Source organism: Microbacterium alkaliflavum (genome assembly GCF_044325405.1).
Classification (GTDB): domain Bacteria; phylum Actinomycetota; class Actinomycetes; order Actinomycetales; family Microbacteriaceae; genus Microbacterium; species Microbacterium alkaliflavum.
The window spans coordinates 666,077-882,641 of sequence record NZ_JBIQWL010000002.1 but is presented as its reverse complement, the minus strand read 5'-3'; the positions used below and the strand labels follow the sequence as shown (position 1 = coordinate 882,641).

The window sequence follows — 216,565 nt, the reverse complement described above, 5'->3', positions numbered from 1 at the left end:
CTCGACTCGCGCGCCGGGCCTCGACTCGCCCGCGCCGCGCCGCGCCGCGCCGCGCCGGAAGGGTTGACGGCGGCGCGCGCCGACGGTTGGCTGAGGCCATGGCCGACCCGACCCCCGACGCCTGGCAGCGTCTCGACGCCTACTTCGCCCAGACCCTCGTCGGGCACGACCCCGCCCTCGACGCCGCGGTCGCCGACCAGAACGACGCGGGGCTTCCTCCCATCGAGGTCGCGCCGGTCAACGGCAAGCTCCTTCACCTGCTCGCCCGCATGTCGCACGCGCGCCGGGTGCTGGAGATCGGCACGCTCGGCGCCTATTCGACGATCTGGCTCGCGCGCGGCATCCCGGACGACGGCAGGGTCGTGACGATCGAGGCGGAGCCGCGCAATGCCCGGATCGCACGTGCGAACCTCGACCGTGCGGGTGTCGGAGACAAGGTCGAGATCCTGCTCGGCCGCGCCGCCGATGTGCTGCCGACCCTCGAGGGCGGAGAGTCGTTCGATCTCGTCTTCATCGACGCAGACAAGGAGTCGAACACGATCTACCTCGACTGGGCCGCGCGGCTCGGGCATCCGGGGACCGTGGTGGTCGTCGACAACGTCGGACGGGGAGGGCGCGTCGCCGATCCAGCGGCGATGGAGCCGCAGGTGATCGGCACGCAGCGAGGCCTCGAACTGCTCGGCCGAGACCCCCGCTTCGACGCGACGGCGATCCAGACGCTCGACGCGAAGGGCTGGGACGGCGTCGCGATCGCGCTCGTCGTCTGAAGACTCTTCGGACCGCGGCCTGTGGCCGCGGCATCCGTCATCACTACACTCGTTGACGGACCGAAGACGCTCCGTGATCCAAAGCCCTCCCACGAAACAAGGAGTCCTCCGTGGCACTTATCGAGGCAGTCAACGCGCGCGAGATCCTCGACTCGCGCGGCAACCCGACCGTCGAAGTGGAGGTGCTCCTCGACGACGGAACCGTGCAGCGCGCGGCTGTCCCTTCGGGTGCGTCCACCGGCGCCTTCGAAGCGTATGAGCTGCGCGACGGCGACAAGTCGCGCTACAGCGGGAAGGGCGTCCTGAAGGCCGTCGCCGCCGTCATCGACGAGCTCGGCCCCGCGATCGAGGGTGTCGAGGCGAGCGAGCAGCGCATCGTCGACGAGATCCTCATCGAGACCGACGGCACCGAGAACAAGTCGCGCACGGGCGCCAACGCCATCCTCGGCGTCTCGCTCGCCGTGGCCAAGGCGGCCGCCGACTCGGCCGACCTGCCGCTATTCCGCTACCTGGGCGGCCCGAACGCGCACATCCTGCCCGTGCCGCTGTTCAACGTCATCAACGGCGGCGAGCACGCCGACAACGGCATCGACTTCCAGGAGTACTTCCTCGCCCCGATCGGCGCCGACACGTACGCCGAGTCGCTGCGCTGGGGCACCGAGGTCTACCACGTCCTCAAGGGCGAGCTGAAGGCAGCCGGCTTCGCGACGGGTCTCGGCGACGAGGGCGGGTTCGCCCCCGACCTCCCCAGCAACCGCGAGGGCCTCGACTTCCTCATCAAGGCGATCGAGAAGGCCGGCTTCACGCCCGGTCAGGACATCGCCGTGGGCCTCGACGTGGCCGCGACCGAGTTCTTCAAGGACGGCGTCTACACTGTCGAGGGCAAGGCCTGGTCGGCCGAGCAGCTCACCGACTACTTCGCCGACCTCGTCGCGAACTACCCGATCGTCACGATCGAGGACGCACTCGCCGAGGACGACTGGGATGCCTGGAAGGCCCTGACCGACAAGATCGGCAAGCAGGTGCAGCTCGTCGGCGACGACCTGTTCGTCACCAACCCGGAGCGCCTCCAGCGCGGCATCGACCTCGGCGTCGGCAACGCGCTGCTGGTCAAGGTCAACCAGATCGGCACGCTGTCGGAGACCCTCGACGCCATCGCCCTCGCGACGCAGAACGGCTACCGCTCGATGCTGTCGCACCGCTCGGGCGAGACCGAGGACACGACGATCGCCGACCTCGCGGTCGCGGTCAACGCGGGTCAGATCAAGACCGGCGCGCCCGCCCGCAGCGAGCGCGTCGCGAAATACAATCAGCTTCTGCGCATCGAGGAAGAGCTCGGCGACGCCGCGGTGTTCGCGGGTCGTGGAGCGTTCCCGCGCTACAAGGGCTGATGCGCCGCTGAGACGCTGAGGACCGCGCTGCGAAGCAGCTTGCTTCAGGAAGGGGGCGCCGTGACAGAAGGAACGGCTCCCCCTTCCCGCACCCGCCGTCCGCCGCGGTCGGAGCGGCCCGTCCGCGAGCGGCGCCAGGTCGACGTGCGGGAGTGGCTCGGCGGCATCCGCCTCTCCGGCTTCATGGTCATCATGCTCGGGCTCGTCGTGCTCGCCGCGTTCGTGCTCGTGCCGACGATCGGCACGTACGTCGACCAGCGCCAGCAGATCGCGGCGCTCGCGGCATCCGTGCAGCTCAGCAAGGATCAGGTGGAAGACCTCGAGGCGCAGCGTGAGCGCTGGCGCGATCCCGCCTACATCACGACCCAGGCGCGCGAGCGGCTCTACTACGTCAAGCCGGGGGAGGTCGTGTACCTCGTCGACAACGACCTCACGGCCGCGCGGGTGCCCCAGGAGCAGGGGCCCGTCAGCGACAAGGTCCAGGAGACGAAGACCGACTGGATGACGCAGCTCGTGCGCTCCGTGACCGAGGCGGGCCTCGCCCAGACGGTCACGACGACGCCGAGCATCGGCGTGCCCGACCAGACGCCGACCGGCACGCCCGGGCAGACGCCGGCTGCAGGCTGATCAGGCCATCCCCAGCGCGCGACGATAGCCTTTCACGGTGACCACGCCGCCCTTCCCGCCCGTCAGCGACGCCGACCTCGCGGTGCTCCGCGAGCAGCTCGGAAGGCCCGCGCGCGGCGTCGTCGGCATCGCGGCGCGGTGCGTGTGCGGCAATCCGACCGTGGCGGCGACGTCGCCGCGGCTGCCCGACGGCACGCCCTTCCCCACGTTCTACTACCTGTCGCATCCCGCCGCGACGGCGGCGGTGTCGACGCTCGAGGCCGAGCACGTCATGCCCGTCCTCGCGGAGGAGCTCGCCGACGAGGACGTCGCCGCCGCCTACACCGCGGCGCACGAGGCCTACCTGCGCGACCGCGCCCTGTTCGGGGAGGTTCCCGAGATCGACGGCATCTCCGCAGGCGGCATGCCCACGCGCGTGAAGTGCCTGCACGCCCTCGCGGCGCATGCGCTGGCGGCAGGTCCTGGCGTGAACCCCATCGGCGACCGGGCGCTGGAGCTGTCGACGTGGTCGCCCGAGCGGTGCGTGTGCGCCCATCCCGGGGCGGCGGTGCAGCAGGCGACCGCGGCAGAGGCGGGGACCGCCGGGTGAGGCGCCTCGTCGCCGCGTCCTCAGCAGTGCTCACGGGCATCCTCGTGGGCGCGCTGACGATCGCGCCGACCGCCGCGGGCCTCGGGCCCACCGCCGCAGGCCTCGTGCCGGCCGCGACGGGCGCGACCCCGGCGTCCCTCTCCCCACGCACACTCGCGACCCCGGCATCGCTCTCCGCACGCACACTCGCGACCCCGGCGTCCCTCTCCCCACGCACACTCGCGACCCCGGCATCGCTCTCCGCACGCCCACTCGCGAACCCGGCATCCCTGACCGCGCCGTTCGCGAACCCCGTCGCGGCAGCGGAGGACCCGGTCCGCGCGGCCGAATACTGGCTCGACGAGTACGGCATCCGAGACGCGTGGGCGACCACGCGCGGCGCCGGGGTCAAGGTCGCGATCGTCGACACCGGCATCGGCAAGGGGCCGGTCGAGTTCGACGGAGCCGTCGCGGGCGGCACCGACGTCTCGGGCCAGGGCTCGCCCGACGGGCGCACGCCCGTCGGCGCCGTCGACGCCAACCACGGCAGCTGGGTCGCCTCCCTCGCGGCCGCCCGCGGCACCGGACCCGAGACGGGCATGATCGGCGTCGCGCCGGAGGCGCAGCTGCTCTCGGTCTCGGTCGCGTTCGGATCGGGCGCCTCCGTGCCGTTCACCGAGCAGATCGCGAAGGCGCTGCACTGGGCGGTCGACAACGGCGCGAAGGTCATCAACCTCTCGCTCACGACGAACACCGCGGACTGGGACGAGAGCTGGGACGAGGCCTTCCTCTACGCCTTCCAGCACGACGTCGTCGTGGTCGTCGCGGCCGGCAACCGGGGGAGCGGCACGACGCGTGTCGGAGCGCCTGCGACGATCCCGGGCGTGCTGACGGTGGCGGGCGTCGACCCGCAGGGCAAGGCGAGCGTCGAGGCATCCACGCAGGGCATCACGATCGGCGTCTCGGCGCCGAGCGAGAACCTCGTCGGGGTCTCCGCCGACGGCAGCCTCGTGCTGTGGGACGGCACGAGCGGCGCCGCGCCCATCGTCGCCGGCGTCGCGGCGCTCGTGCGGGCGGCGCATCCCGACCTCGACGCGGCCAACGTCATCAACCGCATCATCAAGACGGCGCGTCCCGCCGCCGGCGCGACGGTCGTCCCCGATCCGCTCTACGGGTACGGACTCGTGGATGCCGAGGCCGCCCTCAAGGCGTCGGTGCCGACGGTCGCGACCAACCCGATGGGAAGCCTCGAGGACTGGATCCGGCTCTACCGCCGGGCGGCGGTCGATCCGGCGCCCCAGCCCACGGCGTCGCCGGTCACGGTCGACCCACTTCCGCCGGCCGATCCGGTGACGGTGGCGGGCTCGCCGCTGCTGCCGTCGACACAGACGCTCCTCTACGGCACCCTGCCGCTCGGGGCTGCCACCGTGGCGGCTATACTGGTGGCGCTCGGCGTCACTGCTGCTGTCCGACGCATCCGTATGGCGCGCTCCTCTGGCACGCCGAGCCGATGAACTGCGAGGAGTTCCTCTCACCGTGACCAGCACCGCTACTAGCACTGTGCCCAAGATCCTGATCGTCGGTGGTGGCTACGCCGGCTTCTACACTGCCTGGAAGCTCGAGAAGCACCTGCGCAAGGGCGAGGCCGAGGTCACGATCGTCGACCCGCTGCCCTACATGACGTACCAGCCGTTCCTCCCCGAGGTCGCCGCCGGTTCGATCGAGGCCCGCCACGCGGTGGTCGCCCTCCGCCGTCACCTCAAGCGCACGACGGTCGTCACCGCCAAGGTCACGGGCATCAACCACGCCACGAAGACCGCGACGATCACGCCCGAGCTCGCCGAGCCCTACGAGGTGCAGTACGACCAGATCGTCGTCACGGCCGGCGCCGTCTCGCGCACGTTCCCGATCCCCGGCATCGCCGACAACGCGATCGGTCTCAAGACGATCGAGGAAGCCGTCGCGATCCGCGACCGCCTCATGTCGAACTTCGACCGCGCCGCGACGCTTCCCGCCGGTCCCGAGCGCGACCGCCTGCTCACCGTCGTCGTCGTCGGCGGCGGTTTCGCGGGCATCGAGGTGTTCGCCGAGCTGCGCTCGCTCGCATCGTCGCTCGTCGAGAGCTACCCGCAGCTCACGTTCGACGACACGCACTTCCACCTCATCGAGGCGATGCCGCGCATCATGCCCGAGGTCTCGCTCAAGACGAGCGAGTGGGTGCTGAAGAACCTCGCCAACCGCGGTGCCTACGTGCACCTCGAGACGCAGGTCACCGGTGCCGTCGACGGCAACATCGAGCTCTCGTCGGGCGAGGTGATCCCGAGCGACCTCATCATCTGGACCGCCGGCGTCATGGCCAACCCGACCGTCGTGCGCGGCGGCGACCTGCCCGTCGAGGAGCGCGGCCGCATCCGCACGCGCGCCGACCTCCGCGTCGGCACCGAGGACGAGATCGTCGAGGGCGCATGGGCGGCCGGCGACGTGTCGGCCGTGCCCGACCTGTCCGGCGGCGGCGTGGGCGGCTACTGCGTGCCGAACGCGCAGCATGCCGTGCGCCAGGCGAAGCTCCTCGCGAAGAACCTCGTCGCCGTGCTCCGCGGCGAGCTGCCCCGCGAGTACGTCCACAAGAACCTCGGCGCGGTCGCGGGCCTGGGCCTGTGGATCGGCGTGTTCCAGTCCGGCAACTTCGCCCTCAAGGGCTGGATCGCGTGGCTCGCGCACCGCGGCTACCACGGCCTGGCCATGCCGTCGTGGGAGCGCAAGTGGCGCGTGCTGTGGGGCTGGTGGAACAACTTCTGGCTGCGTCGTGACATGGTCAACCTGCAGACCGTGCAGAACCCGCGCTACGTCTTCGAGGAGTTCGCGGCGCGTCCCCGCCCGCCGCAGCCGGCTCCCGCCGTCGAGGCGAAGCCGGCCGACGCGAAGCCGGCGGGCGAGCCTGAGAAGGTCGCCGCCGCGCGCTGACGCGACACTCTTTCGATTCCCGATGCGGGCGCTCGCTGTGCGAGCGCCCGCATCAGTATGTTGAGGGCATGGCGTCCGTCCCCACCAACGCGCTGTTCGTCGTGGGCACGCGCCCCGAAGCGATCAAGATGCTCCCGCTCATCCGGATGTTCCGGGGGAGCACGAGCGTGAACCCCGTCGTCGTGTCGACCGGGCAGCACGCCGTGCTGGTGGCCGAGGTGCTCGCGCTGGGCGGGATCGCGCCCGACGTGACCTTCCCCGCTCCTGACCGGCGCCGCTCGCTCAACGAGCTGTTCGCCGACGTCATGCTCGGGATGGAGCGCTTCTTCCGCGAGCGCTTCGGCGAGCCGGTCATTCCCGCCGACGCACCATACGCCCAGGGGTACCCGGGGGCGTGCTTCGTGCACGGCGACACCACGAGCGCCGCGGCGGCGGCGCTCGCGTCGTTCCACCTGCGAATGCCCGTCGTCCACGTCGAGGCGGGCCTGCGCACATCCAACACGCTGTCACCCTTCCCCGAAGAGCTCAATCGTCAGCTGATCAGCCGTATCGCCGCATGGCACCTGGCGCCGACATCGCGCAGCCGGGACAACCTCATCCGCGAGGGCGTCTCCCACGGGCGCATCTACGTCTCGGGCAACACCGGCATCGACGCCCTGCAGTTCGCCGCCACGCTCGACGCGCCGTACGGCGATCCCCGGCTCGACGACCTCGAGGCGCCCGGAGGCCCGCGCCTCGTGGTCGTGACGGCGCACCGGCGCGAGAACTGGGGCAAGCCGCTCGGCCGCATCGCCTCCGCCGTCCGCCAGCTCGCCGAGGCCCACCACGACGTGCGCTTCGTCGTGGCGCTGCATCCCAATCCGGATGTCGCCGCCGTCATGCGCGAACGGCTCAGCGACGTCTCGAACGTGTCGCTCGTCGCTCCGCTCGGATACGCGGCCTTCGCGAAGCTGCTCCGGAGGGCCTACCTCGTGCTCACCGACTCGGGCGGCATCCAGGAGGAGGCGCCCTCGCTCGGCACGCCTGTCATCGTCCTGCGCGATTCGACGGAACGGGAAGAGGGGGTGGATGCCGGCACGCTCGAGGTCGTCGGGACGCGCGTCGACGCGATCGTGACGGCCGCCGCTCGGCTGCTCGACGATCCCCACGAGTACGCCCAGCGGCGGGGAAGGCCCAATCCGTACGGCGACGGACGAGCCGCCGAGCGGATCCTGCGGGCGACCGAACACATCCTCGACGACCTGCCGGCGCCTCGCCAGTACGGTCCGACATTCGATCGCATCGAGGTGCTGCGGGCCGCCGGTTCCGACGACCCGAGCGAGCTGCTCGAACTGGTGCGCGAGGACGACACCGCCGCGATCACGATCATCGACCCCACGGTCGAGCTGCCCGTCATCACCACCACGGACGGCTCATGAACGTCGTCGACGCCCTGTACCCGGATGTGCCGCTGTGGGCGCAGGTGCTGTTCACGATCGCGCTCGTCGTCGCCATCCTCTCCTTCGTCTCGGTCGTGACCCTCATCGTCGTCGCGGCACGGTTCCGGCGGCGCCTGCGGCGGCGGCGCGACGGCGCGCGGACGGCATCGCCCGACGACTTCGTGTGGCTGTTCCTCGTCCCGGCGCTCAACGAAGAGGTCACGATCGCCGACTCCGTCGCACGGCTGCAGGAGACGCGCGCCGCCCGGAAGATCATCCTCGTGATCGACGACGGCTCCGATGACTCGACGGGGAAGATCCTCGCCCGCATCGAAGACCCGCGCCTGCACGTGCTCACACGCGCGCTGCCCGAAGCGAGGACGGGGAAGTCGGACGCGCTCAACGCCGCGTACCGCGAAGCGGGTGCGGTGCTCGCGCTCCCCGAGTTCGCCGGCGTCACGCGTGATCGCGTCATCGTCGGGGTCGTGGATGCCGATGGCCGCCTCGATCCGGATGCTCCCGCGAAGATCGCCGTCGACTTCACCGAGTCGAGCGTCGGCGGCGTGCAGACGCTCGTGCGCATCTACAACCGCCGGGGATTCCTGACCTGGGGGCAGGACGTCGAGTTCTCGACGTTCGGGCTCATCTTCCAGGCCGGCCGAGCCTGGTGGGGCACCGCCAACATGGGCGGAAACGGCCAGTTCAACAGGCTCAGCGCGCTCGACACGATCGTGGACGAGGAGCGCGGCGGGCCGTGGAGGGATCGCCTGACCGAGGATCAGGATCTCGGCGTGCGGCTGCAGCAGGCGGGCTGGAAGGGTGAGCAGAACAACGAGGCCACGATCGATCAGCAGGGCCTGAACTCGCTGCGCCGCCTCTACCGCCAGCGCGTGCGGTGGGCCCAGGGCAACTGGCAGGCGCTCGGCCTTCTGCGCCATGCGGGCCGCATCCGCACCTCGCTGCTCGGGCACATCGACGCGGTGTGGTACCTCCTGACGCCTCCGCTGCAGCTCACGGTCGGATTCGCGTTCCTCCTGTCGATCCTGTTCACGGTGTTCGACATCGCGGGATACACACCGCCCTATCTCCTGACGCTCATCTTCTTCATCGCGATCGCGTTCGGCCCGGGCGTCGCCGCCTTGACGCTGCGCGGGGCGCGCTGGTACTCGATCTTCACCGCGATCCTGCTCGTCATCCCGTACACGATCTACTCGTGGATGATCTTCCCCGTGCTGTTCGCCTCGCTCATCCGCCAGCTCGCGGGACGGCGGAGCTGGGCCAAGACGGAGCGGGAGGCGCTCCCCGAAGGGTCGGCCACCGAGGCGCAGCCCGGTTAGTGTGGACAAGCCCGCGCACGCGGACGCCCCCGTAGCCCAATCGGCAGAGGCAGGCGGCTTAAACCCGCTTCAGTCCGGGTTCGAGTCCCGGCGGGGGTACTCCTCGGCACTCCGAAGGCGGTCCCGGGTCCCGGCGCGCGTACCGGCACTGCGTCTCACATGCGCTGGAACTGCGTTTCTTCTGTGAATGTCCGCACCCACGCGGCTGAAGGCCTCACAGGCGGTTCGGGCCGCCGCATCCCGAGCTTTAGGCTGTACCGATGCGCACGGAGGTGTGCGCGAGAGGAACCCCGATGACGCTCGATCTGCTCGCCGCGCCCCAAGCCGCCGATGCGCAGCCCTGGTCGCGCCCCGCCGACTACTGGGGCGCCATGACGGCGGCGATCGCCGACCTGTCCGGACCCGTTGCGGCGCTGCACCTGGGCGGACTGCGCTACAACGCGCTCGACATGGCCGTGCGTGCCGCCGGCGTGCCCATCCGCGTCGCGAGCAAGTCGGTGCGCATCCGCGAGGTCATCGACGCGACGCTCGCCCTGCCCGGATACGCGGGCATCCTCGCCTTCACTCTTCCCGAGGCGCTCTGGCTCGCCGAGACGCGCACCGACGTCGTCGTCGGCTACCCGACGGTGGATCGCGCGGCCATCGCACGCCTCGCAGCCGACGAGGCCGCCGCCGCACGCGTGACGCTCATGGTCGACGACATCGCGCAGCTCGAGATCGTCGACGCTGTGCTGCCGCCCTCGCGCCGCGCCGAGATCCGCGTAGCGATCGACGCCGACGCCTCCTGGCGCGCGCCGGGGCTCGGTCACATCGGAGTCTTCCGGTCGCCCGTCCACGAGCCCGCCGAGGTCGCGAACCTCGCGCGGCTCATCGCCGACCGTCCCGGGTTCCGGCTCGTCGGCCTCATGATGTACGAGGCCCAGATCGCGGGCCAGGGCGACGCGACGGGATCGGGGGATGCCGTCATCCGGTGGATGCAGCGACGCTCCGGCCACGAGCTGCTCGAGCGCCGCGCCGCGATCGTCGACGCGCTGAACCGCATCGCGCCGCTCGAGTTCGTCAACGGCGGCGGCACCGGCTCGCTCGAGCTCACGGCATCCGATCGCGCGGTCACCGAGATCACTGCGGGCAGCGGCCTGCTCGCGGGACGCCTGTTCGACGGCTACCGAGCCTTCGACCCGGCCCCCGCCGCGGCCTTCTCGATGGAGGTCGTGCGCAAGCCCGCCCCCGACATCGTCACCGTGCTCGGCGGCGGCTGGATCGCCTCCGGCCCGCCCGTCGCCTCCCGCCAGCCGTCGCCCGTGTGGCCCGAGGGCCTCGCGACGATGCCCCGCGAAGGGGCAGGCGAGGTGCAGACGCCGCTGCGCGGCGACGCGGCACGCTCGCTGCGGGTGGGGGACCGCGTGTGGTTCCGGCACGCGAAGAGCGGGGAGCTCTCGGAGCGCGTGGAGAAGTTCGTGCTGGTCGACGGCGACCGGCGTGTCGGCGAGGTGCCGACGTATCGAGGCGAGGGGAAGGCCTTCCTGTGACCCGACCTGGCGGCGAATGGCGGAACTGGGGGCGGTCCGAGCGCGTGCGTCCCCTGCGCGTCGAGCGACCCGGCTCGATCGATGCGGTGCGCCGAGCCGTGCTGGCGGCAGGACGCAACGGGATGACCGTCAAGGCGATCGGCGCGGGGCACAGCTTCAGCGGCATCGCCGTCGCCCCGGGCGCGCTGCTCGAGCTCGACGACCTCACCGGCATCGTCGAGGTCGATCGCGAGCGCAAGCGCGTCCGCTTCCTCGCGGGCACGCGGCTGCACCAGATCCCCAAGCTCCTGGCTCCCCACGGTCTCGCGATGGAGAACCTCGGCGACATCGACCGGCAGTCCATCGCGGGAGCCATCTCGACGGGCACGCATGGCACCGGCGCGCGCTTCGGCGGCATCGCGACGCAGGTCGTCGGTGCGACGATCGTGCTGGCCGACGGAGAGCTCCTCACGGTCGACGAGACGCAGAACAGCGAGCTCCTGCCGGCCATCGCCCCCGGCCTGGGCGCCCTCGGCGTGCTCGTCGAGGTCACGGTGCAGTGCGTCGACGCCTTCGTGCTCCACGCCGTGGAGCGTCCCGAGCCCCTCGCCGAGGTGCTCGGCGCCCTCGACGAGCGCGTCGCTGCGGCCGACCACTTCGAGTACTACTGGTTCCCCCACACCGAGCGCGCGATGACGAAGACGAACACGCGTCTGCCGGCGAGCGCGCCGCGGCAGCCGCTCTCGCCGCTCAGCAAGATCGTCGACGACAAGATCGTCGGCAACGGCCTGCACCAGCTCGCGTGCGAGGCGGCGAAGCTGATCCCCGCCACAACGGCTCCCATCAACCGGCTGTCGGTGAAGCTCTGGGGCAATCGCGAGTTCTCGGACGCCTCGCCCCACGTCTTCGTGACCGACCGGGGTGTGCGGTTCCGCGAGATGGAGTACGCGCTGCCGGCCGAGAACGTGCGGCCCGCCTTCGAGGCGATGCGTGCCCTCGTGGACGAGAAGGGCTGGCGTATCTCGTTCCCCGTCGAGGTGCGCTTCGCGGCCGCCGACGAGCTGTGGATGTCGACGGCCTACGGCCGTGAGTCCGGCTACATCGCCGTGCACCGGTACTGGCGCGAAGACCCCGCCGAGTATTTCGAAGCGGTCGAGCAGATCATGCTGTCGTTCGGCGGGCGCCCGCACTGGGGAAAGATGCACACGCTGGGTGCCTCGATCCTGCGCGAGCGCTATGCGCGCTTCGACGACTTCACGGCCCTTCGCGATCGGCTCGACCCCGAGCGCCGGTTCCAGAACCCCTATCTCGAGCGTGTTCTCGGCGAGTAGTCGCTGAGAGAGTGCTTCGGTTCGTGGCCAGCGGGGCGGCGCTGGGTAGGATGTGGCCTATGTGGGAGTGGCTGATCCCTGTCCTGATCGTCGTCGCGCTGCTGCTCGTCGTCGGCATCTATCTGTGGTCGACGTACAACTCGCTCGTGCAGTTGAACGTGCGCGTCGACGAGGCGTGGAGCGACATCACTGTGCAGCTCAAGCGGAGAGCCGACCTGTTGCCGAATCTCATCGAGTCGGTGAAGGGCTACGCGGCGCATGAGAAGGCGGTCTTCGAGAACGTCACGCGCGCCCGCGCCGAGACGCTGTCGGCGGGCGGACCCGCCGAGGCGGGCGTCGCCGAGGGGCATATGCAACAGGCGCTCAAATCGCTGTTCGCGGTCGCCGAGGCGTATCCGCAGCTTCAGGCGAGCCAGAACTTCCTGCAGCTGCAGCAGTCGATCGTCGACACGGAGGACAAGATCCAGGCCTCCCGCCGCTTCTACAACGGCGGTGTGCGGGAGCTGAACACCAAGGTGAAGGTCTTCCCGAACAACCTGTTCGCGCGCAACCTCGGATTCGACGAGCGCGAGTTCTTCGAGGTCGTCGACGGGGCCGCGATCTCCGAGCCCCCGCGCGTGCAGTTCTGACGCAAGCCGGCTGAGTCGTGTACTCGGCGATCGCGCGGAACAAGCGCAACACCTGGTTCATCCTCATCGCATTCATCCTGCTCATCGCCGGCGTCGGCGTGCTCGCGGGGTGGCTCATGGGGAACAACTGGTGGGTGACGGGCTTCATCCTGCTGTTCGCCGCGGGCTACGCGACGTTCCAGTACTTCTTCGCCGATCGCGAGGCCATCGCGATGGCGGGCGCGTTCGAGGTGTCGCAGGCCGATGCGCCGCGCTACTACCGGCTCGTCGAGAACCTCTGCATCACGACCGGCACGCCGATGCCCAAGCTGTACGTCGTCGAGGATGCGGCGCCCAACGCCTTCGCGACGGGCCGGACGCCCGAGCAGGCCTCGATCACCGTCACGACGGGGCTCTTCGAGCTCATGACCGACCGCGAGCTGGAGGGCGTACTCGGACACGAGCTGGGCCACATCCGCAACTACGACATCCGTGTCTCGCTCATCGTGTTCGGCCTCGTCGTCGCCATCGGCATCCTCGCCGACATGCTCCTGCGCTTCGCGTTCTTCGGCGGGGGCCGCCGCAGCGGCAACTCGCAGGCGCAGCTCATCTTCCTGATCTTCGGGATCGTCGCCGCCATCGTCGCGCCTCTCCTGGCGGGAGCCGTGCAGGCCGCGATCTCTCGGCAGCGCGAGTACCTCGCGGATGCCACGAGCGCCATGACGACCCGCGATCCCGACGGCCTCGCCTCGGCGCTCGGGAAGCTGCAGGAGCACGGGCAGCCGCTCAAGCGGCCGAACACGTCGATGGCTCATCTGTGGATCGCGGACCCGCTCCGGCCCAACGCCCTCGAGCGCCTGTTCTCGACGCATCCGCCCCTCGCGGACCGCATCGAGCGACTGCACAAGATCGGGGGCGAGTTCTGATTCGGCTGCGGCGCCCGCGCCTCACCCGACGGCGAGCGTCATCCCCTCGGCCGTGAGCGCGATCGTGCCGCGCAGCGCCCAGTCGTCGGCGCCGCACACGATCGGCGGCGAGCCCTGATCGGGATGCCGCGCCCGCGCCTCACCCGACGGCGAGCGTCATCCCCTCGGCCGTGAGCGCGATCGTTCCGCGCAGCGCCCAGACGTCGGCGCGGCACACGATCGGCGGCGAGTTCTGACCGGGATGCCGCGTTCGCGCCTCAGCCGACGGCGAGCGTCATCCCCTCGGCCGTGAGCGTGGTCGTGCCGCGCAGCGCCCAGAGGTCGGCGCGGCACACGATCGGCGGCGAGTCCGGACCGGGATGCCGCGTTCGCGCCTCAGCCGACGGCGAGCGGCATCCCCTCGGCCGTGAGCGCGATCGTGCCGCGCAGCGCCCAGGCGTCGGCGCGGCACACGATCGGCGGCGAGCCCTGATCGGGATGCCGCGTTCGCGCCTCACCCGACGGCGAGCGTCATCCCCTCGGCCGTGAGCGCGATCGTGCCGCGCAGCGCCCAGTCGTCGGCGCTGTAAGTGAACGACGCCTCGTCGCCCCCGCGGGTCGTGCCCGTCGCCGTGGCGACGACGACGCCGCCCGTCGCGGCGAACGAGCGCAGGTCGGGTGCGAGCGCGACCTGCGGCGTCTGCTCGACTCGGAAGACGATCGAGGAGAGCGTCGCGAGGTCGGCCGCCCACGGCACGCGCAGGCCGCAGTTCGTGGGAACGGTCGTCGCCGCGCGGGTGCAGTCCGCCGCGTAGACGTCGAGCTGCTGCTGCGCGAGCCGTGTGGCATCGGGGGAGACGGATGCCTCGACGGCGGCGTCCGCGTGCGCACCGGGCAGGACGGTGACAGGCGTCGAGCCGTCGAGCAGTCCTCTCGGGGCCGCGTGCACCGGGTAGACGGCCGGAAGCAGCTGCAGGTCTTCGCCGGCGGGCAGGACGGCGTCGCCCACGATCACATGGTCGCCGATCGTCGTGGTCGCCGTCAGCGCCCCGAATCCGCCGGAGTCGACGACCCACCGCCCGTCGTGCCGGGCGAGGGGGAGCGTCGCTTCTTGCGTGCTCCCGTCGAGGCGGAACGTTACCGCCGCGGTCGCCTCGTCTCCGGCGTCCGCGACGTCCCCGACCGAGGGTTCGGTGAGGTACTCGTCAGCGCCCTCGAACGCGCCCTTCAGGTCGGCGTCCGACGGCTGCGCGTACGACAGCGCCCGATCGGCGTCGCCCGCCGCCAGCGCCTCGAGGTAGCCCCGAGCCGTGTCCTCCGGACCCGGGGGGCGTGACAGGAGCCACCAGGCGAGGCCGCCGCCGACCACGACGATCGCGACGGCGATCGCGACGGCGACGACGACGCCGCGCCTCACGCGCGGGCCGTCAGGTCGAGGAGTTCGTCGGCGCCCTCGCTCGGCGCGAAGCCGTCCGCATCGTCGCCGAGCGAAGAGCCATCGGGCTCGTCGCCGGCGAGAGCCACAGGCGCGCCGGGGCCGGCTTCGTGTCGGCGAGCCTCACGCAGCACGTCGGCGATGTCGTCGACGGCGTCGCCCCACCGGGAGACGGAGATCGTCTCGAGCCCCTGCCAGCCCGCCGCGAGGCGGAGCTCGTCGGCAAGGCGAGCCGCGGCATCCGCGGGGCGACCGTGCTCCCACCATGCGGACTGCACGAGCAGCGCCGAGGCGGCGCGGTCCGCCTTCAGATCGACGCGCCCCACGACCTCGTCGCCGACGAGCACCGGCAGGGAGTAGTAGCCGAATCGGCGCTGGGGTGCGGGCGTGTAGATCTCGATGCGGTACTCGAAGTCGAACAGACGCTCGGCGCGCTCGCGGAACCACACGACGGGATCGAACGGCGTGAGGATCGCGGCCGCGTCGACCCGGCGGGGGACGACGGCATCGCCGTGCACCCATGCCTTCGAGGGCCGACCCGCGGTCGTCCACCCCTCGACGGTGACGGGCCGCAGCTCGTCGGCGTCGACGAGGTCGCCGAGGGCGGCGAGGATCGCCTTGCGATCGCGGATGCGCCAGTAGTCGGCGAGGTCGGCAGCCGTGGCGACGCCGTAGGCCGCGGCCGCACGCCGGACGAGTTCGCGGATGGCATCGGCGCGGTCGACCGGCGTCGCCAGCACCTCGGCCGGGATCACGTGCTCGGCCAGACCGTAGCGACGCTCGAAGCCGCGCCGGCCTGCGATGGCGACCTCCCCGCACACCCACAGGTGCTCGAGCGCGCGCTTGACGACGTCCCAGTCCCACCACGGCCCCTTGCGGGCTTCCTTGGCGTCGTGCTCGATCTGGGCGGGGCGCAGCGGCCCTCGCGCTGCGAGCTCGGCGCGGACCCACTCGACGATCTCGCGGTTCGACGAGAACCAGCCGCCGTCGCGCGTCGCGTAGCGCTCGCGCATCTCGTCCATGCGGAAGCCGAAGAGCGACCAGTCGGCGGCGGAGATGAACGAGGCGACGTGCGCCCAGTACTCCACCCAGGTGGGTCGCCGGGCGAAGAGCAGTCGATCGAGCGCCTCGGTGTCGTAGGCGCCCAGCCGCGAGAACAGCGGCATGTAATGGGACCGTGCGAAGACGTTGACCGAGTCGATCTGCAGGGTGCCCATGCGCGCGATCGCGAGGTTGAGCTGCCGCGTACCGGGGGAGTCGGGGCGCGCGCGGGCGAACCCCTGGGCCGCCAGTGCGACCCGCCGTGCCTCGGCGCTGCTCAGCGTCTCCTTCACGTCGGCAAGCCTAACCAGGGCCTCGGACAGCGGCACCGGGCGCGGAGGGGCCGTTCGCGGCGGCATCTAGACTGGGCGGATGAGCGGCCCCGACGAGAAGCCCCGCGGTTCGCTGTTCGACGCCGTGCGCGACCGCACCCGCGTCGTCTCGAGTGATCTGGCTCCGTCCATTCCACACGGGCTGCGCATCGCGACCGCGTATTCGTGGCGCTTCCTCGTCATCGCCGCCGCGATCGGCGTCGGTGTCTGGCTCGTCATCCAGCTCAAGCTCCTCGTCATCCCGCTCCTCGTCGGCATCCTCGTGACGGCCCTGTTCTGGCCCGCGTTCAGCTGGATGCTGCGGCATCGCTTCCCGCGATGGCTCGCGATCGTGATCGTCGCGCTGGGCGCGCTCGTGGTCGTGGCCGGCCTCCTGTGGCTCGTCGTGTGGCAGATCAGCCGCGAATGGTCGGCGGTGCAGGACCGCACGATCACCGCCGTGGAAGGACTGCGTCAGTACCTGATCGACGGCCCGCTGCACCTCACGCCGCAGCAGATCGACGACGTCCTCGCGCAGTCGTGGCAGTTCGTGCAGGAGCAGGCCGGACTCCTGTGGTCGGGCGCCCTCGCGATCGGCACGACGGTCGGGCACATCGCCACCGGTGCCGTGCTGTCGCTGTTCATCCTGCTCTGCCTCCTCGCCGACGGCGCGGGTATCTGGCGCTGGACGACGCGGCTCTTCCCGCGCAAGGCACGCCCCGCGGCCGACGGCGCGGGCCGTGCCGGCTGGGTCACGCTCGTCAACTACGCGCGCACACAGCTGCTCGTCGCGACGATCGACGCGATCGGCATCGGCCTCGGCGCGTTCTTCCTCGGCGTGCCCCTCGCGATCCCGATCGCCGTGCTCGTCTTCCTGGGCGCGTTCATCCCGATCGTCGGCGCCGTCGTGACGGGCACACTCGCCGTCTTCCTCGCGCTGGTCTACAACGGGCCGTGGATCGCGCTGTGGATGCTCGCCGTCGTCCTCGGCGTGCAGCAGCTCGAAGGACACGTGCTGCAGCCGCTCCTGATGGGCTCCGCCGTCAAGGTGCACCCGCTCGCCGTCGTCCTCGTCGTCGCGGGCGGTGCCATGATCGCCGGCATCCCGGGCGCTCTGTTCGCCGTGCCGATGGCGGCGTTCGTCAACGTCGTCGCGGTCTACCTCAGCGAACGGGCATGGGAGACGGGGGAGAGCCCCCACGGCGACCTCATCTGGGAAACCGTCCCTCGCCCGAGAAGGAGACGCGCTTGAGTCTTTCCGCCACCGTCCCGGCACTCGCAGAATTCGAGGATGCCGCGGCCACCCTCGCCGGTGTCATCACCCGCACGCCGCTCGACCAGTCGCAGCACCTCACCGAGCTCCTCGGCGTGCCCGTGCACCTCAAGCTCGAGAATCTGCAGCGCACGGGCTCGTTCAAGATCCGCGGCGCGGCGTACCGCCTGTCGCGCCTGACACCCGAGGAGCGGGCCCGCGGCGTCGTCGCGGCCTCGGCCGGCAACCACGCGCAGGGCGTCGCGCTCGCGGCGCAGGCCCTCGGCATCCCGGCGACGATCTTCATGCCGCTCGGGGTGCCCGTGCCCAAGCTCCTCGCGACGCGCGGATACGGCGCCGATGTCATCCTCGAGGGCGCGACGGTCGAGACGCCGCTGCGTCTCGCGGCTGAATTCGCCGAGCGCACCGGCGCCGTGCTCATCCACCCGTTCGACCACCGCGACATCATCGTCGGCCAGGGCACGCTCGGCCTCGAGCTCTACCGCGATCTGCCCGAGCTCGAGACGGTGCTCGTCGGCATCGGCGGCGGGGGGCTCGCGGCGGGTGTTGCGGCGGCCGTGAAGGCCCGTGCCGACGCCGACGGCCGCAGCGTGCGCATCGTCGGCGTGCAGGCCGAGAATTCGGCCGCGTACCCGGCCTCACTCGCACTGGGGCATCCCGTCGAGGTCGAGACCCGGCCCACGATCGCCGACGGCATCGCCGTGGCCCGCCCCGGAGACCTGCCGTTCTCGATCATCCAGGACCTCGTCGACGAGGTCGTGACGGTGACGGAGGACGACATCGCCCGCGCGCTCCTCGTCCTGCTCGAGCGCGCCAAGCAAGTCGTCGAACCGGCGGGCGCCGTGGGTGTCGCGGCGATCCTGGCGGGCAAGGTGAAGGCGACCGGCCCGACCGTCACGGTGCTCTCGGGCGGCAACATCGATCCGCTGCTCCTGCAGCGCGTCGTGGCGCACGGGCTCGCGGCATCCGGTCGCTACATGACCCTGCAGATCCCGCTGCCCGATCGCCCCGGCCAGCTCGCCCGCGTGTCGGAACTGCTCGCGCAGGCGGGCGCCAACGTCATCGAGGTGCTGCACACGCGGCACGGGCAGGGCCTTCAGATCAGCGAGGTGATCCTGCAGCTCAGCGTCGAGACGCGCGGCGAGGAGCACCGCGCGCACGTCATCGCGACGCTGCGCGACGCGGGCTACAGCCCGACCGTCATGCCCGACTGACCACTCGGCACATATCGCGAACGGGGCCTCGACACGGTGTGTCGAGGCCCCGTCNTCAGCGTCGAGACGCGCGGCGAGGAGCACCGCGCGCACGTCATCGCGACGCTGCGCGACGCGGGCTACAGCCCGACCGTCATGCCCGACTGACCACTCGGCACATATCGCGAACGGGGCCTCGACACGGTGTGTCGAGGCCCCGTCGCGAAGTGCTGGGGATCGGCGTAGGTCTCGACGCTACTGGCCGGCGTACGTCTCGACCTTGACGACCTTGACGGAGATCTGGCGGCCGTTGGGCGCCGTGTACGACGTCTCCTCGCCCTCCTTGAGCCCGAGGATGGCCGCGCCCAGCGGCGAAGCCTCGCTGTAGACGTCGAGCTTTGAGTTCGCCGCGATCTCGCGGTTGCCGAGGAGGAAGACCTCTTCGCCGCCGGCGACGACGGCCGTCACGACCGTGCCCGGCTCGACGATGCCCGTGCTCTCCGGCGCCTCGCTGACCGTCGCGGTCTTGAGGAGGTGCTGGAGCGTGCGGATGCGCGCCTCCTGCTTGCCCTGCTCGTCCTTCGCCGCGTGGTAGCCGCCGTTCTCCTTCAGATCGCCCTCTTCGCGCGCGGCCTCGATGCGCTTGGCGATCTCCTCGCGGCCGGTCGTCGAGAGCTGCTCGAGCTCGGTCGCGAGACGGTCATAGGCATCCTGCGTGAGGAAGGTCACGGGAGCGTCGTTGGACACGTCGGTCTCCTTCTTTCTAAGGGCGGTGCTTGTTCAGTGCGATATCTTCGGACTGATCCACGCCCCTCCGCAAGACGAGCCGGAGGGAGGCGGATAAGCCGAGACGCCCCGGCACCGGCCAGGGCGTCTTCTGCTTTCAGTCCGGTCAGACTATGACACCCAGCACGAGTTGACCAAACCCGTCGTGGCTTCGGCGACGGTCGGTATCGTCTCGCGGAACGCGCGCGCATGGGTGTCGGACGGCTCGATCTCGACGACCTTCCAGCCGACGACGCCGTGCTCGACATCCTGGGCCTCGAGGGCGCACGCGACGGACGCGCCCGCGGGAGCCGAGATCTGGAATTCGAGCACGACGCTGTGCTCGTCGACGATCTGGAAGCCCGTCGTGTCGGAGTCGACGGACGACAGGGAACCGGCCACAGTCATCCACGCGAACGCGACGACCACGGCGACGGCGACCGCGATCGCCGCGACGACCACCCACCGGGGCGCGCCGCGCCGGCTGCGGCCGTATCGCTCGTCGAGCATCTGCTGCGTCGTCATGGGGGTCCTGTCGGGCGAATTAGGCTGGAGACTCCAGGCTAAGCGCTCCGCGGAACGAGGACCCGATGCACGCAGCGTTCGTCGCACTCTTGAGTGCGGCCTCGACCGCGACCCCCACGCCGACCCCGACCCCGGCGGTGAATCCCGACCTGGTCACACCGGGTCCGTGGGGCTTCGTGGCCATCGCGTTCCTCGCGGTCGCGGTCATCGTGCTCGTATGGGACATGATGCGGCGCATCCGCCGCGCGCGCATCCGCTCGGAGGTCGACGAGGAGCTCGACGCCGAGGAGGCCGCCGCCCGCCAGGCCGACGACGCGACGCGCGCCAGCCGCACCGACGACGAGGACATCGACCCGCAGCGCTAGCCTCGGGGCGCGTTAGGCCCCGTGGTAGACGGGGTGCAGGGCGATGAGCAGGCACGCCGTCCAGTGGCAGAGGAACGCCAGGACCGTGCACACGTGGAAGATCTCGTGGAAGCCGAAGTGACCCGGCCACGGGTTCGGCCGCTTCATCCCGTAGATGACGGCGCCGATCGTGTACAGGATGCCGCCCACGGCGACCAGGATCACCATCGTGGCGTTCGCCTGCCAGAGCTGAGGCAGGTACATCACGGCCGCCCAGCCGAGCGCGAGATAGAGCGCGACATAGAGCCAGCGCGGCGCATGGATCCAGAACACGCGGAAGAGGATGCCGAGGAGCGCTCCGCCCCACGCGATCGACAGCAGGATCACGGACTGCTGGGTCGGGAGGGCGAGCACCGCGATGGGTGTGTAGGTCCCCGCGATGAGCAGGAGGATGTTGGCGTGGTCGATGCGCTTGAGGATCGCCTTCGTCCTCGGCTGCCAGTCGAAGCGGTGATAGAGCGCCGAATTGCCGAACAGGAGCAGCGAGGTCAGCACGAAGACCGCGCACGACCACTTCGCCGCGGGTCCCTGCGCGAGCGCGATGAGGACGATGCCGGCGGCGATCGCAACGGGGAAGGTCGCGGCATGGATCCAGCCGCGCCACGACGGCTTGAGCTCCACCTGGGCGCTCGCCTCCGCCGCTTCGAGGAGGGGGAGCTGCGGCATCTCGACGCCGTCGTCGGTCGGCGGGGTCTCGGGCGAACGGTCCACGCGAGAAGCCTACGGCTCCGCGTATTCCGCACGTCGTACGCGACGACCCGCGATCGCACGCGCCCGCAGGCCGAGCGGTACGGTAGGCGTGTGACCGCGTCGAACGAGGGAAGAGGGCCCCTCTATCGGCTGTACATCAACCGGATCCGGCGCCGGCTCACCCCCGAGGCGGTGCCGCGGCACATCGCGATGATGATCGACGGCAACCGCCGGTGGGCCAAGCAGCTCGGCTACGCCTCCGCTGCGCACGGCCATCGCGCCGGCGCCGCCAAGATGCGCGAGTTCCTCGGGTGGTGCGACGACATCGGCGTGCGCGTCGTGTCGCTGTACCTGCTGTCCAACGACAACCTCCGCAAGCGCGACTCGAAAGAGCTCGAGGATCTCGTGCAGATCATCGCCGAACTCGCCGCCGAGCTCTCGCACGAGCGCGACTGGCGCGTGCAGCACGTGGGACGCGCCGACCTGCTGCCGGCCGACCTCGCTCGCGTGCTGGCCGATGCCGAGGAGCGCACGAAGGGAAAGACGGGGCTGCATGTGAACCTCGCCGTCGCGTACGGCGGGCGCGGCGAGATCGTCGACGCGGTGCGCAGCATCATCGCGAAGCACCAGAAGGACGGCGGATCTCTCGAGGATCTCGCCGAGAGCCTCACCCCCGAGCAGATCGGCGAGCACCTCTACACGGGCGGCCAGCCCGATCCCGATCTGGTCATCCGCACGTCGGGGGAGCAGCGGCTCAGCGACTTCCTGCTGTGGCAGTCGGCCCACAGCGAGTTCTACTTCGTCGAGGCGCTCGGCCCCGATCTGCGCGAGGTGGACTTCCTCCGCGCGATCCGCGACTACACCTCCCGCGATCGCCGCTACGGCGGGTGATGGGCGTCGCCGGCGGTTTTCAGCGCTGACCTGGCCCTGACCCACTCCTGCCGCCGCGTCAACCCCCTCTCACGCGGCATTCCGCGCCATGCCAGAATGGGGCGGTGACGGATTGGGAGTCCTATCTCGCCTCCTTCGACGGAGAGCCCGGCTACCTCGACTGGGCGGCTTTCGGCCCCCTCGCGCCCAGCGTGCGCGCCGAGGTGCACGCCGACGCCGAGCTGCTCGGCTCGGGCCGGCCTTCGGGGATCGACCTCGTGTCCGACCACGCGCGCGAAGCCCGCGACCTGCTCGCGCAGCTCTTGGGGACGACTGCCGAACAGGTGGCGCTGCAGCCGTCGACGACGTACGGGATCATGCAGGCGCTGTACGGTCTCGCCGGCGGCGTCCTGGTTTCTCGCGGCGAGTTCCCGAGCCTCACGGTGGCGGCGTCGCGCGCGGCCAATGCCCTCGGCTCGATCGAGGTGCAATGGTTGGAGCCCGAGGGCGGCTACGTCACTCCCGACGCCGTCCGCGACGCGCTGACCGACGACACGACCGCCCTCGCCGTGAGCCTCGTCGACTTCCGCACCGGTTACCGCGCCGACCTCACGGCGCTGCGCGAGGTGATCGGCGATCGGCTGCTGATCGTCGACGCCGTGCAGGGATTCGGCGTCGTCGAAGCCGACTGGGCCTCCGCCGATGTCGTGTGCGGCAACGGCTACAAGTGGCTCCGCGCGGGGCGCGGCACCGGCTTCGCGTGGTTCGGCGATCGCGCCCTCGAGCGGATCGCACCCGTCCTGTCGGGCTTCTCGGGCGTCGACGGCGACCTGCCGGTCGACACCGTGCCGCAGCCTGCGGCCTCGGCGCAGGCGTTCACCGTCGCCGGCCCCGACCACCTCGCCTTCGCGCGCCTGGCGACGGCTCTGCGCGACGTGCTCGACGTCGGCGTCGCCGCCATCGAGAGCGAGCTCGTGGCGCGCTCGGGCGATGTCATGTACTTCGCCGAGCGCTATGAGATCCCCGTCATCACGCCGGCCGAGGCCGAGCGTCGCGCGGGCATCGTCGCGCTGGCACCGGCTCCTCAGGATGCCGCGCCCCTCGCGGCCTCGCTCGCCAACCACGGCATCGCGGTCACGGCGCGCTCGGGCCTCGTGCGCGTGGCGCCCCATGTGGGCACGGGAGCCGACACGCTCCGCCTGTTCGGCGATGCTCTCGCGGCGTTCTCGTCCGCGCGCGTCTGGTGAGATCGGGAGCTGCGGGGGGCGCTTTCGTGTACCGCCGACCGTCGTGCGACGACGACCCCGAGGCGCGCTTGCCTGTCCTGCACTGGCTCCGCCTCCCGCCGTCCACCGGAAGTTAACGAGGTCGTAATCCCTGGACAGCGTGTCTGCGCTTCGCTGTCACATCGCCGACGTAGTTTCATCCCAACGGGCAAGGAGCCCGTTCGAGTCGGCCGCCAGTTCGCGACTCGTGACAGTGGTCGACTCGCTGACTGCCGGGTGACGAACCCGGGGCGGGAGTCGGTTGTGACCACACGAGCACCACACAGGCAGTACCGCGAGACGGCCGACGAGGTCGACGAGCTGGGGGAGGTGCTCAGGACTTATGTGCTGGACACCTCGGTGCTGCTGAGCGATCCGCGGGCGTTCTTCCGCTTCGCCGAGCACAACGTCGTGATCCCGGTCGTCGTGATCACCGAGCTCGAGGGCAAGCGGCACGATCCCGAGATCGGCTATTTCGCCCGTCAGGCCCTGCGTCACCTCGACGAGCTGCGCATCGAGCACGGACGCCTCGACTTCCCCGTCCCCGTCGGCGACGACGGCACGCTCCGCGTCGAGCTGAACAACACCGACGCGAGCGTCCTCCCGTCGGGCATGCGGCTCGGCGACAACGACAGCCGCATCCTCGCGGTCGCCATGCATCTCGCCCACGACGGGCAGGAGGTGACCGTCGTCTCGAAGGACCTGCCGATGCGGGTCAAGGCAGCCTCTCTCGGAATCTCGGCCGAGGAGTACCTCGCGGAGCAGGCGATCGACTCGGGCTGGACCGGCATCGCGACGATCGATGTCGCGGGCGACGAGATCAGCGACCTCTACGAGAGCGAGGTCGGGACGAGCGAGGAGATCATCGGACTGCCGGTCAACACGGGCCTCATCATCCACTCCGAGCGGGGCTCCGCGCTCGGCCGCGTCACCGACGACGGCTCGTACCGGCTCGTGCGCGGCGACCGCGAGGTCTTCGGCCTGCACGGCCGCTCGGCTGAGCAGCGCATCGCGATCGACCTCCTCCTCGACCCCGATGTCGGCATCGTGTCGCTAGGCGGGCGCGCCGGCACCGGCAAGTCGGCCCTCGCGCTGTGCGCAGGCCTCGAGGCCGTCCTCGAGCGCCAGCAGCACAAGCGGATCATCGTCTTCCGGCCGCTGTTCGCCGTCGGGGGTCAGGAGCTCGGCTACCTCCCCGGCGACCAGCAGGAGAAGATGAACCCCTGGGGGCAGGCCGTCTACGACACCCTCGGCTCGGTCGTCTCGGGGAACGTCGTCGAAGAGGTCATCGCACAGGGGATGCTCGAGGTGCTGCCGCTCACGCACATCCGCGGGCGATCGCTTCACGATGCCTTCGTGATCGTCGATGAGGCCCAGTCGCTCGAGCGCAATGTCCTTCTGACGGTGCTCAGCCGTATCGGCCAGAACTCGCGCGTCGTCCTGACCCACGACGTGGGCCAGCGCGACAACCTGCGCGTCGGCCGGCACGACGGCGTGGCCTCCGTCATCGAGACGCTCAAAGGCCACGACCTGTTCGGCCACGTGACGCTCGTGCGCAGCGAGCGCTCCGCGATCGCGGCGCTCGTGACCGACCTCCTGGAGGCCGGCGAGCTCGCCTGATCACCTGCGAGAGGGGCGGGGATGCGGCATCCCCGCCCCTCTTGCCGTGCATGCGGACGCATGAGCATGAGAAGAGTCTCATCTGTCTCTCCTCCTCCTCTCACCCTGGTCTGCGACCATGGAGGAGGCGCACCGGTGAACTGCGGCGCGCCGATCGGGCCCTGCGGGGCGAATCGACACGGGAGCTTCGAGTGGACGGACGAGCGGGATTCGCGGCAGGCGGTTTCGTCGCCGGCGCCGCCGCCGTCGCTGTCGCCTGCGCCGTGACGCTGAGCAACAGCGCCGCGCTGGCCGATGCTCCCGGCACGGCGGTGAACGTCGGCGTCGTCCGCGTGACGCCGTCGTCGAGCACTTCGTCGGCGACCCCCACGCCGACGCAGGCTGCGACCGCCGCCACCGAGATCCCGGCCTCTGCGCCGACGGCCGAGATCGTCCCCGCTCCCGATCCGCAGGATGTCGCGCAGTCGGCGCCTGTCGCGCCCGCCGAATCGGCGGCCACGGCACCGACCGCGCAGACACCCGCCGCCGACGCGAGCCAGGAGGAGATCGTCGCCGACGCGCTCCGCACCCGCTCGTGGGACCGCCTTCGGGCGTGGGCCGAGACCCACGGCTGGTCGCGTGACCAGGTCTCACGCTGGATCGTCAAGCTCCAGGACGAGCTCGATCAGGCGAACGAGAAGTCGTCGAACACCTCACAGACTCCCGCGAATGCGGGTGACACATCCGGGCACGGGAAATCTTCCTGGACCGGATCGAAGAGAGATCAATCGCCCAAGCCCCCACGAGGCGATTGACCCGGGTTGGAGTCCCCCAGCTCCGACCCTTTCCCAGCCCCCGGTGTCCCCCAGCACCGGGGGCTTCTCTTCGTCCTGAGACAGCCCCCGAGGCCGGGGGCAGGACGCCCGCGCCGTCGGCGGGCGAGGGCTACTCCCAGCGGTAGCCGGCCCCGCGCACCGTGACGATGTGCTGGGGTCCGAGCTTTCCGCGCAGGTACCGCACGTACACGTCGACGACGTTCGAGCCCGGGTCGAAGTCGAGGCCCCACACGCGGCTCAGCAGCTGCTCGCGGCTGAGCACGTGACCAGGGTTGCGCAGGAACTGCTCGGCGAGCGCGAACTCGCGCGCCGACAGTTCGACCTCCCGCCCGCCGACGGTGGCCCGGCGGGCCAGGATGTCGAGAACGACGTCGCCGTGCACGAGAGACGTCGAGGTGGGACCGCTGCTCTCGCGCAGTCGCGACCGGACGCGGGCGAGGAGCTCGTCGAACGTGAACGGCTTCGACATGTAGTCGTTGGCGCCCGCGTCGAGACCCTCGACCGTGTCGCGGGTCGACGAGCGGGCGGTGAGCATGATCACCGGCACGAGGCTGCCCCGCGCGCGGAGCTCGCGGAGCACCTCGAAGCCGTCCATCGTGGGCAGGCCCACATCGAGCAGCACGAGGTCGATATCGGGCCGGAGAGCGCGTTCGAGCGCCTCCGCGCCGTCGTCCGAGATGGCCGTCGTGTAGCCCGCCGCTTCGAGCCCACGGCTCACGAAGGCGGCGATGCGAGGCTCGTCCTCGACGATGAGGATGCGCGTCATCCGGATGCCTCTCGCTGGAGCACGACGTCGCCTGCGCGCACGGGCTGGGGCAGCTCGGACGTCGGCAGGGGGACATGGATCGTGAACGTCGCGCCGCCGCCCGGGGTGTCGGTGACGACGCAGCGCCCGCCGTGCCCCTTCATGATGGCGTCGACGATCGCCAGGCCGAGCCCCGACCCGCCGACCGTGCGCTTGCCGTGCGCCCGGTCGAATCGTCGGAAGATGCGATGGCGGGCGGCGGGCGGGATGCCGGGACCGTGGTCGCGCACCCAGAGATGCGCGCCGTCGGCGTCCAGCGCGCTCCCGATCTCGATGGTCGAGTCCGCCGGCGTGTACTTCGCGGCGTTGTCGGCGAGCTGCAGCCACGCCTGCAGCAGTCGGTCGTGGTCGCCCTGGATGGTGCCGCTCGCCTGCTGCACGACCCGCCAGGTGTGACCGGGGATCATCGCGACGAGCTCGCCGACGCGCGAGGTCAGCGCCGTGATGTCGACGTCGCTCATCGCGAACTGCTCGCCCTCGACGGCGGCGAGCAGATCGATGTCGTCGACGAGCCGCGTCATGCGGTCGAGCTCGGCGATGCCGATGTCGCGGGCGCTCTCGACGTCGACGGCATCCCGGGGGTTCATCATCTCGAGGTACCCGCGCACGATCGTGATGGGCGTCTTGAGCTCGTGGCGCACATCGTCGAGCAGCTGCCGCTGCACGTCGACCGACCCCTCGAGCCGGTCGAGCATCGAGTTGACGGTGCGCGAGAGGTCGGAGATGTCGTTGTTGCCCTGCTCCGGCAGGCGCGGTGACAGATCGGTGAGGGTGATCGAGTCGGCGGCATCCCGGATCGACCGGATGGGGGACAGGAGCCGCCCTGCGACGAACCAGCCCACGATCGCGATGGCGAGCACCATCGCGACGGCGGCGATCCAGTAGGTCGTGACGGCGGCCGTGACCGGTGCGAGCTCGGCGGTCAGGTCGACGGCGCGGATGTACACGCCCTGCTCGGAGGAGCCCGGCACTTCGATCGGGATCGCGATGTAGCGCAGCGACCCCTCGTCGGTGACGGCGGTGCCGATCTTCGTCTCGCCGCCGCGCGTCTCGGCCACGGCACGGGCGATGAGTTCCTTGTCGTCGGAGATGTCGAACCCCGAGAGCGTGTCGGGCTTCCAGCGCGGCACGCCGTCGATGACCGCGACGGCGGCCTCGTTCCGTCCCGTCACGAGCCGTGCGACCACTGTCCGCAGATAGTCCGAGACGGAGTCGAACTGGGTGCGGTCGATCTGCTCGGTGGCGGTCGCGGGCGTCGCGGCGGGCGAGGGAGACGGCGTGGTCGTCGGGTCGCCGTCGGCCCCCGCGATCGCGTTCAGGCTCGCCACCTGCGCCTGCAGGCGGTCGTCGACGTCGTTCAGCACGCGCTCGCGCTGCACGAGGAAGGTCACGCTGCCCACGATCGCCAGACCCACGCACGCCACCGCCAGGATCGCCCCGAGGATGCGTGCGCGCGCCGAGATGGGCCGGGGCGAGCGCGTCATTACCTGATTATCGTCCCGCCCTGGCCCGGGCGATACGCAGTGGCCTGGGGATCATCCAGGGTGGGTCATCGAGAGGAGGTCGAGCTTCTCGTCGAGCTGCTCGAGGGTGAGCTCGCCGCGCTCGACATAGCCGAGGTCGATGACGGCCTCACGCACCGTGATGCCCTTCGCGACGGAGTGCTTCGCGATCTTCGCGGCCGCCTCGTAGCCGATGAGCTTGTTGAGCGGCGTCACGATCGACGGCGACATGCCGGCGTAGGCCGCTGCGCGCTCGACGTTGGCCTCGAGGCCCCTGATCGTCTTGTCGGCGAGGATGCGCATCGAGTTCGCGAGGAGGCGGATCGACTCGAGGAGCGCCGTGCCCATGACGGGGATGGCGACGTTGAGCTCGAAGAGGCCCGAGGCGCCCGCCCACGCGATCGTCGCGTCGTTGCCGATGACGCGCGCGCACACCATGAGCGTCGCCTCCGGGACGACGGGGTTGACCTTGCCGGGCATGATCGACGAGCCGGGCTGCAGATCGGGGATGTGCAACTCGCCGAGGCCGGTGTTGGGGCCGGAGCCCATCCAGCGCAGGTCGTTGTTGATCTTCGTGAGCGACACCGCGATCGTGCGGAGAGCGCCGGAGGCCTCGACGAGGCCGTCGCGGTTGGCCTGGGCCTCGAAGTGGTCCTTCGCCTCGGTGATGGGAAGCTCGGTGTCGGCGACGATGAGCTCGAGCACCTTCTGCGGGAAGCCGAGCGGAGTGTTGATCCCGGTGCCGACGGCGGTGCCGCCGAGCGGCACCTCAGCGACGCGGGGGAGCACGGACTGCACGCGCTCGATGCCCAGGCGCATCTGCCGGGCGTAGCCGCCGAATTCCTGGCCGAGAGTGACCGGCGTGGCATCCATGAGGTGCGTGCGGCCCGACTTCACGACCGTCTTCCACTCCTCGGCCTTCGCCTCGAGCGCGACGGCCAGGTGGTCGAGCGCGGGGATCAGGTCGTCGATGAGCTCCTGCGTCACGGCGATGTGCACCGACGTCGGGAAGACGTCGTTCGACGACTGCGACGCGTTGACGTGGTCGTTGGGGTGCACGGTCTGACCGAGATCGGCCGTCGCGAGCGTCGAGAGCACCTCGTTCATGTTCATGTTCGACGAGGTGCCCGAGCCGGTCTGGTACACGTCGATCGGGAACTGGTCGGCGTACTCGCCGGCGATGATGCGGTCGGCGGCGCGGCCGATCGCGTCGGCGATGGCGCCGTCGAGAGTGCCGAGCTCCTTGTTCGCGAGCGCCGCGGCCTTCTTGATCCGCGCGAGGGCGACGATCTGCGCGGGGTCGAGGGCATCGCCCGAGATGGGGAAGTTCTCGACGGCGCGCTGCGTCTGCGCCGCGTAGAGCGCGTCCTTGGGCACGCGCACTTCGCCCATCGTGTCGTGTTCGATGCGGTACTCGGTGTCGGTCACGTCTTCGTCCTCCGGAGTGGGTGTGGAATCAGGCGGCGTCGGAGACGTCGCCCACGATGATGTCGGGCACGGCCGTGCCCTCGGACAAGCGGTAGTTGGCGCCGACGATCGCGAGGCGGCCCTCGGCGACGGCGTCGCTGATGAGCTCGGACGAGTGCAGCAGCTCGGCGACGGTGTCGCGCAGGTGCTCGCGCCCGACGGCCTCGGGCACGACATCGCCGTCGGGTCCTGCGGCCTTGATGACGCGGCGCACTGCGGGCACGATGGGGGCGATCTGGCGCCAGATGTTCGCGGGAAGCGCCGGAGCATCCGCCTGGGTGCTGTCGATCGCGGCGGCGACCGCGCCGCACGCGTCGTGGCCCAGCACGATGATGAGCGGCACCTCGAGCACCGCGACGGCGTACTCGAGGCTCCCGATCACGGAGTTCGAGCTCACCTGGCCGGCATTGCGGATGACGAAAAGGTCGCCGAGGCCCTGGTCGAAGATGATCTCGGCCGCGAGGCGCGAGTCGGAGCAGCCGAAGAGTGCGGCGTGCGGACGCTGGCCGTCGGCGAGCTCGTGACGTCGATCGACGTCCTGCCGCGGATGCTGCGGAGCACCGTCGACGAAGCGGGCGTTGCCGGCGACCATCTGCTGCCAGACCTCGCGCGGGGTGCTCACCTGAGTCATCGTGACCTTTCGTTCATCGTGTCGACCTGGTCGGCGACGGCGGCGGCGGCCCTCTCGGCCGTCTTCTGGTCGGTCGAGCCGTAGATGAGCACCGTGTCGTCGCCGGCCTTCGTGCTCAGGGCGATCGAGACGTTGCCGGCCCGCTCCGGATCGGAGATCTCGTAGACGTCCCACACGACACCGTCGACGGTGACGGTCCCGTCGACGCCCGCGCCCTTCAGGACGCGCGTCGGCCACGACTCGTCGGCGTCGAATCCCTGGGCGACCCGCAGGTACCCGGAGGTCTCGCTCGGCACGTAGACGATCGTCCAGGCGCTCACCGAGTCGCCCTCGATGCGCGCGGAGTTGGCGGTCCACGTGGCGGGAACGTCGGGCACGATGACCGTGCGGTCCTCGGCGGAGGCGACCTGCTCTGCGACGGCGGAGACATCGACGGCCTTCGCGGCCGGGAGCTCGCCGCGTGGGACCGCGAAGGCGATGACGGCGACGACGGCGAGCGTCGCCAGGAGCGCCGCGACGAGGTTGCGCGTGTTCTGGCTCGCCCGATACGCGGCCGAGAAGGTCGCCTTGCGCTCGGCGGTCTCCTCCGGTGTCTCCGGGCGGCCCAGTTCGGCGACCACCCGCGGGGTTTTCGACATCACGCCTCCGCGCCCTCCGGAGTGGCGCGCGCGGCCTCGAGCCGGCGCTTCGCGCCCAGCAGCCACTCCTCGCAGCGCGCCGCGAGGGCCTCGCCGCGCTCCCACAGCGCGAGCGACTGCTCGAGGGTCGGCGCACCCTGTTCGAGCTCGCCGACGACGCGGATCAGCTCGTCGCGAGCCTGCTCGAACGACAGAGTGGCGACGTCGGGAAGCCCTTCGCTCGACACGCTCATGGCTTCCATCCTAGATCGGCGGCCTGACAGCCTCCCGCCGGTTGGCTCGACGTCGAGCGACTGCCGGGGTGCTCAGCGCTCCGCGACCGAGGCATCCGTCCCGCCCTCCGCGATCTCCCCGTCGGAGTGCGCGGCGAACGACCCGCGGCCGACCGTGACGACGACGCTCGCGCCGCTCGGGGCCTGGCTCGCGTCGCGCACGATGACGCCGTCTGTCAGATGCGCGATCGCGTAGCCGCGGGCGAGGGTCGAGGCGGGAGAGAGGGCGCGCAGCGTCGCGCGCAGCTCGGCGGCACGCCGCGACTGCGTCTCGAGTCGTCGGTCGACCACGTCGCGTCCTCGCGCGACCTGCAGCCACAGCTGGTGCGAGCGCGACTCGAGCATCGACTCGGGCGCGCGCAGCGCCGGTCGCGAGCGCAGCTGCTCGAGCTGGGCGATGTCGTGCTGCAGGCGGTGTGTGAGCCGGGTGGCGAGCCGCGCGCGAAGCTGGGCGACGAGCGCACGCTGCTCCGCGACGTCGGGGACCACGCGCTTGGCGGCGTCGGTCGGCGTCGAAGCCCGGAGGTCGGCGACGTCGTCGAGGAGCGGGCGGTCGTTCTCGTGCCCGATCGCGCTGACGACGGGAGTGGATGCCGCGGCCACGGCCCGTACGAGCCGCTCGTCGCTGAACCCGAGCAGGGTCTGCGGGTCGCCGCCGCCGCGGGCGATGATGATGACGTCGACGTCGGGGGCGGCATCCAGCGCCTTCAGCGCCGCGATCGTCTCGGGAACGCACCGCTCGCCCTGCACCGCCGCGTACTTCGTGACGAACCGCACCTGCGGCCAGCGCAGCTCGGCGTTGCGGTGCACGTCCTTCTCGGCGTCGGAGTTCTCCCCCGTGATGAGTCCGATCGTGTGGGGCAGGAACGGGAGCCGCTTCTTGCGCGACGGGTCGAAGAGGCCCTCGGCGCGCAGCTGCGCGCGCAGCCGCTCGAGGCGCTCGAGCTGGTCGCCGAGTCCGATGTGGCGCATCGCCGAGACGGTGAAGCTGAAGTCGCCCTGCTTGACGAAGTAGTCGGCCTTGACGCACGCGACGACGTGGTCGCCCACCTTCAGATCGCCGGGCGTGCGCTGCAGCGTCTTCGACCACAGCCGGAACGAGATGAGGGAGTCGGATCCGAGGTCTTTGAGGCGTCCGAAGACATTCCCGCCGCGCAGGTTCCACGACGTGATCTCGCCCTCGACCCAGACGAAGCCCCACTTCTCGATGAAGCCGCGGATCGTCTCGTTGAGGCGCGAGACCGACGTGGGCGACTGCTGGCTCGAGTCGCGCGGATGCACCGAGTCGGCGGGAGGCGACTGGCCGGGCACGGCGACAGGTTCGAAATGCGTCATGCGGGGGCATCCGATCGGCGGGGGAGGGCGGGGGAGCGGCGGGCGTTCTCCACCACGAGGACGGCGACGACGACGGCGAGGAGCGCAGCCGGCTGCCAGGCCCCCGCGACGGCGATGCCGACCCATGCGGTCGCCGCCGCGAGGGGCGCCGCCACGAGCCGCGTCGCGACGGGACCGAGGTCGAGCGTGCCGCGGTACGCCGCGTCGCCTGCCAGGTAGAGGGCGACACCGCCGCCGATCAGCCACGCGTCGGCGGGCTCGAGCGGTGCGAACGGGTCGACGAACAGTCCGTGCAGCCCCGCGGCCAGCAGCAGCAGGCCGAAGATCATCGCGAGGTGCTCGAGGTAGAAGGCCAGCAGCGCGACGCCGGTGCGACGCGCGGGGGCCACGGCGTTCATCCGCGCCTCGGCGCGCGTGTCGTCGCCGTCGAAATAGCACCACCACAGCGCCGAGACGAGGGCGACGGCCAGCACGGTGCCGACCAGCAGCGAGGCTCCGATCTCGTGCTCGGTGGCGCCGACGCCGACCGAGACGATCGACTCGCCGAACGCGATGATCATGAGCAGGCCGTGGCGCTCGACCATATGCGATGCGCCGGGGTCGAACCCGCCGCGTGCACTCAGCAGGGCGCTGGCGAGGAACAGCAGCAGCGGCACGGTGAACAGCACCCAGTCGAGCGGGCCCTCGACGAAGCCCGAGACGACCAGGAGCACACCGACCAGGACGTTCGACGTGCCGACGACGATCATGCGCCGGCCGGCGGCCGCACCACCGAGCGCGATGAAGAGCGCGGCGTGGATCACGGCGACGACGATGTAGCTCACCCCGAAGAGCACACCCGTCGACCCGAATGCGTCGGGGATCGCGAGCGACATCACCAGGAACGCCGCCATCGCGCCGATGAGGGCGATGCGATACCCGGTGCTGTCGGGCGCGGCCTGATTGGTGAGCCATGCGAACGCGTCGTACATCCACCACACCAGCGCGAGGACGAGGGCGCCCTGCGCGACGCCCGCCGCATCGGGACGATGGACCACGATCTCGGCGACCCGGCTCATCGTGAAGACGAAGACGAGGTCGAAGAGCAGCTCGATCGTCGAGACCCGCGACGCGACGCGCGCGACTCGGGTCTGCGGCCCCGCGGGCGCGGGGCGGGACCAGGATGCCACCCGGTCACGGTAGCGCACGCCTCCGACGGAGGTCCCGTGACGGTGCCGCCGGGCGGGCCTCGGGAACGCCCGCCTAGAATCGGAGGGTGACCACCCCGGCTGTCCGCATGCCCGTCCCGCACGTCCCGCGGCGCCGTGAGCGCCTTCAGGATGTCCCCGTGAGCGGGCAGAAGCGCGTGCTGCTGGCCTCGCCGCGAGGCTACTGCGCGGGTGTCGACCGCGCCGTCATCGCCGTCGAGAAGGCGCTCGAGCGCTTCGGCGCGCCGGTGTACGTGCGCAAGCAGATCGTGCACAACATCCACGTCGTGACCGAGCTCGAGCAGCAGGGCGCGATCTTCGTCGACGAGGTCGACGAAGTGCCCGAGGGCGCGCACGTCGTGTTCAGCGCGCACGGCGTGTCGCCGGCGGTCGTGAACGCGGCATCCGATCGGGGTCTGCAGGCCATCGACGCGACGTGCCCGCTCGTGACCAAGGTGCACCGCGAGGCCGTGCGCTTCGCGCGCGACGACTTCGAGATCCTCCTCATCGGGCACGAGGGGCACGAAGAAGTCGAGGGCACGGCGGGAGAGGCCCCCGAACACGTGACCATCGTGAATTCGCCCGCCCACGCCGACACCGTCGTCGTCCGCGACCCGAGCAAGGTCGTGTGGCTCTCGCAGACGACGCTCTCGGTCGACGAGACGATGGAGACGGTCCGGCGCCTGCGCGAGCGGTTCCCCGAGCTGCAGGATCCGCCGTCGGACGACATCTGCTACGCGACGCAGAACCGCCAGGTCGCCATCAAGAAGGTCGCGAAGGACGCCGACCTCGTCATCGTCGTGGGCTCGGCCAACTCGTCCAACAGCGTGCGCCTCGTCGAGGTCGCGCTGGAGCACGGCGCCAAGGCCGCGTACCGCGTCGACTACGCCGACGAGGTCGAGCAGGCGTGGCTCGACGGGGTCTCGACGGTCGGCGTCACCTCAGGTGCATCAGTGCCCGAGGTGCTCGTGCAGGAGGTGCTCGAAGAGCTCGCCGGCGCCGGCTACCGCGACGTCGAAGAGGTGCGCACGGCCGAGGAGGACCTCATGTTCTCGCTCCCCAAGGAGCTGAGGCAGGATGCCGCCGGCAAGCGCGACGACCGCGCACTGGGCGGTCGGGGCCGCGCATGAGCGACGACGAGCGCCCACGCCCTCAGTTCGGCGAGTACGCGACGCCGGAGGAGCAGCGCGCGCGCATCCAGCAGCCCGACGCCTCGTGGGCCATCGAGACAGGTCAGGCTCCCGGCGAGACGACGCCCCCGGCACTGCCGGCTCCGGCACCCGCGTGGGGTCCGCCGCCGCCGTCACCTCGGGCGATGCGCAATGCCGACCGCACGGCGACACTCATCCTGCTCATCATCGGCGCCTTCAACGTCGCCGTGACGGCCTACTCCTACTTCGACCTCGCGTCGCTCGCCGACCAGGCGATGAAGATCCTCGGCATCGAGGGAGAGTTCACCAACACCGCGTCGGCGCAGCTGTGGGGCCCGATCGCGGCGGGCGTGCTCATCGTCGGTTACCTTCTGACGGCCGTGCTGTCGTGGCTGAACCTGCGAGCCGGACGTGTGACCTGGTGGATCCCGCTCGTCGGCGCGCTCGTCACATACCTCGGCGTCTACGTCTGTCTCGCGGTGCCGCTCATGGGCGATCCCGCCTTCACCCAGTTCGTGACTACCGGGGGCTGAGCAGCCCCTGAACGGCTGAACCTTCCGGGTCAGCGCATCGTGCTTCCTTCGAGGAGGTGTGTGGGATGCCGTCCGATGACGAAGAGCGCTTGACGGCGCTCTACGACGCCCATGCCGCGCCCGTGTGGCGCTACGTGGTGCGCCTGACCGGTGATCGGGCGGGTGCCGACGACGTCGTGCAGGAGACGCTGCTGCGCGCGTGGCGCACGCCGAAGATCCTCGAGGAGGATCCGTCGACGACGCGCGCGTGGATGTTCACCGTCGCGCGGCGACTCGTGATCGACGAGGCGCGCAGTGCGCGGCGCAGGCACGAGCGGGCGGTCGCGGAGCTTCCCGAGCGCGCGATGGGCGACAACACCGACGCCCTGTTCGAGGCGATCCTCATCGAGGAGGCGCTCGCGTCGCTGAGCGTCGAGCACCGGTCGGTCATCGTGCAGGCGTACTACCGCGGACTCAGCATCGCCCAGACGGCGGCCGAGCTCGGCATCCCGGAGGGCACCGTCAAATCCAGACTCCATTACGGCCTGCGCGGGCTCCGGCTCGCGCTTCAGGAGAGGGGGGTGACCCGATGAACCCCGATCACCCGCGCTTCGCACAATGGGATGCCGCGTACGTCCTCGGCGCCCTTTCGCCGGCCGAGCGCCGTGAGTTCGAGGCGCACCTCGAGATGTGCCCGGACTGCCGGCACGCGATCGCCCAGCTCGCGCCGACGGTCGGGCTGCTGTCGCGGATCTCGGCGGAGGATGCCGTCCGGATCGACGCCGTCCCGCCGCCGGCAGAGGAGCCCGACCATCCCGCGGAGGTGCTGTCGCTCGCCCGCGAGCGCGCGCATCGGCGTCGCCGCTCGCGCATCATCGGGCTCGCCGTCGCGGCCGTGCTGGTCATCGTGGCGCTCGCCGTGCCGTTCGCGGTCACGGGGGTGCGGCCGCCCGCGCAGACGTTCGCGCTCGAGAGCGTCGTGGAGACCCCCCTGCAAGCCGGAGTGCGCCTCACCTCGGTCGCGTGGGGAACGCGCATCGACCTGAACTGCCGCTATCCCGAAGAGGACGATGCGGACGGCCCCGTGTGGACCTACGCGCTCGCCGTCGTCGGCGCCGACGGGACCGCGCAGACCGTCTCGACGTGGAAGGCGGGGCCCGGCTCGACGGCCCGATTGTCGGCCGGCACGGCGCTCGATGTCGCCGACATCCGCGCGGTCGAGATCCGCACCGCGTCGGGAACGGTCCTCATGTCCTACGACCTGCCGGCCGCGACGAGCGGGTGAGTTCGCTCGTCAGTGAGAGCCGGACAAGCGGAAGGGGATGCCGCGGCCCGTGGCCGAGGCATCCCCTTCACTGTTCCGAGAGTCAGACGCCGAGCGACTTGCCCGCCGACCCGAGCTGCTGCGTCGCTTCGACGACGCGAGCCGCCATCGCCGACTCGGCGATCTTGCCCCAGGCGCGGGGGTCGTAGGCCTTCTTGTTGCCGACCTCGCCGTCGACCTTCAGGACGCCGTCGTAGTGCGAGAACATGAAGCCCGCGACGGACCGGGTGAAGGCGTACTGGGTGTCGGTGTCGATGTTCATCTTCACGACGCCGTTCGCGACGGCCTCGGCGATCTCTTCGTCGCTCGAGCCGCTGCCGCCGTGGAAGACGAGGTCGAGGGGCTTGGCGCCGGTGCCGAACTGCGCAGCGATGCCCTGCTGGATCTCGCCGAGCAGCTCGGGCTTGAGCTTGACGTTGCCCGGCTTGTAGACGCCGTGCACGTTGCCGAAGGTGAGCGCCGCGATGTAGCGGCCGTTCTCGCCGAGGCCGAGAGCCTCGACGAACTTCGAGACGTCGCCCGTCGTCGTGTAGAGGGCGTCGTTGGTGCCCTCGTGCTTGACGCCGTCCTCTTCGCCGCCGACGACGCCGATCTCGACCTCGAGGATGGCGTTGATGTTCTTGAGGCGGGGGAGGAGCTCTTTCGCGATCTCGACGTTCTCGTCGAGCGGCACGGCCGAGCCGTCCCACATGTGCGACTGGAAGATCGGGTTGCGGCCCGCCTTGACCTCCTCCTCCGAGGCGGCGATCAGGGGGAGCACGAAGTCCTCGAGCGCCGGCTTGGGGCAGTGGTCGGTGTGGAGGGCGACCGTGATGGGGTAGCTCTTGGCGACCTCGGTCACGAACTTCGCGAAGGCGAGCGCGCCCGTGGCACGCGCCTTGACGGTGTGGCCGGCGAAGTAGTCGGCGCCGCCCGTCGTGACCTGGATGATGCCGTCGGAACCGGCCTCCGTGAGACCCTGCAGGATCGCGTTGATCGACTGCGAGCTCGCGGCGTTGATCGCGGGGTACGCGAAGCCGCCGGCCTTCGCGCGGTCCAGCATCTCGGCGTACTGCTCTGGGGTGGCGACAGGCATGTCGTGCTCCTTGTTCGGGGACGTTCACGGCAACTCTAGCGAAGGGGCGTCCGCGCACGGGATGCCCCGCTTCCATGCGGCGGGACAGGGCGGGCCGTCCTTCCCAGGGTGAAAGATTCGCGAATCCTTCACGCCGGAGTGGCCGAAATCCTGATTCTCCGAGAATGCTCGGGGCTAGGCTGACGCCCATGGTGAGCCTGACCGAAGACATGAGCCCTCTGCACCCCGATCGCAACCTCGCCCTCGAGCTGGTGCGGGCCACCGAAGCGGCGGCCATCCGGGCCGTGCCGTTCATCGGTCGCGGCCAGAAGGAGCTCGCCGACGGCGCCGCCGTCGACGCGATGCGCGCGTTCCTGACGACCGTCAACTTCGACGGCGTCATCGTCATCGGCGAGGGCGAGAAGGACGACGCGCCGATGCTGTTCAACGGCGAGGCGGTCGGCAACGGGCGCGGCCCGCAGTGCGACATCGCCGTCGACCCGATCGACGGCACGACGCTGACGGCGGAGGGTCGCAACAACGCCCTCTCGGTGATCGCGGTGTCCGACCGCGGCACGATGCTCGACGCCTCCTCTGTGTTCTACATGGACAAGCTCGTGACCGGTCCCGCCGGGGTCGGCGTCGTCGACATCCGTCTCCCGATCGGCGAGAACATCCGCCTCCTCGCGAAGGCGCTCGGCAAGCCCGTCGACGAGCTCGTCGTCTCGGTGCTCAACCGACCACGCCACGCGCAGCTCATCGAGGAGATCCGGGATGCCGGCGCGGGCACGCGCCTCATGTCCGACGGCGACGTCGCCGGCGGCATCAACGCCGCCCGCCACAACGCCCGCACCGACATGTGCGTCGGTGTCGGGGGCAGCCCTGAGGGCATCGTGACGGCGTGCGCCATCAAGGCGCTCGGCGGGCATATCCAGGGCCGTCTCTGGCCGCGCGACGACGACGAGAAGCAGAAGGGCATCGACGCAGGGCTCAAGCTCGACGACTTCGTCTACGAGGCCGACGACCTCGTCACAGGGAAGAACACGCTCTTCGTCGCGACGGGCGTCACCAACGGCGAGCTGGTGGGCGGAGTGCGCCGTGACGGCGACTGGATCTACACGGAGAGCGTCGTGCTGCGCGGGGCATCCGGCACGCTGCGGCGCATCACGTCGGAGCACCTCACCTCGAAGTGGCTCTGACCAGCCGGTAACGGCGCTCTGAGCGACGCGTGCCGAGCCCTCCCGGGTTCGGAACGAAGGTTCTGGCAGAATGGTCGAGGCGCTGACCCCGGCGCCGAGCACGTCGGAGGGAACCCCATGGCCGCTCAGAGCACGGGCCCGCAGACGGGAGCGCAGGCCGTCGTCAGGAACGCCCAGGACCCCGCGCGCCGACCCGACGTCTTCTTCCGGAAGCGTCGCGACGAGGGTCACCAGCCATCCGTGTGGTGGATGATCGGCGCGTTCGTGCTCGTATCCGCAGCTGTCATCGCGCTCATGAGCCTCGTGCCGGGCGGCGCCTGACCCGCAGTCGGGTCGGTTGGGTCGGCGCGCCCGGATCGTGCGGTGACGCACGTTCGCGGCGCGTTTCGCCTGGGTCATTCGACGGGTGTGATCCGATCGCGGAGGTGGCGTGCGTTCGCGACCCGTGCGCCCGGTCGCTCGACCGGCACGACCGGCACGACGGGTGACGCGCGGGCGCGACCCGTGCCCCCGGCCACTCGCCCGGTGCAATGGATGACGCGTGCGCGAACGGTTCGTGTGGTCACTCGACCGGCGCGATCCGATCGCCCCGTGGGTCGCGTGGCGAACGGTTCGTGTGGTCACTCGACCGGCGCGATCCGATCTGGTCACTCGACCGGTGCGATCCGACCGCGCAGGTCGCCGAGGTCTGCCGTCGTCGTCGGTGAGGCTGAATCGAGCTGCGGCTCGTCCTCGCCCGTATCCAGCTCTTCGAGCAGCTCGGGTGCCGTGAGGCGCCGTGGCGCGCGCTCGATCGCCGGCGGAGATGCCAGCGCGTCGAGCCTCGTCGCATCGATGCCGGGGAAGCGACGGGCAGAGACGAGAACCCTCGACTCCAGCGATCCGGCGAACTTGTTGTAGCTGTCGACGGTGCGCTCGATCGCCCGCCTCAGGTCGTCGGCGTGGCTCGCGAGCGATCCGAGCCGTCCGTAGAGCTCGTTCCCGAGCTCGAACAGCGTCCGCGCCTCCTGCGAGACATCCTGCTGCGTCCAGGTGAAGGCGACCGTCTTCAGCACGGCCCACAGGTTGACGGGCGAGGCGAGCGCGACGCGCCGCCCGAACGCGTAGTCGAGGAGCGCGGGGTCTTCCTCGAGAGCGGCGGCCAGGAGGGATTCGCTGGGCACGAAGCAGACGACGAACTCCGGGCTCGACGACAATCCGGCCCAGTAGGTCTTCTTCGCGAGGGCGTCCACGTGCGCCCGCACGGCCTTGACGTGCTTCTCGAGGAGCGCCTTGCGACGCGCGCCTTCGGGACCCTGCGCCGTCAAAGGGATAGCGCTCGCCTCGAGATAGGCGTCGAGCGGCACCTTCGCGTCGACGGCCAGCGCCTTGTCGCCGGGCAGGCGGATGACCATGTCGGGGCGGCCGGCTCCGGCATCCGTCATGATCGACGTCTGCGTCTCGAAGTCGACGTACCGCGTGAGCCCCGCCGCCTCGACGACGCGGCGCAGCTGCGTCTCGCCCCAGACGCCCCGCGTGCTGCCCGAGCGCAGCGCGCTCGCGAGGGATTCGGTCGTGGCGCGCAGCGCCTCGTCGGAGTCGTGGGCACGACGCAGCTGCTCGGTGAGCGAGCCGAACTGCTCCTGGCGGTCGCGCTCCAGCGCATCGACCTTCTGCTGCATCGTGTGCAGCGTCTCGCTCACGGGGGCGAGTGCCCGCAGGACGGCCTGTTCGCGGCGCTCGCGCTCCTCGCGTGCGGCCTGATCCGAGCGCGTCTGCGCCGCGAGCTCCCGGTAGAGGATCTGCTGGTGGTCGAGCTGCGCCTGGACTCCGGCACGCGCGGCATCGGCGGCGGCGAGCCGCGCCCGGAGGTCGGCGTGCTCGCGCGTGGAGCGCGTCGCACCGCGGGCGAGCCCCGCGAACCACCCGGCCAGCATGCCGGCGGCGAGGGCGCCGATCACGAGGATCGAGACGAGAAGTGCATCCATTCCATGAGGATGACGGATGCCTCCGACATCGCCGCCGCGAACGCGCCGCAGTCGAGCTCCGGAGCCGTGCGCAGCGCCGGGGGCTATGGCTCACCCAGTCGGGGTCGAGCGCTGCTGCGGGACCCGGAGTCGAAGACGGGGGCGCGGCCAGCGCCGAAGCGCCCTATCATCGGCGTGGCAATGGCTCCGGTGGTTGGTTCAGCCGTGGATCTGGGTCGCGAGCCGACCGCGGAGCGCATCAGCGACGTGCCGCAAAGCCGAGGGCGCGCGCGTGCGGAACGTCTATCCGACGGAGGAGGCCCACTCGAGCCTGTTGGCGGTCTTTCACCTCGGACGGTCAGAACGGTGCGTCGTCCTCACCACCCGTGTCGCACTCCGAGGTGTCGATGGCACTCTCGGGACGTTCCTGCCCGGCATGGTCCTGGCCGGCATCGTCCTCCTCAGAACGTTCCTGCGCGGGATCGCCGTGACCTGGATCGTCCTGCCCGGAATCGTCCTGCCCGGAATCCGCGTCGGGACGGAAGCTGACCGGGATGGGCGGACGATCGATGTACACGAGGCCCAGGGGCGACGTCCATTCCATGACGCCGCCTTCGAGCTGACGCACCTGCCACGGAGTGAACTGCTTCATCGAATGATGTCGTTGGCACAGGTGGCCGAGGTTGCACCGGGCAGTCCTTCCGCCCAGCGCCGCGTCGTGGCTATGGTCCACTTCGCAACGGACGGCGGGCAGCCGGCATCCGGGGAATCGACATCGCTGATCGCGGCCCCGCAGGAACCGGTCGAGGGAAGCCGGACGCTCATAGGTGTCGACCTCGATGACGGATCCGCTGACGGGATCGGTGAGGATCCGTTCGATCGGATGTCGCGTGGACCCGAGCAGCGCGCGGGCGGTCTCTGCGTCGATCGGTGAACGCCCCACCAGATCGGCTGGTCCTTCGTCGACTCCGAGCAATGTGAGGGCCGGCACGACGACCTGTACGCGCGCGCGGATCGCGCCGAGGAGGCCTGGTCCGTCGTCTGTGCGAGTCGGGTCGGCGTCGGGTGCGGCGGTCAGGAGCGTGTCTGCCAGGATGTCGGCGCGGATCTGGTCGAGCGTGCGCTCATCGCTCGCGAGCACCTCGTCTTCGTCGTCAGCATTCCTACGCGCGTCGCCAATGGCAAGACCCTGCGCGGTGAGCCGGTCGTAGACCGCATGCGCCAGCACCGTGGGAAGCGTGGCGATGAGGTCGGACATGCCCTCGCCGAGATCCACGACGCGAACGTTTCGGGTCTCACGCGCCTCCTGATGGCGTTCGGTGAAGGGTGCGCGGGTGCAGACGCGCAGCAAGGATCTCCAGCCGCGACTTCACGCGTGCCGGCGTGTCTTCCTGGCAGATGGCGATCGCTACCGCCTCGAAGTCCGAACGGGCTTCGGGCGGCAGAGATGCGCCGATCTCCGTGATCAGACGCTGATGGCGTTCGGTGATCTCGTTGCGCTTTCCGGCCTCGAACGTGCGCGGGTAGAGCTCCGTGAGCTCGCGCGCGTCGCCGATGCGTCGCTGCACCGTGCGGTCGTCCATCGAGAGGATGCCGGCGAACTCGGCGGCTATGGAGCGCAGCGCCATGTCGTGGTCGCGGACCCGGGAGTCGCTCGTCGATGCGACCGCTTCGGCGACTCTGCCGCCCTGTGCGAGAGCGGTCGTCACGGTCGCGCGTGCCTCGGCGGCCATTGCCAGACCCCGCTGCAAGAGATGAACGGCATCGGCGAGCGCCGCCGATTGCGCGCCGGTGAAACCGACGATGCCTTCGTGATGCATGTGCCCCCTCAAGGAGCCGCAGCACGCTGGTGCTGCGACTCGCCGGGGCACTCGGCGTTTTGTCGTCATCGGAAGGTGTCTTCCGACTGGAACAACGATCCCACGGACCTCCGACATCGCCATGCGATGCCGGCGGCCCAGACTCCGACGCGCGCCCCACGCGCAGCGCGGGGCCGGCGCTAGCGCCGGGTCAGGCGACGGCGGCCACCTGATCGAACTCGAAGAGCGACGGCGCCTCGGGGACGGGGATCTGCGAGATCCGCACGCCCGCGGCCTCGGCCAGCGACGTCATGTCGTAGGCGCCTGTGCGCTGCGCGACATCGATCATGATGTGCGCGCAGGCGAGGGCGTCGGCGGAGGCGTCGTGGTGGGCGAAGTCGACGAATCCTGCGACCGCAGCGACCGACGGGAGGCGATAGGAGTCGAGGTCGTACATCTTGCGCGACACCTGCAGGCTGCACATGTAGCGGTAGGGCGGGCAGTAGTCGCCCGTGGCCTCGCACGCGCGACGGATCACCGTCATGTCGAACCCGGCGTTGTGGGCGACGAGCACGTCGGCTCCCGTGAAGGCGGCGAGATCGTCGAGCTGCTCGCTCCACCCCTTCGCGTCGACGACATCCTCTTCGTGGATGCCGTGGATGCGCGTGTTCACCTCGAAGAACCGGTCGTGTCCTGGCGGAGGCTTGATGAGCCATCCCGCCGTCGCGACCACGCGCCCGTCGCGGACGCGGGCGAGGCCCACTGAGCAGGCAGAGGCATTGCTGGAGTTCGCCGTCTCGAAGTCGATCGCGGTGAAGTCCAATGGCACGTCGCCAGCCTCGCCCGGCCTGCGGCGCGCGCGGGGCAGGCGCGCCGCGGGCCCGTGAGGTTTCGCGAGCCCACACCCCGTGAGCGAGCCCACACTCGCCGAGCGCACGGGGGATGTGGGCTCGATCGCGGAGTGTGGGCTCGCGGGCGGAGGAGGGGCCGCGCCGGGTGGATCAGTACTTCATGACGACGCGGCCGTCGATCTTGCCGTGCTCCATCCGCTCGAAGATGTCGTTGATGTCGTCGATCGTCTCGACCGACACCGTGGGGTGGATCTCGCCGCGTGCGTAGAAGTCGAGCGCCTCGATCATGTCCTGGCGCGTGCCGACGATCGAGCCGCGGATCGTGATGGCGCGCAGCACGATGTCGAAGATGTCCGCCGGGAACGCGCCCGGAGGAAGCCCGTTGAACACGACGGTCGCGCCGCGCCGCGTGACCGCGAGCGCCTGCGCGAACGCCTTCGGATGCACGGCCGTGACCAACACGCCGTGCGCCCCGCCGATCGCAGCCTGCACCGCCGCTCCCGGGTCGTCGACCGCCGCGTTCACCGTCACCTCGGCGCCATGCGACCGGGCCAGTGCGAGCTTGCTGTCGTCGACATCGACGGCGGCGACCCGCATCCCCATCGCCCGTGCGTACTGCACAGCGATGTGGCCGAGCCCTCCGATGCCCGAGATCACGACCCACTCGCCAGGGCGGACGCCGGTCATCTTGAGCCCCTTGTAGACGGTGACGCCGGCGCAGAGGATCGGCGCGACCTCGACCGGATCGGCGCCGTCGGGGATGCGGGCGGCGAAGCGCTCCTCCACGAGCATGTACTCGCCGAAGCTGCCGTCGACGGAGTAGCCGCCGTTCTGCTGCTCGGGGCACAGCGTCTCCCACCCGGTGCGGCAGTACTCGCACACGCCGCACGCCGACCACAGCCACGCGTTGCCGACCTTCTGGCCGACCTCGAGCGTCGTGACACCCGGGCCGAGCGCGACGACCTCGCCGTAGCCCTCGTGACCGGGGATCAGCTCCGCCTTGGGTGCGACGGGCCAGTCGCCGCGTGCTGCGTGGAGGTCGGTGTGGCAGACGCCGCTCGTGATCACCTTCACGAGGGCCTGGCCCGCGCCGGGCACCGGGATCGGCACCTCGGTCACGAGAAGGGGCTGATCGGATGCCGTCACGACGGCGGCGCGCATCGATCCGGCGGACACGCTGTCCGCCGCGCCGGTGGGGAGGGTTTCGGTCAGAGTCGTCATCGACATCACTTCCTCTCGGGCGAAGCTCTTCCGCCCATGCCCCAAAAGCTAGGTGGGCGGAGGTTGCACACCGTTGCATCGACCGTGGGGCGGCATCCGTCCCACTCCGCTCGGCGACCCGGGTTTAGTCTCGACGCATGGCCAGCCGCGAGGAGATGTCGACGTCGTTCGGAGCCGCCGCCGGAGCCTACGAGTCCGGCCGCCCCGACTATCCGCGAGAGGCGGTCGACTGGCTCCTCGCCCCCGTGGCGACCCCCGATCGTGCCCTGCGAGTGGCCGACGTCGGCGCCGGCACGGGGAAGCTCACCCGCACGATCGCCGAGACGGGGGCCGACGTCGTGGCGCTCGATCCCGATCCGGGCATGCTCGCCTCGCTGCGCGAGAACGTGCACGGTGTGCCCACCTTCACGGGAACAGCGGAGGGGATGCCGCTTCCCGACGCCTCCGTCGACGCCGTGCTGCTCGGTCAGGCCTGGCACTGGGTCGACGTCGTCGCCGCATCGCAGGAGGCGGGCCGCGTGCTGCGCGCCGGCGGAGTGCTGGGACTCGTGTGGAACATCCGCGACGAGTCCGAGTCGTGGATCGCCGAGCTCACCGCCGCGATGCACGGCAGCCACGCCGAGGAGATGCTCGCAAGCGACGGCCCGCAGGTCGCCGAGCCGTTCGGCGTGCTCGAGCATGAGAGCTGGCGGTGGACGCGCACGATGACGCGCGGCGCGTTCCTCGACATGGTGGCATCCCGCAGCTATGTCATCACCGCGGCGGACGCGGACCGCGCCCGCATCCTCGGCGCGGTCGAGGCGCTGTTCGACGCGCATCGCCGCGTCGAGGGCGATGTCGAGGTCGTCGACATCCCGTACCGCACGGAGGCGTTCCGCGCGATCCGCCCCTAGGCGGCCGCCGAGATTGCGCAGATTGCTCACCCGCCGAGAGGCGAGCGGTCTGTCATGACACGTCGGCGAAGTGTCGACCGGTGATTCTGCGACGCAACAGGCATCCATCTCTTGTCGTCCTGGAGGCGCGCGGCTAGCCTCGGCACTGCGTACCCGATCCCCGCAATCCGGAGTCGGTCGCGTCGCGGCGAGGACGCCGCGGCAGGAACACGGTGCAGTGTCGCGCGACCGCGCAATGCTGCGCCGGAAAAGGAACGGAGCATCATCCATGCGAACCATGAAGAGGCTGGTGGCGCCGATCGGCGCGCTGGTCGTCGCCGGGCTGTGTCTGGCGGGATCGCCCGCCATGGCGGCTCAGACGGCAGCCCCCGCTGTCGTCACCGGCGCACAGCAGACTTATCTCGTGCTCTACAACGGCAACGGCGTGTCGTCCTCGTCGCTCGCCGCTGTCAAGGCCCTCGGCGGCACCGTCGTCAACACCTTCCCGCAGATCGGCGTCGCCGTGGTTAGTTCCGACCGCGCCGACTTCGGCTCCGCACTGAAGGGACGCGACAAGAGTGTCTCCGGCGCCGCCGCCACGGCGCGCCTGGGCGTGCAGGTGCACAACGATGAGGATGCCACGGCCGCCGACCCCGCCCCCGCCGCGCTCGCGGCCGACCTGACCGGTCTGCAGTGGGACATGGACCAGATCAAGGCGCCCCAAGCGCACGCGATCAACCCCGGCAGCCCGGACGTCGTCGTGGGTGACATCGACACGGGCCTCGACTGGAGCCACCCGAACCTCGCACCGAACGTCGACTTCAGCCGCAGCGTCTCGTGCGTCGGCGGCGTGCCGAACACCGACCCCGCAGCGTGGATGGACGACAACGGCCACGGCACGCACACCGCCGGCACGATCGCCGCGGCGAGCACCGGCTCGGGCATCGTCGGCGTCGCGCCGGGCGTCAAGCTCGCGGGCATCAAGGCCGGCAACGCCGACGGGTTCTTCTTCCCCGAGGCCGTCGTCTGCTCGTTCATGTGGGCCGCCACGCACGGCATCCAGGTGACGAACAACAGCTACTTCGCCGACCCGTGGCTCTACAACTGCAAGAACGACCCGGAGCAGCGGGCCATCTGGGAGGCCGAGCGGCGCGCCATCAAGTTCGCTCAGCAGAACGGCGTCGTCGTCGTGTCCGCGGAGGGCAACGAATCGGACGACCTCGCCCACCCGACGCAGGACGTCACGAGCCCCGATGACAGCACACCGGTCACGCGGGAGATCACGAACGCGTGCGCCGTCGTGCCCGTCGAGGTGCCGGGTGTCATCGGAGTCACGGCCAACGGCTACAACATGGTGAAGTCGTACTACTCGAGCTACGGCGTGGGCGTCGCCGACGTCGTCGCGCCGGGTGGCGACCGCCGCTTCCAGATCCCGCCGGCGACCGGAAACGGACGTGTGCTCTCCACCTGGCCGGTGGCCCTGATGGACGCGACCTGCGCCGTGCCGGGACCGGAAGCGGGCTACTGCTGGGCGCAGGGCACCTCGATGGCCTCGCCGCACGCGGCGGGCGTCGCGGCGCTCATCGCGAGCACGGGTGTCACCAACGCCGCGAAGATCGCGTCGATGCTGCAGCAGCAGGCCGACCCGATCGCATGCCCGACCGACATGTCGAACTTCGTGAACTTCCCGTCCGTCAGCAATGGCGCACCGCAGGTGTGCCAGGGCGGCAAGGGGAACAACGGGTTCAACGGCGGCGGGCAGGTGAACGCGCTGACCGCGGTCGGCGGCTGATCCCGCACCCTGAATGACGAGGCGGTCCCGGAGTCCTCCACTCCGGGACCGCCTTCGTTCGTTCGAAGGTCGCGGCGAGCGGGAGCGCCGGGGCGTGGCATCCCGTCCCACGTAGGATGGATGCCCGTGGCTCTCACCATCGGAATCGTCGGGCTGCCGAACGTCGGCAAGTCCACCCTCTTCAACGCCCTGACCAAGAACCAGGTGCTCGCGGCGAACTACCCGTTCGCGACGATCGAGCCCAACATCGGGGTCGTGAACCTGCCCGACCCGCGCCTGGACACGCTCGCCGAGATCTTCCACTCCGAGCGCATCCTGCCTGCGGCCGTGTCGTTCGTCGACATCGCGGGCATCGTCCGCGGTGCGTCGGAGGGCGAGGGTCTCGGCAACAAGTTCCTCGCGAACATCCGTGAGGCGGATGCCATCGCCCAGGTCGTGCGCGGCTTCGACGACGACGACGTCGTGCACGTCGACGGCGCCGTCAACCCGCAGGGCGACATGGAGACGATCAACGCCGAGCTGCAGCTCGCCGACCTCGAGACCCTCGAGAAGGCCATCACGCGGTACGAGAAGGAGGTGCGTGGCAAGAAGCTCGACCCCGTCGTGCTCTCCACCGCCGTCGCCGCACAGGAGGCGCTGCAGCGCGGCGAACTGCTGTCGGCGTCGGGCATCGACCTCGCGCCGATCAAGGAGCTGGGCCTGCTGACCGCGAAGCCGTTCATCTTCGTCTTCAACGTCGACGAGGCGGTGCTGACGGATGCCGAGCGCAAGGCTGCTCTCGAGGCTCTCGTCGCACCCGCCAAGGCCGTCTTCCTCGACGCGAAGATCGAGTCCGAGCTGATCGATCTCGACCCTGCTGACGCCGCAGAGCTGCTCGCGTCGACGGGCCAGGACGAGTCCGGTCTCGACCAGCTCGCACGCATCGGCTTCGACACGCTCGGTCTGCAGACGTACCTGACGGCCGGTCCGAAGGAAGCTCGCGCCTGGACCATCGGCAAGGGCTGGAAGGCCCCGCAGGCGGCCGGCGTGATCCACACCGACTTCGAGAAGGGCTTCATCAAGGCCGAGGTGATCTCCTTCGACGACCTCGTCGCGACGGGTTCGGTCGTCGAAGCGCGCGCCAAGGGCAAGGCCCGCCTCGAGGGCAAGGACTACGTCATGCAGGACGGCGACGTCGTCGAGTTCCGCTTCAACGTCTGACTTGCGGGTCGAGTCCGCCACCGTCGAAGACACCGCCCGACTTCACCGACTCGATACCCGGCGTACACGCCTGAGCCATGGACGGGTGCTCGAGTCGGTGTGACACTTGCGGGCATGGGCATCGACGGAATCTGGCCTCTTCTCGACCCCGACACGCGCGACTGGCTGATCGCCAACAACGGCGACGCGGTGCCGGCTGACATCGCAGCCCAGATCGACGAGGCGGTCGAGGCATCCGGTGCCGACGACGTCTGGGCGCCCCGCGACGCAGCTGGCGGCGAGCGCCCCGCGGAGGAAGACGAGGACGACGAGGAAGAGGACGACGAAGACTTCGACGCCCGCTACCTCAGCGACGAGTCTGTCGACTGGATCGAGGAGTTCGCGAACGAGGTCGAGTGACTTCGCCTCAGACCATGGGCGGCACGATGCCGTCGGGGTAGAGCTCGCGCATCGCGCTGTCGTACCGGCGCTTGAGCAGCAGAAGGTAGAGCAGCCGAACGGGGGCTGGAACGTTTGCGTGGTACCACTCGTCACGCTCAGCCGCGGGAACGCTCGCGAGCAGCAGGCCGAGCTGCAGCGACAGGACGTCTCGCGGCCATTCCTTCCGGCGCGCGGTGAGCGTGGCGCGCGTGTGCGTCTCGAGCTCGTCCCACTCCGGCTGGGAGAGCACGGCTCCCGCGACGGGCATGATGTCGTCCTCCTCCTGCCCGAGGTGGACGAACAGGGTGTCGCGGAGCGCTTCGATGTCCGCGGCGAACGCATCGCGAAGGCCCGGATCTGCCGCAGCGACCCACGGTGCGAGCTGGGGCTCGATCCGGGTGAGCCGCGACGCAACGTCGGCGTGCTGAGCCTTCATCTGGTCCACGTGCGCAACGCACGCGGGGTCGCGGGCTGTGAGGCGATCCCACAGCAGGAGATCTTCCGTCTCGTGATGCAGGTGCAGGGCGTCGAAATAGAGCTTGGCGTACACTCCCACGGTGGCGGCGCGATCGAGGTCCGCCGGCCCGACTTCGCGGATCAGTGTCGGCAGCTGCGTGTACATCCAGCGGAAGATGCGATGCACGAGGATCAGCCCGGACGGGTCGCAGCCGGGTGACTGACCCGAGGGCGCTGCTCCCGACGACGGCAGCTTCGTGGCCATATCGATCCCCCGATCCCGCGGCCGATCGTCGACGTGGACGGGCCGCGCGGTGAACAGCCGCATGGTACACCTGGGGCACCGGTCGCCACATCGGCGAGGGCCACGGTGACACGGCGCTGTTGCCCGGTGCGACGGCGAGAGTACGCTGACGCCGTGGGGAACGGGCCTCGCCGTGGGGACGAGCTCGATCGGATCTCGACGACGGTCGGGTTGTCTCGGAGTGCGAGCGGGCGGCGATGGTCGCGTCGCATCGTGGTCGACGCGACGGTCAACCACGGGGTCGCGGCGGTCTTCCCCTACCTCGCCGATCCGACGAAATGGCATGATTTCGCGCCGGCGGTGGAGTTCCGGAGGCAGATGGATGCCGGACCTGCGTGTGTGGGAACGCGATGGATGGGGACCGACCGCATCGGTCCGTTCCGGATCCACTTCGTGGACCGGCTCGATCTCCTCGACGAGAACCGGCGCGTGGTCTGGGTGTCATCCGCGCCCTGGAACTCCCGTGTCGAATACGCGTGCACCGGCTCAGGATCGTGCACACGCGTGCACGCGGAGTACGAAGGCGAGCTCGGCGATTCATTGCGCTGGCAGGTCGGGTGGCTCCCCGTGTGGGGATGGCACTGGATCCTCGCGCGGGACTTCCTCCGACTCGATCGACTCCTCACGGCTGGAGCCCGCGCGGCCGAGCGATGGGAGCTGCAGCACGGGAGGGTCGAGTGACGGGAAGAGACGACGGGCTCAGGCGTCGAGCCCGTCGAACTCGCGCCGCAGATACTTCGGCGCCTGGGCGCGCCACGCCTCGGTGACGAGCTCGGCGAGGTGGTCGTCGTCGATGCCGGCCATGCGGAATGCGACCTTCGGCTCGCCCCACGGCGTCGTCGTGCGCAGGAAGACGCCGGGCTCCATCTCGACGAGGGCAAGGGCGTCGAGGCGGTCGGCGACCTTCACGCCGACCACGAGTTCGGCGGCGCACAGCTCGCGGATGTCTTCGGGCATGCTCGGCCAGGGGTGGCACTCCCACGCGAACAGCTTGTTGCGCACGAACCAGGCCGCGCCGCCCGTGGTCGCGCGCTCCTCGCTGCCGGGAAGCTCGGTCGCGATGGTGCGCACGTCGTCGAGGGTCGCCATGCCGTGATGGTACGCGGGGGTTCGGACGCCGGAGCCGAGCGTCAGTACTCGCCCTTGATCACGAAGTCGGAAGCGTAACGTCGGGCGATCAGGGTGCTGCCCGCTCGATGGGAGGATTGACGGATGACCGCAACCCTTGTGGCCCAGGGCCTCGCCGGCGGGTACGGCCACCGCACCCTCTTCGATGCGCTCGACCTCACCGTCGCGCCGGGCGATGTCATCGGCGTCGTGGGCGCGAACGGAGCCGGCAAGTCCACGCTCCTCCGCCTCCTCGCCGGCATCGTCGAGCCGCAGGCCGGCACGGTCTCGCTCGCGCCGGCCGACGCGTTCATCGGATGGCTGCCGCAGGAGCATGAGCGCGTCGCGGGTGAGACGGTCGCCGCCTACATCGAGCGTCGCACGGGCTGCGCGCAGGCGACGAGGGACATGGATGCCGCGGCCGCCGCCCTCGCAGACCCGGCGACCGACGGCATCGACCCCGCCGACGTCTACTCGGCGGCGCTCGAGCGGTGGCTCGCCAGCGGCGCGGCCGACCTCGACGAGCGGCTGCCTGTCGTGCTTGCCGACCTCGGCCTCGACCTCGGCGACGCGCCCGATCAAGCCCTCATGACATCCCTCTCGGGAGGACAGGCGGCGCGCGTCGGGCTCGCCGCGCTCCTGCTGAGCAGATTCGACATCGTGCTGCTCGACGAGCCCACCAACGACCTCGACCTCGACGGACTCGAGCGTCTCGAGGCGTTCGTGCGCGGCATCCGCGGGGGAGTCGTGCTGGTGTCCCACGATCGTGAGTTCCTCGCCCGCTGTGTGACGCGCGTGCTCGAACTCGACCTCGCACAGGGCTCGAACCGCGTGTTCGGCGGTGGCTACGACGCGTACCTCGAGGAACGCGCGACGCTTCGCCGGCACGCCCGAGAGAAGTACGACGAGTTCGCGGAGAAGAAGGCGGACCTCGTCGCGCGGGCTCGCGTGCAGCGCGAATGGTCGAGCCAGGGCGTGCGCAACGCGATGAAGAAGTCGCCCGACAACGACAAGATCAAGCGCAAGGCGTCGATGGAGTCGAGTGAGAAGCAGGCGCAGAAGGTGCGCCAGATGGAGAGCCGCATCGCGCGGCTCGAGGAGGTCGAGGAGCCGCGCAAGGAGTGGCAGCTCCAGTTCACGATCGGTTCGGCGCCGCGGTCGAGCACGGTGGTCTCGACGCTGAGCTCCGCGGTCTTCCGCCAGGGCTCGTTCGCGCTGGGTCCCGTGTCGCTGCAGGTCAATGCGGGAGAGCGCATCGGCATCACGGGCCCGAACGGCGCAGGCAAGTCGACCCTGCTGCGTGGGCTGCTGGGCCGCCAGGCTCCGTCCGAGGGAACGGCTGGACTCGGCACCAGCGTGCAGATCGGCGAGATCGACCAGGCGCGCGCTCTCCTCGCCGGTTCCGAGCCGCTCGCAGCGGCGTTCGAGTCGCTCGTGCCCGAGATGTCGTCGGGTGAGGTGCGCACGCTGCTCGCGAAGTTCGGGCTCAAGGCCGATCACGTCAGCCGGCCGGTGGATCGGCTGTCGCCGGGGGAGCGCACGCGCGCCGGCCTGGCACTCCTGCAGGCGCGAGGCGTCAACGTGCTCGTCCTCGACGAGCCGACCAACCACCTCGACCTCCCGGCGATCGAGCAGCTCGAACAGGCCCTCGAGTCGTACGACGGCACGCTGCTGCTGGTGACCCACGACCGTCGCATGCTCGCGACGGTGCAGACCGACCGGCGCTGGCGCGTCGAGGCGGGTCAGGTCACAGAGCTGTAGGCGCTACCGCCCCTGGCGCTTCTTGTACGGTTTCGGCTGCCCCTTGACGATGGGCGCCCGCCCCTTGCCTTTCGACGCCTTGGCCTTGCCGCCCGCTTTCACGACCGGCTTCGGCTCCGCGGTCGGCTCGGCGGCGATCCGCTCCCGCGCCTCGTCGAGCAGCAGCCTGCCCGCAGGCGTGAGCGTCCGGTTCGTCTTCTCGCCGGCGATGAGCGGATGACCGACCTCCTCCTCGAGCTTCTCGACGGTCGAGTAGAGCGAGGGGAGTGGGATGCCGAGGGCATCGGCTGCGCGCGGAAAGTGGAGGTCGTTGTCGACGAGCACGACGAACCGCTGGAGGAGGGCGATCTTCACGGCGGGGCCTTTCGTTGCGACGCGCTGCAGTCAGGCATCCAGGATCGCACGTGCCCGATGTCCTGCCAGCTCCGGCACGTCGACGGGGATCGTCCCGGCCACTCGATCGGGCGCGATCGCCGGATCGGCCGAGGCGAATTCGGGGGCGCCGCCGTATCGGTCGTCCATCGACGCCTGGAGGCTCAGTCGCGCGATGTCGCGTTGTGGCTGCCGGAGCGCTCCTGTCCGCTCAGGCGTGCGATGGCGACCATCATGCGCTCGGTGATCTCGCGACGGGCCTTGCCGTCCGGCACGTCCTGCAGATCGGTCAGGTCGAGCGGCTCGCCGAAGTGCACCTCGAGGCGCGGCCTTCCTGGCAGGAGGTGGCTCAGGGGCTTGGCGGTGCCGGTCCCGATCAGCCCGACGGGCACGACCGCGGCGCCGGTGTCGCGCGCCATCCATGCCGCGCCGCCGTGACCCTCGTGCAGCATCCCGTCGCGTGAGCGGGTCCCCTCCGGGAACACGGCGAACACGCTGCCGGCCCGCAGGATGCTGCTGCCTGCGTCGAGCGCGGCTCTCGCATCGCGACCGGTCGCGCGGTAGACCGGGACACCGCCGATCGATGTGAAGAACCAGCGCTTGCAGCGGCCGAGCATCCCGGAGCCCGTGAAATACGACGACTTGATGAGGAACTGCACCGGGCGTGCCGCGGATGTCGGGATGATGACCGTGTCCAGCGACGCGAGATGGTTGCTCGCCAGCAGCACCGGCCCACCCGCAGGCACGTTGCCTCGACCGACGATGCGCGGACGGTACAACAGCCAGAACAGCGGCCGCAGCACCACCCGCCCGAGGAAGTAGATGGCGCCCGGCCGCGGTACCGGGCCGGGGCTCGGCAGAGCGGGCGCTGTCACCTCGCCACCCTATCTGTCGTCTTAGAGAGCGATGTGATTGCCGGCCGCATCGTTGTCAAAGCTCCGATAGATGACTAGATTCGCCTTGTTCCTGACGGAAGGACAGTTTCATGAGCACCCGCGATCGCTGAAATACCAAAGCGAGCCCCCGCCCGACACGTTCGCGCGGGGGCTTCGTCGTGGAAGCGATCCGGTGCCGCTGCAGGATCCACCCCGGGTCGTTGTCGAGTCGGACGTGAGCATCTCTCTTGACAGTGCCGGTCATCCGGCGCATTGTCGCCTCAGGAGGTAGAGCGATGACGCAGTCTCCCGAGCAAAGCGGTGATCGCGCCCCGGCATCACGTCTCGTCATCGTCGAGCGCGAAGGCAACGATGACAGACCCGATCCGCCGCCTGCCCTGCGCCGGTGGGACTCGCCGACGCACAAGACGCGACCCGCAGAACGCCACGAATAGCCCGCGTCCTCCCGCGCGGTCGCTCGACCCGATGTCTCGCCGAGGCAGATCAGGCGAATAGCTCGTCGAACTCATCCATGCGCACGCGCCGCGTTGCCACGGCCCGCTCGATCGCAGGCTCGGGCGTGACGGCGGCGGTGCTGACAGACTCCATGAGAGCGCGTGCGGACTCGGTCAGGAACCTGCTGGGCTTCGCGGCGACGTGCTTGGCCATGAACGCGGTGGGATGCGTGGGCAGCTGCGAGGGCACGTACACGTCGAGGGTGTCGCGTGCGCGGGTGAGCGCGACGTAGAAGAGGCGCTCCTCCTCGGCGAGGCCTACGCGCGAGCTGAGAGCCATGTCCGAGGGCATCGCCCCGTCGTTCGCGCGAAGGAGGTGCACCGCGTCCCATTCCAGGCCCTTCGCGGAGTGGATCGTGGACAGGGTCAGCCTGTCCTCATCGAGATGCGGCTGCTTCGCCCAGTCGCCGGCGACGTTCACCGGGTCGATCGCCTGCTCGCTCACGAACATGCGGAGATCGCTTTGCTGAGCGGCGGCCTGTGCGATGCCGTCGACTTCCGTCACCCGACGGTGCCAATCCGGATAGTGCGCGCGCAGCAGCGGATCGACCGCGCCGCGGCACGTCTCGACCAACTCCGGGATGGCCGTCGTGGAGTCGACGGCGCCGAGCAGCGACAGTGTCGACGCGAGCCCGGTGCGCGCCTTCGCCGGTGCCGCCGCGACCGCGTCGGCCGCGCGATCGACGCCCCCGTCGGCGAGGATCCCGGCGAGTCCGCGTGCACTCGCCTTCCCGATCGCGCGGTGCCGTGTGAGCAGGCGGTACCAGGACACCTCGTCCGCCGGATTGAGCACCACGCGGAAGGTCGCCAGCAGGTCGCGCACATGCGACGTCTCCAGGTACCCGATCCCGCCGAACTTGTGGAATGGGATCGCCCGCACCTTCAGCTCGACCTCGAGCTGCGCGCTGTGGGATCCGGTGCGCATCAGCACAGCCTGCGAACGCAGCGGGGTGCCGTCGACGTGCGCGGCGAGGATGCGGTCCGCGATCGTGCGGGCCTCGTCGTCGGCGTTGCGGCACGTGACCAGCGTCGGTCGGACGCCCGGCTGCGGACGGTCGGCGACGAGCCGCAGCCTCAGTTCGCCCGGGCGCACCTGGTTCGCGAGGTCGAGGATCGGCTGCGTGGAACGGAAGTTGCGTTCGAGGCGTACGAGCGTGGCGTCGGGGTACGCCTCGATGAGCTCGAGCAGGTGCCCCGCGCTCGCCCCCCGGAATGCGTAGATCGCCTGCGCGTCGTCGCCGACGACCGTGAGCCCGCGACCGTCGGGACTGAGCCCGCGCACGATGTCGACTTGAAGCTGATTGACGTCTTGGTATTCGTCGACGAGCACCCAGTCCCAGCGCGCCCGCAGCCGTGCTCCGACGTCGGGATCAGCGACCAGCGCCCGCCAGGCGATGAGCAGATCGTCCAGGTCGAGCAGGCCACGCTCGCGCTTGCGGTCGCGGTAATGGCGCAAGAGGCCCGCGATCGCATCGACATGCTCGAGCGCCCAGGGAAACTGCTCTTCGATGACGGCGCGGGCCGGGGTCTGGGTGTTGATCGCGCGGGAGGCGATGTCGGCGATGGTCCGTGTCGTGGGCAGCCGCACCTCGGTGCCGTCGAGCCCGTGCTCCGCACGCAGCAGGTCGATCAGGTCGATGACGTCGTCGGGGTCGATGACCGTCACGTCTTCCAGCCCCAGATGCTGTGCATGCTCGGCGATGATGCGATGCGCGACAGCATGGAACGTGCCGCCGGCGATGCGCTGCGCGGCCTGGGCATCGCCGCACATCACCGCGGCGCGGGAGAGCATCGCGGATGCCACACGCCGGGTGAACGTCAGCAGCAGGATCCGTTCAGGCACGACCCCCGCCTCGAGCAGCCGCGCAACCCGTGCGGTGAGCACGCGCGTCTTCCCAGTGCCGGCCCCCGCCGCGACCACAAGCGGCCCCTCGCCGTGCTCGACGGCCTCAAGCTGTGCCGGATCCAGCCCGGCGAGCGCATCGCTTACTGCCACTCGGACGACGGTAACGAGACCCCCGGACATTCAGTCATCACGGCGAGCCGGCGGAGATGCCGAAGCGGCTCCATGTCACCTGGATGGGGGTCGCTGGTGCCGAGGCTCGAATGTCTGCAGAACGGCCGGAAGCGGCATCCTTCACCCGAACGCCGCCGCGGACTAGCGTGGGGCCGTGTCCGTTCCCGCGACCGACGCCCGCATTGCTCACGCCGCCGGCGTGCGGCGGCTGGTCGAGAGCTATCGCGCGGTGCCGCAGGGCGCGCCGGTCCGGCTCGCGAAGCGCACCTCGAATCTGTTCCGCACGCGTGCGAGCACGGCTGCCGCAGGCCTCGACACATCGGGACTGACGGGAGTGATCAGCGTTGATCCCGCGGGGCGCGCGGCACACGTGGCGGGCATGTGCACCTACGAGGATCTCGTGGCCGCCACGCTGCCTCACGGGCTGGTCCCGCTTGTCGTGCCGCAGCTGAAGACGATCACACTCGGTGGCGCGGTGACGGGCCTGGGCATCGAGTCGACGTCGTTCCGCAGCGGGCTGCCGCACGAGTCTGTGCTCGAAATGGACATCCTCACGGGCGCCGGAGAGGTGGTCACCGCATCGCCCGGCGAGAATGCCGACCTGTATCGGGCGTTCCCCAACTCGTACGGCACGCTGGGCTACGCGGTGCGCCTGCGGATCGAGCTCGAGACCGCCAAGCCGTTCGTGGCGCTCGCGCATGTGAGGTTCCATGCGATCGCCGATCTGATCGCAGCGATGGACCGCATCGTCACGACGCATCGCTTGGACGACCTGCCGGTCGACTACCTCGACGGCGTCGTGTTCAGCGCCGACGAGTGCTACTTGTGCGTCGGCACCCAGACCGCGGCGCCGGGACCCGTCAGCGACTACACCGGCCGACAGATCTACTACCGATCTATCCAGCACGACCAGGTCGTGAAAGAGGACCGGCTCACCATCCACGACTACCTGTGGCGGTGGGACACCGACTGGTTCTGGTGCTCGGCGGCATTCGGGGCGCAGCATCCTCTCGTCCGTCGCTTGTGGCCGCGGCGCTACCTGCGCAGCGCCACGTACGGCAGGCTCATGAGGCTGGAACGCCGATTCGACATCGGCGATCGCCTCGAGAGGCTGCACGGCCGCCCTGCGCGTGAGCGCGTCATCCAGGACATCGAAGTGCCGATCGAGCGATGCGCCGAGTTCGTCGAATGGTTCCTCGGGAACGTGCCGATCGCCCCGATCTGGCTCTGTCCACTGCGATTGCGCGACGGTGAATCCTGGCCGCTGTACCCCCTCCGTCCGCGCGAGACGTACGTCAACGTCGGCTTCTGGTCGACGGTGCCGATCGGGGCGACCGACGGCGAGACGAACCGGCTCATCGAGCGCAGGGTGAGCGATCTGGACGGGCACAAGTCGCTCTATTCGGATGCGTACTACGCGCGAGACGATTTCGACAAGCTCTACGGCGGTGCCGACTATCGGTCGGTGAAGACGCGATACGACCCCGCCGCGCGACTGCTCGGGCTCTATGAGAAGGCTGTGCAACGACGATGACGACATTCAAGGACCGGTCGGATGCCGCGACCGGCGACGCGGCAGACCCGGCCGAAGCGGAGCCAGGCAAGCTGACTCTCGCGGAGGTGCTCGAGATCTTCGCGGGGGGTCGACTGCCGCTGCGTTTCACGGCGTACGACGGCAGTTCGGCCGGGCCCGAGGACGCGCCCTTCGGAATCGATCTGAAGACGCCCCGCGGCACGACCTACCTCGTCACCGGGTTCGGCGATCTCGGGCTCGCTCGCGCGTACGTCGCGGGCGATCTGGACATCCAGGGGGTGCACCCCGGCGACCCGTACGAGCTGCTCAAAGCGCTCGCCGAGAGCCTCGAGTTCACGCGGCCTCCCGCGCGGCTCATGGCCCGCATCGTGCGCTCGATCGGCTTCGAGCATCTGCGGCCGATCGCACCGCCTCCGCAGGAGGTGCCGCCGCGCTGGCGGCGCATCGCCGGAGGCCTGCGGCACAGCAAGACCCGCGACGCCGAGGCCATCCACCATCACTACGACGTCTCGAACACCTTCTACGAATGGGTGCTGGGCCCGTCGATGACGTATACGTGCGCGTGCTATCCGCGCCTCGACGCTTCGCTCGAGGAAGCGCAGGAGAACAAGTATCGGCTCGTTTTCGAGAAGCTGCGGCTCAAGCCGGGCGACCGGCTGCTCGACGTCGGATGCGGATGGGGAGGCATGGTGCGCTACGCCGCGCGCCGGGGGGTCCGGGCGGTCGGCGTGACGCTGTCGCGCGAGCAGACCTCCTGGGCGCAGCGCGCCATCGCGGAGGAAGGGCTCGGCGAGCGTGCCGAGGTCCGCTATGGCGACTACCGCGACATCGCCGAGACGGGGTTCGACGCGGTGTCGTCGATCGGGCTGCTCGAGCACATCGGGGTGCGCAACTACGCGGCGTACTTCCGCTTCCTGCGTTCGCGGTTGCGTCCGGGCGGCCTGCTGCTCAACCACTGCATCACCCGCTGCGACAACAAGGCAGAGCCCTCGGCCCAGGGCTTCATCGATCGCTACGTCTTCCCGGACGGCGAGCTGACCGGTTCCGGCCGCATCATCACCGAAGCACAGGATGCCGGCCTCGAAGTGCTGCACGAGGAGAACCTGCGCCCCCACTACCCCCTGACGCTCCGCGACTGGTGCGCCAACCTGGTCGAGCACTGGGACGAAGCAGTCGCCGAGATCGGACTTCCCGCCGCCAAGGTGTGGGGCCTGTACATGGCCGGATCACGGCTCGCCTTCGAATCGGGCGGGATCGAACTGCACCACGTGCTGGCCGTCAACTCCCGGGGTACCGGCGACGATGGTGACCGTCCGATGCGGCCGTGGTGGACACCGTAGGAGCGTCCGGCTCCGCTAACGCTGAGGGGTCCAGCCGGGCGGAAGGGGATCGTCGATCGACGCGCGTTCCCGATCAGCCGACGCTGACCATCCCTGGGCTTCGCCCGCCGTCGAGAATGAACCGCGCGCGACGCGGAGGCCGACGTCGTCGTGGTGCATGCGCGGGGCGCCGCCGCGCCGAGTCGACGCGCGGACGCTCCACGCGTCATCCGCGAATCCTCCTCCGCGGAAGACGCGGTAGTCGCCGTACCGCGCGGGATCGAGCAGGTCCCAGCACCACTCCCACACGTTGCCGAGCGTGTCGAACAGGCCGTGGAGGTTCGGGAGCTTCCCTCCGACGTTCTGCGGGAAGCCGACACCGTCGGCACTCGTCCACGCTACGTCGGCGAGCGGCCCGTAGTGCGGACCCGTCGAACCCGCGCGGCACGCGTGCTCCCATTCCGCTTCCGTGGGAAGGCGGTAGCCGTCGGCCTCGACGTCCCACGCCACCGTTTCCCCGTCGAAGGTGTAGACCGGGTCGAGCCCCTCCCACTCCGAAGCGGCGTTGCAGAAGCGGATCGCGCGCAGCCAGCTCACGTCGCTCGCGGGTCGGCGGGGGTGAGATGGCGCCTCCCCGAGCATCTCGGCCAGCTGCTCCTGCGTCACAGGGTAGACACCGAGCTCGAATGGTTCGAGGTCGACTGTCCACCGCCGTCGGCGCCGTGCATCATGCAGCTGGACAGCTCCGCCGGGGATGCGCGCGAGCTCGAAGTCCAGCATCCACCCAGTCTTCCAGGCGGGGGCGAGCACGGGTCCGTCATCGAGCCGGTGCCCTGGGCGGCCAGCGAAGGCGCCGACGGGTCTTGCCGCGGTCCCTTCCTGTCACCCGCTACCCGACGGCCGCCCCTGGGACGACCACGACCGGCACCGGGGAGTGGCGGAGGATCTTGGATGCGCTCGAGCCGAGGAAGACCTGAGCCAGCCGGTGCGTGGACGACGAGCCGACCACGAGCACGTCGCCATCGGCCCAGTCGACCGAGTCCACGGCTGCGCCCCAATCGGCACCCTCGGCCGTGATCAGTTGCAGATTGGCGCCCGTGAAGCCCATCGACGTCAGATGGTCCGCCGCCTCGCCCTGAGCGGCCGCCGCCTGCGCCGCCCACAGATTGACGACCTGGGTCTCGGCGTGACTGACCGTGTTGGTGACCGGACGTCTCGAAGGATTCACGAGAAAGGTCACGACGCGCAGTCGTGCCGAAGCCCTCTTGCTGATCTCGGCCGCGCGGGTCAAGAGTGACCAGCTCGCATCGTCGTCGCGGAAGCCCACGGTGATCCTCGTCACAGCGCTGGACGTGCGGTATCCGCGAGGGGCGATGGCGACGGGCACGGTCGACGAATGGACCAGCCGGTCGGTCTTCGAGGTGAGGCGGATGCGGCCGGGTTCGGCGTCGCCCCCCGAGCCGACCACGAGGATCGTGGCATCCCTCTCGGCGGCCTGTTCGATGAGGGTCTGAGGCACCGACCTTCCGGCCACCCACACCGCCGATCCGTCGACCGCGGAGTGTTGCGCGAGGTCCGCGAGCGCGAGGGCTGCGCTGTCGTCTCCTTCGCCCGCGGCCCATTGCTCGTACTCGCGATCGGTGCCGCCGGCGCCCGGGGTTCCCCAGCCGCGGGGCACGACCGACACGGCGACCACCGGCTCGGGGAGGGAGCGCGCCAGCTGGCAGGCGAGCTCGATGGCGCTGCGATCGTGCTTGTGGGGGCCGTAGCCCACGACGTACGTCATACCTCGGCCTCCGGGTGGATCGGCTCCGAGATCTCCTCGTCAGAGGTGTAGTTGCTGAGCGTGGCGTGCTTGCGCCCGTAGAGCAGATAGAAGACGAAGACGAGCGCGAGCCAGCTCACGCAGATGATCCAGGTGATCGGGCGGAGACTCGTCAGCACGTACACGCACACGGCCACGGTGAGGATCGGCACGACGGGGTAGAGGGGAACCTTGAAGGGGCGCTCGAGATCGGGGCGCCGGCGGCGCAGGACCATCAGCGAGATCGCGACGACGCTGAAGGCGACGAGCGTTCCGAACGACACACTGTCCCACAGGTAGTCGGAGGGAACGAAGCCGGCGACCAGGGCGACCAGGATCGACACGACGACCGTGTTGTAGACCGGTGTGCCGTACTTCGGGCTGACGGCGAGGAACTTCTTGGAGACCATTCCGTCGCGCGAGATCGAGAACAGGATGCGCGTCTGGCCGTACAGCGTCACGAGTGTGACGGAGAAGACCGATATCACCGCGCCGGCGGCGAGGATCGTCGCCCAGATCGGGGTGCCGGTGACGTTCTCCATGATCTTCGCCAGGCCTGCCTCGCCTGCTTCGGGAGTGGCGAACCATTCCACCGGTTCCGCTGCCAGGCCGGCGATGCACACCAGCACGTAGAACGTCGTGACGATCAGCAGGGCGCCGATGATGGCGCGCGGGATCGCCTTCTGCGGGTCTTTCACCTCCTCGCTGGCCGTCGCGACGGCATCCAGTCCGATGAAGGAGAAGAAGATGACCCCGGCGGCACCGCTGATACCGGATGCCTGACCGAGGAAGTTCGAGAAGTGGTCGGCGTTGAACGCCGAGAAGCCGATGACGATGAACATCGACAGCACACCCAGCTTGATGCACACCATGATCGCGTTGACCGTCGCCGACTCCGATGCGCCGCGGATCAGCAGCAGCATGCACAGGATCACCAGCACGACCGCCGGCAGATTGATGATGCCGCCCGTCGCGGCGCCGTCATCGCCCGGCACGAAGGACGTCGAGAGCTCCGCCGGCAGCTGCCAGCCGAAGAGCTGGTGCAGCAGTTCGTTGAAGTAGCCGCTCCACCCGACGGCCACCGCCGAGACGGCGACGCCGTACTCGAGCAGCACACAGCCACCGACGAGGACCGCCGCACCCTCACCGAGTGCGTGGTACGTGAACGAGTAGCTCGACCCGCTGACCGGGATCGACGAGGAGAGCTCCGCGTAGCACACCGCGGCCAGTCCGGCAGCGACAGCGGCGAGCAGGAACGAGAAGATCACGGCCGGCCCCGCGAGAGGGATCGCCTCACTGAGGACGAAGAAAATGCCGGTGCCGATCGTGGCGCCCACGCCGAACATCATGAGCTGGAAGGTGCCCAGACTGCGTTCGAGCTCCTCGCCCTTGTGGTGCTTGAGTTGGAAGATGATGGGCTTGCGGCGGAGCAACTGCTTTCCGAGACCGGTCATGTCAGACTCCAGATGGTCGTCCCCGGTCCACAGCACGGGGTTGCCCAAGTCTGGTGCTGACCGTCGAGCGGCGGCAAGCCCTCCCGATGCGCTGACGCGCTCCCGGGCCCTCTGGGGAGGTAGCACCAGTGGTGTGGAGGTTGCGATCTGCGTATCGACGGACCCCTGTCGGATGAACGCCTGGGTTATCTACGCTGTCTCCGGACCTCCACGTGAACCGCGGTCCGGCAGCACCGGGGTGCTTTGAGGGGAGAGTGTGATGGTCGATCCGATCGCAGATGTCATCGGTGACTACCAAGGATTCGTCGCGTTGCAGCGATCCCGGCTCATCGCTCGCGGGATAGACATCGATCCCTACGCGTTCAGCCACCTCGCGTTCCGGGTGCCCGAGTGGGATCAGTACGTCCACGTGAGGACGCTGCTGGAGCGCTACTCCGACGCGAACGTGGAGGGGATCTGGAACGGTCGCCCGATGTCGATGCTTCTGCTGAAGAGCCCGCTCAGGGTGAAGAGCGGTGCGGAGATCCCACTGATCGAGCTCATCCCACCTGTCCACCAGCGCGTCTACAAGATGGGGATGGAGCATTTCGGGCTCGTGGTCGGCGAGGAGGCAGAGGAGTTCTCCCGTCGGCACCGTGAGGCGCTGACGGGACAGCAGTTCCAGAACCGATGGAACGAGCCGTATTACATCCTCTTCGAAGACTTCACCCACGTGAAGTTCCACCAGCGGCCGTTGCGCACAGTGATCGAACTGCAGGGCGGCACGTTCGACGGCATCCATCACGTCGAAGACTGGGTGCCGCAGCGACTGGTCACCGCGACCGGCCCCAACAAACTCCCGCGTTAGCTCATCCGACCCACCCCTCAGCGGGCGTCAGTCGATTCGCTCGGGTCCGGCGCGGGCGCGTCGCCGGGCGCACATGCGGTGAGGCACATGACGGCGGCACCCAGAACGAGAATCCTGATGACACGCATCTCGCCTCACTAAGAGATCGATCGATCGCTCACTCGCTCCGGACGGGTACTCCAGCCCATCTGTGATGTACACGCCTGGGATACTGGCGCCGTCAGCGGGTGGACGCTACGTGCGACCAACCGTGTCCCTGTCCCCACCGCCCGGCGAAGGTTCGGCACGAGCACCGTCCTGGTCGGTGCGAAGGGACTGGATCATGGTCTGCAGGATGCGGAGCGCCTGCGCTTGCTCGTCCGCGGTCATGCCGCCGAGCATCCTGAGTTCGACCGAGCGCACTGCCGCGGACGCTGCCTCGAGGCTCTGTCTACCGCGCGGGGTGAGCCGGGTGGGGAGAACCTTTCCGATCGGCGCCGCCGCCGGGCGGGTCACGTATCCCTCCCTCTCCAGGGCCTGCAGCAGCACGTTCATCGACTGCCGGGTGACGAACGCGCCGCGCGCGAGCTCCGAGTTCGACAGTCCCGGGCGCTGAGCCAGCAGTTCCAGACACGAATAGTGGGTCACGGTCATCCCCAGCGGCCGCAGTACGGCCTCCATGGCGGCGCGAAGAGCGCTCGCGGTCTCCTTCAGGGCGTAGCCGAGGGATGTCTCCAGGTCGATGCTTGCTCCGTCTTGCACCATGTCAGCATTCTGACATAGAATCGATGTCAAATAACTGACATAGGTTGAAGGAGTTCTCATGCCCGCCACCGGCCCCGACTTCATCTCGCTCCAGACTCGTGATCTCGACGCGTCCCGGGCGTTCTACGAGGAGTACCTCGGCCTGGTGCGCTCACCGGCGGGACCGCCTCACGCCGTCGTGTTCGACACGTCGCCCATCGCTTTCGCGCTGCGGGACATCGTGCCCGGCACCGATCTCACGTCAGTCGCCCAGCCAGGGATCGGCGCCGCCATCTGGCTCCACGCCACCGATGTCCAGGCGATCCACGACGCCCTCCACGCCGCCGGCCACACCATCGTTACGTCGCCGATCGACGGCCCGTTCGGTCGCACCTTCACGTTCGCCGATCCCGACGGCTACCACGTCACCCTCCACGACCGCACCTGAGGGCGCTGCGGCCCGGGTGATCGCGAGCGATCCCTGTCAGGGCGGACCGGGTTGCGCGAGAAGGAGTCGATCGACCTCGCTGGCTCGGATCCGGCGGTGGGACGGAAGACCTGGTTCGGGATCAACCTCGTGCCTCCGACGCTGCGCCAGCTGCTCGCGGGCCTGCTCGCCCTCCGGTCCGAAGTCGGTGCGGTCCAGGACGCGCCAGTGCCGCAGCACAGGCATGATCACGCCGTCGTAGTGAAGGCGCTGGTCGTAGATCCCGGCCTTCGCGATCATCATCGAGCTGCGCCGGAAGCCCGCCATCGTGGCTCCCGGCATCTCGAAGCCGATGACCTCCTTGGTGATCGCCTGCATCGTGGCATCGGGCGCGATGTCCAGCGCCGCGGAGACGATGTTGCGGTAGAAGATCATGTGGAGGTTCTCGTCCTTGGAGATCGTCGCGGCCGGGTCGGTGCCGCAAGGCCCTTCGGTCGGGCCCGCGTGCGCCCGCGGTTACACTCGGCCCGTGGCGAACGATGATGTGCAGCCGGCGTCGGATCGGCGGATGTCCCGTCGTCCCCGCCCGGAGGACGCGCCCCTCGAGACGGTGTCCCACGTGCCCGGCCCGGCCGGCGACATCGAGGTCGTGACACAGGGAACGGGGCGCCCGATCGTCATCGTTCACGGCGGTACCGGCAACCGCACGTCGTGGGAGGGCGTCGCAGACCAACTAGCCGCGTTCTTCAGCGTCCTGCGCTACACCCGCCCGACCTACCGCCTGGCGCCCCCTGCACGGGGCGCCGCCGCGGTGGAGATCGAGGTGGCCGAAGCGCGCGCGGTGGCGACATCGGCCCGCGAGCCCGTCGTGCTCGTGGGCCACTCGTCGGGAGCCGCGGTCGCGATCGAGGCGGCGCTTGCAGACCCCCGTCCCTTCGCCGCTCTCGTCCTCTACGAGCCGCCCCTGGACGTCACCCATGGCGTGAAGGGCGCCGCGGCCCTCCACCGCGCTCGGGCGGCGCTCGACGACGGTCATCCGGTGCGCGCCATGCGGATTCACCTGACGGACCTCGTCGGGATGCCGAGACCGCTCACCGCAGTTCTCATGGCGATGCCTCCGGCTCGGCGCCTGTTCGCCGACTTCGCCGAGGGACAGATCGCCGACGATGAGATGCTCGATGCCTTGCCGGTCGGGCTCCAGCGCTTCGCAGGCGTAGAGCTGCCCGTACTGCTGATCACCGGGGCCAAGAGCCCCCGCCATCTGCGCGATCGAAGCGCCCAGCTCGCCGCTGTCCTGCCCCGTTCACCCGAGCAGACCGACCTGATGGGCCAGGCTCACGCGGCGAATGACTCCGCTCCGGACGTGCTCGCGGAGGCGGTCGCGGCGTTCGTCGCCCGCCTTCCGACCTGATGTGCTCGCCGGTCGCCGTGCTGCGCGGCTGCCGCGCTGTCGGGCCGACTGGCTCAGTCCTGTGATCGTGATGGCTCCGTGACGCTGTTCTGCAACCGGCAAGGGGCGAACCGCAGGCGCGGAAGCGAGTCGGTCACCGTGCGGCAGCCGGTCGTCTTGCTTGCGACGCGTCAGGCGCTGAAGGTTTGATGGCGTTGGTCGGCGTGTCTGTTCGGGCCAGCGAGAGGTCGTATCGGTCCTGCGGTCGCAACCGAACTGGGGCGGCCCGTGAACGATGAGGCGGACCGATCGCTGGCTGGCAGAGACGTTGTCTCGTAGCGACTGATTGGGTCACGGTCTGCTGCCGTCGGTGATCTTGATAGATATGTATGCCCCGTCGCCCCATGTGAAGGTCACCCGCTGATCGGGTGTCATGCCCTGGGGCCGCTGATGGTCGGCGAGGTTGCCGTAGCCCAGCGACATTCTGAGCGCTCCGTCCGCAGTTTCAGCGCGGGGCCTGCACTTCGCTTCGATCGTGGAACCGTTGGTCAGCAGCAGGCAGTTCTCCCGTTCTTGCCCGCTTGATATCCCCGCGGCCGAGAGCGTCCATCCGTAGTGGACGCCGAGGGGCTGAACCCAGGTCGTCACGTCGTTGGCGAGGAACACGGGCATATCGGGCCGCGGCGAGACGTCGATGAACTCACCGCTCCGTCTATCGACCACGAGGGGGATGATCACGTGTTCGGTCCCCGTGAGATCGGCCGTCGCGGGTCTGGCGGTCGGGGACGCGGTCGCTGCGTCCGCGATGGTCGGGTTCGGCGCCGTCTGCAGGTCACTGAGCGGGCCGAAGGCGACCGCCAGCAGCGCGACCGAGGCAACGAGGCCGGCGATCAGTCGACGGCGGGGCCCGAGTCGGCCGGGTGCACGCCCGACAATCGTCGGGCCCGCGTGAGTGACGGGATCCGGTGCGGGCCGTCCACGCGTCCCGGAACCGGATGTGGGAATCGCGGCCCGCGGGAGGCCCGCCGTCTCGGCCGGCACCGGTGCTGTCTCCGCCCGGGCCGCGAGAGCGAGCTGTTCGAGCTCGGCGAGACGTTCCAGCCCGACCGAGTCGCCGGCAATGTCCGCGTCCCGGGCGTACGCCCGGCGACGTAAGGCCGCCAGTTCGGCCCGGGTGGCGGCGTCCATCAGCCGATCCGGCCTGCACAAGGTTCGCCCTGTGAACTTGGCACGCACTCACGTTACGCCGCGACCGGGGCGTCAGGGCCGAGTCCGTGAGACGTTGCCAGCGATCGTTGGAGTGCCCGCTTGAGAACGGGTCGGTCAGCACCCCCCGAGCCGATCCCTCAGCGTGCGTGTCGACTAGGCGCCCACGGCATGCGCAGGGCCGGCGTCGGTGCGGGCAGCAGATAGAGGGCGGCATCGCGCACAGCCCCGTCAAGCGGCATCTCCCTAGGCCCTAAAGTGAGCGCCATGACGACAAGCGAGCCCATCCCGAGCGACCAAGCCAATACCGGTCACACCCCGACTATCGGACCCGCACCGCGCCGGATGAGCACACTATCCGCCGTGTCGCTCGCGCTCGCGCTCGCCGCCGCCGTGATGACCGTCTACACAGCGGCGTCCGCGTCGGTTGCAGACCTCACCGCGGATGTCTTGCTCGCCCCCGTCTTCTTCACGCTCGGCCTCTTGGCCACGGTCCTGGGCCTTGCCGTCGTCGCGACCGTGCTGGGCGTCCTGGGCGGCATCGACGCCACGCGAGCCAAGCTCGCCGGTGCTGCCCTCGGCTGGGCGGGCGCCATCATCGGCATGCTCGTCGCCGTGTTCATCCTCGTCAACCTCATCCGCTCCGCCGGCTGACTGCCATGCGTCAACCCGGCCGTATCAGCTTCTGACGAAGGCGGCGAGCGGGTTAGGCGGTACTCCCGCATGCCGGTCCGTTCGACATAGGCGACGTACTCGTCGGCATCCGCATTTCGTATGCTGCCCCGCCACATCCGGACGAGGGTCGTCCGCGCTGTCATGCCGCCATTGTGTGTGAAAGAAGGTTGACGCGCACGGTGGTGCGACGCCGACTCTCGCACGCAAACCGCCAGCCCGCGGACAACGGCGGATGCGTTCGCGAGGGTGGATGGGGGCTGACCGCGCGGCGGGATCCATTCTCAGCGTCGGGACCGATCGGCGCAGACGCGGCGCCGGAACAGCCCGCGCGAAGCTCGGCACGGTGCGCTGTTCGGGCAGGGCCGCCCCGCCACGCCACGCCGATCGTCTTCGACGGGATTGCCCAGGCGCGCTCGGCTGGCAGGCTTGGATTGATACGAAAGGAAACCCATGCAGCAGCGCACTCTGGCAGGGCGACAGGTATCGGCGATCGGACTCGGCGCCATGCCGCTGTCGATGAACAACGACAAGGAGTACCCGTCGTTCGAGGACGCCGTGGCCACGATGCACGCGGCGCTCGACGCCGGCGTCACGCTCGTCGACACGGCGGACATCTACGCGCCGGCGTGGGACGAGATGGGACACAACGAGCGCCTCGTCGCTGAGGCGCTGCGCACGTGGGACGGGGACGCGGCGAGCATCTTCGTCACCACGAAGGGCGGTATCACGCGCGGCGAAGGGGAGGCGTGGGGCCGCGACGGTTCCGAGGCGTACCTGCGTTCGGCGGTCGAGAAATCGCTCGAGATCCTCGGCGTCGACCAGATCGAGCTGTACCAGTACCACCGACCCGACCGCTGGCTCGTCTACGGCGACATCATCCGGTCGCTCGGCAGGCTGCGCGAGGAAGGGCTCGTGCGTGCGGTCGGCATCTCGAACGCGAGCGTCGAGGAGATCCAGATCGCGATCGACGTGCTCGGCGAGGGGAACCTGGCGAGCGTGCAGAACGAGTTCTCGCCGCGGCATCCCGGAAGCTACGGCGAACTGCGCTTCTGCGGTGAGCGCGGCATCGCGTTCCTGCCTTGGAGCCCGCTCGGCGGTACCGGCGGGGGAGCGCGCAGCGTCGGCGAGCGGTTCGCAGCGTTCCGTCAGGTCGGCGAGGCGCACGGGGTAAGCCCGCAGCAGGTCGTGCTGGCGTGGGAGCTCGCGCTCGACCCGCACGTCATCCCGATTCCGGGGGCGCGGCGCGCGGCATCCATCACCGACTCGGCCAGGGCGGCGGACCTCGAACTGAGCGCGGACGACGTCGCGCGCCTCTCGGAGTCGGTCGGCATCTTCGCCGAAGACTGGGCCTGAATCGCGCCGACCTCGCTTACAGCGACACGTCGGTCTCGATCGCCTCGGCGAGCTCGTCGATCGCGGCGGGAGCGAGAGAGATGCCGGCTGCCTCGAGTCGCTCGGTGAGCAGCCGACTCATGTCATCCGTCACTCGGCCGTGCCGGATGTCGTCTTCGACCTCGGCGGCTACGCGCTCGATCGCCGCGGTGCGATCGTCGTCGTCGAGCCCTCCATCGAGGTGCGCGTTGTGGATGTCCATGCGCTCACCATCGTCCAGGAGGGCGCTCGGACGCATCCCCTTGACAGTCCGCGGGGGAGTGGATCACGCCAGCTGGTCGACGTGCGCCGGCGCACGGAAACCTCATAGGTGGGAGGGGCCGGAAGCTCTCCCCACGCCGACTCTCCGAGGTGCGCATGTCGATCCGCCAGTCACCGAACGAGCCCCAGCCCCGTTCGCCGTGGAAGCGGTTCTGGAGAAGGGCGACTGGTGGCGTGGCATGACCGAGACCACGAACACCGTCGTGACCCGTTCGAACCGTGGGCAGTGGCAGAACGAGGTGGCGGGGCATCCCGAACTCTCGCGAAGCCATTCGAGTCGCAAGGAGGCCATCGACGAGGGCCGCACGACGGCCGACGAGCTGGGCTGGCATCACCGCGTGGAGGATTCGTCGCCGACCGGCGCCATCACTGATCCTGAAAAGTGACGCTCGGTCCCGCGGCTCTCAACTGCGCGTGTAGCTCAGCATCCAGGAGTAGATGTCGTCGCCCTCGCTTCCGCTGTACGCCTGGTCCCATCCGTCGTGCATCAGTCCCGGGTAGATCGTCAACTGTGCGCGGTCGGGCGTCACACCGGGGCATCCGCTCAGTGCGGTCATCGGGTCGATGCTGCCGAGAGGATTCACGACATCGTCGAACTCGCCGTGGAAAGCCCAGATCGGCACCGCGCCGAGCCCGCAGCCGGCCGTCGCCCAGGCCGGCCGGCCGTCGCCTGCGATCGGAACGGCGGCGGCGGCCTGCTCGTCGCCGTACGCGGCGAGGTACTCCCAGACGCCGAATGCACCGCAGGACAGGCCCGTCACGTAGACGCGGTCGGGATCGACGTTGTAATTCGCCACGGCGTAGGCGATGAAGTCGTGGAGCTCGCCGGGCGTCGTGCACGGGGACACGGCGGGATGTCCGAGATCGTGCTGCTTCTGCATGATGCACGAGCCGCCCCACGGCACGTCGTCGCACACGATCGGGATTCCGGGCGGCTGCTCGATGTGCTGAGTGGACAGCACGACGAATGGCCGATCGAGCGGCCATCCGCCCACGTTGATGAATCGCGGGATGCCGGTTCCCAGGACGTTCTCGAGCCCTGCGGCCGAACCGTCCCCGTTCTCGCCGTACCCGTTCGCGTGGATGATGAGCGGGCTCGCGGCGCCGTCGACGGCGTAGGACGGCGGGAGGTACTCGTAGTAGCCCATCCCGGCGGCAGTCGTGCCGAGCGGGCGCGGAGTGTGATGCTCGGCTGAGGTGTTGCCCGTGATGGGCGCGACGGTCTTGCACAGGTCGGTGGAGAATCCGGGATGCGGTCCGTTCACCTCGGCACCGAGGAACTCGAAGGCGCCGGTCTGGATGTCGGTCGTGAAGTGATACCTGAGATTGCCCCGATCGCGTGAGATCACGACGCCTCCGGCCGTGACGACCTGCGGCTGGCCGGAGCTCTGGAACGTCACGTCGTACGTCGATCCGCCGATCGGCGTGCTCTTCAGGTCTTTCGAGTTCACCTTGCCGGACACGGAGAACGAGGCGCCGGCTGCATTGGTCCAGGTCTCGGCGAACTGGAAGTTCTCATGGACGAGCGTGCGCTCTCCCTGCGGTGACTGTCGCTCGCGGAACCTGCTCGTGAACTGTCCGTCGACCTGCATCGGATATCCGCAGGCCCAGTTCTCGAACGAGTAGTGCTCGGTCGTGGTCACGGGTCCGGCGGCTGTCGCCGCCGACGCGACCGAGAGGCTCGCGAGGACGAGCGCTCCGATCGCGGCGCCCGCGAGCACGCGAGAACGGGACGAAACTGGCCGGAATGGAGTGCGCATGGCGAGGGCACCACCTTAATCGTCGACTGACGCTTTTGAGCAGGTGGGAGAGGCGGGTTCCCGAGCCGCAGTTTCCTCTCGCCCGCGTCGCGCGTCAAGACATCGTGCGACGCAGCAGATTCGCGCCGCGCGGCGGTCAGCCGCGGGTGCGCCGGCGCACGCGGCCGGCTGCACGGGCGAACGGTCGCCGCGGGCGATGCAGCCCCGGCGCCGACGAGATGCCGCCCGGCAGGGTGATCGGCTGGGTGACGACCGCGTCGACGACCATCGAGCCGTCGGTGGGGCCGATCAGCGCGATCGGCGTCGTCGGTGTCATGACCAACGGCGCGACCGGCGTCTTGGCGAGCTTCTTGTGCGCGTGCAGGTAGGCGGGCACGAGCACGACGACGGCGCCGAGCCACGCGAGCGGGTTGCTCGCCGCGACGCCGATGAAGCCGAACATGGTGCCGAGCATGACGGCGGCAGCCACGCGCATGACGAGCTCGATGACTCCGGTCACGGTCGGAATCAGGGTGTGGCCCAAGCCCTGCAGCGCGCCGCGGAGGACGAACAGGATGCCGAGGATCCAGTACGTGGCGCCGTTGATGCCGAGCATCTGCGCCGCGAGGTCGACGACCTCGCCCGAGCCGTCACCGACGAACAGCTGCACGAGCGCCGCGCCGAACGCGATCATGAGGGCGCCGAGCACGATGGCCGCGCCCACGGAGATCCAGGTCGCCTGCGCCACGCCGCGGCGGATGCGGTCGGGGCGGCCGCCGCCGTGGTTCTGCGCGACGTACATCGAGACGGCGAGTCCGAGCGACTGGAGCAGCGCGACGGCGAGGCCGTCGACGCGGGACGCCGCCGTGTAGGCGGCGACGGCGTCGGCGCCCAGCTCGTTGAGCGCAACCTGCACCGAAAGGGTTCCGATCGCGATGATGGATGCCTGGAACCCCATCGGCAGGCCGAGGCGGAGGTGCTGGCCGATGTCGGCGCGGGAGACGCGCCAGTCTTCGCGACGCACGTGGAGGACAGGCATCCGGCGACGTACGAATTCGAGGCACAGGATCACCGACACGGCCTGCGAGACGACTGTCGCGAGAGCCGCGCCGCCGACGCCCCAGCCCAGCGGGCCGACCATGACGATGACGAGGGCGACATTGAGTGCGCACGCCAGGGTCAGGAAGATGAGCGGCGTGCGCGAGTCGCCGATCGCGCGGATGATCGCCGACAGGTAGTTGAAGAACATGAGCGCGCCGGCGCCGAGGAAGCTGATCTGGGCGAAGACGACGGCATCGTCCATGAGCTCGGCGGGCGTCTGCAGCAGCTCGAGCAACGGCTGGCTGAGCAGCGGAGCCCCCACGGTGAGGACGAGCGTGCACACGCCGGTCAGCAGCGTGCCGGCGGCGACCGATCGCCGAACGGCCCGATAGTCCTGCGCGCCGAAGGCCTGTGCGGTCGGGATCGCGAACCCCGATGTCAGACCCCAGGCGAACCCCAGCAGCAGGAACAGCATGCTGCCCGTCGCGCCGACGGCGGCGAGCGCGTCGACGCCGAGATGGCGGCCGACGACGACGGCGTCGACGAACTGGTACAGCTGCTGCACGATGTTGCCGATGAGCAGCGGTACGGAGAACAGGGCGATGACGCGCCAAGGGCGGCCCGTCGTCAGGGCGGTGGTCATGGGGGCGACTCTCGGAGGGAGAAGACGGTCGAGGGGACTGCCGGAAGGGCCGACCGTTCAGTGTATCGAATCGATTCGGAAAAGTCTGGCGATCCGCTGACCGGTTCGGATTCGAGCTAGCTCAGGCCTGCGAACCGGGCCAGCCGAGCGCGGCCGCGGCCGATGTACTCCCTCAGGCGCGCGCTCGCCGCGAGCACGGCGGGATCGGCAGCCCGGTCGGGCGGAATCCGCGCTGGGTTCAGTGTCGTCGTATTCGACCAGGCGCGCAGGTCGGACTCCTTCGACATCGCGAGCGACGCGTCGCCGCCGATCGTCTGCATCGTCGCCCAGTCGCTCGGCGTGTTCGAATACGGCGAGGGGCGGCAGATCCGGTTCTTCTCGGCGTCGTCGTCGCGCGTCGCCTCGACGTATCCCGTGAGTGCCGCGCCGAAGCACGGGAAGCCCACGCGCACGGGCTGAGGAGTGATGGCCGCCGGCGTCCAGATCGGCCGCAGGCCCGGATACCTCAGCCCCTCCGCGGCGCAGTGCACGATGAGCGCGCCCTCGGGAACCTGCACTACGGAGCCGTCCATGAACTCGAGGCGCCCCGCAGCGACGGCCCGAAGGTGCCCGTGTCGCACGACGTCTTCGATCATGCGAAGCAGCTCGAGCTCCCATACGGCGAGCGTCGGAGCCTTCGCCATCGTCGGCACGACGTCGGGGTCGATGCGGAGCATGACCCCGGCATCCTCCATCCGGAGGAAGACGTCGTCCGCGCTCGTGGCGTCCGACGCGGCCACCATGATGTCGGCCGCCATGCCGAGGAAGATCGCAGGATCGGGCTGCACCACCGCGCGATTGAGCAGCCACGGGTCGCGCGGCCGCACCCACGTGATCGCGTCGGGTGACACGCGATTCTGCAGCAGCCATACGCACGTGTCGGTCGCCGTCTTGCCGGACCCGACGATGACGTAGTGCGGCGGCGCCTCGGCGATGCGCACGAGATCGTTGACGGGGATCACCCGCGCGCCGTGCCCGACAGCGAAGGGCGGCGGGGTGAGCGAGGGGATCTCGGGCGAGAGGTACGCGGCATCCACGATCCGTGCGCGTGGTGCGTGGAAGCGCGCCCCGCTCAGCAGCGACACGAATCGGCCGTCGCCGAGGTACTCCGAGCGGCCGTGGAACTGGACGCGACCCGTCGAGACGAGACGCGACAGCACACGCCCGTAGTAGTCGCAGACCTCGGCGGCACTGGCCCGCTCGTGCAGCCCGCGCTCCGGGCCCTCGGTCTGGATGCGACCTCCGCCGAGCAGCGTCGAGGCGACGCCGTAGAACGCGGATGCCTGGTGCACGCGCACGAAGCCGTACGCATCGAGCCAGTGGCCACCGGCGCCGTGCCGTCGGTCGACGATCGCGACCGACGCGTCGGACTCGGTCGTGAGCGAGTCGACGAACGCCATTCCCATCGCCCCGGCGCCCACGACGAGGTAGTCGACGTCGAGGATCGTCTCCATGCGCTCATCAGAGCAGGGGTGGCGGTGGCCGTCAATGGCCGTGATGCGGACAGACGTCGGCAAGACTGGGTGGATGCCTCTTGTGGACCACCTCGGCATGACCGTCGAAGATCTTCCCCGCTCCATCGCGCAGTTCGATCCCGTGCTGACGGCGCTCGGGTTCGTCCGCACCGACGCGGCCGCCTCGGTCTCGTGGTACGCCGATGGCGAGACCGAGCTGATCCTCTTCCCCGCCCGTGAGGCGGACACCGGACCGCATGTCCACGGACGGGTCGGCTGGCAGCACCTCGCATTCTCCGTCGACTCGCGTGCGGAAGTGGATCGGCTGCACGACATCGCGCTCGCCGCGGGGTGGACGGCCGTGCGCGACCCCCAGCTCTACCCGAGGTTCAACGAGCGCTACTACGCGTCGTTCCTCGAGGACGACAACGGCATCCGCGTCGAGTTCATGCACAACCCGCCTCGCGAGATGACCGCCTGATTCACTCGGGGCTGGTGAGCCAGCTGCGGACGGTCCAGGATGCCACGACCCCCTCCGTGATGAACGGGTCGGATGCCGCGAACTGCTCGGCCGCTTCGCGCGACGTGAAGACGTTCATGGCGCCGGGCTGACCCTCGACGGGCTCGGCGAACGGCCCGGTCAGGAGCAGCTCACCGGGCCGCGCGGCCTGGAAGTCGAGCGTGTAGGCGTGATGCGCGGGGAACACCTCGGGCACCTTTGTGCGCCCGTCGGGTCCCGAGAAGTACAGGAGCACGAACCGTTCGACCCACTGCGGCATCTCGGCCATCAGGAAAGCCTCTCTCCCAGTTCGACGATCAGGCCCTCGGGCCCGCGGACGTAGCAGACGAGCCAGATGTCCTCGTAGTTCACGAGCTCGCGGACCAGATCGTAGCCTGCGGCGCGGACACGCTCGATGAGCTCCTCGACGCCGTCGACGCGGTAGGCGATGTGGCGCAGGCCGAGGGTGTCGGACGGGAGCGATGTCGGAGCATCCTGATTCACTGGCTCGATGAAGCGGGACAGCTCGAGCGCGCCCGATCCGTCGGGGGTGGTCATGAAGACCATCTCGACGCGCGTGCCCGTCAGTCCGTTGACCCGGTCGGCCCATTCGCCGCCCACCGTCGCCGTGTCGCCGCGGTGGAATCCGAGGAGCTCGAAGAATGCGGCGACCTTCTCGAGATCCTGGACGATGACGCCGACGTGCTCGAAGCTGCGGACACCCATGGTCGCGATGCTATGCCCGGCCCCGGGGAATCGTCACGGACGACGAGACGTTGCGCACGACACCAGCCGCATTCAGGCCGCACCGACCGAAGGGATCGCACCTCGATGAGCACTGTCTCCGAACTGCTCCACGCCAACCTCCACGACGTCTTCGGCAATCGAGACGCCGGGTCGCGTCGCAGGGTCGTCGAGCGCATCTACGCGGCCGACGTCGTGTTCACCGATCCCGAGGCCACTCTCCACGGGCGCCAGGAGCTCGAGGGCAAGGCGGCTGCGCTCCTCGCCGAAGCCCCCGAAGAGTTCGACCTCGTCGCGGAGGGACTGAGCTATGCCTCGGAGACGACGGGAGCGATGGGGTGGGCGTTCGGTCCCGTCGGCGCGCCGGTGGTGCGGGGCATCGACATCATCCGCGTCCGCGACGGCGTCATCGTCGAGCTCGAGACGTTCTTCGCGGCGGCCTGAGCGCTCCCGTCGTCGGCGCGCGGGCGGCGCCGGCGATGTGGCGTCTTCGGTGCCGGCAACGTGCCGTCGTCGATCAGGACCGGTGCGCGAGTGCCTCGGCGATGCGTCGGACGGCCTCGACGATCGTCTCGGGCGCGCAGGCGACATTGAGGCGCGCGAAGCCCTTGCCGGGTGCGCCGAAGTCCGGACCGCCGACGAGCGCGACCTTGGCATGCTCGAGGATCCACGCCGCAGGGTCGTCGCCGAGTCCGAGCGCCGACAGATCGAGCCAGGCGAGATAGGTCGCCTCGCCGCGCCGGAGGCGCGCGTCCGGCACGTGCTCGACCAGCTGCTGCGCCAGCAGGTCGAAGTTCGACTCGATCGCCGCGACCGTGGCATCCACCCAGTCCCGTCCAGAGGTGAAGCCCTCGCGCGTCGCGATGAACCCGAAGAGTCCCGCGCGCACCGCGACCTCCTCGGGGAGCGAGCGGATGAGCGCCGTCATGCGGTCGGACTCGGCGACGAACATCGCCGTCTTCAAGCCGGCGAGATTGAAGACCTTGCTGCCGGATTCTGCCGCGATGCCGTGGTCACGCGCCTCGTCCGAGACCGTGAGGTACGGCGTGAACGTCGCGCCGGAATGGACGAGCGGAGCGTGGATCTCGTCGCTGATGACGGATGCTCCGTGCCGGGCGACGACGCGGGAGAGCGCTTCGAGTGATTCGCGGCTGTGCACGGTGCCGGTCGGATTCCCGGGGTTGCACAGCAGCACGGCACGGGCGCCCGCAGCCAGTGCGCGGTCGATGCCGTCGACGTCGAGCGTGTAGGTGTCGCCGTCATCGAGCATGGGCGCCTCGACGACCACTCCGCCGGCTTCGGGGATGAAATCCCAGAACGGCGGGTACACCGGGGGAGTGATGACGACGCCGTCGCCCGGCGCGATGAGGCGACGCAGGCCCTCCACGATGACGGTGCTCACGTCGGTCGCGTAGCCCATGCGCTCGGCCCGGGGCTCCCAGCCCCACCGGTCGCGCGCGAACGACGCGAACGCCTCGGCCGTGCGGGTGTCGAGCGTGTTGACGTAGCCCGTGTCGTTGAGCTCCAGCGCCTGAGCGAGCGCCGCCTTGATCGGCGGGGCGAGCGGGAAGTCCATCTCGGCGACGAACAGGGGCAGCACCTCGTCGGGGTATGCGGTCCACTTCTCGCTCTCGCGGCGGCGGAGGTCGTCGATCGGGTCGGCAAGGGTCACGGTGCGGTTCCTTCGTCTCGGCGCGCGGGCGAACGCTCCACTGTCCCATGCCCTGGCTATCGTGGCGCGTATGGACATCGTGACCTCCGCCGACGGCACCCCGATCGCCTACCAGCAGACCGGAGAGGGGCCGGTCGTCGTCATCGTGAACGGCGCACTGTCGATGGCAGCGGATGCCGCACCGCTCGCCTCTGCACTGGCGGATGCGGGTTTCCGCGCCGTGGCGTGGGACAGGCGGGCGCGCGGGTCGAGCGGCGATGCGCCGGAATCCGCGCCCGAACGCGAAGTCGAAGACCTCGCCGCCGTGATCGACGCCGTGGGCGGTGATGCTGCCGTGCTCGGGCACTCGTCGGGAGCGATCCTCGCGCTGTTCGCGGCGTCGCTCGGAGTGCCGATCACGGCGCTCTTCCTGTCGGAGCCGCCCTTCCGATTCGGCCAGGACGAGCCGGGCGACGACTTCGCCGACCGGCTGCAGGCGCTCGTCGACGCGGGCCGCAATGAGGATGCCGTCGTCACGTTCCAGCTCGAGGGCATCGGCCTGCCGAAGGAGATGGTCGAGGGCTTTCGCGCAACCCCGCAGTTCGCCTCGCTCCCTCCCATCGCGCAGTCGGTCGTCTACGACACGAAGCTCACACACCAGGTCTCGACGCCGACGGCCGAGATGCTGGCCGTGTCGCAGCCCGTCACGGTGCTCCGTGGCGAGCAGACCTTCCCGATGCTGATCGGCGCGGCGGATCGGCTCGCCGGCGAGATCGACGGCGCCGAGCTCGTGGTCGTGCCCGAGTCGGTCATGCACCGCGCCGATCCGGTGGCCACGGCGCGGGTGATCGCCGAGCGGCTCGGCTGACCACCCGTCGGGGGCACCCCGCAACCGCTCCGGGTTCGGGGGCAGCTCAGAGGTCGCTGAAGTCGTTCGCGGGGCTCTGGATCTGCTCGACTGTGTCGCCGCTCATGGCGAGCAGGATGTAGAGGATTCCGGGCTCTCCCGGGCGGGTCAGCGACTCGGCGTCGTCGACAGGACGCGAGTTGATCCCCAGGTAGTCGGCGATTCCGTCCTGGTTCTCGTCCCAATCGTCGAACCCGCCGGCTGAGACGGCGTCCTCGCGGCTCGAGCCTACAGAGATCCCATCGGAGGTCGTGAGGGGCACATCGCCGATCGCCGGCGCGAGCGCCGCAACGGACGCGTGCCCGGCGTCCTCGTCGACGGAGACCCGCAGACCCTCCCAGTCGTACCGCGTGATGTGGAAGCCGTAGCCCGTCGTGTCCTCCAGTGCCGTCCCCTCCGGCCTCACGCCTGTGGCGCTCTCCAGCAGCGCGAGGATCTGGGAGCCGTCACGGAAGAGCGCGGACTCGGTCGCCCCGCCCTTCACGAACTCGATTCCGTCGACGGTGATGACGATCTTCCCGGGGTCGGCGAGCGTCGGCGTCGGGGAGGGGGCCGACGCGACCGGCGTGGGTGTCGGGCTCGGTTCCGCCTGGGGAGCTGCCGGCGCGCAGCCGGTCAGAAGGAGCACGGCCGCCAGCACGACAGGGAGGGCACGGAACGGCATGAGCAGAACCTAACGGCTCGAAAAAGCTGTTCCCGTCGTCTTCAGGCGATGCGAGGCATCCGTTATGGAGTCTTGATCCTGGAACGACCGCCGGGCGGGTCCGCTCGCGTTGTACCGTGACGAGAGCCGGATGCCTCGGCGCGACCCGGTCGCCGCGAGCCCGGCGACCGGGAGGAGTCGAGGATGACCCGCAGCGCCGCGTGGTATTCGGGTGATGACCGCAACGCGTACATCCATCGAGCGTGGATGCGGCGGGGTGTGCCGTCGAGCGCGTTCGAGGGGCGTCCGCAGATCGCGATCGCGAACACGGCGTCGGATCTGACGCCGTGCAATGCGCATCTGACCGAGGTCGCGCAGTCGGTGCGCAACGGGATCTACGAGGCGGGTGGCATCCCGCTGGAGCTTCCCGTCGTGTCGCTCGGGGAAACGAACGTGCGTCCGACGGCGATGCTGTGGCGCAACATGGCCGCGATGGCGACGGAGGAGATGCTCCGCGCCAACCCGATCGACGGTGTCGTGCTGCTGGGCGGCTGCGACAAGACGATCCCGTCGCTGCTGATGGCCGCCGCATCGGTCGACCTGCCGGCCGTGGTGGTGCCCGGTGGGCCGATGCTGACGGGACATTTCCGGGGCGAGGCGCTGGGCTGCGGCACCGACGTGTGGCGGCTGAGCGAGGAGGTGCGCGCGGGCACCCTCTCGGAGGAGTTATTCCGCAGGAGCGAGTCGTCGATGATTCGCTCGAAGGGGCACTGCAACACGATGGGCACGGCGTCGACGATGGCGCTCGTGGCCGAGGCACTCGGCACCGTCATCCCGGGCCTTGCCGGAACGCCGGCCCCGGATGCGCGGCTGCTGGAGGCCGCGCATGAGACGGGGATGCTGGCGGTGCAGCTGGTCGCGGAGGACCGGCGTCCGTCGACGTTCCTGACGCAGGGGAGCTTCCACAACGCGATCGTCGCTCTTGCGGCGATCGGCGGGTCGACGAACGCGGTCGTGCATCTGCTCGCGATCGCGGGGCGGCTGGGGATCGAGCTGACGATCGACGACTTCGACCGGATCGGCGCCGAGGTGCCGCTGCTGGTGAACCTGCAGCCCGCCGGCCGTTACCTGATGGACGACCTGTACCGGGCGGGCGGGTTCCTCGCCGTGATGCGGGAGGTCCGCGACCTGCTCGACCCCGACGCGCTCACCATCACCGGCAGACCGTTCGTCGACTACCTCGACGACGCGCGGATCTGGGACCCCGAGGTCATCCGCCCGCGCGAGGAGCCCCTGCTGCCCGCCGCCGGGATCAGCGTGCTGCGCGGCAGCCTCGCCCCCGGCGGCGCGCTGATCAAGCCCGCCGCGGCATCCGCCCATCTCCTCAAGCACCGTGGACGGGCGGTGGTGTTCGACTCGATCGAGGACTTCCACGCCCGCATCGACGACCCCGACCTGGACATCGACGAGAACAGCGTCATGGTGCTCCGCGGCTGCGGGCCCAAGGGGTATCCGGGGATGCCAGAGGTGTCGAACATGCCGCTGCCGACCAAGCTGCTCGAGCGCGGCGTCCGGGATGTCGTGCGCATCTGCGACGGCCGCATGTCGGGCACGGCGTACGGCACGGTCGTGCTGCACGTCACGCCCGAGGCTGCCGGAGGCGGGCCGCTCGCACTCGTGCAGAACGGCGACTGGATCAGCCTCGACGTGCGCGCCGGGCGCCTGGACCTCGAGGTGCCCGAAGAGGAGCTCGCGGCCCGCACCCCGAACCAGGCCACCGTCGACGGGTACGCGAAGCCCCGCCGCGGCTGGGAGCGCCTCTACATCGACCACGTCCTCGGGGCCGATCGGGGCGCCGACCTCGACTTCCTCGTCGGCTCGACCGGATCGGATGTCACGCGTGAATCCCACTGAGCCGACCGTCGCGACCGCGCAGTCCTACTTCCTCGCGGAAGGACCGACCTGGGATCCCGTGCGCGAGCGGGTGCTGTGGGTCGACATCATGGCCGGCACCGTGCAGAGCGGCGTGCTCGGCCCCGACGGCACCATCGCGGTCGAAGAGGTCATCCAATTCCCCGACACCGCGGGCGCGGTGGCCGTCTCAGCCGGAGGGGAGTTGATCGTGGCGGGCCGCCATCGCCTCTACGTGCGCGATGCCGCCGGCTCGATCACGGCGGGTCCCGCGCTCGTCGAGGGTGAAGGCCGCCGATTCAACGACGGCAAGGTCGACCCTGCCGGACGTTTCCTCGCGGGCACGATCGACAAGTCGGGACCGTCTGTCGTGGAGAAGCTGCTGCGCATCGAGGAGGACGGCTCGGCCACCGTCATCGACGACGACCTCACCCTCTCCAACGGCCTCGCCTGGTCGAGCGACGGCCGTCGGCTCTTCAGCGTCGACACGGGGTCGTCGCGCATCTTCGTACGTGACTACGACGCGGCCACGGGTGACACAGGCCCGCGACGAGTGTTCGCGACGCTCCAAGACGGCTTTCCCGACGGCATCACGACGGATGCCGAAGACCACGTGTGGGTCGCGGTGTGGGGCGGCGCGTGCGTGCTGCGCTTCTCGCCCACGGGTGACCAGGTGGATCGTGTCGAGGTGCCGGCCCCGCATGTGTCGTCGGTCGCGTTCGCCGGCCCGGCCCTGGACACCCTCGTCATCACGACCGCGACGGAGGAGCTCTCCGAGGAGGATGCCGCGCGCCACCCTCTCTCCGGCCGGCTCTTCACCCTTCGCCCAGGTGTCGCAGGCCTGCCCTCGCATCTGTGGCGTGGAGTCGCCTCGTGAAGGCGCTCGTCATCGCCGGCCCGGGTCAGGCGAAGGTCGAGGACGTCGACCCGCCCGCGGCCGTGCCGGGCGAAGTCATCGTCGACGTGCACCGCGCAGGGATCTGCGGCACCGACCTCGAGTTCTTCACGGGCGAGATGCAGTACCTGCACACGGGACATGCCGAATACCCGATCCGCATCGGACACGAATGGATGGGGGTCGTCAGCGCCGTCGGCGACGGCGTCGCCCGCGAGTGGATCGGCGCACGCGTCACGGGCGACACGATGCTCGGGTGCGGAGTGTGCCGGCGCTGCCTCGCGGGACGGCAGCACGTGTGCGCGTTCCGCACGGAGATCGGCATCCGGGGCGGACGCCCCGGAGCGCTTGCCGAGCAGGTCGCGGTACCCGCCACGGCGCTGCATCGCCTGCCCGACACCGTCGACGACGCGGCGGGCGCGCTGGTCGAGCCGGGCGGCAACGCCTTTCGGGCGGTGGATGCCGCGGCCCTGCGCCCCGGCGATCGTGTGCTCATCACCGGCCCGGGCACGATCGGGCTCCTCTGCGCCTTGTTCGCGCATGCCGCGGGAGCCGAAGTGCATCTGCTCGGCGTCGAGGAGCGCTCGCTCGCGTTCGCACGCAGCCTCGGTTTCGCCGGCGTATGGACGGAGGACGAGCTGCCCGAACTTCCGTGGGATGCCGTCATCGAGGCATCCACGGCTCCTCATCTCCCCGCGAAGGCGGTGGAGCTCGTCGAGCCGGGAGGGCGCGTCGTCTACATCGGCCTGGCGGGCACACCGAGTCTGCTCGACACGCGCGAGCTCGCGCTCCGCGACGTGACCGCGGTCGGCGTGCTCAGCGCATCTCCAGGCCTCGCTGGGACGATCGAGGCGTACGCTTCGGGTGCCCTCGATCCGCGCACGCTCGTCGCGGCGACCGTCCGGCTCGAGGAGCTGCCCGGTGTGCTCGCGGGCTCGCGCCCGGCCTCGGCCGGTCCCGGTCCGAAGTTCCACGTCGCGATCGGCTGATCGGGGCGAGCACCGACGGCGGACGCGATCTCGGCAGAAGGGAGGACCACATGAGCGACGACCAGCATCTCGGCATCGCCCTCGGCGGTGGGGGAGCGTTCGGCGCGGCCCACGTCGGTGTGCTCCAGGTGCTCGCAGAACGCGGCATCCATCCCGGGATCGTCACGGGAACCAGCTCGGGCGCCCTCGTCGGCGCCGCGTACGCGGGAGGCGCAGACGCGGCCCTCATCGAGCAGGAGGCGCTCGAATTCCGCTGGAACGCGATCGCACGATGGTCGCGCACGCCCCGCTGGGGGCTGCTCGACGCAAGCGCCCTCACCGCGTCGATCACCAGCGCGTTCGGCCACGACCCGCTCATCGAGCAACTTCCGCGACGGTTCGCGGCTGTCGCCACCGACCTCCGCACGCGCCGCGCCGTGCTCCTCGACCACGGGCCCCTGAGCGTCGCGCTGCGATCGACGATCGCGGTGCCGGGCCTGCTTCCCCCGGTGCGCCGCGGGAACACGCTGCTGGCCGATGGTGGAATGGTCGACAACGTTCCCGTCGAGGCGGCGCGCACACTCGGCGCGACGAGGGTGATCGTCGTACGCCTGCACGCGAAGTGGGAGAACGTCCGGATGATGCGCACCCTCACCCGCACCGCCGACCTCGTGACCGATCCGTCGATCGTGCTCGTGCAGCCGGAGATGGAGCGGATGGCGCAGTGGACGATGACCGACGTCCCGCGCCTCATCGCGGAGGGGCGGAGGGCCGCCGTCGTGGCGCTGGACGAAGCGGACCGCCGGGAGCACCGGCTGCATGAGATCGTCGCGCACCCGTAGCGCGGCACGCTCGACAAGAGCCGCGGGGGACGGGTATCCTGATTTCGGTTAATCAGCGATAACCGAGTTTCAGCGGTCCGGCGACGACGGCGGCCGCGGAGGGAGCGGCCATGCCGACGGCGACGAAGCCGACCTATCGCGACCTCGTGGACGAACTGCGCGAGCGGCGTGCCGAGGCGGCGCTGGGCGGTCCAGAGCGGGCGCGGATCCGCCACACGGAGCGCGGAAAGCTGCTCGCCCGCGATCGCATCGATCACCTGCTCGACCGGGGGAGTCCGTTCCTCGAGATCGCGCCGCTCGCCGGCTACGACCTGTACGGCGGCGACTGCCCGTCCGGGGGAGTTGTCGCCGGCGTCGGTCTCATCCACGGCCGGCACGTCATGGTCGTCGCGAACGACGCGACGGTGAAGGGCGGCACGTACTACCCGATCACGGTGAAGAAGCACCTGCGTGCGCAGGAGATCGCGGCCGAGAACCGTCTGCCGTGCGTCTACCTGGTCGATTCGGGGGGCGCGTTCCTGCCGATGCAGGACGAGGTCTTCCCCGACAAGGAGCACTTCGGCCGGATCTTCTACAACCAGGCGCGGATGTCGCGCGACGGCATCCCGCAGATCGCGGCCGTGCTCGGCTCGTCGACCGCCGGCGGCGCGTACGTCCCGGCGATGAGCGACGAGACGGTGATCGTGCGGAATCAGGGCACGATCTTCCTCGGCGGGCCGCCCCTCGTGAAGGCCGCGACGGGCGAGGTCGTGACGGCCGAAGACCTCGGCGGCGGAGTCGTGCACACGCGTGTCTCGGGCGTCACCGACCACCTCGCCGAGAACGACGAGCATGCGCTGGAGATCGTGCGCGACATCGTCGCGACACTGCCGCCGTCGCCGTCCCTCCCGCACGAGCCCGAACCCGTGCGGCCGCCCGCGCACGATCCCGCGACCCTCGCCGACGTCGTGCCCGTCGAGCTCACGACGCCGTACGACGCGCGCGAGATCATCGACCGGATCATCGACGCCGGATCGTTCCACGAGTTCAAACGCGAGTGGGGCGAGACCCTCGTGACGGGCTTCGCGCGGCTGCACGGACATCGCGTCGGCATCCTCGCGAACAACGGCGTGCTGTTCGCCGAGTCGGCGCTGAAGGGCGCCCATTTCATCGAACTGTGCGATCAGCGCGGCATCCCGCTCGTCTTCCTGCAGAACATCACGGGATTCATGGTCGGCCGCGAGTACGAGTCGGGCGGCATCGCCAAGCACGGCGCCAAGATGGTCAACGCCGTCGCGTGCGCCTCCGTGCCGAAGCTGACGGTCGTCGTCGGCGGGTCGTTCGGCGCCGGGACGTACTCGATGTGCGGACGTGCGTATTCGCCGCGATTCCTGTGGCTGTGGCCGGGCGCGCGCGTCTCGGTCATGGGCGGCCCGCAGGCGGCATCCGTCCTCTCGACCGTTCGCCGCGACCAGATCGAGGCGGGCGGCGGCTCATGGAGCGCCGACGAGCAGGCCGACTTCGAGGCGCCCATCCGCGCGCAGTACGAGGAGCAGGGGAGCCCTTACTACTCGACGGCGCGCCTCTGGGACGACGGGATCATCGAGCCCGCGCAGACTCGCGACGTGCTGGGCCTCGCGCTCGACGTCGTCCTCCGCAGTCCCCAGGGCCAGCCGGGCTACGGCGTCTTCCGAATGTGAGCGGCACAACCATGCAGATCGACAAGGTCCTCATCGCCAATCGCGGCGAGATCGCGTGCCGCATCGTCGCGACCCTGCGCAGGCTCGGCATCCGCTCGGTCGCGGTCTACAGCGACGCGGATGCCTCGGCCCGCCATGTCCACCTCGCCGACGAGGCCGTGCGCCTCGGCCCCGCGGCCGCAGCGCAGAGCTACCTCAACATCGAGGCGATCCTCGACGCCGCACGGCGCACGGGCGCCCGGGCGATCCACCCGGGCTACGGGTTCCTCGCCGAGAACGCGGCGTTCGCGCAGGCGTGCGCCGACGCCGGCATCGTCTTCATCGGGCCCCGGCCCGACGCCATCCGCACGATGGGCGACAAGATCACCGCGAAGCTCGCGGTCGCGGAGCGCGGTGTCCCGACCGTGCCGGGCGTCGCCCGCGCGGGCCTCACCGACGAGGACCTCATGGCGGCATCCGCGGATGTCGGCTACCCGCTGCTGATCAAGCCGTCCGCCGGCGGCGGCGGCAAGGGCATGCACGTGGTCTCGTCGGCCGACGAACTGCCCGGCGCGCTGGCTGCGGCACGGCGCGAGGCGGCGGCGAGCTTCGGCGACGACACGCTCTTCCTCGAGCGGTACGTGCAGAACCCGCGGCACATCGAGGTGCAGGTGCTCGCCGACGCGCACGGCGACGTCGTGCATCTCGGCGAACGCGAGTGCTCGCTGCAGCGCCGGCACCAGAAGGTGATCGAGGAGGCGCCGTCGCCGCTGCTGGATGCCGCGACGCGCGCCCGCATCGGCGAGGCGGCGTGCGAGACGGCACGCTCGGTGGGCTACCTCGGCGCCGGGACCGTCGAGTTCATCGTGTCAGCGGATCGGCCCGACGAGTTCTTCTTCATGGAGATGAACACGCGCCTGCAGGTCGAGCACCCTGTCACCGAGCAGGTCACGGGAATCGATCTCGTCGAGCAGCAGCTTCGGATCGCGGCACGGGAGCCGCTGTCGTTCGGACAGGACGACGTGCACGTGAAGGGCCACAGCATCGAGGCGCGCGTCTACGCCGAGGATCCTCAGGCCGGCTTCCTGCCGACGGGCGGAAAGGTCATGTCGGTGCGGCATCCCTCGGGTGCGGGCATCCGCGTCGACACGGCCCTGGAGGACGGCCTCGACGTCTCGAGCGACTACGACCCCATGCTCGCGAAGGTCATCGCGTGGGGCCCCGATCGCGACGAGGCGCGGCGCCGGCTCATCCGCGCGCTCGACGAGACCGCCGTCTTCGGCGTCACGACGAACGTCGAGTTCCTGCGCCTGCTGCTCCAACTACCGGCCGTCGCGCAGGGCGACCTCGATACGGGGCTGATCGAACGCGAGCTTCCCGGCCTGCGCTTCGCGGTTCCGGATGCCACGACCTTCGCCGAGGCCGCGCTCGTGCTCGACGCCCGCGCACCCCGCACCGGCGATCCGTGGAGGCGCGGCGACGGGTGGCGGCTCGGCCCCTCGGCGCCCCGCGTGTATCGGCTGCGCGCTGAGGGCGGATCGACCGCGACGGCGCGCCTGTGGGGTGCGGGCGAAGGGCTCGAAGTCGCCGTCGACGATGACGGGCGGCATCCCGCCCGAATCGTCGTGCGCGACGGTCTGGCGACCGTGACCGTCGGCGGTGCGGCGCGGTCGTTCGCGGTGTGGACGAACGGCGACGAGATCGAGACCGCGCGCGCCGGAGCCGTGTTCCCCATCCGAGTCGCGGATGCCGAGCACGGCGCGGGCGAAGGCCAGGACGAGAGGCCACACCTCGAGTCGCCCATGCCGGGGGCCGTCGTGCTCGTGCCGGCGTCCGAGGGCGCCCGCGTGGAGGCAGGCGATCCGGTCGTCGTGGTCGAGGCGATGAAGATGGAGCACGTCGTGCGTGCCACGATCGCGGGCGTTGTGGCGCTCCACGTCGCGGTGGGTGATCAGGTCAGCCGAGGTCAGACCCTCGCCACCGTCGCGCCGGACAGTCCGGGCGAGGCCTGACTCACGCGTCCTCGTTCGCGCCGCGGACGGCCTGGCTGTGCGCGCGGAGCAGCTCCACGTGCGCCTGCTCGAGGGCGCGCTTCGCCGCGAGGAACGCGGACCGCGCCTCCGACAGGCGCATGTCTCTCTGCTGCCGCGCCGGATCGCTCGAATGGTAGCTGTGCGTCCATGACATGGGCATCCTCCGATGCAGTCGGCTCCCCCCGAAGCGCCCTCACGAGGTGCCGCACGATGGCACACCCGCTCGGTGACTGGACTATCGACCCTAGCGGGCGGGGGCTTCGCGGCTGCGCGACGGGCCGTCATGCGACGCAACCATCCGACATGCGGCGACAAGGGCGCGTGTCGGCAGGGGGTGCGAGGATGGGCGCATGCCGGAGTCTCCCGAAGTGCAGGCGCTCGCAGAGTTCCTCGGCGATCGGCTCACCGGCCGACGCGTCGACGGGGTCGACCTCATCGAGTTCCGCGCCCTCAAGACCCGCGCGCGCCCGCTGACGCAGCTCGTCGGCGCCGAGGTCGTGGGTGCGAGTCGTGTGGGCAAGCATGTCGACCTGCGGCTCACCGGCGCGAATCTCGTCGTCTCCCTGGGGCGCCACGGGTGGATGCGGTGGAGCGACGAGGCGCCCGCAGCACCCGACCCCGAGGCGCCGCCCGCGCTCGCCGCGTTCGTGTTCGACGACGGCGGCGTGCTGGAGGCGACGGATGCCGGGGACTGGGTGAGCCTCGGACTCTCGGTCGTCGACGATGCCCTCGAGGTGCCCGCCATCGCGAAGCTCGGCCCGGATCCCGCAGACGACGCCTTCACTCGGGCGGACTTCGACAAGGCCGTCGCGGGGCGGCGCAAGCAGATCAAGGCGATCCTGCAGGAGCAGGAGTCGCTGTCGGGCATCGGCAACGCCTATTCCGACGAGATCCTCCACGCCGCGAAGGTGTCACCCGTGGCCCATGCCGCCGCGCTCGACGACGCCGCGCTGGATCGTGTGTTCGCGCAGACCCTCGACGTTGTGCGCGGCGCGATCGCGGCGAGGCGCGGCATCCCGATCGATCAGCTCAAGGCCGCCAAGACGGCGGCGATGCGCGTGCACGGGAGGGCGGGGGAGCCGTGCCCCGTCTGCGGCGACACGATCCGCGAGTTCACATTCGCGAGCACGACGGCCGAGTACTGTCCGACCTGTCAGACGGGCGGCGTCGAGCTCTGACGGTCACCGCGCCCAGCCGAACGTGTTGAACCACTCGGCGCGGTGCGCCGCCTCTTCGCGTTCCGCGGCGCCGCGGAACGTGTCGTGCTGTTCGAGCTCTCCGCCTGGACTCAGCTCGACGAAGTCGAGGCAGACGGGGCACACGGCGCGGCCGTGGGGGAATCCGTCGGGCAGGCCTGCGGCCGCTTCCGCACGTGAGCCTGAACCTGGACACTCCGGCGGATCGGCCTGCAGATCCGACCACATCCGGCTCGTGCCGATGCGGTTGTGCAGGCCCGCGTGGCCCGCCGGGCGTGTGCAGACGGCGCCGTCGCGCCGGCTGCGGCACCAGCGCGCGGTCGGGAAGTCGGTCACGGGGCGAGTGTAAGCGGCGAGAGGCCGCGGCATCGGGCCGAACCGTCGGGGTCAGACGATCTGCCCGATGTGCTTGCCCTCGGCGACCTCCTCGACGACCTTCGCGTTGAAGGCGGGGAGATCGCGGGGCGTCCGGCTCGAAACGAGACCGTCGTGCACGACGACTTCCTCGTCGACCCAGGTCGCCCCGGCGTTCTTCAGGTCGGTCTTCAGGCTCGGGTAGCTCGTGATCGTGCGGCCGTCGACGGCGCCCGCCTCGATCAGGATCCACGGGCCGTGACAGATGACGCCGACCGGCTTGTGCAGTTCGAAGAACGCCCGGGTGAAGCGGATCGACGGCTCGTCCATGCGCAGATGGTCGGCGTTGACGACGCCGCCGGGCAGCACGAGGGCGTCGAAGTCCGCGGCGTCTGCGTCGCCGACGGCGAGATCGACCTGCTGCTCGTGCCCGTTCTTGCCCGTCACCGTGAAATCGGCGGGCGAGACGAGCGATGCCGTGGCGCCGGCATCCGTCACCGCCTGCCACGGCGAAGTGAGCTCGCTGTCTTCGAAGCCGTCGGTGAGGAGGAAGGCGACGCGCTTGCCGGTGAGGTGGGCCATGGTGCTCCTTCTTTCGGGTCGTGGATGCCGTCGTCGTTCCACGCTAGGCAGGCGGGGCGGTGCCCGCCCCGGGGTTGCACCGCGGCCCACGATCGTCTACGGCCCGCGTGCATCAGGGCGCCGCTACGATCGAGGAATGGCGACTTCGAACCTGCCCACCCCCGCGCTCCAGCCCCTGGCCGACGACAAGAACCTGCTCACGGTTCAGGGCTCCGACGCGTCGTGCTGCGGCGGCGGCGCCTGCAGCATCGGCTGACGTCAGACCCCTTCGACGGGCGACAGCAGCGCGGCAGTGAGCCGCGGGCCGAGTCCGGGAACCTCTTCGACCGGCACCGCGAGCGCCTGAAGGGCGCGGCTGAAGTAGTTGCGGATCGCCGCCGAGAGCGTGATGTCGACGATCTGGCGATCGCTGAACCCGACGTCGCGCAGTGCCTGGGTGTCGGCGTCGGTCATGTCGCCCGCATCGGTCGACAGCTTCTCGGCGTAGCGCATGACGGCGACGTCCGCGTCGCTCAGTCCCGCGTCGGTGTAGTCGCGTGCGGCGCGCTCGAGCTGATCGGCGTCCATCGCACCGGCCCGCAGCGTCTTGCGTCCGTGGGCGAGCAGGCAATGCGGAGACGGGATGCTGCGCGCCGCGCCGAGCGTCGCGAGCTCGTACGTCCGCACGCCGATCGACGGGACGATCGCCCGCACGAGCGCCTCGAAGGCCTCGTGGGCCTCGGGATTGATGGCCATCACCTGCGTGTGGCTGTAGACGAAGCCATCGGCGTCGAGGTCGCCCCGGTACATCTTCGCGACGTGGCCCTCGGCGCCTTCGATGGGCGGCGGTGTGACGATCATTCGCTCGACCCTCCTCACGGCCGGCACAGCTGCCGGTCATCGCTCAGCATGCCACCGCGCCCGCCCACCCGGGAGGGGCGGACGGGCGCGGTGTGCAGCGCGGTGCGCGAGATCAGTGGCCGATCGGCGCACCGACCGGCTCGTCGGCCGGCTTGCGGATGAAGAAGGCGCCGACCAGCAGCGGCAGCGAGACGATCGCGCCCACGAGGAACGCGGCGTGCACACCTGCCGCACCCGCGACGTCGGCCGCGGCACCGGACTGCGTCGACGATGCCGTCACGGCGGACATGATCGCGATCATGAGCGCGATGCCCGCTGCACCCGCCACCTGCTGCACCGTGCCGACGACCGCCGACCCGTACGAGTAGAACTTCGGCTGGAGCGAGGCGAGCGACGCCGTGAACAGCGGCGTGAACGAGAGCGCGAGGCCGAGCGACAGGATCGTCTGCGCGATCGCGATCGTCCAGATCGTGGTCGTCTCGTCGAACGTCGTGTAGAACCACAGCATCGCGCTCGCGATCACGGTGCCGGGCACGAGCAGCACGCGCGTGCCCCAGCGGTCGTAGACGCGGCCGATGATCGGGCCCGTGAAGCCCATCACGAGGGCGCCCGGGAGCGCGACGAGGCCCGTCTCGAGGGCGCTCGCGCCGAGCACGTTCTGCAGGAAGATCGGCACGACCGTGATGACGCCGAAGAACGCGACCGAGAGCAGTCCCATCTGGGCGATCGAGAGCGAGAAGTTCGCCGACCGGAACACCCGCAGGTCGAGGAGCGCGTCGTCTTTCTTCTGCAGACGGAGCTGCCGCCAGACGAACAGGCCCAGCGCGATGACCCCGACGGCGAGCGACACGATGAGCGAGACCGTCGACACGGTCGCGGCTGCGGCATCCGCCTCTCCCGAGCCGTGCGATGCGGCGCCGCCGATCTGGCTGAGGCCGTAGACGAGACCGCCGAAGCCGAACGCCGACAGGATGACCGACAGCACGTCGATGGGTGCACGCGTGGTCTCGCCGAGGTTGTGGATCCAGCGGGCGCCGACCGCGAGCGCGACGAGTGCGATCGGCAGCACGATGCCGAAGATCCAGCGCCAGCTCAGCGTGTCGAGGATGAAGCCCGCGAGGGTCGGGCCGATGGCGGGCGCCAGCGAGATCACGACGCTGACGCGGCCCATCATGCGGCCGCGCATGTGCGCCGGCACGACCGTCATGAGGGTCGTCATGAGCAGCGGCATCATGATCGCCGTGCCCGACGCCTGGACGACGCGCGCGACCACGAGGAGGCCGAAGCCGGGGGAGAGCAGCGCGATGAGCGTGCCGAGCGAGAAGAGGCTCATCGCCGCGATGTAGACCTGGCGCGTCGTGAAGCGCCGGAGCAGGAAGCCCGTGATCGGGATGACGACGGCCATCGTCAGCATGAACGCCGTCGTGAGCCACTGCGCCTGGAGGGCCGTGATGCCGAGGTCGTTGATGAGGTGCGGGATCGCGACACCCATCGTCGTCTCGTTCAGGATCGCGACGAAGGCGGCCGCGAGCAGCAGCCAGACGACGCGGCTCTCCTCCGGGCGAAGCCCGGGCGATGCCGCGGTGTTCTCGGTATGGGATGAAGTGTCGGTAGCGGCCATGGTCGTCTCCTCGGAAGCTTTGGGCGGGGGGAAGGCGATCACCTGAGGTGGCGCACGATGAACGATAACGGCCACGTCAGACATCGCATTCCCGATGCGGGTGCGAGCATTCGGATATGTCGAAGGCACCGGTGCACTCGAGGGTGCTCCTGCGTGCGATCGTCGCGCTCGCGGTGGGGTTCGTGGTGGGGGCCTGCCTCTGGGTTCTGCTGGATCCGTGGGCAGGCGTGCTGGGCGGGTGGGGGGTGACGGCGGGGATCGCGGCGGGGTGGATACTCGTCGTCGTGTGGCCGATGGATGCCGCCGACACGAAGTCGCATGCGACGGCCGAGGATCCGGGCCGCCGAACGGCCCGCATCATCTCGGTCGCGGCGAGCACCGCGAGCCTCGTGGCGGTCGCGGCCGTGCTCATCCAGGTGCGCCATGCGCCCCCGGTCGAGTCGTGGATCCTCGCCGGGATCGCGCTGGTCGCGGTCGCGGCATCCTGGACTCTCATCCAGACCGACTACATGCTCAGGATCGCGGCGATCTACTACCGCGACCCCGTCGGCGGGATCGACTTCAATCAGGCCGACGATCCGATGTACACCGACTTCGCGTACATCTCCTTCGGACTCGGCATGGCCTATCAGGTGGCCGACACGAACCTCCGCACGAACGAGCTCCGGCGCATCGTGCTCTTCCAGATGCTCATCTCGTACGCCTTCGGCGCGATCATCCTCGCGACGGTCATCAACCTCGTCTCGGGACTCGGCTGAGAGGCTCGACCTCGGTCAGCCCTCGGTCTGCTCCTCGTCGGCGGGTTCGTCCCACTTCTCCGAGCCGATCGCGTCCGTCCGCTCCGGCGTCGGCTCCTCCTTCAGGAGCGAGGCCGGCTCGGGCTCGATGAGCTCGTCGGTGGGAGCCTCTTTGAGCTCGTCGATGTCTTTGCGGAGTTCGTCCAGATCGGGGCCGTCGGGCTGCTCGGGGAGGGAGGTCATGGCGTCAGCCTAGCCCTCGTGTCCGACGCGGTGATTAGGCTTTCAGGATGAGCATGGGGCACGGAGGAGGCGGCGCACCGCCGGTGTTCCGTGGCGTCGACATCGCGGCGCAGAAGCGGCGCAACGCCGAGGCGCCGGAGATCCCCGACCTGGGCAAGCGGGTCGTCGCGCTGTTCCGTCCGTACATCTGGCGGCTCGCGTTCACGGGCTTCCTCGTGGTCGCGGGCGCCGCGATCGCCGTCGTGCCGCCCCTGCTGGTCGAGCGCATCTTCGACGACGCGCTCTTCCCGACCGACGGCGGACCTGTCGACATCCCGCTTCTCATCCGGCTCGTCGCCGGCATGATCGGGCTGTTCCTGCTGTCCGCGGCGCTCGGGGTCGTGCAGACCTATTACACGGCGACGATCGGCAACAGCGTCACGGGCGACCTCCGCGTCAAGCTCTTCGACCACCTGCAGGCGATGGAGCTCGCGTTCTTCACGCGCACCAAGACGGGCGTCATCCAGTCCCGCCTGCAGAACGACGTGGGCGGTGTCTCCGGCGTGCTCACGAACACCGTCACGAGCATCCTGGGCAATCTCGTCACCGTCGTCGCGTCGCTCATCGCGATGATCCTGATCGACTGGCGCCTCACCCTCATCGCGGTCATCCTCATGCCGTTCCTCGTTCTCGTGCAGCGTCGCGTCGGCCAGGTGCGCGCGCGCATCGCGGGCGAGACGCAGGAGTCGCTCTCCGAGCTGTCGGCCATCACGCAGGAGACGCTGAGCGTGTCCGGCATCCTGCTGTCCAAGTCGTTCAACCGGCAGCGCACCGAGTCGGCGCGCTATCAGGACGAGAACCGCAACCAGGTGCGCCTGCAGGTCCGGCGGGCGATGAGCGGGCAGGGCTTCTTCGCCGTCGTGCAGGTGCTGATGTCGTCAGTACCGGCGGTCATCTACCTCGTGGCGGGCTACCTCATCACAGGCAACGCCGACGGGACGATCACGGCCGGAACCATCGTCGCCTTCACGACCGTGCAGGCTCGGCTGCTCATGCCGCTCATGGGCCTGATGCGCGTCGCGCTCGACCTGCAGACCTCGGCCGCGCTGTTCGCGCGCATCTTCGAGTACCTCGATCTGAAGCCGGCGATCAGCGACGCGCCGGAGGCGATCTCGGTCTCGCAGGCGCCCGGCCCGCTCGGGCGCGTCGAGTTCCGCGACGTCGTCTTCCGGTATCCGGATGCCGCGGCCGGCGCCCGTCCGACGCTCGACGGCGTCTCGTTCGTGGCCGATCCCGGGCAGCACGTCGCCTTCGTCGGGCCCTCCGGGGCAGGCAAGACGACGGTGCTCTACCTCACGCCGCGCATGTACGAGGCGTCCGGCGGCTCCGTGCTCTTCGCGGGCACGGACGTGCGCCGGCTCACTCAGGAGTCGATCATCGACAACGTCGGCATCGTGTCGCAGGAGACGTACCTGTTCCACGCGACGATCCGCGAGAACCTCCGCTACGCGAAGCCCGATGCGACGGATGAGGATCTCGAGGCGGCGTGCCGCGCGGCCAACATCCACCACATCATCGAGCGGTTCGAGAACGGCTACGACACGATCGTGGGGGAGCGCGGCTATCGGCTCTCCGGCGGCGAGAAGCAGCGCATCGCGATCGCGCGCGTGCTGCTGAAAGACCCGCCGGTCCTCCTCCTCGACGAGGCGACGTCGGCACTCGACACCGTCTCGGAGCGGGTGGTGCAGGAGGCACTGGATGCCGCGGCCCGCGGCCGCACGACGCTCTCCATCGCGCATCGGCTGTCGACCGTCATCGGCGCCGACGTCATCCACGTCGTCGACGGCGGCCGCATCGTCGAGTCGGGCACGCACGCCGAGCTCATCGCGAGCGACGGACTCTACGCCGAGCTCGCCGCGCAGCAGCTCGCGGCATCCCGCATCCTCGAGACAGAGGCGACCGACGCGCTGGGCCGGCGCCCCACCGATCACGCGCGTCGCCGCGGCGATCGCGCCCCCGACCAGCCGGCCGTCGTCCTGACCCCGACAGGCCCCGTGCGCGTCCCCGACGAGGCCTGACCCGGCTCCTGCCCTCGGGCCGCGTCATTGCTTGAGTCTGCGTTCTCGCGATCCGCCGAGTTGCCAGAAGATCGCGTGACTGCGCGCCGATCTGCCAGATCTTGTGGCGATTGACCGGGGTCGATGCCTTTGCGCGAAAGCGCGCGAGCGTCTACCGGACAGCGTCGGCTCTCGTCGAGTTGCCACAAGATCACCGAAGTCGCAGTCGAGTCGCCACAACTTCTCGCGAATGGCAGCCGACGTCGGACCGGCGCGACCAGGATCCTGAATCAACCGCGGCGGACGATAGCGGCTGCGATATCACCGAGCAGCGTGCGTGGATCGGTGAGATCGGCCTGCATCACGGGGACATAGATCCAGCCGAGAGCCTCAATGCGGCGCCGGCGAGCGATGTCGCGGCGCCATTGCTCGCGATCGCGATGGTGGTCGCCCTCGTACTCGATCGCGATCCGCAGCTCGGGAAGGGCGAGATCAACGCGCGCCACAAAGACGCCGCGATCGTCGCGCAGTTCGAAGTTCGAGGTGAACGGCCCGAATCCTGCGCCGGTGAGGAGCACGCGAAGCTCCGACTCCTTGGCCGACTCCGCGCCACCATCCAGCAGCTCGAGGGCCTGACGGGCGGTGCAGACACCGCGTCTGGTTCCCGCGCGTTCGACTTCCTCGGTGAGCGCGTCGAGGGTGGACAAGGGGCGGTCGCGCTTCAGAATGTGATCACCTACGGCGACGAGAGCCGCGACATCCAGTAGTTCTGCGAGATCGAGGAAGGTTCGAGCGACACCCGTCACCCGAAGTCCGTTCAAGATCTCGACGTCGCCGTCGTCGAGAGCGCGCTGGTGACCGATGAGCGACTTCCTCCGCGGAGCCCGGACACCGACCGGGACGGTGGCGTGCAGCGCCTCCTCAGGGGAGTAGCGCGTGGGCAGAGGCCACTCGCGGACGCCTGCGGCCGTCGTGTGGCTGAAGGCTGCCGACGGCGGAAGCGTGAGCGCATGTGCGAGGCAGCGGCTGCGCAGATCGCGCGCCGCTGCCGGAAGTCGGACGCCGCGTGTCGGACTCCAGAGGTCTGACTGGGCCAGGCGCAGCGGCGAGACATCGGGCACGGCACTGACATGGAACACCCGTCCTCGTACGGCGGCGGGAAGAGGCTTGTGAGGATGCGGCATCCTGCCAGCGTCCGGGGCGTGCGCCTACGCCAACGGGATCACGTCTAATCTGTGGACTGCGCCGCCCGCGGAGCGGCTGGGGAGGTGACGACGACCCCGCGATCCGCCACAAGATGTGGCCACTCGACGTCGAGTGGCGCGATCTTCTGGCAACTCGCGATCCGGAGCCCGGCGCCTACCAGAGCCGGGCGGCGGCGGCGAGCGAGGCGGCCTCGTCGTCGAGCGACGCCGACGAGCCCCCGCGGGCCCAGAGATCACGCGTGAAGGAGCCGAGGGCACGGCGGTAGGCGTCGTCGGGATGCTCCTGCGCGAGGCGCACGAGCGGCGGGAGGTCCATCGCGAGGATGAGCTGCACCCGCTGCCTGACGGCGGCGCGGTGGCCGCCGCGCTCGAGCTCGGCGATGCCGCCGGACATGCCCTCGAGGTAGTCGCGCAGCACCGCGAGCGCGGACTTGCGCTGCGTGATCGACGAGCCGTCGGCGCGCTCGCGCCAGAGCGCGACGACGTCGGGCACCACGTCGAAGGCCCGCGCGGCCGAGTACATCCGCTGCGCCACGACCTGGTCCTCGTAGAGCCGGCCCACAGGGAATACCAGTCCCGTGCGGCGCCAGAACTCGACGCGGCTCACCTTCGACCAGGCGACGATGTTCGCGGATGCCGCGGGGTGCGCGTCGATCGTCGTGGCGCGTCGCTCGGGGTCCGTCGCGGCGGCGACCCACGGCTGGACGATCCCCGTCGTGTACCCGCCCTGCCCGTCGGGCCGCAGCCGCACGTACGCGCCGAGCGCGAAGTCGCTGCCGGTCTCGTCGAGCGTGCCGACGAGGCGCTCGAGCGCCGTCGGCGTGAACCGGTCGTCGGCGTCGAGGAACCCGACGAGGGGCGTGTCGACGAGCTCGAGGCCCGTGTTGCGGGCGGCGCCGAGCCCGAGTTGGCGGTCGTGCCGGATGAGCCGGAAACGCGGATCCCGCGCCGCGGCGTCCGCGAAGATGGCCCCTGTCCCGTCGGTCGAGGCGTCGTCGACGAGGATCGCGACCCAGTCCTCGCGGGTCTGTGCACGCAGGGAATCGAGTGCTTCGCCCGCGTAGGCCTCGACCTCGAATCCGGGAACGACGATCGTGACGGCGGCGCGGTCGCTCGGCAGGCTCACCCGCCCGATCGTACCGCCGCGACAGAGGCCGAGACCGCGTCGGCGACGGCATCCAGCGGCTGGCGCAGCTCGTGCGAGAACGTGAACCGCACCGCGGTCTGGGCCACCTCGGGCGGGATGCCCATGGCGACGAGCACGTGCGACGGCTCGTCGCTCCCGGCGGCGCACGCCGAACCGCTCGACGACACCACTCCGCGACGTTCCAGTTCGAGCAGCACCGCCTCGCCGCTCGTGCCCGCGAAGGTGAAGCTCGCGGTGCCGGGCAGGCGGTGCACGGGGTCGCCGGTCAACGCTGCGCTCGGCACCGCGGCGAGCACCCGCGCGACGAAGGCGTCTCGCCGGGACGACACGCGTGCGGCCGCCTCGACGCGCTCCGACTCGGCGAGGTCGAGCGCGGTCGCGAGCGCGACGGCGCCCGCGACGTCCTCCGTGCCGCTGCGCCGGCCGCGCTCCTGACCGCCGCCGTGCAGGAGCGGCTCGACCGGGATGCGCCCGCGCACCCCGAGAACCCCCGTGCCCTTCGGGGCGCCGATCTTGTGGCCCGCGATCGAGATCGCATCGAATCCGAGTTCCGCGGCGGAGAGGGGAAGCCAGCCGGCGGCCTGCACCGCATCGAGATGGAGCGGGATGCCGCGCGCCCGCGTGACGACGGCGATGGCCGCGGCATCCTGAACCGTCCCGACCTCGTTGTTCGCGTACCCGATGCTCACCAGGGCCGTGTCGTCGCGGAGGGCGTCGGCGACGGCGTCCGCCGAGACCCGCCCGAAGCCGTCGACGGGCACGTGCGTGACGTCGAACCCGTGCACGCGGGCGAGGTAGTCGCCGGACTCGAGGATCGCCTCGTGCTCGATCGGCGTCGTCACGAAATGCCTCGCATCGCGCTGCTGCTGCGCCGCGATCGCGATGCCCTTCACCGCGAGGTTGTCGGCCTCCGTGCCGCCCGACGTGAAGACGACGTCGCCGGCGCGCAAGCCGAGCACCCGCGCGACCCGCCGGCGGGCGTCGGCGAGCGCCTCGGCCGCGGCCTCACCGACGGTGTGGTGGCTCGACGCGTTGCCGAACCAGCGGGTCAGGTAGGGCATCATCGCGTCGAGGACTTCAGGCCGCACGGGCGTCGTCGCGGCGTTGTCGAAGTACAGCATCGACACGTCAGTCCTCCGCGACCTCGATGCGCACGTCGAGGCCGAGGTCGAGCGCGCGCGCCGAGTGGGTCAGCGCCCCGACCGAGATGACATCGACGCCGGTCTCGGCGATCGCCCGCACCGTCTCGAGGTTGACCCCGCCGGATGCCTCGACCGTCGCCCGGCCGGCGACGACCTCGACGCCGCGGCGCAGGTCGTCGAGAGAGAAGTTGTCGAGCATGATCGTGCCGATCCCGGCCGCGAGCACGGGCTCGATCTGGTCGAGGCGGTCGACCTCGACCTCGACGTGGGTCGTGTGGGGCAGGCGCGAGATCGCGGCCCTCAGCGCCTCGGTCACATCGGCGTGCTTCTGGGCCAGCACGGCAAGGTGGTTGTCCTTGGCCATGACAGCGTCGGAGAGCGAGTAGCGGTGGTTGTGGCCGCCGCCGTTGACGACGGCGTGCCGCTCGAAGGCGCGCAGTCCCGGCGTCGTCTTGCGCGTGTCCGCGATGCGCGCGCCGGTGTGGGCGACCTCCGCGACGTAGCGTCCCGTGATGGTCGCGATGCCCGACATCCGCTGCACGAAGTTGAGGCCGATGCGCTCGGCCGTCAGCACGGAGCGGGCGGGACCCGACACGACGGCGAGGACGGCGCCCGGCTCGAACCACTCGCCGTCCTCGACGACGAGCTGCACCTGCACCTGCGGATCGGTCAGGCGGAAGGCGGCTTCGAACACGGCGCCGCCGCTGAAGACGCCCGCCTCGCGAGCCGAGAGGTCGGCCCGTGCGACGGCGTTCTCAGGGATGAGGTACTCGCTCGTGAGGTCTCCCCACGGCGCGTCCTCTTCGAGGGCGGCGGCGACGACGCGGTCGATCGTGGCGTGGGTGAGCATCAGGCGACCTCTCGTCGCCCGGTGCCACTCGTCGGAATCGCCCGCGGTGCACGCAGAGCGGCATCCCGCTCCGCCGTCCGATGAGCCGTGACCGAGAAGTCGTCGCGGCGGAAGTGCGCGCCGACGGACTCCCCCCGGGCGAGCGCCGCGGCGACGAGCCGCTCGGCGACGACGAGGAGGTTCTCGTCCTCGAACTCGGCCTCGGTGTGCGGCGTGCGCGCCGCCGCGCGCCACGCCGCGATGACGGATGCCGCGTGCGTGAGCCCGGCTTCGTCGCGCACGAGTCCCGCGTCCTCCCAGAGGAGGTGCTGCAGGGCGTCGCGCGTGAAGTCGGGGGCTTGCCCGAAGCCACCGCCGCCGCCCGAACCCACACTCGGGGTGCGGGGGTCGGCCACGGAGTGTGGGGTCGCACCGACCAGGGGCCACATGCCGGAGGCGAGGTCGGCCGTGATCGTGTCACCGGCTCGCGCGCCGAACACCGCGCCCTCGAGCAGCGAGTTCGACGCGAGTCGGTTGGCGCCGTGCACGCCCGTGCGGGCGACCTCCCCGACCGCGTAGAGGCCCGGGAGCGACGTGCGGCCGAACAGGTCGGTCGTGACGCCGCCCATGAGGTAGTGCGCGGCCGGCGTGACCGGGATCGGCTCGCGCGCCCAGTCGAGGCCGCGCTCGCGCACGGCTCGGTCGATCGTGGGGAAGCGGTGCGCGAGGAAGTCGGCGCGTTCCTCGTAGGTCGGGCGCAGGTGCGTCGCGTCGAGGAACACCGGGCGGCCGTCCTGCCGCTCCATCTGGTACGCGATGGCGCGGGCCACGACGTCGCGCGGCGCGAGCTCGCCGTCGGGATGCGCGTCGAACGCGAAGCGGCGGCCGCGCTCGTCGACGAGGGTCGCGCCCTCGCCGCGAACGGCCTCCGAGACCAGGAAGGCGTCGCCGATGCCGATGATCGTCGGATGGAACTGGAAGAACTCGAGGTCGCTCACCGCGACGCCCGCGCGGAGGGCCGCCGCGATGCCGTCGCCCGTCGCAACGGGCGGGTTCGTCGTGTACGCGTAAAGCTCGCCGGCGCCGCCCGTCGCCAGCACGACGGCGTCGCCGGTCAGCGTCTCGCGCCGCCCCAAGGCGTCGGGCCCGTCGCCGACGAGCAGCTCCACTCCCGCTGCGCGACCGTCGCGCACGACGAGATCGACGAGGAACGCATGCTCGATCACGTCGACCTCGCTCGCGCGGAGCCGGGCGACGAGCGCCTTCTCGATGGCCGTGCCCGTGGCATCCCCTCCGGAATGCAGGATGCGCGGATACGAGTGCGCCGCCTCGAGACCCTTGAGGAAGTCGCCGTCGGGGTCGCGGTCGAACGAGACGCCGAGATCGACGAGCTCGCGGATGCGCGCCGGCCCCTCCTCGGCGAGCACCCGGACCGCGGCGGGATCGCCGAGGCCTGCGCCCGCGATGAGCGTGTCGCGGATGTGGTCCTCCACGCGGTCGTCGTCGAACATGACGCCGGCGATGCCGCCCTGCGCGAAGCGCGTGTTGGCGTGCTCGAGCACGTCCTTCGTGACGAGGGTGACGCGGCAGCCATGCTCGACGGCGTGCAGCGCAGTGATCAGCCCGGCGATGCCGCTGCCCACGACGAGCACTCGAGGCGGTGTCATGACGCGTTCTCCCAGTCGGCCGCCGGCGCTGCCGGGGGCTTCGCCGCGAGCATGCGCTCGAGCGCGAGACGGGCGGGCTCGGCGACGTCGGAGGTGACCGTGATGCGGTTGAGCACCTCGCCGTCGACGAGACCCTCGAGCACCCAGGCGAGGTAGCCGGGGTGGATGCGGTACATGGTCGAGCACGGGCACACGACGGGGTCGAGGCAGAAGATCGTGTGCTCGGGGTGGTCGGCCGCGAGGCGCTGCACGAGGTTGACCTCGGTGCCGATCGCGAAGGTCGTGGGCTCGGTCGCCCCCTCGATCGCGCGGCGGATGTAGTCGGTCGAGCCCGACTCGTCTGCGGCATCGACGACGGCCATGGGGCACTCGGGGTGCACGATGACGCGGACGCCGGGGTGCTCGGCGCGCGCCTTGTCGATCTGGTCGACCGAGAAGCGGCGGTGCACGGAGCAGAAGCCGTGCCACAGGATGACCCGCGCGTCGGCGAGCTCCGCGGCGGACGAGCCGCCGAGCGGCTTGTTCGGGTTCCACATCGGCATCTGCTCGAGGGGGACCCCCATCGCCTTGGCGGTGTTGCGGCCGAGGTGCTGGTCGGGGAAGAACAGCACGCGGCGCCCGCGCTGGAAGGCCCACTCGAGCACCGTGCGCGCGTTGGACGACGTGCAGACGATGCCGCCATGCCGTCCGACGAACCCCTTGATCGCAGCGGACGAGTTCATGTACGTGACGGGGATCACCGGCACGAGACCGTCCGCGTCGGCCTGGTCCATGTCGCCGTAGACGTCTTCGAGCTGTTCCCAGCACTCCTCGACCTGGTCGATGTCGGCCATGTCGGCCATCGAGCAGCCGGCGGCGAGGTTGGGGAGGATGACCGCCTGCGACGGCGTCGACAGCAGGTCGGCGGTCTCCGCCATGAAGTGCACGCCGCAGAAGACGATGGCTTCCGCCTCGGGGTGCTCGAGCGCCGCATTCGCGAGCTGAAACGAGTCGCCCACGTAGTCGGCGTGCTGCACGACCTCTTCGCGCTGGTAGAAGTGCCCGAGCACGACGACACGCTCGCCGAGGGTGGCCTTCGCGGCGCGGATGCGCGCGTCGAGCTCTTCGTCGGAGGCATCCCGATACTCCTGCGGCAGCTCGCCCTGGCGAGGCGAGCCCGTGGGGATGACGTCGCCCATCGACGCGCCGGGGCCGTAGCCGGGGCGGATGTCGAAGTCCCACGGACCTGCGGCGAGGTCGGTGTTGCAGGTCTCGCCGGTGGAGACACCCGAGACGATCGCCTGGATCTCGTGGTCGACCGAGGGGTCGATGGGGCGGGGCTGAAGCGTGATGTTGACAGCGGGCATGTCGGACTCGATTCAGTGGCGGACGGAGAGCGGGCCGCGTTCGGCGAGCTCCACGTCGCGGTTGTAGCGATAGAGACGGGCGGGCCGGTGGCTGCCCGTGCGGAAGCGATCGGTGGGGATGAGGGTTCCCGAGTTCTCCACCTGGCGGCGGAAGTTCGCGGGATCGAGACGGCGGCCGAGGATCGACTCGTACACCTCTCGAAGGTCGGCGAGCGTGAACTCGTCGGCGAGCAGGCCATGCGCGATGCGGCTGTAGCCGACCTTGTTGCGCAGGCGCCAGAGCGCGTAATCGACGATCTCGTTGTGGTCGAACGCGAGACGCGGGAGGGATGCCGCATCGAACCACCCAGTATTTTCCAGGGCGCTCGCGGGCGCATTCCGGGTTGCACTATCGGGCGCGTCCTTCGTCCGGTCGATGAGCTCGGTCGAGGCGGCGTCGGCGCGCAGGAGCGCCCAGTAGACGATCGACACGACGCGGGAGGGGGAGCGGTCGACGGCTCCGAACGCGTAGAGCTGCTCGAGATAGCTCGGCGCAAGACCGGTCGTCTCGGAGAGGGTGCGGGATGCCGCGGCATCCAGGCTCTCGGCACCGTCGAGCCAGCCGCCCGGCAGCGCCCACAGACCCTCGTAGGGATCGCGCGTGCGGCGCACGAGCGGCAGCACGAGGGTGGGCGAGTCGCTCTCGCGGCGCAGGCTGAAGATCACGGTCGACACGGCGACGCGCGTGACGTCGTCCGCGGCGTCTTCCGCCGTCTGCGCTGGGGTCATGGTTGTTCTTGTCATGCTGACTCTAACTAACGCTCATCATCTTAGAGTCATTCCGACCAGAACACCAAACGGGCGCTCCCCAGGATCGGCACGTAGCCTTGCACTCCACGGCGGGAGGGAGGTCAGCGTGGTCGTCGTCGACGTCGTCCTCATCGTCGTGCTGATCCTCGCTGTACTCGTCGGGGCCCAGCGCGGCCTCGTCGCGAGCGCCGGCACGCTGCTCGGCCTGCTCGCCGGCGGTATCGCCGCGTACTGGCTCGCGCCGATCGTCAACGACGCGTGGCCGTGGCAGGTGTGGCGCCCGTTCGTGGTGCTCGTGCTCGTCCTCGCACTCCTGGCGACGGGTGGCGCCCTCGGTGCGACGATCGGCGCCGCGCTGCGCCGCGGCGTCGACCGCACGACGCCGCTGCGAGTCGTCGACCGCGTGCTGGGTTCCCTCGCGAGCGTCATCGTCGCAGCCCTCGCCCTGTCGCTCGTCGGTTCGAGCATCGCCGCGACCGGGGCGCCCACCCTCGCGCCGGCGATCGCGTCGTCACAGGTGCTCCGCACGATCGACCGCCTCACGCCTCCGCCGGTCGCCGAGGCGCTCGCGCAGCTGCGCTCCGTCGTGCTCGGCGATGCCCTGCCGCGCTTCGGCAACCTCCTCGGCGGCGTCGCGTCTCCGACGCAGCCGCCGATCGACCTCGCCGATCCCGATCTCGAGCGCGCCGCGGCATCCGTGGTACGCGTGTCGGGCACCGCGTACGCGTGCGGCATCAGCTCGACCGGCTCGGGTTTCGTGATCGCCGACGACCGCGTCGTCACGAACGCCCACGTCGTGGCGGGCGTCGACGCGCCCGTGGTCGAGGTGCCGGGCGGCGCGGCGCGCGAGGGCCGGATCGTGTACTTCGATCCCGTGAACGACCTCGCCCTCATCGCGGTGGACGGGCTCGACGCGGCGCCGCTGCGGCTCGGCTCGACCCTCACCCCGGGCGCGGCCGCCGTCGTTCAGGGCTATCCGTACGGAGGCCCGTTCACCCAGACCAACGCCGACGTCCTCTCGACGGGCACCGTCGAGATGCCCGACATCTACTCGACCCGCACGGAGCCCAGGGAGATCTACTCCCTCCAGGCCGCCGTGCGGCCGGGCAATTCGGGTGGGCCGCTCCTCACGGGAGACGGCGTCGTCGCGGGCATCGTGTTCGCGCGGGGCGAGAACGACGACAGCCGCGGCTACGCGATGACGATGGCCGAGCTCGACCCCGTCGCGCAGGAAGCGCCCGGGCTCGACGCGCCCGTGTCCACGGGAGCCTGCACGGGCTGACCGCCGCCACGCCGGCGCGGCGCGCTGTCCACACGCAAGGGCGGGAATCCCCTCCGCCGGTTATGCTGGGACCGCAAAATCGAAGACAGGCCGCATGACGTGTGCGGGAGAGCCCCGGCCCCGGCCGGGCACCGAAGGAGCAAGCCTCCCCGCCAATCTCTCAGGTCCGCGTACCGCCCACGTCCGGCCGCTCTGGAAAGCGGTGCTCGCGCACCCGCCGACGGTGAAAGTCCCGACATCCCACGATGTCCGAGGCGAAGCTCTCAGGCTCGAGACAGAGGGGGAGTTCCTCGGACGCCGATGCGGCGCCCGCCCGACCGCGACCGGGAGAACTCGATGACAGACCCCCGTTACACCCCGCTGCGAGAGCGCCATGAGGCGCTCGGCGCGGCCTTCACCGACTTCGGCGGCTGGGCCATGCCCGTACGCTACACGTCCGACCTCGCCGAGCACCGCGCCGTGCGCGAGGCGGCGGGACTCTTCGACATCTCGCACATGGCCGAGTTCGTCGTCGAGGGACGCCAGGCCGGTGCCTTCCTCGACTATGCGCTCGCCGGGCGCCTCTCGGTGCTCGCCGACGACCAGGCCAAGTACAGCCTCGTGCTCGACGCGTCGGGCGGCATCGTCGACGACGTCATCGTCTACTGCCAGCATCCCGAGCGCTTCATCGTGGTCGCGAATGCCGGGAATCGGGATGCCGTCGCGGCGGCCTTCGCCGACCGCTCGGGTGGGTTCGACGTCGACGTCGAGGACTGGACCGACCGCATCGCCCTCATCGCCGTGCAGGGGCCGGCCTCGCAGCGGATCCTCGAGGCCACCCCCGAGCTCGCCGACTACTCCGCGCCGCTCGGCGACCTCAAGTACTACCGCATGACGCACGCGACGTTCACGGCCGGCGGCGAGTCGTCGCCTGTGCACATCGGCCGCACCGGCTACACCGGTGAGGACGGCTTCGAGGTGTTCGTCCGCTGGGACGACGCCGCCCTGCTGTGGGACGCCCTGCTGCGCGCCGGCGAGCCGTTCGGCCTCGTGCCGGCCGGACTCGCGGCGCGCGACACGCTGCGCCTCGAGGCGGGCATGCCGCTCTACGGCCACGAGCTGTCGCTCGCCATGGTTCCCGCGCAGGCCGGTCTCGGCCGCGTCGTCGTCGCCGACAAGGAGCGCTTCGTCGGCAAGGAGGGCCTCGCCGCCGTCGACGTCGCGAGCGTGCCCGTGCTCGTCGGCCTCACGGCGGAAGGCAAGCGCGCCGGCCGCGCCGGCTACGGCATCTTCGACGGCGAGACGCGGGTCGGCGAGATCACGAGCGGCGCGCTGAGCCCGACCCTCGGGCATCCCATCGCCATGGCCTACGTCTCACCGACCGTGAGCGCTCCCGGAACCGAACTCACCATCGACGTGCGAGGCACGCGCATTCCTGCGACCGTGACCGCCCTTCCCTTCTACAGGAGGACAAAATGACCGATCTCGACAGCCTCAAGTACACCGAGGAGCACGAGTGGATCTCCGTCGACGGTGACCCTTCGGCAGGCTCAGGGCAGGCGATAGCCACCGTCGGCATCACCGACTACGCCGCCGACAAGCTCGGCGACGTTGTCTACGTCGAACTTCCCGCCGTCGACTCGGGCGTCACCTCGGGCGAGGTCTGCGGCGAGATCGAGTCGACGAAGTCGGTCGGCGAGCTCTACGCGCCGCTCACCGGCGACGTCGTCGCGATCAACGACGCGGTCGTCGACGACCCGTCGCTGGTCAACTCCGACCCGTACGGCGACGGCTGGCTCGTGAAGCTGCGCGTCGACGCATCCGCCGTCGCGGGCCTGCTCGACCGCGCGGCCTACGTCGCACTCACCGAAGGCGCGTGATGACGGGGTCCTTCCAGGAGCGCCACATCGGAACGGATGCCGCTGCGCAGCGCACGATGCTCGACGCGCTCGGGTACGACACGATCGACGCGCTCGTCAAGACGGCGGTGCCGGCATCCATTCATCTCGCGGCCCGCGAGACGACCGACATCCCGCCTGCCGCGACCGAGGCGGAGGCCCTCGCCGAGCTGCGCGTGCTCGCGTCGCAGAACCGCGCGGCGCGCCCCATGATCGGCCTCGGGTACTACGACACGATCACGCCGTCGGTCATCGCGCGGAACGTGCTGGAGAACCCCTCCTGGTACACGGCCTATACGCCGTACCAGCCCGAGATCTCGCAGGGCCGGCTCGAGGCGCTCATCAACTTCCAGACGATGGTCACCGACCTCACGGGCCTCGACACGGCGAACGCGTCGATGCTCGACGAGTCCACGGCGGTCGTCGAGGGGATGCTCGTCGCGCGGCGCGCCTCGAAGTCGGCCTCCCACGTGTTCGCCGTCGACGCCGACGCGATGCCCCAGACGAAGGCGCTCCTCCACGCCCGCGCCGGCGCCGTCGGCATCGAGCTCGTCGAGGTCGACTTCGCCCGCGGCGGGACGCTGCCCGACGAGCTCTTCGGAACGCTCGTGCAGTACCCCGGCGCGTCCGGCCGCGTGTGGGACCCGAGCGGCGTCATCGACGCCACGCACGTCGCGGGCGGCCTCGTCGTCGCGGCGGCCGACCTGCTCGCGCTCACGCTCCTCGCATCGCCGGGCTCGCTCGGCGCGGACGTCGCCGTCGGCACGACCCAGCGCTTCGGCGTGCCGCTCGGCTTCGGCGGTCCGCACGCCGGCTACATGGCGGTGCGGTCGGGCCTGGAGCGCCAGCTTCCGGGGCGCCTCGTGGGCGTGTCGGTGGATGCCGCGGGCAAGCCCGCCTACCGCCTGTCGCTGCAGACGCGCGAGCAGCACATCCGCCGCGAGAAGGCGACCTCGAACATCTGCACGGCGCAGGTGCTCCTGGCCGTCATGGCCGCGATGTACGCCGTGTATCACGGGCCCTCGGGGCTTCGCGCGATCGCGTCGGATGCTGCACGCAAGGCCGAGGCGCTCGCGGAGCGCCTGCGCGAGTACGACCTCCACCTCGTGTCGGACTCGTTCTTCGACACGATCCGCGTCGTCACGCCCGGTCCGTCGCAGCGCGTCATCGAGCGCGCCCGGTCGAAGGGGTATCAGCTGCACTGGGTCGATGATGCGACCGTCGGGGTCTCGGTCGACGAGACGACGACGCAGGGCGACCTCGCCGCCGTCGCGTGGGCGTTCGGCCTGCCCGAGGCCGACGAGCACGACGTGCGCGACATCCCGTTCTCTTCGGCGACGCCCCTTGCGGCGGTGCCGCCGGCGCTGCTGCGCGCCGACGACTACCTCGTGCACCCCGTCTTCAACACGCACCGCTCCGAGACGGCCATGATGCGGTACCTCAAGCAGCTCGCCGACCGCGACTACGCGCTCGACCGCGGCATGATCCCGCTCGGATCGTGCACCATGAAGCTCAACGCGGCGACCGAGATGGCGGCCGTGTCGTGGCCGGAGTTCTCGCGTGTGCACCCGTTCGCCCCCGAAGCCGACGTGCACGGCTACCTCGCCATGATCGAGCAGCTCGAGGTGTGGCTGGCCGAGGTCACCGGCTACGACGCCGTCTCGCTGCAGCCGAACGCCGGGTCGCAGGGCGAGCTCGCGGGCCTGCTCGCGATCCGCGGCTACCACCACGCCAACGGCGAGGCCGAGCGCACGGTGTGCCTCATCCCGTCGTCGGCGCACGGGACGAACGCCGCCTCCGCAGTGCTCGCGGGTATGAAGGTCGTCGTCGTCGCCTGCGACGAGGCCGGCAACGTCGACCTCGACGACCTGCGCGCCAAGATCGGGGTGCACGCTTCGTCGCTCGCGGCCTTGATGATCACGTACCCGTCGACGCACGGCGTGTACGAGCACGATGTGCTCGAGATCACGCAGGCCGTGCACGACGCGGGCGGGCAGGTCTACGTGGACGGCGCCAACCTCAACGCCCTCCTCGGCTTCGCGCGCTTCGGCGACCTCGGGGGAGACGTCTCGCACCTCAACCTGCACAAGACGTTCGCGATCCCGCATGGCGGCGGTGGACCCGGCGTCGGGCCCGTCGCGGCCAAAGCGCATCTCGCGCCGTTCCTGCCGGGGCATCCCTTCTCGCAGCGCAAGGACCACGCGGGCGGCGTGTTCCAGGGCGGCGCCGTGTCGGCGGCGCCGCACGGCTCCGCCGGCATCCTGCCGATCTCGTGGGCGTACCTGCGGATGATGGGTGCTGAGGGGCTTCGGGATGCCACCGCAACCGCTGTGCTCGCGGCGAACTACATCGCGGTCAGGCTGAAGGACCACTACCCCGTGCTGTACGCCGGCGAGGGCGGTCTTGTGGCGCACGAGTGCATCCTCGACCTGCGGCCGCTGCGCGAGGAGACGGGCGTGACGGTCGACGACGTCGCCAAGCGCCTCATCGACTACGGCTTCCACGCCCCGACGATGTCGTTCCCGGTCGCCGGGACGCTCATGGTCGAGCCGACCGAGTCGGAGGACCTCGCCGAGATCGAGCGCTTCATCGAGGCGATGATCGCGATCCGCGCCGAGGCCCAGGCCGTGGCGGCAGGGGAGTGGCCCGCCGACGACAGCCCCCTCGTGAACGCTCCGCACACGGCCGAGTCCGTCGTGGTGGGGGATTGGCCGCACCCGTACTCCCGCGAGACGGCGGTCTACCCCCTGGCGTCGCTCGTGCGCACGAAGTACTGGCCGCCGGTGCGCCGGATCGACCAGGCCTACGGCGACCGCAACCTCGTGTGCGCCTGCCCGCCGGTGGAGGCCTTCGCCTGACCCGGCCCGGCCGGCGAAACACTGAGCCTCCATCTGACTGCCGAGAGCGTGGGTGACACCCGCGCTCTCGGCAATCCAGTGGAGGCTCACGGCTGGGAGGCGGTGGGGCTGACGCGGTGAGGCGCGGATGGTGCCACAGCGCGTCGGAGCGAGAACAACGGCACCGGATTCTCGGGACGGATCGGGCGCAGACCGTGTCCGAGGAGGAGAGTCCGCAACGGGTCGACCGTGGTGGCCTCGTACCACCCCCAATGGGCGACCGCTTTCAGCTGCGTTCGCAGACGGGCATCCCGGACTCGCTGGCGCTTCAAGATGTCCGTCGGGCTACCGAATCGGCCGTCGTACTTGAGGTCTCCGTCGGCTTCTCCTGCCACGCGGAGATCAGGCCAGAGGAAGTCAGGTCGGTCCTCGTCCACTGTCGACGCTCGAAGGGTGACTTGCAGCTCCGGCGGGGGAAAGCCCAACCACTCGATGACCGCCCGGCTCACCGATTCGACAGCAGTGGCGGCGAGCGGTGTCGCTGCGCTGAGGGGCCAGCGCGCGATCGCGCGTCCGCGCTTGCTCGACCGCGCCTCGTTGTTCGCGACGAAGTTCGCCACGCCGAGCCGCGGGTCCAAGCGGAGCGCTCCGTCGGCGACGGACAACCCGATCGCCGGGTGTCGAGAGCGAGCCAGGTCGACGGCTGTGTCCGCGACGCTCGTGAGCAGCATCCCGCTCACTTCGATGAGCTCGCGATCCCCGGTCCAGTTGTGCACTCGCACGCCGGCGATGAGCCGTGCGGTGGTTCCCGGCGAGGCCAGAACGTGCACCACTGTCGGGTCGCCGAAGATCGGCAGCCCCAGGAGCGCGGCTGCCGACTCGTGGCTGAACACGGCATCGGGGCGGAGCAGCGCGACCGCGTGGACACGCGCGAGATAACGCTCCCACGGCGCGAGCTTCTCCCATTCGAGCGCCGCAGCGTAAACGCCTGCACGGACTCGCACCAGCTCGCTCCGCCGGACGCCGCGCTCCGGATGGCTGATGTCGGCGAACCGTAGCAGGGCGATGGGGCTCGGCATGATTGCGGGCAGTGTCTGCAGCATCCCGACACTCTCGTCGGAGTCGGAGCGAGCGTCCCGCTCGCCGCCTGATCCTCGTGCATATCCCGCCCGCCGCGCGCGATGTGGAGGAGCGGCCGGCTTGCCCCGGAGACCGTGAGCCTTCATACGACTGCCGAGCACGCGGGGGACACCCACGCTCTCGGCAGTCAGGTGGAGGCTCACGGTTTGCGCCCCCGCGCCGGGTCAGGAGGCGGGGGAGAGGGACGGGGTCGGGGAAGGGGACGGAGCCGCGGGGGGAGGGCCGAACACACCGGGCCACAGGGCGGCGGCGACGGGGTAGCCGACGAATGCGACGACGTCGAGCAGCGTGTGGGCGATGACGAGCGGCATCACGCGGCCCCAGCGCTTGTAGCACCAGCCGAACACGACGCCCATCACGAAGTTGCCGACGATCGCGCCGAAGCCCTGGTACGCGTGGTACGCGCCGCGCAGCGCCGCGGTCGAGAGGATGATCGCCCACCAGTTCCAGCCGAGCCGGCGCAGCCGGTCGAACAGGTACGCGACGAAGATGATCTCCTCCGTCAGGCCGGCCCTGATCGCGGAGAGCACGAGCAGCGGGATCGTCCACCACGCGGCATCCAGCGGCGACGCCACGACCGCGACCGTGATCCCCAGTGCGCGTCCGACGGCATACAGGGCGAGTCCCGGCACGCCGATGATCAGGAAGAGCAGGATGCCGCGACCGAGGTCGCCGCCGAACCTCGTGAAGTCCAGTCCGATGCGACGCAGCGCGTTGCCGCCGGGCTCCCAGAGGAGGTACACGACCAGACCCACGATGGCGAGCGCGAAGAAGATCGACAGCACCTGGTAGAGGACGTCCCAGAAGACCGCGGTGTCGCGTGACGGGTTGAGCTGGGTCTGCTGCTGCGAGATCGGCGTCGAGACGAGATAGCGCCGCACGAGGGTCAGCACGGAGTACAGCGCGGACTGTCCGACGCTGATCGCCAGGACGAGGGCGATCTCCCAGCGGAGTCTCAGTCGGGTCGAGCGGTCGATCGGCGAAAATGCGCCATCTGCTCGGCGAGGCGTGTCCACGTCGCCACATTGCCACATCCGGACCGATTTGAGTAAAGGGTATGTAACGGTTGTGGAAGGGCGGTAGAGCATTGGGTTAATCCGGCTTATCGTGTCTTGGATCCCTCAGCACGCCGAACCCGGTGTGCGTGAGGGCGCATCGATCCCTTGCACAGGAGGACAAGTGAAGCGCAACAAGTTGGCCCTTGCGGGCCTCGCGCTGTTGAGCGTCGGCGGGCTGATGCTCGCCGGCTGCACGAGCGGCGGCGGCACGACGGCGACCGAGACCAGTACTGGTTCGAGCTCCGCCATCATCAAGACGGACGGCACCGAGCCGGAGAACCCGCTTCTCCCCGCCGACACCAACGAGGTCGGCGGTGGCCGCATCCTCGACTCGATCTTCGCCGGCCTGCTCTACTACGACAAGGACGGCAAGGCCGTCAACGACATGGCCGACTCGATCACGGTCGAGGACGAGGACACCGTCGCGGTCAAGCTCAAGGAGGGCCAGAAGTTCACCAACGGTGAAGAGGTCACGGCTGACAGCTTCATCAAGGCGTGGAACTACGGCGCCCAGATCTCGAACGCCCAGCAGAACCAGTCGTGGTTCTCGGACATCGTCGGCTTCAGCGCCGACGCCGACTCCGACCTCACCGGTCTGAAGAAGCAGGACGACCTCAACTTCACGATCGACCTGAGCTCGCCGGTCGCGGCGGACTTCGCTCTGCGCCTCGGCTACTCGGCGTACTACCCGCTGCCCTCGGTCGCCTACGACGACATCGCGGCGTACGGCGAGAACCCGATCGGCAACGGCCCGTACAAGCTCGCCGGCGACGGCGCGTGGCAGCACAACGTCCAGATGGACGTCGTCAAGAACGACGACTACAAGGGCGGCCGCCAGGCGAAGAACGGCGGCGTGACGTTCGTCTTCTACGCGACGCAGGATGCGGCGTACGCCGACCTCCTCGCCGGCAACGTCGACGTCATCGAGGGCGTGCCCCCGACAGCGCTCGCGACGTTCGAGTCCGACCTGGGCGACCGCGCCGTCAACCAGCCGGCCGCGATCTTCCAGTCGTTCACCATCCCGCAGAACCTCCCGCACTTCAGCGGCGAGGAGGGCAAGCTGCGTCGTGCCGCGATCTCGCACGCGATCAACCGCAAGGAGATCACGGACAAGATCTTCAACGGCACCCGCACCCCGGCCTCCGACTTCACGTCGCCGGTCATCGAGGGCTGGTCCGACTCGATCAAGGGCTCTGACGTCCTCGACTACGACACCAAGGCCGCCAAGGACCTGTGGGCCAAGGCCGACGCCATCTCCCCGTGGGACGGCACGTTCCAGATCGCGTACAACTCGGACGGCGGCCACCAGCCGTGGGTCGACGCTGTGACCAACTCGATCAAGAACACGCTCGGCATCGAGGCGTCGGGTGCTCCGTACGTCGACTTCGCGTCGTTGCGCAAGGACGTCAACGACCGCACGATCAAGACGGCGTTCCGCTCGGGCTGGCAGGCCGACTACCCCGGTCTGTACAACTTCCTCGCGCCGCTGTACGTGACGGGCGCCGGCTCGAACGACGGCGACTACTCGAACCCCGAGGTCGACAAGCTCGTCGCCGAGGGTGCCGCTGCCGCCGACCTCGAGGCCGCGAACAAGAAGTACGTCGCGGCGCAGGAGATCCTGTTCCAGGACCTCCCGGCCGTCCCGCTGTGGTACTCCAACGTGACCGGCGGCTTCGCCGACACGGTGCAGAACGTGGCGTACGGCTGGAACTCGGTTCCGCTCTACTACGAGATCACGAAGAGCGAATAAGCTCCAACTGATCGCTCCCGCGAGGCGGTGACGATTCGTCACCGCCTCGCGGTCTGTCGTGAGGGCGTTGCATCTCGCCACCTCGAGATGCACGCTCATGGATAGATGCCACGACGCGGATCGCGTTCGCGGTATCGCAACAGCGGAGGGAGTGCGGATGTTCGCCTACATCCTCAAACGCCTGCTGCAGATCATCCCGGTCTTCTTCGGGGCGACTCTGCTCATCTACTTCATGGTCTTCGCCATGCCCGGAGACCCCATCGCGGCACTGTTCGGCGACAAGCCGCCGTCGCCGCAGCTGCTCGCGCAGATCCGCGCCGAGTACCACCTGGACCAGCCCTTCATCGTCCAGTACTTCTACTACATCGTCGGGATCTTCCAGGGGAACATGGGAGTGACCTACTCGGGCCAATCGGTCAACGACGTCCTGGCCCGGACGCTCCCCGTCACGGCGCGTCTCGCGATCATGGCGATCGCGATCGAGTTCACGCTGGCGATCATCGTCGGGACCATCTCGGCCCTCCGCAAGGGCAAGATCTTCGACAACACGTCGCTGGTGATCTCGCTGATCTTCCTCGCGACGCCGATCTTCGTGCTGTGCTTCGTGGCCCAGTACTTCCTCGCGATCCAGTGGGGATGGTTCAAACCCACCGTGGGCGCGCAGAACGACTGGGGCGACCTGTGGCTTCCCGCCATCGTCCTCGGCGTGAGCCTGTTCGCGACGAGCATGCGCCTCATGCGCGGCTCTGTCATCGACACCCTCAACCAGGACTGGGTGCGCACCGCCTACAGCAAGGGCCTGTCGCGTCGACGCGTCATCCCCGTCCACACGCTGCGCAACTCGCTCATCCCCGTCATCACCAACAGCGCGACCAACTTCGGCGTGCTGCTGGTCGGTGCGACGGTCACCGAGGCCATCTTCAACATCCCCGGGGTGGGCAACACGCTGTTCCATGCCACGCAGCAGCACCAGGGCCCCACGATCGTCTCGTTCGTGACGGTCTTCGTCATCATCTACGTCCTGGTCAACCTCGTCGTCGACCTCGGATACGGCCTGCTCGACCCGAGGATCCGCTATGTCTGATCAGCCACGCTCTGCCGACCATTTCGTCGCGCCCATCAAGGACGTCGTCGTCGACGTCGACTCCGTCAAGGTCACCGCGGCGAAGCCGCGCAGCCTCTGGTCGGACGCCTGGCGCGACCTCCGCAAGCGGCCCGTCTTCTGGATCTCGGTCGCGATCCTCATCGTCGTGATGCTCATGGCGATCTGGCCGACCCTGTTCACGCAGGTGCCGCCCAACGACCAGTGCTACCTCGAGAACAGCAATGCGGGGCCGGAGCCGGGGCACCCCCTCGGGTTCACCTTCCAGGGCTGCGACATCTGGTCTCGCATCGTGTGGGGCGCGCGCACGTCGCTCGTCGTCGGGGTGCTCGCCACCCTGATCGGCTCGTCCATCGGACTCGTCATGGGCGCCATCGGCGGGTTCTACGGCGGCTCGCTCGACTCCGTGCTCTCTCGCGTCGGCGACATCTTCTTCTCGATCCCCTACATCCTCGCGGCGGTCGTCGTCATGACGGTCTTCTCGCAGGGACGGAACATGGTGACCCTCGCCTTCGCGATCGGTGGTTTCGCGTGGGCGGCGACGGCGCGCGTCGTGCGGGCCGAGGTGCTCCGCGTACGACAGGCGGACTTCGTGACGGCGTCACGGGCGCTGGGCCTCTCGCGGTTCCGCACGCTCGTCTCGCACGTCGTCCCCAACGCCATCGCACCGCTCATCGTCGTGTCGACCCTGAGCCTCGCCGGCGCGATCGTCGCGGAGGCGACCCTCGCGTTCCTCGGTGTCGGGCTCGGCAGCAACGTCATGTCCTGGGGCAACGACATCTCCCAGGCGCAGACGTCGCTGCGCGTCGCACCCATGGCGCTCATCTACCCGTCGATCGCGCTGACCGTCACGGTGCTCGCGTTCATCCTGCTGGGCGAACTCATCCGAGATGCCCTCGACCCGAGAGCGAGGGCTCGCCGATGAGCGGCACGCTTACCACTCCGCTGATCAGCGTCCGCGATCTGCGGATCGCGTTCGAGTCGCAGTCGGGCCAGCGGGAGGTCATCCACGGGATCGACTTCGACATCTTCCCCGGCGAGACGCTCGCCATCGTGGGGGAGTCCGGATCGGGCAAGTCGACGACGGCTTCCGCGATCATCGGACTGCTCCCCGGCACGGGCCACGTCACGAGCGGGAGCATCACGCTCGACGGGCGCGACCTGACGAACCTCACGTCGCGCCAGATGGAGCGCGTGCGCGGTCGCGACATCGGGTATGTGCCGCAGGACCCGATGTCGAACCTCAACCCCGTGTGGAGCATCGGCTTCCAGGTCAAGGAGACCGTGCGCGCCAACGGCATCGCCTCGAGCAAGAGCGATGTCGAGGCCCGTGCGGTCGAGGTGCTCAAGCAGGCCGGCCTGTCCGACGCCGAGAAGCGGATGAACCAGTATCCGCACCAGTTCTCCGGCGGCATGCGTCAGCGCGCCCTCATCAGCATCGGCCTCGCGGCCGACCCTCAGCTGCTGATCGCGGACGAGCCCACCTCGGCGCTCGACGTCACGGTGCAGCGGGTCATCCTCGACTACATGGCGAAGCTCACGAGCGAGAAGGGCACCTCGGTGCTCCTGATCACGCACGACCTCGGCCTCGCGGCCGAGCGGGCCGAGCGCATCATCGTCATGAAGGACGGCGAGATCGTGGAGGCGGGTCCCAGCCGTAAGATCCTGGAGAACCCGATCCACCCCTACACGCGCCGCCTCGTGGCTTCCGCGCCGAGCATCGCCTCGCAGCGGATCCAGGCTGTCGTGGAGGACCGGGACGAGATCCAGACGTCCGACGAACCAGCGGAGGCGATCCCGACGCTGCGAGTCCGCGACCTGACGAAGGACTACAGCATCCGTCAGGGCGGTTTCCGCCGTGCCGAGCCGTTCCGGGCCGTCGACTCCGTGTCGTTCGACATCCAGCGCGGCAAGACCCTCGCCGTCGTCGGCGAGTCCGGGTCGGGCAAGTCGACGATCGCGAAGATGGTGCTCCAGCTCGAAACGCCGACCTCGGGCACGATCGAGATCGACGGCAAGGACACCGCGACGCTCTCCAAGCGTGAGACGTTCCGCCTGCGCAGCCGCATGCAGCCCGTCTTCCAGGACCCCTACGGCTCGATCGACCCGATGCGCAACATCGGGAACACCATCGCGGAGCCGCTGAACATCCATCGCGTGGGCGACCGCAAGTCCCGCCGCGAGCGCGTGAGCGAGCTCCTCGACCAGGTGGCTCTCCCGCAGGAAGTGGCGACGAGGTACGCGAACGAGTTGTCCGGCGGCCAGCGGCAGCGCGTCGCGATCGCCCGAGCGCTCGCGCTCAAGCCCGACATCGTCGTGCTCGATGAAGCGGTCTCTGCGCTCGACGTGCTCGTGCAGGATCAGATCCTGAAGCTCCTGGCAGACCTCCAGGGCGAGCTCGATCTGACCTATCTGTTCATCACCCACGACCTCGCCGTCGTCCGCGTCGCCGCCGACGATGTGGTGGTGATGGAGCGCGGACGCCTCGTGGAGCAGGGCACCGTCGACGAGATCTTCAGCAACCCGGCGGAGGCGTACACGCAGCGACTGCTCGACGCCATCCCGGGTGCGTCGATTCCGCTCGGCGGCCGATGACGCAACTGCCCGGCGGCGGCCGGCCACGCACATTCCGGTCTGGCACAGCCATCTTCGGAATGCTCGGGTCGGTCGTCGTCGCGGCGCTGCTTCTGATCGACGCCTTCGTGCGCGGCGGTTTCGTGGAGGGCATGCTCATCACGCCGTGGGTGCTTCTCGTGCTCTGGGGCGTGTACGTCTTCTTCTATGCGCCGAATGTGCGGACGGATGCCTCAGGCATCCGTCTGCACAACGTGCTGACCATCATCGACATCCCGTGGGGTCGCGTGGCGGACGTCCGCCTGCGCTGGCAGGTCGAGGTCGTGCTCGAGGACGGCCGGGTCGTCAGCGGCTTCGGGGGACCCACGCGCGGTCGAGCGACGAAGCGGCGATCGATCGCCGCGGAGACGGACGAGTCCACTCCACCCGCCCCGGTCCGCGAAGTCGGTCTGATCCAGGAAGAGTGGAATCGGGCGCGAGAGCGCGGCACCGACGACGCACCGATGCGGCGCCGCGCCGACGTCGTCGCGCTGATCGCCTTCGCGGTCATCGCGGCGTGGTGCATCATCGCCGTGGTCGTCGCCTACGGCTAGATGGATCGCGGCCACCCCGAGTGAGCACGTCGAGGCTCGCGAGCGCCTCACGGGCGCCTTTCGGGCTCCTGCGATAGTCTGGGAGGGCCGGTTCTCTCGATGTACTCGGGAACCGATGACCTCTTCCCCTCTTCGCAAGGACTTTCCCTCATGGCGCGCGCTCTCCGCCCCGACCTCCGTAACGTCGCGATCGTCGCGCACGTCGACCACGGCAAGACCACTCTCGTCGACGCCATGCTGCGCCAGACCGGCTCATTCGGCGAGCACGCTCACGTCGAAGAGCGCGCGATGGACTCGAACGACCTCGAGCGCGAGAAGGGCATCACGATCCTCGCCAAGAACACGGCGATCACCTACAACGGCGCGCACACCGACGAGCCCGTGACGATCAACGTCATCGACACGCCGGGCCACGCCGACTTCGGCGGCGAGGTCGAGCGCGGTCTCTCGATGGTCGACGGCGTCGTGCTGCTCGTCGACGCGAGCGAGGGCCCGCTCCCGCAGACGCGCTTCGTGCTGCGCAAGGCGCTCGAGGCCAAGCTGCCCGTCATCCTCCTGGTCAACAAGACCGACCGCCCCGACGCGCGCATCGCCGAGGTGGAAGAAGAGAGCCACGATCTGCTGCTCGGGCTCGCGTCCGACCTCCACGAGGACGTCCCCGATCTCGACATCGACGCCCTCCTCGACGTCCCCGTCGTGTACGCCTCGGGCCGTGCCGGCGCGGCGTCCCGCACCCGTCCGGCCAACGGCGACCTGCCCGACAACGATGACCTCGAGCCTCTCTTCGCGGCGATCCTCGAGCATGTCCCCGCTCCGACGTACGACGACGAGGCGCCCCTCCAGGCGTGGGTCACGAACCTCGACTCGAGCCCCTTCCTCGGCCGTCTCGCGCTGCTGCGCGTCTTCAACGGCACGCTGAAGAAGGGCCAGACGGTCGCCTGGGTGCGCCACGACGGCTCGCACTCGAACGCCCGCATCACGGAGCTCCTCAAGACCCGCGCCCTCGAGCGCTACCCCGCGGAGTCGGCCGGCCCCGGCGACATCGTCGCGATCGCCGGCATCGAGGAGATCACGATCGGCGAGACGATCGCCGACCCCGAAGACGTGCGCCCCCTGCCGGCGATCCACGTCGACGACCCCGCCATCTCGATGACGATCGGCACGAACACGTCGCCGCTCGTCGGCAAGGTGAAGGGTCACAAGCTCACGGCGCGCATGGTCAAGGACCGCCTCGACCGCGAGCTCGTCGGCAACGTCTCGCTCAAGGTCGTCGACATCGGACGTCCCGACGCGTGGGAGGTGCAGGGCCGCGGCGAGCTCGCCCTCGCGATCCTCGTCGAGAACATGCGCCGAGAAGGCTTCGAGCTCACCGTCGGCAAGCCCCAGGTCGTCACCCGGAAGGGCGAGGACGGCAAGGTCAAGGAGCCGTACGAGCACCTCACGATCGACGCGCCCGAAGAGTACCTCGGCGCCATCACGCAGCTCATGGCCGGGCGCAAGGGCCGCATGGACACGATGGTCAACCACGGCACCGGCTGGGTGCGCATGGAATTCATCGTGCCGTCGCGCGGTCTCATCGGCTTCCGCACCGAGTTCCTCTCGACGACCCGCGGCACGGGCATCGCGAACGCGATCTCGCACGGCTACGACGACTGGGCGGGGCACATCGTCGCCCGTCAGAACGGCTCGATCGTCGCCGACCGCTCGGGTGTCGCCACGCCGTTCGCGATGATCGCGCTGCAGGAGCGCATGAGCTTCTTCGTGCAGCCCACGGAAGAGGTCTACGAGGGAATGGTCGTCGGCGAGAACTCGCGCGCCGACGACATGGACGTGAACATCACGAAGGAGAAGAAGCTCACGAACATGCGGTCCTCGACCGCGGACGCGTTCGAGTCGATGACTCCTCCGCGCCAGCTCTCGCTCGAGGAGAGCCTCGAGTTCGCGCGCGACGACGAATGCGTCGAGGTCACGCCCGAGAAGGTGCGCATCCGCAAGGTCGTGCTCGACGCGACCGAGCGCGGCCGCGCCGCGTCGCGCCTGAAGCGGCAGGACGCCAACGCCTGACGGTCCGACGGCCACGGATGGCAGAGCGGCCCGCTCCGGGTCGCGCTGACCGTCGGTAGGCTCGAACGGGTGACGCTCAGCCCGCATTTCGACGACGCCCCCGCGGCCGGCGAGGCGCGCCGCGCCGGCCGCCAGGGTCTGGGCGTCGCGCTCGCGACGAGCGCCTACGGCATCTCGTTCGGCGCGCTCGCGGTCACGGCGGGGCTCGACGTGTGGCAGACCTGCGTCCTGAGCCTCGTGATGTTCACGGGGGGCTCGCAGTTCGCGTTCGTGGGCGTCATCGGCGCGGGGGGCCTCGCCGCGGCTCCCGCCGCGATCGCCTCCGCGGCACTGCTCGGCGTGCGCAACGCCGCCTACGGCATGCGCATGTCGCCCGTCATCGGCGGCGCATTCTGGAAGCGCGCCGCGGCGTCGCAGTTCACGATCGACGAGTCCACCGCCGTGTCGCTCGCCCAGACGACCCGACACGCGCGTCTCGTCGGCTTCTGGGTCACAGGCCTCGCCATCTACGTCGGATGGAACATCTCCACTCTTGCCGGCGCGCTGCTCGGCGACGTGCTCGGCGATCCCAAGGCATACGGATTGGATGCCGCGGCGGCGGCCGCCTTCCTCGCGCTGCTGTGGCCAAGGCTCCGCCGACGCCAGGCCATCGCCGTGGGCGTGGCGGCAGCCGTCGTCGCGACGGCGCTGACGCCCGTGCTCATGCCCGGTCTTCCCGTGCTCATCGCGGCGGTCGTCGCGATCGTCGTGGGCTGGTTCAACTGGCTCGGGGACGCCGGCACGCCGCCGGACGAGCCGGTCGACGTGGCCGAGCGAGAGGGGATGCCGTGACCCTCTGGACCGCGGTGCTCGCGGCATCCATCATCTGCGTTGCCTGGAAGACGCTCGGCTACCTCGTGCCGCCCGCCGTGCTCGAGGCTCCGCGACCCGCGCGCATCGCCGACCTGCTGACGGTCGCCCTGCTCGGCGCGCTCGTCGCGGTGCAGACTCTCGGGGCGGGGCAGGCGATCGTCGTCGACGCGCGCGTGCCGGCGGTCATCGTCGCGGCGGGCCTGCTCCTTCTGCGGGCGCCGTTCCTCGTCGTCGTCGCGGCGGCGGCGCTCGTGGCGGCCCTCCTGCGCCTGTGGGGCTGGGCGGTCTGACCGCCTCGCACTCTGGGAAGCCGGAAAGGATCGCGCAGGTACCATCGGGGGATGCGCTCCTCCCTCCTCGCCCGCATCGTGACCTGGATCGTCGCGTTCCTGGTCGGCGGCGTGTACGGACTGGCGGGGACCATCGCGCAGACCTACATGTTCGGCTGGTTCCCGCTCGGGCTCACGCTGGCCCTGGTCGGCAGCGCCGCGCTGCTCGTCGCCGTGCGCCTGCTGACCGGCGACCGGTGGGCGGCTCTGGCCACGGGCCTCGGCATGATGATCGCGACGCTCGTCTTCTCGGGCACCGGGCCCGGCGGGTCGGTCATCGTGGCGCAGACGCCTGCAGGCCAGTTCAACCCGGGAATCGTGTGGACGATCGCGGTCCCGCTGCTCGTCGCGATCGTCGTCGCGTGGCCCGACTTGTCGCGCGTACGGCGGAATGAGCCCTCGAAGGTCGAACTAGACTGAATCCGTGACGTATGTGATCGCCCTTCCCTGCGTGGACGTCAAGGACCGCGCGTGCATCGACGAGTGCCCGGTCGACTGCATCTACGAGGGTGAACGCAGCCTCTACATCCACCCCGACGAGTGCGTGGACTGCGGTGCCTGCGAGCCGGTGTGCCCCGTCGAGGCGATCTACTACGAGGACGACCTGCCCGACGAGTGGCAGGACTACTACAAGGCCAACGTCGAGTTCTTCGACGACGTCGGCTCGCCCGGCGGCGCCGCGAAGGTCGGCGTGATCCACAAGGACCACCCGATCATCGCCGAGCTCCCGCCCCAGGCCGACTGATCGTGGGAGTCGCCGACCTCGCCGACTACCCGTGGGATGCCGTCGCGCCGTATGCGGCGAAGGCGCGGTCCCACCCCGACGGGATCGTCGACCTCTCCATCGGCTCGCCCGTGGACCCCACGCCGAGGGTCGTCGCGGACGCCCTCGCGGCGGCGACCGACGCGCACGCGTATCCCCAGACGGTCGGCACGCCGGCGCTGCGGGAAGCGGTCGTCGACTGGTTCGCGCGCCGGCGCGGCGTGCCGCGACTCACTCCCGAGAGTGTCCTGCCGTCGATCGGCTCGAAAGAGCTCGTGGCGCTCCTGCCGCTCCTGCTGGGCCTCGGTCCCGGCGATGTCGTCGTGCACCCGCGCGCCGCGTATCCGACCTACGAAGTCGGCGCGCGCCTGGTCGGTGCGACGCCCGTCGCGTCGGACGAGCCACGGGAGTGGCCCGAGGGCACGCGTCTGGTCTGGATCAATTCGCCCGGCAACCCCGATGGTCGGGTCTGGGCTGCCGCATCCCTCCGTGTCGCCGTCCTGCGCGCCCGCGAGCTGGGGGCCGTCCTCGCGAGCGACGAGTGCTATGCCGAGCTCGGCTGGGACGCGCCGTGGGATGCGGAGCCGATCCCGTCGGCGCTCGATCCGCGCGTCACGGGCGGCGACCTCACGGGTGTCGTCGCGGCGTACTCGCTCAGCAAGCAGTCCAACCTCGCGGGCTACCGCGCGGCGTTCCTCGCGGGAGACCCCGCGCTGCTCGAGCGACTGCTGACGGCCCGCAAGCACCTCGGTCTGATGCTGCCGCAGCCCGTTCAGGCCGCGATGGTCGCGGCACTGCACGACGACGAGCACGTCGCCGCGCAGAAGGAGCTGTACCGCGCGCGACGTGCTCTGCTCAAGCCCGCCGTCGAGGCCGCGGGATTCCGCATCGACCGCAGCGAAGCGGGCCTCTACCTCTGGGCGACGGAGGGACGCGATGCGTGGGAGAGTCTCGATCGGCTCGCCGGCGCAGGGATCCTGGCCGGTCCCGGCCACTTCTACGGCCCGCACTTCCCGCAGCATGTGCGCTTCTCGCTCACCGCGACCGACGAGCGCATCGCGGCCGCGGCCGCACGACTTTCCGCACTCTGACGCATAGACACGAAGCATCCGTAGCATTCCTCCATTGGATGCCGTGAGCCTTTGGCTGTGTCAGCAGTAGGCCTCGGGGCCCACTAGGCTGTAACGGCGCGAGGCGGCACCTGCCGATGCGCACGAAGGCTCGAAATCGGCTTCACCGGCCCGCGAGCCGACGCACCCCCCGGATCCAACCGCAACCGCGAGGAGGCGCCGTGACCGACGCGAGCACACAGCAGGAGAAGGCGAAACTCATCATCGGCGATCGCGCCGCCGAACTCCCGCTACTGCAGGGCACCGACGGTGTACCGGCGATCGACATCTCGACGCTCAGCCGTCAGACCGGTCACACGACGCTCGACTACGGGTTCGTCAACACCTCCGCGACGAAGTCGGCGATCACGTTCATCGACGGCGACCAGGGCATCCTGCGGTACCGCGGCTACCCGATCGAGCAGCTCGCCGAGAACAGCACGTACCTCGAGGTCGCGTGGCTGCTCATCTACGGCGAGCTCCCCACCGAGACGGAGCTCGCGGAGTTCGACGAGCGCATCCGCCACCACACGCTGCTGCACGAAGACCTCAAGCGCTTCTTCTCGTCGCTGCCTTATACGGCGCACCCCATGTCGGTGCTGTCGTCGGCCACCGCGGCCCTGTCGACCTACTACGAGGACTCGTTCGACCCGAGCAACCCCGAGCACGTCGAGCTCAACACGATCCGCCTGCTCGCCAAGCTCCCGGTCATCGCTGCGTACGCGCACAAGAAGAGCGTCGGCCAGGCGTTCCTCTACCCCGACAACTCGCTGAGCTTCGTCGACAACTTCCTCAAGCTCAACTTCGGCGTGCTGAGCGAGCTGTACGAGATCAACCCCGTCATGTCGCGCGCGCTCGAGCGCCTGCTGATCCTCCACGAGGACCACGAGCAGAACGCCTCGACCTCGACGGTGCGCCTCGTCGGCTCGACGGGCGCGAACCAGTTCTCCTCGATCTCGGCGGGCATCAACGCCCTCTACGGTCCGCTGCACGGCGGTGCCAACGAGGCCGTGCTGAACATGCTCGCGCAGATCCGCGAGTCGGGCGAGAGCGTGCAGCGCTTCGTCGAGCGCGTCAAGAACAAGGAAGACGGCGTCAAGCTGATGGGCTTCGGCCACCGGGTCTACAAGAACTACGACCCGCGCGCGAAGCTGGTGAAGGAGTCCGCCGACGAGGTCCTGCGCGAGCTCGGCGTGCACGACCCGCTGCTCGACCTGGCGAAGGAGCTCGAGGAGATCGCCCTCGAGGACGACTACTTCCAGGAGCGCCGCCTCTACCCGAACGTCGACTTCTACACCGGCGTCATCTACAAGGCGATGGGCTTCCCGACGCGCATGTTCACCGTGCTGTTCGCCATCGGCCGTCTGCCCGGCTGGCTCGCGCACTGGCGCGAGATGCAGTCCGACCCGCAGACGAAGATCGGCCGCCCCCAGCAGCTGTACGTGGGTGCGCCCGAGCGCAACTATCCCGGCATCGGCTGAGCCGGACGCGAGCGTCAGCTCCGCTCGTCGTGGTCGCCCAGGCGCTCCGCGGCGTAGTCGGGCACGTAGTTCGCGAGGTTGCGCGGCGGCCGCTCGTAGCCCTTGGGACCGGGCCGGTCGGGGATCTCGACCTCGGCGCGCTCGACCATCTCGTACGGGATGCGCGACAGCAGGTGCGACATCATGTTGAGCCGACTGCGGCGCTTGTCGATCGACGGCACCTCGAACCACGGTGCCTCGGGGATGTCGGTGTGCACGAACATCGTGTCCTTCGCGCGGGAGTAGTCCTCCCAGCGCGTGATCGACAGGACGTCGTTGGGGCTCAGCTTCCAGCGCCGCATCGGGTCCTCTCCGCGTGAGCGGAAGCGTCGTTCCTGCTCCTCGGGGGAGACGCTGAACCAGTACTTCAGCAGCAGCACGCCATCCTCGACGAGCAGTCGCTCGAAGATCGGCGCCTGATGCAGGAACCGGTGGTACTCGACGTTGGTGCAGTAGCCCATCACGTGCTCGACTCCCGCGCGGTTGTACCACGACCGGTCCATCAGCACGATCTCGCCGGCCGCGGGAAGATGGGCGATGTAGCGCTGGAAGTACCACTGCGTGCGTTCGCGCTCCGTCGGGGCAGGGAGGGCCACGACGCGGGTGACGCGCGGGTTCAGGAACTCCGAGACGCGCTTGATCGCGGAGCCCTTGCCCGCGGCATCCCGGCCCTCGAAGATGACGACGACCCGCGCCCCCGTCGCCTGCACCCAGGCCTGCATGTCGACGAGCCGGGCCTGGAGTCGCCGCAGCTCCGTCTCGTAGAACCGCTTGGGCAGCGTCGCGCTCATGGAACCTCCCTGTTCGAGCACGAGCATAGGGGCCGCGAGCATCGCGGCACGAGCACACGGCGGTGCGCGCTTCTGTCGGCCGACCGCCGCAATCGCTATCGTGAGCGCTGGCGACGATGCCGCCGCCACTCGGGACGGACGGAGCTCGCATGTGGACCCAGCCGGCAGATCCGCTCGGCATCCTCTGGCTGTCGGCGCTTGTCGCAGTCGTGCCGATCGCGCTCTTCCTCATCCTGCTCGTCGTCTTCAAGATGCAGGGCATCGTGGCTGCAGCCATCGCGGTCGTGGCGGAGGTCGTCGTCGCCCTGTGGGCGTTCGGGATGCCTGCCGCGAGCGTCGCGGGCGCCGGCCTGTACGGCTTCCTCAATGCGCTCTGGCCGATCGCCTACATCATCGTGATGGCGGTGTGGCTCTATCGCCTCGCGGTCGCGAGCGGCCACTTCGACGTGGTCCAGGCGTCGATCAGCGGGATATCGTCCGACCAGCGCATCCAGGTGTTGCTCATCGCGTTCGCCTTCGGCGCGTTCCTCGAGGGCGCTGCCGGATTCGGCGTGCCGATCGCCATCTGCGCCGCGCTGCTCGTGCAGCTCGGGTTCCGGCCCGTCAAGGCCGCCATGATCTGTCTCGTCGCCAACGTCGCAGCCGGCGCCTACGGTGCCATCGGCATCCCCGTCATCGTCGGTGCCAATGTCGGCGGAGTCGACGTCATGGATCTCTCGCGCGCCCTCGTCCTGCTGCTTCAGCCGCTCACGTTCTTCGTGCCGTTCCTGCTCGTGATCATCCTGGACGGCTGGCGCGGCCTGCGGGAGACCTGGCTCGCGGCCCTCGTCGCGAGCGTCGCGCTCAGCGGTGTGCAGGGCGGTCTGCTCTGGCTGCTGGGCCCCGAACTCGCAGACCTCGGCGCCGGCCTCGCCGCGATGGCGGCGATCGTCCTGCTCGGCCGGTTCTGGAAGCCGCGTCGCATCTTCCGGGAGGGCGGTGGTGAGGCGCCCGAGGTCACCCGCTACCCGCTGCGTGAGGTGGCCGTCGCCTGGAGCCCCTTCTACATCCTCACGGCGTTCATCCTGGTGTGGAGCATCCCCGCCTTCAAAGACCTCTTCGCCGAGGGCGGCCCGCTGGCATGGGCCGTCTTCAAGATCCCCATTCCCGGACTCACGGGTGTCGTCGAGACGGCCGAGGGCGCCGTCGTGACGCAGACGTGGGACTTCACGCCGCTCAACGCCACGGGCACCGCGATCTTCCTCGCCGTCATCGTCTCGTTCTTCTCGATGCCCAGACTCAAAGCATCCGATCTGTGGCACGAGCTGGCCGAGACGATCAAGGCCCTGTGGCAGGCGATCGTCCTCATCGTCCTGATCCTGATGCTCGCGAACATCGCCAACTACTCCGGCGGATCTGCGACGATCGGGGCCGCGCTCGCGGCCATCGGCCCGCTGTTCCCGCTGGTCGCGCCCATCATCGGCTGGTTCGGTGTCTTCATCACTGGGTCGGTCGTCAACAACAACACGCTGTTCGCGCAGCTGCAGGTCACGACGGCGAAGCACATCGGCGTCTCGCCGACGCTGCTCATCGCGGCCAACACGGCCGGCGGCGCGACCGGCAAAGTGATCTCGCCGCAGTCCATCGCGATCGCTGCGGGCGCCGTGGGGCTGTCGGGCCGCGAGTCGGAGATCCTGCGCGCCGCGATCGGCTACAGCATCGGGATGCTGGCCGTCATCTGCATCTGGACGTTCACGCTCGCCCAGCTCCTGCCGGGCTGAGCGAGCGCGAACACAGCGGTGCGGTCCAGCATTCGCAGGTCCGGAGCATCCGGAACCTGCGAATCCTGGACCGCACAGCGAGGGGAGGGTGCTCAAGCCTCCGCGGCTACCAGCTCCCGCTCGTCGATGCGGCGACCGGGCATGCCGACCTCGCTGCGCCGGCGGCGCATTGTAGCGAGGACGATGACCGCGGCTGCGAGGGCGAGTGCCGCCATGGTCAGCCACGCGATGTCGTAGCCGGACTCGAGCGGTGAGCCGGAGGCATCCAGCGTCCCGAACACGAGCGCACTCGTCAGGGCCGAGCCGAAGGCCGATCCGATCGTGCGGAGGTTGGCGTTCACGCCCGTCGCGACGCCGACGCGGTCGGCGCTCACGCTCTGCACGATGATGCTCGCGGCGGCGGCGTACGACGCTCCGATGCCGATGCCGAAGAGGCCGCCCGCGAGCGCGAGCTGCCACACCTCGGTGTGGAGGACGACGGCACTCATGACGGCGATGCCCATGACGGCCGCGCCGAGGGCGAGCTGCACGCGCAGGGGCAGGACGCGCGACAGCGCTCCCGTCGCGAAGCCCATCGCCGACATGCCGATCAGGAGCGGCAGCAGCACGAGGCCCGCCGCGCGGGCGTCGAGGCCGAGGCCCCAGCCGCTCGCCGACGCGGTCTCGACGAACTGCGGCAGGTAGCCCCAGAACCCGAACGCGGCGGCGCCCACGAGGAAGGCCGCGGCGTTCGTCGGCCAGATGGCGCGGTCGAGGAGCATGCGGATGTCGACGAGCGGCTCCTTGGCGCGAAGCTCCGCGACGACCCACGCCGCGAACAGCACGACCGCGATCGCGAGAAGCGACACCACAGCGGGGCTCGTCCAGCCCCAGCGCGCGCCGGAGGTGAGCGGGATGAGCAGCGCGACGAGCCAGCCCGAGAGCAGCACGGCCGACAGGACATTGAGCGAGCCTGTGGCCTTGGCGCTCGTGCGAGGGACCCACGCGACGGTCAGGAGGATGCCGACGACCGAGAGCACGAGAGGCACGAGGAACAGCCCGCGCCAGCCGACCGCCTCCGAGAGGGGACCAGCGAGCACGCTGCCCGCCGCGCCGCCGATGCCGATGATGGCGCTCATGGCGCCGATCGCACCGGTCACGCGCCGGGGCGGCACCGTGTCGCGGATGAGACCGAAGGCGAGCGGGAAGAGTGCGCCGCCGACACCCTGGAGCACACGGCCGACGAGCAGGATGCCGATGCTCGACGCGTTGAAGGCGACGATGTCGCCGATCACGATGACGACGAGCACCGCGAGGAACGTGGCACGCCTTCCGCGGAGGTCGCCGACGCGCCCGAGGACGGGTGTGGCGACGGCGGCGGCGATGAGCCACGCGGTCATCGTCCAGGACGCGGCGTCGGCGGTGATGCCGAGGTCGGACTGCATGAGGGGGATGACGGGGATGACGAGGTTCTGCAGCAGCGCGAGCGACGCGACGCTGAGAGCGAGAGCGAGGAACGCGCGTGTCGAGGGTGAGCGCACGAGGTGTCCTTCCCAGAGGATGTGATCCGACGAGTGTCGGGGTAGAATTGGAGGGTGGCTCCGATCGGAGGAAGCCTCCGCTTTAGAGATTAGCGGAGGATGCCTCCGGTTAGCAACCCTGTGGGAAAGGAATTCGATGGCCGTCTCGGAACGCGTCCGACCCCTCGACTCCCGGCGTCCTCGCCGTGCGGACGCGGCGCGCAACTTCGACGCGCTCGTCGAAGCGGGACGGGAGGTCTTCGCCGAACAAGGGTCGGCGGCGTCGCTCGAAGACATCGCCCGCCGCGCCGGGGTGGGCATCGGGACGCTCTACCGCAACTTCCCGACGCGAGACGATCTCATCGAGACGCTCTACGTCAGCGAGGTCGAGGCGCTGGCCGATGCGGCCGACGACGTGTCGTCGCTCGAGCCGTGGACGGCGTTCGCCGCTTGGCTCGAGCGGTTCGTGCAGTACATCGGCACGAAGCACGCGCTTCTCGCGAGCCTCAATCGCGAGTCCTCGGTCCTCGGAGAATGCCGCGCGATCATGTTCGAGGCGGGGGAGCCGCTCCTGGTTCGCGCACAGGAGGCCGGCGAGGTCGACCCCGACATCACGATCAGCGACGTCGTGCGCCTCGTGTCGGGCGTCGCGGCGGTGTCATCCTACGAAGACGAGGCGCAGCGCAAGCGCGTTCTCGCGCTCGCGATCCGAGGCATCCGGGTCTGAATCAGACGGGCGCCGCGTGCCCTCCGGCGGCCGGCGCCTCGCCGATCGAGCTCAGGCGTGCAGCGCCTCGTTGAGCGTGACCCCGACGCCGGCGCGCCGCACGGCCTCGATCGCACCCGACAGCGAGTTGCGCCGGAAGAGCAGTCCGTCCCTGCCGGAGAGGTCGGCGCCCTTCACGACGGGCCGCGAGCCGTCGGCGCGCGGCGCCTCGTCGGCGAGCACGATCTTCGAGCCCGCCGTGACGTAGAGGCCCGCCTCCACGACGCAGTCGTCGCCGAGCGAGATGCCGATGCCCGCGTTCGCGCCGAGCAGCGTGCGGGCGCCGATCGACACGCGGTGCGCCCCGCCGCCGGACAGCGTGCCCATGATCGACGATCCGCCGCCGATGTCGCTGCCGTCGCCCACGACGACTCCCTGCGAGATGCGCCCCTCGACCATGGAGGTGCCGAGCGTGCCCGCGTTGAAGTTGACGAAGCCCTCGTGCATGACGGTCGTGCCGGGGGACAGGTAGGCGCCCAGACGCACGCGCGAGGCATCCGCGATCCGCACACCGGGCGGGGTGACGTAGTCGAGCAGGCGCGGGAACTTGTCCAGGCCCTGCACCTGGATGCCGTCGCGCTGGAGGAAGGGGCGAAGGCGCGTCAGATCGTCGGGGTGCATAGGGCCGGCGGTGGTCCAGGCGACGTTCGGGAGGAACCCGAAGATCCCCGTGAGGTCGATCTCATTGGGTTTGACGAGCCGGTGCGACAGGGCCTGCAGGCGCAGGTACGCGTCGGAGGTCGAGGCCGGCGGCACATCCAGGTCGATCTCGACGGTCACGACCTCGACCGTCACGCCGCGGCGCACGTCGGGCACGGCGAGGTGCTCGAGGTCTTCCGGCGGCATCGCGGGATCGAGCCCCAGCGGGATGCGTCCGACCGCGGGCTCGGGGAACCACGTGTCGAGAATCGTGCCGTCGGCCGCCGCCGTCGCGAGGCCCATGCCCCACACCCACCGCTCGTCGCTCATGTGATCAACGGTAGCGCGCGACGCGACGCCGTCCGGACCGCCGAGAGCGCTCAGTAGACTCGGAGGATGCCGGCGCTCGATCTGTCCGCGACTTCCGTCGATCTCACCAGGGCGATCTGCGACATCCCCAGCGTCTCCGGAGACGAGGGCGTCCTCGCCGATGCGATCCAGGACGCGATCGGGCGTCTCGCGCATCTGGACGTGTATCGGGACGGCGACACGATCGTCGCACGCACCGACCTGGGGCGGGCGCAGCGCATCGTCATCGCGGGGCACATCGACACCGTGCCGATCAACGGCAACATGCCGACGCGCGACCTCGAGCTCGACGGCCGCGCGCACCTGTGGGGTCGCGGCACCGTCGACATGAAGGCGGGCGTCGCGGTGCAGCTCAAGCTCGCGGCGGAGCTCGTCGATCCTCGGGTCGACATCACCTGGATGTGGTACGACCACGAAGAGGTCGAGGCCGAGCTGAACGGCCTCAACCGGCTGTCAGCATCGCGGCCCGACCTGTTCGCCGCGGACTTCGCGATCCTCGGCGAGCCGTCGAACGGCCAGGTCGAGGGCGGCTGCAACGGCAACCTCCGGGCGATCGTGCGCACGCACGGCGTCCGCGCGCACAGTGCTCGAGCGTGGGTCGGCGAGAACGCGATCCACAAGGCGGCTCCCGTGCTGGCGCGGCTCGCCGAGTACCGCCCGCGCGAAGTGGCGGTCGAGGGCCTCGTCTACCGCGAGGGGCTCAATGCCGTCCGCATCCGCGGCGGCGTCGCGGGCAACGTCGTGCCCGACCTGTGCGAGGTCGAGGTCAACTACCGCTTCGCGCCCAGCCGCTCCGTCGAGCGGGCGACGCAGCACGTGCGCGACGTGTTCGCGGGCTTCGAGGTCGAGGTCGTCGACCTCGCCGCCGGTGCGCGCCCGGGGCTGGACGCCCCGTTGGCGCAGGAGTTCGTCGCCGCGGTCGGCGCTGAGCCGCGGCCCAAGTACGGCTGGACCGACGTCGCGCGCTTCTCGGCGCTCGGCGTGCCCGCCGTGAACTACGGACCCGGCGACCCGCATCTCGCCCACCACGACGAAGAGCGCGTGCCCGTCGATCAGATCGTGGACGTCGAACGCGGGCTCCGCGCGTGGCTGACGAGCTCCTGACCCCGACCGTCCGCGAGACCCGGAGGCAGCGCCTCGCCGGGCTCCCCGTGGCGGTGCGAATCGGCATCCTGTACGTGGTCGCACGCCTGGTCACGACCGGGTTCTTCCTGCTCGCGGTCACGGTGACGCCGCTCGCCTCACGCTTCGGCACATCGCCCGGACTCGGCACGTACGCCGCGGGGTGGGATGCCTGGTGGTACTGGTACGTCTCGCTGTACGGCTACCCGGCACAGCTCCCGCTGACAGACTCCGGCCTCGTCGCCGAGAACTCGTGGGCCTTCATGCCCCTCTACGCATACCTCGCGGGTGCCGCCGGGTGGGTGCTGGGCAATTGGATCGCCGGTGCCGTGCTCGTGTCTCTCGTCGCGGGGTACCTCTCCTGCCTCGTGCTGTACGCGATCGTACGGATGCGCGGCGACGCATCGACGGCGACGTGGGCGATCGTCTTCTTCGCGGCGGGGCCGCTCGCCGCGATGTTCCAGGTCGGCTACGCGGAGTCGCTCTTCCTGCTCTGGCTGTTCCTCGCGCTGTGGCTCGTCATGCGACGCCGGTACGCGTGGCTGTACCTCCTCGTGCCGCTCATGGGGTTCACACGGCCCGGAGTGCTCGCCTTCGCGCTCTTCCTCGCCCTCCACGGCATCCATCGCTGGTTCACGCGACGCACCGAGCCGCTGCCGCGCCGTGACGTCGTTCATATCGTCGCCCTCGGAATCCTCTCCGTCGTCGTGGGCTTCTCGTGGCAGATCATCGCGACGATCGGCACCGGCGACCCGGGCGCCTACCTCTCGACGGAGCTGGCCTGGCGGCGCAACTGGATCCTCGACGCGACACCGCATTTCCTGCCGTTCGAGGGCTTCGTGCAGGGCGTGCAGTTCTGGGCGAGCCAGTCCGGAATCGGCGCAGCGACGGGCACCGTCATCCTCATCGTCGCGGTCGCGGCGATCGCGGCGCTCCTGCTGTTCGAACCGCACGTCAAGCGGCTCGGCGCCGACCTGCGCCTCTGGACCGCGAGCTACCTGCTCTACCTGCTCGCGGTCTTCTTCCCGCAGTCCAGCCTCTTCCGCCTGCTGCTGCCCGTCTCGCCGCTGTGGGGCGCCGCCGCGATGCCGCGGTCGCGCGTGTGGCGGATCGGGGTGCTCGTGGCGTGTCTGCTGATGCAGTGGTGGTGGATCTACAACATGTATGCCATCGCGGGAACGAGCATCTGGACGGTGCCGTGATCCGGCGCCTGGGGGTGGCGGATCATCCCATGTCCGCGCCTGAGGATAAACTTGATAGGCAGACCTACGACGAAAGGGAGCCGCAATGGCAGCCATGAAGCCGAGAACCGGAGACGGGCCGATGGAGGCGGTGAAGGAGGGGCGCCTCATCATCGTGCGGGTTCCGCTCGAGGGCGGGGGCCGCCTGGTCGTCTCGGTGAACGACGCGGAGGCGAAGGAGCTTTACGACGTGCTGGGCGAGGTCGTCACCGCCGCCTGATCCGTCGCGAAAAAGAGGAACGGCCGGTCTTCGGACCGGCCGTTCCTCTGTGCTCGGACGTCGCGCGCCGAGAGCTTCAGTCGCTCGGGATCGTCGTGAGCTGAAGGAGCCCCTCGCCCACGATCGAGAGCGCGCCGATGACGGCGGGAGACGACTGGGTCTCCTGGATGAGCGAACGATAGGCCGTCGTGACGGGATCGCGCTTGACAGGATCGGCGACGGCGCCGCCCGCGAGGACGCGCGGCACGAGCACGATGCCGCCCGCGCGCACGAGCCGCAGACCGTGCTCGACGTAGTCGATGACCTTCTCGGAGTCGGCGTCGACCAGCACGATGTCGTAGGACGCCTCGTTCATGCGCGGAAGGACATCCGATGCGCGGCCCGTGATGAACCGGGCACGCGCGGGAGGGATGCGGGCGTCGGCGAACGCCTGCCGGGCGGCTGCGAGGTGCTCGGGCTCGCTGTCGATCGTCGTGAGCGTCGCGCGCGGCGCACCGTGCAGGAGCCAGAGCCCCGACACGCCCGCGCCGGTGCCGATCTCGACGATGTTGAGCGCCTGCGAAGCCGCCGAGAGCAGTGCGCACTGTGCGCCGACCGCCGCGCTGACGGGCGCCGCGCCGAGTTCGAGGGCGTGCGCGCGAGCCCGTGCGATGTGATCGGGCTCCACCGCCGACTCGGCGGCGAACCGGTAGTTCGCGTCCTGCTCGCTCATGCGTGCACCTCCCCGGTCAGCCTATGTCCCGCGGCGGCGTCGGCCTCACAGGCACGGCGGTAACCTGAATGCATGTTCTTCGGGCTCACGATCGAGAAGCTGCTGGTGATCGGGGTCATCGCCGCGCTCCTCATCGGACCCGAGCGGCTCCCGCGCTACGCGGAGAGCCTCGCGCGGTTCACGACCCTCGCCCGCGACTACCTCCGCAGCGCGAAGACGCGCGTCAAAGAGGAGATGGGCGACGACTTCGACGCCGTCGACTGGCGCACCCTCGATCCCCGCCAGTACGACCCGCGTCGCATCATCCGCGAGGCGCTCCTCGACGACGCGCCCGTGCCGACGGTGCGTGCCGCCGCGGCGGGCGCCGCCGTCGCCGCGACCTCGACGTCGCCGTGGATCCCCGAGAGCGCGAACCGGACGTTCGTGCCGGGGGAGACGCCGCCCTTCGACTCCGAGGCGACCTGAAGCCCGGCAGCAAGACTCGAAACCCTACCGCGGACTGAACGGGAGCGAGCGGCCGGCGAGGCCGCGCGGCTGCGCCGCGAGGCGCGCCGCAAGCGCGGTGATCGCCTTGGCCGCGGCGTCATCGGGGTGCGCGACGACGACCGGGATGCCGGCATCCGCGTCCTCCCGCAAGGCGGGGCTCAGCGGGATCGACGCGAGCACCGGGACGTCGTCGCCCTCGCTCGACAGGGCTGTCGCGACCGCCGCGCCGCCGCCGGACCCGAACAGGTCGAGCGTCGTGCCGTCGGGGAGCACCATCGCGGCCATGTTCTCGACGACACCGGCGACGCGCTGGCCGGTCTGCCGCGCGACGAGGGCACTGCGGATCGCGACGTCGGAGGCGGCCGCCTGAGGCGTCGTGACGACGACGACTTCGGCGCGGGGGAGGAGCTGGCCGACCGAGATGGCGACGTCGCCCGTGCCGGGAGGCATGTCGAGCAGCAGCACGTCGAGGTCGCCGAAGAAGACGTCGGTGAGGAACTGCTGAACCGTCCGGTGGAGCATGGGCCCCCGCCAGGCGACGGCGGAGCGCTCCTCGCCCTCGCGCAGGAACATGCCGATCGAGACCGTCTTCACGTCGTGGGCGACAGGCGGCAGGATGAGGTCGTCGATGCGCGTCGGCTTCGCCGTACGCCCGTCGGCGTCGACGAGGCCCAGCAGCCCCGGGATCGAGAAGCCGTGCACGTCGGCGTCGATGAGGCCGACGCGCAGCCCGCGCGCCGCGAGCGCGACGGCGAGGTTGGCGGTGACCGTCGACTTGCCGACGCCGCCCTTGCCGCTCGTGACGGCGATGACGCGCGTGAGCGAGTCGGGTCCGAAGGGCATCGTCCTGGCCGCCCGGCCGCCGCGCAGGCGCTCCGTGAGCTCTTCGCGCTGCTCGCGCGACATGACGCCGACGTCGAGGTCGACCGCAGCGATGCCGGCGACGCCGGCGGCGGCATCCGTCACGTCCTTCGCGATGCGATCCGCTGCAGGGCAGCCGACGATCGTGAGCAGGATGCCGACGTGCGCGGTCCCACCCTCGACGCGGACCTCTTGCACCATTCCGAGGTCCTCGATCGGGCGGCGCAGCTCGGGGTCGACGACGGCTCCCACGGCGGTGCGCACCGCCTGGTCGATGGCGCTCATCGGGCCTCGGGCTCCACGGCGGCATCCTCTTGCGCCCACCGGGCGTCGAGATGCTCGACGATCGCCCTGAGCTCGGTGCGCAGCACATCGCGCGTGATGACGTCGTCCGCGAAGTCGGTGACGGCCATGCGCAGGGCGACCACTTCTCGCGCGAGGTACTCGGTGTCGGCGAGATTGCGCTCGGCGCGCTGCCGGTCCTGCTCGATCTGCACGCGGTCGCGGTCGTCCTGGCGGTTCTGCGCCAACAGGATGAGGGGCGCGGCATACGAGGCCTGCAGGGAGAGGATCAGGGTCAGCAGAGTGAAGTTCGTCGCGGCCGGGTCGAACTGCAGCTGGGGCGGCATGAAGATGTTCCACGACAGCCAGACGGCGACGAAGATCGTCATGCCGATCAGGAAGCCGGACGTCCCCATCGCGCGGGCGAAGGCCTCGGAGAAGCGACCGAACCGATCGCTCGAGGGCTGCGGCGCGCGCTGGAGCATGCCCGAGCGCCCGCGGGGCGCGTCGAGTGACGGTGTGCGGGAGGCCCGTGCCATCAGCGCCTCCTCGGGATGCTGGCGGTGTTCGTCGACACGGGTTCGGGGGCGATGTCGTCGCCGTCGTTGGAGCGCCAATCCTCGGGCAGCAGGTAGTCGAGCACGTCGTCGACGCTGACGGCGCCGACGAGCCGGTGCGCCTGATCGACGATCGGCACCGAGACGAGGTTGTAGCTCGCGAGGAGGCGCGCGACCTCGGCCGCCGACGAGGTGGCCGGCAGCGGATCGAGCGTGTCGTCGATGATCGCGCCGAGCCGCTCGTGCGGCGGGTAGCGCAGCATCCGCTGGAAGTGCACGGTGCCCAGGAAACGGCCGGTCGGCGTCTCGTAGGGCGGGAGCGTCACGAAGACGGCGGCCGCGAGCGCGGGGTGCAGCTCGTGCCGGCGGATGAGCGCGAGCGCCTCGGCGACCGTGGCGTCGGCCGAGAGCACGATGGGCTCCGGGGTCATGAGACCGCCCGCCGTGTCGGGCCCGTATTTGAGCAGGGCGCGGACGTCTTCGGCCTCTTCGGGCTCCATGAGGTCGAGGAGCTCCTCGAGGCGGTCCTCGGGCAGCTGCGCGAGCACGTCGGCGGCGTCGTCGGGCTCCATGGCATCGAGGATGTCGGCGGCGCGCTCGTCGCCGAGGGCCTCGAGGATGTGCACCTGGTCCTCTTCGGGCATCTCCTCGAGCGCGTCGGCGAGGCGGTCGTCGGGGAGCTCCTCGGCGACTTCGATGAGGCGCTCCTCCGGCAGGTCGAGCAGCGTGTTGGCGAGATCGGCGGGCTTGAGCTCGGAGTAGGTGGCGACGAGCTGCTCCGCGGACTGCGCCTCACCGGGCACCTGCGTCTCGCGCACCTGCGACCACTCGGCGAACGTCGTGGGTCCCTTGGCGAAGGGCGACGCGCTCGTCTTGGGGCGGCGGAGGAAGAGCTGGCCGACATCCCACTCGCCGAGACGGTTGCGCTCGATCGCGACGTCTTCGATCACGGCGACGCCGGAGCCGTCGGTGAGGTAGACCTTGCGGCCGAGGAGCTCGGCCATGACACGCACCTCGCCGCCGCGCTGCTGGAAGCGCCGGACGTTGATGAGCCCCGTCGTGATGACCTGACCCATCGCGATCGACGTGACACGGCCGATCGACACGAAGACGTGTCGTCGGCCGGGGATCTCGACGATGAGGCCGATCACGCGAGGGGGATCGTCCTTGCGGTAGATCACGACGACGTCCCGCACCTTGCCGAGACGGTCGCCGGCGGGGTCGAAGACCGCGCACCCGGAAAGGCGCGCGACGAATACCCTCTGCTGGCTCACGCGTTCCAGCGTAGACCCGGTCGCGTGGGAGGATGAGGAGGTGAGCATGATGGGCGGACGCCTCCCGCAGGGGGCGGGAGAAGTGGGTGAGACGGTCGCCGAGTTCCGCACGTACGAGGCGGCGCAGAAGGCCGTCTCGACGCTCATCGCCGCGGACGTCCCGGCACGCGAGATCGCGATCGTCGGCCAGGGGCTGCGCTCGATCGAGCGGGTCACCGGGCGTCTCGGCTACGCGGCCGCGGCGCGGACGGGCGCGATCAACGGCCTCCTGCTCGGCATGCTCTTCTCCGCGATCCTCGTTCTCGGCTCGCCGTCACTGCCTATTCAGGCCTTCGTCGGGGTGCTGTTCGTCGGCATCGCGATCGGCATGCTCCTGAGCATCGTGACGTTCTCGATCGTGCGCCGCCGCCGCGACTTCGCCTCCGTCATGCAGGTCGTCGCCGACCACTACGAAGTGACCGTCGGGCCGTCGGCGATCCACCGCGCGCGCCAGGTGCTCGGCCCGGTCGCGCCGCCGCCCGCGCCGCGCACGCCGCCGGCCCCGACGACGGGCCCCGCGCCCGAGGACGACGACGAGCCGCCCCGCTACGGTGAGCGCGTCGCGCCGCCGCACGACGCGGCGACCGACGACCGGCCCGACCAGGCGCCGTGAGCGTCGCCGAATCGGACGAGCGCATCGCCGTCCCGCTTCCCGCGGGGACGGCGGAGGTCTCGGCCGCGTGGGCGCTTCCGGAAGACGCCTGGGGTGTCGTCGCGATCGCGCACGGCGCGGGCACGGGGTACGGGCATCCCTTCCTCGTCGGCTTCTCCCGCGCGCTGCAGGCCGAGGGCCTCGCGACGCTGAGGTTCAACTTCCCCTACTCGGAGGCGGGACGACGGATGCCGGGCCCGGCGCCGCACGGCGTCACGACGTGGGGTGCGGTCGCGGGCTGGGTCGCGGAGCGCGCGGCACTGCCCCTCTGGGCGGCGGGCAAGTCGTACGGCGGGCGGATGGCGTCGATGGCGGCCGCGGACGGGACGATCGACCCCGCGGGGCTCGTGTACCTCGGGTATCCGCTGCATCCCCCGGGTGAGCCGGCCAAGGCGCGCGTCGCCCACCTGCCCGACATCAGGCAGCCGCAGCTCTACGTGGAGGGCACGAACGACCCGTTCGTCGACCCGCACGCCCAGCTCGAGGAGGCCGTCGCCTCGTGCCGGGACGCGACGTTGCGCTGGATCGAGGGCGGCGGGCATTCGTTCGAGGTCAAGGGCCGCAAGCGCCCGGCCGACGAGATCGGTGCCGAGCTCGCCCCGCTCGTCGTCGAGTGGATCCGCGCGCGCCGCTGACGCTCAGCGTCCGGTGGCGTACCCCTGAATGCCGCGCGGATTCGCGGCGGCCCACAGCACGCCGCGATCCCGGTCGATGCCGACGGCCGAGAGGCGCCCGAGCGACCAGTCGCCCGCGCGCACGACGGCGTGCCCCCGCTCCGCAAGCTCCGCGATCACGGCGTCGCCGATGCGATCCTCGACGAAGACCCCGTCGGGATGCCATGTGCGCGGCCAGAACGAGTCGACGAGCGCGATCGTGTGCAGCGCGGGCGCGTCGATGGCCTGCTGCGCGGAGTAGCCGCCCACGAGCATCCGCAGGAGCGCCGACAGCTGCCACTGCTCCTGCTGATCGCCTCCCGGTGTGCCCAGGGCCATGACGGCGCGCCCGTCGCGCAGCACGAGCGTCGGCGTGAGCGTCGTGCGCGGGCGCGCGCCGGGGCGCAGCGCCGCCGGCGCGGCCTCATCGAGCCACGTCATCTGCAGCCGCGTGCCCAGGCAGAAGCCGAGCTCCGGGATCGCGGGCGACGACTGGAGCCAGCCGCCCGACGGCGTGACGGCCACGATGTTGCCCCAGCGGTCGACGACGTCGATGTGGCACGTATCGCCGCGAGTGTCGCCCGTGCGCGCGATCGTCGGCTCCTGGGCGCCGGGGAGCGCATCGGGATCGAGGTGGAGGGGAGGGTGGAACGGCTCGACACCCGCGAGCGCGCCGGGACGCCACTGGTCGGACGCCCGCGGGCCGAGGAGTGCCCGCCGCTCGGCCGCGAACCCGTCGGAGAGGAGCCTGTCGAGCCGGGCGCCGTCGCCGAAGTGCGCGTCGCGATCGGCGAGCACGAGCTTGATCGTCTCGACGATCATGTGCGCGCCACGCGCCGTCGACGGGTCGAGCTCGGCGTCGGGGAGAGGGTCGAGGATGCGCAGCGCCTCGAGCAGCGCCGGCCCCTGCGTCCACGCGCCGGCCTTCGCCACGACGTGGCCGCGGAACTCGGCGGTCGCGGCATCGTCGTAGCCGGCATCGAACGCCGCGACGTCCTCGCGCGTGATGACCGCCGCGTGATCTCCGCCCGTCGAGTGCCGGTGCGGCTGTGCGAGGAAATCGGATGCCGCGGCTCCGACGAGCCGCTTCCATTCGTCGCGCGCCGCATCGATGCGGGCCGCGCGGCCGATCGGCCCGTCGTCGCGCACCGAATGCCCCGCCGCCACGAGGCGGTCGAGCACGTCGGCGTACGCGGGATTGGGCACGAGCGTGCCCGGCTCCGGCACGTCGCCGCCCGGAAGCCAGAGCGCCGACGACGACGGCCAGTGCTCGCGGAACAGGCCCTCGACGCGGCGGATCGTCGCCACGGCCTGCGGCAGGAGAGGCGCCCCGTCCCTGGCGTAGTGGACGGCGGCCGAGAGCACGTCGGCGAGCTCCATCGTCCCGTGATCGCGCAGCAGCACGAGCCACGCATCGACGGCGCCCGGGACCGCGGCGGCGAGGCCGCCGGCTCCCGGGACGAGGTCGAGCCCCGCACCGCGGAAATGCTCGATCGTCGCTCCGGCGGGCGCGGGGCCCTGGCCCATCAGCACGACCGGCCGGCCCGGATCGTCCGCCGTGGCGAACACGCCGACGAGGTCGCCGCCCGGACCGTTGAGGTGCGGCTCGACGACGTGCAGGACGAACCCGCCGGCCACGACGGCGTCGAACGCATTGCCGCCGCGCTCGAGGACCGCCTGCGCGGACGCCGTGGCGAGCCAATGCGTCGACGCCGACATCCCGAATGTTCCCTCGAGCGTCGGCCGCGTCGTGAACGCGGGCGGGGGAGTGAAGGCCACCGCGGCCGCGGCTACGCGCCGATGCCGAGTCGAAGCATCCACTCCTCGACCTCGTCGGCCGCGCGGGGGATGCCGCCCGAGAGGTTCTCGACGCCGTCGGCCGTCACGAGCACGTCGTCCTCGATCCGCACGCCGATGCCGCGCAGCTCTTCGGGCACCGTGAGGTCGTCGATCTGGAAGTAGAGGCCGGGCTCGATCGTGAAGACCATGCCGGGCTCGAGCACGCCGTCGTAGTACATCTCGCGCCGCGCCTGCGCGCAGTCGTGCACGTCGATGCCGAGATGGTGGCTCGTGCCGTGCACCATGTAGCGACGGTGCTGGCCGCCGTGCTCGGCATCCAGAGCCTCCTGCGCCGTGACCGGGAGAAGGCCCCACTCGGCCATCCGCGTCCCGATGACCTGCATCGCCGCCTCGTGCACGGCGCGGAACCTCACCCCCGGCTTCGCCACGGCGAACGCGGCATCCGCGGCCTCGCGCACGGTCTCGTAGACCCGGCGCTGCACGTCGGTGAAGCGGCCGCTCACCGGCAGCGTGCGCGTGATGTCGGCGGTGTAGAGGCTGTCGACCTCGACGCCCGCGTCGACGAGGATGAGGTCGCCCGGCACGACGGCGCCGTCGTTGCGCGTCCAGTGGAGGTAGCACGCGTGCGGGCCGGAGGCGGCGATCGTGTCGTAGCCGACGGTGTTGCCGTCGCTGCGCGCCCGGAGGTGGAAGACGCCCTCCACGATGCGCTCGCCGCGGGGGTGGGCGATCACGCGCGGGAGCTCGCGGATGATGTCGTCGAACCCGTTCCAAGTGACGTCGACCGCCAGGCGCAGCTGCGCGATCTCGTACGAGTCCTTCACGAGACGCAGCTCCGAGACGAAGCGCGTGATCTCTTCGTCGTGGCCGACGACGAGGTCGTCGTCGGTCTCTTCGAAGTCGTCGATGTGCGCCGTCGCCACGCCGAGGTCGCCCGCGACGCCGTCGAGCGCGGGACGCGGGCCGATCCAGAACTCGCCGATCGAGGCATCCCCGTAGAACTCGCTCGTCGTGCGATCGGCGCGCTCGCGGAAGTACAGCGTGACGTCGTGCCCGCCGCCGTCCTTCGGGTCGAAGACGAGCACGGAGTCGGGCTCGGAGTCGGACGCCCAGCCCGTGAGGTGCGAGAACGCCGAGTGCGCGCGGAACGGGTAGTCGGTGTCGTTGCTGCGCTCCTTCAACCCTCCCGCCGGCACGATGAGGCGCCGACCGGGGAACGCCTGCGAGACGGCGTCGCGCCGCGCGGCCGCGAAGGGAGCCTGCTCGCGCTGCGGCGGCGCGAGGTCGGGACGCTCGGCCCAGCCCGTCGAGATGGTCTCGAGGAATCCCGCGCCGAACGGCTGGCGGCGATTCGTGGAGGTCGACGGCTTCGGTGCGGCGTCGGTGGGGGTGTCGGTCGCGATCGTGTCGCTCTCGCCTGTCGTGCTCATCCGTCCAGTCTCGCACGCGGGCGGCGGCCGCGGAGGGGCTTATCCGGCCGGCTCGAGCTGCACGATGAGGGGACGGTGGTCGCTGCCCGATCCGTCGAGCGAGCGCAGCACGATCGAGCCGGTCGGCACCCACGCCTCGGAGGCCATGACGTGGTCGATGGGGGCGCCGAGCAGGCCCGGGAGGTCGGTCGGCCACGTGCCGACGGCGCCGTTGCCGGTCTCGGAGGCCACATCGTGGCAGTGGCCCAGCGTGCCTCCGCCGATGCCGAGCCGCGCCATGTGGTCGACCGTCGCGTTGAAGTCGCCGGCGAGGATCACGTTCGCGCCGTTGCCGCACTGGTCGGCGAGCCACTGCAGGTCGCCCTGCCAGTGCTGCATGTACTCCTCGCGGGGTGCCACGGCGTGCGCTGCGACGACGATCGGACCGTTGCCGTCGACCGGCATCGCGACGGCGCTCGGCACCGTCGAGGTGTTCGTCGTGCCCTCCACCGACGACTCGATGACGGCGTAGTCGCCCAGGTCGGGGGAGATGAGCAGGGTCGTCGAGCGGGCGTCCCAGCCGTTTTCGCCGAACTCGTCGTGGTGGGCCCACATCGGGTGACCGAGGTCGCGCATCGCGAGGGCGACCTGCTCGCCCGTCTCGATCGTGGTCTCGGGCAGGGTCACGATGTCGGCATCCATCGCGACCGCGATCTGCGCGACCGACTGCGGCGAAGTCGCCTCGCCCGCCGTGTTCCAGGTCATGACGCGGATGGCGCCGTCGGTCTTGGCCGGGAGCGTGTCGGTGCCGGTGCCGCGCGAGACGAGCACGACGGTGTTCGCGATGGCGGCGAGGCCCACGATGAGCGCGATGGACAGCGCGAAGACACGCAGCGGACGGATGATCGCGAGCAGCAGCGCGACGACGGTGACGGCCGCCATGGCGACGAGCACGACGGCCCGGAACGCGATGATCTGCGTGATCGGATAGATGTGCTCGACGCGGAAGAATCCGGGCCACGTCAGCACGGCGGCGAGGATGGCGCACACCGCGGCGACGAGGATTCCGAGCACGCGCAGCACACCTCCGACTCTATGTCGACAGGCTGGGAGGACCCTGCCCACTGGCCCCGCGTGGCGAGCGCTACGCTCGAAAGATGCCCGGTGATCGTCGCTTCGAAGGACCGAGCGACCTGCACCTGCACTCGGTCCATTCCGACGGCACCGAGTCGGCTGCGCAGGTGATGGCGGCGGCCCATACCCGGGGCCTGCGCACCGTCGCGCTGACCGACCACGACACGACGTCGGGGTGGGCGGAGGCCGCGGAAGCCGCGACGTCGCTCGGCATTACCCTCATCCCGGGCATGGAGCTCTCGGCGCGCAACGACTGGCGGTCCGTGCACCTGCTCGCGTACCTGTTCGACCCCGACGACTCGGGTCTGCGAGCCGAGATGGAGCGGATCCGCGACGACCGCGTGGGTCGCGCCGAGCGCATCGTGCGCAGCATCGGCCGCGACTACCCGCTCACGTGGGACGACGTCGTCGCGCAGACCGGCGACAACGCGACAGTGGGACGCCCGCACATCGCCGACGCCCTCATCGCACGCGGCATCGTGGGCTCACGCGGCGAGGCGTTCGACACGATCCTCAGTCCGCAGCGGGGCTACTACGAGGGGCACTACGCGCCTGACATCGAGGTCGCCGTCGATCTCGTCGTCGCGGCCGGAGGAGTCCCCATCGTCGCGCACCCGACCCCGTCGGGCCGCGCCCGCATGATGGCCGTCCCGCTGCTCGAGCGGCTCATCGGCCGGGGGCTCGCGGGCTTCGAGCTCGACCACCGCGAGAACACCGAGGCCGGCAAACGGGTCCTGCGCGGCGTCGTCGAGACGCACGATCTCATCGTGACCGGCTCGAGCGACTACCACGGCCTGGGCAAGCCCAACGTGCCGGGCGAGAACACGACGAGCGACGACATGGTCGCCCGCATCATCTCGCTCGGCACGGGGAGCCGTCCGATCTATCCCTGAGCGAGCGCCTTGGCCTTGATGGCGTCGAACTCGGCCTGCGAGATCACCGCGCTGTCGAGGAGTGCCTTGGCCTTCGCGATCTCCTCGGTGGCAGACGTGGGCGCGACGGCGACCTTCCTGATGTAGTCGTCCTGCGCCTCCCGGATCCGCTTGGCCTCGATCTCGCCGCGGTGGCTCATGCTGCGGCCCCGGGCGATGAGGTAGATCAGCGCCGTGAGGAACGGCACGAAGATGAGGAAGATGACCCACAGGGCCTTGAGCCAGCCGTTGAGCTCGTGGTCGCGGAACAGGTCGCCGATGATGGCGAACAGCACGCAGAGGTAGGCGACGAACACGAAGATCCCGACGAAGTACCAGAAGATGCTCGGGTCCGTCGGTGCGGAAATCGGCTGGACGGTCTCGATGATTCGCATGGGAGCCTCTCTCGGGATGGATGCGGCGACGGTGCCGCCTCGCCACACGATAGCGCTGTCGCGGCGCCGACGCTGTCGCGTCGGCTAGCGTCGTCGGATGCACAACTCCACGCCTCTCGAACGGCGCATCGACGCCGTCGCGCATGCGCTGCTGCGCGACGCCTCGGAGCGCGGGGTGCGGGCCGGGCTCGTGGAGTTCGCGGTGTTCGTGCTCAAGCAGGCCTGGGCGTGCATCTTCGGTGCGGCGCTGCTCGCCGTCATCGTCGCCGCCCGGCTGTGGTACCCCGACGACGCGGTGCTCGCGCGCAACGACTTCCTGACGATCGCCGCGATCGTCATCCAGATCGTCATGCTCGCGGCGCGCCTCGAGACGGGGCGCGAGGTGTGGGTGATCGTCCTCTTCCACCTGACGGGCACCGTCATGGAGCTGTTCAAGACGGATGTCGGGTCCTGGGCGTACGCCGCCGACGGGGTGCTTCGCATCGGGGGAGTGCCGCTGTTCAGCGGCTTCATGTACGCAGCCGTCGGGTCGTACATGGTGCGCGTGTACCGCCTCTTCGACCTCGGCTTCACGCACTATCCGAAACGCCGGCTCACCGTCGTGGTCGCGGCGGGCATCTACGTCAACTTCTTCACGCACCACTACTGGATCGATCTGCGCTGGGTGCTCCTGGCCGCTGTCGCGGTGCTGTGGCTGCGCACGACGATGTACGCGCGCATCTGGCGGACCGTGATCAGGATGCCGCAGCTCGCCGCCTTCGCGGGCGTCGCGCTGTTCATCTACCTCGCCGAGAACATCGGCACGTGGGCGGGCGCCTGGAGCTATCCCGACCAGGCCGACGGGTGGCATCCCGTCGCCCTCTCGAAGCTCGTGTCGTGGTTCCTGCTGATGATCATCTCGGTCGTGCTGGTGACGCTGGTCTACCCGCCGCGGCCGCCGACCACGCTCGAGGCAGGCCCCGAAACAGGAGAATCGGCGAGGACAGGGCGATCCGACAGCGGAAAGTCCTGACCTCGCCGATCCTCCTGTTCTCACGACGGTGACGTGGGGATGCCCGGGTCAGGCGCCGGTCGTCGGCGCGCTGGGGCGACGGCGGCGACGGCGGCGGCGCGCCGCGGCGGGCTTGCCGTCGTGGTGCTCCTTGCCCTGGCCGTCGTGGGTGCCCGCGCCTTCGACATCGCGGTCGGCCGAGCCCGAGGCATCCGCCTGACCGCCCTGGCCGTCAGGGGAGACGCCGTCGGCGAACGTCGAGCCGACTCCGCTCGAGGCGCGGGAGCGACGACGGCGGCGGCGCGTCGTGCCGCCCTCGTCGGTGCCCTCGGCCGCGGCGTCGGCGGCGCTGCCTGCCGGCTGCGTCTTGACGGCCTGCGTCTTGGGCGCGGTCGCGATGCGGCCCTTCGTGCCTGCGGGGATGCCGAGGTCGGCGAACAGGTGCGGGCTCGACGAGTACGTCTCCACGGGGTCGGGCTGGCCGAACTCGAGGGCGCGGTTGATGAGGGCCCACTTGTGCAGGTCCTCCCAGTCGACGAACGTCACGGCGATGCCGGTCTTGCCGGCGCGGCCCGTGCGGCCCGCGCGGTGGAGGTACGTCTTCTCGTCGTCGGGGATCGTGTGGTTGATGACGTGGGTGACGTCGTCGACGTCGATGCCGCGCGCGGCGACGTCGGTGGCGATGAGCACGTCGCGCTTCCCGGCCTTGAACGCGGCCATCGAGCGCTCGCGCGACTCCTGGCTCATGTCGCCGTGGACGGCGGCGGCGTTGAAGCCGCGGTCGCCGAGCTCGTCGACGAGCTTCTGCGCGGCGCGCTTGGTGCGCGTGAAGATGACGGTCTTGCCGCGGCCGTCGGCCTGCAGGATGCGGGCGATGACCTCGTCCTTGTCGAGCGCGTGCGCACGGTAGACGAGGTGGTTGATGTTGGCCTGAGTGAGGCCCTCGTCGGGGTCGGTCGCGCGGATGTGGATGGGGTTCGACATGAACCGGCGTGCGAGCGCGACGATCGGCCCGGGCATCGTGGCCGAGAACAGCTGCGTGTGGCGGATCGCCGGCACCTTCTGGAAGATCTTCTCGATGTCGGGGAGGAACCCGAGGTCGAGCATCTTGTCGGCCTCGTCGAGCACGACCTCGGTCGCGTTCGAGAGGTCGAGCAGGCGCTGGCCGGCGAGGTCGATGAGGCGGCCCGGCGTGCCGACGACGATCTGCGCGCCGGCCTTGAGCTGCTCGATCTGCCCCTCGTACGCCTTGCCGCCGTAGATCGCGACGACGCTCGTCGGACGGTTCTGCGTCAGCATGTCGATGTCTTCGTAGACCTGAACCGCGAGCTCGCGCGTCGGCACGACGATGAGTGCCTTCACGCCGGGAGCGGGCTCGAGGCCGAGCCGCTGCACGACCGGGATGCCGAAGCCGAACGTCTTGCCCGTGCCGGTCTTGGCCTGCCCGATGATGTCCTGACCCGGGATGCCGAGCGGAATGGTCTGCTCCTGGATGGGGAACGCGTCGACGATGCCCTTGTCAGCGAGGGTGTCGACGATGTCCTGATCGACGCCGAGTTCGGCGAAGGTCGTCACGATATGAGCCTGTCCGGCGGTGAGATGACCGCCTGTAGAGAAGGATCCACGCCCTTCACTCAGCCGCAGGCGCGGGGGCCCCGATCCGTCGCCGGGGACCCGTACAGGATACTTCAGGCGCGCGCAGGCGCCCGGCGCGCCTCGTGACCGGCATGCCGCGATAGCTAGGCTTATGCCGTGTTCGAGTGGTTGCGCCGTGGCCCGCGTCGGGATTCGCGCTCGCTGCGCCTGCGCTCCCGCGACGAGGTGAGCACCGCGACGCGGGTCGACTTCGAGGAGCTCGCGCCCGACGTCGACACGTTCCTCGGGCAGGCCGCATACCTGCAGCTCGGCTACTTCGAGACCCTCAGCGAACTCATCGCGGTGACGCCCGAGCTCGTCAAGAAGGAGGCGCTCTCGCGCGCCGCCGGAGCCGCCTTGACCAAGCACGAGGAGCTCGTCGCGCTGATCCGCGAACGCGGCGACGACCCCACGGCGCTCATGCTGCCGTTCCGCGAGCCGCTCGACGCGTTCCGTCGCGCGACCCATGGTGTGCGCCCGCAGGAGACGATGCTCTCGGTCCACATCACCGCGGGCATGCTCGACGACTTCTACCTCGCGCTGTCGGCGAGCTACGGCGAGACCGGCCGGAGGGTCGCGCGCATCCTGCGCGCCGACGACGACCGTCAGGCGATCGTCGACATCATCGCCGAGACGATCTCGAGCGACCCCGAGTGGAAGGCGCTCCTCGCGCTGTGGGGCCGCAGGCTCGTCGGCGACTCGCTGCTGATCGCGCGGGCGGCCCTGCGGCCGACGACGCTGCGCATCGCCGACGAGGAGAAGGTCGAGCCCGTGTTCACGGAGCTGATGGCCGCGCACTCGCGGCGCATGGACGCGATGGGACTCGCCGCGTAGCAGTCGATCCGGGATGCCGCGGCCGGCACCCCGGGACCGTGAGGAGATCCGCGTGGGGCGTCAGGCGAGGCGCAGCCGCTTGCGCTCGTTCAGGTCGCGCACGCGGCGCGTGCGGGCGAGGAACGCCACGACGGGCCAGGCGAGCCACGACACGACGAGCGGCGAGAGCCACAGCCAGAGGCTGTCGAGGCCGACGCCCGCCCACGTCAGGATCATCCAGACGAGCCCCGCGAGGAGCGCGCCGATGATCGGCGCGAGGGCGGCGCCGCGAGTGTCGCGGCCGCCGGCGAGGTAGTGGATCGCGAGGCCGATGACGGCCCCGATGATGAAGGCGAGCAGGATCTGCATGGCCGGGTCAGGCGACGAAGCCGACGCGCCGTGCCTCTTCGCTGCCGAGCTCGACATAGGCCAGGCCGGCGGTGGGCACGATGTAGGAATTGCCCTTCGAGTCGGTCAGCGACAGGTGCGTCGAGCCGGACTCCAGTGCGGAGGCGATCGCCTTCTTGACGGCGTCGGCCGGCTCGTTCGTCTCGAAGCTGAGCTCGCGGCCGGTGTTCGCGATGCCGATGCGGATCTCCACGTGTGTGCCTTTCTGCCGCCGGGCGCGGGCCCGGACTCGCCGTTGCATGGCAACTCTACGACACGCGCCGGGAGCGTCCGGCCGGTCTGTCGCACGCTCTGGGCGAACGTCACGGCGGCACGCGGCGGGCGCCGCGGGCGATGTCGGCGACGCGCGCTAGCGTGCTTGATGTGACGCCCGCCGCCGACCTCGACTCCACCCAGAGAGCCGTCGTCGACCTGCCCGTCGGGGCGTCCGGCACGGTCGTCGGGGCCCCCGGCACCGGCAAGACGACCGCTCTCGTCGCGCGCGTCGAGCGACTGCTCGGCGAGGAGGGGCTCAGCGCCGACGAGCTCCTCGTGCTCACCCCGACCCGCCAGACCGCGACGGCCCTGCGCGATCGCCTGGGCGCCGGCCTCGACCTCGCGACACCCGGGCCGCTCGCGCGCTCGGTCGCGTCGTTCGCCTTCCAGGTCGTGCGCGCGACGGCCGTCGCAGCGAACGCCGCGCCTCCCCAGCTTCTGACGGCAGGCGACCAGGACCGCATCGTCGCCGAGCTGCTCGCAGGCGACGAGGAGGATGCCGCGGCGGGCCGCGACCGGTGGCCCGAGGGCCTCGGCTCCGCGCTGCGCGCCTCGCGGCAGTTCCGCGCCGAGCTGCGGGCCCTGTCCGCCGAGTGCAGCGAGCGCGCGATCGCGCCCGCCGAGCTCGCGGCCGTGGGAACGGCCTTCGGCCGGCCGGCGTGGATCGCGTCGGCGTCGTTCCTGCGCGAATACCGCGATGTGCTCGGCTCGATGCGCTCGGCCCACCGCGACCCCGCCGAGCTGGTCCGCGAGGCGGCGGGGCTCCTGGCCGCCGCGCCGTTCGGCGACGCGGGCGAGCGCGTGCTCGGAGCTGCGGCACGGCTCAAGGTCGTGCTCGTCGACGACGCGCAGGAGCTGACTCCGGGGGGCGTGAGCCTCGTGCAGGCGTTCCGCGAGCGCGGCGTCGCCGTCATGGCCCTCGGCGACCCCGACATCGGCTCGGGCGCATTCCGGGGCGCGAGCGCCGACCTCTTCGGCGAGCTCGCCGCGAGCCTCGGCGAAGTGTGGGTGCTCGACGAGCCGCATCGCGCCGGATCGGCGCTGACGCGCCTCACGCGAGGCATCACGCAGGCCATCGGCGTCTCCGGCACGGTCGCGCACCGGCGTGCGCCCGGCCCCGCAGACCCCGACTCCGACGACGCCGTCGTGTGCCTCGTCGCGCCCTCGCCCTTCGAGGAGGTCGATCGCATCGCCCGGCTGCTGCGCGAATGGCATGTGCTGCACGGCATGCCGTGGGGCAGGCTCGCCGTCATCGCGCACGACACCCGCCAGGTCGCCGACCTGGAAGTCGAGCTGGCGGCGCGCGAGGTGCCCACGCGGGCGGCGGCGCTCCCCCGCCCCCTCGGCGGGGAGGGAGTCGTGCGCGAGCTGGTCGAGTTCGTGGCGCTCGGCATCGCGCCGGCGGGCGAGCGCTCGTACGACGAGCTCGTCGCGGCGCTCCTGTCGCCGTTCGGCGGGCTCGACGCCGTGAGCCTGCGCCGACTCCGCGCCCGGCTCCGCCATGCCGCGCTGCGGGAGGCCGACGGGCCCGACGCGCCGCCGGCGCGCGCCGCGCGCGACCTCCTCTGCGAGGCGATGGAGCACCCGGCGGCGCTCGTTCTGCTCGACTCGCCCGAGGCGCGCGCCGCCGAGCGCGTCGCCGAGACGCTCCTGCTCGTGCACGAGGAGGCCGAGCGAGGCGCCAACGTGCATGCGCTCCTCTGGCTCGTGTGGGACCGGGCGCGCGACATCTCCGGTCGGTCGCTCGCGGCGGTGTGGAGCGAGGTCGCGGCCGCGCCCGGCGTCTTCTCGGCCGAGGCGAACCGGGCGCTCGACGCGCTCGTCGCCTTGTTCGACGCCGCGAAACGGTTCGTCGAGCGCGCGCCGCGCGAGAGTCCGTCGGTGTTCCTCCGGCGCATCCTCGACAGCGCCGTGCCGGAAGACATCCTGACCGCGCCGGACCGCACCGACACCGTGTCGGTCCTCACCCCCGCGTCCGCCCTCGGCGCCGAGTTCGACGGCGTCGTCCTCGCGGGACTGCAGGACGGCGTCTGGCCCAATCTGCGCCCGCGCGGCGGAACGCTCGGGGCCTGGCGCCTGGCCGACGACGTCGCGGCGTTCCGGGCGGGGCAGGCCGAGCCGCAGGCGCCCGCCGCCCTCGACCGGCGGCGCGAGGCGCTCTCCGACGAGCTCCGGCTCTTCGTGCGGGCCGTGTCGCGGGCGCGCGTCCGGCTCGCGGTGACGGCGGTCGACGACGACGACCTGGGGCCGAGCCCGCTGTTCACGTTCCTGCCCGAGCCCGACCGCGACGCCTTCGAGCGCGCGGAGGCGCAGCATCCCCTCACTCTGCGCGGGCTGGTCGCGCAGCACCGCCGCACGCTCACGACCTCGGGGTCGTCGGCGGCCCGCGGGCACGCCGCCGAGCAGCTCGTCGTGCTCGCGCGGGAAGGTGTGGCCGGGGCCGCGCCGGAGCAGTGGTTCGGGGTCGCGCCGCCGACGTCGACCGGACCCCTGCGCGATCCGCTCCGCGCCCCCGTTCCCGTCTCCCCGTCGAAGCTCAAGACGTTCGCCGACTGCGGACTCGACTGGGCCATCCGCGCGCTCGGCGGCGACACGCAGACGTGGTCGGCCGGCGCGGGCACGATCCTGCACGCCGCGATGGAGGAGGTGCCCTCGGGCGACCTCGAGGAGATCCGCGCGATCGTCGATGCGCGCTGGGGCGAGCTCGAGTTCGAGGCGGATTGGCTCTCGCGCAAGGAGCGGGCGTGGGCCGAGCTGCTCGCCGTGCGCCTGCACCGCTACCTGCATGCCTTCCACCAGCACGGGGGCCGCACGATCGGCGCCGAGGCCAGATTCCGGCTCGCGGTCGGCATGGATGCCGCACCCGGCGATGTCCCTCCGGTGCGGGTCGTCGAACCCGGAGCCGAGACCGACGAGGGGCGGTGGGCCGTGCTCAGCGGCTCGATCGACCGCGTCGAGGTCTACCCGCCGGGTCGTGGCGAGGCGGTGCCGCACGACCAGCAGCGCCCCGAAGACGAGCGGGTCATGATCGTCGACCTCAAGACAGGTCGCTCCGAGACGCGGTTCAGCGACGACAAGGTGGGTGACGACCCGCAGCTCGCGGCCTACCAGCTCGCTTTCCTCGAGGGTCTCGTGCCCGGCGCGGAGGAGGCCGCGAACGCGGGGGCGCGGCTCATCGTCCTGTCCAAGACGACGCAGAAGGAGCCCGACTACCGTCTCGCACGGCAGGGACCGATGGACCTCGAGGCAAGGACGGCCTTCCTCGAGGTCATCGCGACCGCGGCCCGGGCCATGGCATCCGATCATTTCGACGCGCCGATCGACGCGCATTGCGCGACTTCCCGGTTCGGCGTATGCGCCCTGCACACCGTGAAGGCGGTGTCGGCACCGTGACGATGACGCTTTCCGACGCAGAGCTCCTCGCCTGGACGGGGCCGCTCTCGATCTCCGCCGCGACCGTCGCCCTCGCCCTCGGCCTCCCGCAGCCGACTCCCGAGCAGCGCGCCGTCATCGAGGCGCCCGCGGCGCCGGCGATCGTCATCGCCGGTGCGGGCAGCGGCAAGACCGAGACGATGTCGGGCCGGGTCGTCTGGCTCGTCGCGAACGGCCATGTGCGCGCCGAGGAGGTGCTGGGTCTCACATTCACGCGGAAGGCCGCGGGTGAGCTCTCCGAGCGCATCCAGCGCCGCCTCTCCACGATCGGCGAGTACGAGCGCCGGGGACTCCTCCCGCACCTCGAGGCGATCGCGGCGCGCGGCGACCTCGACCGGTTCTGGGCAGACCACGCCGCTTCTGCGGCGCGTGAGCGTCAGGACGCCTTCGCGCTCTTCCTCGACGCGCTCGCGATCGAGTTCGAGACCGGCGGAGAGCGGCCCGGCGCCCTCGCCGACGCGCTGCTGCAGCGGGCCCGCGTCGCGACGTACAACTCGTTCGCCGATGCGATCGTGCGCGACCACGGCGCGCGCATCGGGCGCGATCCCGACTCCGCTCTGCTCAGCCAGTCCGGCTCCTGGCTGCTCGCCCGCCGGGTCGTGATCGCGTCGGCGGACGAGCGCCTCTCCGAGCGCGAGGAGGCCTTCTCGACTGTCGTCGACGCCGTCCACCAGCTCGCGGGCGAGGTGCTCGACAACCGGATAGACCTCGCGGAGCTCGCAGGGTACGGCGATCGGTGGGCCGCGCGGCTGGGCGACGTCTCGTGCCGGCTCAAGAAGCATCAAGACCTCGTCGACGGCGCCCGCCGCAGCCTCAGCGGACTTCCCGTGCTGGCGGGGCTCGTCGCGGACTACGCCGAGCGCAAGCGCGGCGACGACACGCTCGACTTCGCCGATCAGGTCGCGGGGGCCCTGCAGATCGTCGAGGCGGCGCCGGATGTGGCAGCCGAGCTGCGCGATCAGTACCGCGTCGTGCTCCTCGACGAGTATCAGGACACGTCGGTCATCCAGACCGAGCTGCTCGCGGCGATCTTCCACGACACCCCCGTCATGGCGGTGGGCGACCCGCAGCAGTCGATCTACGGCTGGCGCGGCGCGTCCGCCGACAACCTCGCCGCCTTCCCGCGCGTCTTCGCCCGCGGGGCCACGGCGGCGCGCCACAGCCTCATGATCAGCTGGCGCAACGATCTCGGCGTGCTCACGGCTGCCAATGCCCTCCTGGCCGGAAGCGCGACAGGGCTCGTCGGGGTCGATCCGCTGGCGCCGCGGCCCGGGGCCGGTCAGGGCCGCGTCGCGCACCGGTACCCGTCGAGCGTCGACGACGAGGCCCGCGAGGTGGCGGAGTGGTTCGCGCGCGTGCGCGCCGAGCACGCGGCCGAGCGCGACACGCCGCACTCGGGTGCCGTGCTGTTCCGCACGAAGCGCCACATGCAGCTGTTCTCCGAGGCGCTCGACCGTGCCGGGGTGCCCAACCGCATCCTGGGCCTCGGCGGACTCCTTTCGGCACCCGAGGTCGTCGATGTCATCTCGGCGCTGCGGGTCGTGCACGACCCGATGCAGGGGTCGGCTCTGCTGCGGATCCTGTCCGGTCCGAGGTTCGCGGTCGGCGTGCCCGATCTCGCCGCCCTCCATGCCCTCGCCGAGACGCTCGCGCGCCGGGATGCGAGCCTCACGCCGTTCGACGCCGAGCTCGTCCAGCGCATCCGCGCCTCGGCGGGCACCGATGAGCAGGTGTCGATCGTCGACGCGCTCGAGTTCGTGCGGCGCGCGCCCGACGACTACCGGCTCATCGGCGAGATCTCGCCGGGCGGGCGCACGCGTCTGCGCGAAGCGGGGGAGCTGTTCGAGCGGCTCCGGCGCGCCGTCGGCCAGCCGATCCCCGACCTCATCCGCATGATCGAGCTCGAGCTCCGCCTCGACATCGAGCTGGCCGCGAACGAGTCGCGGGGGCCCGCGCGGCTGGCCTCGGCACGCCTGCGCTCCTTCCTCGACGAAGTGCGCTCGTTCCTCCTCGCCGACGACCGCGGCTCGGTCGCGAGCCTTCTCGCGTGGCTCGACCACGCCGAGGAGACCGACGAGCTCATGCCGCGGCCCGAGCCGCCCGAGCCGGGCGTCGTGCAGCTGCTCACGATCCATGGGTCGAAGGGCCTCGAATGGGATGCCGTCGCCGTCGTGCGGCTCGTCGAGAACGAGCTGCCCAAGGCGCCGCGCACCGTGTCGGGCTGGCTCGGCTTCGGGGTGCTCCCGTATGCGCTGCGCGGCGACCGCGACGCCCTGCCGCGGCTCGAATGGGACCTCGCCGACGACGGCGCCGACCTCGCGCCCGCCATCGAGGCCTTCCGCGAAGCCGATCGCGCCCACCAGGAGCGGGAAGAGCGCCGGCTCGCCTACGTCGCGGTGACCCGCGCCCGCGCCGACCTGCTGCTCAGCGGGTCGCACTGGGCCGGTCAGCAGTCCGCCCGCAAGCCCAGCCGCTACCTCGTCGAGATGCTCGCGGCGCTCGGCGCCGACGAGATCGACGCGACCGATCCGGGGGACAACCCCTACCTCGAGCAGGGCGGGCGCATCCTCAGCTGGCCGCTCGACCCGCTCGGAGGTCGCCGCGACCTCGTCGAGCGCGCCGCCACCGCTGTCGCCGCCGCGCAGGATCGCGATCCCGAGCCGGATGAGATCCTCGGCCCGCTCCTCGCCGAGGCCGAGCGCCGCCGGCGCGGCCACGTGCCCGAGGCCCCCGCGCGCATCGGCGCGTCGCGGTTCAAGGACTTCGTCGGCGACTACGGAGCGACGGTCAGGGCGATCGCGCGCCCGCTGCCCGAGCGTCCCTACGGCGAGACGCTGCGCGGCACGCTGTTCCACGCGTGGGTCGAGCAGCGCTCGGGCCTCGCGGGGCGCGTCGCATCCCTCGACGACGGTCTGTGGGAGATCGACGACGATGCGCCCGACACCGAGGTGTCGGCGCTGGAGGAGCAGGCCCTCACCGACCTGAAGGCGACCTTCGAGGCATCGGAGTGGGGGCCGCTGCAGCCCATCGAGGTCGAGACCGAGATCGACATCACCCTCGAGGGCGCCGCAGAGCTCGGGCACGTCATCTGCAAGCTCGACGCCGTCTACCGACGCGCCGACCGCGGCGACCGCATCGAGATCGTCGACTGGAAGACGGGCCGACCACCCGCCTCAGCGGCCGAGCGGGAGGAGCGGATGCTGCAGCTCGCGCTGTACCGCCTCGCGTACCACAAGCGGCACGGCGTGCCCCTCGAACAGATCGACGTCGCGCTCTACTACGTCGGGCACGACCGCGTCATCCGCTCCGACCGGGTCTACTCCGAGGCCGAGCTCGTCCAGCGCTGGAACGCCGCGCGCGAGGCGCGCTCGGCCTCGCGCTCCTCGTCGAGCTCGACAGGCGCCGGCAGGCCGCCGGTCTCCGATCCGAGCCGCGGCGCGGGCAGCCCGATCGGCGCCGTCGAGACATCCTCGTAGGCGGTCGCCGCCACGGCCGCGGGTGCAGGCTCGGTGTCCTCGACGGGAAGCTCGACCCGCGTCGTCGCCGCATCCGGCGAGACGTCCTCCGTCGTGACCCACAGCGAGAGCTCCTCCGGGTCGTACGCGTCGGTCTGCATCGACGTGTCGACGACAGCGCTCGTCGCCTCCGGCACACGGCCGAGGAGGGCGATCGCGTCCTCGACGTCGAGGTCGCCGTCGGGCAGGAGTTCGTCGCCGCGCACGCCCTCGGCGAGCGACGCGAGGAGCGTCACGGCGTCGTCGACGATCTCTTCGCGGTCGTTCTCGACGCCGTGCACGAGCCACTTCGCGAACTCGAGCTCGGCGTACAGGCGCGACCGCTCGCGCACGAGCGCGTCGGGAGCCCGTGAGCTGCGCGCGGCGTAGGCGCGGTAGACGTCGTCGGCCGCGGCGGGGGCGGAGGCGAGCCACTGCAGGTCGGTCGCGGGATCGCCGACCTGCAGGCCGTGCCACTCGAGCAGGCCCGTGACGTGCGGCACGCCGTCGACGTCCTCGAAGAGGAACGATGCCGCCCCCGCGCCGCCGAGGACGACCGCGGCCTCGAAGCGCCAGAGTGCGGTCGCATCGAGCGCCCGCTGCCAGCGCGCGACGAGCGCCTTGGGCGCCTTGCGGGTCGCGCGGACGCGGTCGACGAGGCGCACGGCGTCGTCGCGGATCTGCTGCGGCGTGCGCACGGGAAGGCCCTCCGTGCGGACGATCGACAGGGGCAGCGCGTGCAGCGCCGCGAGAGCCTCGCCGACGGACGTCGCGGCCCCTCGGCCGGGCGGGAGGTGCGCCGCGTCGACGCGGTAGCCGGGCAGGAAGTCGACGACCACGACGCGGGCATCGCCGAGACCCGCTTCCCCCAGCAGCTCGGGCGCTCGGAAGGGCAGCAGGCCTCGCACACCGGGGGTCAGGGCGCGCAGCGCCCGCACCTGGGCGGCCAGTTCCGACGCGGCGTCGGTGTCGGCGGGCGCGCGCACGACGACGCGGCGCCCGTCGTCGAGATCGGCGACGGCGGAGTCGAACCGACCGGCCGCGCCCTCCGTCAGGGCGCCCGCCCCGACGACGCCGACCCGGGGAAGAGCCGACGTGACGGACGCGGCTAGAGTGAGGGGAGAGCGTGCCATGTGCACCAGGGTAGGTCGGCCGTCGCCGCCCGCCACCGCGCCACGCCCTGGCACGCCCACCCTGCCGAGCGCTCGCCGATCCGCCGCCCGACCACCAGGAGAGAGGTGCTGGATGACGACGCCCGAAGGGTTCCGCTCGGTCCTGGCCGGTCCCGGCCTCGACCGCGCCGCCGACGAGCGATCGATCGACGGGCTCATCGAGACGCTGCGGGCGGATGCCACCACACGCGTTCTCGTCGTGCACGGCGATGCGGCACCGTTGGCCGCGAACGCCGAGGCGGGGCATCCCGCCCTCTTCTACGTCGCTGCCGAGGCGGCACCCGACGAGGCGGTCTGGGCGTTCCTCGGACGGGACGGGCTCGGCGCCGCCGTGCTCGTCGCCGCGCTGCCGGCCGAGGCCGATCAGCCCTTCGCCGCTCCCGGAGGCTGGGTCGGGCTGCGGGTGGTCGGCGGCGAGCTCACCGCGACCGATGCGGGCGCCTTCGTCGAAGCGCTCAGCCTCGGCCGCTGGCTCGTCGACGCGCCGTACTGCCCCGCCTGCGGCTCGCTCACGCGTCTGCAGACCGCGGGGTGGTCGCGCCACTGCCCCGAATGCGGTCGCGAGCACTTCCCCCGCACCGACCCTGCCGTCATCGTCGCCATCACGAGCGACCGCGATCCCGACCGGCTGCTGCTCGGGTCCAACGCGCTGTGGGGCGTGAACCGCTTCTCGTGCTTCGCGGGCTTCGCCGAGGCGGGGGAGTCGCTCGAGGCGACGGTCGCAAGGGAGGTGCGCGAGGAGTGCGGCGTCGAGGTGCACCGTGTGCGGTACCGCGGCTCGCAGGCCTGGCCGTACCCGCGCTCGCTGATGGTCGGATTCCTCGCGGCCGCGATCGACGACGATGCCGCCGAAGCGGACGGCGAGGAGATCGCCGCCGTGCGCTGGTTCACCCGCGACGAGATCGGTGCGGCGCTGAACGGCGAGGGCGATGTGCTGCTGCCGGGCCGCGCATCGATCGCGCACCGTCTCATCGTCGACTGGCATTCGGGGGCCGAGTGACAGGCGGCCCCCTCGAGGGACTCGACGAGCGCCAGCGCGAGGCCGCGACGACCCTCCGCGGACCCGTCGCCGTGCTCGCGGGCGCCGGCACGGGCAAGACGCGCGTCATCACGCGTCGCATCGCGCACGGCGTGGACACCGGCGCCTACTCGCCCGGCCGCGTCATGGCCGTCACGTTCACGGCGAAGGCCGCGGGCGAGATGCGCACGCGCCTGCGGGCGATGGGCGTCGACGGCGTCGCCGCGCGCACGTTCCATGCGGCCGCCCTCGCACAGCTGAACTTCTTCTGGCCGCAGCTCGCGGGCGACCAGGCGCCGAGCATCGTCGACAACAAGGTGCGGCTGCTCGCGCACGCCGCCGACGGCGTCGGCCTCGCCCCCGACGTCGCGACGCTGCGCGACGTCGCGAGCGAGATCGAGTGGCGCAAGGTGACCATGCACAGCATCGCCGCCTACGCAGAGGCGCGGCCGCGCGGAGTGGGCCGGCTCGACGTCGACCAGGTCATCGCGCTGCAGCAGTCGTACGAGAAGCTCAAGGACGAACGGCGCCAGCTCGACTTCGAAGACGTCCTGCTCGCGTGCGCGGGCATGCTCGAGGCCGAGCCCCAGGTCGTGCATGCGGTCCGCGAGCAGTACCGGCATTTCACCGTCGACGAGTTCCAGGACGTCTCTCCGCTGCAGCATCGCCTGCTCGAGCTGTGGCTCGGCGATCGGCGCGACCTCTGCGTCGTCGGCGACGCGAGCCAGACGATCTACTCGTTCGCGGGCGCCGACGCGCGCTTCCTCCTCGAGTTCGAGCATCGCCACGAGGGCGCCAAGGTCGTGCGGCTCGAGAGGAACCACCGGTCGGATGCTCCGATCCTCGCCGTCGCCAATGCGCTCATGCGCGATCGGCCCGGAGCGCTCGTGCTCACCGCGTCACGCCCCGCCGCCGTCGGCGCCGAGCCGACCGTCACGGCGTTCGCCGACGACGAGGCGGAAGCCCGTGGCGTCGCCGCACGCATCCGCACCCAGATCGAAGCCGGCATCGATCCGCGTCGAATCGCCGTGCTCTACCGCGCGCACGCGCAGTCGGCCGAGGTGCTCAAGGCCCTCGCCGACGCCGGCATCGCGGCCTCGGTGCTGGGCGGACGGCGCTTCTGGGACATCCCCGAAGTCCGCCAAGGAGTCATGGCGCTGCGCGCGGCCGCGGTCGCGCCGATCGAGACCGGCTTCGTCGACACGGTGCGCGACGTTCTGCGCAACATCGGCCTCACCGACGAGCCCCCGCAGGCCGGGGGCGCGCTCCGAGACGCGTGGGAAACCCGCGCGGCCCTCCTGCGCCTCGCCGAGGAGGCCCCGCCCGGCACGACGCTGCGCGGCTTCTCCGACGATCTCGTCGCGCGAGCGAAGGCGCAGGACGAACCGGCCCTGCGCACCGTCACGCTCGCGACGCTGCACGCCGCGAAGGGCCTCGAGTGGGACCACGTGCACCTCGTCGGCCTCGCCGAGGGGCTGCTGCCCATCGGCTACGCCACGACGTTCGAGCAGGTCGACGAGGAGCGGCGGCTCGCGTACGTCGGGATCACGCGGGCCGCGCGAAGCCTCTCGCTGTCGTGGTCGCCGGGAGTTCGCGGACGGATGCCGTCGCGATTCCTCCGAGAGATCGGCAGCGACACGCTGCGTGCGGGCGATGCGTCCGCGTCGTCGGGCCGCCCCCGGCGCGCAGCGTCACCGCGGACGTCGACTGCCGCTCGGTCCGACGCAGCCCCTCGCTGAGCAGCCGCGCCGCCACCAGGCCCGCCTCCCACGCGAACGCGAGCGAGACCGCCGGCGCACGGCGTCCGAGCAGCTGGGCCGCCAGCCGCGGCCACGCCTCGTCGGCGTCGCACCGCTCCGCCGCGACGCATGCGAGGCATGCGGTGACGCCGGGCCGCACGAAGGGCCCGACCTCGGCGCTCGCGCCGCCGAACACCACGGGAAGGTGCGGGATGTCCCGGCCGAGGAGCACCGCCGCCTGTCGGGGCTCGACGAGGTGCGCGGCCAGCACGACGACCGGCACGAGCCCGTCGCCCGGCCGGGGGAGGGATGCATCGAACCCGGCCGCTGCGAGTGCGTCGGCGACGCCGCGCGCGGTCTCGGGGGCGATCCCGTCGGCCGCCTGCACCGCCACGACGCGGGGAGGCAGAGGCGTGGACGGCGCCATCGCCCGCCTCAGGCGCCCCACGAACCGGGCCGCCGCACCTGCGGGCGCGCCGAGCGCCTGTGCGACGGCGTCGAGAGCAGCCGGCGGGACGCCGTGCTCGAGCTCGTGGACGAGCCGCTCCTGCCATGCCTCGGTCGTCTGGACGACCGCGACGGCGTCGAGGCCGAACTGCACGGTCGTGTCGTCGCGCCAGAGCGGCGGATGAGCGGGGTCGAGTCGCAGCATCCCTCGATCATGCGGATCTCCGAGCGGGCCGGAGGCTCTTTCCACATGGTCGTCCGCCGGAGACGGCTCTTGGCGGGGGCTGGGGAGGAGAGGGCGGGGTCAGACCGGCCGCTCGTCGCCTCCCCGGTCCTCACCGGTGCCGTCGTCGGGCGCCGACTCGTCAGACTCAGCCGCACCCTCCGCCGAAGCGCCGCGCGCGGCATCCTCGGACGCACCACTCTCCGACGCGTCGTCACCGCCCGCGAGGAGCTGCTCGAGGGCGTCGTCGAAGGCGTCGCGCGCGGGCTCCTCGCCGCGGGCGCGGGCCTCGAGCCGCGCCACGAGCGCCGCGGGGTCGTCGATGTCGTCCGACGTGGGCATGAAGTCGGGGTAGTCCCACAGCGCGTCGCGTGCGGCGACGCCGACGGCGTCGGTGACGGCGCGCCACATCGCGGCGGCCTCGCGCATGCGCCGCGGGCGGATCTCGAGTCCGACGAGCGAACCGAGCGCCTGCTCGGCGGGCCCTCCGACGGCGCGTCGGCGACGCACGGCCTCGGCGATGCGCTCGGCGGTGGGCAGGCGCGTCGTCGCCTCGGCGGTGACGACATCGACCCAGCCCTCGATCGTCGCGAGGAGGTTCTCGAGCCGTGTGAGGGCGGCGGTCTGCGCGTCGGAGCGCGCGGGCAGGAGCGCCCCGCTCTCCAGGGCGTTGCGCAGCTCCTCGGGCTGGGAGGGGTCGAAGCGCGAGGCCAGGTCTTCCAGCGCCTCGGTGTCGACGTGGATGCCGCGCGCGAAGTCCGTCACCTGCGAGATGACGTGCAGGCGCAGCCACCGGGCGTGCCGGAAGAGCCGGGCGTGCGCGAGCTCGCGTGTCGCGATATAGAGGGCGAGCTGGTCCTCGGGAATCTCGAGGTCCCTGCCGAAGTCGGCGAAGTTCTGCGGCAGGATCGCTGCGTCGCCGCTCGGCAGGAGAGGGATTCCGACGTCGCCGCCCGAGACGACCTCGAGCGACAGCCGGCCGACCACCTGGCCGAGCTGCGTCGCGAACAGCGAGCCGCCGACGCTGCGCATGAGTCGCCCGGCGCCCTGCACGAGGTTCTGCATGTCGTCGGGAGCCTGCTCGCTGAGGGCGCTCGTCAGCGCGTCGGCGATGCTCGTCGCGACGGGCTCCGCGAGCTCCTGCCACACAGGGAGGGTCGCCTCGACCCAGCCGCCGCGCGTGAGGGCGCGGGGAGGCTGTGCGAGGTCCGAGATCGTCGTCGCCTCGCTGAGCCACAGCGTCGCGAGCGCGAACGCCTGGTCGAGGTCCGTGCGCTGGCCTGTCGTCACGCCGAGGCCGTCCTGGTTGGCGATGTGCAGCGCCTGACGCTGCGCGAGGTCCCACGAGATCTCGCCGTCGCCCTCGAACGCGCCCTGCAGGTGGCGCATGACCGTCTGCATCATGGCGGGGTCGATCCCCAGGCCGGTCAGCCGGGAGAGCTGTTCGGGGTCGATCCCGTCGGCTCCGCCTCCGAAGAGCTGCCTGATGAGCTCCTGGAACTCCTCTTCGGGACTGCGGTCGTCGTCTGTCACTTCAGCCGCCTTTCAGCCGGGTCATGACGTCGCGTTCTACGCTAGTCGCACGCACCCTCGCGCTCCCCGCCCGGACCCTGCTCGCTGTACGCCGGTCGCGAACGACAGGCGAGTCCCAGGCAGAAAGGTCCTCCGTGGCGCTGTTCGACGAGAACGTCACCATCACGCCCGCACCGCGGCGGCGCCTGACGCGAGGCCAGCTGATCGGCGTATGGGCGCTCGCGATCGCGATGGTCATCCTGCTGGTGCTGACGTTCCTGCCGACCGCCTACGTCATCCAGCGCCCCGGACCGGTCTACAACACGCTCGGCACGGCCGCGAACGCCGACGGCGAGAACGTCCCGCTCATCTCGGTCGACGGCGCCCAGACGTACGAGACCGCCGGCGCCCTCGACCTCCTGACGGTGCAGGTCGTCGGCAACCGCGAGCGCACGCCGTCGTGGTTCGAGCTCGCGACGGCATGGTTCGATCCCACGAAGGCCGTCCTTCCGATCGACGCGGTCTTTCCCGCCGACCAGACCACCGAGCAGCGCAACGAGGAGAGCTCGGCCATGATGGTCGACTCGCAGAAGGAGGCCACCGCGGCCGCCCTGAAGCAGCTCGGGTACGACGTGCAGACGCGCATCGCGGTGCACTCGTTCACGAAGGACTCGGCGGCCGAGGGCGCCTTGCAGGCGGGCGACGTGATCCTCCAGCTCGACGGCACCCCCATCACGAGCGGCGACCAGCTGCGGGGGCTCGTGCAGGAGGCGGGCGGCGCGCCCGTCGAGCTGCTCATCGAGCGCGGCGGCGAGCAGCTCACCGTCACGGTGCAGCCCAAGCAGACCGAGGTGCAGGGCGAGACGCTGTGGCTGCTGGGCATCACGCTGCTCAGCGACTACGACTTCCCGATCGACGTCACGATCCAGCTCAACAACGTGGGCGGCCCCTCTGCCGGCATGATGTTCGCCCTCGGCATCATCGACACGCTGACGCCCGGTGAGCTCAACGGCGGCCAGAAGGTCGCCGGCACGGGCACCATCTCGGCCGACGGCACCGTGGGGCCGATCGGCGGCATCCGTCAGAAGCTCTGGGGCGCGGTCGGCGCGGGAGCCGACTGGTTCCTGGCGCCGGAGTCCAACTGCGACGAGGTCGTCGGTCACGTGCCCGCCGGACTTCGCGTGTTCGCGGTGCAGAAGCTCGAGGATTCGATCACCGTGCTCGACACCATCCGGGAGGGCGGCGATCTCGACGCGCTCCCGACGTGCACCGCGGGCTGAGGCGCTCACCCGACCTGGCGAAACTCCGGGAGTTCGCCCATCGCGGACAAAGCATTCGCCCAGAACCGCCCACCTAGGATGAAACGGTGACCACGACGCCTGCACCGACACCGGCAGCGCCCTCCCGAACCCGTCGAATCATTGCGATCAGCCTCGCGATCATCGCTGCCCTCGTGGTGGCCTTCTTCGTCTTCGCGAACCTGTACGCCGACTGGCTCTGGTACGACCAGCTCGGCTTCTCGTCGGTGCTGGTCAGGCAGTGGGTCGCCCGCATCGTCATGTTCGCGGTCGGATTCCTCGGCATGGCCGTGCCGGTGTGGCTCGCGATCCAGCTGGCGTATCGCCTGCGTCCCGTCTACGCGCGCCTGAGCTCGCAGCTCGACCGCTACCAGGAGGTCGTCGAGCCTCTCCGCCGGCTCGCGATGTGGGGCATCCCGATCTTCTTCGGCTTCTTCGCGGGCTTCGCGACCTCGGCTCAGTGGGAGACCACCTGGATGTGGTTCAACGGCGTGCAGACGTCGACGACCGATCCGCAGTTCCACATGGACACCGGGTTCTACCTGTTCGCCATGCCGTTCTACAGCGCGCTGCTCGGCTTCCTGTCCGCTGTGCTCCTGGTGTGTCTGCTGATGACCGCCGTCGTCTCGTATCTGTACGGCTCGGTGCGCGTCGGCCAGCGCGAACTGCGCATCTCGAAGGCGGCCCGCATCCAGCTCGCCGTCGTGGCGGGCCTGTACCTGCTCGTGCAGGCGGCGAGCCTGTGGCTCGACCGCTACAAGACGCTCATCGAGCCGGGCGACCGCATCGTGGGCCCCGGCTACGTCGGCACGCACGCGATCATCCCGGGTCTGACGATCCTCTCGATCGTCGCCGTGCTCGTCGCGGTGCTCTTCTTCGTCACGGCGATCATCGGCCGCTGGCGCTACCCGCTCATCGCTACGGCGCTGCTCATCATCTCGGCGATCGTGCTCGGCGTCGGCTACCCGTGGGTGCTCAACACCTTCCAGGTGCGCCCGAACCAGCTCGCGCTGGAGGAGCAGTACTACCAGCGCAGCATCGACAACACCAAGGACGCGTACGGCATCGACGGTCTCGAGAAGACCGACTACGCCGCGACGACGGATGCCGAGCCCGGCCAGCTGCGCGCCGATGCGGCCACGACGGCGCAGATCCGCATCATGGACCCGGCGATCATCAGCCCCACGGTGCGTCAGCTCGAGCAGTACCGCTCCTACTACCAGTTCGCCGACCCGCTCGACGTCGACCGCTACGACATCGGGGGCGTCTCGCAGGACACCGTCGTCTCGGTGCGCGAGCTCGACGTCAGCCAGCTCGGCAACGCGGCGTCGTGGCAGAACACGACGCTCGTCTACACGCACGGCTACGGCCTCGTGGCCGCTCGGGGCAACGACCGCACGACGGACGGCAACCCTGTCTTCATCGAGCAGGGCATCCCGGTCGCCGGCGTCCTTACCGACCAGGAGCAGTTCGAGCCGCGCGTCTACTTCGGCGAGGACTCGCCGACCTACTCGATCGTCGGCGCGCCGGCCACCACGGCGCCCATCGAGCTCGACTATCCCGCGGGAGAGGACGGCGCGACCGAGACGAAGACGACGTTCGAGGGCAACGGCGGTCCCAGCGTCGGCAACGTCTTCAACCGTCTGATCTACGCGCTGAAATTCCAGTCCGAGCAGATCCTGTTCTCCGACTACCTCAACCAGGACTCGCAGATCCTCTACGACCGCAGCCCGCTGGACCGCGTGCAGAAGGTCGCGCCGTATCTCGAGCTCGACAAGGACCCGTACCCGAGCATCGTCGACGGCCGAATCGTGTGGATCATCGACGGCTACACCACGAGCGACAGCTATCCGTACTCGACGCTCGTGAGCCTGCAGCAGGCCATCGCCGACGCGAACAACGAGACCCCGCGGGTCGCCCTGGACAACATCAACTACATCCGCAACTCGGTCAAGGCGACCGTCGACGCGTACGACGGTCACGTCACGCTCTACGCGTGGGACGAGAACGACCCGATCCTGAAGACGTGGCAGAAGATCTACCCGTCGACGCTCAAGCCGATCTCGGCGATGTCGGGCGACCTCATGAGCCACGTGCGGTACCCGACCGACCTGTTCAAGGCGCAGCGCGCGATGCTCGGCGTCTACCACGTCGACGACGCGCAGTCGTTCTACCAGCGCGACAACGCCTGGAAGACGCCGGACGACCCGCAGAACCCGAACTTCCTGCAGCCGCCGTACTACCTGACGATGCAGATGCCCGGACAGACGTCGCCCGCCTACTCGATGTTCACGAGCTTCATCCCGGCCGGTGACAACACGAGAAACGTGCTCATGGGCTATCTCGCGGTGGACTCGAACGCCGGGAACAAGGACGGCGTGAAGGCGGCCGACTACGGCAAGCTCAGGATGCTCGTGATCGACGCGTCCACGAGCGTTCCCGGCCCGGGTCAGGTGCAGAACACCTTCGACGCCGACCCCCAGGTCTCCGCGTTCATCAACATCCTGAGACAGGGCCAGTCCGACGTCCTGAACGGCAACCTGCTGACGCTTCCCGTCGGCGGCGGCCTGCTGTACGTGCAGCCGGTCTTCGTCCAGTCGTCGGGTGCCACGAAGCTCCCGACGCTGCAGAAGGTGCTCGTGTCGTTCGGCAACAAGGTCGCGTTCGAGGACACCCTGAACGAGGCGCTGGACACCCTGTTCGGCGGCGACTCGGGAGCCAGCGCCGGCGACACCGGCGTGACGCCGACGCCGACGCCTGAGGCGACCCCGACCCCCGAGGCGACACCGACGCCGGAGGCGACCCCGGCGCCGAACCCCTCGCCGAGCGTCCCTGCCGACGAGTACCAGGCCGCGCTGCAGCAGGCGCAGCAGGCGATGCTCGACCGCCAGGCCGCGCTCGCAGCGGGCGACTGGGCCGCGTACGGCGAGGCCGACGCCCGCCTGACGGCGGCGGTCGAGAAGCTCATCCAGCTCGGCGGCTGATCCGCAGCATCCACGAGACTGAGGCCGGGCGGATGACGCCCGGCCTCAGGTCGTCCGGAGCCAGTACCAGATGAGCAGCAGCGTGACGCCGAAGCCCGTGAGCTGGTTGAGCCACAGGAATCGACGCCAGCCGCGGGTCGCGGCATCCGCGGTGTCATCGGTGATGCCGCGGAACGGCCACACCGTCGCGAGATAGGGCAGAGCGAGCAGCGCCGCGAGCGGGCCCGGCCATGCCGTGACGAGCATGACGACTCCCGCCGCGGCGTAGCAGGCGAGCGCGAACCAGACGGTGAAGCGCGCGCCCCGGGCCGTCGCGATCGAGGAGATGCCCGCCTCGCGATCCGCGACGACGTCCTGCACGGCACCGAACGCGTGCGAGGCGATGCCCCACAGGGCGAAGGCGACGATGACGGCGATCAGCTGCCACGTCCACGCCGCCCCCGCGAGCACGAGGCCGTACACGGCGGGGGAGAAGAAGTGGATGCTGCTGGTCACCGAATCGGCGAACGGCCGTTCCTTCAGCCGCAGCGGCGGTGCGCTGTAGAACACGACGAAGAACAGGCTCGCAGCGAGCACGAGCCACGACGCGGGGGAGCCTGCGACGACGAGGAGGACGACGAACGGCAGGCACGACAGCGCCGACGCCCACAGCGTGACGGCGTGCATGCGTCGGTCGAGCACGGCGCCGTGCGCGCCGCCCTTGCGCGGGTTGCGCAGATCGGACTCGTAGTCGAAGACGTCGTTGATCCCGTACATCGCGAGGTTGTACGGGATGAGGAAGAAGATCGTGCCGACGATGAGCGTCGCGTCGATCTGCCTCGTGGTGAGCAGATACGCCGCCGCGAACGGGTAGGCCGTGTTGATCCAGCTGACGGGACGCGATGCCACGAACAGCTGCCGCACGACGGTTGCGGCCCGGAGGGGCTCGGTCGCGCTCACGGGTGCCGCCGTGCGGGCAGGAGCACGAAGACGCCGGGCACGAGGAACGCGGCGCACACGGGATAGGCGAAGTCCTCGAGCGGGGCGAGGCCGACGCGCAGACCGCTGATCTGGGCGGCGGGGTAGGTGAACAGGCCCGCCGCGATCATGAGGTTGTCGAAGACGGCGGTGAGCACCACCAGCACGATGGCGGCTATGGCCGAGGCCAGCATCCGCCGGCCGAACGCCGCGCGCGGGATCGTCGCGAGCGTCACGGCGAGGGTCGCGGCCGCGAAGGGGATGATGAGGAGTGCGTACGTCACCGCGACACCTCGCGGACGCTCCCGCGCGCTTCTGCGCGCCTCGCCTGGACCTTGCGCGCGCCTGCCCACGCGACGAGTCCGAGGTAGCACAGGAACGCGAGGAACACGGGCTCCTCGAGGGGGAGGTGGGGCGCCAGGTCGATGCCGATGAGCAGGGGGCTGTCGCCCTTCACGAACACGCCGGCGGCGATGCCGACGAGGTCCCACGCGAGGAAGAACGTCGTGCCGATCGCCACGGCGGCCAGGGTGCGACCCGCCGCGACCGGCAGCGCGAGCCGCCATCGGACATCGAGGACCATGATGCCCGCCAGCGACACGACGATCGCGGCGAGGTAGGCACCGGGCACGTCAGGCCCTCGCGGCGACGGGCTCGGGCAGGGGTCCCGGTGAGCGGTCTCCGCGCAGGCGCTTGACCACGAGCTCCGCCGAGATGAGGCACATCGGCAGTCCGATGCCGGGCAGCGTCGACGCGCCCGCGTAGAGCAGCCCGTCGACGCGCTTGGAGGCGTTGCGCGGCCGGAAGACGGCGCTCTGACCCAGCGTGTGCGCGAGCCCGAGCGCGTTGCCGCGCCATGCGTGCAGGTCGTGCTCGAAATCTCCGGGTGCGATCGTGCGGCGCACGGCGATGCGGTCCGCGAGGTCGGGGATGCCGCACCACTGTGCGAGCTGCGCGATCACGGCGTCGGCGGCCTTCTCGATGCGCGGGTCGCCGTCTCCGTCCTCACCGCCGCGGCCGAGCGAGGGATCGGCGGGCACGGGTACGAGCACGAAGAGATTCTCGTCGCCCTCGGGGGCGACGGTCGGGTCGGACGCGCTGGGGCGGCACACATACAGCGACGCGGGGTGCGGGATGCCGGGGCTCCGCCCGAAGATGCGCTCGAAGTTCGCGCGCCAGTCCTGCGTGAAAAGCAGCGTGTGGTGGGCGAGCTGCGGGAGCTTCCCACGCACGCCCAGCAGGACGAGCAGCGCACCAGGGCTCGGCGTGCGGGAGGCCCACCACTCCTCCGGGTAGGTCTGCAGGTCGCGGGGGAGGAGGGCCGTCTCGGTGTGGTGCAGGTCGGCGGTCGAGACGACGAGGTCGGCCTCGATCGTGCGCCCGTCGGCGAGTCGGACGCCCGTGGCCACCCCGTCCGCCGTCGCGATCCCGGCGACCTCCGCGCCGGTCTCCACGACGGCGCCGCGCGCACGGGCGAGACGCTCCACGGCCGCGATCACCTCCGCGAACCCGCCGCGCGGGTAGAGCACGCCCTCGTCGAGGTCGAGGTGGCTCATGAGGTGGTAGAGGCTCGGCACGCCGTACGGTGAGCCGCCGAGGAAGACCGCCGGGTAGCCGAGGATCTGCCGCAGGCGGGGATCGTCGAAGCGGCGCTCGATGTGGCTCGCGAGGGTGCGGGTCAGCAGCGGGGCGAGCCGCGGGAGACGCCGCAGCAGTGCGGGGTCGCGCAGCCCGGCCGTCGTCTCATACGGGTCGTACAGGAAGCGCGAGACGGCGAGGTCGTACGCGTCGGCGGCGGAATCGAGGTAGGCGTCGAGGGCGGCGCCCGCGCCGGGCTCGACGCGTTCGAAGAGGGCGGTCGCGGCATCCCTCCCCGAGACGACGTCGAGCGGCGTCGGGTCGCCCTCCGTGTAGAGCCGATAGGCGGGGTCGAGGCGCACGAGATCGAGCTCGTCGGCCGCCGTCGTGCCGAGCAGGCGGAAGAAGTGCTCGAACACCTCGGGCATGAGGTACCAGCTCGGGCCTGTGTCGAAGCGGAAGCCGTCGCGCTCCCACGAGCCCGCCCGCCCGCCGACCTCGCCGCGGGCCTCGAAGACCGTCGCCTGCCAGCCGTCGGCCGCGAGGAGGGCCGCCGTCGCGAGCCCCGCGATCCCTCCGCCGACGACGGCGACCGTGCCCGGATCGCGCCGGGCCGTGCGTGCAGGGCTCATGCTCGAACGCTCCGCGGGGCGAAGCCCAGCCAGGCGCGCGCGGCGAGGGCCGCCTTGACACCGTCCGGCACGCGCACCCGGGCGGCGGGGGCGGCGTCGCGGCGCAGACGATCGGCGAGCGCCGCGAAGAGGTCGTGGGCCGCGGTCACGGCGCGGCGGCAGTCCGTGGGGAGTCGGGGGATGACTGCCGCCGCGGCCGTGAGGTCGGCGTCGATGCGGGCGAGCACTTCTTCGCGGCTCGACGCGCCGAGGTAGTCGCGGCCGAGCGCCGCGGCGTCGTGGTCGAGGTCGCGGAGGAAGTTGACGTCCTGGAAGGCGGCGCCGAGCCTGCGGGCGCCGTCGACGAGGTCGCGATCGGGCTGGGTCGGCCTGGTGGCGCCGGCGTTGACGAACGTCTGCAGGCACATGAGTCCGATGACCTCAGCCGACCCGTACACATAGGCGTCGTGCGAGGCGCCGTCGTGCGTCGAGGTCGTGATGTCGGTGCGCATCGAGGCGAAGAACGGGCGGATGAGATCGGCGCCGATGCCGCACTCGCGGGCCGTGCGGGCGAAGGCGTGCACGACCAGGTTGGCGCTGAAGCCGCGTTCGACGGCCGCGAGCGTCTCCGCCTCGAGCTCGTCGAGCACGAAGCGCTCCGCCGCCGCGTCGAGGCCGGCGTCGGCGGCCGGCCCGTCCACGACCTCGTCGGCGATGCGCGCGAGGGCGTAGACGCTCCGCACGTGCGGGCGCACGCGCGGCCCCAGCATGCGGCACGCGAGGGCGAACGACGTGGAGTACGCGGTGATGACGGCGGTCGCGGCATCCCGTGCCGTCCTGTCGTAGAGGGCGAGGCCCGTCGGCTGCTCGTCGGTGCGCCGGCTCACGGCACGCGCTCCGAGACGGCGGCGACGAGCTCCTCGACGAGCCGGCGCGCGGCGGGCGGAAGCGACGGGTCTTCGGCGGCGTCGCGGGCCTCGGCGAGCGTGCCGGTGATGACCGCGAGCAGGCGCAGGCGCGCGCCGCTCTCGTCGAGCGCGCGCTGCGCCTCGCGCACGGCGACGGGGCCAGTGTGCGCGACCGCGAGCGCGTCGTTGACGCGGGACCAGGCGCCGGAGTCGCGCGCGAGCGCGACCAGGGGAGTGCGCTTGGCCTCGCGCAGATCGCCGCCCGTCTCGCGGCCCGCCTGCTCGGACGAGCCGAACGCGCCGATCAGATCGTCGACGAGCTGGAACGCGAGACCGAGGCGACCGCCGGCGCGCTGGAGCGTCGCGAGGGCGGCGGCATCCGCCCCCGCGAGCACTGCGCCCGCGCACAGCGGCGCGGTGAAGGAGTAGACGGCGGTCTTGTCGTGCGCCGCCTCGAGGAGCGCGTCGTGGTCGGCCCAGTCGACCGACACGGAGTGCTCGACATCGGCGAGCTCGCCCGCCGCAGAGACGAACACGGCGTCGTCCAGGAGTGCCAGGAGGGCGGCACGGCGGTCGGGCCCGACGTCGGCGAGGGCGACGAGCCGGCAGGCCTCGTGCAGCAGCAGGTCGCCGGCGAGGATCGCCGCCGCGTCGCCCAGCAGCGCCGCTCCGGAGGCATCCGCCCCGCGCGAGCGCGCCCGTTCCCGGAACTCGCCGCCGACATTCGGGATGCCGCGGCGCACGGTGTCGTGGTCGATGACGTCGTCGTGCACGACGAACGCCGTGTGGAGCAGCTCGAACGCCGCCGCGACGGGGAAGAGCGCCGGGGCGGTCTCGGGGTCGCCGCCGAACGCCTGGAAGGATGCGGCGACGAGGGCCGGCCGGAACCGCTTGCCTCCCGCCGAGGCGCGCGCGATGGCATCGCCGAGCGTCGGGAATCCGCCGCCGAGGGTCAGCGAGCGCGCGCGGATCCGGCCCACCGCGTCGTCGATCGCATCGTCGATCGCGGCTGCAGGGGCCGGGGCCAGCGCGATCATGATGCGCGGCGCCGTTCGTGCGGTCGAGAGCGGTCGAAGAGGTGCAGCTGCTCCGCCTGCAGCACGAGCCACGGGCTGAACGCCCAGGGCGTCGCCTCGAGGGATGCCGCGAGGTCGACCGGGTCGACCCACTGGGCCTCGACGACCTCCAGCGGATTGAGGACCGGCTCCTCGTGCGTGCGCGCCGTGTAGACGGGGCACAGCTCGTGCTCGACGATGCCGTTGACATCCGTCGCCCGGTAGCGGAAGAGGGGGAGGGCGAGCTCGATGTCGGTGAGGGTGATGCCGAGCTCGTAGTCGGCCCGGCGGTGCACGGCCGCGAGGACCGGCTCTGCGGGACGAGGATGTCCGCAGAAGGAGTTGCTCCACACGCCTGGCCACGTCGTCTTGCCGAGCGCGCGGCGCGTCACGAGCACCTGACCGTCGTCATTGACGACGTGGCAGGAGAATGCCAGGTGGAGGGCCGTCTCGGTGCCGTGCACGCTGCTCTTGAGAGCTGTGCCGATCTCGCGGCCGTCATCGTCGAGGAGGACGACGTGATCGGTGTCGGTCATGAATCCTCCAGATTCGCTAGTTTAGCTAGCAATATAGTGGTCTCGATGTTACAACGGGACGGAGGGGGTGTCCACATGTCCCAGCGATGGGTTCCCGAAACGGATCGTGACCATGCCGTCATGGACGTGCTCAGGGCCATCCGTGCGCTCGGCGACGCCATGGACCGCATGCACAGCGGCATGAAGGGCGACATGGACATGAACGCGACGGACGTCGCGGCCCTCCGGATGCTCATCATGCGCGAGCAGCGCGGCGAGGTCGTCAGTCCGCACGACCTCGCCGATCACCTCCGCATCTCGACGGCCTCGACGACCAAGCTCCTCGACCGCCTCACGGCGTCGGGCCATCTGGAGCGCCGCGCGCACCCGAGCGATCGCCGCGCGCGCGTCGTCGTGCTCACGCAGGCCTCGCGCGACGAGTTCTACCGGCATTTCGGCGAGCGGCTGCGTGCGATGCGCGGCGTCGCGGAGGGGTTCGACGACCGGGAGCTCGTCGTGGTCACGCGCTTCCTGCTGGAGCTGAGCGAGGCGCTCGACCCGTCCCAGTGAGGCGAACGCGGCAACCGCGGCCACGGTGTATCAGTCGGGCGGCCCGGCTCCTCCATATGAGGGAACCGGAGACTGCGTCTCCGGACCATCGGGTCCTCAGACCCCTCGCGCATCGGAGTCGCCATGAACACCTCTCGGATCGGCCTCGCCGTCGGCGCGCTCATGCTGGCGCTCATGCTGCCGGCCTGTGCGCCTGGGATTCCGCGGACCGATCCCCCCGGGCCTTCCCCGGCGGAAACCGGCGACGGGCCGACCACGCAGCCCGTCGCGCCGCCGATCCTGCAGCCGCTCGATCCCGCACTCGTGGGCGAGTGGCGAGTGAGCTCCTGGCTCGACAGCACGGGGTCCCAGGCTCTGTGGGAGATCTATCGGTTCACCGCCGACGGGCATTACCGGTACACGTTCTCGGAGTGCCGGTCGACGACCGAGTGCGCGCTCATCTCACAGGAGCAGGGAACCGCGCAGACCGCCGGTGGCGTGCTGACCCTGGTCCCGCAGACCGCCTCCGACGTCGGGACTCAGGAGTGGCCCTACGAAGTGGGATTCCTCGACCCCGAGATCACGGTCAGCCTCGAGCTCCATCTGCTCAACGCAGACGGATCCGTGCATCAGATCTTCTACGGCGACGCCTGAAGATGTGATGAAGCGCCCGATCAAGCACGGGAAATGGAAGAAGGCCCCGCTTCGCGGGGCCTTCTCCTCTTTGTTGCGGGGACAGGATTTGAACCTGCGACCTCTGGGTTATGAGCCCAGCGAGCTACCGAGCTGCTCCACCCCGCGGCACATGAGAAAGCCTATCACGGCTTTCTCATGGTCTTGAACGCGGCCGGATCAGGTTGCCCGACGGGGGTCGCGCAGGCAAGGTTGAGACATGTCTCCGGACCCCGACCTGGACCCTCGCGACGAGTTCCGCGACGGCCGTGACGAGACGCCGAACGAGCGCGCCGACCGCAACTGGGGAGAGGTGCTTCAGGAGTTCCGCGTGCTGCAGACCGGCACGCAGATCCTCACGGGCTTCCTCCTCGCGATCGCCTTCCAGTCGGGCTTCGACAAGCTCGATTCGGGCCAGCGGACGTTCTACCTCTTCCTCGTGGTGCTCGCGGCGCTGAGCGCCATCGTCGCGCTCTCGCCCGTCGCGCTGCACCGCATGCTCTTCCAGCGCCGGTTGAAGCGCCGCGTCGTCTCCTTCGGGCACGCGGCGCTCATCACGGCGCTCGCGACGGTCGGTCTGCTCACGGTCGGCGTCGTCGCGTTCATCTTCGACGTCGTCGTGGGTGACGCCGCCTCGACCTTCGTCGCGGTCGTGCTCGCGATCGTCATCGTGATCCTGTGGCTCATCACCCCGTTCCTCATGCGTCGCCGGCGAGAGGAGGACGGGCAATGACCGGATTCGGCCTGGCCGTCGCGCAATTCGCGCCCACGGCGGATGCGGCCGCCAACATCGAGCTCATCGCGCGGCTCGTCGAGACGGCCTCCCGCCGCGGCGCCCGCGTCGTCGTGCTGCCCGAGTACTCCAGCTACTTCGTCGACCCTTTCGACGAGTCGCTGGCCGCGCACGCTCAGGAGGTCGACGGACCCTTCACCCGGGCGCTCACGGCCCTCGCGACCGAGCACGACGTCGTCGTCGTGGCGGGGCTGCTCGAGCGAGCCGGCGACGCGCGGCGCGTGCGCAACACGGTCGTCGCGGTGGATGGGACGGGCGTCGTCGCGCGCTATCGCAAGCTGCACCTCTACGACGCCTTCGGGCAGCGCGAGTCCGACTGGGTCGAGCCGGGCGAGCTCGGACAGCCCGAGACGTTCGAGCTGGGCGGCCTACGCTTCGGCCTCATGACGTGCTACGACCTGCGATTCCCCGAAGTGGGCCGGCTGCTCGTCGACGCGGGCGCGGACGTCTTCCTCGTGCCCGCCGAATGGGTGCGCGGCCCCCTCAAGGAGAACCACTGGTCGACCCTGATCCACGCCCGGGCGATCGAGAACACCGTCTTCGTCGCCGCCGCCGACCATCCGCCGCCCCTCGGCGTCGGCAACTCGATGGTCGTCGATCCGCAGGGGGTGCAGCTCGCCTCGGTGGGCACCGCGACGGACGTCGCGGTGGCGCATCTCGATTCCGAGGCTGTCGAGCGCGTGCGGCGCGTCAACCCGGCTCTGGCGTTGCGGCGCCTGCGCGTCACGCCGCGAGGCTGAGACCTCAGCGCGCGAGCGAGGAGAGTCGGGATGCCGCCTCCTGGAGCACCTCGACGCGTTTGCACGCGGCGAATCGGACGAGCGTCGCGTACTGCGCCCTCCGCTCGGGCGACGCGAACGCCGTGAGGGGGATCGCCACGACCCCGGCGCGGTGCGGGAGCGCGCGGCAGAATTCGGCGGCATCCGTCGCACCCAGGGGAGCGGCATCCACCACGGTGAAGTAGGAGCCCGAGGGCACCGATACCTCGAAGCCCGCGGCCCGCAGGCCTTCGCCGAGGAGGTCGCGCTTTGCGCGGAGCGCGTCGGCGACACCCGCGAAGTAAGCGTCGGGCAAGCGCAGGCCCGCCGCGATCGCGGGCTGGAAGGGGGCGCCGTTCACGTAGGTGAGCCACTGCTTGACCGCGAGCACCGCGTCGATGAGATCGGCCGGACCGGTCGCCCAGCCGATCTTCCAGCCCGTCGTGGAGAACGTCTTGCCGCCCGACGAGAGAGAGACCGTGCGGTCCCAGGCGCCGGGCAGCGTCGCGATCGGCACATGCGGCTCACCGAACACGAGGTGCTCGTACACTTCGTCGGTCACGATGAAGGCATCGTGCCGCTCGGCCAGCGCGACGATCTCGCGGCGCACCTCGGCGTCGAAGACCGCGCCCGTGGGATTGTGCGGGTCGTTGAGGAGGATGATGCGCGTGCGATCGGTGACGGCATCCCGAAGCCGATCGAGATCCGGCTGGAAGTCGGGCCACCGCAGCGGCACCGTGACCAGCCGCGCGCCCGACAGCGCGACGACGGCGGCGTAGGAGTCGTAGTGAGGCTCGAAGACCACCACTTCGTCATCGGGCCCGTCCACGAGGGCGAGCAGTGTCGCCGCGAGCGCTTCGGTCGCGCCCGCCGTGACGAGCACCTCGCGCGCCGGGTCGAGCGTGAGCCCGTAGAAGCGATGCTGGTGCTCCGCGACGGCGGAGAGCAGATCCGGGATGCCACGCCCCGGCGGATACTGGTTGACCCCGCGAGAGATGGCCGAGCGGGCGGCCTCCAGCACCTCGTCAGGGCCGTCCTCGTCGGGGAAGCCCTGACCGAGATTGAGGGCGCCCGTCTGCGCCGCGAGGGCGCTCATCTCGGCGAAGATGGTAGGGCGTGCTACACCATCCGGCCCGATGAGTCCCGCACCGGCAGCGGCGCGCCGCCAGGCGCCGGGAATGTCTCGCATCCGGTTCACGCTACTCGCATAGTGTCGTCCCAACGGGGCCATAGGCAATGCACAGAATTGCCCGCCAGAGTGAAATTGCTTGTCCAGAAGGAGCAATCATGAGCGACACCACGGGCGACCGCCCCGCCGACCAGACCCCCGAGAACGCCGTTCCCACCCCGCCTGCTCCGCCCGCGCAGACCCCTGCCGCTCAGGCGCCTCAGGCGCCCGTCCCGCCGCAGCAGCCGGCCGCACCGCAGCAGCCCGCCGCGCAGAGCCCGGTGGCGCCGCAGCAGCCCGCCGCGCCCCAGCCGCCGATGGCGCCCCAGCCGCAGCAGCACGTCGGCTACCTCCCGCCGTCGCCGCAGGCCGCGGGCTGGCACGCCCCGGGTCAGGCTCCCGCGGGCGCCTACCCCCAGCAGCCCTACGGCGCTCCTCGCCCGCAGACCTACGCCGGCCAGCCGCAGCAGCCGGGTCAGCCGCAGCACCCCGGCCAGCCGCAGTACGCGTCGTCGTTCGGGCCCGGCGCCACGCAGCCGACCGCCCCGGTCGCCCCCGCCACGGGGACGACCACGACGCAGCCCAAGCAGAAGTCGGGCGGCGCGGGCAAGGTCGTCGGCCTCATCATCGCCGCTGCCATCGTCGGCGGCGCCGCGGGCCTGGGCGGCTCGTTCGCCGGTGCGAACCTCTTCGCCTCCGACGCGGCGAGCCCGGCCGCCGGCCCGACCACGGTGACCGTCAACAACACCGACTCCGTCAACCAGACCACCGCGATCGCCGCCAAGGTCGTGCCGAGCGTCGTCACGATCGAGGCCGCGAGCGGCTCGAGCGGCGGCACCGGCTCGGGCGTCATCCTCACGAAGGACGGCTACGTCGTCACCAACACGCACGTCGTCACGCTCGACGGCGCGACGGCCGACGCGACGCTGCGCGTCACGACGTCGGACGGCCACGTGTACGACGCCACCGTGGTCGGCACCGACCCGACCTACGACCTCGCGGTCATCAAGCTCAAGGACGCCTCGGGCCTGACGCCGATCGAGTTCGCCGACTCGTCGAAGCTCAACGTCGGCGACGGCACCGTCGCCGTCGGCGCGCCCCTCGGCCTCTCGAACAGCGTCACGACGGGCATCGTGAGCGCCCTCAACCGCTCGATCCAGATCGCCTCGTCGGCCGCGCCCGACTCGGGCGACTCGGGCGACCAGAGCCAGACGCCCGACCAGGGTCAGAACGGTCCGTTCTACTTCGACTTCGGTCAGGGCCAGACGCAGCAGCAGCAGGCGACCGAGACGATCTCGCTGGCCGTCGTGCAGACCGACGCCGCCATCAACCCCGGCAACTCGGGCGGCGCGCTCGTCGACGACGAGGGCAAGCTCATCGGCGTCAACGTCGCCATCGCGACCGCGGGCTCGTCCAGCGGCGGGCAGTCGGGCAACATCGGCGTCGGCTTCTCGATCCCGTCCGACATCGTCAAGCGCATCAGCGACGAGCTGGTCAAGGACGGCAAGGCCACGCACGGTCTGCTCGGCGCGAGCGTCAAGCCCGCGGCATCCGTCGACGGTGCGACCATCACGGGTGCCTACATCCAGGAGATCGTCTCGGGCGGCGCGGCCGAGGCCGCAGGCCTGAAGGCGGGCGACGTCGTCACGGAATTCAACGGTGTGCCGATCACCGACTCGACGGACCTCACCGCGCAGGTGCGCGCCCTCGCGGGCGGCAGCAAGGCCACGCTCACGTACGTGCGCGACGGCAAGTCGCAGACCGCCGAGGTGACGCTCGGCACCCTCGGCGAGTAGGCCCCGCTCAGGGAACGGACGCCACCCCGCGATAGGCTCGCGGGGTGGCGTCCTTCTCTTTCGGCGCGGGAAACGCGGCGAAGCTGACCCGCCTCCCGCTGCACCTCGCCGGACGCCTCCTCACCCTCGTCGTGCCCCGCTCGAGCGATGGATGGGTGTTCGGCTGCGCCGTCGGGATCGCCGACGGCGCCCTCGCGCTCTGGAACGTCGCGGAGGCCCGTGGTCAGCGCGCCGTGTGGCTCGTGGGGGACCGCCGGCAGGCACGGGATGCCGCGGCCCGCGGCATCCCGCATGCCATGAAGCACTCCCTCTGGGGCCTGTGGCTCACCGCCCGCGCGCGGGTCGTGGTCGTCACGCACGGCTTCGGCGACGTCAACCGCTACACCGTCCCGGGCGCGTTCGTCGTCCAGCTGTGGCACGGCATCCCACTCAAGCGCATCGGCCTGGACTCCCGAGAGACGCTGCGGCCGCCCGCTGCGCTCGGGCACGGCATCCTGTCGCTCCTCACGCGCCGGGTCCTCGGTGTGGCCTACCGGCTGACGGCGCGCCGCATCCGCGTGCTGCCCGCCGCGTCGCACCTCGTGCGCGGACGCCTCGAGTCGGCGTTCGGCCTGAGCGACGCCCGTGTGCCCGTCACCGGCGAGCCACGCGTCGATGTGCTGTCGCAGGGCACCCCGGAAGGCCGTCGCTCCGCCGCGCGCGCGATCGTCGACGCCGTGACCGGTCCCCTCGATCCCGCGACGCGGCTCGTGCTCTACGCGCCCACGTGGCGCGACGGCGAGCCCGATCCGGCTGTGCCGTCCGATGACGAGTGGGGCGCGATCGTCGACGTCCTGACCCGTCGCGACGCCGTGCTGCTCGTGCGGTCGCACCCGCTCGGCGCGGGGGAGTACCGGCCGCCTGTCCTGACCGATCGCGTGCGGGGCCTCGGCAGCGGCGCCGTGCCCGACGTGACCCCCGTGCTGCCCGGACTCGACGCGCTCGTGACCGACTACTCGTCGCTCGTGTTCGACTCGTCGCTCGTGCCGCTTCCCGTGGTCTTCCTCGCGCCCGATGTGTCCGCCTATGCGCGGCGGCGCGGCTTCTACGGGACGTACGGCGACGTGGCAGGCGACGACTGGACGGCCGACTGGACGCATGCCGCGCGGCGCCTCGATGCGCTGCTCGGCGACGAGGCCGTTCGCGCAACCGCCCTCGAGCGCGCGCACGCGCTCGACGCGCGTGTGCACGCGTTCCGCGACGGGGGCAACGCCGAGAGGGTGTACCGTGCCATCCTGGCCGGCCTGGGCCAGAGGAGAGGTCGACGATGACCGACGCGCGCTTCACGACCGAGGCGGGCCCTTCGCTCGTGCTCTCAGGCGTCGGCCCGCGCCCGGCCTCCGTCGAGCTCGTCGGTGCACGCGCGCACGTCGTGGCCCAGCTGAGCGGCCGCGGCAAGACCTGGCGCGCCGTGCTGCCGCTGCGCGCATCGCGCTGGGGCGGCGCCGAGCTGCCGCTTCCCGCCGGCGACTACCCCCTCGTGATCGAGACGGCCGCCGACGCGCCCGCGATCGAGCCCGCGCCGTCGCTGCCGCTCGTGCAGCTCGGCACGCTGCGTGCGTCGTTCGACGGCACGACGGTGCGCGTCGGCCCGCCCATCGACCCCGCATACGACTCCGGCGAGGGCCAGGACGCCCTCGAGCGCCGCTATGCGACGCGCCCCGGCGGTCTCGAGAACGCGGTGTTCTTCGAGAGCTTCTACGGCCGCAATGCGAGCTGCAATCCGCTCGCGATCGACCGCGAGCTGGCGCGTCGGCTGCCCGGGCTCACGCGGTACTGGAGCGTCGTCGACCTGTCGGTGCAGGTGCCTGAGGGAGCGATCCCCGTGGTCGAGGGAAGCCCCGACTGGTGGCGCGCGCGAGGCGCCGCCCGGCTCCTCGTCGTCAACGACTGGCTGCGCCGCCGGTTCTCGCGGCGGCCGGGCCAGGTGGTGCTGCAGACGTGGCACGGTACGCCGCTCAAGCGGCTCGCCCTGCACCGCCCCGGCTTCGACCCGCGGCGGATGGCCGCCGTCGTGCGCGAGTCGCGCCGCTGGAACATCCTCCTCGCGCAGAATCCCTATGCCTCGCGCATCCTCGGCAAGGCCTACGCGTTCCTCACGCGCCCCATCTGGGTCGAGGGGTACCCGCGCAACGACGTGCTCACGACGGGCGACGGCGCCGCGACGAGGCTCGCACTCGGCATCCGCCCCGAGGACCGGGTCGTGCTGTACGCGCCGACGTGGCGCGACGACCGGTCCGAGATCGTCGACTTCGTCGACCCCGTGCGACTGGCCGCCGACACCGATTCCGTCGTGCTCGTGCGCGGGCACTCCCGCACGCTGCTTCCGGGGAAGGATGCCGCCGGCCCCCGCGTGATCGATGTGACGGGCTTCCCCGACACCTCGCTGCTGCTGCTGGCCGCCGACGCGCTCGTCACGGACTACTCGTCGGTCATGTTCGACTTCAGTGTCACGGGCAAGCCCATGTACTTCCTCGTGCCCGACATGGAGCACTACCGCGGCGAGCTGCGCGGCTTCTACTTCGACCTCGTCGAGCATGCTCCCGGGCCCGTCGTGCGCACGCAGGAGGAGCTCGTCGCCGAGCTGACGGCGGGCGACCCCACCCGCTTCGCCGCGAAGTACCAGGATTGGCGGGCGAAGTTCAATCCCCGCGACGACGGCCGCGCTGCCGAGCGTGTCGTCGACCGGATCCTCGACCAGGGCCTGATCATCCGTTCCTAGGTCGCTCAGCCGCGGTGTGTCGGCCGTGTCGTGCGCGCTGCCGAGCGTGTCGTCGACCGGATCCTCGACCAGGGCCTGATCATCCGTTCCTAGGGCAGCGGCGTGTTGCGGTCGCCGAGCCTCGACGTGTCGACCGTGTCGTGCGCTCCGCGGGCCACGCCCGCGAGGAAGCCCGCACCCCACGAGACGTGCATCGTCGGCAGCACGGCGGCCGTCCAGAGCTTGTCGCGCCAGCCCTTGCCCCCGCCCGGGCCGATCGCCCACGCCGCGATGAGGAGGACGTACGCGATCACGGGCAGATAGACCAGGGATGCCGCGACCGACCACCAGCCCGAAAGCACGCCGGTGAGCTGCAGGATGCCCACGACGAGGCTGATGGCGAGCGCCGCGACGAGCGCGGGGGGAGCGAAGAACCGCAGCGAGTTGCCGCGGCCGAAGCGTCGCACGAGCTCGCCGCGCCAGCGCCCGGTCGCGTGGAACTGGCGCGCGAGCCGCGACCAGCTCTCGCGCGGCCAGTAGGTGACCGACAGCGACGGGTCGAACCACACGCGATAGCCGGCGCGGCGGATGCGGAGATTGAGCTCCCAGTCCTCGCCGCGCCGGATCGACTCGTCGAACAGGCCCACCTCGTCGAGGACGGCGCGGCGCATGACGCCGAGGTAAGCCGACTCGGCCTCGCCCTCGTGCGTCCCGCCGTGGTACGCCCCGCCGCCGAGACCGACGGGGGAGTTGTATGCGCGGGCGACGGCGCGCTGGAAGGGAGATCTTCCGTCGGCGCGCATGACCCCGCCCACGTTGGCGGCGCGCACGCGGTCGAGGGTCGCGAGCGCGCGCCGCGTGTAGCCGGGCTCGAGCTCGGAGTGCGCGTCGACCCGCACGACAGTCGGATAGCGGCCCGCCCGGATCGCCAGGTTGAGGCCGGCCGGGATGTCCGCCGCGGGGTTGTCGACGAGCTCGATGCGCGGGTCATGGGCGGCCAGCTCGCGCGCGAGGTCGTTCGTGCCGTCGTTCGAGGGCCCGAGCGCGAGGATCAGCTCGGACGGGCCGTCGACCTCCTGAGCCAGTACGGTCTCGACGGCGCGGCGGAGATAGCCCTTCTCGTTGAGGACGGGCATGACGAAGCTGACACCCGCACCGCTCGGGACCACCGGCGCGTCCTTGCGCCGCCCGGGCTCTGTCGAATGCACCCGTCGATCATGGCATGCGGGCCCGCCGGTAGGCTGAAGGCGTGGGATTGGTCTCGGATGCACGCAACGCCACCACGCTCCTGAAGAAGGCCCTGGCCAGTCGCACGGCGGTTCAGGACGTCCGGCGCATGCTCGCGGTGCGGCCGCAGCATCCCCTTCACCACTACAAGGTGGCCGTCTACTTCGCCGACGGCGCGGTGAACATGTACCAGATGCGGCAGTGGTACAAACCGCTCGCCGAGCTGTCGAAGCGGTGGCCCGTCGTCGTGCTGAGCCGCTCCGCGACGGGCGCGCAGGCGCTGCTCGCGGAGGACGCGCCCCCCGTCGCCTTCGTCCCCACCGTGCGCGACCTCGAGCGCTTCATCGCCACGCAGGACATCCGCGTCGTGCTGTACGTCAACCAGAACACCCGCAACTTCCAGATGTTCCGGTACGGCCGCCGGTGGCATGTGTTCATCAACCACGGCGAGTCCGACAAGATGTACATGACCACGAACCAGTTCAAGGCGTACGACTACGCCCTGATCGCGGGGGATGCCGCGCGCGAGCGCCTGTCGCGCGTGCTGTGGGACTACGACCTCGACGCGCGCACGATCCAGATCGGGCGCCCGCAGGCCGACCACTACTCGGGTGCGCTCCCGTATTCGCCAGATGAGCGCACCGTCGTGCTGTACGCCCCGACATGGGAGGGCGACCGCCCGTCGGCGCACTACGGCTCGGTCGTCACGCACGGCGAGGCGCTCGTGAACGCCCTCATCGCGACCAGGCGCCATCGCGTCATCTACCGGCCGCATCCGCGTTCGGGCGTCGTCGCCCCGGCCTACGGGGCGGCCAACCAGCGCATCATCGCAGCGCTCGCGGCGGCGAATCGCGCCGACCCCGGCGCCGAGCACATCTACGACGACGGGCCCGACCTGGGCTGGCAGCTGGCCGCCGCCGACGTCGCCGTCGTGGACATCTCCGCGATGGTCTACGACCGGCTCGCGGCGGGCAGGCCGCTGCTCATCACGCGGCCCGCCGATCCCGCCGCGATCGTCGACACGCACGGCTACCTCTCGGCGTGCGAATGGCTCGACGCGACCGACGCGCCGGCGATCGTGGATCAGACCGAGAGGGTGCTGAGCGATCCGGATGCCGTCGCCCGCCTGACCGAGTGGGTCGACCGCTATTTCGGGGACGCCTCGCCAGGTGCGGCGACTCGCAGGTTCCACGCCGCCATCGGCCGGCTCATGAGCCAGTGGGAGATCTGGCACGCCTCGGCGACAGACGACGAGCTCGACGAGGACGAAGAGGACGAAGCCGACCTCGACGAGTAGGTCGGGCCTGATCGACCCTCAGCCGACCGCGGCATCCACTGCGCATCGTCGGCGTGCACAGCTGCGGGGATTCCGATCGACACGCCGAGCCTGGCCGGCGCGTCGTGCGATCAGCCCGCCGTTGTGCACGCCCTGCGCGCTGACTGGCGCCGAGAGGCGAGGACCTCAGCCGACCGCGGCGGGCCGCTCTACGAGGCGCATGATGGCGCGCAGCGGGATCGCGACCCACGTCGGGCGGTTGCGCGCCTCGTAGATGGCCTCGTAGACGGCCTTGTCGAGCTCGAGGGCGCTCAGCAGGGCGCTCTGCACGCCGAGGTCGGCGCCCGAGACCGCGGCGTAACCTTCGACGAAGCCCTGCCTGGCCGCGCGCACCCATTCGCGCACGGCGCCCGACGCGTGGTCGGGATGGTCGAGGCGTATCGAGCCGCCGACGTAGTCGAAGGAACGCAGCATGCCGGCGACGTCGCGAAGAGCGTGATCGGGACGCGTCCGCTCGGTCATCGGCCGCAGCGGCTCGCCCTCGAAGTCGAGCAGCACCCACCCTCGGGTCGCATCGTGCAGCACCTGCCCGAGGTGGTAGTCCCCGTGGATGCGCTGCAGCGGCGGCCACTCCGCCTCGAGCGCTCTGGCGTAGACCTCCTCGACGGCGTCGCGCTGGTCGGCGATGGCCGGAACCTCGGCCATCGCGATCGTGAGCCGCCGCCGCCACGTCACGGCCGTCGCCTCGCGGTCGTCGGGGAGCGCGGCACGTGTCGGGAAGAGCCGTGCGAGCGCGACGTGCACGTCGGCGGTGGCCTCGCCGAGCGCGTGGGCGCGTGAGGTGAAGTCGTCGCCGGCGGCCGCCGCGCGCAGCGCGACGCGCCAGGCGTCCTCCACGCCCGGAAGGAACTCCTGCGCGAAGGCCAGGGACCCCGTCACAGAGCCGACCTCGGTCGTCGTGTCGGGCCAGCGGCCCTCGATCGCTCCGACCGCCGGCGGGACATGCGTCGAGCCTGCCGCCGCGAGCGCCGTGGTCAGCTCGATGTCGGGGTTCAGCCCGGGATGCAGCTGCCGGAAGACCTTGCAGATGATCGGCGTGCCGTCGCCGCCCGGCCGGAAGATGAGCGAGGTGTTCGACTGCTCGCCGGCAAGGACGCTCGCCGAGCGTTCGCCTCCGTCCTGGATGCGCTGGGAGGGTCGCCCGACGACCGACGTGCCCGGCCCCGCGGCCTCGCCGCCCTCGACGATAAGACGCAGGAGCGCCGACGAGTAGGCAGGGTCGTGCGGGCCGTCGATGAAGGTCGTGCCGGGCTCGGGGCTGCCGATCACATGGTCGGGGTGCGCGTCGACCGTCGCCGTCGCGCGCGCCACGACGGGGATCTGGTAGAGCACGACGGGCAGGGCGCCCTCGTCGGCGACCAGGAAGGTGCGCACCGTGCAGTCGTGGGCAGGAAGGTCCCACCGGCCCACGAGGCGAAGGCTCGGCAGCCTGCCCTTGGCGGCGTACCAGCGCTGGCGAGGCATCCATGCCGCGAGGCACGCCAGAGTGCTGTCCATAGAGCGAGGTTAGGGCCCGAGGACTACGGCGTGGGGTCGTCGGCGTCCGAGTCGGCGTCCTCGACGGGCTCGTCGTCGTCCTCGGGCTCGTCGGCGACGTGCGCCACCGGGATCACGACCGATCCGCTCGCGCCGAAGAGGTCCCAGGCACCGCCGCCGGCGGGCGGCGCATCCGGGAGGCGTTCCGCGGCCGTCTCCTCGCGGGCGGGCTCCGACGGGAGGCCCGTCCAATCCTCGTTGTCTTCCTCGGGACGCTGCGTGAACAGTCCCATGGTCACTCCTCTCCCGTCGTGAGCTCTTCGGGCTTTCGCCGCGACAGGCTTCCGCCGACACGCCGGCCGGCCGTGCCCGCTGCGTGCACGCCGCGTGTCACGCCGCCCACGATAGCCCCGCCGGCACGGCGGATGCCGCGGCCCGCGGCGTACTCGAGCCGCATGGCGCCTGGCCGCGGCTCGATCTCGGCGGGGAGCACGATGGGCGGGAGGCCGAAGGCGCGCCGCGAACTGACGAGCACGCGACGCCCCAGGATGTTGTTGCCCGCACCGCCCACGGCCGCTCCGATGCCGAAGGGAAGCGCCTTGCCGATCCACGAGGCGCCGCCGCGCACGGCGAAATGGCGCATGAAGACCTTCTTCAGCTGGTCGACCATGGGCCCGACGGCAGCGCGGGGGATGGTCTTGGTGACAAGCTCCCCCCAGTACTTGTCGCGTGTGACGCCCCCGCCCGCGGCCTGGCCGGCCAGCTGCGACACGAGGTCGACCCCCTCCTTGCCGAGCATCAGCGTCAGCACGAGCGCGCGTGCCCGGTCCGGGTTCTCGATGGGGATGCCGTGCACTTCGGCGACCGACTGCGCGAACAGGGCCGTCGTCTCGAGGAAGCCCAGCGTCTCGACGCCGCTCAGGGCTAGCGTGATGCCTGTTCCGATACCGGGCACGACCGCGGTCGCGCCGACTGCGGCGCCGCCGGTCGTGACGGCGGTGAGATACCGGCGCTCCAGGATCCGCACGATCTCCGTCGTCGTCGCCGACGGATGCCGAAGGCGGATGCTGCGCAGATGCGCGAGCACGACGGGTCGCTGGATCGCGAGGACGCGGTCCAGCGCGCGGATCGTCGTGGGATGCTCCTCGGAGCCCACCGGCGGCAGTCCGCCGTCCCACGGCGCGCCGTCGGGGAGGGAGTGGATGCGGTGCACCTTGTCGGCCATCAGGCCGATCCTACGAGCGCGCCCTGAAGTCTGCGTGGGGCTTGACGGCGCGCCCGCTCAGACGAACAGGTTGGCGCGCTCGAGGTCTTCGGCGAAGTCGACCTCGACGGCGTAGAGGTCGGAGATGTCGAGCGGCTGCAGGCGCAGGCCGTCTTCGACGATGGCGAGCTCGAGGCCGCGCTCGAAGTAGTCCTGGTCGTCGACGCGCGTGAGCTGGCGGATGAACGCCTTCTTGTCGGCGGCCGAGATGTAGTTGATTCCCACGGCCTCGCCGATTCCGCCCACGACCGTCTTCGACAGCTCCTTGATGAAGCCCTCGGGGGAGGTCGTGTATTTGACCTCCTCGTCGCTCACCTTGGAGGTGTTGACCGTCACGAACGACTGGTCGCGCTCGATGTGCGCGATCGCACGGCCGAGCACGCGCGGGTCGAAGACGACGTCGCCGTTCATCCACAGCACGCCGCTGCGGCCGGTCGTGTTGAGCGCGCGGAGCAGGCTCTTCGACGTGTTGGTCTGGTCGTAGCGGTCGTTGTAGACGTAGTCGACGTGCGGGAACGCCTCGACGATGGTCTCGGCACGGTAGCCGACGACGGTCGTGATGCGGGCGTCGGAGCCGAAGGCGGCACGGATGTTGTCGTGCTGCTGCTGCATGATGCTACGGCCGTCGCCGAGCTCCGTGAGGGGCTTGGGCAGGCTTCGGCCGAGGCGTGAGCCCATTCCGGCCGCGAGGATGACGGTCTGAATAGTCAAGGTTCTGCTCCTGGAAGTGCGATTGTCCACGGTTGGTTAACCGAATCGACACTCCATCGTGCCTGCTACATGGTAGCGAACCTCACTGTGAGGGTGCATAATGGCCGGTCCCCGTTGTCGGATCGTGACATAACTCTGCGCCACAGTTCCGTCAATGGGGGCGCCGGATCAGTGGCGAGGAAACGGTGTCTTGGTACGTTTGATCGGTGACAGCCTCTCTCCCGGTGCCACAGGACGCCTTCCCCGAAGATCGGGATGGCGCGACGGGCGAGGCCTCCCCGGGTCGCGTCGTTCCGCTCGCCAAGAAGGCGCCGCGCAAGCCCCGCAGGCCGCGCAAGCCCGCGCCCCCCGTCGACCCCGGACCCCCGCCGCCGCTCCCGGTCGACCTGATCGCGCCGCCCAAGCCCCCGCTTCCGCCGGCCGACGTCGATATCCCGCCGAAGCCTCCGCTCCCCGTCGTGGAGCCGGAGGCGGAGCAGGTGGCCGCTCCGGAAGCCGAGGCCGAGCCTGGGGTCGCACCCGAGCCAGCACCCGAACCCGAACCCGAAGCCGCTGCCGCGCCGGCGCCCGAGCCTGCACCGGCGGCTCTCGAGCCCGAACCCCGGCCCGAGTCCGTGCCGGTGCCTGCAGCCGTGCTCGTCGCCGAGCCCGAAGCGCCTCCCGCCCCCGCGCAGCCCGCCGAATCCGCCATCGAGTTCGGGGAGTCGCCCGTCGATCCCGACGACGCCGACCCGTTCGCGGCATCCGTCGTCCTCGACGAGGCCCGGCTCGCGTCAGACGCCGATGCGGCGCTCGTCCTGCGCGGCGTCGTCAAGAGGTTCGGCGCGACGCGCGCCGTCGACGGAATCGACCTCACCGTCCCCGCCGGCACCTTCTACGGTCTCGTGGGTCCGAACGGAGCCGGCAAGACGACGACCCTCTCGCTCATCGCGGGTCTGCTGCGTCCCGACAAGGGCTCGATCCGGGTCGGCGGCGTCGATGCGGCATCCGATCGGCGCGCCGCGAAGCGGCAGATGGGCGTGCTGCCCGATCGCCTGCGCACGTTCGACCGGCTGACGGGACGCCAGCTTCTCTACTACTACGGTGTGCTGCGCGGGCTGCGGTCCTCGATCGTCGAGAGCCGCATCGCGGACCTCGCGCGCGCCTTCGACCTCACCGACGCTCTCGGGCGCGCCGTCTCCGACTACTCCGCGGGCATGCTCAAGAAGGTCATGCTCGCTGGGGCGCTCATCCACTCGCCGCGCCTGCTGGTGCTCGACGAGCCGTTCGAGGCCGTCGATCCCGTGTCGAGCGCCGTGATCCTCGACATCCTCTCCGCGTATGTCGCGCACGGCGGGACCGTCATCCTGTCCAGTCACGGCATGGAATTCGTCGAGCGCGTCTGCACGCGCGTCGCCGTCCTGGTGGCGGGCCAGGTGCTCGCCGAGGGCACAGTCGACGAGGTGCGCGGCGAGCTGACGCTCGAGCAGCGTTTCATCCAGCTCGCCGGGGGCCTCAGCGACGTGGAGGGTCTCGAGTGGCTGCACACGTTCTCCGACTGAGGATCGCGCTGCTGCTCGGCACGCTGCGGGGCGATGGACGGCATCTCTCCCGCGTCGTGCTCGGACTGGCGATCCTCGCCGCCGCGACATTCGCGGCGTGCTGGGGCATCCTGCGACTGCGGGATGCCCCGACATCGGTGGTCTTCGTCGTTACGGTGCTCGGGGGCTCGGCTGTGACCCTCGGCTATGCGCTCGCGCCGCTCATCGGCGGCGCCTCCGATCCGCTCGACCCGCGCCGGTTCGCCGTCTTCGGGCTGTCGCCGGGGCGGCTCGCAGGCGTGCTGGCGCTCGTCGGCTTGGTGAGCGTTCCGACCGCCGTGCTGCTGGCGGTCTGCGTCTGCACGGCCGTCGTCTGGACCGACCACGGCACGCCGTGGCCTGCCGCAGCGCTCGGCGTCCTGCTCCAGGTCGTGACGTGCGTGCTGCTCGCGCGCGTGAGCATGGCCGTGACGTCGCTGTTCCTGCGCGATCGCCGCTCGCGAGAGCTGTCGGGCTTGTTCGCCCTCACGATCCTCGTCGTCGTGGTGCCGGTCGCCGTCTTCCTCGCCTCGCTCGAGTGGGGCGGTGTCGTGCCGACGCAATTGACGGGGGCCGCCACGACGCTCGCGCGCACGCCGCTCGGCGCCGCCGTCGCCGTCCCCCTGCTCGTGGCGACGGGCTCGTCGCAGGCGGGTCTGTGCATCCTGGTGTCCCTCGGCACGATCCTCGTACTGGGACTGATCTGGGCGTGGCTCGTGCATCGCGTGCTGACGACGACGGAGCGACCCGTCTCGACGAGGGAGCGCGGTGGACTCGGCTGGTTCGGCGTGGCGCCCGGCACGCCGGGCGGCGCCGTCGCGGCACGCAGCCTCGTCTACTGGTTCCGCGACCGCCGGTATCTCGCGAACCTCCTCGTCATCCCGATCGCCGCGGGTCTCGCGGTCGTGCCCCTGCTCATCGCCGGCGTGCCGCCCGAGATCGTCGCGCTCGTACCGGTGCCCCTGGTCGCACTCTTCCTCGGATGGCTTCCGCACAACGATCTCGCCTACGACTCGACCGCCGTCTGGATGCACTTCACCAGCGGCATGCGAGGCGTGTCCGACCGCGTCGGCCGCCTCGTGCCGATCCTCCTCGTCGGCGTCCCGGTGCTTGCCATCTCGATCCCGGTGTCGATCTCGCTGCACGGGCGCTGGGCGATCCTGCCCGCGATGGTCGGCGTCTGCGCGTCGCTGTTCCTGACGGGGCTCGGCCTGTCGTGCATCTCGTCGGTCGCGTGGCCGTATGCCGCGACCCGGCCGGGCGACAGCGCGTTCCAGCAGCCGCAGCGCACGGGCGCCGGCGGGGCGATCGCGCAGGCCGTCGTGATGCTCGGCGCGCTCCTGCTGACCGTGCCTGCGCTGTGGTGGGCGTGGCTCGCGATCACCCGCGACATCGAATACGCCGACATGGCCCTGTGGGGCGGTATCGGCATCGGGCTGGGCGTGCTCGTGGTGGGGGTGGTCATCGGATCGGCCGTCTTCACGCATCGCGGCGGTCGCATCATGGAGTTCATCGAGTCGACCTGACCCGCCCCTGGCACAGGCTCGCGGGATAGACTGGCCGACTATGAGCACCCCCGTCGAAGGCCCCGACCAGGGCGGCATCGCGACCCTCGACCGCGAGCTCGAAGAGCTCATCCAAGAGGAGTCGATCGAGCCCGGCGATCATGAGCGCTTCTCGCACTACGTCAAGAAGGACAAGATCCTCGAGTCGGCGCTCACCGGCAAGCCGGTGCGTGCGCTGTGCGGTAAGAAGTGGACTCCGGGGCGCGACCCCGAGAAGTTCCCGGTGTGCCCCACCTGCAAGGAGATCTACGAGTCGCTCAGGGGCTGAGCGGCGTCCGTGTAGACCGTCGGGATGGCGGGATCGGATCGGCTGAGCGCCAAGGCGCGCACCGGCAGCTCCTCTCGCACCATCGCGTGATGCCGCCGCGCGGCGACGACTCCGTCGGGCCCCTCGCACGCGGCGTCGATCTCGCCGTCGGTGACCAGGGCCACCTGGAGGGCGCGGGCATCGGGATGCTGCGCCTGGGTCTCGACGGCCTCGAAGCCGTCGGAGATCGTGATGAGCTCGCTCGTCGCGACGCCGCGCTCGAGCGTGCGGAACGCGGCCTTCCGCCCGCCCTTCGACGCCTTGTCGGTGGACGTCTTGGCGACGGCGACCCAGGACTCGTCGGCGGCCTGCCGCGCGACGAGTTTGTAGACCATGCCGGCCGTCGGCGTGCCCGATCCCGTCACGACCGAGGTGCCGACGCCGTACGCATCGACGGGCGACGCCGCGAGGGCCGCGATCGCGTGCTCGTCGAGGTCGCTCGTCACCGTGATCCTCGTCGAGGTGGCTCCGAGCTCGTCGAGCAGGGCGCGCACCTCGCCCGCCACGATCGGCAGGTCGCCCGAGTCGATGCGCACGCCGCCGAGCTCGGTGCCGGCGACCCGGACGGCGGTCTCGACCCCCGCGCGGATGTCGTACGTGTCGATGAGGAGCGTCGTTCCGACGCCGAGCGAGGCGATCTGGGCGCGGAAGGCGTCCTCCTCGCTGTCGTGCAGCAGTGTGAACGCGTGCGCCGCGGTGCCCATCGTGGGTATGCCCCAACGCCGGCCGGCTTCGAGGTTCGAGGTCGCCCCGAACCCGGCGATGTAGGTCGCGCGTGCGGCGGCCACCGCCGACTCCTCGCCGGCGCGGCGTGAGCCCATCTCGGCGAGCGGTCGGTCTCCCGCGGCGACGCTCATGCGGGCGGCGGCCGTCGCGACGGCGGAGTCGTGGTTGAGGACGCTCAGGGCGAGCGTCTCCAGGATGACGGCTTCGGCGAAGGTGCCCTCGACGGTCAGGAGGGGGGAGCCCGGGAAGTACAGCTCGCCCTCGCGGTAGCCCGTGATCGACCCCGTGAACCGATAGCCCTCGAGGAAGGCGAGGGTCGCGGCATCCACCACCCGCTCGTCGCGGAGGAAGCGCAGCTCGTCGTCGCCGAAGCGGAAGTCCCGCAGAAGCGTGAGCAGGCGTCCCGTGCCCGCGACGACGCCGAATCGGCGGCCACCGGGAAGGCGCCGTCCGAACAGCTCGAAGACGCAGCGGCGCTGGGCGGTCCCGTCGCGGAGAGCGGCGTCCAGCATGGTGAGCTCGTAGCGGTCGGTGTGCAGCGCGGTGCTCATGCGCGTCAGCCTAGCTATTCCGATCGCGGGGAGTTCCCCGCTAGGGCTCGCTCCGCTCGCCGGCGGCTTCGCCGCGCCCCCGACGACACCGCGTAGGCTGGACGATCGTGAACGACGCTCCGATCGGCATCTTCGACTCCGGAGTCGGCGGCCTCACGGTGGCCCGGGCGATCTCGGCGCAGCTTCCGCGCGAGTCGATGCTGTACATCGGCGACACCGCGCACTCTCCCTACGGGCCCAAGCCGATCGCCGATGTGCGGCGCTATGCGCTGGAGGTGCTGGACACCCTCGTCGAGGAGGGCGTCAAGATGCTCGTGATCGCGTGCAACACGGCGTCCGCGGCGATGCTGCGCGATGCGCGCGAGCGCTACGACGTGCCCGTCGTGGAGGTCATCGGACCCGCCGTGCGCACGGCGATGTCGACGACCCGCAACGGGCGCATCGGCGTCATCGGCACGGCCGGCACGATCGGCTCGCGCGCCTACCAGGACATGCTCGAGGTGAACGAGCGGCTCACGGTGTTCGCGCAGGCGTGCCCGCAGTTCGTCGAGTTCGTCGAGGCGGGCGTCACCGATTCGCCCGAAGTGCTCGCGGTCGCCGAGGAGTACCTCGCACCCCTGCGGAACGCGCAGGTCGACACGCTCGTGCTCGGCTGCACGCACTACCCGTTCCTCGAGGGCGCCATCAGCTACGTCATGGGTCCCGACGTGTCGCTCGTCTCGAGCGACACCGAGACGGCGAAGGACGTCTATCGTCAGCTGGTCTCCCGCGACCTGCTCGCGGGCCGGGATGCTGCGCCCCGCCACGTCTACGAAGCGACCGGCGACTCCGCCGACGACTTCCTCCGCCTCGCGCACCGCCTCATGGGTCGCGAGGTCAGCACCGTACGGCTCGTGCAGACGGGCGCAATCGACCTCGTGAAGGGAAATCAATGACCGATCTCGTCCGCAGCGACGGCCGCTCCACAGGCCAGCTCCGCCCGATCGTGATCGAGCGGGGGTGGAGCGGCCAGGCCGAGGGGTCGGCGCTCATCTCGTTCGGCAACACCAAGGTGCTGTGCACCGCATCGTTCACGAACGGCGTGCCGCGCTGGCTCACGGGCAAGGGCAAGGGCTGGGTCACGGCGGAGTACGCGATGCTGCCGCGCGCCACGAACGAGCGCAACGACCGCGAGTCGGTCAAGGGGCGCATCGGCGGCCGCACGCACGAGATCTCGCGCCTCATCGGCCGCGCGCTGCGCTCCGTCGTCGACACGAAGGCGCTGGGCGAGAACACGATCGTCATCGACTGCGACGTGCTCCAGGCCGACGGCGGCACCCGCACCGCCGCGATCACCGGGGCCTATGTGGCCCTCGCCGACGCGATCGAGTGGGCCCGCGGCAAGAAGTTCGTCGGCCAGAAGTCGCAGGTGCTCATCGACTCCGTCGCGGCCGTCTCGGTCGGCATCATCGACGGCGTGCCCATGCTCGACCTCGCCTACGTCGAGGATGTCCGAGCGGAGACCGACATGAACGTCGTCGTGACGGGCCGTGGCCTGTTCGTCGAAGTGCAGGGCACTGCCGAGGGCGCCCCCTTCGACAAGCGCGAGCTCGACGCGCTGCTGCAGCTCGGTGTCGACGGCTGCGCGCAGCTGCGCGACCTGCAGGCGGCCGCGCTCGCGCCCGAGGCCTGAGCAGTGGCCCGGCAGGTCGTGCTCGCGACGCACAATCCGCACAAGGTCGAGGAGTTCCAGGCCATCGTCGCGGCCACGCGTCCCGACCTCGAGGTGATCGGCTACGACGGTCCCGAACCGGTCGAAGACGGCACGACGTTCGCCGAGAACGCCCTCATCAAGGCCCGCGCGGCCGCGGCGCACACGGGCCTTCCCGCGCTGGCCGACGACTCTGGCATCTGCGTCGACGTGCTCGGCGGCGCGCCCGGCGTCTTCTCCGCGTACTGGGCGGGGCACGCGAAGGATGCCTCGGCCAACCTGAGCCTGCTGCTCGACCAGCTCTCCGACATCCACGATCCGCACCGCTCGGCGCAGTTCGTCTCGACGATCGCCCTCGTCGCGCCCGGATCGGGGAACGCAGTCGAGCACGTCGTCGAGGGGGTCTGGCGCGGCCGGCTCGCGCCGGCGGCGAGCGGCGGAGGGGGGTTCGGCTACGACCCGATCTTCATCCCCGACGCGCAGCCCGACGGCGCCGAGCGCACTGTCGGCGAGTGGTCGGCGGCGGAGAAGAACGCGGCATCCCACCGTGCGCGCGCGTTCCACGAGCTCGCACCGCTGCTCGCCGACCTCTGACGGGCACGCGGCAGCATGGCTGGGGACCCCCCGGTGTCGTGACCCCCATCGCCTGGTCGGCGTGGCTCGTCGGGTCGGGGGTCGCGCTCCTGTTGCGTGCCTGACGACGTAGCCTGGGGCTATGCACGATCACGCCCCGAGCGGCATCCGAGGAGCCGGCGCACGCCGTCTGCTGGCGATCTCGCTCGCGCTGACGACGATCGTCATGATCGTGCAGGTCGTCGGATCGGTGCTGTCGGGATCGCTCGCGCTCCTCGCCGATGCGGCGCACATGTTCACGGATGCCGCGGCCCTCATCATCGCGCTCATCGCGTCGTCGGTGGCGGCGCGTCCCGCCGACGACCGCCGCACGTTCGGCTATCAGCGCGCCGAGGTCCTGGGCGCGCTGGTCAACGGCGTCATCCTCATCGCGCTCTCCGTGTGGGTTGCGGTCGAGGCGGTGCAGCGTCTCCTCGACCCGGGCCAGGTCGAGATCGAGGGCGGGCTCATGCTCGTCGTCGCGATCGTCGGGCTCGTGGCCAATGCAGTCGCCCTGTGGCTTCTGAGCGCCGCACAGCGCACGAGCATCAACGTGCGGGGCGCCTACCTCGAGGTGATGGGCGACCTCCTCGGGTCGGCCGCCGTCATCATCGCGGCGATCGTCCTCCTGACGACCGGCTGGGTGCAGGCCGACGCCGTCGCGTCGCTCATCATCGCGGCGATGATCGTGCCGCGCGCGATCGGGCTTCTCCGCGAAGTCGTCTCGGTGCTGAGCGAGTCGTCTCCCAAGGGCGTGCATGTGCAGGAGATCCGCGACCACATCCTCACGACCCCGGGCGTCGTGGACGCGCACGACGTGCACGTCTGGCAGCTCACCCGCGGCGCGCCGGTCTTCACGGCGCACGTCGTCGTCGATCCCGACGCGTTCCGCGAGGGGCGGTCGGGGGAGATCCTCGAACAGCTCCAGGAATGCCTCGCCCACCACTTCGACGTCGAGCACTCCACGTTCCAGCTGGAGCCGGCCGGGCACGTCGAGCACGACGCGCACGCCTAGCTTTCGCGGGCGACCTCTCCCGGGCTCTTGTCGGGCCGCAGTCCTCGCCAGCGCGGGTGCCTCAGGATGCCCGACGGCGTGAACTCGCCGAACTCGACCTCGGCGACGAGCTCGGGTCGCACCCACAGCACGTCCCGGGCGTCGAGGGCCGGCACGCCCACGAGCGGGTTGACGTCGGTGCCGAGCGGCGCAAGCTGCTTCTGCAGCGACCGCAGCGTCGCGTCGCTGAAGCCCGTGCCCACGCGGCCGGCGTACTGCAGGCCCTCGGGTCCCGGGATGCCGACGAGCAGCGAGCCGAACGTCGAGGCGCGCCCGCCCTGGCCGGGCCGGATGCCCGCGATCACGACTTCCTGCGTGCGCGTCAGCTTGACCTTCAGTGACGACTCCGAGCGGATGCCGCGACGGTACGTCGACCGCGGATCCTTGACGACGATCCCCTCGAGGTCGAAGCGCCGGCTCGCGTCGAGGGCGGCATCCACGTCGTCGAAAACCGGAGGCACGACGATCGCCGGGATCGCGCGGGAGGCGAGGTCTTCGAGGATGCGCCGGCGCTCGGCGAGCGGCAGGCCCGTGACGTCGCGTCCGCGCGCGACGAGCACGTCGAAGAGGTAGTAGTGCACCGGCGTGCGCTTCGCGACGCGGGCGACGTCGCCCGGGCCCACGAGGTTCATCCGCGTCTGCAGGAGCGCGAAGCTCGGGCGTCCGCCGTCGAGGGCGACGAGCTCGCCGTCCACGACGCAGGGCTCGTCGCCGAGCCCGGTGTCGCCCCCGGCGATCTCGGGGTATTTCGCCGTGCTCTCGTTGCCGCTCCGCGCCCAGAGGCGCATCGCGGTGCCGTCCCACACGCCCAGCGCGCGGATGCCGTCCCACTTCGCCTCCGCCCATGCCGGGGCGCCCCATTGCCGGGCGTCGGAGCGCGCCCGGTCGGGGGACGCCGTCGTCGAGAGCATGGGGCGCAGGTCGGCCGCCGCGGGCGGCCAGGACGCGACAGGGGCGGCCTCGAGGAGCTGGTCGATCGTGGCCTCGGGGGAGATGCCGTGCGAGTCCGAGGTCGAGTGGGGCCTTCGGGAGGCGCTCGCCCCTGTGCGGCGCCCGCGCGGCTCGTCCGCCTGCGGCGACGGCTCGACGACCATGCCGTCCGGCTGAGGTCGCCCCTCGGCATCCGCCTTCATCCGGTGCAGCAGCCACTGCGACTTCTCACCCTCGCCCTGGGTGCGAAGAAGGGCGAGACGCACGCGACCGAGCGGACCGCCCGGTCGTCCCTCGGCCGTGAAGATGACTTCGTCGTCGCGCCACTTCTCGAGCGCGTAGCGCCCGTCGTCCCAGATCGTCACGGTCCCTCCGCCGTACTCGCCGCGCGGAATCGTTCCCTCGAACGTCGCGTACTCCATCGGGTGGTCCTCGGTCTGGATCGCGAGGTTGTTTCGCTTGTACGAGTGGGGCACGCCGCGCGGCACGGCCCAGCTGACGAGCACGCCGTCGCGCTCGAGGCGGAAGTCCCAATGCAGCGCCGTCGCGTGATGCTCCTGGATCACGAAGATCGGCAGTTCGTCGGGTCCGCGGGCCTCGGCGCCCGGATGAGAGGGCACGGGCTCGGGCGTGCGGCCGGCGGTGCGCTTGGCGATGTAGGTGCTGAGTGGTCCCTCGTCGGCGGAGCGCCCGCCCGCGTGGAAGCCGAGCGGTGACAGGGGGTCGCCGATGCCTTCCAGCCGTTCGAGGACCTCGTCGAACCACAGGTGCCGCAGTCCGGGGTCGTCGAGCTCCTCCCATGTGCGAGGGACGGCGACGGTGGGGTGAGGGCGTCCGCGCATCGAATAGGGCGCGATCGTCGTCTTCGCGCCGTTGTTCTGACTCCAGTCGATGAGCACGCGGCCGCCGCGGATCGACTTCTTCATGCTGCTCACGACGAGGTCGGGGTGGTCGGCCTCGATCGCGCGTGCGAGCTCGTGGGCGATGGCCGACGCCTGCTCGCTGCTCTGCCCGGGCGGCAGTGCCGAGTAGAGCTGGATGCCTTTGCTCCCGCTCGTCACGGGGTAGGGCTCGAGCCCCATGTGTCCGAGGATCTCGCGCGCCCAGCGGGCGACCTCCGCGCACTCGGCAAGGCCTGCGCCGGGGCCGGGATCGAGGTCGAGCACCAGGCGGTCGGCGTCGCCGCGCTCGCCCGACGGGGTGAATCGCCACTGCGGGACGTGCAGCTCGAGGCTGGCGACCTGGGCGAGGTACACGATCGTGGGCACGTCGCCGGCGAGGGGATAGTCCTTCGGGCCGCCTGAGTGGGGGATCGGCAGCCGGTGCACCCACGCGGGCGCGCCGGGCTCGAGGTCTTTCGCGAAGAAGAACTGCCCCGGATGCTCCTCCGTGCCGACACCGTCCGGCCAGCGCTTGCGGGTGACGGGCCGGCCCACGACGTGTGGGATCATCGTCGTCGCGATGCGCGAGTAGTAGTCGATGACCTCGGCCTTCGTCGTGCCGGTCTCGGGGTAGAGGACCTTGTCGAGGTTCGTCAGGCGCAGGCGTCGGCCGCCTATGCTCACGAGCTGGTCCTCCCCGGCCATGGCACCATACTGCCCGGTCTCGCGTGCAGGAGGAGGCCGCATGGACCGAGCCGCGGCGAGGCGCGTACAATCCGGAACCGAGAAGGGCTTCCGGCATGATTCAACGAAGAATGTATGCGCTGTCCGCCTTAGTCATTGCTCTGGGGCTGGCCTCGTGCGCCTCGGGGACAGGCGGCGCCTCGCCGAGTTCGAGCCCCGCGTCTACGGGCTCGACGACCGCAACGCCATCAGCCACTCCGTCGGATGCCGAGCCTGCCATCGCGATCGACGCGCCCGCCGACGATGCGACCGTGTCGGTGCCGTTCGAGGCGACCGGCACGGCGGACACTTTCGAAGCCGCACTCACCGTCGACGTACTGGATCAGGAGGGTTTCACGATGTGCGTGCGGCACATCATGGCGACCTCCGGCAGCGGCACACCCGGCACGTGGACGGCGATCCTCGCGTTCCCGCCCGAGGAGGATCCGCTCCCGGTCACGGTGCGGGCCTACACGCTCAGTCCCAAGGACGGCGCGATGACCGACCTCGTCACGAGGAACATCACCGTCTCGACCGACCGTCCCGACATCATCATGACGAGCCCGACATGCGGGCAGGTCTATCCGACGGGCGGACTGATCTTCCTCCTCGGCACGGCGAAGCTCTTCGAGGCGGCGCTCACGGTCGAATTGCGCGACGCCGGGGGCACAGCCGTCGTGAGCGTGCCCGTGACGGCGGAGGAGTGCTGCGTCGAATCGCAGTTCTCCTCGAAGCTCACGGTGCCCGCCGATCTTGCCCCCGGGCTCTACGATGTCGTCGCCTACAGCCTGTCCCCGGCCGACGGTTCGATCCAGAATGAGTTCACGGTCCAGATCCAGGTGACGGGCTAGGCCATCGGCGCCGGGAGCCACCCCTCCAGACCTCCTGTGACGGCTGTCGCCCCTGGCCTTGCCGGGTCAAAACCGGTGTACTGGTGTGATGAGAGCGATCTGGAAGGGCGCCTTGACCTTCGGCCTCGTCAACGTGCCCGTCAAGGTATATGCCGCGACGGAGGATCACGACGTCTCGCTGCACCAGGTGCACAACAAGGACGGCGGGCGCATCCGCTATCAGCGCATCTGCGAGATCGACGGCGAGGTCGTCGCGTACCAGGACATCGACAGGGCCTACGACGACGGCGAGAAGACCGTCGTGCTCACGAAGGACGATCTGGCGTCGCTTCCCGCCGAGCGCAGCCGCGAGATCGACGTCGTCGAGTTCGTGCCGAGCGACCAGGTCGATCCGCTGACCTTCGACCGGGCGTACTACCTGGAGCCCGACTCCGCGTCGCCGAAGGCCTACGTGCTGCTGCGGCGGACACTCGAGCAGACCGACCGCACCGCGATCGTGCGGTTCTCGCTGCGGCAGAAGACGCGCCTCGCTGCACTGCGCGTGCGCGGCGACGTGCTCGTGCTGCAGACGCTCCTGTGGTCCGACGAGGTTCGCGAAGCCTCGTTCCCGTCCCTGGACGAGTCGGTGCGGATCTCGGCGAAGGAGCTCGAGCTCTCGGCATCCCTCGTCGACAGCTTCGCGAGCGACTTCGACCCGGAGCAGTTCACCGACGAGTACCAGGAGGAGCTGCGCACGCTCATCGAGGCGAAGCTCGAGAAGGGCGACGCGCTCGACACCTCGGAGACGTTCGGCGAGCAGGAGGAGGAGGCCGGCGGCGAGGTCATCGACCTCATGGCCGCACTGCGGGCGTCGGTCGAGAAGTCGCGAGCGGCGCGGGCCGGCGGCGGGAAGGCGGATGCCGCTTCGCCCGAGAAGTCCGACGCGAAGGCATCCGGGAAGCCCGCGACCAAGCCCGCCACGAGGAAGAAGGCCTCGAAGGCGTCCTGACTAGGCGGTCGGCGCGGGCGGCGTGGCGTCGCCGTGGCGGTGGTCGTGGCCCCGTTCGAAGACCTCGGGATCGAGCACGAGGTGGGCCGCTTCGTCGGCGCCCACTTCGCCCTCGCCCTCGGCGGCTTCCTTCTTCGCCTTCGAGCGCTCGCGCACGTAGTGCCAGATCGTGATGGCGGCCGTCAGGACCACGACGCCGATGAGGATCACGTCGATGTACTCCGTCACGATGTCGGCAACCCACTGGATGTAGCCGATGCCGTAGCCGAGCATGACGAGCCCGAAGCCCCAGAGCAGGGCGCCGATGGCGTTGTACAAGGTGTATCGACGCCACGGCATGTGTCCGACACCCGCGGCGACGGGGGCGAAGGTTCGCACGATCGGCACGAACCGCGCCATGATCACCGTCAGCCCGCCGTAGCGCTCGAAGAACATGTTGGTGCGCTCGACGTTCTTCCGGCTGAACACGCCCGATTCCTTGCGCTCGAACACGGCAGGCCCGCCCTTGTGCCCGATGAGGTAGCCGACCTCACCGCCGATGAAGGCCGCGACGGCGATGAGCAGCGCGACGAGCCAGATGTTGAGGCCGAAGACGTTGTTCGTGTGGGTCAGCAGGCCCGCGATGACCAGGAGCGTGTCTCCGGGAAGGAGGAAGCCGACGAGCAGGCCCGTCTCGGCGAAGACGATGAAGCACACCACGAGCAGCGCCCACGGACCGGCCGCGCTGATGATCGTGTTGGGATCGAGCCAGGGGATGAGAGCGATGCTGTGCACAGGGGTTCCCGTCGGTCGGAGCGGTCGGCGGTCGAAGGATGCCGCGAGGGCGGTGACGCCGGCGGCACCGTGCGGAAGGTGGGACTTGAACCCACACGCCCGGAGGCACAGGAACCTAAATCCTGCGTGTCTGCCAGTTTCACCACTCCCGCGGGTGCGTTCAGTCTACTGAGCGACCTGAGCGGCGGCTGGGGGGCCGGCCCCCGTCGGGCGGTGTCAGCGGCGCTCGTGCTTGATGCCGAACAGGAAGTACGACGCCGGGCCGATCCAGTTGACCAGGAGCGCCGCGCCCCACGCCCACTTGCTGCCCCGGACGGTCTCCTCGGGACGATGCCAGAGGTCCCATGCGGCGAGGAACGCGAAGGTCACCTGAAGCAGGCCCAGGATCGCCGACCCGACCTTCTCGGGCGGGGTCAATTCGCGCTTGGTGTGGGTCATCGCTCGTCCTTCCAGGGTGTGCTCCCCATCGTGTCACCGGATGCCCCGGATCACCACGTCGCCGAGCGCCGTGTCCGCCGCATCAGAAGGGACTACCCCCGTCACGACGAGCCGTTGGCGCGCACCGCGAGCGCGACCGCCTCGACCCGCGAATGCACGCCGAGCTTCGACAGCAGGTTCTGCACGTGAGCGCCCACGGTCTTGACGCTGATCCCCAGCACGGTCGCGACCTGCTTCTGCGACCGCCCCTCCGCGATGAGCGTCAGCACCTGCCGTTCGCGCTCGGTCAGCATGGAGAGCCTTCGCAGATCGACCGTCGCGTTGCCGTTGCGCCTGGTGCGGTCGATGAGGCGCCGCACGCGCGCGACGAACTCGTCGGCGTCCATCGACTCCGCGGCATAGTCGTCTGCGCCCACGAGGAGTCCCGCGACGACGTCGGCCGGCGTCGTGCGATCGGCCGACACCAGCACGACCGGTACGTCGGGACCGAATCGATCGCGGAGTTGCCGGAGCAGTGCGCAGCCGCCGTCCTCGACCTCGAGGATCGCGACAGCAGGAGGGTGCGCGCCCAGGCCGGTCTCAGCATCCATCGCCCTGGAATACGAGTCTGCGCGCAGGCCGAGGCGCGCCAGCAGCCGGGCGTAATCGGCTCGCACGTGGTCGCCTGCGACGACCAGTGCGTACGTGCCATCGCCGTCGATGTCCACGTCGTTTCCCCATGTGCCGCGTGTCCGGGGCTTGCCCGCCCTGCGGGACATCCGGGCGGATGATGCCGTCACCACCCGCGATGTCGCCTCCCCACGGCGGTACCAGCGTAGAACCGCGGGACGCTTCGGGAAAGAGGACCTAGGGAATCGACCCTAGGTCGGATGCGGCCTTCTCCCGATGGTCGCGTTCTCAGCGGATTCCTAGCCTGGGGCAAGGACCGACCTGAGGAGGATCGCCATGCACATGCCACGCTCGAACGCGCGCCACGCCTCGCCCACTGGACGTCGCAGGAAGCCGTGGCTCATCGGCATCTTCGCCGTCGTCGTCACGATATCGGCGATGGCCGCACCCGCCGCGATGGCCGCTGACGGCCCGTTCAACATCGACGGGAACGTGCCCGACGCGGGCGCCACCGAACTGCCCGACCAGTTCGGAAACGTCAAGGAGCTCGGTCCGCTCAACTCGAACACGACGAAGATCGGCGTCATCCACAGTGACGCGGTGCCCACGCTGGGTCTGACGAACCCGAACGCGCAGGTCGACCTGCGCCGCGCCTGGCTCACGACCGCGAAAGAAGGGACGCACGACTGGCTGTACTTCGCGTGGGAGCGCGACAGCAACAGCGGCAGCGGCTTCATCGCCTACGAGTTCATGCAGAACCCCGTGCCTGCGGGCTGTGCGTACGACACCGCGACGAGCGACCAGCTGATCGCGAACTGCAACCCCTGGGCGAACCGCAAGGCCGGCGACTTCATGATCCTCTGGGACCAGCAGGGCGGAAGCAGAGACCTCTACCTGCGGACCTGGAGCGGCACGGCGCCGAACCTGACCCTGGGAGCCGCGACTCTGCTGAACTCGGCCGTCTCGCAGGCCCAGTACAGCGCGAACGGCTTCTTCGGCGAGGCCGCCGTCGACCTGACGGCGACGATCTTCGGGGGTGCGACGAACTGTCTGTCGTTCGCCAACACGATTCCGAGCACCGTCACCGGCAACTCCGACACGGCCGACTACAAGGACACGATCCTCAAGAACGCGCCGCCGATCAGCAACTGCGAGTCGACTACCGTGACCACGCCCAAGACGGCGGCGGGCGGGGCCATCCCGGGCGGCGGGCTCTCGATCGGCACGGGCGTCGTGGGCGTCAAGGACTCTGCGGTCGTCGACCTCCAGGGCGGTACGGCCACACCGGCCGGCTCGGTCGCGTTCTTCCTGTGCAAGGTCGATGCACCCGGACTGTGCGACACGGGCGGCACGAGCGTCGGGTCGACGAACCTCACCGGCACGGCCTATCCGGCGACCGTGGTGTCGCCGACGGCGTACGTCACGTCGGCGGGCCGCTACTGCTGGCGCGGCGTGTTCAGCGGCGATCCCGCGAACGGCATCCCCGGGTCGAACGACTCGGCGGTGAACGAGTGCTTCACGGTCAATCCCGTGACGCCGGGGCTCGCGACGACCGCGGGCGACGACGTCTACCTCGGAGGCTCCGTGAGCGACAGTGCGACGCTGAGCGGCACGGCGACGCAGCCGGCCAACCCGGTGATCAACCTCACGGGCACGGGCGGCGCGGCGGCCGGCGGATCGGTCACGTTCACCCTCTACGGGCCGAACGACTGCACGACGGTCGCGTACACGTCGGCGGCTGTGCCGGTGAGCGGCGACAACACGTACGCCACCCCGAACCCGCAGTTCGTGCCCGGCGCCGCCGGCACGTACCACTGGGTCGCGTCGTACACCGGGAGCTCGCCCAACACGAACTCCACGAGCCACAACACGGCGTGCGACGACACGAATGAGGACGTCGTGGTGAACACGGTCGCCTCGAGCCTGTCGAGCGCGCAGACGTGGGTGCCCAACGACTCCGTGACGGTGTCGGCACCCAACGGCGGAGCTCTCGCCGGCACGGTGTCGTTCGAGCTGTTCGCCCTGGCGAACTGCGGCGGGTCGTCGATCTACAGCACGACCGTCGCCGTCGCCGGTGCGTCGCCGCAGACCGTGTCGAGCGCGAACACGACGCCGCAATCGGTATCGGGAACGTACTCGTGGCGGGTCGGCTACGACAGCACGAACCCGGCTCAGCGGGACATTCCGGGCAGCTGCCATGAGGCATCCACGCTCACGATCACGAACGGAGGCACGATCACCGGTCCGTGATCTGCACGGCTTGGGACGCCGCGGCCGGGGTGGGGGAGCCCCGGCCGCCGGCATGTCCGGGCATCGCCGGGGCCTGTGGATAAGTCCGGGATGCCGCTTCCGGCGCTTGCGAGGATGCTTCGGTGCTTCCCCTCGTCCAGGCGCCGCCCGCCGCTCTCGTCGCCGAGCGCGTGCGCGAGCGGCTGCGCGCGGAGCACGCGGATCCCGCTCGCGACCCCGGATACGCGGCGCAGATCGTGCGCGCCGAGGTGCGCCGGCACAACGACTTCGCGCTCGCGCGCGGCCTTGCACCCGTCGACGACGAGGCCTCGTGCGTGCGCGACGTGCTCGCGACGGTCGCGGGGTACGGTCCGCTGCAGACGTACCTCGACGATCCGACCGTCGAGGAGCTGTGGATCAACGCGCCCGATCGCATCTTCATCGCCCGGGGCGGAGTCTCCGAGCGCGTGCCGCTCGCACTGACCGACGTGCAGGTGCGCGACCTGGTCGAGCGGATGCTGCACGCGAGCGGCCGCCGAGTGGATCTCTCGCAGCCGTTCGTCGACGCATCGCTCCCCGATGGCAGCCGCCTTCACGTGGTCATCCCCGACATCACGCGCCGGCACTGGGCTGTCAATGTCCGCAAGTTCCTGCCCGCGTTCCGCGACCTCGACCGGCTGGTCGCGGCGCGGTCGCTCTCGCCGGCCGGTGCCGAGCTGTTGCGAGGCGCGATGCGCGACGGCAGAAGCGTCCTCGTCTCCGGTGCGACGCATGCGGGCAAGACGACGCTCCTCGGCGCACTCATCGCGGCGGCGCCTGCGCACCACCGCATCGTGACGGTGGAGGAGACCTTCGAGCTCGCGGTCGACGCGCCCGACCTCGTCGCGCTGCAAGGTCGGCAGCCCAGCCTCGAAGGCACCGGCGAGGTGAGCATGCGGCGGCTCGTGAAGGAGGCGCTGCGCATGCGTCCCGACCGGCTCGTCGTCGGCGAGGTGCGCGACGCCGAGGCGCTCGATCTGCTCCTCGCCCTCAACACCGGCGTGCCGGGCGCCGCGACGATCCATGCGAACTCCGCGCGCGAGGCGCTCACGAAGCTGTGCGCACTGCCACTTCTCGCGGGGCGCAACATCGACGCGGGGTTCGTGCAGCCTGCGGTGGCGGCATCCGTCGACCTCGTCGTGCATTGCGAGCGCGACGCGTCCGGCCGCCGAAGGGTCGCCGAGATCGTCGTGCCGACGGGGATCGGTGCGCTCGGCGTCGAAGCGCGCACCGTCTATCGAGGGGATGCCCCGTGACGATCGTGTGGGGCGCGGTTCTCGCGGCGGGGCTCCTGCTCGCGATCTCGCCGTGGGTGTGGCCGGCCCGGGCCGAGCGTGCGCAGAGCCGCGCCTCGAACGCGCTCTCGCGACTGCTCGAGGAGGCCGGGCTCTCGCACGCCGCGCCTGCAGGCGTCGTCGCCGCGTCGGTGATCTTGGGTCTCGTGTCGGCTGCTGTCGCATGGCTCGTCGTGCCCGTCCCCGCGATTGTGGTCGTCGCCGCAGCGGCCGGCGCCGGCGCACCCTTCGTGTGGCTGCGCGCCCGGCGGATGCGACTCGTCCGCAGCCGTCGGGCGCTGTGGCCCGATGTCTGCGACCTGCTCATCGCGTCGGTGCGCGCGGGGATGTCGCTGCCCGACGCGGTAGCCGCGCTCGCCGATTCGGCGCCGGCGCCGCTGCGGCCCCCGTTCGGCTCTTTCGCGCGCGACCTCGCGGCGTCCGGGCACTTCGACTCGAGCATCCTGCGACTCAAGTCGGCCTTCGGCGACCCCGTCGCCGATCGCATCGTGGAGACGCTGCGCATGGCGCGGCAGGTCGGCGGCACGGAGCTCACGCCCGTGCTGCGAGCGCTCGCGACGTCGGTGCGCGCCGACGCCACACTGCGCGCGGAGGTCGAGGCCCGGCAGTCCTGGATCCGCGGCGCGGCCGTACTGGGCGTGACGGCTCCGTGGGTCATCCTCGGCCTTCTCGCGATGCGCCCAGAAGGCGCCGCGGCCTACACGAGCCCTGGCGGGGTCGCGCTCATCGTCGCGGGCGCGGCGGTGTCGTTCGTCGCGTACCGCATCATGCTTCGCGTCGGCCGCCTGCCTGAGCCGCGGCGGTGGTTCGGATGATGCCGTTCGCGCCTACGGACGCGGCCCTGGCGATCGTGCTCGGGGCGGCTTTCGGCCTCGGCGTGTGCCTGCTCGTGTCGCTCGCCCCGCGCTGGGGTGCACCGACGCTCGCCCGCCGGATCGCTCCGTACATCCGCGACGTGACAGACCCGCGCGGTCTCACGCCCGCGAGCGCGGGCCCGCGGCTCGCTGATCCGCGTGCGCTGTGGGGTGCGGGTCTCGAGCGTGCCGGGCGCCTCATCGGCGGTTCGGCATCCATCGAGCGTCGCCTGCGACAGGCGGGTCGCGGGATGGATGCCGCGGCCTTCCGCGCCCGTCAGCTCGCGTGGGCGGTCGCGGGCCTCGCCGCCGGAGGCGCTGCCGCCGTCGCACTCGTCATCGCGGGTCGCGCCTCGGGCGGACTCGTCCTCATTCCGCCCGTCGCAGCATTCGCCGCCGCGGCTCTCTACGACCTCGCCCTCAGCCGCGCCGCCGCGGCGCGCGTGTCGCGCATCGAGGAGGAGCTGCCCACGGTGCTCGAGTTCCTCGCGCTGTGCCTCTCGGCCGGGGAGGGTATCCTCGATTCCCTCCGACGGGTGTCCGACGTGGGCGCGGGCGAGCTGACGGCCGAGCTGCGCGGCGTCGTGCTCGCGGTCGGCACCGGCTCCTCGCTGTCGGAGTCGCTGCTGCGCCTCGCGGCGCGCCTCGACATCGCGTCGGTGACGCGGTCGATCGACCAGCTCGTCGCGGCGATCGATCGCGGCGCGCCCCTCGCGCACGTGCTGCACGCGCAGGCGCTCGACGCCCGGGAGGACGCGAAGCGACGCCTGATCGAGCGCGCCGGACGCAAGGAGATCTACATGCTCGTGCCGTTGGTCTTCTTCGTGCTGCCGCTGAGCGTCCTGTTCGCGGTGTTCCCCGGCATCTTCATGCTTCGACTCGGAATCGGCTGACCGGCCGGAAGGAGAAACCATGTTCCACTGCCTCGCAGGCGCGCTCCGCGCGCGCTTCGCCCTGACGATCGACGACGAGCGCGGCGACGTGCCGGGCTGGGTCCTGATCACCCTCATGACGGCCGGCCTGGTCGTCGTGATCTGGGCGCTCGCCGGGCCGGCCCTGTCCGACCTGTTCCAGCAGGCCATCGAGCGCGTCTCCGGCTTCTAGGCATGCCCCGCGCCGTCCGTCTTCGGGAGCGGCTCCGCGCCGCGCTCGGCGACGAGGGCGGCGCGAGCCCCGTCGAGTTCGTGCTCGTGGGCACCCTCCTCACGCTGCTCACGCTCGGCGTGCTGCAGCTCGGACTCGCCCTGTACGTGCGCAACGTCGTGCACGACGCCGCCGTCGAGGGGGCGTTCTACGCGGCGCTCGCCGACACCTCGCTCGCCGAGGGCGCGGCCCGCACCGCCCGCATCGTGGAGCGGACGGTCGGCGCCGAGTACGCGGCAGACGTCGCCGTTCGCGAGACGTCCGCGCTCGGCCATGCGGCCGTCGAGGTCACGGTGCGCGCGCCGTTCCCGCTCGTCGGGCTGCTCGGCGTGCCCGGGCTCATGGAGGTGTCGGCGGATGCGCCGCTCGAATCGCTCGACTGAGTCGCTCGCCGACGATCCGGAGCGTGGCTCCGCGGCGCTCGAGTTCATCCTGGTCGGGATGCTGCTGCTCGTGCCGCTCGTGTACCTCGTCGTGGCGCTGGGGCTGATCCAGAGCCAGGCGCTCGGGGCGGAGGCCGGCGCGCGGCACATCGCGCGGGTCATCTCCACGGCCGCTGACGAGTCGGATGCCCGGACCCGCGCCGATCTCGTGCTCGAGTCGGTCGTCACCGAGTACGGGATGGATGCGGCATCCGTCAACCTGTCTCTGACCTGCCGCCCGACGGGAAGCGGCTGCCCAGCGCCGGGGGCGATGCTCGTCGTGACGCTGCGCACCCGCATCCCGCTGCCGCTCGTGCCGCCGGTGCTGGGGCTCGACCGGCTCGCGAGCATCCCCGTCGAGGCGACCTCGCTGCAGAAGGTCTCGCGCTTCTGGAGTGCCGAATGAGGAGAGCGCTGCGCCAGCGGCTTGGAACGCGACAGGACGACGAGGGCAGCGTGCTGATCCTCACGCTGGGCTACGCCGTGCTCGCGCTCGTCGCGATCCTCGTCTGCGTCGACGCGACGAGCCTCTATCTCGCTCAGAAGCGGCTCGACGGACTGGCGGATGCCGCGGCCCTGGCGGGCGCGGACGGGTTCACCCTCTCGGTGGTCGGCGACGAGGCGCGGGCCGAGCTGACGGACGCGGGCGTGCACGACCAGGCCGCGGCCGTCCTCGAGCAGGTCGCCGGAGCGGCCGCGCTCGTCTCAGCGAGCACGCCCGACGGCGTGTCGGCGCGCGTGACGGTCGCGGGGACGTGGCATCCACCCGTCCTCACGATGTTCGTCCCCGACGGCCTTGGCCTGCAGGCGACCGCGACGAGCCGCACGGCGCTGCGCTGATCCCGCCTCGATAGGGAGGTCGGCGCCGACCGAATATGGGGAGGTGCTCCCGATGTGGCGCGAAGGGCCCCGGAACGACCATGGATCCACGCCGGTGAACACCGGCCCGACAGAACGGATCCCACATGGACACCTTCCTCATCGAACGCGAAGTTCCCGGCGCATCGAAGCTCAGCCACGCCGAGCTCGTCGAGATCGCGAAGACCTCCAACGCGGCGGTCGCCTCGCTCGGCATCCCATACACGTGGGTCACGACCTACGTCGCGGGCGACAAGCTCTACTGCGTCCACCGCACCGACAGCCCGGAGACGGTGCGCGAGCACGCTCGCCGAGGCGGCTTCCCGGCCAACCTCGTCGCCGAGGTCGTCGCGGAGTTCGGCCCCCAGACGGCGGCGAAGGCAGCCTGATGACGGTCCTGCCGCCTCCCACGTTCGCTTCGCCCGGAGCGCAGGCCGAGCACTTCCTCACGGGCCTCGGCAGGGCGCTCGGCGAGCTGGGGCGAGTGCTCGGGGAGCGCGTGCACGCCCTGCGGAGCCCCCGCCGGCCGATGAGCCACGAGGCGCTCCTGCTGCACCGCGAGAACGAGCGGATGCGCGACGCGCTCCGCCTCGAGCGCGACTCCCTCGCCGTCGCCGCGGGACGGCTGGTGCACTGAGGGTGCCCACCACCCTGCTCGCCCGCTCGGAACAGCCCCATGGCGCATACCATGCTCCCATGGGGCTGTTCGAGCGCGAGCTCGAGGCGGAGGCGCTCCGCGCGGAGCTCGGAAGCCTGTCCGACGCCGGCCGTGTCGTCACGGTCACCGGCGACGCGGGCTCGGGCAAGACCGCGCTCCTCGCCGCCGTGCTCGGCGGTGACGACGCGGTGGCCGCACCCGCTGCGGGCATCCGGGTGCTGCGCGGCCTCTGCGACCCCCTCGGCACACCCCGCCCGCTCGGCCCCGTGCGCGACATCCTCCAGCTTCTCGGCATTCGCGATGTCGACGGCGCCGAGCTCGAACGCACGTTCCTCGAACGCGTCTCGGGGCAGCCCACGGTGCTCGTGATCGAGGACGCGCAGTGGATCGACGCCGCGTCGTCGGAGATCCTGCGGTTCCTCATCCGGCGCATCGACCGGCTTCCCGTGCTGCTGGTCCTCAGCTATCGCGACGGCGGCATCGGGTTCGGCCATGCGCTGCTGCCCCTGCTCGGCGAGGTGTCGCGCACCGAGCATTCCCGCAGGCTCGCGCTGCAGCCCCTCTCGCGCGGCGCGGTGCGGGAGATCCTGGGCGACGCGGGGCCCGACCCCGTGCGCGTGCACGATCTGACCGGCGGCAACCCGTTCTTCGTCACCGAGATCGCGCGGCATCCCGATGAGGAGCTGCCGGCGACCGTGCGCGATGCCGTGCTCGCCAGCACCTTCGGCCTGACCGACGGCGAGCTCGACGTCCTCCAGCTCATCGCCGCGGCCCCCGACGCCCTCGACGACCGGCTCCTGCCCCTGCTGCGCATCGATGTGCCGACGCTGCGCAGGCTCGAGGCGACGGGGCTGCTCGTGCGCACTCGTCGCGGGATCGGATTCCGCCACGAGCTGGCTCGGCGGGCGATCGTCGACGGGACGCCCACGGGTCTCGACCGGGTTCTCCACGAACGCCTTCTGGATGCTCTCGCGGCGATCGGCTCGGCCGACCAGGCCGTGCTGACGCATCATGCCGTGGCGGCCGGCGACGCGGCGCGCATCCTCCGGCACGCGCGGCTCGCCGCCGGCGAGGCGACGCGCACGGGCTCGCACTCCGAGGCGGTCGCATTCCTCGGGCTCGCGCTCGCGCACCTGCCCGGAGACACCGCGGAGCGCGCGCAGCTCCTCGAGCGGCTCAGCACGGAGCAGTACATGGTGAGCCGGCTCGCGGAGGCACGGGGATCGGCGCGCGCGGCGCTGGCGATCCGCGAGCGCCTCGGCGACGCCGATGGAATCGCAGCCGCGCACGATCGGCGCGCCATCATCGAGTACTACTCGGCGAGGCGCCGCGCCGCCGAGGAGCAGGCGGATCTCGCCGCGCAGGCCGGTGGAGGCGCCGCCGCCTCCGCCTCGGCTCAGGCCACGCGCGCCTATCTCGCGTACCGCCGGCAGGATCTCACGACGGCACGCGAGATCGCGGCCCGGGCGCGCGAGCTCGCAGAGGCGACGACCGAGGAGGAGACGGATGCCGCGCGCCGGCGCCTCGCCATCACGGAGGCCGCCGCCCAGCTCGTCGAGGGGAGGACGGCGAGTCGCGCCCTGCTGCTCCTGCAGGCGTCCGCCGCGATCCAGGTCTCGCTCGACGAGATCGGCACGACGGCCTATTCGAACCTGTCCGCGCTCGACATCGAGCACCGCCGTCTCGCCGAGGCGGAGGCTGTGCTCGCCGAGGCGATCCCGCTCACGATCGAGCGGGAGATCCCGATCTGCTACCAGTGGCAGACCGGCATGCGCGCGCGGCTGCATTTCCTCCGCGGCCGGTGGACGGCATCCGGCGAGGATGCGGCAAGGGTGCTCGACGACCACGGGGCGCCGCTCGCGAGCATCTGGCCGCACGTCGTGTCGGCACTGCTCAGACTGCGCCAGGGTGCGGAGCCCGCCGCGATCGACGAGCACCTCGCGCAGGCGTGGGATCATGCGCGCGAGCTCGACGAATCGCCGCTGCTGCTGGCCGTGCTCGCGGCGTACGCGGAGCGGGCCTGGCACACCGGGGAGTGGCATCCCGTGCTCGACCACGCCGCCACGGAAGTCGCGCGCGCCGATGCGTTCCCCGGGAATGCGTGGGCGATCGGCGACCTGCTCGTATGGCTCGCAAGGATCGGGCGGCCGATGGCCGCGACGCAGGTCGCCGAGCCGCAGCGTCTCGAGCTCGACGGACGGCATCAAGAGGCCGTCGATGCCTGGCTCGCCCTCGGCACACCGTTCGACGCGGCACTCGCGGGCCTCGGCGATCCCGCACCGGACGCAGCCCTGCGCGCGCTCGCGCGCCTCGAGCAGCTCGGCGTCGACGGCACGACCGCTCGCGCGCGGGAGCTGCTCTCGGGTCGCGGCATCCCTCTTCCCGCGCGTCCACGGCGCACGACCGCGTCGAACCCGTCGGGGCTGACGAACCGGCAGCTCGACGTCGCGCGCCTCGTCGCACAGGGGCTGACGAACGGCGAGCTCGCCGAGCGCCTCTACATCTCGCCGAAGACGGCCGACCACCACGTCTCGGCGGTGCTGGGCAAGCTCGGCGTGTCGAGCCGGCGCGAGATCGTGCGTTCCGCGGTCTCGCTCGGACTCGTCTAAGCGCTGTCGCCGAGGCCAGTCTCGCCGCCGAGGCTGCGCGTGTGCGGCACGAACCGCGGCACGAAGACGGCGAACAGCGCGGCGCCCGCGAAGCCGATGAGCCCCATCAGACCGGTCGCGAGGGCGAGACTCGAGAGGGCGGCGACTCCCGACACGAGGAGCGGCGCGGCCGCGCCGCCGGCATCGGTGAGGGTGCGCCACGACCCGAGGAAGGGTGCGGGGTCGGTCTTGGGCGCGACGTCGGCGCCGAGGGTCAGCAGGATGCCGCTGGACAGGCCGTTGCCGACGCCGAGGACCGCGCCGAACATCGCGAACCACATGGCGGACGAGTCGAGGTCGTGCGTGAAGGCGAGAGCGAGGAAGCCCGCGCCCATCAGGACCATTGCCGGGAGGGCGGCCCAGAGGCGCCCGAAGCGATCCATCACCTGGCCGCTCGCGTAGAAGAGGGCGAAGTCGATGGCGCCGGAGATGCCGACGACGAGGGCGATCGTCTGCGCGTCGAGTCCGATCAAGACGCCCCACAGCGGCAGCACGACCTGGCGTGCGGAGCGCACGGCCGAGAGCGTCGCGGCGGCGAGGCCGAGTCGCGCGAGCACTCGTCGGTAGCGCCACATCGTGCGGAACACGCCCGCCCGCTCGACGGTCGGAATCGAGCCCGAGACGGGCTCGCCGGTGTCCTCCTGTTCGAAGGTGCCGTTCGCGGGGTTCGCGAGCTGCTTCTCGGGGTCGGGTCCGAAGAGCACGAGGAGCACGCAGGCGATGAGGCATCCGCCGAAGAACCAGATCGTGGCGTGCTCGTCACCGAACACCGCGAGGAGGCCCGCCGCGATGAACGGGCCGATGAACATGCCGAGGCGGAAGGTCCCGCCGAGAAGCGACAGGGCGCGGGCGCGGAACGTCAGCGGCACGCGGGTCGTCATGAACGAGTGGCGGGCGAGGCCGAAGGCCGCGGCGCAGAATCCGATGAGGAACACGGATGCCGCGAAGACGCCGAGCACGGGAGCCAGGGCGAGCGCGACCACTCCGACGAGCGAGATGGCGCCCGCGATCGCCATCGTGAGGCGTTCGCCGATGCGGGCCACGGCCCAGCCCGCGGGGATGTTGCCGCACAGCTGTCCCACGACGAGCGCCGACGCGACGAGGGCGGCGGTTGCGACATCCGCTCCCAATTGGGCCGCGATGACCGGGATGAGCGGGATGACGGCGCCCTCGCCGAGGGCGAACAGGACAGTCGGGCCGTAGATCATCGGCCCGAACTTCCAGAGCACGGCCCTTGCGTCGGCGGGCTCGGTGCTGTCGGACATCGCTTCCACGTTAGTCTGGACTGTCATGCTCGACTTCGATCCGTCCGCCGATATCCAGGCCCTGCGCTCCACGTTCGCCGACATCAAGGCGGTGGTGGACGTCGAGGGCCTGAACGCCGCGATCGCGCGACTGAGCGAAGAGGCGGGTGCCCCCGATCTGTGGGACGACGTCGAGAAGGCGCAGAAGGTCACGAGCGCCCTCAGCCACCGTCAGGCCGAGCTCAAGCGCATCACCGATGTCGAGCAGCGACTGGACGATCTCGACGTGCTCGTGGAGCTCGCCAACGAGATGGACGATGAGGACTCCGCTGAGGAAGCGCGTCACGAGATCGCCGAGCTCGAAGACGTCATCGGCGAGCTCGAGGTGCAGACGCTCCTCGACGGCGAGTACGACGACCGTTCCGCCGTCGTGACGATCCGCTCGGGCGCCGGTGGCGACGACGCGACCGACTTCGCCGAGATGCTCATGCGCATGTACCTGCGCTGGGCCGAGCGCCACAAGTACTCCGTCAAGGTCATGGACACCTCCTATGCGGAGGGCGCCGGCATCAAGTCGGCGACGTTCGAGGTCGACGCCCCCTACGCCTACGGCACGCTCTCGGTCGAGGCGGGCACGCACCGTCTCGCGCGGATCAGTCCCTTCGGCTCCGCCGACAAGCGGCAGACGTCGTTCGCCGCCGTCGAGGTCATCCCCGTCATGGAGGAGGCCAAGGAGGTCGAGATCCCCGAGGGCGACATCCGCGTCGACGTCTTCCGCTCCTCGGGTCCCGGCGGGCAGTCGGTCAACACGACCGACTCCGCCGTGCGCCTCACGCACCTTCCGACCGGCATCGTCGTGTCGATGCAGAACGAGAAGTCGCAGATCCAGAACCGCGCCGCCGCCATGCGGGTGCTTCAGACGCGCCTCATGCTGCTGCAGCGCGAGGAGGAGGCCGCGAAGAAGAAGGAGCTCGCCGGTGTGATCACGGCGAGCTGGGGCGACCAGATGCGCTCCTACTTCCTGTACGGCCAGCAGCTCGTGAAGGACCTCCGCACGGGCTACGAGGTCGGCAACCCCGCCGTCGTGTTCGACGGCGACCTCGACGGCTTCATCTCGGCCGGCATCCGGTGGCGCAAGCGCAAGGACGACGAGTAGGCTGCGTCCCCGGCGCCGCCGGGGACTCGCTCATGTGCGGGAATCACCTCGTCGTCGGCTCGTACGAGGCCTGTGGCGCGACCCCCTGAACCGCGAGCCGCGTCGGCTGCGCGCACAGGACGATCAGCACGATCGCTCCAGCGATCGGCAGGAGCACCCAGAACAGGTGGCCCCATCCGTACCCGGCATCGCGCAAGCGTCGTACCGTGACCGCGAGTGTCGGCAGCAGCACGGCGATGGCCCACATGCTGGCGAGAGCTGTCGTCATTGTGAGGGCCAGCTGGCCCTGATCGGTGATGGTCCACACCGGCGTCGGGATGCTCGTCAGAAGCATCGAGACGAGGGTCGTGAACACGATCCACCACCAGAACTCCGACCGTGGGGCGCGACCTGGGAACTCGGTGTACTTCTTGAAGACGATCGAGATCGCTTGACCGAAGGACATCGTTCTCTCCTTCCTTCCGATATCACCTCCATTCCACGCCGCTCGTGGCGCACGGCTCGGGCCGAAAGTCCCGTCGAGAGGGATCCCCTTCGTCGGGTGTCGCTCGGACGCTGCCCGCCCGCTCCGCTTAGGCTCGTTGAGCCATGATCCGGTTCGAGAACGTCACGAAGCGCTTTCGCGGCACCGCGAAACCCGCCCTGCACAACGTCGATTTCGAGGTGACTCGCGGCGAGTTCCTCTTCCTCGTCGGTCCGTCCGGATCAGGGAAGTCGTCGTGTCTGCGACTCATCCTGCGCGAAGAGACACCGTCCGACGGCCGCGTCGTCGTGCTCGGGCGCGATCTCAAGACGCTTCCGAGCCGCAAGGTGCCGTATTTCCGTCGCCACATCGGCGCCGTCTTCCAGGACTTCCGGCTGCTGCCGACGAAGACCGTGTTCCAGAACGTCGCATTCACCCTGCAGGTGATCGGGTCGTCGCACGCGTTCGTTCAGCAGGCCGTCCCCGAGGTGCTGGCCCTCGTCGGGCTGAAGGGCAAGGAGAAGCGGCTCCCGCACGAGCTCTCGGGCGGCGAGCAGCAGCGAGTCGCGATCGCGCGCGCTCTGGTGAACCGTCCGCAAGTGCTGCTCGCCGACGAGCCGACGGGCAACCTCGACCCCGCGACCTCCGTCGACATCATGCAGCTGCTCGCGCGGATCAACGCGGGCGGCACGACCGTCGTGATGGCGACGCACGAGGCCGGGTTCGTCGATCAGATGCAGCGCCGGGTCATCGAGCTCTCCAATGGCGAGATGGTGCGCGACGAGCGGCACGGCGGCTACGGCGACACGTCGGGCCTTCCGAGCCTCGCTCCCGAGCCCGAGAAGGGCGCGGCGGCCGTCGCGGCGCTCACTGCCGTGCTCGAGCTGCACCGCGAGATCGTCGAGACCGGCACCGTCGACTCAGAGTCGGTCGACGCCGCCGTCGCGGCCGCGGCGGCGTCTGCCGAACGCGCGACCGACGCCGATACGCCGCCCGATGTCGCCGAGGCGGTGGAGGCCGCCATCGAGGAGTCGGCCGAGGCGCTCGCCCAGGCGAACGACGGCGTCGCAGCCGACGATGTCGCGCGTCCGCGCACGGCCCCCATCCCGATCGCCGAAGAGATCGAGCTCGACGTCGCCGAGCTCGGGCTCGCGGATCGCCTCGGGCTGGGCCACAGCGCGACGGAGGGCGAAGACGAAGTGGGGCCCACGTCGTGAGGCTCGGACTCGTGCTCGGCGAGGCGATGACAGGCCTCCGCCGCAACGTCTCGATGGTCATCTCGGTCGTGCTCGTGACGTTCGTATCGCTCACGTTCGTCGGAGCCGCCATTCTCATGCAGATGCAGATCGGCACGATGCGCGACTTCTGGGTGGATCGCGCGCAGGTCGCGATCTACATGTGCACGTCGGTGTCGCAGACCGCGGAGTGCACCGGCGGCGCGGCCACACAGGAGCAGATCGACGAGGTGAAGTCGAAGCTCGAGGGCGACGCGCTCGCGCCGCTGATCCGCACGTATCAATTCGTCGACCATGATCAGGCCTATCAGGAGCTCCTCGACCTCGTGGGCGAGGAGGCCGCGAGCGTCGTCACGCCCGAGCAGGTGAACCAGACCTTCCGCGTCAACCTCGTCGACCAGACGCAGTCCGACGTCATCATCGAGGCGTTCCGGGGCATGCAGGGCGTCGAAGAGGTCAAGGACCAGCTGCAGTACCTCGAGCCCCTGTTCTCAGCGCTCACCGTCGCGACCTACATCGCCGTCGGCATCGCTGCGCTCATGCTCATCGCGGCGGTGCTCCTCATCGCGACGACGATCCGGCTGTCGGCCTTCGCCCGCCGACGTGAGCTCGGCATCATGCGCCTGGTCGGGGCATCCAATGGGTTCATCCAGACGCCGTTCATCCTCGAGGGTGTCTTCGCGGCGCTCCTCGGGTCGATCCTCGCGAGTGGTGCGGTGCTCCTCGGCGTGCATTTCGGGGTGAACGAGTATCTGCGCAACCGCGTCGACTTCGTCACGACCTGGGTCGGGCTCGACGACGCGTGGACGGTCGTGCCGATCCTGATCCTCATCGGCGTCGGGCTCGCGGCGGTGTCGGCGGGCTTCGCGATCCGCCGGTGGCTCCGCGCCTGAGATAGACTGGCGGGCCGTCCAGGTTCAAGGAGTTCTGTCATGCCCAGGGAACGCGGTGAGAAGATCATCGCGACCAACCGTCGCGCGCGCCACGAGTACGCCATCGAGAAGACGTACGAGGCCGGCCTCGTGCTGACGGGCACCGAGGTGAAGTCGCTGCGTGAGGGTCGCGCCAACCTGTCGGACGGCTACGCGTACATCGACGGGGGAGAGGCCTTCCTCGACGCGGTCAACATCCCGGAGTACTCGCAGGGGCATTGGACGAACCACTCCGCCAAGCGCACGCGCAAGCTGCTGCTGCACAAGGAGGAGATCGTCAAGCTCTCCCATGCCATCTCGGCCGGCGGCTACACGCTCATCCCGCTGCGGCTCTACTTCTCGGACGGCCGCGCGAAGGTCGAGATCGCCGTTGCGAAGGGCAAGCGCGAGTTCGAGAAGCGTCAGACGATCCGCGAGCGCGAGGACAAGCGCGAAGCGGAGCGCGCGATGCGCACCCGCAACCGTCTCGGCGACTAGCCGGGGATGTTGCGGGCTGTCATCGACCTGCGCTGAGCGGATGGAGCTTCCGCGGCCTGAGACGGCGGGCTCGCCGAACTGACGTCAGAAGCCCGGTGGATCGCCTTCGTCCACATCGACCCAGGTAGACGGATCACGGAAGTCCATTCGTCGCCGAGCAGGCTCCGGCATGAACCGAACGATCGGATCGGGAACGTCGGTGTACACCCGGCCGGTCGGGCTGGTCCACTCGAGCACCCCTGCCTCGAGCTGGCGGACGGTCCAATGACTGTTGTGCTTCAGGATGTGGTGCCGCTTGCACAGATGCGCCAGATTTCGGCAGCTCGTGGGTCCGCCGTGCGCGGCGTCGACCGTGTGATCGAGGTCGCATCGCCACACCGGCTGCCGGCATCCCGGGAAGCGACAGCGCTCGTCGCGCGCCCAGAGGAACCGCTTCATGTCGGCGGTGCATCGATAGCGATCGACGGCGAGCACCTCGCCGGTGGCGGGGGAGGTCATGACGCGCTCCCACCCCGTTGCTCCCGCAGCGAGGCGACGCGCGGTGTCAGGGTCGATCGGCCCGAATCCGGCCAGCACGGCGGGTTCGTCGCTCGCGCCGACGGCCGTGAGCACGGGGATCGTGATCTGCACCGTGGCGCGGATCGTCTCGATCCCTTCGCCGGCGGCACACGACTGCGGCGTGCCGGTCAGGAGCAGATCGGTGACGATGTCAGCCCTCAGCTGATCCATCGTCCGGTCGTCACGCATGACGTCATCGGCGCACGAGTCATCAGCCGTGTCCGCGGCGGCGGGTGCGTCAGCCCCCGCACCGCGGCTGAGGGCTGGACCGGCGTCCGACGACGCAGCCCCGTCGGACGCTCCAAAGGTGTCGGGAGCTGCGCCGACGTCTGACACCGCACCTGCGGCACCCGGGCCACCCGCGCCGCCACCGTCAGGTTCACGGGCGGGACGGGCCGCGATCACGGCATGGGCATCCTGCGTCACGCGATCGTAGATCCCATGGACGAGGACGGCTTCGCCCGTCAGTGTCAGATCGGACAGCCCGTCCCGACGGTCGACCAGCCGCACCATGCGCTGCGCTCGAGCCTCATCGTGTCGCTCCTGCACGGTGCGCGTGTCGAGCCGCGCGGCCACGACCTGCAGGATCGGCCGCAGGCGCCCTGGCGTCATCGTCTCAGCCTGCGCGATCGCCATGACGACGAACTCGGCGCGCGCCCCGTCATCCTGGATCGCGAACCCGGCGTCATGGATCACCCCGACGTGTGCACGAGAGATGCGAGCCGCGTCGAGCGCCTCGACGACGGGCGTGAACCGATCGCACAGATCTGCAGCCTCGTCGAGTTGGCGCTGGACGGTGCGTTCGCTGACGCGGGCCGCAACTGCGAGCTCTGCGACCATCGTGCGCGCCGGCATGTCGGATTGGAGCGACGCGCGAGACGTGAGGCGCGACCGCTGCTCATCGACCAGCGCCGCCGCCGCCGCGAGGGTGCGGATTTCACGAGCGTCGTCGGCGGCCTTGCTGGCCTTCGTCGCAAGGAACGCCGAAACGAGCTCGGAAGTCGCCGCCTCGTCACGCGCGCGCACATGCGCGGGGTCGGGATGCGGTTCGGGGATGGAAGACATCGGGGTCGCTCGACTCAGGGACGGGGAGGTGGTCCGAGATCCGGTCCGTGCGGGCGTCCGCACTCTTCCTCTGCCCTGTGTCAGCGATCACTCGATCAGCTCTTGCTCCTTCGAATCTCTCTACGCATTATCGCACGAAAAGTCAGATCGGATCAAGAGGAAAATCGAAAAAATATGCGAATCACCTCGCGGAGAACCGGGCCTCGACCGCCGCCGAAACGATGATGTCCTCGGGCTGCAGCTCGACGCCCGGGCCGCCCCCGGCGTCAGCGGCGAACGATGCCTTCATCATCCGCGGCATCGGTGCCGGCATCGGCTCGTCCCGGGAGAGCAGCCCCACATCCGCGATCTCGAGGGGGCTCACCGCTCCGAGACCGATCGCGCGCGCGTAGGCCGTCGCCCGGTCCACGGCGACGCGCACCGCC

General features: G+C 70.6%; 206 protein-coding genes, 3 tRNA genes, 2 pseudogenes and 2 riboswitches (1 of these 213 only partly in view). Of the genes and pseudogenes, 117 read left to right on the top strand and 94 right to left on the bottom strand.

Features of this window, described 5'->3' with window-relative positions; translation table 11 throughout:
• Window positions 1-98: 98 nt before the first annotated feature.
• The 13 genes from ACH3VR_RS09125 (at window position 99) to ACH3VR_RS09065 (ending at window position 13,445) form a co-directional block, all read left to right on the top strand.
• The gene (locus ACH3VR_RS09125) at window positions 99-767 is read left to right on the top strand and encodes an O-methyltransferase (RefSeq protein ID WP_396640443.1); all 669 of its coding nucleotides are present in this window, start codon (window positions 99-101) and stop codon (window positions 765-767) included.
• 110 nt (window positions 768-877) lie between these two features.
• On the top strand, window positions 878-2,158 hold the full coding sequence (gene eno, locus ACH3VR_RS09120) for a phosphopyruvate hydratase (RefSeq protein WP_396640442.1): 1,281 nt from the start codon (window positions 878-880) through the stop codon (window positions 2,156-2,158).
• A 60-nt stretch (window positions 2,159-2,218) separates the two neighbouring features.
• Window positions 2,219-2,785 (top strand): FtsB family cell division protein, encoded by a 567-nt coding sequence (locus tag ACH3VR_RS09115; RefSeq protein WP_396640441.1) that lies wholly within the window; start codon window positions 2,219-2,221, stop codon window positions 2,783-2,785.
• A gap of 37 nt (window positions 2,786-2,822) precedes the next feature.
• Entirely contained in the window at window positions 2,823-3,374 is a 552-nt protein-coding gene (locus ACH3VR_RS09110) for a DUF501 domain-containing protein (RefSeq protein WP_396640440.1), read from the top strand.
• Complete coding sequence (locus ACH3VR_RS09105; protein WP_396640439.1) at window positions 3,371-4,867, top strand: S8 family peptidase; 1,497 nt, start codon at window positions 3,371-3,373, stop codon at window positions 4,865-4,867. Before ACH3VR_RS09110 ends, ACH3VR_RS09105 begins: the two co-directional genes overlap by 4 nt.
• A gap of 46 nt (window positions 4,868-4,913) precedes the next feature.
• Window positions 4,914-6,317: an NAD(P)/FAD-dependent oxidoreductase gene (locus tag ACH3VR_RS09100; RefSeq protein ID WP_396640471.1), complete on the top strand. Its 1,404-nt coding sequence runs from the start codon at window positions 4,914-4,916 to the stop codon at window positions 6,315-6,317.
• 68 nt (window positions 6,318-6,385) lie between these two features.
• A complete protein-coding gene (gene wecB, locus ACH3VR_RS09095) occupies window positions 6,386-7,735 on the top strand; it encodes a non-hydrolyzing UDP-N-acetylglucosamine 2-epimerase (RefSeq protein WP_396640438.1) in 1,350 nt (449 codons plus the stop codon).
• Window positions 7,732-9,072, top strand: a complete 1,341-nt coding sequence (locus tag ACH3VR_RS09090; protein ID WP_396640437.1) for a glycosyltransferase family 2 protein — start codon at window positions 7,732-7,734, stop codon at window positions 9,070-9,072. The genes wecB and ACH3VR_RS09090 overlap by 4 nt, the downstream gene beginning before the upstream one ends.
• A gap of 25 nt (window positions 9,073-9,097) precedes the next feature.
• A tRNA-Leu gene (locus tag ACH3VR_RS09085) sits at window positions 9,098-9,171 on the top strand.
• A gap of 194 nt (window positions 9,172-9,365) precedes the next feature.
• Entirely contained in the window at window positions 9,366-10,601 is a 1,236-nt protein-coding gene (locus ACH3VR_RS09080) for a type III PLP-dependent enzyme domain-containing protein (protein WP_396640436.1), read from the top strand.
• Window positions 10,598-11,911: a D-arabinono-1,4-lactone oxidase gene (locus ACH3VR_RS09075; RefSeq protein ID WP_396640435.1), complete on the top strand. Its 1,314-nt coding sequence runs from the start codon at window positions 10,598-10,600 to the stop codon at window positions 11,909-11,911. The genes ACH3VR_RS09080 and ACH3VR_RS09075 overlap by 4 nt, the downstream gene beginning before the upstream one ends.
• A gap of 59 nt (window positions 11,912-11,970) precedes the next feature.
• A complete protein-coding gene (locus ACH3VR_RS09070) occupies window positions 11,971-12,540 on the top strand; it encodes a LemA family protein (RefSeq protein ID WP_396640434.1) in 570 nt (189 codons plus the stop codon).
• A 17-nt stretch (window positions 12,541-12,557) separates the two neighbouring features.
• On the top strand, window positions 12,558-13,445 hold the full coding sequence (locus ACH3VR_RS09065; protein ID WP_396640433.1) for a M48 family metalloprotease: 888 nt from the start codon (window positions 12,558-12,560) through the stop codon (window positions 13,443-13,445).
• Window positions 13,446-13,938: 493 nt separating this feature from the next.
• Here ACH3VR_RS09065 and ACH3VR_RS09060 read toward each other — a convergent pair whose 3' ends face one another.
• Both ACH3VR_RS09060 and ACH3VR_RS09055 read right to left on the bottom strand, forming a co-directional pair.
• Window positions 13,939-14,841, bottom strand: coding sequence for an Rv0361 family membrane protein (locus tag ACH3VR_RS09060; protein WP_396640432.1), 903 nt, complete (start codon window positions 14,839-14,841; stop codon window positions 13,939-13,941).
• Window positions 14,838-16,193, bottom strand: coding sequence for a winged helix-turn-helix domain-containing protein (locus ACH3VR_RS09055; protein ID WP_396640431.1), 1,356 nt, complete (start codon window positions 16,191-16,193; stop codon window positions 14,838-14,840). Before ACH3VR_RS09055 ends, ACH3VR_RS09060 begins: the two co-directional genes overlap by 4 nt.
• 79 nt (window positions 16,194-16,272) lie before the next feature.
• Between ACH3VR_RS09055 and ACH3VR_RS09050 the strand changes: the two genes are divergently transcribed.
• On the top strand, window positions 16,273-17,463 hold the full coding sequence (locus tag ACH3VR_RS09050; protein ID WP_396640430.1) for an AI-2E family transporter: 1,191 nt from the start codon (window positions 16,273-16,275) through the stop codon (window positions 17,461-17,463).
• Window positions 17,460-18,698 carry a threonine ammonia-lyase gene (gene ilvA / locus ACH3VR_RS09045; RefSeq protein WP_396640429.1) on the top strand — a complete coding sequence of 413 codons (1,239 nt, stop codon included), beginning with the start codon at window positions 17,460-17,462 and terminating at the stop codon, window positions 18,696-18,698. Before ACH3VR_RS09050 ends, ilvA begins: the two co-directional genes overlap by 4 nt.
• A gap of 234 nt (window positions 18,699-18,932) precedes the next feature.
• Here the strand turns inward: ilvA and greA are convergent, their stop codons facing one another.
• Both greA and ACH3VR_RS09035 read right to left on the bottom strand, forming a co-directional pair.
• Entirely contained in the window at window positions 18,933-19,424 is a 492-nt protein-coding gene (gene greA, locus ACH3VR_RS09040; protein ID WP_396640428.1) for a transcription elongation factor GreA, read from the bottom strand.
• A gap of 150 nt (window positions 19,425-19,574) precedes the next feature.
• Window positions 19,575-19,967 (bottom strand): DUF4307 domain-containing protein, encoded by a 393-nt coding sequence (locus tag ACH3VR_RS09035; RefSeq protein ID WP_396640427.1) that lies wholly within the window; start codon window positions 19,965-19,967, stop codon window positions 19,575-19,577.
• A 65-nt stretch (window positions 19,968-20,032) separates the two neighbouring features.
• On the opposite strand from ACH3VR_RS09035, the gene ACH3VR_RS09030 reads away from it, so the two are divergent.
• Window positions 20,033-20,332, top strand: coding sequence for a hypothetical protein (locus tag ACH3VR_RS09030; protein WP_396640426.1), 300 nt, complete (start codon window positions 20,033-20,035; stop codon window positions 20,330-20,332).
• 12 nt (window positions 20,333-20,344) lie between these two features.
• Here ACH3VR_RS09030 and trhA read toward each other — a convergent pair whose 3' ends face one another.
• A complete protein-coding gene (gene trhA, locus ACH3VR_RS09025) occupies window positions 20,345-21,037 on the bottom strand; it encodes a PAQR family membrane homeostasis protein TrhA (RefSeq protein ID WP_396640470.1) in 693 nt (230 codons plus the stop codon).
• A 135-nt stretch (window positions 21,038-21,172) separates the two neighbouring features.
• On the opposite strand from trhA, the gene ACH3VR_RS09020 reads away from it, so the two are divergent.
• The 4 genes from ACH3VR_RS09020 to ACH3VR_RS09005 all read left to right on the top strand — a co-directional run bounded on the left by ACH3VR_RS09020 (window position 21,173) and on the right by ACH3VR_RS09005 (window position 25,610).
• A complete protein-coding gene (locus ACH3VR_RS09020; RefSeq protein ID WP_396640425.1) occupies window positions 21,173-21,952 on the top strand; it encodes an isoprenyl transferase in 780 nt (259 codons plus the stop codon).
• 104 nt (window positions 21,953-22,056) lie between these two features.
• A complete protein-coding gene (locus ACH3VR_RS09015; RefSeq protein ID WP_396640424.1) occupies window positions 22,057-23,178 on the top strand; it encodes an aminotransferase class V-fold PLP-dependent enzyme in 1,122 nt (373 codons plus the stop codon).
• A gap of 282 nt (window positions 23,179-23,460) precedes the next feature.
• The gene (locus ACH3VR_RS09010) at window positions 23,461-24,816 is read left to right on the top strand and encodes a PhoH family protein (protein ID WP_396640423.1); all 1,356 of its coding nucleotides are present in this window, start codon (window positions 23,461-23,463) and stop codon (window positions 24,814-24,816) included.
• 191 nt (window positions 24,817-25,007) lie between these two features.
• Window positions 25,008-25,610: a hypothetical protein gene (locus tag ACH3VR_RS09005; protein ID WP_396640422.1), complete on the top strand. Its 603-nt coding sequence runs from the start codon at window positions 25,008-25,010 to the stop codon at window positions 25,608-25,610.
• Between the two features lie 130 nt (window positions 25,611-25,740).
• Here the strand turns inward: ACH3VR_RS09005 and ACH3VR_RS09000 are convergent, their stop codons facing one another.
• The 8 genes from ACH3VR_RS09000 to ACH3VR_RS08965 form a co-directional block, all read right to left on the bottom strand.
• Complete coding sequence (locus ACH3VR_RS09000) at window positions 25,741-26,397, bottom strand: response regulator transcription factor (protein WP_396640421.1); 657 nt, start codon at window positions 26,395-26,397, stop codon at window positions 25,741-25,743.
• Window positions 26,394-27,920: a sensor histidine kinase gene (locus ACH3VR_RS08995; RefSeq protein WP_396640420.1), complete on the bottom strand. Its 1,527-nt coding sequence runs from the start codon at window positions 27,918-27,920 to the stop codon at window positions 26,394-26,396. Before ACH3VR_RS08995 ends, ACH3VR_RS09000 begins: the two co-directional genes overlap by 4 nt.
• Before the next feature lie 51 nt (window positions 27,921-27,971).
• Complete coding sequence (locus ACH3VR_RS08990; protein ID WP_396640419.1) at window positions 27,972-29,366, bottom strand: class II fumarate hydratase; 1,395 nt, start codon at window positions 29,364-29,366, stop codon at window positions 27,972-27,974.
• 28 nt (window positions 29,367-29,394) lie between these two features.
• Complete coding sequence (locus tag ACH3VR_RS08985) at window positions 29,395-30,036, bottom strand: carbonic anhydrase (RefSeq protein ID WP_396640418.1); 642 nt, start codon at window positions 30,034-30,036, stop codon at window positions 29,395-29,397.
• Window positions 30,033-30,674 carry a DUF4245 family protein gene (locus ACH3VR_RS08980; RefSeq protein WP_396640417.1) on the bottom strand — a complete coding sequence of 214 codons (642 nt, stop codon included), beginning with the start codon at window positions 30,672-30,674 and terminating at the stop codon, window positions 30,033-30,035. Before ACH3VR_RS08980 ends, ACH3VR_RS08985 begins: the two co-directional genes overlap by 4 nt.
• Complete coding sequence (locus ACH3VR_RS08975) at window positions 30,674-30,916, bottom strand: exodeoxyribonuclease VII small subunit (protein WP_396640416.1); 243 nt, start codon at window positions 30,914-30,916, stop codon at window positions 30,674-30,676. The genes ACH3VR_RS08980 and ACH3VR_RS08975 overlap by 1 nt, the downstream gene beginning before the upstream one ends.
• A gap of 63 nt (window positions 30,917-30,979) precedes the next feature.
• Window positions 30,980-32,281 carry an exodeoxyribonuclease VII large subunit gene (gene xseA / locus ACH3VR_RS08970; RefSeq protein ID WP_396640415.1) on the bottom strand — a complete coding sequence of 434 codons (1,302 nt, stop codon included), beginning with the start codon at window positions 32,279-32,281 and terminating at the stop codon, window positions 30,980-30,982.
• Window positions 32,278-33,450, bottom strand: coding sequence for a low temperature requirement protein A (locus tag ACH3VR_RS08965; RefSeq protein WP_396640414.1), 1,173 nt, complete (start codon window positions 33,448-33,450; stop codon window positions 32,278-32,280). Before ACH3VR_RS08965 ends, xseA begins: the two co-directional genes overlap by 4 nt.
• Window positions 33,451-33,557: 107 nt before the next feature.
• On the opposite strand from ACH3VR_RS08965, the gene ACH3VR_RS08960 reads away from it, so the two are divergent.
• From ACH3VR_RS08960 to ACH3VR_RS08945, 4 genes are all read left to right on the top strand, one after another.
• Entirely contained in the window at window positions 33,558-34,598 is a 1,041-nt protein-coding gene (locus ACH3VR_RS08960; RefSeq protein ID WP_396640469.1) for a 4-hydroxy-3-methylbut-2-enyl diphosphate reductase, read from the top strand.
• A complete protein-coding gene (locus tag ACH3VR_RS08955; RefSeq protein ID WP_396640413.1) occupies window positions 34,595-35,152 on the top strand; it encodes a DUF6264 family protein in 558 nt (185 codons plus the stop codon). The genes ACH3VR_RS08960 and ACH3VR_RS08955 overlap by 4 nt, the downstream gene beginning before the upstream one ends.
• Window positions 35,153-35,217: 65 nt before the next feature.
• Window positions 35,218-35,724, top strand: a complete 507-nt coding sequence (locus ACH3VR_RS08950; protein WP_396640412.1) for a sigma-70 family RNA polymerase sigma factor — start codon at window positions 35,218-35,220, stop codon at window positions 35,722-35,724.
• The gene (locus tag ACH3VR_RS08945) at window positions 35,721-36,416 is read left to right on the top strand and encodes a zf-HC2 domain-containing protein (RefSeq protein ID WP_396640411.1); all 696 of its coding nucleotides are present in this window, start codon (window positions 35,721-35,723) and stop codon (window positions 36,414-36,416) included. The genes ACH3VR_RS08950 and ACH3VR_RS08945 overlap by 4 nt, the downstream gene beginning before the upstream one ends.
• Window positions 36,417-36,498: 82 nt before the next feature.
• Here the strand turns inward: ACH3VR_RS08945 and fbaA are convergent, their stop codons facing one another.
• Window positions 36,499-37,530, bottom strand: a complete 1,032-nt coding sequence (fbaA, locus tag ACH3VR_RS08940; protein ID WP_396640410.1) for a class II fructose-bisphosphate aldolase — start codon at window positions 37,528-37,530, stop codon at window positions 36,499-36,501.
• A 188-nt stretch (window positions 37,531-37,718) separates the two neighbouring features.
• Here fbaA and glpX point away from each other — a divergent pair, with 188 nt between their 5' ends.
• Both glpX and ACH3VR_RS08930 read left to right on the top strand, forming a co-directional pair.
• Window positions 37,719-38,708, top strand: coding sequence for a class II fructose-bisphosphatase (gene glpX, locus ACH3VR_RS08935; RefSeq protein ID WP_396640409.1), 990 nt, complete (start codon window positions 37,719-37,721; stop codon window positions 38,706-38,708).
• 117 nt (window positions 38,709-38,825) lie between these two features.
• Window positions 38,826-39,029: a UDP-N-acetylmuramyl pentapeptide phosphotransferase gene (locus ACH3VR_RS08930; protein WP_396640408.1), complete on the top strand. Its 204-nt coding sequence runs from the start codon at window positions 38,826-38,828 to the stop codon at window positions 39,027-39,029.
• A 326-nt stretch (window positions 39,030-39,355) separates the two neighbouring features.
• Here the strand turns inward: ACH3VR_RS08930 and ACH3VR_RS08925 are convergent, their stop codons facing one another.
• From ACH3VR_RS08925 to adhP, 5 genes are all read right to left on the bottom strand, one after another.
• Entirely contained in the window at window positions 39,356-40,675 is a 1,320-nt protein-coding gene (locus ACH3VR_RS08925) for a DNA recombination protein RmuC (RefSeq protein WP_396640407.1), read from the bottom strand.
• 337 nt (window positions 40,676-41,012) lie between these two features.
• Window positions 41,013-41,930, bottom strand: coding sequence for an HNH endonuclease signature motif containing protein (locus tag ACH3VR_RS08920; RefSeq protein WP_396640406.1), 918 nt, complete (start codon window positions 41,928-41,930; stop codon window positions 41,013-41,015).
• Between the two features lie 19 nt (window positions 41,931-41,949).
• The gene (locus tag ACH3VR_RS08915; protein ID WP_396640405.1) at window positions 41,950-42,474 is read right to left on the bottom strand and encodes a hypothetical protein; all 525 of its coding nucleotides are present in this window, start codon (window positions 42,472-42,474) and stop codon (window positions 41,950-41,952) included.
• 190 nt (window positions 42,475-42,664) lie between these two features.
• Window positions 42,665-43,282: a 3'-5' exonuclease gene (locus tag ACH3VR_RS08910; RefSeq protein ID WP_396640404.1), complete on the bottom strand. Its 618-nt coding sequence runs from the start codon at window positions 43,280-43,282 to the stop codon at window positions 42,665-42,667.
• Window positions 43,283-43,454: 172 nt separating this feature from the next.
• The gene (adhP, locus tag ACH3VR_RS08905; protein WP_396640403.1) at window positions 43,455-44,525 is read right to left on the bottom strand and encodes an alcohol dehydrogenase AdhP; all 1,071 of its coding nucleotides are present in this window, start codon (window positions 44,523-44,525) and stop codon (window positions 43,455-43,457) included.
• Between the two features lie 137 nt (window positions 44,526-44,662).
• Between adhP and ACH3VR_RS08900 the strand changes: the two genes are divergently transcribed.
• The 4 genes from ACH3VR_RS08900 (at window position 44,663) to ACH3VR_RS08885 (ending at window position 48,788) form a co-directional block, all read left to right on the top strand.
• Complete coding sequence (locus ACH3VR_RS08900) at window positions 44,663-45,418, top strand: class I SAM-dependent methyltransferase (protein ID WP_396640402.1); 756 nt, start codon at window positions 44,663-44,665, stop codon at window positions 45,416-45,418.
• A 268-nt stretch (window positions 45,419-45,686) separates the two neighbouring features.
• A complete protein-coding gene (locus tag ACH3VR_RS08895) occupies window positions 45,687-47,189 on the top strand; it encodes a S8 family serine peptidase (RefSeq protein WP_396640401.1) in 1,503 nt (500 codons plus the stop codon).
• 126 nt (window positions 47,190-47,315) lie between these two features.
• Window positions 47,316-48,389: a redox-regulated ATPase YchF gene (gene ychF / locus ACH3VR_RS08890; RefSeq protein ID WP_396640400.1), complete on the top strand. Its 1,074-nt coding sequence runs from the start codon at window positions 47,316-47,318 to the stop codon at window positions 48,387-48,389.
• 114 nt (window positions 48,390-48,503) lie between these two features.
• A complete protein-coding gene (locus ACH3VR_RS08885; RefSeq protein WP_396640399.1) occupies window positions 48,504-48,788 on the top strand; it encodes a hypothetical protein in 285 nt (94 codons plus the stop codon).
• A 7-nt stretch (window positions 48,789-48,795) separates the two neighbouring features.
• On the opposite strand, the gene ACH3VR_RS08880 is transcribed toward ACH3VR_RS08885, so the two are convergent.
• On the bottom strand, window positions 48,796-49,530 hold the full coding sequence (locus ACH3VR_RS08880) for a hemerythrin domain-containing protein (protein WP_396640398.1): 735 nt from the start codon (window positions 49,528-49,530) through the stop codon (window positions 48,796-48,798).
• A 252-nt stretch (window positions 49,531-49,782) separates the two neighbouring features.
• Between ACH3VR_RS08880 and ACH3VR_RS08875 the strand changes: the two genes are divergently transcribed.
• Window positions 49,783-50,250 (top strand): SRPBCC family protein, encoded by a 468-nt coding sequence (locus tag ACH3VR_RS08875; protein WP_396640397.1) that lies wholly within the window; start codon window positions 49,783-49,785, stop codon window positions 50,248-50,250.
• Between the two features lie 18 nt (window positions 50,251-50,268).
• On the opposite strand, the gene ACH3VR_RS08870 is transcribed toward ACH3VR_RS08875, so the two are convergent.
• Entirely contained in the window at window positions 50,269-50,658 is a 390-nt protein-coding gene (locus tag ACH3VR_RS08870) for an MmcQ/YjbR family DNA-binding protein (protein WP_396640396.1), read from the bottom strand.
• A gap of 123 nt (window positions 50,659-50,781) precedes the next feature.
• Between ACH3VR_RS08870 and ACH3VR_RS08865 the strand changes: the two genes are divergently transcribed.
• On the top strand, window positions 50,782-52,437 hold the full coding sequence (locus ACH3VR_RS08865; protein ID WP_396640395.1) for an ABC-F family ATP-binding cassette domain-containing protein: 1,656 nt from the start codon (window positions 50,782-50,784) through the stop codon (window positions 52,435-52,437).
• 3 nt (window positions 52,438-52,440) lie between these two features.
• Here the strand turns inward: ACH3VR_RS08865 and ACH3VR_RS08860 are convergent, their stop codons facing one another.
• The 4 genes from ACH3VR_RS08860 to ACH3VR_RS08845 all read right to left on the bottom strand — a co-directional run bounded on the left by ACH3VR_RS08860 (window position 52,441) and on the right by ACH3VR_RS08845 (window position 56,195).
• A complete protein-coding gene (locus ACH3VR_RS08860) occupies window positions 52,441-52,791 on the bottom strand; it encodes a LysR family transcriptional regulator (RefSeq protein ID WP_396640394.1) in 351 nt (116 codons plus the stop codon).
• A 30-nt stretch (window positions 52,792-52,821) separates the two neighbouring features.
• Window positions 52,822-52,959 (bottom strand): hypothetical protein, encoded by a 138-nt coding sequence (locus tag ACH3VR_RS08855; protein ID WP_396640393.1) that lies wholly within the window; start codon window positions 52,957-52,959, stop codon window positions 52,822-52,824.
• 14 nt (window positions 52,960-52,973) lie between these two features.
• Complete coding sequence (locus tag ACH3VR_RS08850; protein WP_396640392.1) at window positions 52,974-53,684, bottom strand: lysophospholipid acyltransferase family protein; 711 nt, start codon at window positions 53,682-53,684, stop codon at window positions 52,974-52,976.
• 504 nt (window positions 53,685-54,188) lie between these two features.
• Window positions 54,189-56,195 carry an ATP-dependent helicase gene (locus ACH3VR_RS08845; protein ID WP_396640391.1) on the bottom strand — a complete coding sequence of 669 codons (2,007 nt, stop codon included), beginning with the start codon at window positions 56,193-56,195 and terminating at the stop codon, window positions 54,189-54,191.
• A 175-nt stretch (window positions 56,196-56,370) separates the two neighbouring features.
• Between ACH3VR_RS08845 and ACH3VR_RS08840 the strand changes: the two genes are divergently transcribed.
• The gene (locus ACH3VR_RS08840) at window positions 56,371-57,750 is read left to right on the top strand and encodes an FAD-binding oxidoreductase (RefSeq protein ID WP_396640390.1); all 1,380 of its coding nucleotides are present in this window, start codon (window positions 56,371-56,373) and stop codon (window positions 57,748-57,750) included.
• Window positions 57,747-59,090: a class I SAM-dependent methyltransferase gene (locus ACH3VR_RS08835; RefSeq protein ID WP_396640389.1), complete on the top strand. Its 1,344-nt coding sequence runs from the start codon at window positions 57,747-57,749 to the stop codon at window positions 59,088-59,090. The genes ACH3VR_RS08840 and ACH3VR_RS08835 overlap by 4 nt, the downstream gene beginning before the upstream one ends.
• 15 nt (window positions 59,091-59,105) lie before the next feature.
• Here the strand turns inward: ACH3VR_RS08835 and ACH3VR_RS08830 are convergent, their stop codons facing one another.
• The 3 genes from ACH3VR_RS08830 to ACH3VR_RS08820 all read right to left on the bottom strand — a co-directional run bounded on the left by ACH3VR_RS08830 (window position 59,106) and on the right by ACH3VR_RS08820 (window position 62,327).
• Window positions 59,106-59,849: a formylglycine-generating enzyme family protein gene (locus ACH3VR_RS08830; RefSeq protein WP_396640388.1), complete on the bottom strand. Its 744-nt coding sequence runs from the start codon at window positions 59,847-59,849 to the stop codon at window positions 59,106-59,108.
• A 109-nt stretch (window positions 59,850-59,958) separates the two neighbouring features.
• Complete coding sequence (locus tag ACH3VR_RS08825) at window positions 59,959-60,855, bottom strand: universal stress protein (RefSeq protein WP_396640387.1); 897 nt, start codon at window positions 60,853-60,855, stop codon at window positions 59,959-59,961.
• Window positions 60,852-62,327 (bottom strand): APC family permease, encoded by a 1,476-nt coding sequence (locus ACH3VR_RS08820; RefSeq protein ID WP_396640385.1) that lies wholly within the window; start codon window positions 62,325-62,327, stop codon window positions 60,852-60,854. The genes ACH3VR_RS08825 and ACH3VR_RS08820 overlap by 4 nt, the downstream gene beginning before the upstream one ends.
• A gap of 259 nt (window positions 62,328-62,586) precedes the next feature.
• Between ACH3VR_RS08820 and ACH3VR_RS08815 the strand changes: the two genes are divergently transcribed.
• Complete coding sequence (locus tag ACH3VR_RS08815) at window positions 62,587-63,174, top strand: VOC family protein (RefSeq protein ID WP_396640384.1); 588 nt, start codon at window positions 62,587-62,589, stop codon at window positions 63,172-63,174.
• A gap of 234 nt (window positions 63,175-63,408) precedes the next feature.
• On the opposite strand, the gene ACH3VR_RS08810 is transcribed toward ACH3VR_RS08815, so the two are convergent.
• A complete protein-coding gene (locus ACH3VR_RS08810; RefSeq protein ID WP_396640382.1) occupies window positions 63,409-63,918 on the bottom strand; it encodes a MarR family winged helix-turn-helix transcriptional regulator in 510 nt (169 codons plus the stop codon).
• Window positions 63,919-63,976: 58 nt separating this feature from the next.
• On the opposite strand from ACH3VR_RS08810, the gene ACH3VR_RS08805 reads away from it, so the two are divergent.
• Complete coding sequence (locus tag ACH3VR_RS08805; RefSeq protein ID WP_396640381.1) at window positions 63,977-64,345, top strand: VOC family protein; 369 nt, start codon at window positions 63,977-63,979, stop codon at window positions 64,343-64,345.
• A 36-nt stretch (window positions 64,346-64,381) separates the two neighbouring features.
• Here the strand turns inward: ACH3VR_RS08805 and ACH3VR_RS08800 are convergent, their stop codons facing one another.
• Entirely contained in the window at window positions 64,382-64,783 is a 402-nt protein-coding gene (locus tag ACH3VR_RS08800; protein WP_396640468.1) for an acyl-ACP desaturase, read from the bottom strand.
• Between the two features lie 70 nt (window positions 64,784-64,853).
• Between ACH3VR_RS08800 and ACH3VR_RS08795 the strand changes: the two genes are divergently transcribed.
• Complete coding sequence (locus ACH3VR_RS08795; protein ID WP_396640380.1) at window positions 64,854-65,735, top strand: alpha/beta fold hydrolase; 882 nt, start codon at window positions 64,854-64,856, stop codon at window positions 65,733-65,735.
• 330 nt (window positions 65,736-66,065) lie between these two features.
• Here the strand turns inward: ACH3VR_RS08795 and ACH3VR_RS08790 are convergent, their stop codons facing one another.
• On the bottom strand, window positions 66,066-66,902 hold the full coding sequence (locus tag ACH3VR_RS08790; RefSeq protein WP_396640379.1) for a hypothetical protein: 837 nt from the start codon (window positions 66,900-66,902) through the stop codon (window positions 66,066-66,068).
• A 381-nt stretch (window positions 66,903-67,283) separates the two neighbouring features.
• On the opposite strand from ACH3VR_RS08790, the gene ACH3VR_RS08785 reads away from it, so the two are divergent.
• On the top strand, window positions 67,284-67,574 hold the full coding sequence (locus ACH3VR_RS08785) for a hypothetical protein (protein ID WP_396640378.1): 291 nt from the start codon (window positions 67,284-67,286) through the stop codon (window positions 67,572-67,574).
• Between the two features lie 471 nt (window positions 67,575-68,045).
• Window positions 68,046-68,948, top strand: coding sequence for an aldo/keto reductase (locus ACH3VR_RS08780; protein ID WP_396640377.1), 903 nt, complete (start codon window positions 68,046-68,048; stop codon window positions 68,946-68,948).
• Between the two features lie 16 nt (window positions 68,949-68,964).
• Here ACH3VR_RS08780 and ACH3VR_RS08775 read toward each other — a convergent pair whose 3' ends face one another.
• Entirely contained in the window at window positions 68,965-69,189 is a 225-nt protein-coding gene (locus ACH3VR_RS08775) for a hypothetical protein (protein ID WP_396640376.1), read from the bottom strand.
• A gap of 238 nt (window positions 69,190-69,427) precedes the next feature.
• Here ACH3VR_RS08775 and ACH3VR_RS08770 point away from each other — a divergent pair, with 238 nt between their 5' ends.
• The gene (locus tag ACH3VR_RS08770) at window positions 69,428-69,634 is read left to right on the top strand and encodes a DUF2188 domain-containing protein (protein ID WP_396640375.1); all 207 of its coding nucleotides are present in this window, start codon (window positions 69,428-69,430) and stop codon (window positions 69,632-69,634) included.
• Window positions 69,635-69,652: 18 nt separating this feature from the next.
• On the opposite strand, the gene ACH3VR_RS08765 is transcribed toward ACH3VR_RS08770, so the two are convergent.
• The 3 genes from ACH3VR_RS08765 to ACH3VR_RS08755 form a co-directional block, all read right to left on the bottom strand.
• A complete protein-coding gene (locus ACH3VR_RS08765) occupies window positions 69,653-70,969 on the bottom strand; it encodes a carboxylesterase family protein (RefSeq protein ID WP_396640374.1) in 1,317 nt (438 codons plus the stop codon).
• Between the two features lie 175 nt (window positions 70,970-71,144).
• Window positions 71,145-72,671, bottom strand: coding sequence for an MATE family efflux transporter (locus tag ACH3VR_RS08760; protein ID WP_396640373.1), 1,527 nt, complete (start codon window positions 72,669-72,671; stop codon window positions 71,145-71,147).
• Window positions 72,672-72,787: 116 nt separating this feature from the next.
• Window positions 72,788-74,164 (bottom strand): pyridine nucleotide-disulfide oxidoreductase, encoded by a 1,377-nt coding sequence (locus tag ACH3VR_RS08755; protein ID WP_396640372.1) that lies wholly within the window; start codon window positions 74,162-74,164, stop codon window positions 72,788-72,790.
• 73 nt (window positions 74,165-74,237) lie between these two features.
• Here ACH3VR_RS08755 and ACH3VR_RS08750 point away from each other — a divergent pair, with 73 nt between their 5' ends.
• Window positions 74,238-74,645, top strand: coding sequence for a VOC family protein (locus ACH3VR_RS08750; protein WP_396640371.1), 408 nt, complete (start codon window positions 74,238-74,240; stop codon window positions 74,643-74,645).
• Between the two features lies 1 nt (window position 74,646).
• Here ACH3VR_RS08750 and ACH3VR_RS08745 read toward each other — a convergent pair whose 3' ends face one another.
• Window positions 74,647-74,952 carry a YciI family protein gene (locus tag ACH3VR_RS08745; RefSeq protein ID WP_396640370.1) on the bottom strand — a complete coding sequence of 102 codons (306 nt, stop codon included), beginning with the start codon at window positions 74,950-74,952 and terminating at the stop codon, window positions 74,647-74,649.
• The gene (locus tag ACH3VR_RS08740) at window positions 74,952-75,389 is read right to left on the bottom strand and encodes a VOC family protein (RefSeq protein WP_396640369.1); all 438 of its coding nucleotides are present in this window, start codon (window positions 75,387-75,389) and stop codon (window positions 74,952-74,954) included. The genes ACH3VR_RS08745 and ACH3VR_RS08740 overlap by 1 nt, the downstream gene beginning before the upstream one ends.
• A 105-nt stretch (window positions 75,390-75,494) precedes the next feature.
• Here ACH3VR_RS08740 and ACH3VR_RS08735 point away from each other — a divergent pair, with 105 nt between their 5' ends.
• A complete protein-coding gene (locus ACH3VR_RS08735; RefSeq protein WP_396640368.1) occupies window positions 75,495-75,851 on the top strand; it encodes a nuclear transport factor 2 family protein in 357 nt (118 codons plus the stop codon).
• 73 nt (window positions 75,852-75,924) lie between these two features.
• Here ACH3VR_RS08735 and ACH3VR_RS08730 read toward each other — a convergent pair whose 3' ends face one another.
• On the bottom strand, window positions 75,925-77,079 hold the full coding sequence (locus tag ACH3VR_RS08730) for a MalY/PatB family protein (protein ID WP_396640367.1): 1,155 nt from the start codon (window positions 77,077-77,079) through the stop codon (window positions 75,925-75,927).
• Window positions 77,080-77,149: 70 nt separating this feature from the next.
• Between ACH3VR_RS08730 and ACH3VR_RS08725 the strand changes: the two genes are divergently transcribed.
• Window positions 77,150-77,926, top strand: a complete 777-nt coding sequence (locus ACH3VR_RS08725) for an alpha/beta fold hydrolase (protein WP_396640366.1) — start codon at window positions 77,150-77,152, stop codon at window positions 77,924-77,926.
• Window positions 77,927-77,972: 46 nt separating this feature from the next.
• Here ACH3VR_RS08725 and ACH3VR_RS08720 read toward each other — a convergent pair whose 3' ends face one another.
• Complete coding sequence (locus tag ACH3VR_RS08720; RefSeq protein WP_396640365.1) at window positions 77,973-78,629, bottom strand: hypothetical protein; 657 nt, start codon at window positions 78,627-78,629, stop codon at window positions 77,973-77,975.
• Window positions 78,630-78,809: 180 nt separating this feature from the next.
• On the opposite strand from ACH3VR_RS08720, the pseudogene ACH3VR_RS08715 reads away from it, so the two are divergent.
• From ACH3VR_RS08715 to ACH3VR_RS08690, 6 genes and pseudogenes are all read left to right on the top strand, one after another.
• A pseudogene (locus tag ACH3VR_RS08715) lies at window positions 78,810-80,522 on the top strand (IlvD/Edd family dehydratase); the annotation flags it as partial.
• Window positions 80,509-81,396 carry an SMP-30/gluconolactonase/LRE family protein gene (locus ACH3VR_RS08710; RefSeq protein ID WP_396640364.1) on the top strand — a complete coding sequence of 296 codons (888 nt, stop codon included), beginning with the start codon at window positions 80,509-80,511 and terminating at the stop codon, window positions 81,394-81,396. The pseudogene ACH3VR_RS08715 and the gene ACH3VR_RS08710, both read left to right, overlap by 14 nt.
• The gene (locus tag ACH3VR_RS08705) at window positions 81,375-82,403 is read left to right on the top strand and encodes a zinc-dependent alcohol dehydrogenase (RefSeq protein ID WP_396640363.1); all 1,029 of its coding nucleotides are present in this window, start codon (window positions 81,375-81,377) and stop codon (window positions 82,401-82,403) included. Before ACH3VR_RS08710 ends, ACH3VR_RS08705 begins: the two co-directional genes overlap by 22 nt.
• A gap of 50 nt (window positions 82,404-82,453) precedes the next feature.
• Window positions 82,454-83,224 (top strand): patatin-like phospholipase family protein, encoded by a 771-nt coding sequence (locus ACH3VR_RS08700; protein WP_396640362.1) that lies wholly within the window; start codon window positions 82,454-82,456, stop codon window positions 83,222-83,224.
• A 110-nt stretch (window positions 83,225-83,334) separates the two neighbouring features.
• On the top strand, window positions 83,335-84,903 hold the full coding sequence (locus tag ACH3VR_RS08695) for a carboxyl transferase domain-containing protein (RefSeq protein ID WP_396640361.1): 1,569 nt from the start codon (window positions 83,335-83,337) through the stop codon (window positions 84,901-84,903).
• 11 nt (window positions 84,904-84,914) lie between these two features.
• Window positions 84,915-86,894 carry an acetyl/propionyl/methylcrotonyl-CoA carboxylase subunit alpha gene (locus ACH3VR_RS08690; protein WP_396640467.1) on the top strand — a complete coding sequence of 660 codons (1,980 nt, stop codon included), beginning with the start codon at window positions 84,915-84,917 and terminating at the stop codon, window positions 86,892-86,894.
• A gap of 1 nt (window position 86,895) precedes the next feature.
• Here the strand turns inward: ACH3VR_RS08690 and ACH3VR_RS08685 are convergent, their stop codons facing one another.
• A complete protein-coding gene (locus ACH3VR_RS08685; RefSeq protein WP_396640359.1) occupies window positions 86,896-87,069 on the bottom strand; it encodes a hypothetical protein in 174 nt (57 codons plus the stop codon).
• 196 nt (window positions 87,070-87,265) lie between these two features.
• On the opposite strand from ACH3VR_RS08685, the gene ACH3VR_RS08680 reads away from it, so the two are divergent.
• Complete coding sequence (locus ACH3VR_RS08680; protein ID WP_396640358.1) at window positions 87,266-88,093, top strand: DNA-formamidopyrimidine glycosylase family protein; 828 nt, start codon at window positions 87,266-87,268, stop codon at window positions 88,091-88,093.
• Window positions 88,094-88,096: 3 nt separating this feature from the next.
• Here the strand turns inward: ACH3VR_RS08680 and ACH3VR_RS08675 are convergent, their stop codons facing one another.
• From ACH3VR_RS08675 to ACH3VR_RS08660, 4 genes are all read right to left on the bottom strand, one after another.
• Window positions 88,097-88,447 (bottom strand): hypothetical protein, encoded by a 351-nt coding sequence (locus ACH3VR_RS08675; RefSeq protein WP_396640356.1) that lies wholly within the window; start codon window positions 88,445-88,447, stop codon window positions 88,097-88,099.
• Between the two features lie 51 nt (window positions 88,448-88,498).
• Entirely contained in the window at window positions 88,499-89,047 is a 549-nt protein-coding gene (locus tag ACH3VR_RS08670; protein ID WP_396640355.1) for a type 1 glutamine amidotransferase domain-containing protein, read from the bottom strand.
• Window positions 89,048-89,305: 258 nt separating this feature from the next.
• Entirely contained in the window at window positions 89,306-89,887 is a 582-nt protein-coding gene (locus tag ACH3VR_RS08665; protein WP_396640354.1) for a carboxymuconolactone decarboxylase family protein, read from the bottom strand.
• A 112-nt stretch (window positions 89,888-89,999) separates the two neighbouring features.
• Window positions 90,000-91,508 (bottom strand): MDR family MFS transporter, encoded by a 1,509-nt coding sequence (locus ACH3VR_RS08660; protein WP_396640353.1) that lies wholly within the window; start codon window positions 91,506-91,508, stop codon window positions 90,000-90,002.
• A gap of 116 nt (window positions 91,509-91,624) precedes the next feature.
• On the opposite strand from ACH3VR_RS08660, the gene ACH3VR_RS08655 reads away from it, so the two are divergent.
• Window positions 91,625-92,266, top strand: coding sequence for a DUF1345 domain-containing protein (locus ACH3VR_RS08655; protein ID WP_396640352.1), 642 nt, complete (start codon window positions 91,625-91,627; stop codon window positions 92,264-92,266).
• Between the two features lie 15 nt (window positions 92,267-92,281).
• Here ACH3VR_RS08655 and ACH3VR_RS08650 read toward each other — a convergent pair whose 3' ends face one another.
• On the bottom strand, window positions 92,282-92,488 hold the full coding sequence (locus tag ACH3VR_RS08650) for a hypothetical protein (protein ID WP_396640351.1): 207 nt from the start codon (window positions 92,486-92,488) through the stop codon (window positions 92,282-92,284).
• A 47-nt stretch (window positions 92,489-92,535) separates the two neighbouring features.
• On the opposite strand from ACH3VR_RS08650, the gene ACH3VR_RS08645 reads away from it, so the two are divergent.
• Window positions 92,536-94,545, top strand: a complete 2,010-nt coding sequence (locus tag ACH3VR_RS08645) for an ABC transporter ATP-binding protein (protein ID WP_396640349.1) — start codon at window positions 92,536-92,538, stop codon at window positions 94,543-94,545.
• 269 nt (window positions 94,546-94,814) lie between these two features.
• Here the strand turns inward: ACH3VR_RS08645 and ACH3VR_RS08640 are convergent, their stop codons facing one another.
• The 7 genes from ACH3VR_RS08640 to ACH3VR_RS08610 all read right to left on the bottom strand — a co-directional run bounded on the left by ACH3VR_RS08640 (window position 94,815) and on the right by ACH3VR_RS08610 (window position 102,628).
• Window positions 94,815-95,330: a hypothetical protein gene (locus tag ACH3VR_RS08640; protein ID WP_396640348.1), complete on the bottom strand. Its 516-nt coding sequence runs from the start codon at window positions 95,328-95,330 to the stop codon at window positions 94,815-94,817.
• A gap of 553 nt (window positions 95,331-95,883) precedes the next feature.
• Window positions 95,884-96,855 carry a glycosyltransferase family 2 protein gene (locus ACH3VR_RS08635; RefSeq protein WP_396640346.1) on the bottom strand — a complete coding sequence of 324 codons (972 nt, stop codon included), beginning with the start codon at window positions 96,853-96,855 and terminating at the stop codon, window positions 95,884-95,886.
• Window positions 96,852-97,997 (bottom strand): cysteine desulfurase family protein, encoded by a 1,146-nt coding sequence (locus ACH3VR_RS08630; RefSeq protein WP_396640466.1) that lies wholly within the window; start codon window positions 97,995-97,997, stop codon window positions 96,852-96,854. The genes ACH3VR_RS08635 and ACH3VR_RS08630 overlap by 4 nt, the downstream gene beginning before the upstream one ends.
• 7 nt (window positions 97,998-98,004) lie before the next feature.
• Window positions 98,005-98,868, bottom strand: a complete 864-nt coding sequence (gene nadC / locus ACH3VR_RS08625) for a carboxylating nicotinate-nucleotide diphosphorylase (protein WP_396640345.1) — start codon at window positions 98,866-98,868, stop codon at window positions 98,005-98,007.
• Window positions 98,868-100,514, bottom strand: a complete 1,647-nt coding sequence (gene nadB / locus ACH3VR_RS08620; protein ID WP_396640344.1) for an L-aspartate oxidase — start codon at window positions 100,512-100,514, stop codon at window positions 98,868-98,870. Before nadB ends, nadC begins: the two co-directional genes overlap by 1 nt.
• Window positions 100,511-101,860 carry a quinolinate synthase NadA gene (gene nadA, locus ACH3VR_RS08615; RefSeq protein WP_396640343.1) on the bottom strand — a complete coding sequence of 450 codons (1,350 nt, stop codon included), beginning with the start codon at window positions 101,858-101,860 and terminating at the stop codon, window positions 100,511-100,513. The genes nadB and nadA overlap by 4 nt, the downstream gene beginning before the upstream one ends.
• A gap of 12 nt (window positions 101,861-101,872) precedes the next feature.
• Window positions 101,873-102,628, bottom strand: a complete 756-nt coding sequence (locus ACH3VR_RS08610; RefSeq protein WP_396640342.1) for an NUDIX hydrolase — start codon at window positions 102,626-102,628, stop codon at window positions 101,873-101,875.
• Window positions 102,629-102,755: 127 nt separating this feature from the next.
• Between ACH3VR_RS08610 and ACH3VR_RS08605 the strand changes: the two genes are divergently transcribed.
• The 4 genes from ACH3VR_RS08605 (at window position 102,756) to gcvP (ending at window position 108,666) form a co-directional block, all read left to right on the top strand.
• On the top strand, window positions 102,756-103,931 hold the full coding sequence (locus ACH3VR_RS08605) for a MarP family serine protease (protein ID WP_396640341.1): 1,176 nt from the start codon (window positions 102,756-102,758) through the stop codon (window positions 103,929-103,931).
• A gap of 94 nt (window positions 103,932-104,025) precedes the next feature.
• Window positions 104,026-104,117: riboswitch (glycine riboswitch) on the top strand.
• A riboswitch (glycine riboswitch) is annotated at window positions 104,118-104,219 on the top strand.
• Between the two features lie 48 nt (window positions 104,220-104,267).
• Window positions 104,268-105,389: a glycine cleavage system aminomethyltransferase GcvT gene (gcvT, locus tag ACH3VR_RS08600; protein WP_396640340.1), complete on the top strand. Its 1,122-nt coding sequence runs from the start codon at window positions 104,268-104,270 to the stop codon at window positions 105,387-105,389.
• Window positions 105,386-105,790 (top strand): glycine cleavage system protein GcvH, encoded by a 405-nt coding sequence (gcvH, locus tag ACH3VR_RS08595; RefSeq protein ID WP_396640339.1) that lies wholly within the window; start codon window positions 105,386-105,388, stop codon window positions 105,788-105,790. Before gcvT ends, gcvH begins: the two co-directional genes overlap by 4 nt.
• Window positions 105,790-108,666, top strand: a complete 2,877-nt coding sequence (gene gcvP / locus ACH3VR_RS08590; RefSeq protein ID WP_396640338.1) for an aminomethyl-transferring glycine dehydrogenase — start codon at window positions 105,790-105,792, stop codon at window positions 108,664-108,666. Before gcvH ends, gcvP begins: the two co-directional genes overlap by 1 nt.
• Before the next feature lie 86 nt (window positions 108,667-108,752).
• On the opposite strand, the gene ACH3VR_RS08585 is transcribed toward gcvP, so the two are convergent.
• On the bottom strand, window positions 108,753-109,748 hold the full coding sequence (locus ACH3VR_RS08585; RefSeq protein ID WP_396640337.1) for a type IV toxin-antitoxin system AbiEi family antitoxin domain-containing protein: 996 nt from the start codon (window positions 109,746-109,748) through the stop codon (window positions 108,753-108,755).
• Between the two features lie 201 nt (window positions 109,749-109,949).
• Complete coding sequence (locus tag ACH3VR_RS08580) at window positions 109,950-110,819, bottom strand: CPBP family intramembrane glutamic endopeptidase (protein WP_396640336.1); 870 nt, start codon at window positions 110,817-110,819, stop codon at window positions 109,950-109,952.
• A 145-nt stretch (window positions 110,820-110,964) separates the two neighbouring features.
• Here ACH3VR_RS08580 and ACH3VR_RS08575 point away from each other — a divergent pair, with 145 nt between their 5' ends.
• From ACH3VR_RS08575 to ACH3VR_RS08520, 12 genes are all read left to right on the top strand, one after another.
• Entirely contained in the window at window positions 110,965-112,593 is a 1,629-nt protein-coding gene (locus tag ACH3VR_RS08575; RefSeq protein ID WP_396640335.1) for a peptide ABC transporter substrate-binding protein, read from the top strand.
• Window positions 112,594-112,750: 157 nt separating this feature from the next.
• Window positions 112,751-113,677 (top strand): ABC transporter permease, encoded by a 927-nt coding sequence (locus ACH3VR_RS08570; RefSeq protein WP_396640333.1) that lies wholly within the window; start codon window positions 112,751-112,753, stop codon window positions 113,675-113,677.
• The gene (locus ACH3VR_RS08565) at window positions 113,670-114,620 is read left to right on the top strand and encodes an ABC transporter permease (RefSeq protein ID WP_396640331.1); all 951 of its coding nucleotides are present in this window, start codon (window positions 113,670-113,672) and stop codon (window positions 114,618-114,620) included. Before ACH3VR_RS08570 ends, ACH3VR_RS08565 begins: the two co-directional genes overlap by 8 nt.
• Complete coding sequence (locus ACH3VR_RS08560; protein WP_396640330.1) at window positions 114,617-116,290, top strand: dipeptide ABC transporter ATP-binding protein; 1,674 nt, start codon at window positions 114,617-114,619, stop codon at window positions 116,288-116,290. Before ACH3VR_RS08565 ends, ACH3VR_RS08560 begins: the two co-directional genes overlap by 4 nt.
• Window positions 116,287-116,862: a hypothetical protein gene (locus tag ACH3VR_RS08555; RefSeq protein ID WP_396640329.1), complete on the top strand. Its 576-nt coding sequence runs from the start codon at window positions 116,287-116,289 to the stop codon at window positions 116,860-116,862. Before ACH3VR_RS08560 ends, ACH3VR_RS08555 begins: the two co-directional genes overlap by 4 nt.
• 150 nt (window positions 116,863-117,012) lie before the next feature.
• Complete coding sequence (gene typA, locus ACH3VR_RS08550; protein WP_396640328.1) at window positions 117,013-118,926, top strand: translational GTPase TypA; 1,914 nt, start codon at window positions 117,013-117,015, stop codon at window positions 118,924-118,926.
• A gap of 69 nt (window positions 118,927-118,995) precedes the next feature.
• A complete protein-coding gene (locus tag ACH3VR_RS08545) occupies window positions 118,996-119,757 on the top strand; it encodes an AzlC family ABC transporter permease (protein WP_396640327.1) in 762 nt (253 codons plus the stop codon).
• Window positions 119,754-120,068 carry an AzlD domain-containing protein gene (locus ACH3VR_RS08540; protein ID WP_396640326.1) on the top strand — a complete coding sequence of 105 codons (315 nt, stop codon included), beginning with the start codon at window positions 119,754-119,756 and terminating at the stop codon, window positions 120,066-120,068. Before ACH3VR_RS08545 ends, ACH3VR_RS08540 begins: the two co-directional genes overlap by 4 nt.
• Before the next feature lie 51 nt (window positions 120,069-120,119).
• Window positions 120,120-120,527, top strand: a complete 408-nt coding sequence (locus tag ACH3VR_RS08535; RefSeq protein WP_396640325.1) for a DUF6113 family protein — start codon at window positions 120,120-120,122, stop codon at window positions 120,525-120,527.
• A 4-nt stretch (window positions 120,528-120,531) separates the two neighbouring features.
• A complete protein-coding gene (gene fdxA / locus ACH3VR_RS08530; RefSeq protein WP_396640324.1) occupies window positions 120,532-120,852 on the top strand; it encodes a ferredoxin in 321 nt (106 codons plus the stop codon).
• A 2-nt stretch (window positions 120,853-120,854) separates the two neighbouring features.
• Entirely contained in the window at window positions 120,855-121,961 is a 1,107-nt protein-coding gene (gene dapC, locus ACH3VR_RS08525; RefSeq protein ID WP_396640323.1) for a succinyldiaminopimelate transaminase, read from the top strand.
• Between the two features lie 200 nt (window positions 121,962-122,161).
• A complete protein-coding gene (locus ACH3VR_RS08520; protein ID WP_396640322.1) occupies window positions 122,162-123,460 on the top strand; it encodes a citrate synthase in 1,299 nt (432 codons plus the stop codon).
• Between the two features lie 14 nt (window positions 123,461-123,474).
• On the opposite strand, the gene ppk2 is transcribed toward ACH3VR_RS08520, so the two are convergent.
• Complete coding sequence (ppk2, locus tag ACH3VR_RS08515) at window positions 123,475-124,290, bottom strand: polyphosphate kinase 2 (protein ID WP_396640321.1); 816 nt, start codon at window positions 124,288-124,290, stop codon at window positions 123,475-123,477.
• A 149-nt stretch (window positions 124,291-124,439) separates the two neighbouring features.
• Between ppk2 and ACH3VR_RS08510 the strand changes: the two genes are divergently transcribed.
• Window positions 124,440-126,050, top strand: coding sequence for an L-lactate permease (locus ACH3VR_RS08510; protein ID WP_396640320.1), 1,611 nt, complete (start codon window positions 124,440-124,442; stop codon window positions 126,048-126,050).
• A 92-nt stretch (window positions 126,051-126,142) separates the two neighbouring features.
• On the opposite strand, the gene ACH3VR_RS08505 is transcribed toward ACH3VR_RS08510, so the two are convergent.
• The gene (locus tag ACH3VR_RS08505; protein WP_396640319.1) at window positions 126,143-127,570 is read right to left on the bottom strand and encodes an MFS transporter; all 1,428 of its coding nucleotides are present in this window, start codon (window positions 127,568-127,570) and stop codon (window positions 126,143-126,145) included.
• A gap of 136 nt (window positions 127,571-127,706) precedes the next feature.
• On the opposite strand from ACH3VR_RS08505, the gene ACH3VR_RS08500 reads away from it, so the two are divergent.
• A complete protein-coding gene (locus tag ACH3VR_RS08500) occupies window positions 127,707-128,276 on the top strand; it encodes a TetR/AcrR family transcriptional regulator (protein WP_396640318.1) in 570 nt (189 codons plus the stop codon).
• Window positions 128,277-128,327: 51 nt separating this feature from the next.
• Here ACH3VR_RS08500 and dapD read toward each other — a convergent pair whose 3' ends face one another.
• Entirely contained in the window at window positions 128,328-129,284 is a 957-nt protein-coding gene (dapD, locus tag ACH3VR_RS08495; protein ID WP_396640317.1) for a 2,3,4,5-tetrahydropyridine-2,6-dicarboxylate N-succinyltransferase, read from the bottom strand.
• Between the two features lie 66 nt (window positions 129,285-129,350).
• Between dapD and dapE the strand changes: the two genes are divergently transcribed.
• From dapE to ACH3VR_RS08480, 3 genes are all read left to right on the top strand, one after another.
• A complete protein-coding gene (gene dapE, locus ACH3VR_RS08490; protein WP_396640316.1) occupies window positions 129,351-130,427 on the top strand; it encodes a succinyl-diaminopimelate desuccinylase in 1,077 nt (358 codons plus the stop codon).
• The gene (locus tag ACH3VR_RS08485) at window positions 130,409-131,647 is read left to right on the top strand and encodes a hypothetical protein (protein ID WP_396640315.1); all 1,239 of its coding nucleotides are present in this window, start codon (window positions 130,409-130,411) and stop codon (window positions 131,645-131,647) included. Before dapE ends, ACH3VR_RS08485 begins: the two co-directional genes overlap by 19 nt.
• 85 nt (window positions 131,648-131,732) lie before the next feature.
• Window positions 131,733-131,906, top strand: a complete 174-nt coding sequence (locus ACH3VR_RS08480; protein ID WP_396640314.1) for a DUF3117 domain-containing protein — start codon at window positions 131,733-131,735, stop codon at window positions 131,904-131,906.
• A gap of 76 nt (window positions 131,907-131,982) precedes the next feature.
• Here ACH3VR_RS08480 and ACH3VR_RS08475 read toward each other — a convergent pair whose 3' ends face one another.
• The gene (locus tag ACH3VR_RS08475) at window positions 131,983-132,618 is read right to left on the bottom strand and encodes an O-methyltransferase (protein ID WP_396640313.1); all 636 of its coding nucleotides are present in this window, start codon (window positions 132,616-132,618) and stop codon (window positions 131,983-131,985) included.
• A gap of 72 nt (window positions 132,619-132,690) precedes the next feature.
• Here ACH3VR_RS08475 and ACH3VR_RS08470 point away from each other — a divergent pair, with 72 nt between their 5' ends.
• Window positions 132,691-133,083, top strand: a complete 393-nt coding sequence (locus ACH3VR_RS08470) for a Sec-independent protein translocase family protein (RefSeq protein WP_396640312.1) — start codon at window positions 132,691-132,693, stop codon at window positions 133,081-133,083.
• A gap of 24 nt (window positions 133,084-133,107) precedes the next feature.
• Here ACH3VR_RS08470 and ACH3VR_RS08465 read toward each other — a convergent pair whose 3' ends face one another.
• From ACH3VR_RS08465 to ACH3VR_RS08455, 3 genes are read right to left on the bottom strand one after another with little or no spacing between them, the layout of a single operon-like run.
• Window positions 133,108-134,250, bottom strand: a complete 1,143-nt coding sequence (locus tag ACH3VR_RS08465) for an Mrp/NBP35 family ATP-binding protein (RefSeq protein ID WP_396640311.1) — start codon at window positions 134,248-134,250, stop codon at window positions 133,108-133,110.
• Window positions 134,247-134,786, bottom strand: coding sequence for a DUF1003 domain-containing protein (locus ACH3VR_RS08460; RefSeq protein WP_396640310.1), 540 nt, complete (start codon window positions 134,784-134,786; stop codon window positions 134,247-134,249). Before ACH3VR_RS08460 ends, ACH3VR_RS08465 begins: the two co-directional genes overlap by 4 nt.
• Window positions 134,786-136,078: a magnesium transporter MgtE N-terminal domain-containing protein gene (locus tag ACH3VR_RS08455; protein ID WP_396640309.1), complete on the bottom strand. Its 1,293-nt coding sequence runs from the start codon at window positions 136,076-136,078 to the stop codon at window positions 134,786-134,788. The genes ACH3VR_RS08460 and ACH3VR_RS08455 overlap by 1 nt, the downstream gene beginning before the upstream one ends.
• Window positions 136,079-136,124: 46 nt before the next feature.
• Here ACH3VR_RS08455 and ACH3VR_RS08450 point away from each other — a divergent pair, with 46 nt between their 5' ends.
• Window positions 136,125-136,730 carry a general stress protein gene (locus ACH3VR_RS08450; RefSeq protein ID WP_396640308.1) on the top strand — a complete coding sequence of 202 codons (606 nt, stop codon included), beginning with the start codon at window positions 136,125-136,127 and terminating at the stop codon, window positions 136,728-136,730.
• Window positions 136,727-137,404, top strand: a complete 678-nt coding sequence (locus ACH3VR_RS08445; protein ID WP_396640307.1) for an alpha/beta hydrolase family protein — start codon at window positions 136,727-136,729, stop codon at window positions 137,402-137,404. The genes ACH3VR_RS08450 and ACH3VR_RS08445 overlap by 4 nt, the downstream gene beginning before the upstream one ends.
• A gap of 3 nt (window positions 137,405-137,407) precedes the next feature.
• Here the strand turns inward: ACH3VR_RS08445 and ACH3VR_RS08440 are convergent, their stop codons facing one another.
• Genes ACH3VR_RS08440 through ACH3VR_RS08430 form a run of 3 tightly spaced genes read right to left on the bottom strand, consistent with a single transcriptional unit; the run spans window position 137,408 to window position 141,714 of the window.
• Window positions 137,408-139,201: a gamma-glutamyltransferase family protein gene (locus tag ACH3VR_RS08440; protein WP_396640306.1), complete on the bottom strand. Its 1,794-nt coding sequence runs from the start codon at window positions 139,199-139,201 to the stop codon at window positions 137,408-137,410.
• A gap of 11 nt (window positions 139,202-139,212) precedes the next feature.
• The gene (locus ACH3VR_RS08435) at window positions 139,213-140,652 is read right to left on the bottom strand and encodes an aminopeptidase P family protein (protein ID WP_396640305.1); all 1,440 of its coding nucleotides are present in this window, start codon (window positions 140,650-140,652) and stop codon (window positions 139,213-139,215) included.
• Between the two features lie 39 nt (window positions 140,653-140,691).
• Window positions 140,692-141,714 carry an endonuclease/exonuclease/phosphatase family protein gene (locus tag ACH3VR_RS08430; RefSeq protein WP_396640304.1) on the bottom strand — a complete coding sequence of 341 codons (1,023 nt, stop codon included), beginning with the start codon at window positions 141,712-141,714 and terminating at the stop codon, window positions 140,692-140,694.
• A 74-nt stretch (window positions 141,715-141,788) separates the two neighbouring features.
• Between ACH3VR_RS08430 and ACH3VR_RS08425 the strand changes: the two genes are divergently transcribed.
• Window positions 141,789-142,658, top strand: coding sequence for a PHP domain-containing protein (locus tag ACH3VR_RS08425; protein ID WP_396640303.1), 870 nt, complete (start codon window positions 141,789-141,791; stop codon window positions 142,656-142,658).
• Here the strand turns inward: ACH3VR_RS08425 and ACH3VR_RS08420 are convergent.
• Window positions 142,649-143,071 carry an SHOCT domain-containing protein gene (locus ACH3VR_RS08420; RefSeq protein ID WP_396640302.1) on the bottom strand — a complete coding sequence of 141 codons (423 nt, stop codon included), beginning with the start codon at window positions 143,069-143,071 and terminating at the stop codon, window positions 142,649-142,651. The genes ACH3VR_RS08425 and ACH3VR_RS08420 overlap by 10 nt on opposite strands.
• 97 nt (window positions 143,072-143,168) lie before the next feature.
• On the opposite strand from ACH3VR_RS08420, the gene ACH3VR_RS08415 reads away from it, so the two are divergent.
• Window positions 143,169-144,083, top strand: a complete 915-nt coding sequence (locus ACH3VR_RS08415; protein ID WP_396640301.1) for a DUF817 domain-containing protein — start codon at window positions 143,169-143,171, stop codon at window positions 144,081-144,083.
• A 48-nt stretch (window positions 144,084-144,131) separates the two neighbouring features.
• On the opposite strand, the gene ACH3VR_RS08410 is transcribed toward ACH3VR_RS08415, so the two are convergent.
• Entirely contained in the window at window positions 144,132-145,637 is a 1,506-nt protein-coding gene (locus tag ACH3VR_RS08410; RefSeq protein WP_396640300.1) for a DEAD/DEAH box helicase, read from the bottom strand.
• 177 nt (window positions 145,638-145,814) lie between these two features.
• On the opposite strand from ACH3VR_RS08410, the gene ACH3VR_RS08405 reads away from it, so the two are divergent.
• On the top strand, window positions 145,815-146,531 hold the full coding sequence (locus tag ACH3VR_RS08405; RefSeq protein ID WP_396640299.1) for a ferritin-like fold-containing protein: 717 nt from the start codon (window positions 145,815-145,817) through the stop codon (window positions 146,529-146,531).
• Between the two features lie 60 nt (window positions 146,532-146,591).
• Here the strand turns inward: ACH3VR_RS08405 and ACH3VR_RS08400 are convergent, their stop codons facing one another.
• Together ACH3VR_RS08400 and ACH3VR_RS08395 are read right to left on the bottom strand one after the other, a co-directional pair.
• The gene (locus tag ACH3VR_RS08400) at window positions 146,592-146,879 is read right to left on the bottom strand and encodes a hypothetical protein (RefSeq protein ID WP_396640298.1); all 288 of its coding nucleotides are present in this window, start codon (window positions 146,877-146,879) and stop codon (window positions 146,592-146,594) included.
• 7 nt (window positions 146,880-146,886) lie between these two features.
• Window positions 146,887-147,111, bottom strand: a complete 225-nt coding sequence (locus ACH3VR_RS08395) for a DUF3107 domain-containing protein (RefSeq protein WP_396640297.1) — start codon at window positions 147,109-147,111, stop codon at window positions 146,887-146,889.
• Window positions 147,112-147,281: 170 nt separating this feature from the next.
• Between ACH3VR_RS08395 and ACH3VR_RS08390 the strand changes: the two genes are divergently transcribed.
• Window positions 147,282-150,566, top strand: coding sequence for a PD-(D/E)XK nuclease family protein (locus ACH3VR_RS08390; protein ID WP_396640296.1), 3,285 nt, complete (start codon window positions 147,282-147,284; stop codon window positions 150,564-150,566).
• A 2-nt stretch (window positions 150,567-150,568) separates the two neighbouring features.
• On the top strand, window positions 150,569-154,081 hold the full coding sequence (locus ACH3VR_RS08385; protein ID WP_449566853.1) for a UvrD-helicase domain-containing protein: 3,513 nt from the start codon (window positions 150,569-150,571) through the stop codon (window positions 154,079-154,081).
• 401 nt (window positions 154,082-154,482) lie between these two features.
• On the opposite strand, the pseudogene ACH3VR_RS23350 reads toward ACH3VR_RS08385, so the two are convergent.
• Window positions 154,483-155,232: pseudogene (locus tag ACH3VR_RS23350) on the bottom strand (phosphotransferase); the annotation flags it as partial.
• 112 nt (window positions 155,233-155,344) lie between these two features.
• Between ACH3VR_RS23350 and nudC the strand changes: the two are divergent.
• Window positions 155,345-156,271: an NAD(+) diphosphatase gene (nudC, locus tag ACH3VR_RS08375; protein ID WP_396640294.1), complete on the top strand. Its 927-nt coding sequence runs from the start codon at window positions 155,345-155,347 to the stop codon at window positions 156,269-156,271.
• Window positions 156,268-158,028, top strand: coding sequence for an ATP-dependent helicase (locus ACH3VR_RS08370; protein WP_396640293.1), 1,761 nt, complete (start codon window positions 156,268-156,270; stop codon window positions 158,026-158,028). The genes nudC and ACH3VR_RS08370 overlap by 4 nt, the downstream gene beginning before the upstream one ends.
• 751 nt (window positions 158,029-158,779) lie before the next feature.
• On the opposite strand, the gene ACH3VR_RS08365 is transcribed toward ACH3VR_RS08370, so the two are convergent.
• Complete coding sequence (locus ACH3VR_RS08365; RefSeq protein ID WP_396640292.1) at window positions 158,780-160,231, bottom strand: zinc-dependent metalloprotease; 1,452 nt, start codon at window positions 160,229-160,231, stop codon at window positions 158,780-158,782.
• A gap of 134 nt (window positions 160,232-160,365) precedes the next feature.
• Between ACH3VR_RS08365 and ACH3VR_RS08360 the strand changes: the two genes are divergently transcribed.
• Together ACH3VR_RS08360 and ACH3VR_RS08355 are read left to right on the top strand one after the other, a co-directional pair.
• Window positions 160,366-161,490, top strand: coding sequence for a YlbL family protein (locus ACH3VR_RS08360; RefSeq protein WP_396640291.1), 1,125 nt, complete (start codon window positions 160,366-160,368; stop codon window positions 161,488-161,490).
• Window positions 161,491-161,576: 86 nt separating this feature from the next.
• The gene (locus ACH3VR_RS08355; RefSeq protein ID WP_396640290.1) at window positions 161,577-164,492 is read left to right on the top strand and encodes a UPF0182 family membrane protein; all 2,916 of its coding nucleotides are present in this window, start codon (window positions 161,577-161,579) and stop codon (window positions 164,490-164,492) included.
• 45 nt (window positions 164,493-164,537) lie between these two features.
• On the opposite strand, the gene ACH3VR_RS08350 is transcribed toward ACH3VR_RS08355, so the two are convergent.
• The 7 genes from ACH3VR_RS08350 to idi are packed head-to-tail and all read right to left on the bottom strand — an operon-like array spanning window position 164,538 to window position 170,137.
• Complete coding sequence (locus ACH3VR_RS08350; protein ID WP_396640289.1) at window positions 164,538-165,431, bottom strand: prenyltransferase; 894 nt, start codon at window positions 165,429-165,431, stop codon at window positions 164,538-164,540.
• Window positions 165,428-165,733, bottom strand: coding sequence for a lycopene cyclase domain-containing protein (locus tag ACH3VR_RS08345; protein WP_396640288.1), 306 nt, complete (start codon window positions 165,731-165,733; stop codon window positions 165,428-165,430). The genes ACH3VR_RS08350 and ACH3VR_RS08345 overlap by 4 nt, the downstream gene beginning before the upstream one ends.
• Window positions 165,730-166,080, bottom strand: coding sequence for a lycopene cyclase domain-containing protein (locus ACH3VR_RS08340; protein WP_396640287.1), 351 nt, complete (start codon window positions 166,078-166,080; stop codon window positions 165,730-165,732). The genes ACH3VR_RS08345 and ACH3VR_RS08340 overlap by 4 nt, the downstream gene beginning before the upstream one ends.
• A 1-nt stretch (window position 166,081) precedes the next feature.
• Window positions 166,082-167,659: a phytoene desaturase family protein gene (crtI, locus tag ACH3VR_RS08335; protein WP_396640286.1), complete on the bottom strand. Its 1,578-nt coding sequence runs from the start codon at window positions 167,657-167,659 to the stop codon at window positions 166,082-166,084.
• A complete protein-coding gene (locus ACH3VR_RS08330; protein ID WP_396640285.1) occupies window positions 167,656-168,525 on the bottom strand; it encodes a phytoene/squalene synthase family protein in 870 nt (289 codons plus the stop codon). The genes crtI and ACH3VR_RS08330 overlap by 4 nt, the downstream gene beginning before the upstream one ends.
• On the bottom strand, window positions 168,522-169,583 hold the full coding sequence (locus tag ACH3VR_RS08325; RefSeq protein WP_396640284.1) for a polyprenyl synthetase family protein: 1,062 nt from the start codon (window positions 169,581-169,583) through the stop codon (window positions 168,522-168,524). Before ACH3VR_RS08325 ends, ACH3VR_RS08330 begins: the two co-directional genes overlap by 4 nt.
• The gene (gene idi / locus ACH3VR_RS08320; RefSeq protein WP_396640283.1) at window positions 169,580-170,137 is read right to left on the bottom strand and encodes an isopentenyl-diphosphate Delta-isomerase; all 558 of its coding nucleotides are present in this window, start codon (window positions 170,135-170,137) and stop codon (window positions 169,580-169,582) included. Before idi ends, ACH3VR_RS08325 begins: the two co-directional genes overlap by 4 nt.
• Window positions 170,138-170,257: 120 nt before the next feature.
• Here idi and ACH3VR_RS08315 point away from each other — a divergent pair, with 120 nt between their 5' ends.
• Entirely contained in the window at window positions 170,258-170,686 is a 429-nt protein-coding gene (locus ACH3VR_RS08315; protein ID WP_396640282.1) for a MarR family winged helix-turn-helix transcriptional regulator, read from the top strand.
• 123 nt (window positions 170,687-170,809) lie between these two features.
• The gene (locus ACH3VR_RS08310) at window positions 170,810-171,319 is read left to right on the top strand and encodes a lipocalin-like domain-containing protein (protein ID WP_396640281.1); all 510 of its coding nucleotides are present in this window, start codon (window positions 170,810-170,812) and stop codon (window positions 171,317-171,319) included.
• Window positions 171,320-171,392: 73 nt separating this feature from the next.
• Here ACH3VR_RS08310 and ACH3VR_RS08305 read toward each other — a convergent pair.
• A tRNA-Met gene (locus tag ACH3VR_RS08305) sits at window positions 171,393-171,466 on the bottom strand.
• A gap of 91 nt (window positions 171,467-171,557) precedes the next feature.
• On the opposite strand from ACH3VR_RS08305, the gene ACH3VR_RS08300 reads away from it, so the two are divergent.
• Window positions 171,558-172,070 (top strand): DUF6328 family protein, encoded by a 513-nt coding sequence (locus ACH3VR_RS08300; protein WP_396640280.1) that lies wholly within the window; start codon window positions 171,558-171,560, stop codon window positions 172,068-172,070.
• On the top strand, window positions 172,067-172,870 hold the full coding sequence (locus ACH3VR_RS08295; protein WP_396640279.1) for a carbon-nitrogen hydrolase family protein: 804 nt from the start codon (window positions 172,067-172,069) through the stop codon (window positions 172,868-172,870). Before ACH3VR_RS08300 ends, ACH3VR_RS08295 begins: the two co-directional genes overlap by 4 nt.
• Window positions 172,871-172,874: 4 nt before the next feature.
• Here ACH3VR_RS08295 and ACH3VR_RS08290 read toward each other — a convergent pair whose 3' ends face one another.
• Window positions 172,875-174,077, bottom strand: a complete 1,203-nt coding sequence (locus ACH3VR_RS08290; protein ID WP_396640278.1) for an aminotransferase class I/II-fold pyridoxal phosphate-dependent enzyme — start codon at window positions 174,075-174,077, stop codon at window positions 172,875-172,877.
• Window positions 174,078-174,175: 98 nt separating this feature from the next.
• Between ACH3VR_RS08290 and ACH3VR_RS08285 the strand changes: the two genes are divergently transcribed.
• Genes ACH3VR_RS08285 through ACH3VR_RS08275 form a run of 3 tightly spaced genes read left to right on the top strand, consistent with a single transcriptional unit; the run spans window position 174,176 to window position 178,613 of the window.
• Window positions 174,176-175,852, top strand: a complete 1,677-nt coding sequence (locus ACH3VR_RS08285; protein ID WP_396640277.1) for a S1C family serine protease — start codon at window positions 174,176-174,178, stop codon at window positions 175,850-175,852.
• A gap of 44 nt (window positions 175,853-175,896) precedes the next feature.
• Window positions 175,897-177,162 (top strand): CDP-glycerol glycerophosphotransferase family protein, encoded by a 1,266-nt coding sequence (locus ACH3VR_RS08280; protein WP_396640276.1) that lies wholly within the window; start codon window positions 175,897-175,899, stop codon window positions 177,160-177,162.
• Window positions 177,159-178,613, top strand: a complete 1,455-nt coding sequence (locus ACH3VR_RS08275; protein WP_396640275.1) for a CDP-glycerol glycerophosphotransferase family protein — start codon at window positions 177,159-177,161, stop codon at window positions 178,611-178,613. The genes ACH3VR_RS08280 and ACH3VR_RS08275 overlap by 4 nt, the downstream gene beginning before the upstream one ends.
• Window positions 178,614-178,702: 89 nt before the next feature.
• On the opposite strand, the gene ACH3VR_RS08270 is transcribed toward ACH3VR_RS08275, so the two are convergent.
• Window positions 178,703-179,728: a glycosyltransferase gene (locus tag ACH3VR_RS08270; RefSeq protein ID WP_396640465.1), complete on the bottom strand. Its 1,026-nt coding sequence runs from the start codon at window positions 179,726-179,728 to the stop codon at window positions 178,703-178,705.
• Between the two features lie 113 nt (window positions 179,729-179,841).
• On the opposite strand from ACH3VR_RS08270, the gene ACH3VR_RS08265 reads away from it, so the two are divergent.
• Complete coding sequence (locus ACH3VR_RS08265; protein WP_396640274.1) at window positions 179,842-181,116, top strand: CDP-glycerol glycerophosphotransferase family protein; 1,275 nt, start codon at window positions 179,842-179,844, stop codon at window positions 181,114-181,116.
• 165 nt (window positions 181,117-181,281) lie between these two features.
• Here the strand turns inward: ACH3VR_RS08265 and ACH3VR_RS08260 are convergent, their stop codons facing one another.
• The 4 genes from ACH3VR_RS08260 to ACH3VR_RS08245 are packed head-to-tail and all read right to left on the bottom strand — an operon-like array spanning window position 181,282 to window position 184,606.
• Window positions 181,282-182,652 (bottom strand): maltokinase N-terminal cap-like domain-containing protein, encoded by a 1,371-nt coding sequence (locus ACH3VR_RS08260; protein WP_396640273.1) that lies wholly within the window; start codon window positions 182,650-182,652, stop codon window positions 181,282-181,284.
• A gap of 23 nt (window positions 182,653-182,675) precedes the next feature.
• On the bottom strand, window positions 182,676-182,924 hold the full coding sequence (locus ACH3VR_RS08255; protein WP_396640272.1) for a hypothetical protein: 249 nt from the start codon (window positions 182,922-182,924) through the stop codon (window positions 182,676-182,678).
• Window positions 182,925-182,926: 2 nt separating this feature from the next.
• On the bottom strand, window positions 182,927-183,856 hold the full coding sequence (locus ACH3VR_RS08250) for a hypothetical protein (protein WP_396640271.1): 930 nt from the start codon (window positions 183,854-183,856) through the stop codon (window positions 182,927-182,929).
• A 57-nt stretch (window positions 183,857-183,913) separates the two neighbouring features.
• Window positions 183,914-184,606: a phosphocholine cytidylyltransferase family protein gene (locus ACH3VR_RS08245; RefSeq protein ID WP_396640270.1), complete on the bottom strand. Its 693-nt coding sequence runs from the start codon at window positions 184,604-184,606 to the stop codon at window positions 183,914-183,916.
• Between the two features lie 206 nt (window positions 184,607-184,812).
• On the opposite strand from ACH3VR_RS08245, the gene ACH3VR_RS08240 reads away from it, so the two are divergent.
• Genes ACH3VR_RS08240 through ACH3VR_RS08230 form a run of 3 tightly spaced genes read left to right on the top strand, consistent with a single transcriptional unit; the run spans window position 184,813 to window position 187,998 of the window.
• Window positions 184,813-186,147: an ABC transporter ATP-binding protein gene (locus ACH3VR_RS08240; protein WP_396640269.1), complete on the top strand. Its 1,335-nt coding sequence runs from the start codon at window positions 184,813-184,815 to the stop codon at window positions 186,145-186,147.
• On the top strand, window positions 186,123-187,691 hold the full coding sequence (locus ACH3VR_RS08235) for a hypothetical protein (protein WP_396640268.1): 1,569 nt from the start codon (window positions 186,123-186,125) through the stop codon (window positions 187,689-187,691). Before ACH3VR_RS08240 ends, ACH3VR_RS08235 begins: the two co-directional genes overlap by 25 nt.
• Window positions 187,692-187,731: 40 nt before the next feature.
• Entirely contained in the window at window positions 187,732-187,998 is a 267-nt protein-coding gene (locus tag ACH3VR_RS08230; protein WP_396640267.1) for a DUF3039 domain-containing protein, read from the top strand.
• Here the strand turns inward: ACH3VR_RS08230 and ACH3VR_RS08225 are convergent.
• Window positions 187,977-189,314, bottom strand: coding sequence for a nicotinate phosphoribosyltransferase (locus tag ACH3VR_RS08225; protein ID WP_396640266.1), 1,338 nt, complete (start codon window positions 189,312-189,314; stop codon window positions 187,977-187,979). The genes ACH3VR_RS08230 and ACH3VR_RS08225 overlap by 22 nt on opposite strands.
• A 107-nt stretch (window positions 189,315-189,421) precedes the next feature.
• Between ACH3VR_RS08225 and murI the strand changes: the two genes are divergently transcribed.
• From murI to ACH3VR_RS08205, 4 genes are all read left to right on the top strand, one after another.
• Window positions 189,422-190,249, top strand: coding sequence for a glutamate racemase (murI, locus tag ACH3VR_RS08220; RefSeq protein WP_396640265.1), 828 nt, complete (start codon window positions 189,422-189,424; stop codon window positions 190,247-190,249).
• Window positions 190,246-190,986: a ribonuclease PH gene (gene rph, locus ACH3VR_RS08215; RefSeq protein ID WP_396640264.1), complete on the top strand. Its 741-nt coding sequence runs from the start codon at window positions 190,246-190,248 to the stop codon at window positions 190,984-190,986. The genes murI and rph overlap by 4 nt, the downstream gene beginning before the upstream one ends.
• Before the next feature lie 3 nt (window positions 190,987-190,989).
• Window positions 190,990-191,598 (top strand): RdgB/HAM1 family non-canonical purine NTP pyrophosphatase, encoded by a 609-nt coding sequence (gene rdgB, locus ACH3VR_RS08210; protein WP_396640263.1) that lies wholly within the window; start codon window positions 190,990-190,992, stop codon window positions 191,596-191,598.
• A gap of 121 nt (window positions 191,599-191,719) precedes the next feature.
• Window positions 191,720-192,631 (top strand): cation diffusion facilitator family transporter, encoded by a 912-nt coding sequence (locus tag ACH3VR_RS08205; protein ID WP_396640262.1) that lies wholly within the window; start codon window positions 191,720-191,722, stop codon window positions 192,629-192,631.
• Here ACH3VR_RS08205 and ACH3VR_RS08200 read toward each other — a convergent pair.
• Window positions 192,628-195,186: an ATP-dependent DNA ligase gene (locus ACH3VR_RS08200; protein ID WP_396640261.1), complete on the bottom strand. Its 2,559-nt coding sequence runs from the start codon at window positions 195,184-195,186 to the stop codon at window positions 192,628-192,630. The genes ACH3VR_RS08205 and ACH3VR_RS08200 overlap by 4 nt on opposite strands.
• Window positions 195,187-195,281: 95 nt before the next feature.
• On the opposite strand from ACH3VR_RS08200, the gene ACH3VR_RS08195 reads away from it, so the two are divergent.
• Window positions 195,282-196,055 carry a Gmad2 immunoglobulin-like domain-containing protein gene (locus ACH3VR_RS08195; protein ID WP_396640260.1) on the top strand — a complete coding sequence of 258 codons (774 nt, stop codon included), beginning with the start codon at window positions 195,282-195,284 and terminating at the stop codon, window positions 196,053-196,055.
• 88 nt (window positions 196,056-196,143) lie between these two features.
• Window positions 196,144-197,043 (top strand): non-homologous end joining protein Ku, encoded by a 900-nt coding sequence (gene ku / locus ACH3VR_RS08190; protein ID WP_396640259.1) that lies wholly within the window; start codon window positions 196,144-196,146, stop codon window positions 197,041-197,043.
• Here the strand turns inward: ku and ACH3VR_RS08185 are convergent, their stop codons facing one another.
• The 4 genes from ACH3VR_RS08185 to ACH3VR_RS08170 all read right to left on the bottom strand — a co-directional run bounded on the left by ACH3VR_RS08185 (window position 197,044) and on the right by ACH3VR_RS08170 (window position 198,962).
• On the bottom strand, window positions 197,044-197,817 hold the full coding sequence (locus tag ACH3VR_RS08185) for a DedA family protein (protein WP_396640258.1): 774 nt from the start codon (window positions 197,815-197,817) through the stop codon (window positions 197,044-197,046). It abuts the gene before it with no gap.
• 70 nt (window positions 197,818-197,887) lie between these two features.
• Window positions 197,888-197,969, bottom strand: a tRNA-Leu gene (locus ACH3VR_RS08180).
• 64 nt (window positions 197,970-198,033) lie between these two features.
• A complete protein-coding gene (locus ACH3VR_RS08175; RefSeq protein WP_396640257.1) occupies window positions 198,034-198,255 on the bottom strand; it encodes a PLDc N-terminal domain-containing protein in 222 nt (73 codons plus the stop codon).
• Window positions 198,256-198,356: 101 nt separating this feature from the next.
• On the bottom strand, window positions 198,357-198,962 hold the full coding sequence (locus ACH3VR_RS08170) for a response regulator transcription factor (protein ID WP_396640256.1): 606 nt from the start codon (window positions 198,960-198,962) through the stop codon (window positions 198,357-198,359).
• A 238-nt stretch (window positions 198,963-199,200) separates the two neighbouring features.
• On the opposite strand from ACH3VR_RS08170, the gene ACH3VR_RS08165 reads away from it, so the two are divergent.
• From ACH3VR_RS08165 to ACH3VR_RS08115, 11 genes are all read left to right on the top strand, one after another.
• Window positions 199,201-201,114 (top strand): hemagglutinin, encoded by a 1,914-nt coding sequence (locus tag ACH3VR_RS08165; RefSeq protein ID WP_396640255.1) that lies wholly within the window; start codon window positions 199,201-199,203, stop codon window positions 201,112-201,114.
• Between the two features lie 122 nt (window positions 201,115-201,236).
• Window positions 201,237-202,388: a CpaF family protein gene (locus ACH3VR_RS08160; RefSeq protein WP_396640254.1), complete on the top strand. Its 1,152-nt coding sequence runs from the start codon at window positions 201,237-201,239 to the stop codon at window positions 202,386-202,388.
• Window positions 202,385-203,242 (top strand): type II secretion system F family protein, encoded by an 858-nt coding sequence (locus ACH3VR_RS08155; protein WP_396640253.1) that lies wholly within the window; start codon window positions 202,385-202,387, stop codon window positions 203,240-203,242. The genes ACH3VR_RS08160 and ACH3VR_RS08155 overlap by 4 nt, the downstream gene beginning before the upstream one ends.
• The gene (locus tag ACH3VR_RS08150; protein ID WP_396640252.1) at window positions 203,242-204,174 is read left to right on the top strand and encodes a type II secretion system F family protein; all 933 of its coding nucleotides are present in this window, start codon (window positions 203,242-203,244) and stop codon (window positions 204,172-204,174) included. The genes ACH3VR_RS08155 and ACH3VR_RS08150 overlap by 1 nt, the downstream gene beginning before the upstream one ends.
• Window positions 204,175-204,193: 19 nt before the next feature.
• Entirely contained in the window at window positions 204,194-204,385 is a 192-nt protein-coding gene (locus ACH3VR_RS08145) for a hypothetical protein (RefSeq protein WP_396640251.1), read from the top strand.
• Window positions 204,386-204,387: 2 nt separating this feature from the next.
• Entirely contained in the window at window positions 204,388-204,807 is a 420-nt protein-coding gene (locus tag ACH3VR_RS08140; RefSeq protein ID WP_396640250.1) for a TadE/TadG family type IV pilus assembly protein, read from the top strand.
• Entirely contained in the window at window positions 204,782-205,252 is a 471-nt protein-coding gene (locus ACH3VR_RS08135) for a TadE family protein (protein WP_396640249.1), read from the top strand. Before ACH3VR_RS08140 ends, ACH3VR_RS08135 begins: the two co-directional genes overlap by 26 nt.
• Complete coding sequence (locus ACH3VR_RS08130) at window positions 205,249-205,686, top strand: pilus assembly protein TadG-related protein (protein ID WP_396640248.1); 438 nt, start codon at window positions 205,249-205,251, stop codon at window positions 205,684-205,686. The genes ACH3VR_RS08135 and ACH3VR_RS08130 overlap by 4 nt, the downstream gene beginning before the upstream one ends.
• Window positions 205,687-205,811: 125 nt before the next feature.
• Window positions 205,812-206,093 (top strand): DUF4242 domain-containing protein, encoded by a 282-nt coding sequence (locus tag ACH3VR_RS08125; RefSeq protein WP_396640247.1) that lies wholly within the window; start codon window positions 205,812-205,814, stop codon window positions 206,091-206,093.
• Window positions 206,093-206,341: a hypothetical protein gene (locus ACH3VR_RS08120; RefSeq protein WP_396640246.1), complete on the top strand. Its 249-nt coding sequence runs from the start codon at window positions 206,093-206,095 to the stop codon at window positions 206,339-206,341. Before ACH3VR_RS08125 ends, ACH3VR_RS08120 begins: the two co-directional genes overlap by 1 nt.
• Window positions 206,342-206,400: 59 nt before the next feature.
• Window positions 206,401-208,971, top strand: a complete 2,571-nt coding sequence (locus ACH3VR_RS08115) for a helix-turn-helix transcriptional regulator (protein WP_396640245.1) — start codon at window positions 206,401-206,403, stop codon at window positions 208,969-208,971.
• Here the strand turns inward: ACH3VR_RS08115 and ACH3VR_RS08110 are convergent.
• Window positions 208,968-210,275: an MFS transporter gene (locus ACH3VR_RS08110; RefSeq protein WP_396640244.1), complete on the bottom strand. Its 1,308-nt coding sequence runs from the start codon at window positions 210,273-210,275 to the stop codon at window positions 208,968-208,970. The genes ACH3VR_RS08115 and ACH3VR_RS08110 overlap by 4 nt on opposite strands.
• A 25-nt stretch (window positions 210,276-210,300) precedes the next feature.
• Here ACH3VR_RS08110 and prfB point away from each other — a divergent pair, with 25 nt between their 5' ends.
• Complete coding sequence (prfB, locus tag ACH3VR_RS08105) at window positions 210,301-211,410, top strand: peptide chain release factor 2 (protein WP_396640243.1); 1,110 nt, start codon at window positions 210,301-210,303, stop codon at window positions 211,408-211,410.
• Window positions 211,411-211,453: 43 nt separating this feature from the next.
• On the opposite strand, the gene ACH3VR_RS08100 is transcribed toward prfB, so the two are convergent.
• Window positions 211,454-211,855 carry a DUF805 domain-containing protein gene (locus ACH3VR_RS08100; RefSeq protein ID WP_396640242.1) on the bottom strand — a complete coding sequence of 134 codons (402 nt, stop codon included), beginning with the start codon at window positions 211,853-211,855 and terminating at the stop codon, window positions 211,454-211,456.
• 143 nt (window positions 211,856-211,998) lie between these two features.
• Here ACH3VR_RS08100 and ftsE point away from each other — a divergent pair, with 143 nt between their 5' ends.
• From ftsE to smpB, 3 genes are read left to right on the top strand one after another with little or no spacing between them, the layout of a single operon-like run.
• Window positions 211,999-213,090 carry a cell division ATP-binding protein FtsE gene (gene ftsE, locus ACH3VR_RS08095; RefSeq protein ID WP_396640241.1) on the top strand — a complete coding sequence of 364 codons (1,092 nt, stop codon included), beginning with the start codon at window positions 211,999-212,001 and terminating at the stop codon, window positions 213,088-213,090.
• Entirely contained in the window at window positions 213,087-214,001 is a 915-nt protein-coding gene (ftsX, locus tag ACH3VR_RS08090) for a permease-like cell division protein FtsX (RefSeq protein WP_396640240.1), read from the top strand. Before ftsE ends, ftsX begins: the two co-directional genes overlap by 4 nt.
• Window positions 214,002-214,040: 39 nt before the next feature.
• Window positions 214,041-214,517 (top strand): SsrA-binding protein SmpB, encoded by a 477-nt coding sequence (smpB, locus tag ACH3VR_RS08085; protein ID WP_396640239.1) that lies wholly within the window; start codon window positions 214,041-214,043, stop codon window positions 214,515-214,517.
• A gap of 84 nt (window positions 214,518-214,601) precedes the next feature.
• Here the strand turns inward: smpB and ACH3VR_RS08080 are convergent, their stop codons facing one another.
• Both ACH3VR_RS08080 and ACH3VR_RS08075 read right to left on the bottom strand, forming a co-directional pair.
• Complete coding sequence (locus tag ACH3VR_RS08080) at window positions 214,602-216,140, bottom strand: HNH endonuclease signature motif containing protein (protein WP_396640238.1); 1,539 nt, start codon at window positions 216,138-216,140, stop codon at window positions 214,602-214,604.
• A 181-nt stretch (window positions 216,141-216,321) separates the two neighbouring features.
• Window positions 216,322-216,565, bottom strand: partial view of an SIMPL domain-containing protein gene (locus tag ACH3VR_RS08075; protein WP_396640237.1) — the end only. Its footprint extends 422 nt past the window's final position; the window shows 244 of its 666 coding nt (coding positions 423-666); its start codon lies beyond the right edge, outside the window; it ends in the stop codon at window positions 216,322-216,324.

Excerpts from the sequence above, each read along its gene's own strand:
- ACH3VR_RS08900 (WP_396640402.1), top strand. The coding sequence starts at position 44,663 with ATGGCCAGCCGCGAGGAGATGTCGACGTCGTTCGGAGCCGCCGCCGGA.
- ACH3VR_RS08475 (WP_396640313.1), bottom strand. The coding sequence starts at position 132,618 with ATGAGCGAGCAGGACGCGAACTACCGGTTCGCCGCCGAGTCGGCGGTG.
- ACH3VR_RS08930 (WP_396640408.1), top strand. The coding sequence starts at position 38,826 with ATGGCCGCTCAGAGCACGGGCCCGCAGACGGGAGCGCAGGCCGTCGTC.
- ACH3VR_RS09080 (WP_396640436.1), top strand. The coding sequence starts at position 9,366 with ATGACGCTCGATCTGCTCGCCGCGCCCCAAGCCGCCGATGCGCAGCCC.
- ACH3VR_RS08120 (WP_396640246.1), top strand. The coding sequence starts at position 206,093 with ATGACGGTCCTGCCGCCTCCCACGTTCGCTTCGCCCGGAGCGCAGGCC.
- ACH3VR_RS08250 (WP_396640271.1), bottom strand. The coding sequence starts at position 183,856 with ATGGCCGACAAGGTGCACCGCATCCACTCCCTCCCCGACGGCGCGCCG.
- ACH3VR_RS09035 (WP_396640427.1), bottom strand. The coding sequence starts at position 19,967 with ATGACGACGCAGCAGATGCTCGACGAGCGATACGGCCGCAGCCGGCGC.
- ACH3VR_RS08630 (WP_396640466.1), bottom strand. The coding sequence starts at position 97,997 with ATGCTGTACTTCGACAACGCCGCGACGACGCCCGTGCGGCCTGAAGTC.
- ACH3VR_RS08685 (WP_396640359.1), bottom strand. The coding sequence starts at position 87,069 with ATGTCATGGACGCACAGCTACCATTCGAGCGATCCGGCGCGGCAGCAG.
- ACH3VR_RS08610 (WP_396640342.1), bottom strand. The coding sequence starts at position 102,628 with ATGACCCCAGCGCAGACGGCGGAAGACGCCGCGGACGACGTCACGCGC.
- ACH3VR_RS08895 (WP_396640401.1), top strand. The coding sequence starts at position 45,687 with ATGCGAACCATGAAGAGGCTGGTGGCGCCGATCGGCGCGCTGGTCGTC.
- ftsE (WP_396640241.1), top strand. The coding sequence starts at position 211,999 with ATGATCCGGTTCGAGAACGTCACGAAGCGCTTTCGCGGCACCGCGAAA.
- ACH3VR_RS08870 (WP_396640396.1), bottom strand. The coding sequence starts at position 50,658 with ATGGCGACCCTCGACGACGTGCGCACCATCGCGACCGAGCTTCCCGGC.
- ACH3VR_RS08790 (WP_396640379.1), bottom strand. The coding sequence starts at position 66,902 with ATGGACGCCGCCACCCGGGCCGAACTGGCGGCCTTACGTCGCCGGGCG.
- ACH3VR_RS08695 (WP_396640361.1), top strand. The coding sequence starts at position 83,335 with ATGCCGACGGCGACGAAGCCGACCTATCGCGACCTCGTGGACGAACTG.
- nudC (WP_396640294.1), top strand. The coding sequence starts at position 155,345 with ATGACGACGCCCGAAGGGTTCCGCTCGGTCCTGGCCGGTCCCGGCCTC.
- ACH3VR_RS08780 (WP_396640377.1), top strand. The coding sequence starts at position 68,046 with ATGCAGCAGCGCACTCTGGCAGGGCGACAGGTATCGGCGATCGGACTC.
- ACH3VR_RS08565 (WP_396640331.1), top strand. The coding sequence starts at position 113,670 with ATGTCTGATCAGCCACGCTCTGCCGACCATTTCGTCGCGCCCATCAAG.
- prfB (WP_396640243.1), top strand. The coding sequence starts at position 210,301 with ATGCTCGACTTCGATCCGTCCGCCGATATCCAGGCCCTGCGCTCCACG.
- ACH3VR_RS08140 (WP_396640250.1), top strand. The coding sequence starts at position 204,388 with ATGCCCCGCGCCGTCCGTCTTCGGGAGCGGCTCCGCGCCGCGCTCGGC.
- dapD (WP_396640317.1), bottom strand. The coding sequence starts at position 129,284 with ATGAGCGACGAGCGGTGGGTGTGGGGCATGGGCCTCGCGACGGCGGCG.
- ACH3VR_RS08450 (WP_396640308.1), top strand. The coding sequence starts at position 136,125 with ATGATGGGCGGACGCCTCCCGCAGGGGGCGGGAGAAGTGGGTGAGACG.
- typA (WP_396640328.1), top strand. The coding sequence starts at position 117,013 with ATGGCGCGCGCTCTCCGCCCCGACCTCCGTAACGTCGCGATCGTCGCG.
- ACH3VR_RS08285 (WP_396640277.1), top strand. The coding sequence starts at position 174,176 with ATGAGCGACACCACGGGCGACCGCCCCGCCGACCAGACCCCCGAGAAC.
- gcvP (WP_396640338.1), top strand. The coding sequence starts at position 105,790 with ATGACGGGGTCCTTCCAGGAGCGCCACATCGGAACGGATGCCGCTGCG.
- adhP (WP_396640403.1), bottom strand. The coding sequence starts at position 44,525 with ATGACGACTCTGACCGAAACCCTCCCCACCGGCGCGGCGGACAGCGTG.
- ACH3VR_RS08585 (WP_396640337.1), bottom strand. The coding sequence starts at position 109,748 with ATGCTGCAGACACTGCCCGCAATCATGCCGAGCCCCATCGCCCTGCTA.
- ACH3VR_RS09090 (WP_396640437.1), top strand. The coding sequence starts at position 7,732 with ATGAACGTCGTCGACGCCCTGTACCCGGATGTGCCGCTGTGGGCGCAG.
- ku (WP_396640259.1), top strand. The coding sequence starts at position 196,144 with ATGAGAGCGATCTGGAAGGGCGCCTTGACCTTCGGCCTCGTCAACGTG.
- ACH3VR_RS08645 (WP_396640349.1), top strand. The coding sequence starts at position 92,536 with ATGAGCATGGGGCACGGAGGAGGCGGCGCACCGCCGGTGTTCCGTGGC.
- ACH3VR_RS08415 (WP_396640301.1), top strand. The coding sequence starts at position 143,169 with ATGCACAACTCCACGCCTCTCGAACGGCGCATCGACGCCGTCGCGCAT.
- ACH3VR_RS08255 (WP_396640272.1), bottom strand. The coding sequence starts at position 182,924 with ATGGGACTGTTCACGCAGCGTCCCGAGGAAGACAACGAGGATTGGACG.
- ACH3VR_RS08435 (WP_396640305.1), bottom strand. The coding sequence starts at position 140,652 with ATGAGCACGACAGGCGAGAGCGACACGATCGCGACCGACACCCCCACC.
- ACH3VR_RS08125 (WP_396640247.1), top strand. The coding sequence starts at position 205,812 with ATGGACACCTTCCTCATCGAACGCGAAGTTCCCGGCGCATCGAAGCTC.
- ACH3VR_RS08745 (WP_396640370.1), bottom strand. The coding sequence starts at position 74,952 with ATGGCCGAGATGCCGCAGTGGGTCGAACGGTTCGTGCTCCTGTACTTC.
- ACH3VR_RS08270 (WP_396640465.1), bottom strand. The coding sequence starts at position 179,728 with ATGCCCGTCCTCAACGAGAAGGGCTATCTCCGCCGCGCCGTCGAGACC.
- ACH3VR_RS08260 (WP_396640273.1), bottom strand. The coding sequence starts at position 182,652 with ATGGACAGCACTCTGGCGTGCCTCGCGGCATGGATGCCTCGCCAGCGC.
- ACH3VR_RS08325 (WP_396640284.1), bottom strand. The coding sequence starts at position 169,583 with ATGATCGCGCTGGCCCCGGCCCCTGCAGCCGCGATCGACGATGCGATC.
- ACH3VR_RS08420 (WP_396640302.1), bottom strand. The coding sequence starts at position 143,071 with ATGCGAATCATCGAGACCGTCCAGCCGATTTCCGCACCGACGGACCCG.
- ACH3VR_RS08205 (WP_396640262.1), top strand. The coding sequence starts at position 191,720 with ATGCACGATCACGCCCCGAGCGGCATCCGAGGAGCCGGCGCACGCCGT.
- ACH3VR_RS08295 (WP_396640279.1), top strand. The coding sequence starts at position 172,067 with ATGACCGGATTCGGCCTGGCCGTCGCGCAATTCGCGCCCACGGCGGAT.
- ACH3VR_RS08865 (WP_396640395.1), top strand. The coding sequence starts at position 50,782 with ATGACCGCAACCCTTGTGGCCCAGGGCCTCGCCGGCGGGTACGGCCAC.
- ACH3VR_RS08665 (WP_396640354.1), bottom strand. The coding sequence starts at position 89,887 with ATGATCGTCACACCGCCGCCCATCGAAGGCGCCGAGGGCCACGTCGCG.
- ACH3VR_RS08805 (WP_396640381.1), top strand. The coding sequence starts at position 63,977 with ATGCCCGCCACCGGCCCCGACTTCATCTCGCTCCAGACTCGTGATCTC.
- ACH3VR_RS08975 (WP_396640416.1), bottom strand. The coding sequence starts at position 30,916 with ATGGAAGCCATGAGCGTGTCGAGCGAAGGGCTTCCCGACGTCGCCACT.
- ACH3VR_RS09030 (WP_396640426.1), top strand. The coding sequence starts at position 20,033 with ATGCACGCAGCGTTCGTCGCACTCTTGAGTGCGGCCTCGACCGCGACC.
- ACH3VR_RS08535 (WP_396640325.1), top strand. The coding sequence starts at position 120,120 with ATGCGCTCCTCCCTCCTCGCCCGCATCGTGACCTGGATCGTCGCGTTC.
- ACH3VR_RS08130 (WP_396640248.1), top strand. The coding sequence starts at position 205,249 with ATGAGGAGAGCGCTGCGCCAGCGGCTTGGAACGCGACAGGACGACGAG.
- ACH3VR_RS08735 (WP_396640368.1), top strand. The coding sequence starts at position 75,495 with ATGAGCACTGTCTCCGAACTGCTCCACGCCAACCTCCACGACGTCTTC.
- ACH3VR_RS08290 (WP_396640278.1), bottom strand. The coding sequence starts at position 174,077 with ATGCGAGACATTCCCGGCGCCTGGCGGCGCGCCGCTGCCGGTGCGGGA.
- ACH3VR_RS08500 (WP_396640318.1), top strand. The coding sequence starts at position 127,707 with ATGGCCGTCTCGGAACGCGTCCGACCCCTCGACTCCCGGCGTCCTCGC.
- ACH3VR_RS08755 (WP_396640372.1), bottom strand. The coding sequence starts at position 74,164 with ATGGAGACGATCCTCGACGTCGACTACCTCGTCGTGGGCGCCGGGGCG.
- ACH3VR_RS08465 (WP_396640311.1), bottom strand. The coding sequence starts at position 134,250 with ATGAGCGCCATCGACCAGGCGGTGCGCACCGCCGTGGGAGCCGTCGTC.
- ACH3VR_RS09000 (WP_396640421.1), bottom strand. The coding sequence starts at position 26,397 with ATGACGCGCATCCTCATCGTCGAGGACGAGCCTCGCATCGCCGCCTTC.
- ACH3VR_RS08315 (WP_396640282.1), top strand. The coding sequence starts at position 170,258 with ATGGACGTGCTCAGGGCCATCCGTGCGCTCGGCGACGCCATGGACCGC.
- ACH3VR_RS09070 (WP_396640434.1), top strand. The coding sequence starts at position 11,971 with ATGTGGGAGTGGCTGATCCCTGTCCTGATCGTCGTCGCGCTGCTGCTC.
- ACH3VR_RS08750 (WP_396640371.1), top strand. The coding sequence starts at position 74,238 with ATGCCTCTTGTGGACCACCTCGGCATGACCGTCGAAGATCTTCCCCGC.
- ACH3VR_RS08200 (WP_396640261.1), bottom strand. The coding sequence starts at position 195,186 with ATGGCCGGGGAGGACCAGCTCGTGAGCATAGGCGGCCGACGCCTGCGC.
- ACH3VR_RS08700 (WP_396640362.1), top strand. The coding sequence starts at position 82,454 with ATGAGCGACGACCAGCATCTCGGCATCGCCCTCGGCGGTGGGGGAGCG.
- trhA (WP_396640470.1), bottom strand. The coding sequence starts at position 21,037 with ATGCCGCAGCTCCCCCTCCTCGAAGCGGCGGAGGCGAGCGCCCAGGTG.
- ACH3VR_RS08175 (WP_396640257.1), bottom strand. The coding sequence starts at position 198,255 with ATGACCCACACCAAGCGCGAATTGACCCCGCCCGAGAAGGTCGGGTCG.
- nadA (WP_396640343.1), bottom strand. The coding sequence starts at position 101,860 with ATGCCCGCTGTCAACATCACGCTTCAGCCCCGCCCCATCGACCCCTCG.
- dapE (WP_396640316.1), top strand. The coding sequence starts at position 129,351 with ATGCCGGCGCTCGATCTGTCCGCGACTTCCGTCGATCTCACCAGGGCG.
- ACH3VR_RS08825 (WP_396640387.1), bottom strand. The coding sequence starts at position 60,855 with ATGACGTACGTCGTGGGCTACGGCCCCCACAAGCACGATCGCAGCGCC.
- ACH3VR_RS08915 (WP_396640405.1), bottom strand. The coding sequence starts at position 42,474 with ATGCATCACGAAGGCATCGTCGGTTTCACCGGCGCGCAATCGGCGGCG.
- ACH3VR_RS08100 (WP_396640242.1), bottom strand. The coding sequence starts at position 211,855 with ATGTCCTTCGGTCAAGCGATCTCGATCGTCTTCAAGAAGTACACCGAG.
- ACH3VR_RS08150 (WP_396640252.1), top strand. The coding sequence starts at position 203,242 with ATGCCGTTCGCGCCTACGGACGCGGCCCTGGCGATCGTGCTCGGGGCG.
- ACH3VR_RS08135 (WP_396640249.1), top strand. The coding sequence starts at position 204,782 with ATGCGCCGCTCGAATCGCTCGACTGAGTCGCTCGCCGACGATCCGGAG.
- ACH3VR_RS08570 (WP_396640333.1), top strand. The coding sequence starts at position 112,751 with ATGTTCGCCTACATCCTCAAACGCCTGCTGCAGATCATCCCGGTCTTC.
- ACH3VR_RS08110 (WP_396640244.1), bottom strand. The coding sequence starts at position 210,275 with ATGTCCGACAGCACCGAGCCCGCCGACGCAAGGGCCGTGCTCTGGAAG.
- nadC (WP_396640345.1), bottom strand. The coding sequence starts at position 98,868 with ATGCTCACCCACGCCACGATCGACCGCGTCGTCGCCGCCGCCCTCGAA.
- ACH3VR_RS08560 (WP_396640330.1), top strand. The coding sequence starts at position 114,617 with ATGAGCGGCACGCTTACCACTCCGCTGATCAGCGTCCGCGATCTGCGG.
- glpX (WP_396640409.1), top strand. The coding sequence starts at position 37,719 with ATGGTGAGCCTGACCGAAGACATGAGCCCTCTGCACCCCGATCGCAAC.
- ACH3VR_RS08690 (WP_396640467.1), top strand. The coding sequence starts at position 84,915 with ATGCAGATCGACAAGGTCCTCATCGCCAATCGCGGCGAGATCGCGTGC.
- ACH3VR_RS08880 (WP_396640398.1), bottom strand. The coding sequence starts at position 49,530 with ATGGCCACGAAGCTGCCGTCGTCGGGAGCAGCGCCCTCGGGTCAGTCA.
- ACH3VR_RS08815 (WP_396640384.1), top strand. The coding sequence starts at position 62,587 with ATGGTCGATCCGATCGCAGATGTCATCGGTGACTACCAAGGATTCGTC.
- ACH3VR_RS08960 (WP_396640469.1), top strand. The coding sequence starts at position 33,558 with ATGCCCGTCCCGCACGTCCCGCGGCGCCGTGAGCGCCTTCAGGATGTC.
- rph (WP_396640264.1), top strand. The coding sequence starts at position 190,246 with ATGACCGATCTCGTCCGCAGCGACGGCCGCTCCACAGGCCAGCTCCGC.
- ACH3VR_RS08760 (WP_396640373.1), bottom strand. The coding sequence starts at position 72,671 with ATGACCACCGCCCTGACGACGGGCCGCCCTTGGCGCGTCATCGCCCTG.
- ACH3VR_RS08460 (WP_396640310.1), bottom strand. The coding sequence starts at position 134,786 with ATGGCACGGGCCTCCCGCACACCGTCACTCGACGCGCCCCGCGGGCGC.
- wecB (WP_396640438.1), top strand. The coding sequence starts at position 6,386 with ATGGCGTCCGTCCCCACCAACGCGCTGTTCGTCGTGGGCACGCGCCCC.
- ACH3VR_RS08385 (WP_449566853.1), top strand. The coding sequence starts at position 150,569 with ATGACGCTTTCCGACGCAGAGCTCCTCGCCTGGACGGGGCCGCTCTCG.
- ACH3VR_RS08820 (WP_396640385.1), bottom strand. The coding sequence starts at position 62,327 with ATGACCGGTCTCGGAAAGCAGTTGCTCCGCCGCAAGCCCATCATCTTC.
- smpB (WP_396640239.1), top strand. The coding sequence starts at position 214,041 with ATGCCCAGGGAACGCGGTGAGAAGATCATCGCGACCAACCGTCGCGCG.
- idi (WP_396640283.1), bottom strand. The coding sequence starts at position 170,137 with ATGACCGACACCGATCACGTCGTCCTCCTCGACGATGACGGCCGCGAG.
- ACH3VR_RS08830 (WP_396640388.1), bottom strand. The coding sequence starts at position 59,849 with ATGCTGGACTTCGAGCTCGCGCGCATCCCCGGCGGAGCTGTCCAGCTG.
- gcvT (WP_396640340.1), top strand. The coding sequence starts at position 104,268 with ATGACAGACCCCCGTTACACCCCGCTGCGAGAGCGCCATGAGGCGCTC.
- ACH3VR_RS08945 (WP_396640411.1), top strand. The coding sequence starts at position 35,721 with ATGAACCCCGATCACCCGCGCTTCGCACAATGGGATGCCGCGTACGTC.
- ACH3VR_RS08165 (WP_396640255.1), top strand. The coding sequence starts at position 199,201 with ATGCACATGCCACGCTCGAACGCGCGCCACGCCTCGCCCACTGGACGT.
- ACH3VR_RS08950 (WP_396640412.1), top strand. The coding sequence starts at position 35,218 with ATGCCGTCCGATGACGAAGAGCGCTTGACGGCGCTCTACGACGCCCAT.
- ACH3VR_RS08115 (WP_396640245.1), top strand. The coding sequence starts at position 206,401 with ATGGGGCTGTTCGAGCGCGAGCTCGAGGCGGAGGCGCTCCGCGCGGAG.
- ACH3VR_RS08980 (WP_396640417.1), bottom strand. The coding sequence starts at position 30,674 with ATGTCGAAAACCCCGCGGGTGGTCGCCGAACTGGGCCGCCCGGAGACA.
- ACH3VR_RS08230 (WP_396640267.1), top strand. The coding sequence starts at position 187,732 with ATGAGCACCCCCGTCGAAGGCCCCGACCAGGGCGGCATCGCGACCCTC.
- ACH3VR_RS08510 (WP_396640320.1), top strand. The coding sequence starts at position 124,440 with ATGTGGACCCAGCCGGCAGATCCGCTCGGCATCCTCTGGCTGTCGGCG.
- ACH3VR_RS08985 (WP_396640418.1), bottom strand. The coding sequence starts at position 30,036 with ATGACTCAGGTGAGCACCCCGCGCGAGGTCTGGCAGCAGATGGTCGCC.
- ACH3VR_RS08995 (WP_396640420.1), bottom strand. The coding sequence starts at position 27,920 with ATGACGCGCTCGCCCCGGCCCATCTCGGCGCGCGCACGCATCCTCGGG.
- ACH3VR_RS08080 (WP_396640238.1), bottom strand. The coding sequence starts at position 216,140 with ATGTCTTCCATCCCCGAACCGCATCCCGACCCCGCGCATGTGCGCGCG.
- ACH3VR_RS08300 (WP_396640280.1), top strand. The coding sequence starts at position 171,558 with ATGTCTCCGGACCCCGACCTGGACCCTCGCGACGAGTTCCGCGACGGC.
- ACH3VR_RS08145 (WP_396640251.1), top strand. The coding sequence starts at position 204,194 with ATGTTCCACTGCCTCGCAGGCGCGCTCCGCGCGCGCTTCGCCCTGACG.
- ACH3VR_RS08425 (WP_396640303.1), top strand. The coding sequence starts at position 141,789 with ATGCCCGGTGATCGTCGCTTCGAAGGACCGAGCGACCTGCACCTGCAC.
- ACH3VR_RS08725 (WP_396640366.1), top strand. The coding sequence starts at position 77,150 with ATGGACATCGTGACCTCCGCCGACGGCACCCCGATCGCCTACCAGCAG.
- ACH3VR_RS08310 (WP_396640281.1), top strand. The coding sequence starts at position 170,810 with ATGAACACCTCTCGGATCGGCCTCGCCGTCGGCGCGCTCATGCTGGCG.
- ACH3VR_RS09125 (WP_396640443.1), top strand. The coding sequence starts at position 99 with ATGGCCGACCCGACCCCCGACGCCTGGCAGCGTCTCGACGCCTACTTC.
- ACH3VR_RS08810 (WP_396640382.1), bottom strand. The coding sequence starts at position 63,918 with ATGGTGCAAGACGGAGCAAGCATCGACCTGGAGACATCCCTCGGCTAC.
- ACH3VR_RS08885 (WP_396640399.1), top strand. The coding sequence starts at position 48,504 with ATGGGCATCGACGGAATCTGGCCTCTTCTCGACCCCGACACGCGCGAC.
- ACH3VR_RS08740 (WP_396640369.1), bottom strand. The coding sequence starts at position 75,389 with ATGGGTGTCCGCAGCTTCGAGCACGTCGGCGTCATCGTCCAGGATCTC.
- ACH3VR_RS08835 (WP_396640389.1), top strand. The coding sequence starts at position 57,747 with ATGACGACATTCAAGGACCGGTCGGATGCCGCGACCGGCGACGCGGCA.
- ACH3VR_RS08650 (WP_396640351.1), bottom strand. The coding sequence starts at position 92,488 with ATGACCTCCCTCCCCGAGCAGCCCGACGGCCCCGATCTGGACGAACTC.
- ACH3VR_RS08655 (WP_396640352.1), top strand. The coding sequence starts at position 91,625 with ATGTCGAAGGCACCGGTGCACTCGAGGGTGCTCCTGCGTGCGATCGTC.
- crtI (WP_396640286.1), bottom strand. The coding sequence starts at position 167,659 with ATGAGCCCTGCACGCACGGCCCGGCGCGATCCGGGCACGGTCGCCGTC.
- ACH3VR_RS08770 (WP_396640375.1), top strand. The coding sequence starts at position 69,428 with ATGACCGAGACCACGAACACCGTCGTGACCCGTTCGAACCGTGGGCAG.
- ACH3VR_RS08555 (WP_396640329.1), top strand. The coding sequence starts at position 116,287 with ATGACGCAACTGCCCGGCGGCGGCCGGCCACGCACATTCCGGTCTGGC.
- ACH3VR_RS08480 (WP_396640314.1), top strand. The coding sequence starts at position 131,733 with ATGGCAGCCATGAAGCCGAGAACCGGAGACGGGCCGATGGAGGCGGTG.
- ACH3VR_RS08400 (WP_396640298.1), bottom strand. The coding sequence starts at position 146,879 with ATGCAGATCCTGCTCGCCTTCATCATCGGGGCCGTCATCGGCCTCGCG.
- ACH3VR_RS08660 (WP_396640353.1), bottom strand. The coding sequence starts at position 91,508 with ATGGCCGCTACCGACACTTCATCCCATACCGAGAACACCGCGGCATCG.
- ACH3VR_RS08855 (WP_396640393.1), bottom strand. The coding sequence starts at position 52,959 with ATGGACGACCGATACGGCGGCGCCCCCGAATTCGCCTCGGCCGATCCG.
- ppk2 (WP_396640321.1), bottom strand. The coding sequence starts at position 124,290 with ATGAGCGCGACGCTGCCCAAGCGGTTCTACGAGACGGAGCTGCGGCGA.
- ACH3VR_RS08955 (WP_396640413.1), top strand. The coding sequence starts at position 34,595 with ATGAGCGACGACGAGCGCCCACGCCCTCAGTTCGGCGAGTACGCGACG.
- nadB (WP_396640344.1), bottom strand. The coding sequence starts at position 100,514 with ATGACACCGCCTCGAGTGCTCGTCGTGGGCAGCGGCATCGCCGGGCTG.
- gcvH (WP_396640339.1), top strand. The coding sequence starts at position 105,386 with ATGACCGATCTCGACAGCCTCAAGTACACCGAGGAGCACGAGTGGATC.
- fbaA (WP_396640410.1), bottom strand. The coding sequence starts at position 37,530 with ATGCCTGTCGCCACCCCAGAGCAGTACGCCGAGATGCTGGACCGCGCG.
- ACH3VR_RS09050 (WP_396640430.1), top strand. The coding sequence starts at position 16,273 with ATGAGCGGCCCCGACGAGAAGCCCCGCGGTTCGCTGTTCGACGCCGTG.
- ACH3VR_RS08470 (WP_396640312.1), top strand. The coding sequence starts at position 132,691 with ATGTTCTTCGGGCTCACGATCGAGAAGCTGCTGGTGATCGGGGTCATC.
- ACH3VR_RS08775 (WP_396640376.1), bottom strand. The coding sequence starts at position 69,189 with ATGGACATCCACAACGCGCACCTCGATGGAGGGCTCGACGACGACGAT.
- ACH3VR_RS08925 (WP_396640407.1), bottom strand. The coding sequence starts at position 40,675 with ATGGATGCACTTCTCGTCTCGATCCTCGTGATCGGCGCCCTCGCCGCC.
- ACH3VR_RS08680 (WP_396640358.1), top strand. The coding sequence starts at position 87,266 with ATGCCGGAGTCTCCCGAAGTGCAGGCGCTCGCAGAGTTCCTCGGCGAT.
- ACH3VR_RS08670 (WP_396640355.1), bottom strand. The coding sequence starts at position 89,047 with ATGGCCCACCTCACCGGCAAGCGCGTCGCCTTCCTCCTCACCGACGGC.
- ACH3VR_RS08275 (WP_396640275.1), top strand. The coding sequence starts at position 177,159 with ATGACCGACGCGCGCTTCACGACCGAGGCGGGCCCTTCGCTCGTGCTC.
- ACH3VR_RS08580 (WP_396640336.1), bottom strand. The coding sequence starts at position 110,819 with ATGTGGCAATGTGGCGACGTGGACACGCCTCGCCGAGCAGATGGCGCA.
- ACH3VR_RS08225 (WP_396640266.1), bottom strand. The coding sequence starts at position 189,314 with ATGAGCACCGCGCTGCACACCGACCGCTACGAGCTCACCATGCTGGAC.
- ACH3VR_RS08720 (WP_396640365.1), bottom strand. The coding sequence starts at position 78,629 with ATGCCGTTCCGTGCCCTCCCTGTCGTGCTGGCGGCCGTGCTCCTTCTG.
- ACH3VR_RS08195 (WP_396640260.1), top strand. The coding sequence starts at position 195,282 with ATGATTCAACGAAGAATGTATGCGCTGTCCGCCTTAGTCATTGCTCTG.
- xseA (WP_396640415.1), bottom strand. The coding sequence starts at position 32,281 with ATGACGCATTTCGAACCTGTCGCCGTGCCCGGCCAGTCGCCTCCCGCC.